The organism is Rhizobium sp. LjRoot254 (assembly GCF_964254105.1).
GTDB lineage: Bacteria > Pseudomonadota > Alphaproteobacteria > Rhizobiales > Rhizobiaceae > Rhizobium_E.
This window is the reverse complement of record NZ_CAXUSM020000001.1, coordinates 2,087,053-2,309,115: the sequence shown is the minus strand read 5'-3', so window position 1 is coordinate 2,309,115 and position 222,063 is coordinate 2,087,053. Positions and strand designations below refer to the sequence as shown.

Genomic DNA, 222,063 nt, shown 5'->3' with positions numbered 1-222,063 from the left:
GGCTCTGCCGCCCGTTATGCCGGCCGCTCGATCCTCAAGAGCTAAGCAATTTGAATCACTTATGAATCCGGGTGGCAGCGATGCCGTCCGGATTTATTTTTGGCCCCGGATTCATGGTCAACGCTTGCTTAAACATTTTGATTCATGGTGATTCCATCGTACTGCGTATCAAGGCATTTCAATGTGGACCAAGCAGCATAAGAAGCGGTATCTCGGGCGTCTCGTGACCCCTGTTCTCGCCGCCGGTTTCTTCTCCTATTTCGGCTATCATATCGTCCACGGCGACCTCGGCATGGATGCCGCGAAGGATTTCGAACGCCGCCGCCTGGAGCGCGTTGCCGAACTGGATGGGCTGGTCAAGGCGCGCCGCGAACTCGAACGCCAGGTTTCGCTGATGAGCGACGGATCGCTCGAGAAGGATATGCTCGACGAGAAGGCGCGCTACTCGCTCAACGTCTCGCGCAGCGATGAAATCGTGATTTTCAAGTAAGTCGTTGAATTCAATTGTGTGCACCGCAATGAGTTTATGCTGCATTGCAGTTGGTTTTAACTTGAACTTAGTTAATTCAAGAATTTATATGACATTTCAGTGACTTAATCCGAATGTGTGCCATGCATTTATGGCATTGCTGCATCAGATTTTATTCTCTATCCTCCCCCGCAATTCGAAGCTTGAAAGGGAGGATTGTATGGCAACGCGAAAGACCGCGACGCTGACCGCTCGCAAACCCGCCGCCGGCAAAACTCAGAAAAGCGAGGCCAAGGCGCCAGCGATCGCCGAGTTCGACAAGAAGGATGAACTCAAGGCCTATCGCGAGATGCTGCTGATCCGCCGCTTCGAGGAAAAGGCCGGCCAGCTCTACGGCATGGGCTTCATCGGCGGCTTCTGTCACCTTTACATCGGCCAGGAGGCCGTCGTGATAGGCATGAAGATGGCGCTGAAGGACGGCGACCAGATGATCACTGCTTACCGCGATCACGGCCACATGCTGGCCATGGGCCTGAGTGCCCGCGGTGTGATGGCTGAACTCACCGGGCGCCGGGGCGGCCTGTCCAAGGGCAAGGGCGGCTCCATGCACATGTTCTCCAAGGAGAAGAACTTCTACGGCGGCCACGGCATCGTCGGCGCCCAGGTGTCGCTCGGCACCGGTCTCGGCTTCGCCAACCAGTATCGCGGCAACGGCAATATCTCCTGTGCCTTCTTCGGCGATGGCGCCGCCAACCAGGGCCAGGTCTACGAGAGCTTCAACATGGCGGCGCTCTGGAAGCTGCCGGTGATCTACGTGGTGGAAAACAACCGCTACGCCATGGGCACCTCCGTCAGCCGCGCTTCGGCCCAGACGGATTTCTCCCATCGCGGCGCCTCCTTCAACATCCCCGGCATGCAGGTCGACGGCATGGATGTCCGCGCCGTCAAAGCCGCGACCGATGAGGCGGCGGAACACGCCCGCAGCGGCAAGGGTCCGATGATCATGGAAATGATGACCTATCGCTATCGCGGCCATTCCATGTCCGACCCGGCGAAATACCGTTCCAAGGACGAAGTGCAGAAGATGCGCTCCGAGCACGACCCGATCGAGCAGGTCCGCGCGCGGCTGCTCGAGAAGAAGTGGGCGAGCGAGGACGATCTCAAGGCGATCGACAAGGACGTTCGCGACATCGTCGCCGATGCCGCCGATTTCGCCCAGGCCGACAAGGAGCCGGATGTCTCCGAGCTCTACACCGATATTCTGCTCGAGGCGTGAGGCGATGGAGCCGCCATCGGCTCCATCATTCATTCGGATTCCTTTTCAAGGCGCCTGCCGCCACACACTATCCACAGGTGAACCAAGATGCCGATAGAGATTCTCATGCCAGCGCTTTCGCCCACGATGGAGGAGGGGACCCTCTCCAAATGGGTGAAGAATGAAGGCGACACCGTGAAATCCGGCGACGTCATCGCCGAAATCGAAACCGACAAGGCGACGATGGAAGTCGAGGCCGTCGATGAGGGCGTGCTCGGCAAGCAGCTCGTCGCTGCCGGTACCGAAGGCGTCAAGGTCAACGCACCGATCGCGGTGCTGTTGCAGGATGGCGAGAGCGCATCCGACGTCAAGGCGGCCGCCCCGAAGGCTGAAGCTGCTCCGGCTCCCGTGGCAAGCGAGGCGCCGGCACCGTCCGCTTCCGCACCCGTTCCGGCCCAGCCGAAGTCTGACGTTGCCGCCGATCCATCGATCCCCGCCGGCACCGAAATGGTCCCGACCACTGTCCGCGAAGCACTTCGCGACGCCATGGCCGAGGAAATGCGCCGCGACCCGGATGTCTTCGTCATGGGCGAGGAAGTCGCTGAATACCAGGGCGCCTACAAGGTGACGCAGGGCCTGCTGCAGGAGTTCGGCGCCAAGCGCGTGGTCGATACCCCGATCACCGAGCATGGCTTTGCCGGTCTCGGCGTCGGTGCCGCGATGGCCGGTCTCAAGCCGATCGTCGAATTCATGACCTTCAACTTCGCCATGCAGGCGATCGACCAGATCATCAATTCCGCCGCGAAGACGCTCTACATGTCCGGCGGCCAGATGGGCGCGCCGATGGTGTTCCGCGGCCCGAACGGCGCGGCCGCCCGCGTGGGCGCCCAGCACAGCCAGGATTACGCTGCCTGGTACAGCCACATTCCGGGCCTCAAGGTCGTGCAGCCCTATACGGCCGCGGACGCCAAGGGCCTGCTCAAATCCGCGATCCGCGATCCCAACCCGATCATCTTCCTTGAAAACGAAATCCTCTACGGCCAGACCTTCGACGTGCCGAAGATGGACGATTTCCTGCTGCCGATCGGCAAGGCGCGGCTGCACCGCGCCGGCAAGGATGTCACCATGGTCTCCTGGGGCATCGGCATGACCTATTCGCTCAAGGCGATCGCCGAGCTCGAAAAGATTGGCATCGATGTCGAACTGATCGACCTCCGGACCATCCGCCCGATGGACCTGCCGGCGATCATCGAATCGGTCAAGAAGACCGGCCGTCTGGTCACCGTCGAGGAAGGCTATCCGCAGTCGTCGGTCGGCGATTTCATCGCCAACCGGGTGAGCCGCGAGGCGTTCGACTATCTCGATGCGCCGGTCATCACCATCGCCGGCAAGGACGTTCCGATGCCCTATGCGGCCAATCTCGAAAAGCTGGCTCTGCCGAATGTCGGCGAAGTCGTCGATGCGGTCAAAGCCGTCTGCTACAAGTAACGGGGAGGCAAGGTCATGCCCATCAATATTACCATGCCAGCCCTTTCGCCGACCATGGAAGAGGGCAACCTCGCCAAGTGGCTGGTCAAGGAAGGCGATACCGTCAAATCAGGCGACGTGATCGCCGAGATCGAGACCGACAAGGCGACGATGGAAGTCGAGGCCGTCGATGAAGGCACGATCGCCAAGCTCGTCGTTCCCGCCGGCACCGAAGGCGTCAAGGTCAATGCCGTGATCGCCATCCTCGCCGGCGAAGGCGAGGACGTGAAGGCTGCCGCATCCGGCGGTGGCGCTGCCCCGGCGAAGACCGAGGCTGCTCCGGCACCCGCCGCGACGCCCGCGCCCGCTACTGCACCCAAATCCGACGTCGTGACCGGCGGTGCGTTTGCCAGCCCGATGGGTTCGCCGCCCCAGAGCAAGTCCGGCGACCGCACCTTTTCCTCGCCGCTCGCACGGCGCCTCGCAAAGGAAGCCGGCCTCGATATTTCGGCCATTTCAGGCTCCGGCCCGCATGGCCGCGTCGTGAAGTCGGATGTCGAAAAGGCCGTTTCCTCCGGTGGCGCCAAGGCGGCACCTACCGCAGCTCCCTCCGCCGGACAGGCACCTGCAGCCACTCCCAAGGGTGCCTCCGAGGAAGCCGTGCTCAAGCTGTTCGAGGAGGGCTCCTACGAACTCGTGCCGCATGACGGCATGCGCAAGACGATTGCGCGGCGCCTCACCGAGTCCAAGCAGACGATCCCGCATTTCTACGTCTCGGTCGATTGCGAGCTCGATGCGCTGCTGGCACTCCGCGCCCAGCTCAATGACGCGGCGCCGAAGAAGGATGATAAGCCGGCTTACAAACTTTCGGTCAACGACATGGTGATCAAGGCTCTCGCACTCTCGCTCCGCGACGTGCCGGATGCCAACGTCTCCTGGACCGACACCAACATGGTCAAGCACAAGCATTCCGATGTCGGCGTCGCCGTCTCGATCCCCGGCGGCCTGATTACCCCGATCGTGCGCCATGCCGAGCTCAAGAGCCTGTCGGCCATCTCCAACGAGATGAAGGACCTCGGCAAGCGCGCCAAGGAACGCAAGCTGAAGCCTGAGGAATATCAGGGCGGCACCACCTCGGTCTCCAATATGGGAATGATGGGTGTTTCCAATTTCGCCGCCGTGGTCAATCCTCCTCATGCGACGATCCTTGCGGTCGGCGCCGGGCAGGAGAGGGTGATCGTGAAGAACAAGCAGATGGTGATTGCGCAGGTGATGACCGTGACGCTCTCGACCGACCACCGCGCGGTGGATGGTGCGCTGGGTGCGGAATTGCTCGGGGCGTTCAAGCGGTATGTCGAGAACCCGATGGGCATGCTGGTGTGAGTTCGGAGAACCGGCATGTCGGACAGTTTTCAGTCATATGTGTTCGGAGAGGCGAAGGTTCACGATGGCCGCGCCGACTTCCGACGTGTGACTGCGTATCTCGTCGGTGAGCAAATCATCGGGGAAGAGACTGCCGATAATGTGTTGGGCGGCGGCGTTGGGCACGTACCGGGTTCCCGCGCCGCGTCGATTCTCATCAAGGATAATGCGAATTGGCGCAGCTTGACCACCCGCGGCGTTGCCATTCGCACGGGCCGGATCATCGAGGCATCGAACGAGTGGGAGTCCGGCACATGCCCGAATTGCCGTGTTCATATTGCGATCGACACTGAGTCTGAAGATTGCAAGCCGATTTATGAGGCGTTGGATGCCTATCACGAAGGTCGAGGCGAAGAGGTCGAATGCCCCAAATGCGGGACACGGACCAAGCTGTCGGACTGGGATTTCGGCCACGGATTGGCGCTGGGTAGCGCGATGGTTCAGTTCTGGAATTGGCCAAGGCACGTTGATGGGCTAACCGTCAGCCTTGCCGACGTTTCCGGCCTGAAATGCACCAAGGTTTGGGGAAAGCTCTAATGAAAACAGTTCTCTGCTTTGGCGACAGCCTGACCTGGGGCATGGATGCGGAAAACGACACCCGCCACGCTTACGAAAATCGCTGGCCGTCCGTGCTGCAGAAGGGCCTCGGTCACGGCGTCCGCGTCATCCCGGAAGGGCTGAACGGCCGCACCACGGTCTATGACGACCACACCGCCGAATGCGACCGCAACGGCGCGCGCCTGCTGCCGACCATCCTCGAAACGCACGCGCCGCTCGATCTGATCATCATCCTGCTCGGCACCAACGACCTCAAGCCCGTTTTCGCCAACAATGCCGTGATCGTCGGCCATGGCATCAAGCGGCTGGTTCAGATCATCCGCCATCATCCATGGCCGATGGACATGGAGAGCGAGCCGGAAATCCTGCTCGTCTCGCCGCCCCCGTTCTGCGAGACCGACGACCCGCTGCTCGGGCCGATGTTTGCCGGCCGGATCGGCGAGAGCCAGCACCTCGCTTCCGTCTATCGCGACCTCGCCGACGAGCTCGGTTGCGGTTTCTTCGACGCCGGCGCGGTGGCGAAGACGACGCCGATCGACGGCATTCATCTCGATGCCGAGAATACCGCCGCCATCGGGCGCGGGTTGGAGCCCATCGCCCGCATGATGCTCGGAATGTGAGGGTCGCCAAGGCCCCGCCAATATTTGCCAAGAAGTGGAAGCACCCATGTCGAACGCTTATGACGTCATTGTTATCGGTTCCGGTCCGGGCGGTTACATCGCCGCGATCCGGGCGGCACAACTCGGTCTGAAGACCGCGATCGTCGAGCGCGAGCATCTCGCCGGCATCTGCTCGAACTGGGGCTGCATTCCGACCAAGGCGCTGCTGCGCTCGGCCGAGATCTATCACTATGCCAAGCATCCCGGCGATTACGGCCTGAAGATCGAGGGCACCGTATCACCCGATCTCAAGGCCATTGTCGCCCGCTCGCGCGGCATTGCTCAGCGCATGAACGGCGGCGTCGGCTTCCTGATGAAGAAGAACAAGGTCGACGTGATCTGGGGCGAGGCAAAGATCACCAAGCCCGGCGAAATCTTGGTCGCCAAGACCACCAAGAAGCCGGTCGAGCCGCAGGCGCCGTTGCCGAAGAACACGCTGGGCGAGGGCACCTATACCGCGAAGCACATCATCATCGCCACCGGCGCGCGCCCGCGCGCTCTGCCGGGCATCGAGCCCGATGGCAAGCTGATCTGGACCTATTTCGAGGCGATGAAGCCGGATGAAATGCCGAAATCGCTGCTCGTCATGGGCTCCGGCGCCATCGGCATCGAGTTTGCCAGCTTCTACCGCACCATGGGCGTCGATGTGACTGTCGTGGAAATCATGCCGCAGGTGATGCCGGTCGAGGATGCCGAAATCTCCGCGCTCGCCAAGAAGCAGTTCGAGAAGCAGGGCATGAAGATCCTGCTCGACACCAAGGTCACGAAGGTCGTCAAGGCTGCGAACTCGATCACCGCGACCGTCGAACTCAAGGACGGCAAGACGCAGGAAATCACGGCGGATCGGATGATCTCGGCTGTCGGCGTGCAGGCCAATGTCGAGAATATCGGTCTCGAAGCACTGGGCGTGAAAACCGACCGCGGCTTCATCGCCATCGATGGCTACGGCAAGACCAATGTGCCGGGGATCTATGCGATCGGCGATGTCGCCGGCCCGCCGATGCTCGCCCACAAGGCCGAGCACGAGGCGGTGATCTGCATCGAGAGGATTGCCGGCTTGCCCAATGTCCACCCCATGGACAAGCTCAAGATCCCGGGCTGCACCTATTGCCATCCGCAGGTTGCCTCGGTCGGTATCACGGAGGCGAAAGCCAAGGAACAAGGCCGCGAAATCCGCGTCGGCCGCTTCCCCTTCGTCGCCAACGGCAAGGCCATCGCGCTCGGCGAGGACCAGGGCATGGTCAAGACGATCTTCGACAAGAAGACCGGCGAACTGCTGGGGGCGCATCTCGTCGGCGCGGAAGTCACCGAACTCGTCCAGGGCTTCGTCGTGGCGATGAACCTCGAAACCACCGAGGAAGAGCTGATGCACACGATCTTCCCGCATCCGACGATTTCGGAGACGCTGAAGGAAAGCGTGCTCGACGCCTATGGAAGGGCCTTGAACGCCTGATGACCAGCGGCCCGATGGAACTTTTCCCTGCTTTCGGCGTTCTTGACGTGTCAGACACTCAAGAATCGGGGATTTTCCATGGAACTCAATGGCGTAGGCTGGATCGCGGCAATCATCATAGGCGGGCTGGCCGGCTGGCTCGCGGAAATGTTCATGAAGTCCAGTATGGGCTTGTTCATGAACATCATTCTCGGCATCGTCGGCGCGGCGCTTCTGAACTTCATACTCGCGTCGCTGCTGAACGTCGGATACACGGGCTGGCTGGCCTATCTGATCATCGGCTTCATCGGCGCCTGCATCTTGATCGCGCTGGGGCGGCTGCTCAAGCGCGGTTGAACTCCGCTCAATTTAGAACTATTTCAAATGAGGCCGCAGCGCTTGGTGCTGCGGCCTCGTTTTTGCGTCCACGGGAAATCTGATGGTCACCATTCTCGACACTATGAGCCTCGACAAGCGTGTCCGGCACCCCGAAAAGGCGCACCGGCCCGATACGGAGGTGCTGCGCAAGCCGGACTGGATCCGCGTTCGCGCGCCGGTGTCCAAGGGCTATCAGGAGACTCGCGCTCTGGTGAAGGAGCACAATCTCGTCACAGTGTGCGAGGAGGCCGGCTGCCCCAATATAGGCGAGTGCTGGGACAAGAAGCACGCCACATTCATGATCATGGGCGAGATCTGCACCCGCGCCTGCGCCTTCTGCAACGTCTCGACCGGCCGGCCGCTTGCGCTCGACCGTGAGGAACCCGCCAATGTCGCCAAGGCGGTGAAGAAGATGGGGCTCAGCCACGTCGTCATCACCTCGGTCGACCGCGACGATCTCGATGACGGCGGTGCCGAACATTTCGAACAGGTGATCCGGGCAATCCGCGAGACCTCGCCGCTGACGACGATCGAGATCCTGACGCCGGACTTCCTGCGCAAACCCGGAGCGCTGGAACGCGTCGTGGCCGCCAAGCCCGATGTCTTCAACCATAATCTCGAAACCGTGCCGTCGAACTACCTGACCGTCCGTCCGGGCGCGCGCTATTTCCATTCGATCCGGCTCTTGCAGCAGGTCAAGGAACTCGACCCCACCATGTTCACCAAATCAGGCATCATGGTCGGCCTGGGCGAAGAGCGCAATGAAGTGCTGCAACTGATGGACGACCTGCGCGTCGCAGATGTCGATTTCTTGACCATCGGCCAGTATCTCCAGCCGACCCGCAAGCATCATCAGGTCATGAGCTTCGTGACACCCGAGGAGTTCAAATCCTACGAGACGGTCGCCTATACCAAGGGCTTCCTGATGGTGGCCTCAAGCCCGCTGACACGCTCCTCGCATCACGCCGGCGACGATTTCGCCAGGCTAAGGGCCGCGCGGGAGAAGATGCTGGCCAAGGCTGTCGCCTGAATATTTTCGGGTTGCGGCTCCAACGCAGTTGAAGGACACTCCTGATCAAGGCTTCGATGCCCATCAGGAGGACGTCATGGATATCGCCGCTCTTTTTTCGCAGGCTGCGCGCGAGGCTGCCCGTTTTCGCGAGGGTTCAGTGACACGGCCGCATCATCCGGGGCGGATGTATGCCGATTGCGTCGATGTGTTTTCCGAGCCGCTGCCCGAAACGGGCACCTCGGGGGATGCTGTCATTCGCGACCTCGTCGAGAAGGCGGAACCCGGCCTGCACACCATGACCGGTCCGCGCTTTCACGGCTGGGTCATTGGTGGCTCGCATCCGGTCGGCGTCGCGGCAGACATGCTGACCAGCGCCTGGGGCCAGAACGCCGGCAACCATATCGCGACGCCTTCTGCGGCGGCAGCGGAGCTGATCGCTGGCCGCTGGCTCGTCGAGTTGCTGGGGCTTCCATCCAGCGCTTCAGTCGGCTTCGTGACCGGCGCCACCATGGCAAATTTCACCGGCCTCGCAGCCGCCCGCAGCTTTGTCCTCGATCAGGCCGGCTGGGATGCCGATCGCAAGGGCCTGTTCGGCGCGCCGCCGATCAGCGTCATCATCGGCGACGATGCCCATACGACGGTGTTTTCCGCGTTGCAATTCCTTGGTCTTGGTCACGATCGGGTCGTCCGCGTACCGACGGACGAGCAGGGGCGGATGGTGGTGCCGGAATTCGAGCACGCAATCACGAGCGTGGAGGGGCCCGTCATCGTGGTCCTGCAAGCCGGCCAGATCAACACCGGTTGCTTCGACGATTTCGCTGCGGTCATTCCGATGGCCAAGGCGAGGGGAGCGTGGTTGCATATCGATGGCGCCTTCGGCCTCTGGGCGCAGGTGACGGAGTCTCACCGGCATCTGACAACCGGTGTCGAGCTTGCCGATAGCTGGGCGACCGACGGCCACAAATGGCTTCAGACACCTTATGACTGCGGCTATGCGATAGTGAGGAACGAAGCCGTCCACAGGCGCGCCATGACAATCGCCGCAAGCTATTTGCCGGCGGCGGCGGAGGACGAGCGCGACCCGTCGCATTACGTACCGGAGCTTTCCCGCCGGGCGCGCGGCTTCGCCACCTGGGCGGTGATCAAGCATCTCGGCCGGGAAGGCATTGCCGCGATGGTCGAGCGGAACTGCGCCGCAGCCCGCCGGGTTGCCGAACTGGTAACGCAGGAAATTGGCATTGCCGTCGTCAATGACGTCGTCCTCAACCAGGCGATCATCCGCTTCGACGGACATCTCGGGGACGAAGCAGGCGATGCCATGACGGTCGAAACCGTCGCCGAACTGCAGCGGGATGGCCGTATGTTCGCCGGAGGCGCGAAGTGGCGCGGCCGGCAAGTGATGCGGCTTTCGGTCTGCAACCATCAGACCGATCTCGAACAGGCGGAGATCGATGCCGATGCGATCATCAAAGCGTATCGAATTGTGCGTGCGAGAAATTTGGAACAAGTCCAGGCAACGGCGGCAAGGTAGCGGTTGCCAACTCTTTCTAGGCGATTCAAGCAAAGCGGCGGCGAAAATGTCAAAGCGGCTTACTTGTGCAAAAGGCGTGAGCGACATAAGTCGAATGAAACAACAATTGCCGCGAAATCATGCCCCAGTTCGAAACCCGCCGCCCAGCCAGCCACACCGCCGACCAGATGTTCGCGCTCGTGGCCGACGTGGAAAAATATCCCGAATTCCTGCCGCTCTGCGAGGCGCTGACCGTCCGTAGCCGCAAGGAACGCGACGGCAAGACCTTGCTGGTGGCCGACATGAGCATCGGCTACAAGGCGATCCGCGAGACCTTCACCACCCAGGTTTTCCTCAAGCCCGAGGAGCGCATGATCGAGGTGAAATATATCGACGGCCCGTTCAAATATCTCAGCAATATCTGGCGCTTCGAGGATACGGGCGAGGGCCGCTCGGATGTCGTCTTCTTCATCGATTACGAGTTCAAGAGCCGCATTCTCGGCGCCTTGATGGGCTCGATGTTCGATCGCGCGTTCCGCATGTTCACCGAGGCTTTCGAGAAGCGCGCCGACAAGATTTATCGGGCGGTATGACCCCATGAGCTCTCTCTCCGGTTGAGCCGTTTTTCCCCGGCGATGCCGGAAAATCGCTCGCCGCTCGTCCCGAGCCTTGCACCGCAGGCAACTTGAAGTTCTAATACACCAATCGAGAGGGTGAGAATCACCTGCCGGCCCGCGCCTGAGCTGGCATCGACAGGAACGGACTTCAACTTGCCAAATCTTTCCGGTTTCCTGACAAGCCTGTTCGCCGCCGCCGTGTTTGTCACCTCGGCCACCGACTTGGCCTGTGCCGCGGACGACGACGTGGACGAACTTGCAAAGAAGGTTTCGAATCCCGCCGCCTACATGATCAGCGTGCCCGTCCACGGAACATTCGACTTCGGCCGCATCGACGGCAAGAGCTATTCGTCCGCCGTCGTGGACGTGGAGCCGGTCATTCCATTTTCGCTGACCGAGGACTGGAATGTAATTGTCCATACCGATTTTCCCTTCGCCTATCTCAATCCTCCGGGAGGGCTAGGCAACGAGGCTGGATTGGGCGACATCAGCCAGGACTTTTTGTTCACGCCCAGCAGCCATGGTTCGTTCGTCTGGGCCGTCGGCCCGCAGCTCTCTTATCCAACGGCGACCCGAGATGAATTTGGCAGCGGCAAGCTCTCAATGGGTCCATCCGGCCTGCTTCTCTGGCAGAGCACGTCTATGACGACCGGCTTGACTGCCAGTCATATCTGGTCCGTGGTTGGCGAGGAGGACCGTCCCGACGTCAGCAGAACCGAGCTGCGGCCCTTCGTCGCCTGGCACCTCGGGCGCGGCAGAACGATCTCCGCCGGCCTTGATGGCACCTATGACTGGACGGCTGAGGAGGTCGAGTTGCCGCTAAGTTTATCCGTCTCGCAGATCGTCAAGGTGGGCGATCAGGCCGTCAGCCTGTCCGTCGGAGGGAAATATTGGCTCGCCGGCCCCGATGATGGCCCGCGATGGGGCCTCAAGGCCGGGATGACGTTCCTATTTCCCGGTGTGAGGGAGTAGGAGTCCCGAAGCGGCGAGGCGCCGCCGGGTCTTGCAACGGCGCGACCACAAAAAGATGTCGGCACGCTTCGGCGCAGGTGGGCTAGGTCGTGTGGACACTTACCTGATCCATAGTACGATAGCTGCGATTGTGACGACGGCTAGGTAGTTTCGTGCGGTTTTCTCGAAACGTGTCGCGACCCTGCGGAAGTGCTTGAGCTTGGAGAAGCAGCATTCAATGAGGTGGCGCTGGGCATAGAGGTCCTTGTCGAGCGGGTATTTCTGAGCACGGGAGGGATTGTTGGGGATCACCGCCACAGCGCCTTTGTCCGCGATGGCGTCGCGCAGACGGTCGCTGTCATAGGCGGTGTCGGCCATGACGATATCGGCAGGCAGGCCCTCGATCAGGACATCGGCTTGTGGCGCATCGCCTTTCTGGCCGGCGGTCAGTGTGAAGCGGACCGGGCAGCCGAGACCACGCACCGCCATGTGGATTTTGGTGCTCAGTCCGCCGCGAGAGCGGCCAAGGGCTTGATCTTCAGCCCCCTTTTTGCGCCGGCGGCGTGCTGATGAGCGCGGATGATGGTGGAATCGACGATCAGATACTCGAAGTCCGGATCATCGGACATCGCCGCAAACATGCGCCACCAGATGCCCTTCTCGCTCCAGCGGCTGAAGCGGCGGAAGACACTGTTCCACTCGCCGAACACCTCCGGCAGGTCACGCCAGGGTGAGCCGGTGCGCACGATCCAAAGCACTGCTTCCACGAACATACGATTGTCGCGACCGGACGAACCGCGCGTGCGATCGTCACCAATGATGTGCGGCGATATCCGCTCCCACTGCTCGTCCCGAAGGATCAACCGGTCCAATACACCCATGACTGCCTCCAAAAGACAGTCTTGAATCTGATTTGCTCAGCCTTGGGAATCCCAAGAGTCCACACGACCTAGAGCCCTTCAGCGTTAAATGGAAACAATTCTGTTGGCTCAAGCGGAGTCGCATGTTTGACCGGCCGGCGCGCGGCGTAGCCAAAGCATACGGCCAAGCCGGCCGGTCAAAGAGGCGGCCCGCTTCAGCCAACCCGAAGGGCCGGGCATCTTTCCGTCATGACCTGCGGCGCCGGCCTCGGCCGTACCTATGGGTACGACGCTCGCCCGCCGCCTTGGTCCTGACGAAAACCTGCTCCGGCAGAATGATTCCATTTAACCCTGAAGGGCTCTAACCCAACTTCGCCAGCTCGATGATCATTTCGAGCGCGGTTTCCACCGCAGCCATCCTGATATCGTGGCGGCCGATATCGCCATAGTTCATTTCGCGGTGGATCATCGCGCCCTTGTAGTGACGGCCGCCGAAATGCACGAGGCCCACCGGCTTGCCGGTCGAGCCGCCGTCCGGGCCGGCAATGCCGGTGATCGAGACGGAGATGCCCGCCTCCGAGCGCGACATTGCACCATGCGCCATTTCCAGCGCGACATCCTTCGAGACGGCGCCGTATTGCCGGAGCGTGATCGACATCACGCCGAGCATTTCGGTCTTGGCCTGGTCGGAATAGGTGATGAAGCCGCGTTCCAGCACCTTGCTGGCACCCGGGATTTCGGTGATGCAGCCTGCCACCAGTCCGCCGGTGCAGGATTCCGCCGTCGCAATCATGACGTTTTTCTCGACGCAGAGCGCCACGACTTGCTTGGCAAGCTCGTATATGATGGTCTCGTTGCTCATTGCGGTTTTCTCCCATAGACGACCGTCGCGGTGGCGATCGCGGCGATGCCTTCACCCCGGCCGACGAAGCCGATCTTTTCATTCGTCGTCGCCTTCACCGAACAGCGTTCGAGCTCGATATCCAGCATTTCGGCCAGCATATTGCGCATCGATTCCCTGTGCGGGCCTATCTTCGGCGCCTCGGCGATGATGGAAACGTCGGCATTCATGATCGTTCCGCCGTGATCGCGCACGATCTTCGCCGCATGTTCGAGGAAGATGCGGGATGCCGCACCCTTCCATTGCGGGTCCGACGGCGGGAAGTGATCGCCGATATCGCCGGCGCCACACGTGGCGAGCAGCGCATCCGTCAGCGCATGCAGGGCAACATCGGCGTCGGAATGGCCCCTCAGCCGCTGGTCGTGCGGGATTTTCACCCCGCACAATATCACGCCGTCGCCGGGCTCGAGTTGGTGCACGTCATAGCCGTTGCCGGTGCGCACATCGGGAAGGTGGTTTCGCATCAGCTTCTCGTCAGCCAGTTCGATATCGCGTTCCAGGGTGAGCTTGATGTTTTCGCGGTCGCCCTCGACGAGCTTGACCCTTATGTCCTGCCATTCGGCGATCGCCGCATCGTCGGTGAAATCGGTAAGGCCAACTGCGGCGGCGGCCCGGTGGCCGGCCAGGATCATCGGGTAGTCGAAGCTCTGCGGCGTCTGCGCGGCGTAGAGGCCGGTGCGAGAGACGGTGCCTTCGATATAGAAGTCTTCGGTTGCCCGCTTGAGCGTATCGGCGACTGGACAGACCGGCAGCACTGCCTTTTCGCCCTCGACATGCGCGGCAAGAATCGCATTGAGCATGCCTGACGTGAAGAAGGGGCGCACGGCATCATGGATCATCACATGGGTAATGCCGCTCGACTCCAGGGCCTCGAGCCCGTTCAGCACCGAGGCCTGCCGGGTCGCGCCGCCGAGAACGGTCTCGATGGCTGGCCCCTCGGGAAACGTGGTCTTGCAGCTTGCATAGAGGTCTTCGTCATCGGCATGGATGGCGATGACGATTCTCGCCGTGTGCTTCCAGGCCGCGAATTTCTTGACCGAATGGGTGATGACAGGCACGCCGCCGATCAGCCGGTATTGCTTCGGCCCGTCGGGATGGACGCCTGCGCGTTCGCCACGCCCGGCAGCGACGATCAATATGCCAAATCTCGGCGCATCCGGCAGTGTCATGATTATTCACAAGTGATCCGCTATTGCTTTCATTCGCCTTTATAGGCGGTTAGAGCATGTTGCAACTATTTGGAGCCATTCTGTTGGCTCAAGCGGAGTCGCATGTTTGACCGGCCGGCGCGCGTCGTAGCCAAAGCATACGGCCAAGCCGGCCGGTCAAAGAGGCGGCCCGCTTCAGCCAACCCGAAGGGCCGGGCATCTTTCCGCCATGACCTGCGGCGATGGTCTCGGCCGTACCTATGGGTACGACGCTCGCCCATCGCCTTGGTCCTGACGAAAACCTGCTCCGGCAGAATGGCTCCAAATAGCTGCAACATGCTCTAAAAGGCAAAGGCCAGTGGATGTCAGCTTGTTTTTTGGGCCGGCCACCGAATCCACTTGGCAACGCCAACGGATATGTCTAAAAATAATGCACGATTATTGAGTGCCTGAAAGATATGCAGTCCAACATACCCTCCCTGCGAAACGCCTTTCACGTCGGCCCGCTGGAAATTCGCAACCGCGTCGCGCTCGCGCCGATGTCCGGCGTCACCGACCTGCCGTTCCGCCAACTCGCCTGGGAAAGCGGCGCGGGCTATGTCGTTACCGAGATGGTGGCGAGCCGCGAATTGGTCGGCAACACCGCCGAATCCTGGTCGCGCCTCAAGAATTCCGGCATCGAGCCGCATGTCGTCCAGCTTGCCGGCCGCGACCCGCATTATCTTGCGGAAGGCGCGCGCATCGCCGAAGCCAATGGTGCGTCGATCATCGATATCAATATGGGATGTCCGGCCAAGAAGGTGACTGGTGGCCTGTCCGGCTCGGCGCTGATGCGGGAGCCGGAACTTGCGCTGTCGCTGATTGCGGCCACCGTCGCGGCGGTCAAGGTGCCGGTCACAGTCAAGATGCGGCTCGGCTGGGACGAGAATTCCATCAACGCCCCGATATTGGCCCGTGAGGCCGAGGCGCTCGGCGCCCAGATGATCACCATCCATGGCCGCACGCGCATGCAGTTCTACGAGGGCAGGGCGGACTGGGACCGTATCGCCGAGGTACGCGCCGCGATCAAGGTGCCGCTCGTCGCCAATGGCGACGTCGAGACGCCCGCCGATATCGCCGATATCCTGCGCCGGTCTGGCGCCGACGCGGTGATGATCGGACGCGGTGCCCAGGGGCGGCCATGGCATCCGGGCGTGCTCGCCGGCATGCGCGAAGCACCGGAACGTAGTGAAATCGCCGATTTCTTCGAGCGGCACTATCGCATGACGCTTGATTTCTACGGCCCCGAGGGTGGTCTGCGCCATGCGCGAAAGCACGTCGGGTGGTATCTGGAGCGCCATGCGGGCGTTGTCGCATCGGGCACCAAGTCCGAGGTCCTGACCTCGCGCGATCCGGAATTCGTCGTCGCGTCTGTCAGGCGCCTCATTCTCGAAGCGGCGGCACCCGCCCTGAGCGAGGCGGCATGAACGACGATCAGGGTCGAAAGAAGCCGAAGGCTGCGAACGCCGAACTTGCCAATTCGGTGCTCAACGCCATCCAGAACGCCGTGATCCTTGTCGATGAGGACGGCTATATCGCATTTGCCAACTGGGAGGCCGAATCGTTCTTCGGTGCCAGCGCCGCCTATCTCGCGCGCCACACGATCTATGCCTACATTCCGTTCGGAAGCCCGATGCTGACGCTGATCGACCAGGTCCGCGAGCGCCGCGCGCCGGTCAACGAATACCGGGTGGACCTGTCCTCGCCACGGCTTGGTGCGGACAAGCTGGTGGATATCTATGTCGCGCCGGTGCTGACCGATCCGGGCTCGGTGGTCGTGGTGTTCCAGGAACGCTCGATGGCCGACAAGATCGATCGGCAGCTCACCCATCGCGCGGCGGCGCGTTCTGTGACGGGCCTGGCCTCGATGCTGGCGCATGAGATCAAGAACCCGCTTTCCGGCATAAGGGGTGCGGCGCAGCTTCTCGAAACATCCGTCAACGACGAGGACCGCGCACTCACCCAGCTGATCTGCGAGGAGACCGATCGCATCGTCTCTCTGGTCGATCGCATGGAGGTGTTCTCCGACGAGCGGCCCGTGGATCGCGCGCCGATCAACATCCATTCGGTTCTCGATCATGTGAAGGCGATTGCCAAGGCCGGTTTTGCCCGGAACATCAGGATATCAGAGAACTACGACCCCTCGCTGCCGGCCGTGCATGCGAACCGGGATCAGCTTATCCAGGTCTTCCTCAACCTGATCAAGAATGCTTCGGAAGCAGTCGCCGATCGGGGCGATGCCGAGATCATCCTGACCACCGCCTACCGTCCGGGCATCCGCATTTCGGTCGCGGGATCGCGAGAGAAAATCTCGCTGCCGCTGGAGTTCTGCGTCATCGACAACGGCCCGGGCGTGCCCGACGACCTGGTGCCGCATCTCTTCGACCCGTTCGTGACCACCAAGACCAACGGCTCCGGCCTCGGTCTGGCGCTCGTCGCCAAGATCATCGGCGGGCACGGCGGCATCGTCGAATGCGACCGCCAGAACAACAAGACAATCTTCCGCGTCCTGATGCCCGTCTCTCCCAACGGGCAGGGCGAGGACCACCATTTTGATTAGGAACCTTAGATGACTGCTGCCACCATTCTCGTTGCGGATGATGACGCTGCCATCCGGACCGTGCTCAACCAGGCGCTTTCCCGTGCCGGTTACGATGTGCGGATCACGTCGAATGCAGCCACGCTCTGGCGCTGGATATCGGCCGGCGAAGGCGATCTGGTGATCACCGACGTGGTGATGCCCGATGAGAACGCCTTCGACCTGCTGCCACGCGTCAAGAAGCTGAGGCCGGACCTGCCCGTGCTGGTCATGAGCGCCCAGAACACTTTCATGACGGCGATCAAGGCTTCGGAGAAGGGCGCTTACGACTATCTCCCCAAGCCCTTCGACCTGACCGAACTGATCGGCATTGTCGGACGCGCGCTCGCGGAGCCCAAGCGCAAGCCCCCGCGCCAGGAAGACGACATGCAGGACGGCATGCCGCTGGTTGGCCGTTCGGCGGCGATGCAGGAAATCTACCGCGTTCTGGCCCGCCTGATGCAGACGGACCTGACGCTGATGATTACCGGCGAATCCGGCACCGGCAAGGAGCTGGTGGCCCGCGCCCTGCATGATTACGGCAAGCGCCGTAATGGTCCCTTCGTGGCGATCAACATGGCGGCCATCCCGCGCGACCTGATCGAATCCGAACTCTTCGGCCATGAGAAGGGTGCGTTCACCGGTGCCCAAGCCCGCTCGACTGGCCGCTTCGAACAGGCCGAGGGCGGCACGCTGTTCCTCGACGAGATCGGCGACATGCCGATGGAGGCGCAGACTCGCCTTCTCCGCGTGCTCCAGCAGGGCGAATACACCACTGTCGGCGGACGCACGCCGATCCGCACCGATGTCCGCATCGTGGCAGCCACCAACAAGGATCTCAAACAGGCGATCAACCAGGGCCTGTTTCGCGAGGATCTCTATTACCGCCTCAACGTCGTGCCGCTCCGCCTGCCGCCGCTGCGCGAACGCACCGAGGATATCACCGATCTCGTCCGCCATTTCGTGGCGATGACCGAGAAAGAGGGCATGGCGCCGAAGCGCTTCGACAACGAGGCGCTCGACGTGATGAAGGCCTATCTCTGGCCGGGCAATGTGCGCGAACTGGAAAATTTCGTTCGACGCCTGACAGCACTCTATCCGCAGGACGTGATCACCCGCGAGATCGCCGAATCCGAACTGAAGCCTGATATCGCGGCCAGCCCGGCAGAGAAGCCCGGCATGCGCTCCGGTCCGGTTTCCATCGCGCAAGCGGTGGAAGAGAATATGCGCAGCTATTTCGCTGAATTCGGCGACAATTTGCCGCCAGCGGGTCTCTATGACCGGGTTCTCGCCGAGATGGAATATCCGTTGATCCTGGCCGCACTCACCGCCACGCGCGGCAACCAGATCAAGGCGGCGGATCTGCTTGGTCTCAACCGCAATACGCTGCGCAAGAAGATCCGCGAACTCGGCGTTACTGTGTATCGCTCTTCCCGCATGGCTTGACATCAAGGCAAGGTCCGTTGCATTTTCGCCACAATGCGTTGCTCTAAAGCAACGCATTGTTTGCTTGAAGGCGGCCGATTCCCTTGGCCATATCCAGCGCGTCTGCGCGGGTGCCTTCGTTTCGACTACGAGACTGGGACGCTGATGCCGCACGCAACCGCGAAACGAACGGACGACGTATGACCGAAGCGCAGGAGGAGAGAGGCGGCCGGAATTTCGACCGGCGCGGCATTTCCACGACCACGGGCATTGCCGTGGCAGGCGGCGCGCTGGTGGCTGCCATCACCACGTTGGTCATCCTGCTCGGGTTCACGCCGATCGAACCCGTCGATCATGTGGTCGTCGCCTCGGTGGTCGTCAACGCGCTGTTCGTGATCGCGCTCCTGGCGCTGGTCGGCTATGAAATCTACCGGTTGATCAAGGCCCGCACCCGTGGCCGCGCCGCGGCCCGCCTTCACATCCGCATCGTTTCGTTGTTCTCGATCGTCGCCATCGCGCCGGCGATCCTCGTCGCGGTCATCGCCTCGATCACGCTGAATGCCGGGTTGGACCGTTGGTTCGGCCAGCAGACGCGGCAAATCGTCAACTCCTCGATCAGCGTCGCCCAGGCCTATGTCAAGGAGAATGCCAGCTATCTCCAGGGCCAGACGATTTCCATGGCCAACGATCTTGACCGCAACCGCCAGGTCTATGCGCTCGATCCTACGGGGTTCGTGGATCTGATGACACGGCAGGCCAAGGGCAGGGGTATGCTCGGCGCCTTCATCGTCAACAGCGAGGGGGTCGTCCAGATCAAGGCCGATATCGCCACCGAGGCGCCTCTTCCGGATGTGCCGGCCGATGCGCTGAAAGCCGCAGTCTCCGGCCGGCCGACGCTCATTCCACCCGGCAGTACCAATCTGGTCGGCGCGATCATCAGTCTCAGTGAAATCGATGGCTTCCTCTACACGATCCGCGCCGTCGATCCGCAGGTCATGTCGGCGCTGCATCTGATGGAAAACAACGCGGCCGAATACAAGGCGATGGAAGAGGGGCGGGCCACGACCCAGCTCGCCTATGCCATCACCTATCTCGGCTTTACACTGATCGTGCTGCTCGCCGCGATCTGGGCCGCCATCGCCGTCGCCGATCGCATCGTTCGGCCGATCCGGCTGCTGATCAACGCGGCGGATAATGTTGCCGGCGGCAATCTCAATGTCATCGTACCGGTCCGCGTGGTGGATGGCGACGTCGGCTCGCTGTCGCGCACCTTCAACAAGATGATTTCGGAGATCCGCACCCAGCGCGATGAAATCCTTGTGGCCAAGGACGAGGTGGACGATCGCCGTCGCTTCATCGAGGCGGTGCTGTCGGGCGTTACGGCTGCCGTTATCGGCGTCGACGAAGACCGCACGATCAATATTGCCAATCCCTCGACCGAGCTTCTGCTCGGGATTGTGCCCGAGGATCTAACCGGCAAAAAGCTTATCGATGTCGCACCTGATATTGACGATGTCCTTACGGAAGCCACCTCACGTTACCGTAATGATTTTCGCAAGCAGATCGGCATCGTTCACGGCGGCAAGGAGCGGACGCTGAGCGTGCAGGTCACGCGCGAGGAATCGCATGCCGGCCACGAGTCCTTCGTCATCACGCTCGATGACGTCACCGATCTCGTCATCGCCCAGCGCTCGACCGCCTGGGCCGACGTCGCCCGCCGCATTGCCCATGAGATCAAGAATCCGCTGACCCCGATCACGCTCTCCGCCGAGCGCCTCAAGCGCCGCTACGGCAAGCAGATCAACGCTGATGACCGGGCCGTCTTCGACCAGTGCACCGACACGATCGTCCGCCAGGTCGAGGATATCGGCCGCATGGTCGATGAATTCTCATCCTTCGCGCGCATGCCCAAGCCCTCGATGGAGCAGGCCGATCTCCGGAATATCCTGAAGGACACGGTCTTCCTGCGCGAGATGGGCAACAGCCATGTCCGTTTCATCAAGGAATGGGGTGACGAGCCTATCGTCGGGGCATTCGATGCCCGCATGCTCGGCCAGGCCTTCTCGAACCTGGTGAAGAATGCCGAGGAAGCCATTGAAGCGATTCCCTCCGACGAACGCCGCGACGAGCACAAGATCATGATCCGGGCTCAAGTCGATGATGCCGCCGATCGGGTGATCGTCGATGTCATCGACAACGGCAAGGGGTTGCCGCACGAGAACCGTCACCGGATTCTCGAACCCTACATGACGATGCGGGAGAAGGGCACAGGTCTTGGCCTTCCTATCGTCAAGAAGATCATCGAGGAGCATGGCGGGCAGTTGGAGCTGCACGATGCGCCAGCCGATTTCGATAATGGAAATGGAGCTATGATCCGCGTCATCCTGCCACGAAGAGGGGAGAACGCCGGGGTCGAGAATCTGAAGGTAGAGGCACATGGCGTCTGATATTTTGGTAGTCGATGACGAAGTTGATATCCGCGAGATCGTCTCGGGGATCCTTTCCGACGAGGGTCATGAGACCCGCACGGCGCATGACAGCGACAGCGCGCTTGCCGCGATTTCCGATCGCGTGCCACGGTTGGTCTTCCTTGATGTCTGGATGCAGGGCAGCCGGCTGGACGGCTTGGGCCTGCTGGACGAAATCAAGAACCGCCATCCGGAACTGCCTGTCGTGATGATCTCCGGCCACGGCAACATTGAAATGGCGGTCAACGCCATCCGGCGTGGTGCGTTCGATTTCATCGAGAAGCCGTTCAAGGCCGACCGGTTGATCCTGATCGCCGAGCGTGCGCTGGAAAATTCCAGCCTCAAGCGCGAGGTCCGCGACCTCAAGCGCCGCACCGGCGATACCGCCGAGCTGATCGGTACGTCGGTGGCGGTCTCGCAGTTGCGCCAGACGATCGACAAGGTGGCGCCGACCAACAGCCGCGTGATGATCTTCGGTCCGTCAGGGGCGGGCAAGGAACTGGTCGCGCGCCTCATTCATCGCAAGTCGGCGCGCGCCGAAGGGCCGTTCGTGGCGCTCAATGCCGCCACCATCACGCCGGAGCGCATGGAGATCGCGCTCTTCGGCACCGAGGGTACGCCCGGCCAGCCGCGCAAGACAGGCGCGCTCGAAGAAGCCCATCGCGGCATCCTCTATCTCGACGAGATCGGCGAAATGCCGCGCGAGACCCAGAACAAGATCCTGCGCGTGCTCGTCGAGCAGCAGTTCGAACGGGTTGGCGGCTCCAAGCGCGTCAAGGTCGATGTCCGCATCATCTCCTCGACCGCGTATAATCTCGAGAAGATGATCGTTGAGAGCCGGTTCCGCGAGGATCTCTATCACCGCCTCTCGGTCGTGCCGGTCAAGGTGCCGCCGCTGTCGGATCGCCGCGAGGACATTCCTTTCCTGGTCGATATCTTCATGCGCCAGATCTGCGACCATGCCGGCATAAAGCCGCGCAAGATTGGCGACGATGCGCTGGCGATCCTGCAGGCGCATGACTGGCCGGGCAATCTGCGCCAGCTGCGCAACAATATCGAACGCCTGCTGATCCTCGCCCAGTCCGATGGTCCGGACAGCGCCATCAACGCCGACATGCTGCCGGCCGACGTGCTCGACACCATGCCCAAGGTCTCCTCGACCGGAGACCAGCACATCATGACGCTGCCGTTGCGCGAGGCGCGCGAAATGTTCGAGCGCGATTATCTCATCGCCCAGATCAACCGTTTCGGCGGCAATATCTCGCGCACCGCGGAGTTCGTCGGCATGGAACGCTCGGCGCTTCACCGCAAGCTCAAGACCCTCGGCGTTTGATTTTCGGGATTTCAGCATGACCAGAATTGCCTATGTGAACGGCCGCTATGTCAGACACGCGGATGCGAAGGTGCATATCGAGGATCGCGGCTACCAATTCGCCGACGGCGTCTATGAGGTCTGCGAGGTCCGGCATGGCATGATCGTCGACATGACGCGTCATCTCGACCGGCTCGGACGCTCGCTCTCCGAACTCCGTATCGCCTGGCCGATGCACCGCGCGGCGCTGGTCCGCGTGATCCGCGAGGTGCTGAAGCGCAATCGCGTGAAGAACGGCCTCTTCTATATGCAGGTCACGCGCGGTGTTGCGAAACGCGACCACGTCTTCCCGCATCCCGACACGAAGCCATCCATCGTGGTGACGGCGAAAAGCACCAATCCGGCCATCATTGCCGCAAAGAATGCCAATGGCATCAAAGCGATAACGGTGCCGGAGAACCGTTGGGACCGGGTCGATATCAAGACGGTGGGCCTGCTTTCCAACGCGCTGGTGCGCCAGCAGGCCAAGGAGGCGGGTGCGCAGGAAGCGATTTATGTCGATGCTGACGGCACGGTGAAGGAGGGCGCGGCGACCAATGTCTGGATGGTTGACGAGGATGGCACCTTGCTGACGCGTCCGGCCGAGCATGGCATCCTGCGCGGCATCACCCGCACGACGCTGATGGACGTGGCCGGCAACCTTGGCATCAAGATCCGGGAAGAGGCGTTCTCCACCGAGAAAATGCTCGCGTCTCGTGAAGTATTCATAACAGCCGCAACCAGCATATGTTTTCCGGTCGTCGAAATCGATGGCAAGCCGATTGCCAACGGCCATCCCGGCAGTGTAAGCCAAAAAATCCGGGAAGCCTTTTTCGACATTGCGGAAAAGACATCTATTTGGTAGCAATTCCACGGGGTCGTCCGACGAGGCATCGGGCGCTCGGGAGGCAGTAACAATAATCCGGCAAAATGCGCCGGCAATAACGAAAGACGCGGCGGGGCACATGGCTGAACGTTCTCAGAATTTGCAGGATCTATTTCTCAATACTGTTCGCAAGCAGAAGATTTCTCTCACGATCTTTCTCATCAACGGCGTCAAGCTGACCGGCGTCGTCACATCATTCGACAATTTCTGTGTGCTTTTGCGCCGTGACGGGCATTCCCAACTCGTCTATAAGCATGCGATCTCGACCATCATGCCCGGCTCGCCGGTGCAGATGTTCGAAGGCGAGGAAAGTGTCGGCTGAGCGGAACAAACGGCCACGGGCCGGGTTCCTCGCGAACACTGAAATCTGAAAGAAGCGATCGGGTGGCAGCGGCCGCCCGTCATCGTTTGGAGCAATGACAATCAACGAACGCGACATTTCCCACGATTCGCTCGTACCCGAGGCTGACCGTCCGCGCGACGAGATGCGCGCCATCGTCGTCGTGCCGGTCCTCAAATCAGGACAGGAAACCGGCAACGGGCGTACCAGCGAAGGCCGGCTTGAAGAGGCGGTTGGCCTCGCGCATGCCATCGATCTGGAGATCACCGCGGGCGAGATCGTCCAGGTGTCGCAGCCCAGGCCGGCGACCCTGATCGGCTCCGGCAAGATCGAGGAAATCAAGGAAAAGCTCATCGAAGGCGATGCCGGTCTGGTCATTGTCGATCATCCCTTGACACCGGTCCAGCAGCGCAATCTCGAAAAGGCGTGGAACGCGAAGGTCATCGACCGCACCGGCCTGATCCTGGAAATCTTCGGCCGCCGCGCCTCGACCAAGGAAGGTTCGCTGCAGGTCGAGCTTGCGCATCTCAACTATCAGAAGGGCCGTCTGGTCCGCAGCTGGACCCACCTTGAGCGCCAGCGTGGCGGTGCCGGCTTCCTCGGCGGTCCCGGCGAAACCCAGATCGAAGCCGACCGCCGCCAGCTTCAGGACAAGATCATCAAGCTCGAGCGCGAACTGGAGCATGTGCGCCGCACGCGCCAACTCCATCGCGCCAAGCGCCGCAAGGTACCGCATCCGATCGTCGCGCTGGCCGGTTACACCAATGCCGGAAAATCCACGCTTTTCAACCGGATGACCGGTGCCGGCGTGCTGGCCGAGAACATGCTGTTCGCAACGCTCGATCCGACTCTGCGCCGCATCAAGCTGCCGCACGGTCGCATGGTGATCATGTCCGATACCGTCGGCTTCATCTCAGACCTGCCGACGCATCTGGTCGCCGCGTTCCGCGCCACGCTGGAAGAAGTGCTCGAGGCCGATCTTATCCTCCATATCAGGGACATGTCGGATCCCGACAATGCCGCGCAGGCGGCTGATGTGCTGCGTATCCTCACCGATCTCGGCATCGAGGAGAGCGAGCAGGATAAGCGCATCATCGAAGTCTGGAACAAGATCGACCTCGTCGAGCCCGAAGCCCGCGAGGCGCTTCTTCAGAAGGCGTCCAGCGCCAGTAATACGATTGCCGTCTCGGCGATCACAGGCGAAGGCGTCGGTCGCTTGCTTGACATTGTCGGCGAAAAGCTCTCGGGCGTCATGATTGTCGCCACGGTGGTTGTGCCGGTCGACAAGCTCTCGATGCTGTCCTGGTTCTACGAGCATGCCATTGTCGATGGCCGGGAGGACCGCGAGGACGGTTCGGTCAGTCTCGACGTCCGGCTGTCGGAATCCGAAGCTATCGAGATGGAGCGCCGTCTCGGCATCGGTACGCCCAACGGCGCATCCGCCCCGTGGGAAGACTGATCCATTTATTTTCGCGCTATGCGCCCGTGGCGGATATGCTCGGCTGTTCAGCCGGGCTGATAGCGGCTAAATGGAATCATCGGCAGCGCCGCGCAAGCGAGGACGCATATCTGTTATCTTCTTTGATTGGCCCCAAGGCGCAAGCGGAATGCAGCTTCATAACGTGATCGTACTGGCGCTCGAAGCCGTTGTCTATTTTCTGGTGCTGATCACGCTGCTGCATTGGCGGCATCGCATCGGCATCGGTGTGTTCATCACTGTGCTCGCCACGATGCACTTTCTCGAAACCTATCTGGCCGCCACCTTCTATGTGCAGGTGCCGATGGCGACGATTTCACCGGGCTCGGCGGTATTTTTCGCCGGCAAGCTGCTGATGGTGCTACTGCTTTACATCAAAGAGGATGCCGCCACCGTCCGGCAACTGATCTACGGCCTGCTGGTCGGCAATCTGCTGAGCTTCGTTCTCGGGCAGATCCTGGCTTTGCATGGAGGTGCGATGACGCCGGGTGGCATGCCGTCGGATGAGCCGTTTCTGCGCGATCTCGGCATTCTGATGGTATGGGGCACCAGCCTGCTTTATCTCGATTCCATCGGCATCATTCTGATTTATGAACGTCTTGGCTCGATCATGGGCCGCCGGATGCTGCCGCGCTTCTTTGTCGCTGGAATGCTGACGCTGGCTTTCGATCAGCTCGGCTTCTACGGTGTGCTCAACCTGCTGACGGGCGCTCCGGCGAGCGTGTTCTGGGGCGGGCTCGCCGCGAAGATGGCGATGAACCTGTTGTTCGTCGCGCTGACGGGCATCTATCTCTCGTTGTTCAAGTCGGACGGCGCGGCGAGCCCGGTCAAGGGCATCTCCGATGTTTTCAACGACCTGACCTATCGCGAGCGCTATCAGGATCTCCTTGCGCGCACCGGCAGGGATGGCCTGACCGGCGTCCACGATCGTGGGCGGCTGGAGTTTGAGGGCCCCGAAACCATCCGCGAGGCGGTGCGGAACGGGCGGGCGATCAGCATCATGATTGTCGATGCCGACCACTTCAAAGAGGTGAACGACAAATACGGGCATCTCGAGGGTGATGAGGTGCTGAAGCGCCTCGCAGGTGTGCTGACCGGCGCGGTCCGCAAGATCGACATGGTCTACCGGTTCGGCGGCGAGGAGTTCGTCATCCTCGCGCAGGACATGGGTCACCGCCTGGCGGTTGATACCGCAGAGCGGATCAGGTCCGAGATCGAGAAAAACGTGAAGGCTGGCGGCGAGCGCGTGGTTACCGTCAGCATCGGCGTTTCCGCTGCTCCGAAAGATGGAAGAAGCCTGCTCGAACTGATTTCAGCTGCCGACCGCAGGCTCTACCGGGCCAAGGCGGAGGGACGAAACCGGGTGGTCGGGAGCTGACGGCGAAACTATCGTCCCTTGGCCTGCTGCCACAGTTCTTCCATCCGCTCCAATGTCGCCTCGTCAAGGCTCTCACCATTGGCAGCAAGCGATTGTTCGATATGGGCAAAACGCCGCCGGAACTTTGTATTCGTACCGCGCACCGCCATCTCAGGCTCGACGCCGACATGCCGTCCGATATTCACCGCCGCGAAAATGAGATCGCCCAGTTCGTCGGCGATCTTGGCCTTGTCGCCGCTCTTCAGCGCGGCACGGAACTCGCCGATCTCTTCCTCGATCTTGTCGAGGATCGGTTCCGGCTCCGACCAGTCGAAGCCGACCTTCGCAGCCTGTTGCTGTAGCTTCAGCGCCTCGATCAGCGCGGGCAAGGCACGCGGCACGGACCCGAGATGGCCGGCTTTGAAATCCTCTGATATGCCGCGCCTGACGCGCCGCTCGGCACGTTCGCGTTTTTCCTCTGTTTTGATCTCGTCCCATTGCTTCTTGACCTTTACCGGATCGTCGGCATCGGACACTGCGAAGACATGCGGATGGCGTCGGATCATCTTCGTCGTGATCGCCTCGACCACCTCGCCGAAGCCGAACTCGCCCTGTTCCTCCGCCATCCGGGCGTGGAAGACGACCTGCAGCAGAAGATCGCCGAGTTCATCACGCAGGTCATCGAGGTCGCCGCGCTCGATGGCGTCGGCCACCTCATAGGCCTCCTCCAGCGTATAGGGCTTGATGGTCTCGAAATTCTGCTCGAGATCCCATGGGCAGCCGGTCACCGGTGTACGCAGCGCGGCCATGATTTCGAGCAGGCGATCGATATTCTTCGCGGGTTTCATGATCAGTTCAACGGAATGGCATTGTCGGATTTGGAGGCCTGGTAGGTCTCCGAGAGTTCGTCGTAGCTCGCCTTGATGGCGTCGATGCGGATCGCATATTCAGCCCGGTGGTCGGCGTCGATATCAGCCAGCATGTCCGTCATCCAGACCGAGTTCCAGAAGGCATTCTTGCGGCGATAGCCGCCGGGCTCCAGCCCGAAGACCTCCTTCAGGATCTTGAGATCGTGCGGGATGGCGAACGCATCGCGGCTGTCTTCATGGCTGAAGAAATAGAAGAAATTGTCGAACCCGGCCCAGGTGATCGCCGACATGCACATCGTGCAGGGTTCGTGGGTCGACAGGAAGATCAGGTCCTTCGTGTCGGGCCGCTCGCCCATCTCGTAGAAGCGCTTGAGCGTGTGCACCTCGCCATGCCAGAGCGGGTTTTCCGTCTCGTTGTTGGTCTCGGCGAGGACCAACGAGAGGTCGGATTTGCGCAGCAGTGCGGCGCCGAACACCTTGTTGCCAGCCGCCACGCCCCGCGTGGTCAGCGGAATGATCTCGTTTTCCATTACGGATAAGAGGCGGGAGAGAAGGTTGGAAGAGGCGTGGTTGAAATACATGGTTGCTCCGGACAGTGTTTCCGGACATTAGCGGCAGTTCGTGACGGTTGGAAAGCGCTGCGCCGCAACACGCACAGATTATTCCGGCGACCATTTCTGCTTGGCGTGGAGGATGCGCAGGATGTGGATTTCACCTCGACCATCATCGATCCGGTAGATGGCGATGAAAGGTGTCTTAGTGATGACCAGTTCGTGCGTGCCGATCATCCTGCCCGGACGACCTGCTCGCGGAAAATCAGCCAAAATCTCGATGCTGTTTCGAAGCCGGACGCCCACGTCCAATGCCGCTTGAGGATCGTGTGAGGCAATATAGGCGATTTGGGACCGGCGTTCGTAGCGGGCTCTCGGCAGCCACACAAGCTCCATCGGCTATTGCTTTGCCTTGATCATCGCTAGCAGTTCCGCGCGCTGTTCGTCCCAGTCTCGCATAACTTCTTCGTGCGGAACCCACACGGTGTTAGGGTCGTCCGCTTCGACAAGCGCTTCCTTCACCTGCCGCCGGAACCACTCATCATAGTTCTCTTCATGATCAGGTGCCACATCTGCGGCCTTTGGCTTGTTCACCATATCGATACCTCGCTCTCTCCAACATAACGCAATGTCGCGATTTTTCAATCTTTGGCTGATATCAGCCCAGCGGCAAAACAGAATGCTCGCATTGGCGAAATCTCTAGCAAAAGAATACACTTGGGTCGGGAAGCCAAGATTCATGTTGCTTCATTTCTGGCGCCCGGTCTGGCAAAAGGGCATTATCGATAATCAGGATTTGCGTCATGTCCGAGCCGAATGACCAGATGAGCGTCTTTCCGGCCTTTTTCCGCGTCGAGGGAAAGGGCGTGGCCGTCGTGGGCAATGGCGAGGAAGCGCTCGCCAAGGTGCGGCTGCTGCTCAACACCCGCGCCGATATCGTTCTTATCGCCGAGGCGCCTGTCGCATCGCTGATGGCTCTGATAATCCAGAAGGATGTGAAGCACGTCGCCCGGCCGTTCCGTGGCGATATGCTGGAAGGGATGACGCTCGTCTTCGCCGCAACTGGCGATGCCGCGGAGGACCGCGCCATCGTCGATGCCGCCCGCGAACGCAGAATTCCGGCCAACGCTGTTGATCAGCCCGAACACTGCGATTTCTACACGCCGGCGATCGTCAATCGTGCGCCGGTTGCGGTCGCGATCGGCACCGAGGGCGCAGGACCCGTGCTGGCGCAGATAATCCGCGCGCAGATCGACCAGACGCTTTCGCCATCGCTCGGCAGCCTTGCTCGACTTGCCATCCAGTATCGCGACGCCGCAGAACGCCTGGTGCCGCGTGGCGTGACCCGCCGCGTTTTCTGGCGCAGGTTCTTCTCGGGCGCCGTGGCTGATGCGGTGAACAACGGCTACGAGGCCGACGCCGACCGCGAGGCGGTGAAACTCCTGAACTCGATGGACAAGGTCGATGGCCATGTCTGGCTGGTCGGCGCTGGCCCGGGCTCCGAGGACCTGCTGACGTTGCGTGCCCAGCGCGCCATGATGGAAGCCGATGCGATCGTCTATGACGCGCTGGTTCCCGAAGAGGTGGTCGCCATGGGCCGCCGCGATGCCGAGCGCATTCCGGTCGGCAAGCGCAAGGGCTGCCATTCTAAATCACAGGGCGAGATCAACGATCTGCTGGTCGAGCTCGGCCAAGCCGGAAAACGCGTTGTCCGCCTCAAATCTGGCGATCCCCTGGTTTATGGTCGCGCGGCAGAGGAAATGCAGGCGCTCCGCAATGCCGCGATCAGCTACGAGATCGTACCGGGCATCACCTCCGCCTTCGCGGCTGCGGCCGATTTCGAGCTGCCGCTGACGTTGCGCGGCGTCGCCTCGTCGCTGATCTTCACCACCGGCCACGACCTGACTGGCGATGTCCTGCCGGACTGGGCAAGCCTCGCGATCTCGGGTGCTACGATTGCCGTCTATATGGGCAAGACTGTTGCCGCCTCGGTCGCCGAGCGCCTGATGCAAGCGGGCCTTGCGCCCGAGACCACCGTCGCCGTGATCGAGAACGCCAGCCGCCGCGACAAGCGCATGCTGCATGGCGTGCTCCGCGAACTGCCGGGCCTTGAAGCGCGCGGCGATCTGGGTGGCCCTGTGATGGTCATCATCGGCGACGCGGTCGCCGGCGCCAATTTTTCGCATTCCGAGCCGCTAGCGGCCTTCAAGCCCGCGCTCGCCGAGACCACTGGAGCATGAAATGATTACGTCGCAAGTTCTGACCGCCAACCGGCTGACCGACGGCATTGCCGTATGGTACGACAAATCCGGCAACTGGAACGAATGGATCGGCCGTTCCGAGGTCGCGCATAGCAAGGAAGACGCCGAACGTCTTGAAGCGATCGGCAAGAAGGCCTATGCCAACAATGAGGTTCTGGACGTCAATCTTGTCGAGGTGGAGGAGATCGAGGGCCAGATCAGGCCGCTTCGTCTTCGCGAGCGCATCCGCGCCGAAGGCCCAACCATCGAATACATGATCTGACCGGATTTGCGGGACGCCGCACGGGTGATACCCAAGGGATTGAGTAGAAATGTACCGTTACGATGAATTCGACCATACCTTCGTCAACGACCGCGTCGCGCAGTTTCGCGACCAGGTCGAGCGCCGCCTCACGGGCGATCTCGCCGAGGATGCGTTCCGGCCACTGCGCCTGATGAACGGCGTCTATCTCCAGCTGCACGCCTATATGCTGCGCGTCGCCATTCCCTATGGCACGCTGAATTCGAAGCAGATGCGTATGCTGGCCCACATTGCCCGCAAATATGACCGCGGCTATGGCCATTTCACCACCCGCCAGAACATCCAGTACAATTGGCCGAAGCTTGCCGATACGCCCGATATTCTGGCCGATCTCGCAAGCGTCGAGATGCATGCGATCCAGACCTCGGGCAACTGCATCCGCAACGTCACGGCCGACCATTTCGCCGGTGCCGCGGCTGACGAGGCCGCCGATCCCAGGCCCTATGCCGAGATCCTGCGTCAGTGGTCGTCGGTGCATCCGGAATTCACCTTCCTGCCGCGCAAGTTCAAGATCGCCGTCACCGGCGCCAAGGACGACCGAGCAGCGATCCAGGTCCACGACATCGGCCTGCATCTGAAGAAGAACGAAAAGGGCGAACTCGGCTTCGACGTCTATGTCGGGGGCGGGCAGGGCCGTACGCCGATGATCGGCAAGCGAATCCGCGAATTCCTCCCCGAGGAAGACCTGCTGTCCTACACGACCGCTATCATGCGCGTGTACAATCTCTACGGCCGCCGCGACAACAAGTACAAGGCCCGCATCAAGATCCTGGTCCACGAGACCGGCGTCGAGAAGCTGTCGGCGGAGATCGAGGCGGAATTCAACGAACTCAAGAACGGCGAACTCAAGCTGCCTGATGCCGACATCCAGGCAATCACGAGCTATTTCGCGCCGCCGGAACTGGCGCCCCGTGCCGAAGGCTGGGCCAATCTCGCAAGCTGGAAGAAGGCTGATCCCGACTTCGCCTGCTGGGTCGACCAGAACGTCAAGCCGCACAAGCATCCCGACTACGGCATGGTGACCATCTCGCTGAAGCCGATCGGCGGCATTCCGGGCGACGCCACCGATGAGCAGATGGAACTGGTCGCCGACCTCGCCGAGGAATATGCCTTCGACGAAATCCGCATCAGCCACGAGCAGAACATCATCTTCCCGCATGTCGCACTCGCCGATCTCGAGCCGCTTTACCGCGCGCTGAAGCCGGCGAACCTGGCGACCGCCAACTCTAACCTGATCACCGACATTATCGCCTGTCCCGGCTTGGACTATTGCGCACTGGCCAATGCCCGCTCGATCCCGGTCGCACAGGAAATCTCTGAGCGCTTCGGCTCGCCTGAGCGTCAGGCCGAAATCGGCGAACTCAAGATCAAGATCTCCGGCTGCATCAATGCCTGCGGCCATCACCATGTCGGCCATATCGGCTTGCTCGGCGTCGAGAAGAAGGGTGCCGAACTCTATCAGATCACGCTCGGCGGCTCTGCCGACAACGAGACCTCGATCGGCGATATCATCGGCCGTGGTTTCGAGCCCGAAAAGGTCACCGACGCGATCGAGACGGTGGTCGACACCTATCTCGGCCTGCGCCTGTCGCCACAGGAGACATTCCTTCAAGCCTATCGACGGGTCGGCCAGCAGCCCTTCAAGACGGCTCTTTATGGCGGCGCTGCCGCCGAAGCCGCCTGAGGAGCAGCGATATGACCAAGATCTGGAACGAATCCGGTTTTCAGAATGATGACCCCTGGGTGATCGAGACCGAAGACACCAAGGCCGGCAGCAATGAGAAGCCGATCCTGCCGCTGGCGAGCTTTCTCGAAAAGGCCGAAGCCGGCGAGACCGGCCTCGGCGTGCTGATCCTGCCCGCGGACAATGTGAAAGCGCTTGCCCCCCATCTCGACAAGATAGCGCTGGTGGCCGTGTCCTTCCCGGCCTTCAACGACGGTCGTGCCTTCAGCCACGCCTCGTTGCTGCGCGAACGGCTGGGCTTCGAGGGCGAAATCCGCGCGGTTGGCGATGTGCTGATCGATCCGTTGCCGCTGATGTTGCGCGTCGGTATCAACAGCTTTGCAGTGACCAATCCGATCGCAATCCGGCGGCTCGAGGAGGGGCGCCTGCCCGGCATCGACAATCACTATCAGCCGACCGCTCGCAAGTCGGAAGATCCAAAATCCTATAGCTGGCGCCGGGTTTCCTGAATCAGCCGCTCGTGCGGAAATTCATTCGTACACAAACAAATTTATCGACAAGAACCGCCATATCGACTATGGTGGTTCTTGGCTGATTTGTGTGCGGACAAAAATAAAAAGCATTTTCCGCCAAGGATTTCCGCGTTGGAATGCAATGCCTTCAATATCGGCCTGGAATGTAATATCTGCCTAGCGTGATTGAATGACCGCCTTGAGGAACAGGACCGAATGAACGCGCCCGCATTGAAGACAGAGATCGAACCCGTTGCCATTCCCGCCGGCGTCTATGCCGAGACGGTGACCGAGGTTCACCATTACACGGACCGCCTGTTCCGCTTCCGGATGACGCGCCCCGCCGAGTTCCGTTTCCGCTCGGGCGAATTCGCGATGATCGGCCTGATGATCGACGGCAAGCCGCTCTATCGCGCATACTCAGTCGCCAGCCCCGCCTGGGATGAAGAGCTCGAATTCTTCTCGATCAAGGTTCCGGACGGCCCGCTGACCAGCCACCTGCAGAATCTGCAGATAGGCGACACTGTTCTGATGCGCAAGAAGCCGACCGGTACGCTGGTCAATGACGCACTGCTGCCTGGCAAGCGTCTCTACATGTTCTCGACAGGCACCGGCATCGCGCCGTTCGCGAGCCTGATCCGCGACCCCGAGACCTATGAGAAGTTCGAGGAAGTCATCCTCGTCCATACCTGCCGCGAAGTCTCCGAGTTGAAATACGGCTTCGATCTGGTTGAGGAAATCCGCAACCACGAATTCCTCTCCGAGATCGCCGGCGTCAAGCTCAAGCACTATGCGACAGTTACCCGTGACGCCAACTATCCGCATCAGGGCCGGGTCACCGATCTGATGCGCAACGGCAAGCTTTTCACCGATCTCGGTGTGCCCCCGATCGATCCTGAAATCGACCGTGGCATGATCTGCGGCTCTGCGGCCATGCTCAAGGAAACCAAGCAGCTCCTGATCGACGCCGGCCTCAATGAGGGCGCCAACAGCAAGCCCGGCGAATTCGTCATCGAACGCGCCTTCGTCGACTGACTTTTCTTCTCCTCCCAAAACCTCCAGCCCCGTCATGAATTTCATGGCGGGGTATTTTTTCGCCTCGCGTTCAGTCGTCTTCCGAAAGACCTTCGATAAGAGCGGCCATCGCCGCCTCGGCTACCGAGGGATCGCCCTGCAGCAGCGCCCGGATGACCTTTACGTGCAGCTCCACCGAGCGCTCCAGTGCTGCCTGATCGGCGGCGTGAAACCAGTAGCGGCGCGAATGCGTCTGCAGCGCCGAGAGCGCCTGGGTGATGAACGGATTGGGACAGGCCTGTTCGAGGATCTCGTCGAACTGTTTGTCGGCGGTCAGGAAGCCTTCCTTGTCGCCGGTCACCGAACATTCGGTCATCGATTTGGCGCAGGCAATCAGGGCCTCGCGTGCCTCCGGTCCGATATTGACCGCCACCAGCCGGGCGGCGAGGGGCTCCAACTGGCGCCGCGTTTCATGGATCATCGCGGGGTAGGCCGGGTTCAGTGCCGTGATCTGCAAGCCGGCGCGCGGCCTGACCTCGATCAGCCCCTGCCATTCGAGCTTCTGGATAGCTTCGCGCACCGGCGTCCGACCGAAGCCGGCGAGCGTGATTAACTGCTTCTCCGTCACCATCGAGCCTGGCGCCAGCACCAGCGTCACAATCAAGCTTTCAAGCCGGAGATACGCGAGCCTGGCGTGGGATTCTGTGGTTTCGACCAATGGTTTCTCCGTTGCTGATATATCAGCTATTGGCATGTCGCATCTAGAACGTCAGAGGTATTGATATATCAGGCGCCGGTCGAAGCAAACACGTCGCGGTGTTTTTCCCGTGATTTGAGCGAGTTATGAGGTGACTAACGGGGCATCTCTGGCCGAATCGTGGGCCTCAATCCAAAAACTGCTCGGCCAGAATCCGGTCCGACCAGGAGTGGTCCGGATCGGAGAGCAGCCACGCTGTATGGTCCTTCGCCTGCTCGACCTTCACCCGCACGACCGATTTGACTTCCTTGTTGTCGGCGACGGCGTTCACCGGCCGCTTCTTGGGCTCCAGCACCTCTATCTCGACACGCACGCGCTCGGGCAGCAGCGCCCCGCGCCAGCGCCGGGGCCGGAATGCGGAGATTGGTGTCAGCGCCATCAGCGGCGCTTCGAGCGGCAGGATCGGCCCATGCGCCGAGAAATTATAGGCGGTGGAGCCGGCAGGCGTTGAAAGCAGCACGCCGTCGCAGATCAGTTCGGCGAGTCGTTGACGGCCATCGACCATCACCCTGAGCTTGGCCGTCTGGTAGGACTGGCGGAAGAGCGCGACCTCATTGATGGCGAGTTCGACGCGGGTTTTGCCGTCTTCGTCCTCGGTTTCCATCTTCAATGGATGGATCGAGTTTTCCACCGCGTGCTCGATACGCTTGAGCAGGCTTTCGGTGGAGTATTCGTTCATCAGAAAGCCGACCGACCCGCGGTTCATGCCATAGACGAGCTTGCCGGAATTCATTGTCGAATGCAGCATCTGCAGCACGAAGCCGTCGCCGCCCAGCGCGACAATGACATCGGCCTCCTCGGGAGGAACGTTCCCATAACGCGCCGAGAGTTCCTCGAGCGCGATCTGCGCCTCGTCGGCTGTCGAGGCGGCGAACGCGATGGCTCGGAATTGGCGCGGCATGGCACTCGATCATCTGGTTGCGATGAGGCAAGTGCTACAGCAAATCCTGAACGATCAAAAGCCCTTGGCTGATATCGGCGGGCAGTTTCTGTTTGACGCGATATGGCGCAGCGAGGCATGGAAGGTGCCGAGGCAACGAGCTAAGTTCGCCCTGGACCAGGAACCATTCCATGCGCAATATCCTCATCGTCGGCATCGGCGCCGGAAATCCCGAACATATGACGATCCAGGCGATCAACGCGCTCAACAGCGCCGACGTGTTGTTCATCCCGACCAAGGGCGCCAGGAAGACCGAACTCGCGGACGTCAGGCGCGAAATCGTTTCGCGCTTCGTCACCAATCCGAATAGCCGCACGGTGGAGTTCGCCGTTCCCGAGCGCAAGACCGCCGACAGGACCTACAATCAAGGCGTCGATCAATGGCATGCGGCGATCGCCGGGATCTATGAGGGCCTGATCGGCGGCGAACTCGCGGACAACCGGACCGGCGCCTTCCTCGTCTGGGGCGATCCGATGCTCTATGATTCGACGATCCGCATCATCGAACGGGTCAAGGCGCGCGATCGGGTCGCTTTCGACTATTCAGTCATCGCGGGCATCACCAGCCTGCAGGCGCTCTGCGCTGCCCATCGCATCCCGCTCAATCTGGTCGGCAAGGCGGTGGAGATCACCACAGGCCGGCGGCTGAAGGAGAGTTTTCCCGAGAAAAGCGAGACGTCGGTGGTGATGCTCGACGGCCAGCAGGCCTTTTCCGATATCGACGATCCCGATGCGGTGATCTATTGGGGCGCCTATCTCGGCACGCCGGACGAGATCACCATTTCAGGCAGGCTCGCCGAAAAATCCGCCGAGATTGCGGAACGCCGCGCCAAGGCGCGCAAAGAGATGGGCTGGATCATGGATATCTACCTGCTCCGCAAGGGCGCGGATTTCGACGAGGCTTGAATTGGCGGAATGCGCGGTTGCTTGCCCTGTCGGAGCAAAAGGCGTTTAGTTCCGACGGAAATCTCGGAAGGCGGATGACACAACGGGCGACAGTACAGCGGGCGATAGCGAGCGACGATCTCCGGCGCGGCGCCTGTCCGACGCTGTCCGTGCCGATGCCGACGGGAGATGGCCTGCTCGCCCGCCTGCGGCCACTGGAATGCCTGATCACCACTACCGAGCTTCGCGCGATATCAGCGGCTGCCGCCGAATTCGGCAACGGCATTCTCGAAGTCACCGCCCGGGGAAGCCTGCAGATCAGGGGCCTCAGGCCTGAGACGGTAAAGCCCTTCGAACGCGCCGTACTCGCCTCCGGCATCGTCCCGGCCAGCGGTGTGATGGTCGAGGTGCCACCGCTTGCCGGCGTCGATCCCGACGAGTTGATCGATCCGCGGCCGTTGGCGGCACAGATTCGTCAGGCGATTGAAGGCCATGTGCCGCCGCTGGTGCTGGCGCCGAAACTCGCCGTAACGGTGGATGGCGGCGGCCGCTTTCATCTCGGTGATGTGACGGCGGATGTGAGGTTGACGGCGATTGACGAGAGCCGGTTTCTGCTTGCTGTCGGTGGCACCGGTCGAACGGCGCGGCCCGTGGCAGCGTTGAGCACGGATGGGGCGGTCGCCGCGGTCATCCTGGTGCTGGAGGCGATCGCTGAGATTGGGGCGCTCGCTCGGGGCAGGGATGTTGATCTCACGGGGCTTGGCGACCTTTATGAGCCGGCCGCAGCTGAGATTTTAGTTCATCGCGACACAGAGTCTTTTCTCGGCGTCCGCGATCTTGGCTCACCCCCCTCTGTCCTGCCGGACATCTCCCCCTCAAGGGGGGAGATTGGATGGGGCATGCTCCCCACCTCAATTGACAGACTCTCCCGTGTCGGAAGCAGAATATCGGATACACCTTCACTCGGCGGTGCGTCTGGAGCGAGTGACCACGGCGAGTCGATCTCCCCCCTTGAGGGGGAGATGTCCGGCAGGACAGAGGGGGGTATTTCGAGTGCAGAGCGGGAAGGAAACCAAATCCTCGGCATCGCCCTCCCGTACCGTCAGGCAAACGCCAGAGATCTCATCCCCTTCATCGACATCCTTGAAACAATTGGCATTTCCAAAGTCCGACTCTCGCCACATCATGCCTTCTTCCTAACCGGCCTTTCCCCGGCTTCAGCCTCTCAAGCCGAAGCTGCTGCCCGCCGCCACGGCTTCTGGACATCCTCCAACGACCCTCGTGCCAACATCGCTCTCTGTTCCGGCACGCCAGGCTGCGCATCTGCATACTATGACACCCGAACTGCCGCCGAGACCCTGCTGCAACACGCTCCAGTCTTGCTCGACGGCTCCCTTGCCATCCACCTCTCCGGCTGTGCCAAGGGCTGCGCGCATCCCTCGACCGCGCCCCTGACACTCGTGGGTGCGCCATCAGGCTACGGCCTTGTCGTAAATGGTGCCGCCTCCGCCAAGCCCGCCCACTACATTGCCGCAAAAGACCTGGGAATTGCCCTGGAAAGGCTTGCGTCCCTCGTGGCAGGCGCTAAGGAAGCGGGCGAAACCGCGCGCGACTGCCTGGCGAGGCTTGGCGCGAACCGGATTTCGGCGGCCCTTAAAGTGGACTAGACATGACCGAATACGACTATATCCGCGATGGGAATGCCATTTACGAGCAGTCCTTCGCGATCATCCGCGCCGAGGCCGATCTCAGCCGGTTCAGCGAAGCCGAAGCCGATGTCGCCGTGCGCATGGTCCATGCCGCGGGTTCGGTCGACGCCGCGCAATATTTTGAATTCTCCGGCGATTTCGTGAGTGCCGCGCGTGCTGCCCTGGCGGCCGGCGCGCCGATCTTCTGCGATGCCAACATGGTCGTCCACGGCGTCACGGCTGCTCGGCTACCGGCCGATAACGAGGTCATCTGCACCCTGCGCGACCCGAAGACCGCGGACATCGCGAAGGAAATCGGCAACACCCGTTCTGCCGCTGCGATCCGACTCTGGGGCGAGCGCATGGCGGGTTCGATTGTGGCGATCGGCAACGCGCCGACGGCCCTGTTCTACCTGCTGGAACTGCTGCGCGACGGCCGGGTGCCGAAGCCTGCCGCCATCCTCGGCATGCCGGTCGGCTTCGTCGGCGCGGCTGAATCCAAGGCGGCACTTGCGGAAAATTCCTATGGCGTGCCTTATGCGATCGTTCGCGGCCGCCTCGGCGGCAGCGCCATGACGGCGGCAGCGCTCAACTCCCTTGCGAGGCCGGGCCTATGAGCGGCCGTCTGATCGGTGTGGGCACCGGGCCGGGCGACCCGGATCTGCTCACTGTCAAGGCTGTCAAGGCGATCCAGAGTGCGGATGTACTCGCCTGGTTCGCCAAGGAAGGCCGGCGCGGCAATGGCCGTGGCATTGTTGATGGCATCGTTCGCGATGGGACTATCGAACTCCCGCTCTATTACCCCGTCACCACTGAGATTCATCGGCAGAAGCCCGAATATGTCCATCAGGTCACCAGCTTCTACGAAGCTTCGACGGAAGTGATCGCCACGCATCTCGATGCCGGGCGCAATGTTGCGGTGCTGTCCGAGGGTGACCCGCTGTTCTACGGCTCCTACATGCACCTGCATGTGCGACTGGCAGATCGGTATGCCGCCGAGGTGATTCCCGGCGTGACCGCGATGTCCGGCTGCTGGAGCCAGGCCAATCTGCCGATCGTGCAGGGCGATGACATCCTATCCGTTCTGCCGGGCACGCTCGACGAGGACCAATTGGTTCGCCGGCTAAGGGATACCGAGGCCGCCGTCATCATGAAGGTCGGCCGCAACCTGCCGAAGATCCGCCGCGCGCTTGCCGAAGCGGGCCGCATTAACGACGCCTTCTATGTCGAGCGCGGCACCATGGCCAACACGGCGATGACGCCGCTGGCAGCCAAATCCGACGACGAGGCGCCGTACTTCTCGATCGTGCTGGTTCCCGGCTGGAAGACCAAGCCATGACCGGCACGCTCTACGTCATCGGCACCGGCCCCGGCAGCCCTGAGCAGATGACGCCCGAGGCGGCGCAAGCCGTGGAAAAGGCCGAGGAATTCTTCGGCTACTTTCCCTATCTCGATCGCCTGTCACTGAGAAGTGACCAGCGGAAGATCGCCTCCGACAACCGCGAGGAGCTCGATCGCGCGACGGCCGCGCTAACCCGTGCCGCAGCCGGCATGGATGTCGCCGTCGTCTCCGGCGGCGATCCCGGTGTGTTTGCGATGGCCGCCGCAATCTGCGAGGCGATCGACAGTGGACCCGAGGAATGGCGCGAGATCGAAATCGTCGTAACACCTGGTGTGACCGCCATGCTCGCCGTCGCCGCCCGTGCCGGCGCGCCGCTGGGGCACGATTTCTGCGCGATTTCGCTGTCGGACAATCTCAAGCCCTGGGATGTGATCACCAGGCGTTTGCGGCTGGTCGCCGAGGCGGGCCTCGTCATCGCGCTCTATAACCCGATCAGCAAGGCGCGGCCCTGGCAATTGGGCAAGGCGTTCGAGGTCCTGCGCGAGGTTCTGCCGGGCACGGTGCCGGTCATTTTCGGCCGCGCCGCCGGCCGGCCCGACGAGAAGATCACGGTGATACCACTTGCGGAGGCCGACGCATCGATCGCCGACATGGCGACCTGCGTGATGATCGGCTCACCCGAGACGCGGATCATCGCACGCAAGGGCAAGCCCGACCTCGTCTATACGCCGCGCTTTTATGCGGGAGGCAGGATTTGATCGATCAACTCGAGCGCCGCTTCTACCGTGCCGACGGTTCTCGTTCCGGCCGGCTTTTGGCGCTCGATCATCACCACCTTGATGCCAAGCGCGCGCGCTGCGGCGATCTTGGCATAGGTCGCTGCGCCGCCGGAATTCTTGCTGACGACCACTGCGATATTGTTTTCATGCAGCAATCTGGTTTCATCGCCCGCGTCGAACGGTCCGCTCGCCAGAATATAGCGGCAGTCCGGCACTTCGAGCGGCGGAACCACCGGATCAACGCTGCGCACGAGATAGGCATGCTGAGGCATGGCCGAGAATTGCCCGGCTTCCTGCCGCCCGATCGCCAGGAACACGCGACGCGACGCGCCGTCCAGTGCTTTGACCGCGCCCGCGACATCGGCCACGGAAATCCATCGGTCGCCCTCCTGCCGTTCCCAGCCCGGACGGCAGAGGCCGAAAACCGGCGGCCCGCTTCGTTCGGATGCCGTTGCTGCATTGGCGGAAATCCGGTTCGCAAACGGATGGGTGGCATCAATGAGCAGATCGATCCTTTCGTTAGCCAGGTAATCAACGAGACCATCGGCGCCACCAAAACCACCAACACGCGTCGGCAAGGGCAGGGGTTTCGGATCCACCGTGCGACCCGCGAGCGAGATCGTCGCCTCAATGTCAGCGCGCAGCGCCAGACGCTCGGCCAGTTGCCGCGCTTCGGTCGTGCCGCTGAGGATCAGGATGCGGTGCTTGCCCATGGCTGAAAACCCAAAAATCGCGCCGTGGCTCACCATAACTGGCATCGGCGAGGACGGTATAGCGGGCCTCGGCGACGAGGCCAAGCGCAGGATCGCCAAAGCCGAACTGGTTTGCGGCGGCAAGCGGCATCTGGAACTGGCTGACAGCCTCATCACCGGCGAGAGACATCAGTGGCTCTCGCCCATCGAGCGCTCGGTGGAATTCATCAAGGCGGCGCGTGGCCGTAATGTCTGCGTGCTGGCGTCGGGCGATCCCTTCTTCTTCGGCATGGGCGCGACGCTTTCGAGAACCATCGATCCCTCGGAAATGTTCGTCATCCCCGCGCCATCCTCCTTCAGCCTCGCGGCCTCGCGGCTCGGCTGGCCCTTGCAGGATCTCGCCCTGGTCTCGCTGCATGGCCGTCCGCTGGACCTGATCCAGCCGCATTTGCAGCCCGGTGCACGCATATTGGCGCTGACATCGGATGAGAAGGGACCGTCGGAACTGGCAGCGCTGCTGGCCAGGAATGGCTTCGGTCAATCGGGCCTGATTGTTCTGGAGGCGTTGGGCGGCGAGAATGAACGCGTGACGAAACACATCGCAGCGGGTTTTTCGCAGGAGATTGTTAGCCCGCTTAATATCTGCGCCATCGAGGTTGTTGCGGAGGAGAGCGCCCGCGTCCTGCCGCTGACCTCGGGACTTGACGACGGCCTGTTCGAGCATGACGGCCAGATCACCAAACGCGAAATCCGCGCGGTCACGCTATCGGCACTGGCCCCGCGAAAGGGCGAGTTGCTGTGGGATATCGGCGGCGGCTCCGGCTCGATCGCCATTGAATGGATGCTGGCCCATCCCGCCATGCGCGCCATCGCGATCGAAGCGGATGCCGAACGCGCCGAGCGCATCGCCCGCAATATCAGGGCTTTCGGCGTACCTGGTCTCCAGGTGGTGACTGGCAGTGCACCCTTGGCGCTTGGCGATCTCGCACAGCCGGATGCAATCTTTGTTGGCGGCGGCGGCAGCGATCCCGGCGTCATGGATGCGGCGATGGCAGCGCTGAGGCCCGGCGGCCGGCTGGTCGCCAACGGCGTGACGCTGGAAATGGAAGCTGTGCTGCTCGGCCTTCAAGCGCGCCACGGCGGCGCGCTGATCCGCATCGACATTTCGCGCGCGGGGCCAGTGGGCTCCATGCAGGGCTGGCGGCCGGCCATGCCCGTCACCCAGTGGTCCTGGGTCAAAGCTTTGAAGGATCGGTCATGAAGGTTCATTTCATCGGAGCGGGGCCGGGGGCCGCGGACCTGATCACCTTGCGTGGCGCGCGGCTGATCGGCGAATGCCCGGTGTGTCTCTATGCAGGGTCAATCGTTTCGCCGGAACTCCTGCAATACTGCCCGCCCGGCGCGCGCATCGTCGATACCGCACCGATGTCGCTCGATGAGATCGAGGCGGAATATCTGATGGCCGCCGCCGGCGGCCAGGACGTGGCGCGCCTGCATTCCGGCGATCTCTCCGTGTGGAGCGCGGTGGCCGAACAGATCCGCAGGCTCGAACGCCACGGGATCGAATACACGATGACGCCCGGCGTGCCGTCCTTCGCAGCTGCCGCAGCGGCGCTCGGGCGCGAGCTCACCATCCCCTCGGTCGCACAGAGCCTGGTGCTGACGCGCGTCTCCGGCCGCGCCTCACCGATGCCGAACCAGGAGACACTGGCGAATTTCGGCCGAACGGGCGCTACGCTTGCCGTCCATCTTGCCATCCACGCCCTGCCGCGGGTCGTGACGGAGCTGACACCACTCTACGGTGCAGATTGTCCGGTTGCGATCGTGGTCAAAGCCAGCTGGCCGGATGAGCGGATCGTCAAGGGCACACTGGCGACGATCGAGGCGCTGGTCGCCGAGGAGCCGATCGAGCGCACCGCGCTGATCTTCGTGGGACCTGGGCTCACTGCCGAGGATTTCCGCGAAAGCTCGCTCTACGATCCCGATTATCAACGCCGGTTCCGTGGCCGCGACGGCTTCTGATCCGACCCCCTCTTCGTGACATCCAGCGCTTTCGCACCGGCCGCATCTGCGATGCGACTGCTGCCGATTTTTGGCAGCACCCGGACTAATATTCACGGAGATCGAAGCCGGTTCCGCGACCGCCACGAACGATGACAAACAATGGAATTGGTGCGGAACCTTTGGCTTTGCCCGCCGTTTGGCCGGCAGACTGAGACGAGGAGACCGCCTTCATGAATCCCGCTTCCCTGGAAATGCGTCCCAATCATCCGCTTGCCGGCCTCGAAAGCTGGCCGAAGACCGGCCCTGTCTACGGTTTTGCGGAGGACGAACAGCCGCGTGGGCCGCGTACATTCTGGGCGCGGATCGGCGAACGCCTGCGCAAGGCGCCGGACGAGCCCGAGCAGCCGTCCAATATCAGAATTTGGTACTGACAGGAGGCCCACCATGGCCGACGACGACAAGCGACCTTTTCTGCCAGATGAACTTGGCGCCGATCCCGGCATTGACCATGATCCCGCGCTGGGTGATCCGGAGGACCCGGCCGACGATCCGACCACCCGCGTGCTTGACGGCGGATTGCCGCCGCCGATGTCGGAGGTTTCAGGTGATGAACCCGATCCCTCTACCGTCAATCAACTGCCCGTCACCGGCGGCGTCAACTGGCAGCCTCCGACCGATCCGGTCAACGGCTATGACGACCCGCGCGAACGGCCGATAGGAGGTTCCATGACCAATCCGCGCACGATAGACCGCCGCGACGTCGCACATCAGACCAATCCGGTCGGAGACCATGAGGCGATCGAAGAGGCCAGGCCCAATCTCTCCGACTTGCCACGAGGCGTACCACCCGCCCGTAGCGGTCGGGCTCAGACCGTTGTCGGTCCAGCCGAACCGGACAAGGACAATCCTGGCCGTATGGACCGGAAGCGCACTACCGGTCGCGATTCCGTCCATGTCCAAAGCCCCGACAAGCTTGCACAGTGATTTGTCGGGTGTTGTGAACGGCTCTTGCGGAGTTAGAGAGACTCCCGATTGGGTTATCCAATCAACCAGAACAGCGTTCCGCCGACCATCGCGAAGACGATCACGCTTGCGATGAATCTGATGACGCCGGAATTGGTGTCCTCACCCAGGAATGCGTCCCATGCGGGATTGATGTTGGGGTCATCCATGACGCGCTTCCTCACTCGGTCGATTACCGTTAATGAATGATGTCGGGCCCTGTCTCGACGTCGATCCGCCGGTCACCAGGCGACCATTCGCCAGCTACGAGCGCGAAGCGCTTGCCATTGTCGCCTTCGCCGATCTCAACGCGCTGGCCGGCGGAAATCTTGCCGAGAATCGTGCTTTCACCCATGACGTGGCCTCTGCCGCGCACACGGCCCTCGGGATCCTTGTAGACATTGATCTCGAAGGCGCAGTGGCCGATCGCATTGCTGTCGACGAAAACCGGCCCTGTGCCGCTTACGGTGCGTATCCTGTCCATTATTGATCTCCCTGCTGCTGGTGGGGCAGCCACCGCGCATCATCCCTGAGACGGATTCCTGCTCCTTGCAGGAAACGATTCGGCGAGGGCAGGGTTCCATAGATGCTCGCGCGACCTTGCTCTTCGGCCCATCCAGGTGCTGCAGCCGATCATTAACGGGATTTCCATGCGAAGCCGGCTATGGTTTTAGCCGCGAGAACAGGAGACGCGTGATGAATTCGGACTGGCAAGCATATGCGGTGTTCGTGTTGGCAAGCGCCATTTTCTGCTCCATCGCGTGGAAATCCGGCTGGAAGCGCAGGCTGTAGATGTCCGCGATGAGATGGCTTGTGCTCGCGGTGGTAGTCTGTGCCGTGCTGATCTTCCTCTGGTCCGGCTTTGCCGACGTTCCCTGTCAGGACGGCGTATGGGACGCCTTCCGGCAGACCTGCGTGCCGGACTGATGCTTATTACCGGTGATTTGGGAAATTCGTACGACGAGGGCGGCATCGCGAGAGTCGGGCGCAACTGAAAGAAATGATGCTTGCCATGACGGACGAACATATCGACAAGGAGGGCATCAGCGGCACCGCAATGTTATGTTAGATCTCATATGGATTGATCAGCTACTTTGTCCGCGCCGGGGTATCCTCCGGGCTACCCTCGGCAGGGTCGCGCGAGCGACCTCAACGACGGGAGCGCCGCCTGAGATTGGACGCTGACGCGCGCTGTCCCTAGGCGGAGACATCCACGCGCGACCAGCCGACCATCACCTCGCCTCCACGCGGCGCCTGGAGGCGCAAGAACGGGGCCGCTGGGAGCGCTTCGGAGCCCTATCAGATTGTGCAAGGCCGACAACTAGGCGGATTGGTCACCCTGAGATGGCCTGCCGACGCAGTCTGCATCGCGCGTAAACTACAACAATGTTACCGTAACGTACTTGTGGGCGATCATGGGGTGCAACTACGGTCCCGCTTGCCTGCCACCTTGAGCAAGCGGCATTCTCCGCCCGGACCTTGCGCTACGCTAGCGCTCGTGGACCGGATGGGCATTTCCACATTGAAATTGCAGAATTCGACGTCTGGCGCTTTAGGGCCGCGTCTTTCGTGACGCTTTGATTTTAGTCACCGCAACGGGAGGGACCCGAACATGGGTAATGAAACTGATCGGAAAGAACAGCCTCGCAAAGCTTCTAGGATGGAGTTAACCAGGCGGACTCTCCTTGCCTCCGGCACGGCATTAGTGGCATCCGTTGCCCTGATGTCGGGGCCGGTGCAAGCCCAGTCTCCGAAACCCAACATTCTGCTGATCGTTTCCGATGACACCGGTTACGGTGACCTCGGGCCCTATGGCGGCGGCGAGGGCCGCGGAATACCCACGCCGAACGTCGACAGAATGGCCGATGAAGGCATGACCTTCTTCTCGTTCTACGCCCAGCCGAGCTGCACGCCGGGCCGGGCGGCGATGATCACGGGACGAATTCCCAATCGCAGCGGCATGACCACCGTGGCGTTCCAGGGTCAGGGCGGCGGCCTTCCTGCGGCCGAATGGACGCTCGCGTCGGTTCTGAAACGTGGAGGATACCAGACCTATTTCACCGGCAAATGGCATCTCGGTGAGGCCGATTACGCACTTCCGAACGCACACGGCTTCGACGAAATGAAGTATGTCGGCCTCTATCACCTCAACGCCTATACCTATGCCGACCCGACCTGGTTTCCGGACATGGATCCGAAGCTTCGCGCCATGTTCCAGAAGGTGACGCAGGGCGCGCTTTCCGCCAGGGCCGGCGAGAAGGCGGTCGAGGAGTTCAAGATCAATGGTCAATATGTCGATACGCCTGTTATCGACGGAAAGCCCGGCGTGGTCGGCATTCCCTTCTTCGACAGCTATGTCGAGAAGGCGGCCATCGACTTCCTCGATCAGGCGTCGAAGTCCGACAAGCCCTTCTTCATCGACGTCAATTTCATGAAGGTCCACCAGCCCAACATGCCGGCGCCCGAATTCGAACACAAGTCGATGTCGAAGTCGAAATATGCCGACAGCGTCGTTGAGCTCGATACCCGCATCGGCCGCATCCTCGACAAGCTCCGCGAGACCGGCCTCGATAAGAATACGCTGATCTTCTACACCACCGACAATGGCGCCTGGCAGGATGTCTATCCGGATGCCGGCTACACGCCGTTCCGGGGAACCAAGGGCACGGTCCGCGAGGGCGGCAACCGCGTGCCGGCAATCGCAATCTGGCCGGGCAAGATCAAGCCCGACACGAAAAATCATGACATTGTCGGCGGTCTCGACCTGATGGCCACCTTTGCGTCGGTTGCGGGCGTTCCCCTGCCGACCGAAGACCTCGAAGGCAAGCCGACCATGTTCGACAGCTACGACATGTCCCCGATCCTGCTTGGCACCGGCAAGTCGGAACGCACTTCATGGTTCTACTTCACGGAGAACGAACTGTCGCCGGGCGCCGCACGCGTTGGAAACTACAAGGCGGTGTTCAATCTGCGTGGAGACGACGGCGCGAATACCGGCGGGCTTGCAGTCGACTCCAATCTCGGTTGGAAAGGACCCGCCAGTTATGTCGCCACCATACCTCAGGTCTTCGATCTCTGGCAGGATCCCCAGGAGCGCTATGACCTCTTCATGAACAACTTTACGGAGCGCACCTGGACCATGGTCACCATCAGTGCCGCCATCAAGGAACTGATGATGACCTATGTCAAATATCCGCCGAGGAAGCTGCAGAGCGAGGTCTATACTGGGCCGATCGAGATTTCCAAATATCAGCAGTTCCAGTGGATGCGGGAGCAACTTGAAAAGGGAGGCTTCAGCATGCCGATGCCGACCGGCAACTGATCAGGAATGTGAGGGGTGGCAATTCCGTCACCCCTTCGAACACAGACGGGGCGCGCAAGGCGCCCCGCGGATACACCGGCACCGTCCGGTGGACCAGTTCTCGCTTGGGCAAAGGAAAGCTGCACCATGAAACATTTCATTTATGCCGCAATGCTATTGGCAAGTTCTCTATTCACCAGCGCCGAGGCATTCGCCGCCAAGTCCGTCAATCTCGGCATGCTCGTCTGCGACATGTCGAAGGGCATCGGGCTGATTATTATCCAGAAGCAGAAGATGACCTGCGAATTCCGGCCGGTCAGCGGCTCAACGGAGACCTATACCGGCAAGATCACGGACATCGGAATTGAACTGGGAGAGGTCAAGCAGGGCCATCTCGTCTGGGGCGTATTTGCGGCGGCACTGCTCGACATGCAGCCCGGCGCACTGGCTGGTGAATATGCGGGCGTCGATGCGAGCGCAGCACTTGGCTTGGGTGCCGGCGCCAATGCGCTTATCGGCGGAACAGGCAAGGGTTTTGTCCTCCAGCCCCTGTCGGTTGAAGGCGAAATCGGAATCAACGTCGCCGCTGGCGTTCGCACCGTTAACCTCAAATTCGTGTCGGATTAATATTCACCGGCCCGACAACGGCGGTGTTTATTGGAGGCTACCGTGAACAGGTTTTACTCTGCATTTCTTGCATTTGCCGTTGCAACTCTAATCTGCTGGTCCACTCCGGCTCTCGCGGAGAGTGCCAAGCCCTTCAAAGTGATCTATCTCTCCGCTATTTCCAACGATGGCGAAAAGGCCCTGATAAGAACGAGGGCGACAAAGTCCCGTGTCGCAGCGATACAGGCCGAAATCAACAGCGATCGCGCGCTTGTTTCCCAGTTGCGCGCCATGAACATCCAGATCCGGAACATCATCGGGGCGGATCGGGCAATGAACGGCAGCGTGATCTACTATGTCAGATGAGGTGCTTCGGTAAAGGTTTCGGCTGATGGAAGGCGGGCATCGCCAGCTTCAAGCCGCCACAACGTCTGCCTCGAAATCCCGATTTCCCTCGCCAACGCCGACGAGCCCACGCCGCTTTCGCGGATCGCGGCAATCATGCTTTCCAGTTGCTCGGGGACGGAGGGCGTGCGCATCGGGCGATAATAGCGCCGCGCGAGGATTTTAGGAAATGACACCGGCAAGCGATTCGCTGAACCGGCATGATTGTTTGCCAGCAGCAGATATCCGCCCGGCAAACAAAACGGCAAACAAATCGCAAAAATCATTACCCGGCTAAGCAAGGCATTGCTGTAAAACATTGGTTTTTAAGGTGTTTTTGGTGCCCCCACCAGGACTCGAACCCGGGACCCCCTGATTACAAATCAGGTGCTCTACCAACTGAGCTATAAGGGCAGCGGGGCAGGAACTACCATATTCTGCCGGTCGTTCAAGCAAAAAATCTGTTTCACACCCAACCAGCGCCGTCGTGGCGGATTTTCGTATGCGCGCGCTGGCCAGGAGGTCAAGGGCAGGGCGCAAAAGACGGTAGGTAATGCCAAGGGCGCCGTGAAGTAGGCGGTCGGCAAGCTTTGATCTCGTCGTCCAGCATGCGAAAAGGCCCGGCTCACCAAAGCCGGACCCTTTGCTTGTCGATGTCACGATGTCAGAGCAACGAGTCGATATAGCTGGCGATCGTATCCGTATAACTGGTGGAGACCCCCAGCCGGCTGTTGACCTCCCAAGGCGACAGGGTCTGGGGAGACACCGTCACGGTGACGCCGGCATTGTCCGCGCTTTGCTTGAAGGCGTTGGCCTTGCCGCAGGTATCCTCGTTGCTCTCCGTCGAGCATACGACGAGGATTGGCACGCCGGATGAATCGACCAGATGCGCGGGTGAGGAGTCTTCCCAGAATTCCGCGTTGCTGCCGAAGGCCGTGTCATAGCGGTAGTCGTGGCTGTCGGACATGATACCGGGGATGTTGAGCGCCGCCGTCTCGAGCACCACGGCACCGGCCCAGACCGTCGCGCCCTGATCGGATGCGAGCGACGGATTGGAGGAGAGCAGTGCGGCAATATGGCCGCCGGCGCCCGACCCCATCAGCACGATCTTGCTGTTGTCGCCATCCCACTTGATCGCGTTCTTCTGGATGTTGGCGATGCCGAGTGCGACGTCGGCGGCCTGGATCAGAGGATCGGATTTCGGCAGCAGGCGGTAGTTCAGAGACACGAATATATAGCCCTTGGCGACGAAAAAGCCGGCCTTGGCCTTGGCGACATCGTCGTCCTGCTTGTCGCCGCTCGTCCATGCCCCGCCATGCACCATGACGATGATCGGCGCGTTCGTGCGGTTCTCGGGCAGGTAGACGTCATATTTCTGTGCGCCGTCCAGTCCATAAGGAACGTCGATGTTCACCGTCGCGTTGCCGACGCCGGAATACTGGTCTCGGAAATCGCTGGTGAGTGCGCTTGAATTGAAATCCTCGAGCGGATTTGTTCCTGCCTGGGATGCGACGCAAGCAGCGCCCAGCATGAGGATGGAACTCGCCGCGATGCGGCTCAGGCGGGAAAGTTGCGACAGCGCAAAAGCCATGTTCAGACCTTTCGGTTTGCGATATGCCTTGAAAATGAACATGTTGGCTGGTTCGCGCAACTGCTGCCTGTTGCAATGGTTGCGTGGATATTTCAGGGGAGATAAGAGATGGTCCAATTGTATCGGAATGGGACAGATTCACCGTCAAGGGCCGAAAAACCCCGCAAACTCGGCTTTGCTTGGCTGGCATTACTGTCGGTCTCCATGGTGTTTTTAGCCGCTCCGGTCGCAGCACAGGATGCCGCGGAGGATGGTGAACCCTTCCCACTCAATTGCGAGGACGGCACCAAGCTCACCGCTCTTTTCTCGGAAAAGGACGTTGCCGTCACGCTTGCCGATGGCACCAAACTGAACCTGCCATTCAAGTCGGACGACCCCTGGGTCCTCTATTCCGATGGCAAGCACCAACTGGCGGAGAAGGGCGACGTGTTGGAATGGACGATCGGCAAGAAAGTGCCAACGCTCTGCAGCCCTGAGGATGACGACACGCCGACCCAGTTCGACGAACCGGTGGCGATCGACAATCTCGACCTGCCGGCCGACAAGGCCAATCCGGATGCCAGGCACGTGGTCAATTGCTATCGCTTCAAGGGCTTCATGGTGAAGGAGGTCGATCTCGGCGAGGTCGGTGCCGAGAAGCTGGCGATCCTGCCCGAAACCGCCAAATGCGTGCGCGACGATCCTAAGGAAAAGCCGGTCAAGGAAGATATTGCCCGCTATTTCCTCGGCACCAAGGGCAATCTCGTCTTCTTCCAGGCTGCCGATGGCTGGAACGGCGGCATGCCCTTTGTCGTCATCGATGCGACGAGCATGAAGAAGCTGTTCGAGGATTCGTTCGAGGGCGAGGATTTCCAGGCGATCAATGTCGACGGCGCCAATGTCACGATCGACTATACCAGGACCTATTCCGCCGATTGCTCACTCTATCTCGATGGCAGCGCCTGCGCCAAGAAGCTCAACCAGACCCTTGGCCTCGGCACGATGGCGAAATTGCCGGAATGCGGCCCGGCCTATGACGCCGAGAAGAAGCGCACGCCTGATTACGCCAAGGAGATCGAGCAACTGCCGAGCGTCATCTCATATCAGGCGACATTGAAATATGACGGCAAGGCGGTGACCATCACCCCGCGCGCCGGCGACACGACCTGCCGCGTACCGGATTGATCCTGGAACCCAACGCCCTTCGCTTTACCGTTCCGTGAAACAGGTGTAGTTTCACGGGATGGGGAATTGGAGGGCGTGCGCATGCTTTCTCTGAGAATTCTCATGCCCTGCCTGGCAGTCATGCTTCTGCCCGCGATCGCCGATGCCCACAATTGCAAATGCCGCAATCGCGGCGTCCACTTCCAACTGGGCGAGACGTCCTGCCTGCGCGTCGACGGCCGCAACTATCTCGCGCGATGCGAGATGAAATTGAACGTCTCGTCCTGGACGGAAGTTCAGGATGGATGTCCTTTAACGGACGCGAGCCTTTCGAGATTTAACTGAGGCGCCTGCGAGAACCCGAGCCCTTTACAAAATTGCGTTTTGCTTGTTCCCTGAGCCTGCGGCTATTTTTCAGGGGGTTCTCAAATGATTTTTGGAATGACACCTTTGACGTTCTTTCACGTTCTCCTCAGCCTTGTCGGCATTGTCGCCGGCCTGATGGCGCTTTCCGCATGGCTGGGGTCTTCGGACCTGAAGCCGAGGCTGACAAGCATCTTCCTCTACTTCACGCTCGCCACGGTGCTGACCGGCTTCATCCTGCCCTTCAGCAGTGTGACGCCCGCTGTCGTGGTCGGAATCATAACCACGGTCCTGCTGGTCGTGGCTCTCGTGGCATACCATCGATATCGCCTGGTCGGATCGTGGCGAACGATCTTCCTGGTGACCGCGGTCGCCTCGCTCTATCTCAACACATTCGTGCTAGTCGTGCAGTCGTTCCTCAAGATACCGCCACTGCACGCGCTGGCACCGACGGGCTCCGAGCCGCCCTTCGCCATCGTCCAGGGTGTGGTTCTCGTCAGCTTCGTGATCGCCGGCTTCCTTGTGGTCAGGCGTTTCCGGCCGGTGATGGCATGATCGCTCCGGGAAGACTCTGTCCGGTCAGCGGGTGAGATAGGCGCGCGCCGCATAGAGCGATATCGCCGCGGCGTTCGACACATTGAGCGACTTGATGGCGCCCGGCATGTCGAGCCGGGCGAGACTGTCGCATGTCGCCCGCGTCTTCTGCCGTAAGCCCTTGCCCTCGGCGCCGAGCACCAGCGCGATCTTTTTGCCCGAGAACGTGCCTTCGAGCGGCGCCGGACCTTCCGAATCGAGCCCGATCGTCTGGAAGCCGAGCTTCACCAGTTCTTCCAGCGCATCGGCGAGATTGGTGATCTGGATATAGGGAATCATTTCCAGCGCGCCGGAGGCGGATTTGGCCATGACGCCCGATTCGGTCGGCGAATGCCGCTCGGTGGTAACGACCGCGCCGGCGTCGAAGGCCACGGCCGAACGCATGATCGCGCCGACATTGTGCGGATCGGTGACCTGGTCGAGAACCAGAAGGAGAGGGCGGTCCTTGAGCGAATCGAGTTTCCGCACCGGCAGCGGCCGTGCTTCGAGCAGCACGCCCTGGTGGATCGCGTCCGGCCCTGTCAGCTTGTCGATATCCCCGGGGCTGACCATCTCGATCTGCAGCTTCGCCATCTGGGCGTCGTCGAGTTCGAGCCGCGCCAACGCGTTCTGCGTGGCCTTCAGTTTGATCAGCTTGCGCTCGGGATTGTCGAGCGCCGCCTTGACCGTATGAATGCCATAGAGCCACACCGTATCGGGCGGCAGCTGCGGCCCCTTGAACGGCGTCTTGGCCTTGGGCCCGCCCATCGGTTTGGCCGGCAGTTCGCCGCGCTCGCGCTTCTGGTCGCGATGCGCGCGCCGGAGAGTGGCGTAATGGGTGTCCTTGGGCGTATGGCCGCTTTTTTCATCTTTGCTCATCAGGTTGCTATAGACCTATGTTTCGGCTTGGTCATCGGCTCACATTGAAATTATACCGAAATTTTTTGGGACACCGTGTTGACAGGATTGGCTTGGCTCGTCATATACCCGGCCCAGATTGCAGGTCAGCCCTGCAGTCTGAATGCTTGGTCGCTAGATCCGGACGGACTGGAGAGATGCCCGAGTGGTTAAAGGGGACGGACTGTAAATCCGTTGGCTCAGCCTACGTTGGTTCAAATCCAACTCTCTCCACCATTCGTCCCTGCGATCGATCAAGGCGGGTATAGCTCAATGGTAGAGCAGCAGCCTTCCAAGCTGAATACACGGGTTCGATTCCCGTTACCCGCTCCAGCTCTTCTTCCGACATTACCAAACTGATATTTTGCTGCTCGGCCTTCGATTTTCGAGCTCAGCCTCCGACTGATATTGTCGGACGGCCGATTTGTACCGTGCGAAGCACGTATGGCGAAACCCCAAAGTACAACCAAAGATATATTTGGAGGTACACTTGGAATTACTAAAAAATATTTCAGTAATCTGCTGTTTATGCAAGACATCTACCAGGCGAAGGTGTAATAATTGACGATTGGCTAACGCATTGGCCGAAACGTTCACCCGCTCCCAGTAGCGGCTAAGGCGCCGGGCGAATGCCATGGCGTTTGGGCATTGGGAGGGGACGATGGCCTATAGCGATATCAGACAGCATATCCATCTCGATGCCAGCTATACTGTCGCGGAAAAGCGCCAGATTCTGGTGTCTATCAAGCACGCCTATCTGAACTCGGCGAGCGCGCAGGCCATGTTCGATCGCCTCTTGACCGTAGAGCCTGACGTCACGATCAACAATGTCAACAAATTCAATGCCAACACAATCACGAACATACTCAACATAGGGCCGCACTATCTCGACAACCTCTACATGATCAACTCGCACGGCGTGGCCGTGCGCTACAATTTCGAAGTCGCGCTGCTGCATGAGTTCTCGCATGCGCTCAACAACATCCTCGATCCGACCGACGCACAATTGGCGGCGCACGATTATGTCGGTGACAATGTCCGGTTCGAGAATATCATGCGCGCCGAACTCGGCGCCGCGCCGAGAACGACCTACTTCAACATCATGAAGGACGCGATTTATGCGGATGCTCCACCAGCGTCCAGGAAGGGATATACGAACGGCAACGAGATCGATCAGGCGGTTGTATCGAGTTCCAAGTTCATCAATATCGACACATCGGGCCATGGCAATTCGCGCGATCTGCTCATCGGTGTGCGGGTGGAGGATAACGAGCTTCTGTCGGGCGGCGGCAGGGATTATCTCTATGGCTTCAAGGGCAACGATAAGCTGGATAGTGGTGACGGGACCGATTACCTGTTCGGCGGCGATGGGAACGATATTCTGATCGGCGGGGGCGGCAGCAACCTGCTTGACGGTGGCGCTGGGAAGGATCTTGCCGAACTCACGGGCTTCAAGTTCATGCAGACGGTCACCGTTTCCGGCGGCACGCGCACGCTCGTCGATCAGGTAACCGGCGACAAGAATGTCCTGAGAGGCATTGAAAACACCCGCTTTACGGCCTCTGGTGCACCGCTGCCGGTGGAGATTACCTCGACCTTCGTCGCGAGCGCCGGCACGGCGCTGGCCCCGAACGATGACAGTTTTTCATCGGCGTCGCTGACTGCGGCCTTCGAAAAGGGCCTCAATTTCTTCGGGACCAAATATACGGAGGTCTTCGTCAACAACAATGGCAGCCTGACCTTCGGCAGCGGCCTGAGTAGCTTCACGCCAGGCTCGATCGGCGGAGGATCCGGCCTGCCCATCATCGCCGCCTTCTGGGCCGATGTGGACACGAGGAGCGGCGGCGGAACTGTCAGCTACGGCTACAACAGCGCCCATGACAGTTTCGTCGCCACCTGGCTCAACGTCGATTATTACAACACCAACACCGTCGGTCATGTCAGCCGCTCGAATTCCTACCAGATCGAGATTTTCGACCAGGGCGGCGGCGATGCCGAGATTGTCATTCGCTACGGCGATCTCAACTGGACGACCGGCGACGCCTCGGGCGGTTCGGGCGGCCTCGGCGGTACCGTCGCACGCGCCGGCGTCAATTCCGGCAATGCCACGTTCCAGTTCGAGATGCCGGGATCGGGAGACCAGGCGGCGATGCTGGCGCTCGACACCTCGTCCAATTGCGGCCGTGCCGGCGTCTGGCGCTTCAGCGTCCACAACGGCACCATCATAGAGGATGAACTGGCGTTCAACAGTCACCACCATCAGGCGGAACCGGACTGGGCCTTCATGTGAAACCTGTCCGTAACCCGGCGGGTGAAAGCCTGAGGCTCGCCGGGTCCGCCACCGCTTCATCGGCATGCCCAAAGTGTTGCGGATCATGGCGCCACGACAGCGCATTCCGCGTTCCGGTCCAGATAGAAGATCGGTTCGCGAATCTGGAACGTACAGTCGTAGCGATGATGTGATGCCGGCTTGCGGGCGCCTGCCATGTTGACCGTATCGATGACGACATCCTTGCCGGGATATTCCGTGCGGACCTTATCGAGCAGCGCCAGGCATTCGGACCCGGGTGAGGCGGCAGCAGAGATCTGTTCGGATTGCCGGATGACCGGGGTAAGACGCTTCCAGCTCTCGACACCGTTCGAGGCGGCCCGGCACGCCGGATAACAAAGCCCGTACTGTTCGCAAGACTGCGACCAGGTCCACCACCCGGCGCCACAAGCAATGGCGGCAGCCACGATAATGCCGCAAATACGCGCCGCCATGATGCCCGATCGTCCTCCCCTGCTGCACGCACCGGAATCTGAAACCGAGAGCCTCGGTTGTCGCGCCGGCAGAGCCCGAACGGCAATTCACCCGCCTGCAGGCCACAGGGGTGTTTACCATGCCAAGTTGTCGTTCGCTTCGACAAATAATCGACACTTGCTCCATTGCTAATATACATCTAGCCTCGCTCATAGCGAGAATCGAGGAGCGGGCATGTGGGTTTGGTTGCTTGGCATCGCGGGCGCATGGGGCATCTTTCTCTATTGCGTTTTGGCGATGATGGGCGCAGGCAGCGCTAACAATCTGCGCGGTCGCCGGCTCAGGCTTTTCCTTGCCTGCCTTTTCTGGCCGGTAACGCTTCTCGTCCTCATCGCGCTCCTCGTCTTCAACCTGCTCCGGCCGAAGAAGAAACGCGTGTCTCCCCTTGGTCGGATACTCGACGGTCCGTCAGGGCCGACCAAACAAAACCTCCTTGCGGGTTGAAGCTGGTTCTGCGCGTGGACATCCGCCGATAAACCACACCGCTAGCCGCCAACGGCCTTGAATCCTGCCGGGAAACGCACCACCTGCGGCGCCACAGCCGGGGTTGCCGGTACTTTCAACAATTTTGCTTGCGCAATACAAGCGAAAGCTCTAAACGGCTGCGCAATCCAGCCCGGCTCACGGGTTGGCCGCCGTCTTTCGACAATAGGGAAGCATCCAAATGGCAAAGAGCAAATTCGAGCGGAACAAGCCGCATGTGAACATTGGCACGATTGGTCACGTTGACCATGGCAAGACGTCTCTGACGGCTGCGATCACCAAGTATTTCGGTGAATACAAGGCTTACGACCAGATCGACGCCGCGCCTGAAGAGAAGGCCCGTGGCATCACGATCTCGACCGCTCACGTCGAATACGAGACGCCGGCCCGCCACTATGCCCATGTCGACTGCCCCGGCCACGCCGACTATGTCAAGAACATGATCACCGGTGCCGCACAGATGGACGGCGCGATCCTGGTGTGCTCGGCCGCCGACGGCCCGATGCCGCAGACCCGCGAGCACATCCTGCTCGCCCGTCAGGTCGGCGTTCCCGCGATCGTCGTGTTCCTCAACAAGGTCGACCAGGTCGATGACGCCGAGCTGCTCGAGCTTGTCGAGCTGGAAGTGCGCGAACTTCTGTCGTCCTACGACTTCCCGGGCGATGAAATCCCGATCGTCAAGGGTTCGGCTCTCGCCGCGCTTGAAGATAGCGACAAGAAGATCGGCGAAGACGCGATCCGCGAACTGATGGCTGCTGTCGACGCCTACATCCCGACGCCGGAGCGTCCGATCAACCTGCCGTTCCTGCTGCCGATCGAAGACGTGTTCTCGATCTCGGGCCGTGGCACGGTTGTGACCGGCCGCGTCGAGCGTGGCATCGTCAAGGTTGGCGAGGAAGTCGAGATCGTCGGCATCCGTCCGACCACCAAGACGACGGTGACCGGCGTTGAAATGTTCCGCAAGCTGCTCGACCAGGGCCAGGCCGGCGACAATATCGGCGCGCTGATCCGCGGCGTCACCCGTGACGGCGTCGAGCGTGGCCAGATTCTCTGCAAGCCGGGTTCGGTCAAGCCGCACAAGAAGTTCATGGCCGAAGCCTATATCCTGACCAAGGAAGAAGGCGGCCGTCATACGCCGTTCTTCACCAACTACCGTCCGCAGTTCTATTTCCGCACGACGGACGTGACCGGCATCGTCACCCTGCCGGAAGGCACGGAAATGGTCATGCCTGGCGACAATGTGACGGTTTCGGTCGAGCTGATCGTTCCGATCGCGATGGAAGAAAAGCTGCGCTTCGCCATCCGCGAAGGCGGCCGCACCGTCGGCGCCGGCATCGTCGCATCCATCGTCGAGTAATCGGTATTGCCATCTGAGAGATCGAGGCCCTGCTGGCGACAGCGGGGCCTTATTCGTTTCCGGCTAGGCGGCATTCCAAGGTTGCCTTTGGTCTTGGGACATCTTATCTCAAGGCTACGAAACCTGAGAAAAGCATTCCGGAACAGCCATGAAACGCAACCTTTCCATCCTCCAGCGCGCCACCGCCGCCGACCTGCAGCTCGATCCTTACCCGCATGTCGTGATCCCGAACGCGCTGCCCGACGACCTCTATGCCGAACTCGAAGCGAGCTTCCCGAAGCCCGAGGCGATGGGCATCAAGGCCGACCGCAACAATCACCGCTGGAACTATGCATCCCGCAAGATTCGCCGCAACAAGAACCTGCCGCAGGTCTGGCGCGATTTCATCGCCTATCACGCGTCCGAGGATTTCTATCACGACATAATCAATGTGTTCTACGAGGGCATTCACGCGCTCTATCCGGAACGTTTTCCCAATCGTCAGAGCCTGGAAAAACTGCGGGTGGGCATGCGCAAGCACGACACCTTCGCCGACCGCGACGTGCTGATGGACGCGATGATCTCCGGCAACACGCCGGTGACCGAAGCATCTTCCGTACGCTCCAGCCATCTCGATTCCGGCGACAAGTTGTTCTCCGGCCTGTTCTACATGCGGCCGAAGACCTATGACGCAATCGGCGGCGACCTGACCATCAGCCGCTACAACAGGGACCTCTCGGGCAAGCCGGAACGGCACGGGAAGTTCAAGGGCGCTTATATCGAGGACGACAATCTCGACGTCGTCCGCACGGTGCCCTATGACAGGAACCTGGCGGTGATCTTCATCAACTCGCTAGATTCCGTGCATGGCGTGACCGTGCGCGAGCCGAGCCCGCACAGCCGCCTCTTCGTCAACCTCGTCGGCGAGATCGACCCGCCGCTCTATATGCTTGAAGATGCTGGCAAGCCGGCGCATTACCTGCCGGCCAACCAGCCGCGCACGCCGATCGGGTTGACCGACCGGATCGTGCCGATGGTTCGGCGGATGTTCGGCTGACATCTTCTGCCTTGCCGCGCCGGAAAAATATGATTAATCCGGTGCGACAAAGAGGAGGCCATGTCATGGGCAAGCGTATTTTCTTCACCGGCGGTTCGGGCAAGGCGGGGCGGCACGCCGTGCCCTGGCTGGTCGATGCCGGTTATGAGGTCCACAATATCGACCTCGTGCCGCTCAACCACCCGGGCGTCACAAATCTGCAGGTCGACATCTGCGATTCCGGCCAGGTCTTCAACGCGATGAGCATGCACCGGGATTTCCCCGATCTCGATCACGGCAAGGGTCCGCAGCCCTTCGATGCCGTCGTCCATTTCGCGGCCATCCCGCGCATCCTGATCAAGCCTGATAACGAGACCTATCGCATCAACGTGATGGGCACCTACAATGTCATCGAGGCGGCGGTGAAGCTCGGCGTCAGGAAGATCATCGTCGCATCCTCGGAGACCACCTACGGTGTCTGCTTCGCCGAGGGCCATCGCGATTTCCATCATTTCCCGCTGGAAGAGGACTATGACGTCAATCCGATGGATTCCTACGGCCTCTCGAAGGTGATCAACGAGAAGACCGCGCGCGCCTTCGCCGAGCGCTCCGGCGCCGACATTTATGCACTCAGGATCGGCAACGTTATCGAACCGCACGAATACGAGCAGTTCCCGACCTATTTCGCCAATCCTGAGATGCGCAAGCGCATCGCCTGGTCCTATATCGACGCCCGCGACCTCGGCCAGATCGTCCATCTCTGCATCGAGAAATCGGGGCTGGGCTATCAGGTGTTCAATGCCACCAACGACACGGTGTCCGCCAATACGCCAAGCCGGGAACTGGCACAGCGGTTCTTCCCCAACGTACCCTTCAAGCGCGAGATCGGCGAATACGAAAGCCTGCTCTCCAACCGCAAGATCCGCGAGGTTCTCGGTTTCAAGGAAGAGCATGACTGGCGGAAGTATGTGAAGGTGTGAGCAGCCGCTGTAGCAGAAGCAACCAGTATCGTCGGGCGGTCCACAGGTTTGGCTGCCCGGCAAAAATACGATACCTCATTCTATTTACAACGAAATGTATTGACGACTGCTAAATCTGACACTCGACGGCGTACCTATTATGCGGATATATTGGATATTGGCACCAATGTTTGTCCGGTGTGCATGCTCGCCTCATGACGACGGCTGATTTCGAGCCCGTGCTGTTTGCATCGGGAAAGGGCGTTGGCGATGATGCATGCGAGAAGTGCCAGTCTTAAGCTGATATCCGTTGCCTGGCCTTTTGTTCTCATCATCTTCCTACAGGCTGCGATGGCGACCTTCAGCCTGCAGGTGGCAGCGTCGTTGCGCGCTTACGCCACCGGTGAGAGCCTGTGGTCCAAGGGTCAGTTCCACGCGCTCTATCACCTCAATCGTTATACCGACCTGGGCGATCCGTCGTTCCTCGCGGAATATCGCCGCTCGATTGCGGTACCGCTCGGTGACCGCGAGGCGCGATTGGCGCTTGAGGCGGATCTGCCTGACGCGAAGGCCGCGTTTGAAGGTTTTCGCAAGGGCGGCAATCACCCCGACGATATCCAAGGGCTTATCTGGTTGTTCCGATATTTTCGATGGGTTCCCGACATGGCGGCGGCCGTCGAGGATTGGCGCGCGGCTGATGTCGGCATGCTGAAAACGGCGGCGTTCGCAGATTCCATCAATAATGCCAGCGGGCTTTCGAATGCCGAACGCTTTCTCCTGAAAACACGGCTCGATGCGATCAACCGCGAGGTCGCGCCACTCACGCGGCAATTCTCAGAGCGCCTGGGCAAAAGTATCCGACGCATGCAGCAGGTCCTGCTTTGGAGTAATGTCGGCATAGCGCTGATCTTCATCATTCTCACGATATGGCGGCTGAACGCGTTCCTGGCGCATCGCCGCATGATCGAGCAGCGGTTGTCGTGGAATGCCAACCACGACGAGCTTACCCGTCTGCCCAACAGGCGCCTCTTCGAGCAGACGCTCGGCGAGGTGATGACCGCGCCGGACATGACGCTTGCGCTGATGTTCATCGATCTCGACCAGTTCAAGGCCGTCAATGACAGTGGCGGACATGCGGCCGGCGACCGGCTGTTGCAGCGTGTCTCGGACGAATTGCTGAAGCACACCGGACAGGATGACCTGCTGGCCCGGCTTGGTGGCGACGAGTTCGGCCTCGTAATGCCTGATGCCACGGAAGAAGAGGCGCGGACCATCGCTGCACAGCTTCGCGAGGCTGTGGAAGCGCTCGATTTCACCTGCCATGGCCAACGCTATTCCATAAGCGCCAGCATTGGGCTGGTGCATTTCCGCAAGGGCGAATTCACCATTCAGGAAGCGCTACGCGCCGCCGATGTCGCCTGCTACATCGCCAAGGAAAAGGGTCGCAACCGCGTCCATGTCTTCGAGGCGGCGGATGCGGCCCAGACCCAGTTCACCGTCGATCTCGGCTGGGTGCAGCGTCTTCACCGCGCGCTCGAGCAGGACAGTTTCCGTCTCTTCGCCCAGGCGATAGCGCCGGCAAATGCTAACACCATGCATGGTGAGCACTGCGAAATCCTGCTCCGCCTGGAGGAGGATGGCAAGATCGTGCCGCCGAATGCCTTCATTCCGGCCGCCGAACGTTTCGGCATCATGCCCGCGGTCGATCGCTGGGTCGTTCGCAACGCGCTCGATATCATCAGCCGATGCGCCAATCCCGAACGCGGCACCTACGCGATCAATCTGAGCGGCCTTACCTTCCGGGACGACACATTCCTCGCGTTCCTGTGCGGCGAACTGAGGCGCACCGGCGTTCCCGCTCGCGCCCTCTGCTTCGAGGTGACCGAAACTGCCGCGATCCAGGATCTGGACGAGGCCGTCGCCTTCATGAAAGCTGTGCGCGATATGGGGTGCCGCTTCGCGCTCGATGATTTCGGCGCCGGCATGTCGTCGCTGACCTACCTCAAGCGGCTGCCGGTCGATTTCGTCAAGATCGACGGCAGCTTCGTACGCGACATGCTGACCGACCGGATGGACAGGACGACGGTCGAGATGATCAACCAGATCTCGCATCTCTCGGGCCGGCAGACCATCGCGGAATTCGTCGAGAACGAGGAAATCCTGGCCGCGCTCCAAGAGATCGGCGTCGACTATGTGCAGGGCTACGCGATCGCGCGCCCGGTGCCGTTCGAACCGAGCGAGGGTGAGGAAGAGCGTTCGGAGAGCCGTGTTGCCTGACGTCCGGAGCCGAATTGTCGGCGCCGATCAATCGAGATATTCGAAGCTTTTCGTCACCTTGAACTTACGTTTCTCCGCCTCGGCGAAGAAGTCCGCGGCTTCAAAATACCCCTCAGGGGCATAGACGCCCGGCTTCCTCGGGTGCTTCAGCAAAAGCTGCACGGCGATCGAGGCGCACATCGACGTGCAAGCATCGACATAGCGGTCATACATCGGATCGGGCGTCACGATTACATCACAGCGCGCCTTGGCCGGCCGACCGTTCTTTGTTCCGCGACCAATTGCGAAGTGGATTTCGTGGCTGTCCTGAGCCGGTATTTTGTCGGCATTTTTCTCGATGTTTCGCTGGATAACTTTCGCCAGCACATCGAGCGGCTTCACCGCAGCGCCCCCAATCTCGACCGGCTCGTTGAAGTCGCCAAATCCAGCCTTCACCAGCCCGACCCACGCCTCGTGCTCGCGGTGCGGCAGGTGCAGCTTCCAAGTGAATTCCTGGATACCCTTCTCGGCAATGCCTTCGGCCAGCGGCACGGTGAGCTGCTCGGAATGCGGCGAATACATGAATTCGCAGCGGCCCCAGGGCTCCGGCAGGTCAATCACCTCGACACCCGTCATCGGTGCGCAGCTGACATGCTTGCCATCGAGGAACTGCGTCGATGGATGCGCATATTCGGCGAGTACCGTGGAGACGGAATAGGGCGGCACCAGCACGGGATTTTCCGGCCCCACCAGTTCGGCTGCCCAGTAGAGATTGATCTTCTCGATCGCGTCGAGTTCATCGGCCACCGCCCGGCAGATCACGTTCGACAGGCCGGGATCGGCACCGATGCCGGTGACTGCCGTCATGCCGGCCGCCTTGAACCGCTCGTGCTCGGCGATCTGCTTGACGGTATAGGTGCCGAGCCCGCCGAGATCGACATGGGGCACGCGTGCATCGAATGCAGCCTCGAAGATCACCATCTGATGACCGGCCAAAGTGGGAACGCAATTGACGCAGACATCGGCACCGGCGATCGCAGCGGCCAGCCTGGCCGGATCAGTCACGTCAAGATCGACCAGCTCGAGCCTCGCATCGCCAAGTTCCCGGACCAGCGTCTCCATGCGCGGCCGCGACGTATCGCAGATTCTGATTGTCGTGATGTCGATAATGGCCCGATCCGAGATCATGTCGCGGACGATGCCCGCGCCCATGAAGCCCGCGCCGCCGAGGATGGTGATGATCATGATGGGATTCCTGAAAAATTAGACATGCTTCCGCCCGCCGGTCTCGTAGAACCAATCGTCGGGATAGGGATACCACCAGCCCTGCCGCACCGGCTTGTGATCGATGATCACCATTTTGGATCGCCGAAATGCATCCAGCCCGAGGCGTGAAAGCTCGCGGCCCATACCGGAACTCTTCCAGCCGCCAAAGGGCAGGGCGTCGTTGTCGATCATCGGGTTGTTGACCCAGACCATGCCGCTTTCAAGCCGTTCGGCCGCTTCCATCGCCTCTTCGAGCGAGGTGGTGAAGACCGAGGCACCGAGGCCGAAGGGGCTGTCATTGGCGCGTTCGATCGCCTCTTCGAAGTCCCGCACCTTCATGATCGGCGCCACGGGGCCAAAACATTCCTCCCGCATGATCGCCATATCCATGGTGACACCGGTAAGGATCGTCGGCTCGTAGAACCAACCGAGCGGTTGATCCTCCGGTATCTTACCGCCGCAGACGACCGTTGCGCCCTTGGACTTGGCATCCTCGACCAGCCGGATCACTTTTGCGCGCGCGGCCTCGCTGACCAGCGGCCCGAGTTCCGCCTTGTCAAGGCCGTTGCCGATGCGGAGCCGCAATGTCTCCGCCTTGAACGCCGCGACGAACGCATCATGCACGTCCTCGACCACGAAGAACCGTTCGGCCGAGGTGCACACTTGGCCCGACATATGAAAGGCAGCGGTTACGCTTCCCGCAGCGGCGACATCGATCGGTGCGTGCCTGGTGATGATCATCGGGTCGGACCCACCGGCCTCGATGACGGCTGGTTTCATCTGCGCCGCAGCCGCCGAGGCCACGGCTTTGCCGGCAGCAACCGAGCCGGTGAAGGCGACGGCATGGGTGAGGGGGGATGCAATCAGCGTCTGCGCGACCTCCGCGCCGCCGGGCACGCAGGCGATCAGGCCCTCTGGCAAGGCCTCGAAAATCTCCATGAATTTCAAGGTGCAAAGCGTTGTCGCCAATGCCGGCTTGATGATACAGCCATTGCCCGAGGCCAGCGACGTGGCAACTGTCCAACACATCAAGAGGATGGGGAAATTGAACGGCATGATGTGAACGGATACGCCGACCGGCTCGTAGCGCGCATACTGGAAGGAACCTGCTTGCGTGGTGCCGGCCACCTTGCCGGCTTCGTCGCGCGCCATCTCGGCGAAATAGCGGAATGCGCCGGCGCAATTGGCCACTTCGCCGATCGCCTCGGGATAGGGCTTGCCCTGCTCGCGCACCATCAGTTCTGCGCAGCGCCGCATGTCGGTGGCTTCGATCCTGTTGGCGACGCGGTGGAGGATCGTGGCGCGGGTCTTGGCGTCGATCAGCTTCCACTGTTTTTGAGCCGCATTGACTTGGCTCAGCACAGCATCGAGCTCATCCGTCGTCGTCTCAGCAAGCTGGCCCTCGACGGTGAGCGTTGCCGGATTGACGATATCCATCCGCTTGCCGGCGCTCTCGATGTAGCGCGGGTGAAGGAAATGGACGGGGCTGGATGGATCAAACATTTAGATTCTCGCGGTGACGTAGGTGCGATGAGAATTGAGGGATTTTGTGCCGAAAAGGCCGTTGTCGAGAACCGGAGCGGAGCGTACTTAAGTACGTGAGCACCGGAAGCGCAGAGAACGGTCTTTGCAGGCCAAAATAACCAATTCGCGCGCGCTCTACCGGATCATGTACACCTTCTTGATCGTCTCATGTACGGTGCACACGCCCTTCCAGTCCTTGGGGAAGAACGCCGCCGTATCCGGCATGATCTCGATCACGTCGCCGCTTTCATGCACATAAGTGCTGCGGCCTTCGAGGAAATGGCAGAATTCGTCGCGTGTCACATGGCATTCCCATTTGCCCGGCGTGCAGATCCACAGGCCGCATTCGCTCTCGCCGCTCGGCCCTTTGTGGATCAGCTTGCCGGAGACGTGGCTGACGCCCTCGATCATGGTGGGGATCGTGCCCCAGTCGACAAGTTCGCTCTGCTCGAGCGGCTTCTTCATGGATGGTGCGGTGCTCATTGGCGTATTTCCTCTTATTATTCTCAGCGGCTCATGAAGGCCTTGGAAAGCGTCTCGGTGATGATCGAACGGCCACTCCAGCCCTTGGGAAAGAAGACGATCGCGCCTGATTGAACCGGGATTTCCTCGCCATTATCATGGACATAGGAGCCCTTGCCGCCGAGGAAATAGCAGAATTCGTCGTTATCGAAGGTAAGCGTCCGCTCACCCGGCGTGCACGACCAGATACCGCATTCGCTGGAACCATCGGCATTGACCGACAGGATCTTGCCATGCGTATGCGGTGCGCCTGAAATCGCTGTCTTGGAGAGGCCCCAGTCGTCCATCGCGACGGCGTTGTGATCGGCCCAGTTCGGTGTTGTCATTCTCAAGATTCCTCAGACGAGCATGTAGATGTTGCGCATGGTCTCATGCACGGTGCATTCGCCGGTCCATCCGGCAAGGAAGGTCACGGCGGTGCCGGCTTCTACCTCGATCACCTCGCCATTGTCATGCCGGTAGGTGGCACGTCCCGCAACGAAATGGCAGAACTCGTCACGTGGGATCGTCAACCGCCAGCGGCCCGGCGTGCAGACCCAGATGCCGGTTTCGGGCTGGTTGTTGGGGCCTTTGAAGAGAAGGCGGCCGGATGAATGCGACTGGCCCTCGGCCATGTCGGGCTGGTTGCCCCAGTCGGCGAGATCGTTGAATGTGGTGGCGTTGTGGATGTGCGGGGCGGTGGATTTGAGGGTGTTGGTCACGGTAACACCCTCGCGTTTTGGTGGCCTTGGCTCACCCCCCTCTGGCCTGCCGGCCATCTCCCCCTCAAGGGGGGAGATTGGATGTTGCGCTCGCTCGCTCCCCAACCACTTAGCGGGCTTGTGGTATGAGAGCGGTGCCCCGAGTCTCCAATCTCCCCCCTTGAGGGGGAGATGTCACGAAGTGACAGAGGGGGGTGAGCCTCAACCATTGTAAGCTCCGGTCTTCACCAACTCATCCAACACCATCGCCGCCTTCTGCGGCCCATTCTGCGCCTGCATATTCTTCGACGTCGCCTTCAGCTTCGCCTGCATCGCCGGATCGTTGATCATGAAGTCGAGCTTCATGGCCAGTTCCTCATCGGTCCAGTCGTAGCGTGGGAACTTGAAGCCGTGGCCGGTCTCGTCCACCCGCGTCGCATTGTCGTGGCCGTCCCAGACATAGGGCATGATGATTGCCGGCTTGCCGAAATAAAGGCACTCCGTAAACGAGTTGTTGCCGCCATGATGGATCACGGCATCGACCTGCGGAATGACCGACGGCTGCGGAAACCAGCTGTCGATCACCACATTGCCGGGAACATCGGTGTATTCACCCTTGTAGTCGCCGACATTGACGAGCGCGCGATAGGGCAGCTTACCGATCGTCGCAATCAGCCGCTTGAGCAGCTCCGTGTCACCCGCACCTAGCGAACCGAAGGAGATGTAAATCAGCGACTTGTCGCTGTTCGCGGCAAAACTCGGCACCTCGTAAGGTGCTTCCTTGCGCACGCAGCCCTCGAGATACTGGAATTGTCTTGGGTCGAGCGGATGTTCGCGATCGAACTTCACCGCCTCTGGATAGAGCAGCAGGTTCATGAAGGGCGAAGCCTCGAAGAACTGCCCGATCGGATAGGCGGCCTCACCAGTCGAGGCGAGGAAAGCGTTATAATCGTCATGGATCGGTTTGATCACCGCGTTGAAATGGTCGCGATAGGCCTTGTGGCCGGCATGATCGTCCTGCCGGCAGCCGGAGAGATGCGGCGGGATGTTCTCATCCTCGATCTCGTTCTCCGAGCAGGAAATGATCCGCACCCAGGGCTTGCCGAAATGCTTGATCGCTGGAAACAGGATGACGTTGTCGACGCAGATCAGGTCCGGCTGGATTTTCGCCAGCACACCCGGCAGGTCCTTCTCGGCCCACTTGGCGCTGTCGACGATCGCCGTCCAGCAATCCTTCACATAATTGTCGACCTGGTCGTAAGGCGACTTGCGGAAATTCGGGATGTGGCCGTTGATGAAATCCTCCCAGAATTTCGCCATCTGCTCCGGTGGCATCGGCTCGGAAAGATTCACCGGATGCGCCTCGAAGCCATAGCCCTCATAGACCGACACGAAGCCCGGATCGGACAGGAACACGGCCTCGTGGCCGAGCGCCTCGACGGCCTGCGCGATGCCCACCGAGTTCAGCGCCGGGCCGAAGGCGGCCTCCGGAAAGAATGCTATTTTTGCCATGGTCTATCCTTCTCCAATCAGTAAATCCGGCATTTGGCGGCGTCGAGGGCGATCATGATCGTCTGGCCGGCAGCATATCTCTGGCCCTCGGCGGCGCTCAGCCGAAGCTGCAGCGGTTTGCCCGACGCCACCGTCTTCGTGTGCAGCACCCGGTCGAGCCCGTGATAGGCGACGTCGGTGATGACAACGCCCAGCCCGTCCGCCCGCTCGGTGATACGCACATGCTCGGGCCGCACCGCAAGCGTCGCCTTACGCGGCCCGTGACGCACTGCAATCGGATGCCTGCTGCCATCGACGACGAAGGCATGAGTGCCATCGATCTCGCCATCGAGGAAATTCATGATGCCGATGAAATTCGCGACGAACCGATCCGCCGGTTCCTCGTAGATTTCCTCAGGCGTGCCCGCTTGCAACAGCTTGCCGTCTTTAAGGATCGCCATCCGGTCGGCCATGACGAGCGCTTCTTCCTGGTCGTGGGTCACGATGATGAAGGTGATGCCAGCCTCGTGCTGCAGGCGCTTGAGTTCGAGCTGCATCCGCTCGCGCAGCTTCTTGTCGAGCGCGCCGAGCGGCTCGTCGAGCAGCAGCACTTTCGGCCGCTTCACCAGCGCCCGCGCCAGCGCCACGCGCTGCTTCTGTCCACCGGAGAGCTGGTCGGGCTTGCGATCGGCCAGTGCCGTCAGGTCCGTCGAGGCGAGCGTCTCATCGACACGCGTCCGGATCACCTTCCGAGGCAGACGCTCCATTTCGAGCCCGTAATTCAGGTTCTGCCGCACCGTCATATGCGGAAACAGCGCATAGGATTGGAACATCAGGTTGAGCGGTCGCTTCTCCGGCGGTAGCGGAGAGATGTCCTTGCCCGAGAGCAGGATCTGCCCCGAATCCAGCGCCTCGAACCCGGCCAGCATCCGCAGCAGCGTGGTCTTGCCGCAGCCGGATGGGCCGAGCAGCGCAAAGAATTCGTTCTCGTGGATATCGAGGCTGACGCCATCCACGGCGCGCGTCTTGCCGAAGGACTTGGCGACCTGGTCGATCCTGAGCAAGGGCATCGGGCTGTTGGTCATGCTTCTTGTTCCCGGTTCAGCCATTGCGAGATGAGGAGGATGGTGGCGCTGAGCCCCATGACAAGGGTGGCGAGCGCATTGATTTCGGGCGTGATGCCGAAGCGGATCATCGAATAGATCTGCATCGGCAGCGTGATCGAGGAACGGCCGGCGCCTGATGTGAAGAAGGCGATGATGAACTCGTCGACCGAGAGCGTGAAGGCCAGCAGCCCGCCGGCGATGATCGCCGGCAGGATGACGGGGAAGGTGACGCGCCAAAAGCTCGTCCAGCCCGACGCCCCGAGATCGCGCGAGGCTTCGACCAGCGAATAGTCAAAACTCTTCAGCCGCGCCCGCACCACCGAGCAGACGAAGGCGAGGTCGAAGATCACGTGCGAAAGCACGATCGTGTGCAGCCCGAGCGTGATGTTGAGCCGCGACAGCAGGCTGAGCAGCGCTACCGCCAGCACGATGTCGGGTATCACCATCGGTGCGAAGGCGAGCGCCTCAAGCGTGTTGGATTTCCGCCGCCGCGCTTCCATGCCGAGCGCCAGCATCGTGCCGAGCACCGTGGAGATCAACGTCGCAAAGACTGCGACGACCAATGTGTTCCAGGCCGCATGCAGGATCTCCGCATTGCTGACCAGCGACGTGTACCATTTGGTCGAAAAGCCGGACCAGCTGGTCGGCAGGCCGCTTTCGTTGAACGACAGCAGCACCAGCACCGCGATCGGCAGGTAGAGGAAGCCGAAAACGAGGATCAGCACGATCCGGCGGGAGAGGACACCACTATGCATCTTCGCGGTTCCCACGTTCGCCCGATGCGTGCGAGGTGCCGCGCGCCTGGATCATCAGAAGTATGATCATGACTGCGATCAGCGCCATGCCGAGTGCGGCGCCGAACGGCCAGTCATTGGCGGTCAAGAACTGGTCGTAAACCAGGTTGCCGATCATCTGGAAGCGTCCGCCGCCGAGCAGCGCCGGCGTAACGAAATTGCCGATCGACAGTACGAACACGAAGACGCCGCCCGCCGCGACACCGGGCAGCGTCAGCGGCAGGGTCACCCGGACGAAAGTGCGGACGGCACCGGCACCGAGATCACGCGAAGCCTCCATCAGTTCAGGGTTTAGCCGGCTAAGGGTCGAGTAGATCGCCAGGATCACGAAGGGCAGGTAATTGTAAACGAGGCCGGTGATCACAGCCCCTTCCGTATAGAGCATCGACAGCGGCTCGCCCGTATAGCCGAGCGCCCGCAGCAGGTTGTTGAACAGGCCTTCGCGATTGAGCAGCACGATCCAGGCATAGGTGCGGATCAGGTAGTTCGACCAGAAAGGCAGCACCGCAAAGAACAGCAGGATCGGCTGCCAGCGCCGTGGCGCCTTGGCGATCGCGTAAGCCGCCGGATAGCCGATCATGATGGCGAAGAATGTGGCGGTCAGCGCGATCCAAGCCGAGTTGAGGAAGATTTTCGCATAGAGCGGATCGACGACGCGCTTAAAATTATCCAGCGTGAAATTGTATTCGATGCCGCCGAACATGCCGCGTTCGAAGAAGGCGTAGACCAGGATCAGCACGCAAGGCAGCACCATGAACGCAACCAGCCAGGCGATGGCAGGTGAGGCGAGCAGGTTCGGCTTTGCGGCGTTGAAGGACATTTGGAGTTCCGGTGGGAGTCTCAAGGATGGGAATATATTGGCACGAAGCCGACGACCCTCTCGACGTCATCCTCGGCCTTGTGCCGAGGATCTGGTAACGTCAGATGGACGCATGAGGGTAGCGTTCATCGTTGACGTCACCAGATGCTCGGCACAAGGCCGAGCATGACGACAGAGAGTTTGTTAGCGGCCTCAAATCAGAGTTCAGCCGTCAATTCGCCGCCTTGATCTCGCTCACAGCCTTCGAATAGTCCTTCATCGAGCCGCCGAGATCGCGCAGAAGCTCATACTTCACAAGGTCGGCGGCGGGCAGGCCCATCGTCGGATATTGCTTGGCGAGCGCCGGATCGAGGCTCTCCATCGCCGGCTTGTTCGGCACGTTGTAGAGAATGTTCTGCGCCGCCCAGGCGTGGTTCTTGGCGTCGAGGATGTAGTTGATGAACTTCATCGCCGCGTCCTTCTTCTCCGAGCTCTTCATCACCACGATCGTATCGACCCAGAGGTCGGAGCCTTCCTTCGGAACAACGAACTTGATGTCCTTGTTCTCGGTGATGCCATAGTTGCACCAGCCGTCCCAGGCCTGCACCAGTTGCGCTTCGCCGGACACCAGTTTGGAATAGAAGGTCGTGTCGTCATAGGCGAGCAGGGTCTTTTTGGCCTCGATCAGCTTGTTCTTGGCTGCGTCGATCTTGGCCGGGTCCTTCTCGTTGACGGAATAGCCGAGCGACAGCAGGCCAGCCGCCATCAGCCAGCGGTCGGTCGCCAGCATCGTGGTCTTGCCCTCGAGCGCGGCGTCCGGCGTCAGCAGCGCGTTCCAGCTATCGACCGGCGTCTTCACGAGGTCGGAGCGGTAGCAGAGACCGGTCGTGCCCCAGGTGTAAGGCACTGAATAGGCATTGCCCGGGTCGTAGGCGAGCGCGGCTGCTTCCGGATAAAGATTGGCGAGATTGGGGATCGCGGCCTTGTCGAGCGGCTCGGCCAGGCCTTGACCATTGAGGATCTCGGCAAATGGCGAGGAGACGAAGACGACGTCATAGCCTTTGCCGCCGCTCGCCATCAGCTTGCCCATGATCTCTTCATTGGTGGCATGGTTGACGACCTCGATTTCGAGCCCGGTCGCCGCCTTGAAGGTCTCGGCGATGTCCTTGGCCATGTAGCCATCCCAGTTGGAGATGACGAGGTCGGCGGAAAGCGCGGATGACGCGCTGAAGGCGAGGCAGGCCGCTGCGGAAATCGCGGCAACACCGGCACGGAGCTTTAATGAAATGGTCACGGATTTTCTCCCGGTTGTCTGGATCTGTTGGTTCCCGAAACGGCATGCCGGTATCCCGGTCTCTTGGTCCGCTTTTGAAGTCGGCAGTATTATTTATAAAAAAAATACGTCAACCATGAATCGGCATTGGCTCGAATATTTTTGTCGGCCTATTGCATGGAGCCGGGCAAAGAGGCAGCATGCGACCACTTTTCGAGAGCTGGGTATAACCGCTGATATGGAAGAATCCACTGGCAAGGTCCGTCACCGCCATGTCGAACTGGCGCAGAAAATACTCGATTTCGCGATCGAGCGTGGCCTGCCGCGTGGCGGGAGGTTGACCGAGCAGGTTCTTGCATCCCATTGTAATGTCTCGCGAACACCGATCCGCAAAGCACTCCAACTCCTCGCCGAGAAGAACATTGTCAGCCCCGAGCCGGAAGGCGGCTATCAGCTCGCCATCGAACCCGCATCCTTTCCGGGGCTGGAAGACGAGGCACTACCGGCCGAGGAAACGGAACTCTATAACGCCATCCTTCGGGATATTTCCGCCGGCCGCATCGGCGACTCCCAGACGGTCGCCAGCCTCCAGCGCCGGTATGGGTTCTCCCGCAGCGCGGTACAAAACGCGCTGATCAAACTGTCCGAGGAAAACCTCGCCGAGCGCGCACCGGGCCAGCAATGGCTGATCAAGCAGTTCGCCATATCGGGTGATGCAGTGGCGAAATCCTATGAATTCCGGCTCGCTTGCGAACCATTGGCGCTGACCATGCCGGGCTTCCGGCGCGACGGCTCCGCGCTCACCTCGCTCAGGCAATCCATGGAAATCCTCCGCGGCATGGGCGAGGGCGTCTTCGACCAGAAGCTCTTCGAGCGCACCGACCATGATTTTCACATGCTGATCGCACGCTCCTGCGGCAATCCCTTCATGTCGGAGACGCTTGCGACGCACCATCGCCGCCGCAAGACTTCGCAGCCGCCGATGCATGTCAATGCATTCCGGCTGATCCAGTCCAACATGGAGCACCTGCAGATAGTTGAACAGATCGAACGCGGCCAGTTCGATCTAGCCGCCGACCTGCTGCGTGTCCATATCCAGCTCAGCCATGTCGAGCGGCCGCGTCTGGCCGGGCGCGGCGTGCCTATCGCCTTCCGGATCGCGGGATAGCGTGCAGGCATGAGCAAGCAGAAGGTCATAGCCCTGTTTCCTGAAGCGAGTTTCGGCGCCGCGCTGAACTGCGTCGGCATCGCGCAAGAATTGAGGAGGCTTGGCGCGCGCCCGGTCTTCATCTGCCAGGAAAATTTTCGCGGCGTCTTCGCCGAATACGGCTTTGCCGAATACAGCCTCGTCTCGGATACCAATGGCGGCGAGGCGAACTGGACCGATTTCATCAACCGCCACAAGGACGCATTCCGACAATCGCCGTTCGAACAGATCACCAGCTATGTCGTGCCGACCTGGGACGCGATCGTCGATACGGCCATCAAGGCCGAGGAGCCGCTCCGGCGCCTGATTGCCCAGATCAAGCCGGATGCCATCGTCCTCGACAACGTCGTGATGTTCCCCGCCATCGCCAATTCAGGCGTGCCTTGGGTGAGGGTGGTCTCCTGCGCCGAGACCGAGATTCCCGATCCCCATGTGCCGCCCTATCTCTCCGGCTGCAGCACCCAGCGGGGCAAGGATTGGGCAGCCTTCTCATCCCGCCTCGCGCGAGAGATCCAGCCCGTGCACAAGCGCATGAATGCCTTTCTCACCGAGTGCGACCTCAAGCCCTATCCATCAGGTGAATTCCTCGAGACATCACCGCATCTCAATCTGCTCCTGTCGCCGGAGATCGTCCGTTTCGACCGCCGGCACAAGCTCGATCCGGCAACATTCGTCTATCTCGATGGCTGCGTAAGGCAGGAGGCACCTTATGCGCTGCCGAACTTTGCCGCGCAGAACGATAAACCACTGGTGCTCACCTCCTTCGGCAGCCTGGGCGCCATGGATGTGGCGATGATCCAGCGGATGATCTCGGTATTTGCGACGCTGCCCTATCGCTTCGTGGTCAATGCCGGCCCGTGGCGTGACGATTACGACAATGTGCCCGACAATGTCGTGATCGAAAGCTGGTTTCCGCAGCCGTCACTGGTGGAAAAGTCCTCGGTCTTCATCCATCACGGCGGCAACAATTCCTTCTGCGAGGCGCTCTATTACGGCGTGCCGTCGCTGGTCACGCCCTATTGCTGGGACGGCCACGACAATGCCACGCGGGCAGCGGAAACCGGCGTCGGCGTGAAGCTGCCGCGCTATGATTGGCGCGACGAGGAGCTTGCCGCCGCCATCAATCGCCTTGCCACCGACGTATTGATGCGCGCAAAACTCGTGGAAAATGCAAAATCGATGCAGAAGGCCGCCGGTGCCACGCTGGCCGCGCGATCCATCCTTGATCTCGTCGAGGGATAATCGTCAGGTGACCCGGAGGGCGCTCACGCCGCCATTTCGCCATCGAACTCCACACGCGCCTGTTTGATCGTCTCGTGGTTCTGGGCCGCCCAATCCACCAGCGCCACCAAAGGCTTCGAGAAACTCTCGCCCAGTTCCGTCAGCTTATACTCCACGCTGGGAGGCTGGGTCGGATAGACCGTGCGGCTGACATAACCGTCCCGCTGAAGGTCGCGCAGCGTCTGGGTCAGCATGCGCTGCGAGATATCCGGCACGCGCCTGCGGATCGCGCCGAAGCGAAGCGGGCCGTCGATCAGTTCCAGCATCATCAGGATCGACCACTTGCCGCTGATATGGTCCATCACGTCGCGCACCGGGCAGTTCGCGGGCGTGAAACCATATTTCTCGAACGCCTCGCGGCGAGAGATCGGCAATCCATGTTCGTCCAGAACGGTCATCAGGTGGTTCCTTCCAGGTAACCAGGCTACGAAAAACTGCCGTCTTTACAGCAGTTTTCAAATCTCTAGATAAGAGCAGGTCTCGAAAAGAGACTATATAGTTTCACAAGAGAAACCGCAAGGCATTCGGGCTTTGTGGCATACAAGGATCGTCATCATGGCACAGAAACTTCTCGTCACCGGCGCTTCGGGCAAGCTGGGCAAACTCGTTCTCGACGCATTGCTCAAGCGCGGCGTGGCGGCATCCGACATCATCGCCACCAGCCGGGACACGGCCAAGCTCGCAGACTACGCGGCGAAGGGAATCGAAATCCGCACGGCTGATTTCAATGATCCGGATTCGGTCACGGCTGCCTTCGCCGGCGCCGATCGCGTCGCCATCATCTCGACGGATGCGCTCGATGGCGCAGGTACCCGCATCAAGCAGCATACGAGCGCCGTTGCCGCGGCCAAGGCAGCCGGCGTCAAGCACATCGTCTATACCTCGATGCCGCAGCCGGACAACACCAAGGTCATTTTCTCGCCCGATCACCTGAAAACCGAAGAAGCCATCAAGGCCTCCGGCCTCGGCTACACGATCCTGCGCAATACCTGGTACCAGGAAAACATGTTCATGAACCTGCCCCAGGTGCTGGCGTCGGGCCATTGGTACACATCGACGGGTGAAGGCAGAATTGCCCACGTCGCCCGCGAAGACTGCGCCGAGGCGATTGCCGCGGCGCTCGCTTCCGGTTCCGACGAAAAGGCGACCTATACCCTGACCGGCCCGGAAGCCCGTACGACGGCCGAAATCGCCGTTCTCGCCAGCGAAATCACCGGCAAGCCGATCCAGGTCATCCAACTGAACGACGAACAACTCGCCGGCGGCATGAAGGCAGCCGGGGTGCCGGATTTCATGATCCCGACGATCATCAGCTTCGAGGCCGCCACGCGTGAAGGCGATCTCGCAGCACTCACAGGCGATGTCGAGGCACTGACCGGCAGGAAGCCGAAGCCGTTCCGCGCGTTCCTCGAGGAAAACAAGGCAGCTCTCGCAGGCTGATCGGCCGCCGTTCAGATATGCCGGCTGTCAGCCGTTGCGCTGGCAGTCGACGATATAACATTGATAATTGGGGTTCACGGCGCGACGAACCCAACCGTTTTGTGTGATCCGTCGCAATAGGGTTTGTTGGCCGAATGGCCGCAGCGACAGAGCCAGGTTTTCTCGACGCGGTTGACATTGCGGCCCGTGCCGGATTCGACTTCCAGTTTGCCCGTAACCATGTAGGGACCGTTAGGCTGCGGCACGATCGTCACCGGACCGACAAGCTCCGATATTGCGAGCTTCGAGTCCTTCGATACCGGCTCGCCAGTCGCCGTGAAGCCGCCCTTGATGTGGGAATTGTCACAGAACGGCTTGTTCTGCGACAGCCCGCAGCGACAGAGTGTGGCGCGCAGCATTTCGCCGTGGCCATCTATGATGACTTCGGCATTGACTGCGAGCGGGCCATTCTCCCGGACGAGAATCTTGTTGGTCTTCGGCGCGTGCTCCTCGTTTCCACCGTCCTTGCGGCGGACGGTGATCGCGCCGGATGGACAGTTCAGCGCAACGGTAAGGATCTCGTCGGCCGTTGCTCCATCGGCATCGATCCACGGACCCTCGACATTGGCGCGGAACACCGATGGCTCGCCCGTCACGCACCGCCGCGCATGGATGCAGCGCTGGCCATCGAAGCCGATTGAAATCTTGGCGCCTTCGGTAATTTCCACGGTCATTGCCTAATCCTCGTTCGGTAGCCGTCGAGGCGATAAGATCACGAGGCGCCAGGGCAATCAACGGCTTTTGAGGCAGACCCCGGGACCGACATCGTCGATCGTCACGAACACCACGGCATTCTCCTCGAAAGCCCGGCGCAACTGCGCACTGGTCGCGCGGTGGATGTCATGGCGGTGGCCCTCGAAATCACGGATCGTGCTGCGCGACACCTCGGCGGCTTCGGCAAGATCGCTCTGGGTCCAGTCAAGCAGCCCGCGTGCCGCGCGGCATAGTTCCGGCGAAAGAATTGGCATATTCTGGCCTTGAACCATCGTCCGATGTTGCCCATATTGGTCAATATAAGCCATTTATGGCATATCTTCTTGAGGATTTCCAGCGCCGGAGTTGCCAATGCCCCACGGAACCCCCTTGATCACGACCATCGTCGCGGGTTTCGTCCTGGCATTCATATTCGGCACGCTTGCCAATCGCTTCAAGCTGCCACCGCTGGTCGGCTACCTGATCGCCGGCATCCTGGTCGGGCCGTATACGCCCGGCTACGTCGCCGACCAAAGCCTCGCGCTCGAGCTCGCCGAGATCGGCGTCATCCTGCTGATGTTCGGCGTCGGGCTGCATTTCTCGCTCAAGGATCTCTTGTCCGTCCGCTTCATCGCGGTGCCGGGCGCGATCGTGCAGATCGCCTTTGCGACGTTGCTTGGCTGGGGCTTCGGGCAATGGCTCGGCTGGTCGCATGGCGGCAGCCTGGTTTTCGGCCTCGCGCTCTCGGTCGCCTCGACTGTCGTGCTGCTCAAGGCGCTGCAAGAGCGGCGGATTGTCGATACCGAAAAAGGCAAGATCGCCGTCGGCTGGCTGATTGTCGAAGACCTTGCCATGGTCTTGGCCCTGGTGCTGATCCCCGCGATTGCGGGCGTGGCCGGCGGCGAACATGCGCCGACCGATCCGCTGGCGCTGAAACTCTCGCAGTTCGCCGGTGTCGATCTCGGAATAACAGGCGTGATCGCCATCACGCTGGTCAAGGTCGCAGCCTTCATCGGCGTCATGCTGGTCTTCGGTCGCAAGCTCATTCCCTGGATCCTGCATCACATCGCGCATACCGGCTCGCGCGAACTCTTCCGTCTTGGCGTGCTGGCGATCGCGCTTGGCGTCGCGTTCGGTGCGGCGCAGTTGTTCGGTGTCTCGCTGGCGCTCGGCGCATTCTTTGCCGGCATGATCCTGTCGGAAAGCCCGCTCAGCCATCGCGCCGCGCAGGAAAGCCTGCCGCTGCGTGACGCCTTCGCGGTACTGTTCTTCGTCTCGGTCGGCATGCTGTTCGATCCCCTGAGCGTGCTGCGCGATCCGCTACCGGTGCTCGTCACGGTTGCGATCATCGTACTCGGCAAATCGATCGCCGCCTTCCTCATCGTCATTGCCTTCCGCAAGTCGGTCGGCACCGCGCTCACTATTTCGGCCAGCCTCGCGCAGATCGGCGAATTCTCCTTCATCCTGGCAGAACTCGGCATCGGCCTCGGCCTGCTGCCGAAGGAGGGACGCGATCTGATCCTGGCGGGCGCCATCATCTCGATCATCCTCAACCCGATCGTCTTCTGGGCCTGCGACTATTTCAGGCCCTGGCTGGAGGCCCGGCTGTCGCGCGCGGAGTTAATCCCCACCGAGCCTGGCAAGCTCGAACCTGAACCCGAACCCGATGAGGCGCCCGTGCAATTGCCGACCGCACTCACCGGCCACACGATCGTGGTCGGCCACGGCCGGGTCGGCAGCATCGTGGCGCTCGCGCTCAGGAACGCCGGCATGCCGTTGCTGGTGATCGAGGATTCGGAGAGGCGAACGGAAGGCTTGATTGAAGAGGGCGTCGAGGTCATCATCGGCAATGCGGTATCGTCCGACATCCTCAAGCTCGCCAATCTCGCGCAGGCCGAGACGATCGTGGTCGCCATTCCCGATGCGTTCGAGGCAGGGCAGGTGACCGAACAGGCGCGCGCCGCCAATCCGTCGATCCGCATCGTCGGCCGCGCGCATTCCGACGACGAGATCGAACACCTCACGCGTTTCGGCGCCGATATCGTCATCATGGGCGAACGCGAAATCGCCCGTGGCATGGTCGAATATCTCCGCGCCAATGCACAGCCCCCAACCGGCGAGGTGACGGGGCACGCCTGAGCACGGAATATTCGCGCAGGCTTGGGAACACACCTTTATCGGTTGGATTGTTCGGCCATCGGATATAGCCTGTTCACGGCCAGCATTTGGGAGGACAAGCGATGGACACCACATTACCCGGCCCGGTCATATCGAGCCGCGACAAGATCGACCATCTCTGTCGGCATTTCGGTTGCGACCGCTGGGGCGCCTGGGGCTATGACGCCGGGGAAGGTGTCACCGGCTGGTGGTGCCTGGAGCATCGTCCCGCGCACGATCCGGTCACGCCGGTGGTCGAGCAGAACTGGGTGTCGGACGGCAACGAAGGCTGAGTAGCAAACCTAGCTGTGACACGCTCTAGTCGTCGTCTTGCGATTGCCACCAGTCGCATGCCTTGGGGATGTTGGCGCTCGTCCAATCCGTCAGCTTGACCGGCTTGAACACAGCCTTGATCGGCTGCGGCTTGTCCGCGTCCTTGGTCAGCGTGCCCTTGCCGGTCAGAAAGTTCACGTCGCACTCGCCTTCCAGCGTTTCGAACGTGTCGTCGGCGAGAAGGCTGTTCCAGGACCATCCCATGGTAAAGCCGGCGACGACGGGCTCGCCATTGCGGTAAATGACAGTCAGAATTTCCGTCCAATCATGACTTGCGCCCCATTGATGCGCCGCCGAGATCAGCAATGAACCTGATTTGCTGACCTCAAGGGGCTGGACCCAAGGCACCCGCTCGGGATCGGCGATCTGTTGCTTGACGAAATCCGGCTTTTGCCTCAGGTCGGCGTTTTCTCCACCCTTGCCGAGATAGATATAGAGATCGACACGCTCGTTCTCGCTCAAGCCATAGCGATCCCTCGTCAGTTCGTGGAAATCCGTGCGGCCCGGCCCGGCCAGAACGAGCAGTGCCTTGTCGGGCTTGCCGTCGCGGTCGATATCGAGGCTGGTCTGGTAGAGAACTTCGTTCTTCGTGGCAGCACCGGCGACCGTGGGGATGGCTTGCATCGCGAGAAGCGCCAAAGCGATTCGAAAAGCCGTTCTCATGAGGCTGCCCTCGAATGTGGGTTGCATCGGGCCGCTTGGGCAAAATAGACACGTGAGAATGCCCGCATCTCCACTGACGAAAAAGGTGATCGATTTATTCGAATGATGACATTGATTGTCATCTATACGCTACCTATATCCGGGATAATCGGCGTGCCCGTAGAGATTCCTCCGATTTTGGCAACAATTCTCGCTCCTTGTAACCTCATGTAAAAATGGGGTTTTTGGTGTTTTCATGCACATGCTGAAATAGTTGCAGATCGGCAACGCAAATCATTTTCAACGGCGTTATGTGGTCGGCAAAGCATCCGGTTTCGTTGACGGCATGGATCGACGACAGTAGTCCATGGGGCAGGGTCATCGATGGATGCCCTGGCCGGTTTGATTGACTCTCCCATTCTCGACCGGTCTCAATCAACCTTTCGACTTGGAGTATACCATGAACATCAAGAGCCTTCTTCTCGGCTCCGCCGCTGCCCTGGCAGCGGTCTCCGGCGCTCAGGCTGCCGACGCTGTCGTCGCCGCTGAGCCGGAACCCATGGAATATGTACGCGTCTGCGACGCTTACGGCACGGGCTTCTTCTACATCCCGGGCACCGAAACCTGCCTCAAGATCTCCGGCCAGCTGCGCTATGAAAAGCGCTTCGACGACGGCGGTACGCAAAAGTATGACCGCAACGGTGCGTTGATGTTCAAGACCCGTGCGGATGGCACCCTCAAGCTCGATGCTGATGGCAACCCCATCGCCAAAACGACGAAGGATTCCTACGACAACCACACTCGCGTTCGCGTCAATTTCGATGCAAGGAATGATTCCGAGTGGGGCACTGTCTATAGCTGGATTCGTATCCAGACCGACTCCGTGAACAACGGCGAAAACATCTATGGCGACGGCGATAACAGCTACCTCCGTGCCTACTACTACTTCGGCATCGGCGGTCTCGAATTCGGCAACTACGACAGCCAGTGGGCCAAGTTCATGGGCGACGGCGGCCGTACCGATGATGGTGGCATCTATACGACGGACTTCAACTATCCGGATTCCCGCCAGTATGTGAGCTACACTGCTGACTTCGGCAACTACAAGGCCTTCGTGTCGCTCGACAACGATGCCGACGAGTTCTACAAGCCGGAAGATCATGACGGCGACGGCGTCGCCGGCAAGCGAGGTCGCCAGTACCTGCCCGATATCTCGGCTGGTGTGTCCGGCACGTTCGGCGACTACTCCGCTGCCGCTGCGGTCGCATATGACGAATCCGACGAATCCTTCGCGATCAAGAAGGTTGTTCGTGGCGACATCGGCATGTTCGGCTTCACTGCCATGGGCCTGTATTCGGACAGCTCGGAAAACATTTACTTCGCTTATGACGGCTTCAGCGCCTTGATCGGCCTGTCTGCCAAGGTCACCGACACCGTGACCGTCGCGAAGGACATCCAGTGGTTCGACAACGGCGACTGGCGCCTGGTTGGCGATGTCAACTGGGAAGTTGCCACGGGCTTCTCGGTCTTGGTTGAAGGCGTGTACTTCAACCCGGACGAAGGCGACGACAGCAAGGCTGGTTTCGTCCGCTTCCAGCGTAACTTCTAATATCGCTTAATATCGCTTGAGTAGGGCCCGCATCGCGGGTCCTGCTTTTTTGTGCTTGTCCGATCCATCCGAACGGCCGCCGCCGCAGGAACTACCGGGTCTTCAGAAGCATTCTTACGGCATGAAAATCGCCTCCTACAATGTCAACGGGATCAATGGACGGCTCGATATCCTGTTGCGGTGGCTTGAGGAATCCTCACCCGATGTGGTCTGCCTCCAGGAACTGAAGGCGCCGGACGAGAAGTTCCCCGCCCGCGTCTTGGAACGTGCCGGTTACGGCGCCATCTGGCACGGGCAGAAGAGCTGGAACGGCGTGGCGATCCTGGCGCGCGACACCGAACCCGTGCAAACGCGCCGCGGCCTTCCCGGCGATCCCTACGACAGCCATAGCCGCTATATCGAAGCCGCCGTTTCCGGCATTCTCGTCGGCTGCCTGTACCTGCCAAACGGCAACCCGGCGCCCGGACCCAAATTCGATTACAAGCTCCGCTGGTTCGATCGCCTGCACGCTTATGCGGGCGAACTGCTGGCACTCGATATCCCGGCTGCTCTGATCGGCGACTATAATGTCATGCCGACCGATCTCGACGTCTATGCACCGGAACGCTGGCGCGACGATGCGTTGTTCAGAACCGAGGTCCGCGAGGCCTACCGCAACCTCGTCAACCAGGGCTGGACCGACGCGGTCCGCCATCTCAATCCCGACGCACGGATCTACACGTTCTGGAAATATTTCCGCAATGCCTTCGCGCGCGACGCGGGACTGCGCATCGATCACTTCCTGCTCGCGCCCAAAATCTCGTCGCGCCTGGTCTCTGCCGGCGTTGATCGTCATGTCAGGGGTTGGGCGCATTCGAGTGACCATGCGCCCGTCTGGATCGAAGTTTCGGAGTGAATCCAGCCACCTGCGAACTGTGTTTAAAGTGCGGCATGCCGCCCGGAACGCAGACGGATTTCTAACGCCGGACATATTCACTTTTCGAAAAGTGAACGGAAACAGGCCGTGAATTTTATCGGAACCATCACTGCCGGATGGGATTAACCCGGCATGGACCTATCGAAATATGGAGAAGACCGATGAAAAAGACACTGTTCGTTGCTGCCACAATCGCCCTTTCGGCGGCCTTTATTCCAGCCGCCCATGCGGATAGTTCCGCCACGACGACCGGCGTCGTCGCGGGTGCCGCTACAGGCGCAGTCGTTGCCGGCCCTGTGGGTGCTGTCGTTGGTGGCGCCGTGGGCCTGACCACCGGCGCGATTATCGATGACGCCGGAAGGCCGAGACAGGAAACCGTGATCATCAAGAAGCGCCAGCCCAATGTCGTCATCCAGCAAGAACCTTCGACGGTTATCGTCGATGAGTGATTCCGGATGGATGATCGAGTGCTTGAAGTGCCGCCAAATGAACTGATCCCATAAAGTTGGATGGCCACAGACTGGAAAGAATCACGGGCTGGGTTCTGTATTGCACAGGGCTCAGCCCTTTGAGTTTCAGTTTGATGCGGTCGGTGTGGGATCAGGCTGGATTCTCGCTCGGGATGCCCTTCGGTGGAGTTGCTTTCTGGTAGCGGCTGGCGATCTTTCGCCCGAGGCTGATGCCGGGCTGCTCTATGAAGCGGTAGCAAAGATAGGCGACCCCATAGGTAATCGGCACGGTGAGGGCCAGTGATGCGAAGAAACGCGGGATCGGCGCCGTTTCAGGGAATTGGATCGCCAGCCAGCCACACACCGGCAGCATGACGATCAGGTGCAATAGGTAAACGCCGTAGGAGACGTCACCGATAAAGCGCGCGGGCGCGTTCGACAGGAACCGGTCCAGCACCTCTGTCGGCCATTTGAGGAGCGCCGGCAGGCGGTCCTTGTAGAGAAGCGCGACAAAGCCGAGTACGATGGCAATCTTGATAGCGCGATGCAGCGCCGAACGGCCGCCGCCGAGTGGTACGAAGATAACGGCCACCGCGCCCACAACAAGCAGCCACTTCCATTTACCGTCGGCGCGCAGCGTCATGGCGATCAGCATGCCGGCGGCGAAGAGGTGGAACTTCATGGCCAGGATCGAATAGGCGCCGATGACGAAGCCGTTGCGGTCGAGCCAGGCGCCCACGACCGCCATGACGCCCACGAGGAGCGCCATGCCGGCGATGCGGCCGAGCTTCAGCGCAAGGATCATCAGGAACGGAAAGATCGCATAATATTGCATTTCGAGCCCGATCGACCAATCGGGCAGGGGGGTCTGGAAATTGTGCGTCCAGGTCATGCCGAACAGAAAGCTGACATGCAGCAGGATGTTGGTCAGCGATTGATCGAGATAGCGGCTGGCATAACGGGCCTGCTCTTCGACACCGCCGGACAGGACCGTGGCGGCATCGAGCCTGCTCTGCCAGAGTTCCGGCCCGAAATAGAGCGCGAGCGCCAGGCAGACATAATAGAGTGGGGCTATGCGAAAAAACCTGCGAATCCAGAAGATCTTCCAGGTATCAGGCTCCATCCACGGTTCTCGCACCTCGCGAGCCTGATAGTGGTAGGTCATCAGGAAGCCGGAGATGATGATGAAGAGCTCGACCGCCATGTCGGGCTGGGCGATGATCTCGATCTTGTAGCCGGTCATGAACATGGCATGGCCGACCAGCACCCACAGCGAGGCATATCCGCGGAGGCCGTCGAGAAATGCCAGTTGATGCCGGCTGTCCGCCATTCATTGCGCTCCAGTCGCCGCCGTCGGATCGATCAGGCCTTGTTTTCCAGGAACCACTTGTAGACGGCGGCGATGCCGTCCTTGAGTTCGATCGATGGCTGCCAGCCCATGCCGCGCAGCTTGTCGGCGCTCATCAGCTTGCGGGGCGTGCCATCCGGCTTGGTCAGGTCGTGGGCGATCTCGCCCTGGAATCCGACGGCGTCGCAAACCAGTTTGGTGAGTTCCAGGATCGTAATGTCGTCGCCGGAGCCGATATTGACGTGGCCGGCGGCCGAATAATTCTTCATCAGATGAACGCAGGCGTCGGCGCAATCATCCACGTGCAGGAACTCGCGCCGCGGCGTGCCGGTTCCCCATATGGTGATGTCAGGCGCGCCGGCGAGCTTCGCTTCATGCGCCTTGCGGATCAGCGCCGGCATGACATGGCTGGAATTCAAATCGAAATTGTCGCCGGGGCCGTAGAGGTTGGTCGGCATGCCGGAGATGAAATCGGCGCCATGCTGCTTGCGATAGGCATCCGCAAGCTTGATGCCGGCGATCTTGGCGATCGCATACCATTCGTTGGTCGGCTCCAGCGGGCCCGTCAGCATCGCATCCTCGGTGATCGGCTGGGCTGCGAATTTCGGGTAGATGCAGGACGAGCCGAGGAACATTAGCTTCTCGACACCAACCTTGAACGCGCCGTTGATGATGTTCGCCTCGATCATCAGGTTGTCGTAGAGGAAGTCGGCCGGATAGGTGTCGTTGGCGAGGATGCCTCCGACTTTCGCCGCTGCGAGAAAGACGGCGTCAGGCTTGGCTTTTTCGATCCAGGCCATGGTCGCGGCCTGGTCGCGCAGGTCGGCCTCCTGGCGTGACGCGACCAGCACCTCACAACCTTCGCTATCGAGCCGGCGCATGATCGCCGAACCGACCATGCCGCGATGACCGGCGACCCAGACCCGCTTTCCGGAGAGGGAATACATGGCCTCAGGCTTCCTTCATCACGGTCGCGGTCTGCATGACCTTGAGGTCTTCGTTGACCATTTCGCGGCAAAGATCGCGGACGGAGGTATCGTGCTTCCAGCCGAGCTTCTGATGCGCCTTGGACGGATCGCCGATCAGGAGTTCGACCTCGGTGGGACGGAAATAGCGCGGGTCGATCTCGACCACTGTATTGCCTGACAGCATGTCGTAGCCCTTTTCGTCGACGCCGGTGCCGCGCCATTCGAGATTGATGCCGACATCCTCGAAGGCCCAGGTAATGAACTGGCGCACTTCCGTCGTCTCACCGGTGGCGAGCACGTAGTCGTCGGGCTCATCCTGCTGCAGCATCATCCACATGCCGCGGACATATTCGCGGGCATGGCCCCAGTCGCGCTTGGCATCGATGTTGCCGACATAAAGCTTGTCCTGCTTGCCGAGCCGGATGGCAGCGGCAGCACGCGTAATCTTGCGCGTGACGAAGGTCTCGCCGCGCAGCGGGCTCTCGTGATTGAACAGGATGCCGTTGGAGGCGTGCAGGCCATAGGCTTCGCGGTAATTGACCACGATCCAGTAGGAATAGAGTTTCGCCGCCGCATAAGGCGAGCGCGGATAGAAGGGTGTCGTCTCGCGCTGCGGCACTTCCTGCACCAGGCCGTAAAGCTCAGACGTGGAGGCCTGGTAGAAGCGGGTCTTCTTCTCCATCTTCAGGATGCGGATGGCCTCAAGCAGGCGCAACGTGCCGATGCCGTCGGCATTGGCGGTATATTCAGGCGTCTCGAAGGACACGCGCACATGGCTCTGGGCGGCGAGATTGTAGATCTCGTCCGGCTGGGCCTCCTGCACGATGCGGATCAGGTTGGTCGAATCCGTCATGTCGCCGTAATGCAGGATGAACCGCTGATCCTTCTCGTGCGGATCCTGGTAGATGTTCTCGATGCGGCTGGTGTTGAACGACGACGAGCGGCGCTTGATGCCGTGGACGATGTAACCCTTGCTCAGAAGCAGCTCGGCGAGATAGGCGCCATCCTGGCCCGTAATGCCGGTAACAAGGGCTACTTTTCTCTTGTCGTTGCTCAAATGGATTCTCCTGTCGAATGCAATCTCTGGGCCATTGCCTGCCTCCGCGCTAGAGGCGGAATGGGGCGGCAAAATGTCGGAAGGCCGGAACACAGCACAGCAATTGCCCGATCACCCCGGAGGGGACGGACAAAAGCAGAAATTTCCGGAAATTCTGACCCTTCGCTTCTTCTTATCGAAGGACGCGCAAGACTGCAATCATCCCGCCTTCAACTGGTAAATATGGCTCTGCCCAGCGGAAAACGCAGGGGTCGGGGAAGAAGTTCCCGGTCCCGGCCAAGATGCTCAATGATAACGGCGGATGAGGCCCACCAACTTACCCTGGACCTTCACGCGGTCAGGTCCGAAAATCCGCGTCTCGTAAGCGGGATTTGCCGCCTCGAGCGCGATCGAGGCACCCTTCCGGCGGAAGCGCTTGAGGGTTGCTTCCTCGTCGTCGACCAGTGCCACCACGATATCGCCGGGACTTGCGGTCGAACCGGTGCGGATCACGACGGTGTCGCCGTCGAGGATGCCGGCCTCGATCATCGAGTCGCCCTTGACCTCCAGCGCATAGTGATCGCCGCTGCCGATCATGCCGGAAGGCACTGCGATCTCATGCGTGTTGTTCTGGATTGCCGAGATCGGTACACCGGCCGCGATACGGCCCATGACGGGAATGGCCACGGAATCGAGCACATCGTCGTTGGCGGGCCGAGGCTGTGCTTGCGGCTTGCCGAGCGAACCCTCGATGACACTGGGCGAGAAACCCCTGGCGGCCGGCTTGACGCTCGGCGAATAGGCCTCCGGCAGCTTGATCACCTCGAGCGCACGGGCCCGGTTCGGCAGGCGGCGGATGAAGCCGCGCTCCTCGAGAGCCGTGATCAGCCGGTGGATGCCCGACTTGGAGGCGAGGTCGAGCGCATCCTTCATCTCGTCGAAGGAAGGTGGAATGCCCGATTCCTTCATCCGCTCGTGAATGAAGAGAAGCAATTCCTGCTGTTTTCTGGTTAGCATGTTCAAACCCCGGCAGAATCGTGAAACAAATCTGGAACAAACACTATATGTTCCATTTATGTTCTGCAAGAGTTTAATTTTTGCTTATATCAGCATGTGATCATGCGATTTTTCGGCGCTGGGACCCAAAAAAGGCAATCTGGTATGAACTGTGGCGCATCGCGCGCGGAAATCTTCAGGATTTTTTCTGCATTGCCGCCCGCAATGTATCGTTGATGCGCTCCTGCCAGCCAGGACCTGCTTCCTGGAAATACGCCAGAACGTCGCTGTCGATCTTGAGCGAAACCAGTTCCCTCGTGTTGGGCAGCGCCGGCCGCTCGACGGCAGGCGCTGCGGCCACCTTTTTCGCCGGCTTGAACAATGCTTCAGCGGCATCCATGGCGCTGACGGGTCTGCGGGGTGGGTTCGCCATGGTGGCACCTTCTGTCTATTGATTGCTGGATGCCGACGATCATTTCCGATTAATTGTCTCACGTCCACCGCATACTGATCATGTGATCTTCGGCGGATGCTTCCAAACTCATACCTTCGCCGGATCGGCCAGCACCGGATCGGCACGCAAACGCTCCGAGGCGAAGTCCACGAACGCGCGGAGACGGCCCGATGCGGACCTGCCTTCGGCATGCACGATATGGATGGGCACGGGTTCCTGTTCGAACTCGGCAAGCACGGTCCTGAGGCGGCCAGCCCTGACATGAGCAGCGACCTGATAGGACTGGAAGCGCGACAGACCCCAGCCGGCGATCACCGCATCGATGACGGCGTCATTGGTGTTGCAGGTGAGGCGGGTCGAGATCGGAACGCGAATCTTCGTTGCTCTGCCGAATTGCCATTCGGCGCCGCCGAAAATGCCGTCGCGGCCGATCAGCCGGTGGGATGTCAGGTCCTGCGGAATTTTGGGTTCGCCGTGCCGGTCGAAATAGTCGGGCGATCCGCACACGACCTGCCGGATGAAGCCGACGCGTCGTGCGGTCAGGCCGGAGGAGGGCAGGTGGGCGATGCGGATGGCAACGTCGATTCCCTCATCTACGAGATTGGTGACACGGTCGAGCAGAAGGAACCGCACCTGCACGGCCGGATTGAGATCGAGGAAATCCAGCAGGATTGGCAGGACGTAGAGCCTGCCGAAAAGCACCGGCGCGGTGACGGTAATCGCGCCCGCCGGATTGCCGAAACTGCCCGCGGCATTGGCCTCGGCCTCGGCGATTTCAGCGAGGATGCGCCGGCAATCGGCAACATAGCCTTCGCCGGCTGCAGTCAGCTTCACCGAGCGGGTGGTGCGGATTAGCAGGCGTGTGCCGATCTCGGCTTCGAGAGACGCAACCGCGCGGGTCACCGCCGGTGCGCTCAGATGCATCGCCTTGGCGGCGGCGGCGAAACCACCGGAATCGACCACTTCAGTGAAAATGCGCATTCCCTGCAAGCGGTCCATATTTTGCCTAGTTATTTCGTCTGACGTAACAGTGTAGTTCCATATTCACCGATTATCAATTCCAAGGGGAACAATCATATTGAGCCTTCCCAATTATCGGAGGTCAAAATGAAGCTCTATAATTTCACCCTATCGGGCCATTCGCATCGCGCCAGGCTGTTCCTCTCGTTGCTCGGCGTCGATTGCCAGATCATCGATGTCGACCTTGCCCAGCGCGCGCACAAATCGCCGGAATTTCTGGCGCTCAATGCACTCGGTCAGGTGCCGGTGTTGGAGGATGATGGCATCATTATCGCCGATTCCAATGCGATCCTGGTCTATCTCGCCAAGAAATTCGGCCGTACGGACTGGCTGCCGGAAGATGCCCGCAGCGCAGCCGAAGTGCAGCGCTGGCTCTCGGTCGCAGCCGGGCAACTCGCCCATGGACCGGCTCAGGCGCGGTTGATCACGGTGTTCAACGCGCCCTACAGGCCGGAAGAGGTGATTCCGCGTGCCCATGCCATACTTGGCGTGCTCAACCAGGAGCTCGGGCAGCGCAAGTGGATCGCGGGTGGCACAGCGCCAAGCATCGCCGATGTCGCGCTCTACAGCTATGTCGCCCGTGCACCTGAGGGCAATGTGGAATTGGGCGGCTATCAGCACATCCTCGCTTGGCTCGACAGGGTCGAAAACCTGCAGGGCTTCGTGGAATTTCCGCTTGCCTCGGCCGTTCGCGCTGCGTGAGGGCTTCATATGTTGCAAAATCTCAAAGTCGATAGTTCTTGGCATCCTGGCGAGGTTGCGCTTCAAGCATCGCTCGGCGTTGCCGACCGGCTGGCGGAGGTCGGCAGGCACGTCATCCGCGACCATCTCATCGAGCAGCACCGGTTGTTCTATCCGCTGCTGCCGATGGCTATCCTGGGGACCGTTGACACCGCCGGCGACGCCTGGGCGACGGTAAGGACCGGTTATCCGGGTTTCCTGCAGGCGATCGACGACCGATATCTCCACCTCGATCTGAAGCGCGATCCTCTCGATCCCGCCGACGCGGGAATGGATAACGGAAGAGCAATTGGCATGCTGGGGATCGATTTGGGCACCCGCCGTCGCAACCGCCTCAACGGCGAGGTTGTTCGCGATGACACCGGCTTCAGCGTGCGAGTCGAACAGAGCTTCGGCAACTGTCCGAAGTATATCCAGCTACGTGGGGCGTACTATGCCAGTGATCCTACTTTGCCGTCCGAGGTGATTCCGGAGACAGCGGACAGGGCGGATGAGGCAGCGCGAGGTTTGATCCAGCGGGCGGATACGCTCTTCGTTGCAAGCTATGCCGACCTGGCCAATGGTCGCCGGCAGGTGGATGTGTCCCATCGCGGCGGTCCGTCGGGCTTCGTCAGGATCGATGGCGACGCGCTTGTCATTCCCGACTATGCCGGCAATCTGTTTTTCAACACGCTGGGCAATATCGCAGTCAACCCGCGCGTGGGCCTTGCCTTCGTGGATTTCGAGAGCGGTGGTTTGTTGCAATTGACCGGCGACGCCTTCATTATGGACCCTGTCGAGACGGCGCTGTTGCCCGGCGCGGAGCGGATGTGGCGCTTCACGCCGCGAAAGACGGTCTGGCGGCCCGGGGACCTGGCATTGCGCTGGGATTTTCGCGAGTGGTCGCCAAGCATGGCCAAGATCGTCGGATGATCACCGCAGCACAAGCAGGCCCGAGCCGATGATCACGGTGGCACCGATGACCGTATAGACATCGATCGTTGCGCCAAAGACGAGATAGCCGATAAGGCTGCCCCAGAAGATTTGGCTATACTGGGAGGGGGCGACCACCGAAGCGGTACCAAGCCTGAAGGCGCGAACAAGCAGGATGTTGGCGATGAACTGGCAGAAGCCGCCCAGCGCGAAGACAAGGAAGGCGTCGAGTGCCACCGGAATGATACTGCCGGTGAAAAGGGCGATCAGGAATGCCACGCTGGCCATGATCACGAGTGGCACGAAGGCGAGCGCGAGATCGGATTCGGCGTGATGCACCCGCCTCAGCATCAGCAGCGTGATCGAAAACAGCACGGCCGAGCCGACTGCGGCCGCGTGGCCAAGCCCGAACGAGCCGCCCGCCGGTCGCGTGGCGATGACGACACCGACAAAACCGACGACGACGCCAATCGTTGCCAGCACGGACAGCCGCTCGCCGAGAAAGAGGAAGGCGAGCAACGCCACGAAGATCGGGCCGGTAAAGGCGAGGACATAGGCGTCGGCCAGCGGGATCAACGAGATGGAGTAGTAGAACATCGCGGTGTTGGTCGCGAGGATCAGCCCGCGGGTGATCACGAAGCGCGGATATCTGGGAACAAGCCGGCGCGGATTGCGCGTGACAATGCAAAACAGCGCCATGAAGACACAGGCCATTCCGGCGACCATGAAAATGGTCTGCGACAGCGGATAGCCCTCGCTCTGCAGCTTCACCACGGTGTCGGAGCCGACGAATATGCCATAGGAGGCGGTGGCGATCGCCGCGGCTTTGATATTGTTGGAGTTGAGATGCATGCGGGAGAAATCCGGACGGCCGGACGGCCGAAACTAAGAGAATCGTTGTCGCAACGATATCTATTCCGGCAAGCCCGCGCGAGGATTGTGCGAAATCTGCGGCAATCGGCTATCTGGCCGAACCGAAGACTTTCCCGCGCCGGCGCATCGGCGGGGTTTGACGGCCGATCCGAGCGAGATCGCCAAGCGTCGTATCGTCGTCCTCGTTGAAAATCGCCTTCGGCATGCCAACGCTCGACCCGAGGCGGGCAATCGGGGGCTCGCCGAGATCCGGTGCGCGCGATCTCTTTTTCGAGGCCGACAGTCTTGCCAAGGGACGACCGGGAGCGATGGAATTGTGCTCACGCATCGCGGTGCGCCTTCCGGTTCGGGCCGGTGGCTTTCGGCTTCTTGTTTGGAGACCAGTCACGATGATGGCGTGGCGGCGCGGGATCGGCGGAGGCTTGGCCGGCACCGGGATCGATCTCGTCGCGACGACGATCGCTTTCGAGCGGATCGGCGAGCAGGCCGCCCACACCCGGATCGCCAGCGATCGTGCGGTTGTGATTTTCATTGGCTGGCTTGGTATTCATCACGCAATCCTCGTTGTGACCTGTTAAGTCACTGGACGAGGGATTGTTCCGGTGTTGCGTGTCGGCGTATCCCGGGCGGCGGTTCCAGCAAAGGAATATCATTGGAGCTGGCGGATCATCGCAGGTACCCCAAAAACACCTCCCCAGCTGATTGTCTTCCCGCTGCGGAACGGTGTGTTGTCTGCATCGGGCCAAGTGTTTACACCGGCGGTTAATAAACGGCTGAGGTCTCAAATAGCTCCACGTGATTCACACGTGATCGCTGTGTAACCGTTATGTAACCGTAACGTACTTCGAGCGACGCTTCGTAGCTGTACGATCAATCGGCAGCGGCTGTCGGTCGAACCGCCTGGACCTACGTGCGATTGCCAAACTTGTATCTTCACAATCTTTTTGATCGAGGAGTAGACATGAGCCCCCGGGATCTCGACACGCCGCAAGAGGCGAACAATTCGCTTAGCATAAATCGTCGAAACCTGCTGATCGGATCGACAGCGCTCGCTGCAGGCGTGGCTACGGCGGCCAACTTGGTCGGCCCGGCCACCGCACGCGCTCAGGCGTCGTCAGCGTCCGGCGCGAAGCCCAACATCCTGGTCATCTGGGGTGACGATATCGGTACGTGGAACATCAGCTACAACAATCGCGGGATGATGGGGTATATGACGCCGAACATCGACCGGATCGCCGAGGAGGGCCTGTCCTTCACCGACTACTACGGACAGCAGAGCTGCACAGCCGGCCGCGCCGCATTCATCGGCGGCAACGTTCCGGTTCGCACAGGCATGACGAAGGTCGGCCTGCCGGGCGCCCAGGAAGGCTGGCAGGAGACCGACGTCACGATGGCGACCGTTCTCAAGAGCCAGGGCTACGCGACAGGCCAGTTCGGCAAGAATCACCAGGGCGATCGCGACGAGCACCTGCCTATCAACCACGGCTTCGATGAATTCTTCGGCAATCTCTATCACCTCAACGCCGAAGAGGAGCCCGAGAACCGGGACTACCCGAAGAGCGCGGAGTTTCGCAAGAAGTTCGGCCCCCGCGGCGTCATCAAGGCCAGCGCCGACGGCAAGATTGAAGACACCGGTCCCCTCACCAAGAAGCGGATGGAAACCATCGACGTCGAGACGGTTGATGCGGCGAAAGACTTCATCAGCCGGCAGCAGAAGGCGGGAAAGCCTTTCTTCTGCTGGTGGAACGCCACGCGGATGCACTTCCGGACCCATGTCAAAGCGTCGAACACCGGGATATCGGGCCCCAGCGGCGACGAGTATCACGACGGCATGGTCGAGCACGACATGCAGGTGGGCGAGGTGCTGAAGCTGCTCGACGACCTCGGCATCACCGACAACACCGTCGTCATGTATTCCACCGACAATGGACCCCATTATAACGCATGGCCGGACGCTGCCACCACTCCTTTCCGAAGCGAAAAGAATTCGAACTGGGAGGGCGCCTATCGCGTTCCGGCCTTCGTCCGCTGGCCGGGCCATTTCCCGGCGGGAAAGACATTGAACGGCATTGTCTCGCATGAGGATTGGCTGCCGACATTCGCCGCGATCGCTGGGGCACCCGACATCAAGGAGAAGCTGCTCACCGGAGTCGATCTCAATGGCCGCCGGTATCGCAACTACATAGACGGGTATAACCAACTCGACTATCTGGAAGGCAAGGCCGACCAGTCGCCGCGCAAGGAATTCTGGTACGTAAACGACGACGGCCAGGTCGTTGCGGCGCGCTATGAAGATTGGAAAGTCGTATTCCTGGAAAATCGTGGTCAGGCGTTCGAGGTCTGGCGTGAGCCGTTCATTGAACTGCGCGTGCCATTGCTGTTCCATCTGCGCCGTGACCCGTTCGAAAAGGCGCAGCACAACTCCAACACGTACAATGACTGGTTCATGGACCGCATCTTTGTCATAGTGCCGATCCAGGGACTGGCGGCGAAATTCCTGCTGTCAATGAAGGACTATCCGCCAAGTCAGACACCGGGATCCTTCAATCTCACCAAGATCGAACAGCAGTTGAAGAACGTACACAACTAAATCCCGTAACCTCCCGGCGGGGCGAGCATTCGTCCGGTCGGGCTGTCGGCATGCCGCCGGCAGCGGAGCCTGATGTTCCTGCCGTGGCGCGGCTCATCTTCGAACCAGTTGCCCACTGAAAAATCATGTCAACACGCGAAGACATTCTTGCACTCGGCAAACGGGATGGGCGAATCCATGATCGGCCAGGAGGCGATGATGGCGCGGCTGCTGCTCGGCCTGCTGGCCAACGGACACATTCTCGTCGACGGCCTGCCGGGCCTCGCCAAGACCCGCGCGATCAAGGGATTGGCGAAGAGCAACAACAAGGTCCCCGAAAGGAAAGCCGCAGGCGTTGCCGATGTTACGGTTGCGTAACCGTAACGTACTTCAAGCGGAGCTTCGCCGCTGTAGGATCAACCAGCGTGGCGACGTCGGTCGAGCCGCTCGGACCTTAGCGCGATTACCAAACTTGAATCTTTACATTCTTTTTTGATCGAGGAGTAGACCATGAGCCCCCGGGATCTCGACACGTCGCAAGAGGCGAACAAGTCCGTCAGCATAAACCGCCGAGAACTCCTGCTAGGAGGGACGGTGCTTGCGGCAGCCGCCGCGGCAGCGGGCGGTGCGGCTAGTGTCAGCACTGCTGTCGCCCAGGAACAGCCCGCGACGAGCACCGGAAAAAAGCCGAACATCCTCGTCATCTTCGGCGACGACATCGGTATCCCGCAGATCAGCGCCTATACGATGGGCCTGATGGGGTATCGTACGCCCAACATCGATCGCATCGCCAAGGAAGGCGCGATTTTCACCGATGCCTATGGACAGCAGAGCTGCACGGCTGGCCGCGCCAGCTTCATTCTGGGCCAGGAGCCGTTCCGCACCGGCCTTCTGACGATCGGCATGCCGGGCGATCCGCATGGTATCCAGGACTGGATGCCGACGATCGCCGATGTCATGAAGAGCAAGGGCTATGCGACAGGCCAGTTCGGCAAGAACCATCTTGGCGACCGTGACGAACATTTGCCAACCAACCATGGCTTCGACGAGTTCTTCGGCAATCTCTATCACCTCAACGCCGAGGAAGAGCCGGAGGGCTATTTCTATCCCAAGGACGCCGAGTTCAGGAAGCAATATGGCCCCCGCGGCGTCATCAAGTCTACCGCCGACGGCAAGATCGAGGATACGGGGCCGCTGAACACCAAACGCATGCCGACAGTCGATGAGGAATTCCTCGGTGCGGCCAAGGATTTCATCGATCGCCAAGCCAAGGCGGACAAGCCGTTCTTCGTCTGGTTCAATTCCACCCGCATGCACATCTTCACCCACCTGAAGAAGGAATCGATGGGCAAGACCGGCAAGGGCATCCACGCCGACGGCATGGTGGAGCATGACGGCCATGTCGGCGAACTCCTCAAGCAACTCGACGATCTCGGCATCGCCGACAACACGATCGTGCTTTACACCACCGACAACGGGGCGGAACTCGCGCTGTGGCCCGACGGCGCCATGACCATGTTCCATGGCGAGAAAGGCACGACCTGGGAAGGCGGCTTCCGGATCCCGATGATGATCCGCTGGCCAGGCGTCGTAAAGCCGGGCACCGAGATCAACGAACCGGTCGCGTTGATGGACTGGCTGCCGACATTCGCCACTGCCGTCGGCGTTCCCGATGTCAAGGAGCAGATGAAGACGGGTTTCCAGGGCACGAAGAAGACCTTCAAGGTGCATCTCGACGGCTACGACCTGACGGGGCTCCTGAAGGGCGAGACGGATAAGCCACCGCGCGAAGTCGTCTATTATTTCGACCAGGGCGGCAACCTGAACGCCATCCGCTGGAACGACTGGAAGTTGGCTTTTGCCCAGGCAAGCGAAGGGAATATCGCCACTGCAACCCGCGAGGTTACCAGTTGGGCGATGATCACCAACCTGCGCATGGATCCTTACGAAAAAGGTCTGGAGGAAGGTGGTGGCGCCATGGAATTCCTCGGCCGCAACATGTGGCTGCTGGTGCCGATACAGGGCAAGATCAAGGAACTGTTCGCAGACTTCGATCAGTATCCCTTCCAGTCCGGCAGCACGCTCAATGCCAGTGGCATCGGCTATGGCTGGCTGCAGCAGCAGGCGGCACTCAAGAAGCTTGGCGAGCTCGAGCAGCGCCTGATGCCGCAATAAATACCTCAGGCGGGAGGGGGCGTCTGCGCCCTCCCGCCGGATATCACGCTTCTATAGGGCGGGGTGACCAGCGATCCGTGAAGCACTGCCGCGGGACGCACGCCCTCACGCCTTCTCCAACCGCTTCATGGCGAGGCCGCAAATGAGCATACGCGACGATATCCTTGCACTCGGCAAACGGATGGGGAAATCCATTGTCGGCCAGGAAGAGATGATCGAGAGGCTTCTGCTCGGCCTGTTGGCCAATGGTCATATCCTCGTCGAAGGCCTGCCCGGACTGGCCAAGACGCGCGCAATCAAGGCACTGGCGAAGAACCTCGAGGCCGAACTCTCCCGCATCCAATTCACGCCGGATTTGCTGCCGGCAGATATTACCGGCTCCGACATCTACTATAGCGAGGGCGGCAAGGGCGAATTCAAATTCCAGCAGGGTCCGGTCTTCGCCAACCTCATCCTTGCCGACGAGGTCAATCGGGCCCCGGCAAAAGTGCAGGCCGCGCTTCTGGAGGCAATGGAGGAACGGCAGGTCACTGTTGGTGGCAAGAGCTACAAGCTGCCCGATCTTTTCATGGTGATGGCGACCCAGAACCCGATCGAACAGGAAGGCACTTATCCGCTTCCCGAAGCTCAACTGGATCGCTTCCTCATGCATGTCGAAGTGACCTATCCCGATGAGCCGTCGGAAACCGCCATCATGCGGCTCGTGCGCAGCGAGGAGCAGGACGCCAAGCAGACAACCAGTAGCGGAGAACCCTCAAGACTCGATCCGGCGGCAGTGTTTCAGGCACGCAAGGAAATTTCGGGAATCACGGTTTCGGAGCCGGTCGAGAAGTATATCGTCGCACTGGTGTTCGCGACGCGATATCCGGAGAAACTCGACAAGGATCTCGCAAACCTGCTGCAGGTGGGAGTCAGCCCGCGCGGCGCCATCGGCGCGGACAAGGTGTCGCGCGCCTATGCGTGGCTCAAGGGCCGCGACTATGTCAGTCCGGATGATGTGAAGGCCGTGATCAACGATGTCTTCCGCCACCGCCTCATATTGTCCTACGAGGCGCACGCCTCCAACACCACTGCAGATCAGGTGATCGACCGCATCGTCAGCCTTGTCGCTGTGTCATGAGGGTGCACGAATGGCAGCGTCATCGAAAAACCTGGTTGGAACGGAACCGTTGGAGGGTGTCTACACATCGACCCAGCATCTGGTCCAACTCGAGGGTTCCGCGCGCGACATAAGTTTTGTCGCCAAGAAGCCCGTGCAGCAAATGCTCGCCGGCCGTCTTGCGTCGCGTATCCGCGGACGCGGCCTGATCTTCGAAGAAGTCCGCGAATACCTGCCGGGCGATGATATCCGCTCGATCGACTGGCGGGTGACGGCACGCACCGGAAAGCCGGCGGTTCGCATCTATGACGAGGAGAAGGAGCGGCCGGCCCTGATCGTCGTCGACCAGCGCGCCAACATGTTCTTCGGAAGCAGGCTCCTGCTGAAGTCCGTTTCGGCAGCCGAGTCGGCGGCACTTTGCGCCTGGCGCATCCTCGGTTCCGGCGACCGCGTCGGCGGCATCGTCTTCAACGATACCGAAATAGACAACGTCAAGCCGCATCGAAGCCGCGCCGCCGTAATCGGGCTCTGCGACCGGATTGCCGCGAAGAACCAGGCACTGAATGTCAATCTTCCCGAGGAGCGCGGCGTCGGTCAATTGGACAAGGTGCTGTCGCTGGTCGCGAACCTGGCCCATCATGACCACCTTATCGTTGTGATCAGCGATTTCGACGGCCACAGCGCCGTGACGCGCGACCTGATGCTTCGGCTTGCGGTTGCCAACGATGTCATCTCCATCCTTGTCTATGATCCCTTCCTGCTGAACCTGCCTGCGTCGGGGCAGATGGTGATCAGCGGCGGGCGCACCCAGGCCGAACTCTCTTTCCGCGATGCCGGGATGCAGAGGGCGATACGCGACTTCGCCACCAATCGCGGCCGGGATCTGGGGGCCTGGCAACGTGAACTTGGGCTGCCCATGCTTCCACTTTCCTCCGCCGAGGCGACAGCACCGCAACTCCGCCTGCTCTTGCAGCAGGCCGCCTGGCAACAACGGAGACGGTGACATGGCGGCAAGCGGCATGATCGATAGCTCCACCGAAGCTGCATTGAAGTCGTTGAACGACATTGTCGTGCCTCCACCCGTCTCCTATATGCCGCAGACCTGGGGCTGGGCGGCGCTTGCCGTGATCTTCGCCATGCTTATCGCTCTCGGTCTATGGCGATGGATCCGCCGCTGGCAGGCCAACCGATATCGCCGCGAGGCGCTGGTGGAACTGGAAACGCTGTCCGAACACAGCATGATACAAGGCGGGCCAGCGCGTTTTGACCAGGAACTGGCTGAGCTTCTCAAACGCACGGCACTTGCCGCTTGGCCGCGAGAGGATGTCGCCGGATTGAGCGGTGGCGATTGGGCCGCGTTCCTCAAGCGGCATGGAACAGGAGGCGACGCGCTGGCCGGGCTGGTCGATGAGCGCGAGTATCGATCCGACATTACGCGAACACCGGATGAGCGCGCCCGCCTGCTCGAAGCCGCCAGAAGATGGATCGAGGATCATCATGTACCTGCTTGACCTGCCGTGGCTCCTCATATTGTTGCCCCTGCCGTTGCTCGTCTGGTGGGTCTTGCCGCCGCACAGAGAGGAATCCGCGTCGGTGCGACTTCCTTTTTTTCGAGAAGTCACCGAGGCTTCGGGCATAGAACCCGGCACCGGCTCGCTGGTCAGAAGGCGATCACTGATCCAGACGATCGCCGTTGTCATCGGATGGAGCCTGCTCGTCCTGGCGCTGGCGCGGCCGCAATATGTCGAGCCGCCGCTCGAAAAGACCGAACCGCAGCGCGACCTGATGCTGTCGATGGACCTCTCCCAATCGATGGACACGAGGGATTTCCCCGGTGTCGGAGGCCAGGTCGAGACACGCATAGCGGCAGTTCGCAGGGTAGTGGCCGATTTCGTCGCAAAACGGTCCGGCGACCGCATCGGCCTCATCGCATTCGGCGACGCGCCCTATCCGCTGGTGCCTTTCACGATGGATCATCGGACGGTCCAAACGATGATTTCCGACACGGTTCCCGGCATGGCAGGGCCGCGCACCGCATTGGGCGACTCCATCGGTCTTTCCATCAAGATGTTCGATAAATCCGCGGCGCCGGACAAGGTCCTGATCCTGTTGACCGATGGCAACGACACCGCCAGCAAGATGCCGCCTGACAAGGCCGCCGACATAGCCAAGCAGAAGGGCATCACCATTCATGCGGTCGGCATCGGCGACGAGAAGGCGACTGGCGAGAACCGTCTCGATACGAAAAACCTGCAGGCAATCGCGGATACGACGGGCGGCCGCTTCTTCCTTGGCAGTGACCAGAAGGGACTCGCGGATATCTACGCGACGCTCGACAGCATCACGCCGGCCAACCAGAAAGTGCTTTCCTGGCGACCGCGCATCGAACTCTACCCCTATCCTCTCGGCGCAGTTGTCGTGCTTGCAATCCTGTTCATAATAATCAACCGGCTTGCGGCGAACATGAGCGCGCAGTCCGTTCCATCGCGTCAGGCCACTGCGGAGGCTACGACATGATCTGGGATTTCCACTTCCTCAGGCCATGGTGGCTGCTCGGCCTTGTCTTCGTCGCGGCACTCTTGATCATCGGATCACGGCGTAATGATATCCGTTCGCGCTGGCGTGACATGATCGCACCGCATCTGCTTGACCATCTCTTGATCCCGGGAACGCAGGACAGCCGCTTTCGACCCTACCATCTCGCCGCCCTGCTGATTGCGATCGGATCGATCGCAGTCGCCGGCCCTACCCGGCAGAGGGAGCGCCCTCCGTTTGTCGCCGACAACGCGACTTTGGTCGTCGCCGTCGACCTGTCGCCCACCATGGATGCGGTCGACGTGACACCCTCGAGACTTGAACGCATCAAACTGAAGATCCACGACGTCGTCGCGCAGCGCAAAGGCGCACGCACTGCACTGATCGCCTATTCCGGCTCGGCGCATATGGTGCTGCCGCTCACGGACGATGCGGGACTCATCGACACCTATGTCGATGCGCTGGAGACACGCATCATGCCGAATGAAGGGCGATCGATGTCACAAGCCCTGACGCTCGCTGGGAAGATCCTTGCCGATGACGGAGAACCAGGCACCATTCTCGTGTTCACCGATACAGTCGATGACAGTGCGTTCGCTGCGTTGAAGGCGAGCAGCAAGAATGGTGTCGTTGTTCTCGGTGTCGGCACGCCGGAAGGCGGACCCGTGAAAACCCCGGATGGCCGGTTCCAAAGCGATAGCAGCGGCGCCCGCTTGTTCCCGAAGCTGGATGTCGCAAACTTCAACCGGTTGAAACGTGAGAGCAATGCGGATGTCGCGACCATCAGCGCCGACGATCGTGATATCGGGTGGATCGGAGAACGCATCCAGACGCATTTTCATCAACAGATCGCGGAGGGCGACAGCCGGTGGAAGGACATGGGCTGGTGGATTACATTTCTCCTGATACCACTCGCCGCGTTGTTCTTCCGGAAGGGATGGGTGATCCGATGGGCTGGCATGATCTTGGCCGCCCATCTGGCCGTGTCCGTGGACAATGCTCAAGCCGCGGACTGGAATGTTGTCGATGCCTTCCTGACCTCCGATCAGCAGGGCCGGCAGGCCTTTGACAGCGGTGATTTTGCCGGCGCGGCAGCCCTGTTCCATGATCAGATGTGGCGGGGCACTTCCTTCTATCGCGCCGGCAAGTATGCCGAGGCCATTGACGCCTTCGCACAAGTGCAAAGTGCGGACAGCGACTTCAACCAGGGGAACGCGCTGCTGTTCCTCAAGAAGTATAACGAGGCGATAGCGTCCTACACACGTGCGCTCGGCAAGCACAAGGAATGGCACGAGGCGAAGGCTAACCTGGCAATTGCCAAGGAACTTGCAAAAAAGGAAAAGGAGAACGAGGAAGAGGACCCGCAGGACCCGAACGATAAGCCTGACGAGATCCAGTTCGACGACAAGGGCAAGAAGGGCAAGCTCGGCGCGGTCGAACTCGCCCAGCAGACCTCCGAACTCTGGATGAAGAACATTGTCGTGAGCCCGACCGATCTCCTTGCCCGCAAATTCTCGATCGAAGCCAAGGGAGCGAAAAAATGACGGCGTTGCGTTTCGCCGCCCTGTTGCTTTTCAGCTTTCCGGCCGCGCTCCACGCAGCCGAACCTTTCGCGCGCTCCGAGGTGCTGACAAAGGGAAGGCTGGTGGCGGGCCAGCAGATCGAGATCGCGATCGACGTCTATGTCCCCAACTTCTTCAAGGGGGCGCCGGAGTTTCCGCTTTTCACCATCAAGGATGCGATCGTGTCTCTGCCGGACCAGCGCTCGAGCAACATGGTGGAATCGGTCGGTGACGACGAATTTTCCGGCATTCGCAAGAGTTACATGGTGATGGCGGAGCAACCGGGCGACCTCCGCCTGCCCAGTATCACCATCCCCGTTGCTTACGCGAATGACGACGGAGCTACGACAGAGGGCATCGTAACCCCGCCCGCTGTTGAGTTCGCTGTGGGCGCCGTACCGGGTGATTGGGAGGGCCAAATTCCACTTGTATCCAGCGAGGTGGCGATCGATCAGCAGCTCGACCGGGACCCTTCGACAATGAAAACAGGCGATGCACTGGTACGACTGATCACCATCCGCGCCGACGATACCCAGCCCATGATGATCCCCGTGCCGGAATTTGCGCAACCGCCCGGCATCAAGATTTATCGCGCGGATCCAGAACTCCGGACGGCAGGCTCGGACGATGACGCTCCGAACGCCGCACAAAGAATTGAATCCGTGACTTACGTTGCGGAGAAGGCCGGGGAGATCATTCTTCCTCCCGTCGATGTGAGATGGTTCGATCCGACATCCGGCAAGATTGAAGTTACAGAAGCCCCAGCGATCAAGATCGTGGCGACGGAAAACCCGGCTTCGGCGCAGGTCATTGCCGCTGGAACGGCGCCTGCGGCAGATCGCGAGGCGAACCGCCGGGAGGTCAACAGAATGCTCCTGTCGACGGCCCTGCGTGGGTTGCTTGCACTTTTGCTGTTCGTTCCTGCCTACTATCTGATCGAGCGCCTGAGGTTGCGTTGGGAAAAGGCAGGTCGCCGTCGAGCGGAATCCGAATCTGCCTACTTCCACAAAGTCGAGACTGCGCTTTCGGGCAAGGAGCCACTGCTTGCCTGGCGCGCGCTCGACGCCTGGGCAGTGCGGCTTGGTTTTCGCTCGATATCTGATTGGGCGGCGCGGTTCCCCGACGGCGAATTGCACGCAGCGCTGGCAAGATTCGAGGAAACCCTGTTCAGGGGCGGCGAGCATATGCAATATGCCCAAGCGATGGCCCAACTTGCCCGCCACCTGCCGGCGGCGCGCTACGCCGCCAATCTGAATGTTAGGCATGCAGGTAAGACCGGCGGCGTCTTGCCACCTCTAAACCCGTGAGAAACAGGCGGTGACAATACAGTCTCTCGAATGGGCGACGGCAATCAAATTCCCAGTTGTGGTGCGAGAACCAACTATGGACGGTCCAGTGGAAAATCGATCAAAAGTACATGCTATACATGAAAGCAGTTCCTCTGTGGAACGCGACCTCGTCTGGATTCCCGGCGGTACATTCCTGATGGGGTCCAATGATCACTATCCTGAAGAAGCCCCGGCACATCAGGTGTCGGTCGATGGCTTCTGGATTGACGTGGCCCCGGTAACCAACAGGCAGTTCGCGGACTTCGTGCAAGCGACCGGACATGTTACCCTGGCCGAAAAGGTCCCGAATGCGGAAGACTATCCCGGCGCCCTACCCGAAATGTTGCGGGCCGGATCGCTGGTGTTCACGCCTCCCAAGCTTGCGCTCACGTCCAGCGACATCCGTCAATGGTGGTCATTCAAATTCGGGGCGGACTGGCGTCATCCGCTGGGACCGCGCAGCGACATCAGGGGCAAGCTTGATCATCCCGTCATCCATGTCGCCTATGCGGACGCGCTGGCCTATGCCGAATGGGCGGGCATGGACCTTCCCACCGAGGCGGAATGGGAATTTGCCGCGCGGGGTGGATTGGACGGTGCCGAGTTTGCTTGGGGCGAAGAATTCACACCTGGTGGCGAGCGCTTTGCGAATACCTGGCTGGGGACCTTTCCGCACCTGAGCTTGAAGCCGCAGGGCACCGAGCGCACGTCAGCCGTGAGAAGCTTTCCGCCCAACGGCTATGGCCTCTACGACATGATCGGCAATGTCTGGGAATGGACCAGCGATTACTGGTCGACACGCCATCCCGCGCCGGCGGCAAAGTCCTGTTGCATTCCGAGCAATCCGCGTGGCGGCCCGGCGGATGCGAGCTACGATCCGCGACTTCCGGATATCCGCATCACTCGCCGCGTGCTGAAGGGCGGCTCGCATTTGTGCGCACCAAACTACTGCAGGCGCTATCGACCGGCTGCCCGCCATGCAGAACCCGACGATACTTCCACCAGCCATGTCGGCTTTCGTTGTGTACGAAGGACGAATAACCAGCGTTAGAGGAGGCTGCAATGCAGCGACACTACCGGGTTTCCAATCGTTTCTCGACTCTTCTCGTTACCGCAATGCTTCTGCTGACATCGACGATGGCGGCCGCCCAACAAGTGCTTCCATCCTGGAAGGACGGAGCGACAAGACAGGCGATCGTCGATTTCGTCCAGGCAGTGACTCACGAAGGCGGACCGAAATTCGTGGCTGTCGAGGATCGCATCGCCGTCTTCGATAATGACGGCACATTGTGGACCGAGCACCCGGTCTATTTCCAGTTTGCCTTCATACTCGACCGCGTCAAGGCGCTCGCCCCCCAGCATCCTGAATGGAAGGAAAACGAGCCTTTCAAATCCGTCCTCGCCGGTGACATGCAAGGGTTGGCCGCGAGCGGAGAGAAGGGCATCGTCGAACTCGCGATGGAAACACATGGCGGCATGACCACCGACGAATTCAACGCTATTGTTACCGACTGGTTCGCCAGCGCGCGCCACCCGAAATTCAAGCGGCCCTATTCCGAACTGACCTTCGTGCCGATGCGCGAACTTCTGGATTACCTGCGCGCCAACGGCTTCAAGACGTACATCGTTTCAGGGGGTGGCGTCGAATTCATGCGACCGATGACCGAGAAAATGTACGGCATACCACCCGAACAGGTGATCGGCAGCCGGATCGCGACGAAGTATATGTTGAAAGACGACAAGCCGATCCTGATGCGCGAGCCCAAGGTCGATTTCATCGATGATGGCCCAGGCAAGCCGGTCGGCATCAATGCCATCATCGGCCGCCGTCCGATCTTCGTCGCCGGTAATTCGGACGGCGATTACGAAATGCTGCGGTGGGCCACGGCAGGCGATGGGCCAAGGCTGGGTGTCATTGTCCACCACACCGATGAGGTAAGAGAATACGCCTACGACCGCGAGACGCATTTCGGCAAGCTCGACAAGGCTATGACCGAAGCCAATCAGCGCGGCTGGATCCTCATCGACATGAAAAATGATTGGAGCAAGGTCTATGACGCACTACCGTGAGTTCGGACCTCATAGTCGATACAGTTGTGAGCGGTCTCTTGCACTTGGTAGAGGGCTCAATTGCTCGGAATTAATTGTGCCCTTCGGGCAAAGCGGCATCGAGCGAGGCGAGGGTCACGGGTATTCACAAGAGTGTTGGCGGATGGGGTGGGATTCGAACCCACGGTACGGTTTCCCGCACGCCGGTTTTCAAGACCGGTTCCTTAAACCACTCGGACACCCATCCGTGAGCGGCAGCTTTTAGCAGTTTTCGAAACGGCGTCAACGATGAAGGTTGCCCAGTAGAAAAGGCGGTCCCAGGGGCCGCCTTTACTAAACTTCCATCATTGCCGACCGGCAATCAACAATAGCGCTTCTTGACGACCTCGCCCCAGGCGTTGACGCGCTTCTTGACGACGCAACCGCTGCCGATGACGACGCGGGGCGAGTAGACGCGAACGCGCGGACGGACGACGACCACGGCGGCCGGGCGGCGCCAGCCGGACTTGTACTTGATGACGACGCCGGCATTGGCTGATGTCGCGAGGGAAGCGGTGGCGATAAGGGCGGCAATGCCGCCGGCAATCAGTTTCTTCATTTCTGCTCTCCGGAATGGCCCTTGTGGCTTGTGGTGTGCCGCCACTTCACACCCTCTTGCTTAACAGAAGATGAACGAGCGCTAACATTGAGCCTTCAGGCAAGGGTTCGTAGGTCGCCGATCCGTGCCGGCTTGGCACATGCTGCGATGTTAACCTTTCGCAAACCATAGTTCGCGAAAGACAGCGCAATCCACGGAAATCGTTCGCAATTCTGCCCTGTTGTTGGCATGGTTTCAGGCGACGTGGTTAATGATGATGGTGCTCGGGCGCGGTTTGCCGGGACGGGTGTCTAATAATAAGAAATTCAGTGGCGTAGAGCGTAATGGCGTTATCAGGGGATGATCGATTCTGGGGCAGGGCGTCCAGGTTTCTAGCCTTTGCGGTGGTCTGCGCGACAGTTGCGTCCTGCGCCTCGACCAAGGATCACACGACCGTCCGCAAGAAACGTTCGAAGGAATATTTCGCCGAAAGCGAATATGGCGTCAAGGCCTCGCCCCGTGTCCATTACGGCCGCAACGTGCCCAAGGGTGGCGGGCGCGACATCACCGGCAAGCCCTACAAGGTCAAGGGCAAATGGTACGTTCCCAAGGAAGACAAGAGATACGACAAGATGGGGCTTGCATCGTGGTACGGTTCGGCCTTTCACGGGCGCCTGACCGCCAATGGTGAGATCTACGATCAGTATGGTCTCTCGGCAGCCCACCCGACATTCCCGCTGCCGAGCTATGCGCGCGTGACCAATCTCGAAAACGGCGATTCCGTCGTCGTCCGGGTCAATGACCGCGGCCCCTATCATCCCGGCCGGATCATCGACCTCTCCGACAAAGCGGCCGAGATGCTGGAAGTACAGAACAAGGGCACGGCCAAGGTCCGCGTTCAGTATGTCGGTCGAGCCAGGATGGACGGCAAGGACATGCCGTTGCTGATGGCGTCCTTCGTGCGCAAGGGCGAACGGCTCAAGCGTTTCAAACCGGGCGGTGAGATCGCGACCGGCGTCATGGTGGCGTCGAACGAGAAGCGCGTCAGGATACCGAAGGACACGCACTCGGATGACGGCGTCGACTACAGCGCGACGACCACTGCACTGGTGGACAGTCCAAAGAGCGCCGTCGTCGCCAGCTTCGACGTGATGGAGCAATATGCCGAGCTGCCGGAATTCGGGCCCATCCCGCGCGAGCGGCCGATGAACTACGAGCCGAATAACGGCGCGCTTTCGGCCTATGCCGAAATGCCGGTCGAGACGTCTTCGAGCCCGTTCGACAAGGTGCTGACCGCCAGGGGCGAGCTTGACGCCGAAAGCATCCGCGCCTCGGTCAAGCGCCGCAAGAACACGATGTTCTGAACCCTCGCGCTCTTGTAGCAAAAAGACTTTCGATCCATTATGAAGTGTCTGCAATAGACCGGAATCGATAGTGCGGCGTTACAACAAACTGATAGCTACACTTTGCGCGGTGTTTCTGGCACTGGCCGCACCTTCGTATGCCCAGCAGGCCGCCCCGTTCGATCCAAAGGCGCGGCAAATCTATCTGATCGAGGAATCGACGGGAACGGTGCTTTTTTCCCGTGGCGAGGACGAGCTGTTTCCGCCGGCCTCGCTGATGAAGCTGATGACGGCCGAATATGTCTTCAGCGAAATCAAGACAGGCAAGATCTCGGAGAATACCGAATACAAGGTATCCGAATATGCCTGGCGGACAGGTGGCGCGCTGTCGCGCACGTCGACTATGTTCGCGGCGCTCAATTCCAATATCAGGGTCATCGATCTCCTGCAGGGCGTGATCGTCCAGCTCGCCAATGACGGCTGCATCATTCTCGCCGAGGGCATGGCGGGATCGGAGGAGAAATTCGCCGAGGCGCTGACTGCGCGGGCGCGGGCGATCGGGCTCGAGAAATCCGTCTTCGTCAATTCGAACGGTCTGCCCAATCCCGGCAACAAGATGACGATGCGGGAACTGGTACTGCTGGCGCGCCACATCCGCATTGAATATCCGCAATATTTCAAGCTCTATTCGCAAGACGCCTTCGAGTGGAACAAGATCTTCCAGCGCAACAAGAATACGCTCGTCCAGCAGAATACCGGCATTGACGGCATGGCGACCGGCTTTGCCGAGGATTACGGTTTTGCCGTGCTGGCGACGATCCAGCGCAACGGCACCAGGCTGTTTCTCGCGATGGGCGGGCTGAAGTCGGACAAGGAACGCAACGAAGAGACCAAGCGGGTGCTGGAATGGGGGCTGACCTCCTTCCACAAGCAGATCGTGTTCAAGGCCGGCGAAACGATCGCGGACGCGCCGGTCTTTGGTGGCGATGCCAGCCATGTTGCGCTGAAGGCGATTTCCGATATCGATATTTTCGTGCCGGTGGACAACGCGGACAGAATTCGGGCAAGAATCGCCTATAGATGGCCGCTGAAGGCGCCTGTAAAGAGTGGTCAGGAGGTCGGCTCGCTGATCATCTCGCTCGGAGAACGTCCGGTTCGCACCATGCCCGTCTATGCGTCGGGCGATATCGGAACCGGCACGCTGACCAGCAAGGCTTATGACGGCTTGAAGGAACTGCTTTTCTTCTGGCTTTGAGGCTCCGGCTCATTACATTGTACGATAAGACGAGTGAACGGGAATTTTCGGTGCGGCGACAGGGTCTATTCGTGACATTCGAGGGCGGGGAGGGTACCGGCAAGAGTACCCAGATCCGGCTCCTCGCGGATCGTCTCCGGCGCAAGGGGATCGACGTGCTGGTGACGCGTGAGCCGGGCGGCTCGCCGGGCGCTGAAGCGATACGGCACGTCATCCTGTCTGGTGCCGCCGAGGAATATGGCACGCGCATGGAAGCCTTGCTGTTCGCCGCTGCGCGTAACGACCATGTCGAGGAGATCATCCGGCCTGCACTGAAAAGTGGAGCCGTTGTCCTGTGCGACCGTTTCATGGATTCCTCCCGGGTCTATCAGGGCATCACCGGCAATCTGGAGCCGGCCTTCGTGCAGAATCTCGAGCGGATCGCGGTCAACGGCGTCACGCCCGATTGCACCATCATTCTGGATATCCCGGCCGCCGATGGACTGAAGCGTGCCAAGCTGCGGGCCGGCGAGTCCGGCCAGGAGCAGGCTCTCGACCGCTTCGAGCGGGAGGAACTCGACACGCACGAGAAGCGCCGCGAGGCGTTCCTCGATATCGCCGCAGCCGATCCCTTGCGCTGCCGGGTGGTGGACGCGGCCGGCACTCCAGAGGAGATCGCCGAGAAGGTCTTTGCCGTCGTCGAGCCGCTGCTTCCGATCCAGTCTTCGCGGGTCAGAGAGACCGGTAGCGCGTGAGTGCGGAGACGGAAACCACGCTTCTCGACGGTGCGATATCGCCGGCAGAGAATACGCGCCTGTTCGGCCACTCAGAAGCCGAGGACTTCCTTGCCCAGTCCTATCGCTCCGGCAAGGGGCATCACGCCGTTCTGATCGAAGGCCCCGAGGGGATCGGCAAGGCAACGCTGGCCTTCCGCTTCGCCAACCATGTGCTGAAATATCCAGTTGCGACCGAGGCGCCGGAGACGATCTCGGATCCCGACCCCCAGGCGCCTGCTTTCCGGCAGATCGCGGCCGGTGCCTCGCACAATCTGCTGCATCTCGCGCGGCCGGTGGATGCCAAATCAGGCAAGCTCAAGACCGCGATCACCGTCGATGAAGTGCGGCGCGCCGGGAAATTCTTCGGCCAGACATCGGGCACCGAAAGCTGGCGGATCGTGGTCATCGATACCGCCGACGAGCTCAATCGCAGCGCGGCCAACGCCATCCTCAAGATCCTCGAGGAGCCGCCGAAGCGGTCGATGTTCATGGTGCTCTCGCATGCGCCCGGCAAGCTGCTGCCGACCATCCGCTCGCGCTGCATGCCGCTGGTGCTGCGGCCACTGGGCGAGGATGATTTAAAGCAGGCGCTCGGTCATCTCGGCCTGTCGATCGCGCCGCAACTGGAACGCAAGGCGCTGGATGCTGCCGATGGTAGTGTCGCGCAGGCGATCAAGCTGGTGAACTATGGCGGGCTTGAAATCATCGAGGCCTTCGACTCGGTGCTGGCAGCACGCGGACCTCAGCAGCGCAAGGCGATCCACAAGCTTGCGGATGCCGTGGCGGCGAAGGGCAACGACACGCTCTACGGCTTCTTCATCGACCATGCCACGCAGCATATCTCATTCCAGGCCCGGCAGGCCGCCGTGGCGGGTAATGTCAACCGCGCGTTCCAGCTGTCGGAACTGCATTCGTCGCTCACGGAGCGGATCAATACCGCCGATGCCTATAATCTTGAGCGCAAGCAGACGGTGATCAGCCTGATCGGCGATCTCGCTGAAAAACTATGACGTCACAAGCTTGAGCGCGACGAGCGCCAGCGTGCAGGCGAGGATCGGCCTGATCACCCGATCCGGCATCTTTGGCGCCACCTGGCTTCCAATGATGATGCCGGGGATTGAGCCGATGAGCAGCGAGACGAGCATCGCCCAGTCGATCTCGCCGATCGCCCAGTAGCCCAGGCCGCCGACCAGCGTCAGCGGCACCGCGTGCACGATATCCGAGCCGACGACATCGCGGATTTCAAGGCGCGGATAGAGCATCAGCAGCACGGTGACGCCGAGCGCACCCGCACCGACCGAGGTGAGCGTCACGAGGACGCCGAGCAGAAGGCCCAATACGAACGTGCCGATGACGATAGTGCGTGGTTCGATGGGTTTGTGGTGGCGCCGGTAGTTTGCCACCCAATCGACGATCTGCTTGCGAAACAGCAGCAGGAAGGCCGTCAGGAACAGCATCCAGCCGAGTGCATTGGTGAGGAAGGACACGGCGCCGATGCTTTTCCGGTCGATGCCCGACATGAAATACAACGTAATCACGGCGGCCGGGATGCTGCCGAGCGCCAGCGCGCCGACGATATTCCAGTTGACCGTCTTGTTGCGACTGTGAACCGCCGTGCCCGCCGACTTGGTGATCGCGGCATAGAGGAGATCGGTGCCGACCGCGGTGGCGGGATGGACATTGAACAGGATGACGAGCAACGGCGTCATCAGCGAGCCGCCGCCGACGCCCGTTATCCCCACCAGAATTCCAACCAGAAGCCCCGAGATAGAATAGAGCGGGTTCAACGAGCTCAATAAATCCAAAATCCGATCCCCTGACAGACCAGCGAAGGGCGATATAGGTGAGGGGTGCGGAAGTCAAGCAAGCCGGGTGTCGCGGATTGTTGCCGCTGTGGATGGCGCAATGCGGCAGAAATCGGCGGAGGCCGGCAAAGTTGATGTTTCCCCGCGCGGAAACATGCGGTAGAAGCCGCCTCACAACCGTTCCGCATCAAGGCTTTCCAAGCGCATGAAAGATACCTCGCCCTTCTATATCACCACCGCGATCTCCTATCCTAACGGACGTCCGCATATCGGGCACGCCTACGAACTGATCGCGACCGATGCGCTGGCGCGCTTCCAGCGGCTCGACGGGCGCGAAGTGCTGTTCCTGACAGGCACCGACGAACACGGCCAGAAGATGCAGCAGACGGCGAAGGCTGCGGGGATCGCGCCGATCGAGCTCGCCGACCGGAATGCGGCCGAATTCGAGAGCATGACGACGCTGCTCAATGCGTCCAACGACGATTTCATCCGCACGACCCAGCCGCGTCACTACAAGTCCGTCCAGAATCTCTGGATCAAGATGGCCGACGCGAGTGACATCTACAAGGACAGCTATGCCGGCTGGTATTCGGTACGCGACGAGGCCTTCTACCAGGAAGAGGAAACCGAAGTTCGCGCCGATGGCGTGCGCTACGGACCGCAAGGCACGCCTGTGGAATGGGTCGAGGAGGAGAGCTATTTCTTCCGTCTCTCCAACTATCAGCAGAAACTGCTCGACTATTACGACAGCCATCCGGATTTCATCGGGCCGGACGAGCGCCGCAATGAGGTACTGTCCTTCGTCAAGTCAGGTCTCAAGGACCTGTCGATTTCGCGCACGACCTTCGACTGGGGTATCCCGGTGCCTGATGACACCAAGCACGTCATGTATGTCTGGGTTGATGCGCTGACCAACTACATCACCGGCGCTGGCTACCCCAATACGGATGATCCGCGCTGGAAGTTCTGGCCGGCGACGCATATCATCGGCAAGGACATCATCCGCTTTCACGCAGTCTACTGGCCGGCCTTCCTGATGTCGGCTGGCCTCCCGCTGCCGAAGCGCGTCTTCGCTCACGGCTTCCTGCTCAACAAGGGCGAGAAGATGTCGAAATCGGTCGGCAATGTCGTCGATCCCTTCGATCTCGTGAAGCATTTCGGCGTCGACCAGGTCAGGCACTTCTTACTGCGCGAGGTTTCCTTCGGTCAGGACGGCTCCTATTCCGAGGAGGCGATCGCCAACCGCATCAATGCCGATCTCGCGGATAATATCGGCAACCTGGCGCAGCGTTCGCTATCGATGATCGCCAAGAATCTCGACGGCGTGCTGCCGGCACCGGGGCCGCTGACCGATGAGGACAGAGCGATCATCGCATCGGCCGATGCGGTGATCGAGGCCTGCCGCACCGAGATGGACAGGCAGCAGATCCACAAGGTGACCCAGCAGATATTCGCGCTGTCGTCGGAAGCCAACGGCTATTTCGCAGTACAAGCGCCTTGGGCGTTGGCGAAGAGCGGTGACGTTGCACGCATGGCGACCGTGCTTTACGTAACGGTAGAGGTCGTGCGCCAGATCGGCATCCTGCTGCAGCCGTTCGTCCCAGCGTCTGCGTCCAAGCTGCTGGATCAGTTGAAGATTCCTGCCGAAGAGCGGAACTTCGCGCATCTTGGCGAGGCGGGGCGCTTGAAGGGTGGCATCACGCTCGACAAGCCCGAGCCGGTCTTCCCGAAGTACTATCCGCCCAAGGAGTAGCGGCCGGAATGCTGATCGATACCCATTGCCATCTCGATTTCAAGGATTTCGCCGAAGAGCGGGACGAGATCATCCAGCGTGCGCTCGATGCGGGCGTCAAGCAGATGATCACCATCTCGACCCGCGTTGCGAAGTTCGACCAGATCAAGGCGCTGGCGGAGGCCTACGAGCAGGTTTATTGCTCTGTGGGCGTTCATCCCAACAATGCGCATGAAGAGCCCGATATCACGACCGAGGAACTCGTCGAGCTGTCACAGCATCCGAAATGCGTGGCGATCGGTGAGGCCGGGCTCGATTATTTCTACGACTATGCACCGCCGGAAATACAGGCCAAGGGCCTTCGCCGGCATGCCGCAGCTGCCCGCATAACCGGCCTGCCGCTGGTCATCCATGCCCGCGCCGCCGACGACGACATGATCTCGATCCTGAGGGAGGAGGCAGCCAATGGCGCCTTTCCCTTCCTGCTTCATTGTTTCTCCTCGGGCGCTGAACTGGCCCGGGTTGGAGTCGAACTCGGCGGCTATGTCTCGTTCTCGGGCATCCTGACCTTCCCGAAATCCGACGATATCCGCGAGATCGCCAAATCCGTGCCGCGCGACCGTCTGCTGGTGGAAACCGACGCGCCCTATCTCGCGCCGAAGAAATGGCGCGGGAAACGCAACGAGCCCTCCTATGTGGTGAACACGGCACAGGTCCTGGCCGAGACGATCGGCGTCAGCGAGGACGAGATCGCCGACATCACCACTGAAAACGCCTTCCGTTGCTTCTCGAAGATGCCGAGGCTGGCGGCCTGATGGGAAAACGCCGCTTCACCATCCTGGGCTGCGGCTCTTCCCCCGGCGTGCCGCGGATCACCGGCGACTGGGGCGATTGCGATCCGTCCAATCCGAAAAACCGCCGCACGCGGGCGTCGGTTCTGGTTGAGCAATTTGACGACGATGGCAACAAGACCTCTGTGGTTATCGATACCGGGCCGGATTTCCGCAGCCAGATGATCGCGGTCGGCGCGACCGATCTTCATGCCGTGGTGCTCACGCACGCCCATGCCGACCACTTGCACGGCATCGATGACATCAGATCCTTCGTCTACAAGAACCAGCATCGTATGCCGGTCTGGGCCGACAAGCTGACAATGGAGCGGGTGTTCGAAGGCTTTCGATATTGCTTCGAGACACCGGAGGGCAGTTCGTATCCACCGATCAGCCGGGCGCAGATCATCGATGATATCAACGGCATGTTCGAGGTCGAGGGGCCCGGCGGAGCGGTTCCGTTCCTGCCGATCTACCAGCATCACGGCGACAGCCATTCGCTCGGCTTCCGCATCGGCAACATTGCCTATTGCACCGATGTCAGCGATTTTCCCGCATTCAGCCTGCCGAGGCTCGAGAACCTCGATGTGCTCGTCATCGATTGCCTGCAGTATCGCCGGCACCCCAGCCACCTGTCGCTCGAACAGGCGATAGAGTGGATCGAGCGGATCAAGCCAAAAAAAGCGATCTTGACCCATATGCATATCCCGCTCGACTACGAGACGGTGCGGCTTGCTACGCCCCATCATATCGAGCCGGCTTATGACGGAATGATCATTGACGCTGCGTACTGACTGGTCTCAGTTTGAGTTGGCAGCCATCAGCTTTCGGGTCGGCTTCTGCGCAAGGTACAGGATGTAATCGTCCGCCGCATCAGCCAATGCCATTGCCGCTTCCGACTCCCGCCAGCCTGCGCTCACTGCTTGCAGAATGAGATCGCGCGCCGCACTCGAGAAGATGTGCCTGGCGTTATGTTCCCGCCTCGGATCGAGCGGTGAATATGTCGGTGCTTCTACGTTCATAAGCAAACTCTGACATATATGCAGTTTCCTGCAAGTTTTGACGGAAAATTAACCTTACTTCTCTGCTTTTCGGCGTCGGATGTTTCACAATGGAACGCGGAGAGCGTCGAGCTTATTCACTCGACGAACCACATTGGCTCACACCCTGTGCTCAAGGGAACAAATCGGCACGTTTGGATTGCGCCGATGCCTGAGGGACCGACTCAGGGAGGACTTGACGATCGTCTAGAAATAGACCTTGAGCGCCTCGCGGATCGCCTTGAGCGGCTCCGGGTTCATGTCGCGTGCGAACCGCTTGCCGGTGATCATCTTGTAGGCCTGGATATAGACGTCCGAGGTCTGCTCGATCAGTTCGGCAGGAATTTCAGGAATGTCGTCCTTGTAGGGGTCGCAGCGTTCCACCACCCAGGAACGGATGAAGTCCTTGTCGAAGCTCCGCGGCCGTTTGCCTGAGGTAAAGGCCGAGTCATAACTCTCGGCGATCCAGAAACGGCTTGAATCCGGCGTGTGGATTTCATCGGCGAGAATGATGTTGCCCTGCTCGTCGGTGCCAAATTCGTATTTCGTGTCCGCAAGGATCAGGCCGTTTTTGGCACTGAGTTCCTGGCCACGCTTGAACAGGCCGAGAGCATGGCGCGACACGGTTTCCCATTGTTCTGACGTCAGAAGCTTCTGGTCGAGGATTTCCGCCGGCGACAGCGGTTCATCATGACCGCCGTCGAAGGCCTTGCTCGTCGGCGTGATGATCGCCTCGGGGAGTTTTTCGTTGTCGCGCATGCCGTCGGGCAGCGTGACGCCGTACATCGAGCGCTCGCCGGCCTTGTATTTGGTGAGGATCGACGTCGATGTCGTGCCGGCGAGGTAGCCGCGGACGACGATCTCGACGGGCAGGATATCCAGCCGCTTGCCGATGACGACATTGGGATGCGGGTAAGCGATGACATGATTGGGGCAGATGTCGCCGGTCTTCTCGAACCAATGGCGCGCCGTCTGGGTCAGCACCGCGCCCTTGAACGGAATGGCCGCCAGGATGCGATCGAAAGCGCTGATGCGATCCGTCGCGATGATGATGCGGCTGCCATCGGGAAGGTCGTAATTCTCGCGGACCTTGCCCTTGTAGCGGTTCGGCAGTTCGGGAATGAAAGCATCGTCGAGCACGGGGAGGGACGCCATGGTCTTGACCTTTATTTCAGGGATTTGAAGCGCGGTAAATCAGCGCTCGCTGAAAAGGTCAAGACCGCTTTGAAGTGGAATCGGTGATCACTCGCAAAAATTGCCGGCTCAGTGCGTCTGCAACGTCTTGGGCCGATAAAAACCACTCGCCTCCGGGCTGAAATTCAGCATCACTGCGGGATGGCGTAGCGGATCGCCGCTCTCATCAGGCAGCAGGTTCTGCTCGGAGACGTAAGCGACATAGGCCGACTCGGCATTCTCCGCATAGAGATGATAGAAAGGCTGGTCCTTTGACGGACGCACCTCGGCGGGAATGGAATTCCACCATTCCTCGGTATTGGCAAATTCCGGATCCACGTCGAATATCACGCCGCGGAACGGAAATACCCGATGCCGGACCACCTGTCCGATCTGATATTTTGCAAAACGTTCACGCATGACAACACCTCAAACCATTTGACATTACATTTGGTATGAATTTACCAATTTTCAAGGCGTTAGTAGCGGGCTCGACCTGCTCACAATAGCGTGTCATGACGGGAATCGGAACGGCCGAATGCAGAAAACCGCCGCATTGGCCGTTATCTTCTACGGCTGACAGTTCAGCCAGGACAGCACAGAGGGTTCACGCGTGGTCAATCAATGGGGTCGGGATGGCAATTCTTCATCCTCCGGTTCGCAATCATCGGGTGGCGCGGGCATTCTCATCGCCGCCGTGATCGCACTGCTGATCGGCGTTGGCGGCGGCTACGGCGCCGGCCGGTTCCTCAGCGGCGTTTCGGCGGGCGATCTGGCGTCGCGCGACCAGACGATCAGCGAACTCCGGCAGCAGGTCACAAGGCTCCGGGAGCAGACCAGCGGCGCCCAGACATCGGATACCGTGTTGCGCTCGAAGGTCGAGGAGCTCCAGGATCAGGTCGCGGCGCTGAACAGGGCCAACGACACGCTCAAGAGATTCAACGACGAGCAGTCGGGACAGGTCAGCGCCGACGCCCAGGCGGAGATCGATGCGCTCAAGAAGACGATCGACGAGGCCGGCGACCTGCGGAACCAGCTTTCGCGTGCGCGCAAATCGCTGAAGGTCTCCGAGCTGCAACTCATCGAGCTTGAAGGCACGGTCAAGGACCAGCAGGACGAAATCAAGAAGCTGCGCAGCGATCTCGCCAATACGGCGACACAGGGCAATGACGGCAACAAGGCGCTGAGCGACCAGATCAAGACGCTGGAATCCGCACTCCACGGCGCACGCCAGCAGGCTTCCACCGTGCCCGACCTCAGGAAGCGGATCGCCGAGATCGAAGATGATCTGGCGCGGAAGACCGCCGATGTGAGCGCCGCCCGCAAGAAGGCAGCCGACCTCGACAAGCAGGTCGCCGACCTCAAGACAAGGCTCGACAAGGCACGCGCTGACGCCGAAGCCAACAGCAGTGGCGCAGACGATCAGCTCAAGCGCCTCCAGTCAGAACGGGACAAGCTCCAGGCGGCACTCGATGCTGCCAAGAAGCAGCTTGCCGACGCCAGCGAAAATTCCACCGAAGCCGAAGGCCTGCGCAAGGATCTTGCGGCGGCCGAGGAACAGCTCGCCAGCAAGGACACAGAGATTTCATCACTCAAGGCGCAGACGGAAGAGCTGAAAGACGCTGTCTCCGACGCCAACGGCAAGGCGAGCGCAATCGATTCGCAGCGGATACTGCTCGGGATCAACCTGAGCGCGATACGCACCGAAAAGGAAAAGCTCGAGACCGAGAATGCCGGCTTGCGCGCTACGATTGCCAAGTTGCAAGTGAAACCCGTTGAAGACAAGCCGGCGGATGATACCAACGGCAGTGACGAGAACGACACATCAGGCAAGCGGGATTCCGATGCCGTGCGCAATGCGCTCGCCGACATGCCTGGTTTCAGCCGCCTGACGCCTGACAAGCAGGACGTCCTTGCAGCACGACTGGAGAATGGCGAATGCGTCGCCGATGCGCTCAAGGCCTCGCTCGGCCGCGTGCCTGCCATTGCGCTGAGAAACCTGATACGCGATCTTGGCAGCAAATGCTGAGATGATTGGAGAGGACCGATGCTGAAGAAACTGGGCCTGGCACTTTCGCTGCTGATGATGTTCTGCCTGCCGGCGAGCTCCGCCGAATTGGAGAAGAACATCATGACCGGCGGTGCCAAGGGCACCTACATCAAGATCGGCCGCGATATTGCAGGCCTTGGTAAGGCCTGCGGACAGGCGCTGAATGTTGTGGAAAGCGCGGGCTCGCTCGAAAACTTCATCGGCGTCCGCAACCGCAAGAACACCCAGTTCGGCATCGTCCAGAACGACGTGCTCGAATACCTCAAGACCTTTGAGGCCAACGATCCGGAGATCCAGACCGCGGTTCGCGGCGTGCGCATCATGTTCCCGCTCTATAACGAGGAAGTGCATGTGCTGGCCAAGGCCGATATCAAGACCATGGCCGATCTTTCGGGCCGCAAGGTCGCGATCGGCGTCAAGGATTCCGGCACCTATCTCACGGCAACGCTGATGCTTGATATCCTGCAGATCAAGGATGTGCAGAAGGTCGAGGTCAATCCCGATAAGGCGCTGCCGCAACTGGAATCGGGTGACATCGACGCCTTTTTCTACGTCGCCGGTGCGCCCGCGTCGCTCTTCCAGAGCGATACCATCGATGGGACGAAATTCCATCTCGTGCCGATTACCGAGGCACCGCTGCTGGCGACCTATATTCCCGCGAAGATCGATGCCGGAACCTATACCTTTCAAAAGGAGGCAGTGGATGTCGTGGCGGTCAAAGCCGTGATGATGACCTTCGACTACGACAAGAAGCGCAACGCCTATCAACGTGAATCCTGCAAGGCGGTAGCCGACTTCTCGAACTACATCATCAGCAACCTCGACAAGCTGCAGGCAACCGGCCACCCGAAGTGGCAGACAGTCGACCTCAGCGCATTGCCTCCGGGTTGGAAGGTCGGCGTCTGCGTGAAGGAAGGCCTCGCGGCCAATTACAAGCCGACCTGCACGACACCAGCCGCAACGCCCGCAAGCGATGACGAAAATGGCGAGAACGACGATTATCTGAAGCTGCTCAAGGAGCGGCTGAAGAAGCAATAAGCGGGGGCAGGGGCATGCTGCGTTCAGGAATTGTCGCCGTCGTGCTGGTCGGCGCTGGGCTGGCGACGGCGACGACGACGCAAGCGTTGGCCGTTGACTGGAGCCGTTACCACAATCCACGCTTCTCCTATGCGATTGACGTTCCGCCCGGCTTTTCTGACGTGTCCGAAGCCCAAAACAGCGACGGTGGTGTGTCCAACAGTGCAGATGGCAAGGCCGAGTTGCGGGTTTGGGGCGGCTATCTGGTCGATCGGAGTTTCAAGTCCGACGTCGAGGAGCGGATTCAATCGGACTCATCCGACGACTGGGACATCTCCTATAATCGTCGAACGGCAAATACCGCGAGCTGGTCGGGCCGCAAGAATGGCCGCGTCTTCTATGCCAGGGCCATGACGGGCTGCGATGATGCCGCGATCTATTTCCGGCTCGAATATGAACACTCGCAGCTAAAGGCGTATGACGCAATCGTCAGCCGCCTGGTCAAATCCCTGCACCGCACGTGTTGAAAAGGTCGTCTGCCTTCAGCTTCGCGGCCAAGCCATAACCGAACTATCCGACGAGAAGAAAATTGCTGGCACCATTGATCAAGACGGAGCGGCTCCTCCTGCGACCCTATCGACTGGAGGATTTCCCCCATCTGTCCGCACTCTATGAGACCGACCGCGCCGCCTTCATCGGTGGCCGCCTTCCGCGGCGGCGGGTCTGGGACGGCTTCATGAACTGTGTCGGCCAGTGGGCGATATTCGGCTTCGGAGGTTGGGCCGTCGAGGAGACCGCGTCAGGCGCGACCGTTGGCGAAGTCGCCATCCAGCGTCCGCCCGACTATCCGGAGACCGAGTTGGGCTGGCTCGTTTTCGAAGGGTTCGAAGGCAAAGGATACGCGTTCGAGGCGGCTGCTGCTGCGAAGCGATGGGCGTTTTCCGAGATGGGCCTGCCCTCGCTCGTGTCCTATATTGATCCGGATAATGCGCGCTCGATCCGCCTGGCCGAACGCCTCGGCGCGGCGCTTGATCCGGCAGCACCGACGCCCAATGGCGATCCCTGCCATGTCTTCAGGCATAACCACACCTGATCCTCATTGGCCAGGTTGCCGTTCGATTTCACTCAGCCGGCGCTCGATGAAAATCCGCTCGGCCCCGGCTTCGGTCAACGCCAGTGCCGAGACGTATTCGGCTCGCGCCTCGTCGCGCCTTGATAGCTGCCGGAGGAAATCCGCCTTTGCCAATCTGGCATAGCGGTAATCCGTGAGTTCACCGGCCGATAGCAGGACATCGATGCGCGCCAACCCGGCCTCCGGCCCGTCCCGCATGCCGATGGCGATGGCGCGGTTGAGCTCGACCACAGGTCCGGGATCGGCGGTCGCGAGCAGATCGTAGTAGCTGACGATGGCAGCCCAGTCGATCACCCCCGTTCTCAGCGCATCGGCATGGATTGCGGCGATCGCGGCCTGGAGCGTATATGTGGAGTGGGGCGGCCGGGCCAATGCATTGCGGACGAGCCGGCGACCTTCGCCAATCGCAGCTGCATCCCACAGCGAGCGATCCTGGTCGGCAAGCGGCGTCGGGCTGCCATCGGTATTAAGGCGCGCAGCGCAGCGGGAATGCTGGAGCAGCATCAGGCCAAGCAGGCCGTCGATGTCGGGGTTCGACAAGTGCTCGCTGAGCAGCCGCGCCAGCCTGATCGCCTCTTCGCAGAGTTCGGTGCGCAGGATGTCCTTGCCGCCGGCAGCCGCGTAGCCCTCGGAGAAGACGAGGTAGACGACCCGCAACACCGTTTCGAGGCGCGCGTCCATTTCCGGCTTCGCAGGCGCTTCATAGGGCAGGGACAGAGCCTTGATACGGCCCTTGGCGCGAACGATGCGTTGCGCCATGGTCGGCGCCCTGGTGAGAAAGGCCGCTGCGATTGCCTCGGTCGTCAGGCCGCAGACCTCGCGCAGGCAGAGCGCCGTCTGTTGGTCTGGCGGCAGGGCCGGATGGCAGCAGGTGAAGATCAGCCGCAGGATATCATCCTTGACGAGGTCGGGATCGGGCGGACCTTCCTCATTGTCTTCTATCATGCGCGTGATCTCCGGTTCGAGTTCACGGAAGCGCGCCCGCCTGCGAAGCATGTCGATGGTCCTGAAGCGGCCGGCCGAGACCAGCCATGAACGCGGATTGGCTGGCACACCGTCGGTCGGCCATTGTGTCGTCGCCGCGAGGAACGCCATCTGCACCGCCTCCTCGGCAAGCTCGAAGCTGCCGAGAAGGCGGATGAGTGTCGCCCGCACCTGCGTGGCCTCCGTGCGGTAGATATGCTCGATGGCCTCCATCGCTCAGGCGTGCACCGGCACGGCGTAAACCGGGCGGAGTTCAATCTGGCCGTATTTCGCCAGTGGAATGCCGGCTGCGATGCCGATCGCCTCGTTCATGTCGCGCGCCTCGACAAGCACGAAGCCGGCCATCTGCTCTTTGGCTTCCGAGAACGGTCCATCGCTCATCGACATTTCCCCGTTGCGGACCTTGACCAAGAGGCCGCTTTCCGGCGGCTCGAGCCCGTGACCGGCAAGCAACTGGCCCCGCTCCATGAGTTCGGCATCATAAGCGAGGTTGCTCTTTTCGAGCTCTACGACCTCCTCCTTCGACATGCGCTGGAAGAGGTCGTAATCGACATGGACGATGCAAACGTACTTCATGGCGTTTCTCTCCACCAATTAGAACTCGTAGATCGGCCGCACTTCGATCGTGCCGTATTTGGCAAGCGGAATGCCGGCTGCGATCTTCACCGCCTCATCCATGTCGTCGGCGTTGATCAGGATGAAGCCGCCCATCTGTTCCTTGGCCTCGGCGTAGGGGCCGTCGGTGACCGACATCTGCCCATTGCGCACCTTCACAAGTGAGGCCGAGGAGGGCGATTGCAGCGCCTCGGCATGGATATAGCGGCCGCTGGCCATCAGATCCTCGTCATATCCGCGCGAATTGCGATCGAGATCGCGCTTCTCCTCCGGGCTCATATTGTCGAGAATGGAACCGTCGAAATGTACGATGCACAGGTATTTCATGGTCTGCCTCCAGTTTGCTGACATCCCTGGTCGAGGCGGCCCGACGCAATTCGACATGCGCACACAAAAAAACTTCGGGTAGCAACGGAATAGGAAACCTACATGAGGATCGATCGGCCTGTCTTCAGGTGATGACAGTCCCTTGGTGGAAAACAATCTGCCAAGCCTCACCTATTTTCCGCCAGAGCGTCGTTCTGCGAGTTCGCCGGCCTGGTTGCTGCAGAACGTAGTTGAGTTGGTAGAGGTCTTCGCCAATCTGACGGATTGAGAAGTCTGAGCATGACCAGTCGTCGGGTTCCCGCGTTTTGTAGCGTTCCAGTAGGTTTTCGATGACGAAGTCGCGACCATAAGCCTTGCCACTTGCGCCAATCTCCCAGAAATCGTCGGCAGTCATGTTGGGAAGGTCTTCGCGGCTGGTGCCAAATTCCCGACAATGGAAGATTGGCTCGCGGGCGCTGAGTTCGTCCAGTACTGAATTGAGATGGGATTTCAGCATTCTCCCTCCTTCACAACGCTTTGCCGCTCTCAATCGGCGCAACAAATCCGCATTCTAAAATAGCGTCCAAAGACCCTTGGTCAAAAAAACTCCCGTGCGTCTAAGGCCGACGAGGCAACAAAAAGACCGGCAGAAGGTTCGCTTCCGCCGGTCCTACCAATGTCAGTTCGATCTCGGATCAGACGGAATAGTACATGTCGAACTCGACCGGATGCGGCGTCATTTCGAAACGCATCACCTCGGCCATCTTGAGCTCGATATAGCTGTCGATCTGGTCGTCGTCGAAGACGCCGCCGGCGGTCAGGAACTTGCGATCCTTGTCGAGGCTTTCGAGCGCTTCGCGCAGCGAGCCGCACACCGTCGGGATCTTCTTCAGTTCCTTCGGCGGCAGGTCGTAGAGATCCTTGTCCATGGCCTTGCCCGGATGGATCTTGTTCTTGATGCCATCGATGCCGGCCATCAACATGGCGGCAAAGCCGAGATAGGGGTTCTGGGCCGGATCGGGGAAGCGGACTTCGACCCGCTTGGCCTTCGGCGAGGAGCCGAACGGAATGCGGCACGAAGCCGAGCGGTTGCGGGCCGAATAGGCGAGCAGGACGGGCGCTTCGTAGCCCGGCACCAGGCGCTTGTAGGAATTGGTGCTGGGATTGGTGAACGCGTTGATCGCCTTGGCATGCTTGATGACGCCGCCGATGTAGTAAAGGCATGTCTCGGAGAGGCCGGCATATTCGTCGCCGGCGAAGGTCGGCTTGCCATCCTTCCAGATCGACTGGTGCACATGCATGCCCGAGCCGTTGTCGCCAAACACAGGCTTCGGCATGAAGGTCGCGGTCTTGCCGTAGGCGTTGGCGACCTGGTGCACCACATACTTGTAGATCTGCATCTGGTCGGCGCTCTTCACCAGCGTCGCGAACTTGACACCCAGTTCATGCTGGGCGGCCGCCACTTCGTGGTGCTGCTTTTCGACGACCACGCCCATTTCGGCCATGACCGTCAGCATTTCGGAACGCATGTCCTGCAGGCTGTCGATCGGCGGCACCGGGAAATAGCCGCCCTTGATGCGCGGGCGGTGACCGAGATTGCCGGAATCGTAGTCCGTGTCGTCATTCTCAGGCAGTTCCGAGGAATCGAGCTTGAAGCCGGTATTGTAGGGGGTGGCCTTGTACTTGACGTCGTCGAAGACGAAGAATTCCGGCTCGGGGCCGACGAAGACCGTGTCGCCGATGCCGGATGCCTTGAGATAGGCTTCGGCCTTCTTGGCGGTGCCGCGGGGGTCGCGATTATAGGCCTCGCCGGAAATCGGATCGAGAATATCGCAGAGCACGACCATGGTCGACTGGGCGAAGAACGGGTCCATATGCGCCGTCGTCGGGTCGGGCATCAACACCATGTCGGATTCGTTGATGGCCTTCCAGCCGCCGATGGACGAGCCGTCGAACATCACGCCATCGGCGAACATGTCCTCATCGACGGCCACCACATCCATGGTGACGTGCTGCAGCTTGCCCTTGGGGTCGGTGAAGCGGAGGTCGACGAATTTCACGTCGTTGTCCTTGATCTGCTTCAGAATATCTTTCGCTGTCGTCATGTAGCTCTTCCCTATTGATATGACGATGGTCCGCCCAAACGCGGATTATGCGTATGGGCGATCAGATGGCGTCGACACCGGTCTCGCCGGTGCGGATACGGACGACTTCCTCCACATTGGAGACGAAGATCTTGCCGTCTCCGATACGTCCTGTCTGTGCTGCGTTGCGGATCGCATCGATGACACGTTCCACGTTCTCGTCCGCAAGCACGACCTCGACCTTCACCTTGGGCAGGAAATCGACGACATATTCAGCACCACGATAGAGTTCCGTGTGGCCTTTCTGACGTCCGAAACCCTTGGCCTCGGTGACTGTGATGCCTTGCAATCCGACTTCCTGAAGGGCTTCCTTCACTTCGTCGAGCTTGAAGGGCTTGATGATCGCTTCGATCTTTTTCATGAGGAAATTTCTCTCCGCTTCTCCCGTTTCTGCAGGTCTGGCCCGCCGCGCCACATCATGCATATTATATGCCAGACAAGCGCGGTAATTTTGATTTTTTGCCAGAAAACTACCGAACGGGCGTGATCTTGCGCGTTTTTGAGCAAAAAACCAGACGAAAATCACGCCAAACAGGAGAAATTTCGCCGCAAATCGAGAAATTCGTCTCGGCTATGAAATGTGGCAGGACTCGCCAACCGTCGATCAGTGTAAACTTTGTGCATTTGCTTATTTTTCAACCATTTGCATTTTTTGAAAGGTCGGGGCAGACTCCCGATACCGGGGAGATCAGGCATGAGATTCCCTATCGTCTGCTGAAAATATATGCAAACAGGACATCATCATGCTGATCGAGCCTGAAAGCGTCCGAGAGATCGACGCTGCCTGCATTCAATCCGGAATACCGGGCTTCCGGCTGATGACAGCGGCGGGGCTCGCGGTGGCTGCGTCTGCCTTACGGCATTTTCCCGGTGCCAGGCGCTTCGCGGTACTGGCCGGGCCGGGCAACAACGGTGGCGACGCCCATATCGCGGCGGGTGCGCTTAAGGAGGCAGGGGCGGGGGTCGAGGTCTTCCGGCTTGCGTCTCGCCGGCCATCGACGGACGATGCGGCGCGGGCACTCGCCGAATGTGATGTCATCGCGCAATCCATGGACGCGTACGAACCGATGGAAGGCGACGTCGTTATCGATGGCGTGTTCGGCGCCGGTCTTTCACGCGGCGTCCTGCTTGAACTTGCGGCACTCATCGCGAAAGTCGAGCGCCTGCGGATACCGATCATCGCGATCGACCTGCCCAGCGGCATCGATGGGCGGACAGGCCAAATTCTCGGCGCGGCATTCAAGGCCGATGTCACAGTCACTTTCATGGCATTGAAGCCCGGCATGTTGCTGCTTCCGGGCCGTGAACATTGCGGGCAGGTCGAGATTGCCGAAATCGGCGTGCCGAGGCGGCTGATCGAGGCGCATAAATCGAATGTGCATATCAACGGCCCGGAAATTTGGAAGGACTACGAGCGTCTGCATGATGCGAGCGCACACAAATATTCCCGGGGCGCGCTTGTAGTGTTCTCCGGCGGCGCTTCCCATACCGGCGCGGCAAGGCTGACCGTCAATGCCGGTCTCCGGGCCGGGGCAGGGCTGGTCACGATCGCCACTCCGGCTGAGGCGATGGCGGTCAATGCCACGCATCTCACCGCCGTGATGCTGCGGGAGATCGACGATATTGACGATCTGAATAGCTGGATCGAAGACAAGCGGCTATCCACCTTCGTGCTCGGTCCCGGCTTCGGCGTGGGGGCAAAAGCTCGCGATTTCGTGCTGGCGCTCAAGGACCGCAAACTGGTTCTCGACGCTGATGGCATCACCAGCTTCAAGGACGATCCCGGCACGCTATTCGACGCCTTCGCGACCGGCGAGCCGCACTTGGTTCTGACGCCGCATGAGGGCGAATTCAGCCGGTTGCTTGTCGATATCGCCGATGATGCCAGGCTCTCCAAGATCGACAAGGCGATCGCCGCGGCGAAGCGCGCAAATGCGGCCGTCATCTACAAGGGATCGGATACCGTCATTGCCAGTCCCGATGGCCGCGCCGCGATCAACACCAATGCGCCGCCATCGCTCGCCACGGCAGGTTCAGGTGACGTGCTCGCCGGCATCTGCGGCGCGCTGCTCGCCCAAGGCTACCCTGTCCACGAGGCCGCCTGCGCCGCCGTCTGGTATCATGGCGATGCGGCAAACCGGGCGGGGGCAGCCTTGACGGCTGAGACGCTGGTGGAACAGGTCAGGACTTGAGCCGCAACCAGAATCCGAAGACGTATTTGCGCAAGCCGAGCCAGATTCTTCTGACCCGGCGCCAGGGGACGCTCAGCGTCAATTTCGTTCGCGACTTCAGGCCGCCACGGTGGAAAATCGCATCGCCATAGGCGCCATCGTAATCTTTTTCGGCGCCGACTAATTTTCGGATATCCTCGCGCCTGGCATGCTGGCCGAGCCATTGCTCAAACTGGTGTGCCGCTGCTTCGTCGTCCAGAACGAGTGTGGTGTACCAGACTACGCTGCCGCCGATCTTCCATGCATTCCGCCGCACGATCGCCGATGGCCAGCGCTCGCCAACCATCAGGAAAATCGTTCTCGGTTCGAGCGAGTAGAACCGGAAGATATGCGACGGCATTCCTACTCCGCCGCGTCTTTCCGGATCGGCCGGCGCTCCAGCAGGTTCTTGAGGAACTGGCCGGTATAGGAGCGCTTCTCCTTGACCACCTGTTCCGGCGTGCCCTCGGCGATGATCTCGCCGCCGCCGTCGCCGCCTTCGGGGCCGAAGTCGATGATCCAGTCGGCGGTCTTGATGACTTCGAGATTGTGCTCGATGACCACGACGGAATTGCCCTGGTTGACCAGTTCATGCAGCATTTCCAGCAGCTTGACGACATCGTGAAAATGCAGGCCGGTGGTCGGCTCGTCAAGGATGTAGAGCGTGCGGCCGGTGGATTTCTTCGACAGTTCCTTGGCGAGCTTGACGCGCTGGGCCTCGCCGCCGGAGAGCGTATTGGCCTGCTGGCCGACCTTGATATAGCCGAGGCCGACCTCGCGGAGCGCGGTCAGCTTGTCGCGCACCGCGGGCACGGCCGAGAAGAAATCGCAGCCTTCCTCGACCGTCATATCGAGCACGTCGGAGATCGACTTGCCTTTGAAATGCACCGACAGCGTATCGCGATTGTAGCGCTTGCCGTGGCAGACATCGCAGGTCACATAGACGTCGGGCAGGAAGTGCATCTCGATCTTGATCACGCCATCGCCCTGGCAGGCTTCGCAGCGGCCGCCCTTGACGTTGAACGAGAAACGACCGGGCGCATAGCCCCGCGCCTTGGCCTCGGGAAGGCCCGCGAACCAATCACGGATCGGCGTGAAGGCGCCGGTATAGGTCGCCGGGTTCGAGCGCGGCGTGCGGCCGATCGGCGACTGGTCGATATCGATGACCTTGTCGATATGCTCGAAACCGTCGATCCGGTCGTGCTCGGCCGGGTTTTCGCGCGCGCCCATGATGCGGCGGGCAGCCGCTTTGTAGAGTGTCTCGATCAGGAAGGTGGACTTGCCGCCGCCCGACACCCCGGTCACGGCCGTGAAGACGCCGAGCGGAATGCCAGCCGTGACATTCTTGAGATTGTTGGCGCGGGCGCCATGAACCTTGATCTCGCGGCCCTTCTTCGGCTTGCGGCGCTCACCGGGAAGCGAGACCGAGAGTTCGCCGGAGAGATATTTGCCGGTCAGCGAATTGGGATGGTTCATGATGTCGGCGGGCGTGCCTTCAGCCACCACTTCGCCACCATGGATGCCGGCGGCCGGGCCGATGTCGACGACGTAGTCGGCACTCATGATCGCGTCTTCGTCATGCTCGACGACGATCACCGTATTGCCGATGTCGCGCAGGTGCTTGAGCGTATCGAGCAGCCTTGCATTGTCGCGCTGGTGCAGGCCGATCGAGGGCTCGTCGAGAACGTAGAGTACACCCGTGAGGCCTGAGCCGATCTGGGATGCAAGCCTGATACGCTGGCTTTCGCCGCCCGACAGAGTGCCGGAATTGCGCGACAGCGAGAGATATTCGAGACCGACATCGTTGAGGAATTTCAGGCGGTCGCGGATTTCCTTGAGAATGCGGACGGCAATCTCGTTCTGCTTGGCATTGAGATGCTCCGGCAGCGCGATGAACCAGGCATTGGCCACATTGATCGACATCTCGGAGACCTGGCCGATATGCAGCTTGTCGATCTTCACCGCCTGCGTTTCCGGCTTCAGGCGATAGCCATTGCAAGCCGGGCAGGGTGCGGCGCTCATGTAGCGCTCGATCTCCTCGCGCGACCAGGCAGAATCGGTTTCCTTCCAGCGGCGCTCGAGATTGGGGATGATGCCTTCGAATGTCTTGGTCGTCTGGTAGGAGCGCGCGCCATCGGCATATTGGAAGGTGATCTCGCGCTTGCCGGTGCCATTCAGCACGGCGTCCTGCGCCTCTTCGGAAAGCTCGCTCCAGCGGTTGGAGAGCTTGAAACCATAGGCCTTGCCGAGCGCCTCGAGCGTCTGGTTGTAATAGGGCGACGAGGACTTGGCCCACGGTGCGACGGCACCATCACGCAGCGTCCGGTTGGTCTCGGGCACGATCAGATCCGCATCGATTTTCTGCTGCGAGCCGAGGCCGTCGCATGACGGGCAGGCGCCGAAGGGATTGTTGAAGGAGAACAGGCGTGGCTCGATCTCGGGAATGGTGAAGCCCGACACGGGGCAGGCGAATTTCTCCGAGAACATCACGCGCTCATGCGTATCGTTGAGCGACTTGTTGGCCGAGCCGCCTTCCGAGGTTTCCTCGGGCGGCAGCGGTTTGTCGGCAAATTCCGCGATCGCCAGGCCATCGGCAAGCCTGAGCGAGGTCTCGAAGGAATCGGCGAGCCGCGAGGCCATGTCCTGGCGCACGACGATACGGTCGACGACGACGTCGATATCGTGCTTGTATTTTTTGTCGAGCACCGGCGCTTCGGCGATTTCGTAGAACTGTCCGTCGATCTTGACCCGCTGGAAACCCTTCTTCATCAGGTCGGCGAGTTCCTTCTTGTACTCGCCCTTGCGGCCGCGCACGATCGGCGCGAGGATATAGAGGCGCGTACCTTCCTCGTAATCGAGCACGCGATCAACCATCTGGCTGACCGTCTGGCTCTCGATCGGCAGGCCGGTGGCCGGCGAATAGGGCACGCCGACGCGGGCAAACAGCAGGCGCATATAGTCGTAGATCTCGGTGACGGTGCCGACCGTCGAGCGCGGATTGCGCGAGGTCGTCTTCTGCTCGATCGAGATGGCCGGCGACAGGCCGTCGATCTGGTCGACATCTGGCTTCTGCATCATTTCGAGGAACTGGCGCGCATAGGCCGACAGGCTCTCGACATAGCGGCGCTGGCCCTCGGCATAGATCGTGTCGAAGGCGAGCGACGACTTGCCCGAGCCCGAAAGGCCGGTCATCACGATCAGGCTGTTGCGCGGCAGGTCGAGATCGATGTTCTTGAGATTGTGCTCGCGCGCGCCACGAATGGAGATGTTCTTCAGTTCGCTCATCAATGAAGGCTTTCGATAAGTTTTGTCACCGGCCGGCGACCTGCGCGGAGCCCGGAATTGCTGCTTCTAACTATCCCAAACGCGGCTCGCTTGGCAAACGTTCGCCGCCAAAAAATGTCAGCATCCTGCTGTCCGAATCCATTTGACAAGTCCTAGCGCAAATACTAGAACAAAGAAAGAACAAACTGCGAGCAACCATTTGCCGAGAACGGCATTAACTGTGGATGAAGGCCTGTTGGGCGCGCATCTCCGGTTCAAAGCGTCTATGGATGGTCTGGATTTAGTGGCGCGGGCGGAACCCGCGCGTGGCAAGGAAAATAGTGATGGCGGGCAGCGTTAACAAGGTCATTCTCATCGGTAATGTGGGCGCGGACCCTGAAATCCGCCGCACCCAGGACGGCCGTCCGATCGCCAACCTTCGCATCGCGACCTCGGAGACGTGGCGCGACAAGAATTCCGGCGAGCGCAAGGAAAAGACCGAGTGGCATACCGTGGTGGTCTTTAATGAAGGCCTCTGCAAGGTCGTCGAACAATATGTGAAGAAGGGCGCCAAGCTTTATATCGAAGGCGCGTTGCAGACCCGCAAGTGGCAGGACCAGACAGGCAACGACCGTTACTCGACGGAAGTCGTGCTGCAGGGCTTTGGCTCGACGCTGACCATGCTGGATGGTCGTGGCGAGGGCGGCGGGCGCAGCCCGCAAGGCGGCGGTTATGACGATTACGACCAGAGCGGCGGCGACAGCGGCGGGCGCAGCAGTACGCCGGCGCGTTCATCCAACCAGAACCGCTCGTCCACGCCAGCGCCGTCGTTCTCACGCGACATGGACGACGATATTCCCTTCTGATCGGGTTTGGGAACGTTACCGGACCGTGAGCAACAACGGCACCCGAACCCATGGCGTCTGCTGATATGGAGGATATGTCGGGTTCGGGCGGCGGTCTCCACATTTACGCGGATGGTTGCTACGAGCCGGAAAGCCAAACGGGCGGCTGGGCGTTCGTAGTCTATCGCGACGGCTCGGAAGTTGCCTCTCGCTTCGGCAAGGTCGAGCGATCCTCGAACAATGCCATGGAGTTGAGCGCACTGCTGGCGGCGGCAACATGGGTGAATGACAATGCCGCTGGCGAAGCAGCAATCCTCTGGTCCGATTCAGTATATGCCGTAAATGGCTGCAATCAGGGGCGGCACATCTGGAAAAACAGCGGCTGGCGGAAAAAGGCGCCGGGTTCGAACGTCAGGAGCCGAACCATCGCCAATCCAGAACTGTGGAAGGCAATCGACGAGGCACTATCGAAGAACGCACTTCTGACCGTTGCCTGGTGCAAGGGGCATTCCGGCGTTCCGGGCAATGAGAGAGCGGACGGATTGGCCGAACTCGAGCGCCGCTCATGACGGCTATGGCCCGGTATAGACCGTCATCGAAGCCCGCACGCCGTCGATGACGAATTGGACCGCGAGGGCCGCGAGCAGCACGCCGAGAAGCCGGGTCAGGATCGCTCGGCCGGTTTGTCCGAGATAGCGGTCGATACGATCGGCGATCATCAGGGCTGCGAGGATTATGACGAATACGACGGCGATGACGGCTATCAGCTGGATGCGCTGGAGGAATGTCGGAAAATTACCGGCGAGCAGGATCGTCGCCGAGATTGATCCCGGGCCCGAGATCAGCGGAATGGCCAGCGGGAAGACGGCGAGATTCTGGATGTGATCCTTGGTGATCGCCATCTCGCTGGTCTTCTCCTTGCGCTCCTGGCGCTTCTCGAAGACCATTTCGAAGGCGATGAAGAACAGCAGGAAACCGCCCGCGATGCGGAAGGCCGGCAGCGATATGCCGAGCACGCCAAGCACACCAGCACCGCTGACCGCGAAGACCGACAGGATGACGAAGGCGATGATCGTGCCCCGGAGTGCGGTCTGTTTTCGCTGGGCGGCGTTCATGCCCGCCGTCAGGCCGAGGAAAATAGGCGCCAGGCCGGGCGGGTCGGTGGTCACCAGAAGCGTGGTGAAGGCATTGATCAGCTCAGCCGTCGTCGCCATATAAGTTCCCCTCTGTCCCCGGTCCTTGATAGCGTGAAGCGGCCTGATCCACAAGGCGGCTCCGCACCGCGCAAAGGACTGGAAAAAGAGGCAAAACTTGTTCATAAGGCGGCCTCGAAATTGGCCTTATGACAGCCTATCGGCTATAACGGCGGCAGTGATTCCTTAAAAAGGAAATGTGAGAACTTTGTCAGAGATTACCCCCCCAGGCGGCAAGGGCCCGAGCGGCATCGAACCAATCTCCATCATCGAGGAAATGCAGCGTTCCTATCTCGATTACGCGATGAGCGTCATCGTCAGCCGCGCGCTACCCGACGTTCGTGACGGATTGAAACCGGTGCATCGTCGCATCCTCTTCGGCATGAACGAACTCGGCATCGACTGGAACAAGAAATACGTCAAATGCGCCCGCGTCACCGGCGACGTGATGGGTAAATATCATCCGCACGGCAATTCCGCGATCTATGACGCGCTGGCCCGCATGGCGCAGGACTGGTCGCTCAGACTGCCGCTGATCGACGGCCAGGGCAATTTCGGCTCGGTCGATGGCGATCCGCCGGCGGCCGAACGCTACACCGAGTGCCGCCTGCAAAAGGCCGCCCATTCGCTGCTCGACGATCTCGACAAGGAGACAGTCGATTTCCGCGACAACTATGACGGCACGCTAAGCGAGCCGGTCGTGGTGCCCGCCAAGTTTCCGAACCTGCTGGTCAATGGCGCCGGCGGCATCGCGGTAGGCATGGCGACCAACATTCCGCCGCACAATCTCAGCGAAGTCATCGATGGCTGCATCGCGCTGATCGACAATCCCGCGATGGAACTGCCGCAGATCATGGAGATCATTCCCGGCCCGGATTTTCCGACCGGCGCGATGATCCTCGGCCGTGCGGGCATCCGGCAGGCATACGAGACCGGTCGCGGCTCGGTCATCATGCGTGGCGTGGCCCGCATCGAGCCGATGCGCAACGATCGCGAACAAATCATCATCTCCGAGATTCCCTATCAGGTGAACAAGTCGACGATGATCGAAAAGATGGCCGACCTGGTGCGCGAGAAGCGCATCGAGGGCATCTCGGACCTGCGCGACGAAAGCGACCGCGACGGCTACCGCGTCGTCATCGAACTCAAGAAGGACGCCAATGCAGACGTCATCCTGAACCAGCTCTACCGCTACACACCACTGCAGACCTCCTTTGGCTGCAATATGGTGGCGCTCAACGGCGGCAGGCCCGAGCAGCTGACCCTGCTCGACATGCTCAAGGCCTTCATCGCCTTCCGCGAGGAAGTGGTGAGCCGGCGTACCAAGTTCCTGCTCCGGAAAGTGCGCGACCGGGCCCATGTGTTGGTCGGCCTGGCCATCGCGGTTGCCAATATCGATGAAGTCATTGCGCTCATCCGCCGTGCGCCCGATCCGCAGACCGCGCGCGAGCAATTGATGGAGCGCCGCTGGCCGGTGCAGGATGTCGAGGCGCTGATCCTGCTGATCGACGACCCGCGTCATAAGGTCAACGAGGACGGGACTTACAATCTCTCCGAGGAGCAGGCCCGCGCCATCCTCGAACTTCGCCTGCAGCGCTTGACCGCACTCGGACGCGATGAAATCAGCGACGAGCTCAACAAGATCGGCGCCGAGATCAAGGATTATCTCGATATCCTGTCGTCGCGCCTGCGCATCATGACCATCGTCAAGGACGAGCTTGCGGCCGTGCGCGACGAGTTCGGCACGCCGCGCCGTACCGTGATCATCGATGGCGGCCTGGAGATGGACGACGAGGACCTGATCGCGCGCGAAGACATGGTCGTCACCGTGTCGCATGCCGGTTATGTCAAGCGCGTGCCGCTGACCACCTATCGCGCCCAGCGCCGCGGCGGCAAGGGCCGAACGGGCGTGACCACGCGCGATGAGGATTTCGTCAACCGCCTTTTCGTGGCCAATACCCATACGCCGGTGCTGTTCTTCTCCTCGCGTGGCATCGTCTACAAGGAGAAGGTCTGGCGCCTGCCGATCGGCACGCCGACCTCGCGCGGCAAGGCGCTGATCAACATGCTGCCGCTGGAACCCGGCGAACGCATCACCACCATCATGCCGCTGCCGGAGGACGAGGATAGCTGGGCCAATCTCGACGTCATGTTCTCGACGACGCGGGGCACCGTGCGCCGTAACAAGCTCAGCGATTTCGTCCAGGTCAACCGCAACGGCAAGATCGCGATGAAGCTCGAGGAAGAAGGCGACGAGATCCTCTCGGTCGAAACCTGCAATGGTCCCGATCCGCTGATCGGCGATCCGGGCGATGATGTGCTGCTGACCACCGCGCTCGGCCAGGCGATCCGCTTCTCGGTCGATGAGGTGCGTGTCTTTGCCGGCCGCAACTCGATCGGGGTGAGGGGCATCACGCTGGCCGAAAACGATCGCCTGATCTCAATGACGATCCTCGGCCATGTCGATGCCGATGCCTCGGAGCGTGCGGCCTACCTGAAGCGCTCGGCAGCCGAACGCCGCGCCATGGGTGTCGACGAAGAAGACATCCAGCTCGTTGGCGAGGAAGTGACGGAAGAAGGTGACATCAGTGACGATCGCTATGTTGCCCTCAAGGCGCTCGAACAGTTCGTGCTTACGGTATCGGAAAAGGGCTACGGCAAGCGCTCGTCGTCCTACGATTTCCGTATCTCGGGCCGCGGCGGCAAGGGTATCCGCGCCACCGATACATCCAAGACCAACGAGATCGGCCAGCTCGTGGCCGCTTTCCCGGTCGAGGACGCCGACCAGATCATGCTGGTCTCGGATGGCGGCCAGCTGATCCGCGTGCCGGTCAACGGCATCCGCATCGCCAGCCGCGCGACCAAGGGCGTCACGATCTTCTCGACGGCCGCCGACGAAAAGGTGGTCTCGGTCGAGCGGATCAGCGAGCCGGAAGATGACGAGGAAGAGATCGCCGTCGAAGGCGAAGCGCCAGCGCCGGAAGCGGATGGCAGTGGAACGCCCGAGGCGTAATCGAACGTCAGCAAGATGACGAAAACGCCCGCGAAGGAACACTTCGCGGGCGTTTCATTTTACGCGCTCGCCAGCTTCAGCCCCACGACGCCGATCACGATCAGCGCAATGCAGACCAGCCGCAGGGCTGTCGCGGGATCGCCGAAAGCCATGATGCCAAGCGTGGCTGCGCCCACCGCGCCGATGCCGGTCCAGATCGCGTAAGCCGTGCCGACGGGAATCGTCCGGAGCGACAGCGAAAGGCAGGCCATGCTGATGGCTAAAAGCAGCACAGCGAGAAATGCGAATTTCAGATTGGCGAAATTGTCCGATTGCTTGAGCGCATAGACCCAGCCGATTTCGAATAGACCGGCGATGAGAAGCAATATCCAGTTCATAAGACCCTCCTTGGGCGGTAGGGTCGTCCCCGATATCTCAGGTAAGTGCGAGGTCGTCCCCGCGAGACAGATGAGACTATATGGCCGGGGAATTTCGCGGTCAATCGCGTCCCAGGCATGGCTGATGGTCCGTCAGGGCAAGGCAGGCACATCGATATGATCCGGTGGGAGACCGAGGCGCGCGCGCTCAGCCATCAGTTCGAACGCACTCTCGATATGCCGGGGCCATGCGCTCTGGTTTGAAGGTCGGCGATTGAGAGCGGGAGGCTTCCAGTCTGGCGCGTATCGGTGTGAGCGCTTCTTCAGGATCGTTCGTTAAGCGGCTGCCGTGATGGCGCGGGGCTTGCGGGCAGTCTAAGAAGAAAAAACCGGACCGCCAGGGGAAGCCGTCCGGTTTTCTAAATAGCGCGGGAACAAGGGGGAGGGAGGGGAAACCCGCGCTTGGGGGAGGTCGTAAACTTTAAAATGCCATGCGGCGGGCCGATGCTTCCTTGAGACCTTCGGTCTCGCGGATCGAAACGACGATGGATGATACGGCTGTGGTCACGAACATCACCGCGATCAGGCCTGCCGTCAGGGAAAGGGTCATGTACATCATCTTCGTCGTCCTCTTCAGCGTTTCGCCGCTTGCTTGATGTTGTTATCTCACCAATCGCGCGGCACTTCTGTTCCTAATGTAACAGGCCGGCAAATTTGTTCTTCAGCAGCCGTTTCAAACTTGATGTCCATTAAACATCCCCGGCCTGAAACCGCTCTGAACATCGCGTTCATCCAACGTTCATCGGCAGAAATAGTTGCGGGCGTGCCGAAAGTTTTCAGACGCAGAAGAAATTCGCGCGATTGCGATTTTTTGGGCCTTGCCATACGTATCAATCAGGCGACGATGACTTGAGATTGCAAAGGGATAACGGGGGCAGGCATGGGGAAGTTTTCGCGGCGCGCACTGCTCACCGGCGTGTCGGCGGCGGCCGGTGTGGCGGCAGGCCGCTGGTTTTTGCAGCCGCAGAGTGCCAAGGGGCCGAAATATCCGGCCTATGACAGTTTCGCGGAGGCGGACGGCCGGGTTCTCAATGACGCGAGCCAGATGAACCCGACCAAGATCTACAAGCACATCACCATCAATAGCGGGCTCGACACCGAATATACCAACCGGATCCGGGCCTTGCTTGCCGAGGCGGTCAACAACGACCGCCCTTTCATGGCCAGTACCGCGCGGCACTCCATGGGCGGCCACAGCCTGCCGGAAGACGGGCTGGCGCTGACCCTCTCGCAGACATGGCTCGAGGCCGACAAAGCGAAGAAGATCTATCGCGTCGCGGCCGGCACTCGCTGGTCGACGGTGATCGCGGAACTCGACAAGATCGGCTTTTCACCAGCGGTCATGCAATCCAACAACGATTTCGGCGTGGCCAGCACCTTTTCGGTCAACGCGCATGGCTGGCCGGTGCCGTTCGGGCCGATGGGAAGCACGGTTCGTTCGCTTCGCCTGATGCAGGCTGATGGCGACGTCATAAAATGCTCTCGAGAAGCCAATCCGGAGATGTTCGCCCATGCCATGGGCGGCTACGGCCTGATGGGGATCATTACCGACCTGGAACTCGACATGGTTCCGAACGCACTGCTGACGCCGACCTATGAGCCGATGCAGGGCACCGAGGTGGGACAGAATTTTGCCAACGCCCTTGCCGCCGATCCGACGATCCAGATGGCCTACGGGCGACTCGATGTCTCGCTCGACCGCTTCTTCAATGACGGCATGCTGATCACCTATCGGGCGAGCGCCGATCAAGGCGCTTTGCCGGTCGCCACCGGGTCGGGCGTGGTATCCAACCTGTCGGCGCCGATCTTCCGGGCGCAGTTGGAATCCGATACCGCAAAGCATCTGCGCTGGTGGACGGAGACATCGCTGGGACCGCGAATCGTCGGAGACGCGACGCGCAACACACTGATGAACGAACCGGCGGTGACCCTTGACGACGGTGACCCGGATCGCACGGATATTCTGCACGAATATTTCGTGGCTCCAGAAAGGTTCGCCGAATTCGTGCAGCATTGCCAAGCGGTTATCCCGGCTTCCTATCAGCAGCTTCTCAATATCACCGCGCGTTACGTGAAAGCCGACCAGGACAGTGTGCTGGCCTATGCGCCTGTGCCGCGCATCGCCTCTGTTCTGCTGTTCTCGCAGGAAAAGTCCGTGCGGGCGGAGACGGACATGGCGCGGATGACGCACGAACTGATCGAGCGTGTGCTGTCGATCGGCGGCTCTTACTATCTGCCCTACAGGCCGCATGCGACGCTCGATCAATTCAAGCGGGCCTATCCGCGCGCCGCAGAGTTCGCCGCCAAGAAGCGCGAACTCGACAAGGCTGTGACCTTCCGCAACCGATTCTGGGACAATTACCTGTCCAAGATCTGAGGAGTACGACCATGAACCGCCTGAGGCTGATCGCCTTCGTCTACTTCCTCGTGCTGCTATTCGCGGCTTCGCTCAATTACCTGCCGTTCATTCCCGTCATCGACGGCAAGACATTCGGCATTTTCGCGCTCGATATCTATGATGATGGCCTGCATCTCGTCTCGGCGCTGTGGGCCGGGATTTCGGCATGGCTGGGTGCGCGGGCATCGCGCGCCTTTCTGCTCTATTTCGGCGTGCTTTATTTCGGCGACGGGTTCCTGGGCCTGATCACCGGATCGGGCTATCTCGATCTCGGCATCATCAATTACGGCATCCAGGACCTGCCCTTCGGCTTCAAGATCATGGCGAACCTGCCGCATCTCGGCCTCGGCGGCATCGCGGTCATCTCCGCGATCCTGTTTCGCAGGGATGCCGCCTGATGCGGTTCATTCTCAAGCTGTTCAAATGGCTCGCCGTATTGCTGATCCTGCTGGTGATTGGCCTCGCGAGCCCGATCGCCTATGTCGAACTGGCGTGTCACGCACCGGTGACAAGCGATCCGTACAGGCCGCTGATCACCGACGCCGCGTTCCAGCGCAAAGAGGCCAACACCTACCTGACCTATCCGGAATGGCACATCGTCTATGCCTATGACGGCCTTGCCGAAGCATTGAAATCAGGCGACGAGCATGAGTTCAGCTTCATTCCGAGCGTCTGGAACTTCTGGAAGTCCACCTGCGCTTTGACCGGTATCGCCGACCGCCACGGTGGCGCGGACAGCCAGACGCGCACGATGATCTATACGATCGGTGCGAGCTTCACGCTCGAAATGGGGCTGAAGGGTGTCTATGAGGAAACCATCGGCCGGATATTCGCGGCCGTTCGTGGTCAGGTGAAGACACCGCAGGACGAGGTGGCAGCGGCGATGGCCGCGGATTACGCCGCCTTCCTGCGCCAGACGCCCTGGTACAAGTATGATTTCGAAAAGCAGGTGGCAGCGCTCTGGGCCGCACCGATGACTGACCCCACTCGCGGCTGGGAGCGTCGGTTGGCGCTGGGCGGTGAATGGAAGGCCAAGACATTCTATGCCGGGGTGATCGCCGCCGGCGTGGCGGAACACGGGGTGGCCAAGCTCGAGATTCGCTCCGTGATATCTGGCGTCACCGCCGATCAATTGCGGCAAATCCCTGATGTGAAAGTGATCAGCGAGCAGGCCGATGGCGCGGTGATCGAAACGCCGCGCTATGACAGCTTCACGAAAATCCTGATCGCGATCGCCAAGGCTGGCGGGCAAATCCGCGAAATCGCCGGAAACGATGATATCGTTGTCAGCGCGACGGTCGAGCCGGAGAAGGAATATGCTGGACCAGGCGAGGTGATCGCCCGCATCGGCCGCGAAGGTTTTGCCACCGAGCGTGTGCTGGTGAACATGAAGGTCACGGATCTCTCGGGTTTGCTCGCATCCCAGCCGCTTGCAGATCCCGGTGTGGAACACGTGTTCGACTATTGAAAGCAGTCATTTGGCGCGCGTCATAAAAGCCCTGGCGGGAATTGCGGCGATCGGCCTGGCAGCCGTGCTGCTGCCGGCTGTGATTCTGCCCGCCGCAGGTCCGGCGCAGTCGGCGCGCGTCGTGTTTGCGAAGACTCCCGATCCCGCTGATCTTCCCGAAGGCCTATCGATCGAAAGCTGGGATGGCCATTTCGCGGTACTGCAGGGCGTGGATGCCGCAGCGGCGCGGCGGCTCTATGCCTGGGGCGCGCTGATCGTCTATCCCATCAGACCTTCGGGTTGTATCCCGGCCGCCGCATAAAGAAAAACCGGACGGTGAGGGGGCACCGTCCGGTTTGAAGAAAGCGCGGGTGGGAGGGGGAAGACCCAGCGCTTTTCGGGAGGTCAGAGCGCCGCTCGGCGCATTGTATCTTTAACGGCTTCATTTTCTCGGACTGCATTGACGACGGAGGAAACAGCTGTGGCAACAAACATGACTGCAATCAGACCAGCCATCAACGTAAGCGTCGCATACATCATCGTCATATCCCTCAAGTCCGTTTGGGCGCCGGGTTCCACGAGGCCGTTGTTCATGACTGGAACCCGGATTGCTGTTTCCGGGGGAACAGGCTTTGGTGTCGTCGCTTTCGTTCTGACCCAACCGTTCCGCTAACTTGACCCCAATTAACCACGCCGCGACTGAAACCGTCCTGAATAGACCGTTCATCTGGCGTTCAGGTTCCGAGCCCGCGGGCCGCAAACGCCTGAAAATCAGTTGCATGGGGCTATTTTCCATGACACAAGGCGCTGCGAAAAACCCAAAGAGCCCAACGGCGGCCCCATGACCAAAGCCTTCTATCCCGGTTCATTCGACCCGCTGACCAACGGCCATCTCGATGTGCTGATTCAGGCGCTGGCCATGTCGCCCAAGGTGGTGGTCGGCGTAGGAATCAATCCCAGCAAGCAGCCGGAATTCAGTTTCGAGGAACGCGCTGGTCTAATCAAGGAATCGCTTGCCGGAGTATTGCCGGAGCGGGCAGACGATATTGAAATCGTTTCATTCCAGGGTCTGGTCGTGGAAGCTGCGCGAAAATTTGATGCGAAAATCCTGATCCGCGGCCTGCGTGACGGCACCGACCTCGATTACGAAATGCAGATGGCTGGCATGAACCGCCAGATGGCGCCCGATGTCCAGACCGTGTTCCTGCCGGCGGCCCCGGCTTCACGGCCCATTACCGCCACATTGGTCCGCCAGATCGCCTCGATGGGTGGCGATGTCAGCGCCTTCGTGCCCGGTCCGGTGCTTGCCGCCCTCAAGAAAAAACGCAAATCCTGAGCCTTCAGGAAGGGAGTATCATGAACATCTTCAAGACATTCGCAGCCGGCCTTCTGCTGCTTCTTGGACTTGCCGCGCAAGCGTCCGCCGCCGACCGACTGACGATCCTGCTCAAGGATGGTCCGGTTCTCATCCAGTTGATGCCTGACGTCGCCCCGCAACACGTCGCGCGGATCAAGGAACTCGCCAAAAAGGGCGCTTACAACAATGTCGCCTTCCACCGCGTGATCGATGGCTTCATGGCACAGACCGGCGACGTCAAGTTCGGCAATATGGCGAACGGCTTTCAGCCTGACCGCGCCGGCACCGGCGGCTCCGATCTGCCTGATCTGCCGGCCGAGTTCTCGAACGTGCCGTTCGAACGCGGCGTGCTCGGAATGGCCCGGTCGCAGGACCCGAATTCGGCCAATTCGCAGTTCTTCATCATGTTCGCGCCCGGCGATTTCCTCAACGGCCAGTATACGGTCGTCGGCAAGGTCGTTTCGGGCATGGAATTCGTCGACAAGATCAAACGGGGCGCCCCGGAAACCGGCGCCGTTACCGACCCCGACCGCATGCTCAAAGTCACGGTAAGCAAATAAAGTTCGAAGCAAGGAGATAGATTATGGCCGAGATCAAGGATCCGGAAAACACCCTCGTCGTGGAAACCACAAAGGGCAAGGTCGTCATCGAAATGATGCCGAATGTCGCCCCGGACCATGTCACGCGGATCAAGGAACTGGCACGCGAAGGCGCCTATGACGGCGTCGTCTTCCACCGCGTCATCCCCGATTTCATGGCGCAGACCGGCGACGTGAAGTTCGGCAAGAAGGGCGGCAAGGATTTCAACCCCGGCCGTGCCGGCATGGGCGGCTCTGAAAAGCCTGACCTGAAGGCCGAATTCTCGGCGATCAGCCACATCCGCGGCACCTGCTCGATGGCGCGTTCGCAGAGCCCGAACTCGGCCAATTCGCAGTTCTTCATCTGCTTCACCGATGCGCCTTGGCTCAACAAGCAGTATTCGGTCTGGGGCCAGGTCATCGAAGGCATGGACAACATCGACAAGATCAAGAAGGGTGAGCCCGTCTCGGATCCCGACTCGATCGTCTCGGTAAAGGTCGCCGCCGACATCGCCTGATCGAAATTTATGGACATCGGCCGCTCCGGGGCTTATGCGCCGGGGCGGTTTTCTATTGGGCGAGACATGCGCGTAGACCTCTTCGATTTCGATTTGCCGGATGAACGGATTGCGCTCAGGCCAGCGGTCCCACGCGATTCCGCACGGTTGCTGGTGGTCGATCCGCATACCTCGTCATTGCAGGATCGGCATGTCGGCGATCTCGTCGACTTTCTCAGGCCAGGCGATGCGTTGGTATTCAACGACACCAAAGTCATCCCCGCCCAATTGGAAGGCATCCGCGAGCGCGACGGCAACCAGTCCACCGTATCGGCGACGCTGCATATGCGCGTGGGACCGGATCGCTGGAAGGCCTTCGCGCGGCCTGCAAAGCGCATCAAGACGGGAGACCGCATTCGGTTCGGGCATAATGGCGATGTCTGTCTGCTTGGCACGCTTGATGCGACGGTCGAGGAGAAGGGCGATGCGGGCGAGGTAACACTGCGTTTCGATTTCCACGGTCCGGCGCTGGATGAAGCCATCGCCACCGTCGGCCACATTCCTCTGCCGCCCTATATCGCCTCCAAGCGCCACGAGGACGAGCAGGATCGGGCCGATTACCAGACGATTTACGCTAGGGAAGAAGGGGCGGTCGCAGCACCCACCGCCGGCCTTCACTTCACGCCGCAACTGTTTGAAAAACTGGATCAAAAAAGCATCGAACGGATCTTCGTGACGCTGCATGTCGGCGCCGGGACCTTCCTGCCCGTCAAAGCGGACGACACCGAAGACCATGTCATGCATTTCGAGAGCGGCTATATTGATGCCGCAACCGCCGAAAAGCTGAACGCGGTCAAGACGCGGGGCGGGCGGCTGATCTCAGTGGGCACGACCTCGCTCAGGCTTCTCGAAAGCGCCGCTGACGAGACTGGCATGATCCAACCCTGGTCGGGCGCCACCGATATCTTCATCACGCCCGGCTATCGCTTCCGTGCGGTCGATATGCTGTTCACCAATTTCCATTTGCCGCGTTCGACGCTGTTCATGCTGGTCTCGGCCTTTTCAGGCACCGAGATGATGAAGTCGGCCTATGCTCATGCCATCGAAACCGGCTATCGCTTCTATTCCTATGGCGATGCCAGCCTCCTTTTTCCGAGAGATCCATGAATACCGAGTTCAAGTTCACGCTGCTCAAGACCGACGGCAAGGCGCGGCGAGGGGAGGTTTCCATGCCTCGCGGCACCATCCGCACGCCCGCCTTCATGCCGGTCGGTACGGTCGGCACGGTCAAGGCCATGTATCTCGATCAGGTGCGCGACACCGGCGCCGATATCATCCTGGGCAATACCTATCACCTTATGCTGAGGCCGGGGCCGGAGCGCGTGGCGCGGCTTGGCGGCCTGCATGAACTGATCCGCTGGCCGCATCCGATCCTCACCGATTCCGGCGGCTTCCAGGTTATGTCGCTTTCGGGGCTTCGTAAGCTCGACGAGAAGGGCGTGACCTTCAAAAGTCATCTCGACGGCGCGCTGCACCACATGTCGCCGGAACGTTCTATCGAGATTCAGGGTATGCTCGGTTCCGATATCCAGATGCAGCTCGACGAATGCCTGGCGCTGCCCGCTGAGGTATCGGAGATCGAGCGCGCCATGGAAATGTCGGTCCGCTGGGCCGAGCGCTGCAAAGTGGCCTTCGGCAACCAACCGGGTAAGGCCATGTTCGGCATCGTGCAGGGCGGCGACAAGCCTGATCTCAGGGTAAAAAGCGCCGAGGCGCTGAAGGGGCTGGATCTCAAGGGTTACGCGATCGGCGGGCTGGCGGTCGGCGAACCGCAACATGTAATGCTGGAGATGATCGACACGGTCAATCCACACCTTCCGAGCGAGAAGCCGCGCTATCTGATGGGCGTCGGCACGCCGGATGACATATTGAAATCGGTGGCGCGCGGCATCGACATGTTCGATTGCGTGATGCCGACGCGCGCCGGTCGCCACGGCCTGGCCTTCACCCGGCGCGGCAAGGTCAATATCCGCAATGCCCGGCATGCAGAGGACATACGGCCGCTCGACGAGGAATCGTCATGCCCGGCGGCACGGGATTATTCGCGCGCCTATCTGCATCATCTGGTTCGATCGAACGAAGCGCTCGGCGGCATGCTGCTGACCTGGAATAACCTGACCTACTATCAGGACTTGATGAGCGGCATCCGCAAGGCAATAGACGAGGGCCGCTTCGCCGATTTCATGGCGGAGACGCAGGAAGGCTGGGCGAGGGGTGACCTCGCCCCCGTCTAAGACTTATTCCCTGAACGTGCCCATCTTCTTCGCCGTGAATGTGGCAAGCACATCCATCAGGACAGGGTTCAGGCAGTCATAGGGCTCGAGCCCCAGTTCCTTGAACCGCGCGCGGATGCCGTCCATTTTCGACGGGCTGACGCCGGATTCAATGACCGAAGACACGAAGGCCGCAAAGCCCGGCGCTGCGGAACCCGCCTCGGCGAACCGCTCCGGATGAACGAAGCTCAAACCCTTGAAGGCATGGTCTTTTTCCACCGGACCGTACATGTGGACACCGCATTCCTTGCAGGCGTGACGCAGGATGAGCGCCGAGGGATCGACGACGGCGAGCTTGTCGCCATTCTCCGCGACCTCGATATTGTCGGTCCCGGTCACGGCGACCACGGAGAAGACCGCACCAGCCGGCTTCCAGCACTTGGTGCAGCCGCAGGCATGGTTGTGGGCGACGTCGCCCTTGATCTTCAGGCGTACTGTTCGTGTCGTGCACAGACAACTCAGAGTGCCGCCCGCGAAACTACCGGTGCCCGGTTTGACACCGCCGTCGATGGATGGATGCAACGCGACTGCCATGGTACTTCCTCCCGTTGATATAGCTCCAACCTCGAAACGAGTGTTTCATGAGATCGGCATGTTGGCAAAGCGAAATAATTCTGAGGCCGTGTCGGGAGCCTGGTTCTAACAACGTCCTAGACCTGTAACGCCCATCGGGCTTGATTTTCAGGAGAGTAATCATGCGAAAGATCACGGCAGCCGTTTTCGTCAGCCTCGATGGCGTCATGCAGGCGCCGGGCGGCCCGGACGAAGACACCGACAGCGGCTTCACTGCCGGCGGTTGGGTCTTCCCGTATTTCGACGAGGCCACCGGCGGCGTCATGGACGAACTGTTCGAGAGGAAGTTCGACCTGCTTCTGGGCCGCAAGACCTACGACATCTTCGCCGGCTACTGGCCCAAGCAAGGCGCCGACGACCCGATCGGCAAGCTCTTCAACAGCGTCACGAAATATGTCGCCACACATGGCAAACAGAAACTCGAGTGGGAAAATAGCCAGTCGCTGGGCAGTGATGTTGTCGCGACCCTGCGTGAACTCAAGGCGAGCGACGGCCCTGAGCTTCTGATCCAGGGCAGTTCGGACCTGATCCAGACGCTGATGGAGCATGACCTGATCGACGAATACCGTCTGCTGATATTTCCGGTTCTGCTCGGCAAGGGCAAACGCCTGTTCGGCGACGGCACGGTCACACAGGCTCTGAAGCTCATGGAGCAGCGGACGTTTCCGAATGGCGTGATGCTGGCGAGCTATGTCCCAGCCGGAGAGCTGAAAACCGGCTCGTTCGTCTGACAGAGATCCTGCAGTTCCGTCCATAACATAACATAACATAACATAACGCATCGTGTTTAATCAGATCAGTACCGAGGGGGCGGAAACGCCTTCCTCATTTCGGTTCGTCATGTCATAGGGTCAGCTGGCAAATGACAGGACGATGGACGTGACCAGAGACGATGTGATGGACGCGCTTAGAGCGATGCGCGAGCTGTTTCCCGAGACCCCACTCCAGCATAATCAGCATCTTAGCAGCCGATATGGCGCGAATATCTGGTTGAAACGCGAGGATCTCAGCCCGGTCCGCTCCTACAAGATTCGCGGCGCGTTCAATTTCATGCGCAAGGTGATCGAGCGGGACGGGCAGGGGCGTACATTCGTCTGTGCTTCGGCCGGCAATCACGCGCAGGGCTTTGCCTATGTCTGCCGGCATTTCGGCGTGCCGGGCGTGATCTTCATGCCTGTCACCACGCCGCAGCAGAAGATCGACAAGACCCGCATTTTCGGCAGCGAATTCATCACCATAAAGCTGGTCGGCGACTTCTTCGACCAATGCTATGCAGCGGCGCTGGATTATGCCGACAAGACCTCCGGCTTCATGGTGCCGCCGTTCGACCATCCCGATATCATCGAGGGCCAGGCGACCGTGGCGGCCGAAATCATGGCCCAGCTGCCGGCCGAGACGCACCCGGACTATGTCGTGATGCCGGTCGGCGGTGGCGGATTAGCGTCCGGCGTCACAAGCTTCCTGCGCGAGGAACTGTCTGATAACGCTTTCGTTTTCGCCGAGCCCGCCGGTGCGCCGAGCTTGCGGAAAAGCCTGGAGGCGGGCACCATTGTCACCCTGCCGAAGGTCGACAATTTCGTCGATGGCGCGGCGGTCGCACGCATCGGCAACTACAATTTCGAGGCGCTCTCCGGCTTTTTGCCGAAGCAGGTCCGGCTGGTGTCCGAGAATGCCATCTGCGTGACCATCATCGACATGCTGAATGTCGAAGGCGTCGTGCTGGAACCGGCTGGAGCGCTAGCGATCACCGCGCTCGAGAGCTTCGACCCGGAACACTTGAAGGGCAAGACGGTCATCTGCATCGTCTCGGGCGGCAATTTCGATTTCGAGCGGCTGCCCGATGTGAAGGAGCGCGCCATGCGCTATTCCGGGCTGAAGAAGTATTTCATCCTCAGGCTGCCGCAGCGTCCCGGCGCATTGCGCGACTTCCTCGAAATGTTGGGACCCGATGATGACATCGCACGGTTTGAATATCTCAAGAAGTCGGCGCGCAATTTCGGCTCCATCCTGATCGGCATCGAAACAAAGGATCGCACGAATTTCGACGGTCTCATGAAGCGCTTCGATGATGCAGGCCTCGGCTTCGAGGACATCACGGAAAACGAGATCGTGGCCAATCTGATCATCTGAGAGTTTGAGGCGAGGCGCGAACAATCAGGCCTGAAAAAAGCTGAGCTGATAGTCTTCGAACTCCTCTCGATTTTCCGGCTGTGCAAACTCGACAACGAATCTACGATCAGGAAATTGCCACGCCAGCTTGGCTGAATAGATTTCGCACAGCCGTTCGCCCAGGATGATCAACTTATCGGCCGCAATATCGGAACAAGCGTCGTGCTGAAGGTCAGCGATGTGAAGATGATTCATCACGCTTTCGATGGACTGACGGGTTGCTTCAGGATCTCGTTCGAAGGAACGCAGGCCTTCCAGACCGAAACCCTCCATGAGAACGTATTTTTCGAACGCTACGAAGCGCGGCCAGAATATCTCGGAATAGCCGACAGCGAGTGAGAAATTTCCGCTGCAGGCTGTCCAGTCCGAAAGGTCGATCCCTCGATCGTCATTCCAATTCGCCAGCTCCGATTTCATACTTTCAGGAATGTCAGTCATAGCTACTCCTTGGCGTAGAACTGGCGGTGATGAGGACGAGGCGAGGGCTGTTGTGTTCCTGGCTGCCCAACTGTCGCATTACTAAATAGCCGTGGAGAAGCTAACCCAAGTGCGTCATGCCGGTTATCAGGGTAGGTGATCAACCACTTTCGCGCAAATGAGCCGTAAACACCTCAGTCGGCGTCTTGTATCCGAGGCACTTTCGCGGTTGATCGTTGATATGGCGCGTGAGGTGGAGAAGGTCGTGCTGCGACACAACTGCCAAGTCGGTGGTGCCTGGCAGGAAACGTCGAATGCGCTTGTTGGTGTTCTCGACGGTTCCTTTTTGCCAAGGCGCACTCGGGTCGCAAAACCAACTGCACGCGCCGATCCCTTCTTCCAAAGCCCTGAATCCGGCAAACTCGGTACCGCGATCAAAGGTGAAGCTTTGACGCGCGAAGGCCGGCAAGGGAGAAAACGCTCTAATGATCTTGTCCATGATCGGCCGCGAGTGCCGGCTCGGATTCTTGATGAGAACGGTATAGCGGCTCTTGCGCTCGACGAGGGAGGTGACATTCGCATGGCCAAGTGGACGTTCGAAGATCAGGAGGTCGCCCTCCCAATGCCCAAACTGCGATCTATCTCCAATAAAATCAGGCCGTTGGGATATACGGTGCGTGGCTGGAAACGCACCGTCCCGCGGCTTCCTTGAGCGCAGTGGACGACGTTTGCGGCGTGCTTCCGGTAGATACTGATAAAGACCAAGCCCATAATCTTCCTTGCTGTAGATGAAGCGATAGATTGTCTCCTTGCAAACCCGAACACGACTGAGATCATCCGACAGCAGCCGCCCGGCAATCTGTTCGGGAGACCAGTGGGCCTCCAACTGATTGATGATCTCTGTTCGCAAATTAGGGTGACGCCGTAGCTTTTTCAGCCGGCGACGTCGGTCCTGCGCGATGTCGTTCGCAACCGTGCTGTAGTAGCCGTCGTAGTCCGGTAGTTCACGATCACGAAACGTGTTGCGTTTGATCTCGCGGTAAATCGTCGAACGATGACGGCCAAGCTGGCGGGCCATCTCGTTTACCGGAGCTTTCGCTGCCACCAGGTGATGCAGGCGTCGGCGGTCGGCGAGGGTGATCTGCGTATAGCATCGGGACATGCCAAAATCTCCAAAGTGAAGCCATTGAAATTACTGGCATGTCGCACTTGGAAATAGAATGTACCCATCTACAAACAAAGATCGCATAAGATAGATTATGGAACTGAGGCTTAGATATTGATATGCCTGATCATTCCGCGGCGTCTCGAACCAGTGGCCAGCGAATGATTGCTTGATGGCCGGTTTCGGTCAGTTGGTAGACGCCCTTGCCCATACGTTCGAACCAGCCGTAGACATTGCTCAGCATGATCTTGCCGGCGTCCGGCGCCAGCGCTTTGATATCCCTTGGCCGGAGCGGTCCGTGCTTCAAGGCATCCGCACAAATCAGTGCCTGCTGGCGGTACGCCGTCATGATTGGCGCCTTTGAGCCGCCGCCGGCCGTCGGGTCACCGCGGCGTGTTCGGTGCTCGCGGACCAGCCTGGTTTTCCGTTTTGGATTGGTCCTCGGCATCGGCGATACCGAACTGACGATGACGCTGACATCGCCGAGATCGGACACGCCCAGCATGCCGATGCCCAGTCGGCGGCAGAGATCGCGGTAGCGTTTGTCGCTCTCGCGGCCTTTGCCTCTGGCCGATACCCTGGCGGCGATCCAGACTTCGTCGGAAATCGAGGCGCGATCGACGGCTTGCAGGATCAGGTCGAGATTGAACGTCTTCTTCAGTTCGCAGATCACCACCACGGGTGAATCCGCATCGCTCAGCCCGACCAGGTCGCAATGGCCGATCTCGCCCTTGACCTCGTAGCCCGCAGCCTGGAGGAATTTCTTGACCGGCAGATAAAGCGAAGTTTCCATTGGTGCCGTTGCGAGCCAGAATCGATTGTCCCAGCCTACCAAGCGCATGCCGGAATCACAAAGCCCGGGAATTGCGTCCCGGGCTTTGCAAATGGTCTGACGGAAGATTGATTACTGCGCCTTGGCAGCGTTCTGTGCGTCTTCAAGCTTCTTGCGGGCTTCCTCTGCCTTTTTCTGCATTTCTTCCTGCAGCAGGCGCTGGCGCTCTTCAAGCTTGGACTGTTCCATCGCCGGGCCATCGAAAATCCCGGTAAAGCCCTGAAGCGACATCTTGATCGGGTTCGGGGCGCGCTGGAAATTGATCGAGGTGAAGACGACTTCCTTGCCCTTCTTCAGGTTGGCGATCATGCCATCCGTCACCGGCATTTCGGTGATGCAGAGGTCGGGCATGCAGACGGCGTATTCGAGCTTCGAGCCCTTGCCGCCATCGATCTGCATCAGGAGGCCGGGCGGGATAAGACGCGCCGACGGGACCGAGACCTGCATGAACTTGCGATTGACCTTGCCCTTGACTTCGATGATCGCGACTGCGGTGATCAGCTGTCCGGTATTGGCGGTCATGATGTTGCGCACCGAGCAGACTTCGTTGCCGTCCTGCTTGTCGCAGACCTTGAACCAGCCCTGCGGCTGCTGCTGGGCGTTTGCCGTCATCGGTGCAGCGAGTGCCGCGGAAGCGAAAGTCAACGCGGCAATGGCGGTCTTGAAATTCAAGCTCATAATGTTTTCCCGTTTCGTGAACCCGTGGGCCGGCCGCATGGTCTGGCCGCCCGAAACCTGCGCCCTCCTGACGGTCAAATGAGGCAAATACATGACCCGGAGGCGTAATGGAAGCACCTGTTACATCGGCGTTTGAAATATATCCAGCCTTTCCGAGCCTTCCCGGCGATGATTTTCATAATTTCCCGCCAGCCGTTGGATATATGGACCACAGTTGATAGATTCAGGCACGCTGAATCGGCTCCCAACCCAAGGAATTGCCTGTGCTAAGACTGCTTTGCGCCCTCTTTCCGATCCTGCTTGCCGCAAGTCTCGCCGGCGCGGAACCGTTGCACGGGATTTCCATGCATGGGACCCCTGCCCTCGCACCCGATTTCAAGCACTTTCCTTACGTCAATCCCGATGTGAAGAAGGGCGGCAGGATTTCCTACGGCGTCGTGGGCACGTTCGATTCTCTCAATCCTTTCATCATTAAGGGCTTTCGTACGACAGCTCGTGGCATGTGGGATCCGGAATACGGAAATTTCGTCATCGAGCCGCTGATGATGCGCTCGAAAAACGAGCCGTTTACGATGTATGGCCTGATCGCCGAGACCGCGGAATGGGACGATGCGAGGACCTATATCCAGTTCAACCTCAATCCGAAGGCGCATTGGTCGGATGGCAAACCGATCACGGCTGAGGACGTCATGTTTTCCTTCGAGCTCATGCGTGACAAGGGCCGACCCGTGTTCGCCAATCGCATGAAGCTGGTCGACAAGATGGAGAAAGTGGGCGAGCGCTCCATCAAGTTCACCTTCAAAAAGGAAGCAGACCGGGAATTCCCGCTGCTTCTCGCACTTTCGCCGATTTTCCCCAAACATGCCACCAAGGTCGAGGGCTTCGACCAGACGTCACTGACGCCGCCAGTCGGTTCTGGACCTTATCTGGTCAAGCAGGTCAAGCCGGGCGAGAAGATCGTCTACAAGCGCGATCCAAATTATTGGGGCAAGGACCTGCCCAGCAAGATCGGCTTGGATAACTATGATGAAGTCTCGGTGGAATATTTCTTCCAAGAGAACTCGCTCTTCGAAGCCTTCAAGAAAGGTGAGATCGACATCTACCCCGAGGGCTCTCCGGCCAGGTGGAAGCGCAGCTATGATTTTCCTGCGGTGGCGTCCGGCGACGTGATCAAGGACGTCTTTGTCCCGAAATTGCCCGCCAACATGTACGGCATGGTCTTCAACAGTCGCCGTCAGGTCTTTGCCGATCAGAAGGTGCGCAAAGCGCTAGTGCTCGCCTTCGACTTCGAGTGGCTAAACAAGAATCTGTTCGAGAATTCCTATGCCAGGACCCAGAGCTTCTGGCAGAATTCGACGCTTTCGAGCTTCGAGGTAAAGGCAAGCCCACTGGAATTGGAGTATCTCGGCGATGCCGCGGGCAAGCTGCCGGCGGAAATCCTCGCTGGAACGTACAAGCTCCCGATCACCGACGGTTCAGGCCGAGATCGCAAAGTGCTCAAGCAGGCCTTCGATCTTTTCAAGCAGGCCGGCTACCGGATCGACGGCAACAGGATGGTTGGCGCCGACGGCGCGCCTCTCAGCTTCGAAATCATGACCCAGAATCTCGAGCAGGAGAAGATCGCACTTGCCTATCAGCGGAACCTCTCCGCCCTCGGCATCGCTGTGCGGATACGGACGGTGGACGATGCGCAATACCAGGCACGCAGCTCGTCCTTCGATTTCGACATGATCATGAAGACGTTTGCGGCATCGCTCTCGCCTGGCCTCGAGCAGAAGAACCGCTGGGGCTCCCAGTCCCGGGAGGTCGAGGGCAGCGAAAACTTCGCCGGGGTGGCAAGCCCCGCCATCGATGGCATGATTCAACGAATCCTTGCGGCGAAAACCCAGGACGAATTCCAGGCTGCCGTCCGCGCCTACGACCGCCTTCTCATTTCTGGCTACTACCTCGTGCCGCTGTATCACAAACGTGAACAGTGGGTTGCGCGACTGAAGCATGTCGGTCATCCCGAAACTCTGCCATTATACGGCGTCTACCTGCCCTCGTGGTGGGACGAGCGCGCGCAACAGGATCAATAAAGTGCAGCATATTCAAATAGATATCATATCCGACGTGGTTTGCCCCTGGTGCTATCTCGGGCAAAAACGCCTTGCTCTGGCGCTTGAAGAGGTCAAGGATTCCGTGGCCGCGGATATAGCGTGGAAACCCTATCAGCTGGAGCCCAACGCGCCACCCGAAGGCTTCAACACCTTCGACTATCTCGCCAAGAAGATCGGTGGGCCGGAGCGCGTGAGGCAATCACATGAAATGCTGAAAGGCCTCGGCGCCGAGATCGGTCTGCCCTTTGCGCTCGAACGCGCCGGGATTCTGCCAAACACGCTGGATGCACACCGCCTTCTCCATTGGGCCGGCAAGATCGGTCCGGAGATCCAGGACAAGGTCGCACATGCGCTGTTCACCGCGAATTTCGTCGAGGGCAGGAATGTCGGCGATGACGCGGTGCTGGCGGATATCGCTGAGGCGTGCGGTATGGATCGTGCCGAAGTTGAAAGACTTCTGTCGACGGATACGGATCGCGATACAATCAAAACCGAGATCGCCAATGCTCAACGCATGGGCGTCTCCGGCGTGCCCTTCTTCGTCATCGACGGGAAGTACGCGATCACGGGAGCGCAGGGCGTCGATGTGTTTGCCAATGCGCTCAGGCAGATTGCGGAGATGAAGGCGAAGGCTTAAGCCGCCCTCTGCGCGATTCCCGCCATCTGCGTCATCACCTGTGCCGCCGCCGTCAGGCGTTTTCCCGGGCCCGCCAGATCGCGCGCCAGGAAGACGCTGTGGTCGGGGCGGATCTTCGCCAGCGTGCCTTGCCGCGAGATATAATCCACCAGACCCGCCGGATTGGGGAATTCGCGGCCGCGGAACTGCATGACGATGCCCTTCGGTCCCGCTTCCAGCTTCTCGACATTGGCCGTGCGGCAGAGCGACTTGATATAGACGACCTTGAGCAGGCTTTCGACTTCGACGGGCATCGGCCCGAAGCGGTCGATGAGTTCGGCGCCGAAACCGTCGATTTCCTGCAGTTCCTTGAGTTCACCGAGGCGGCGATAGAGCGACATGCGGAGATTGAGGTCCGGCACATATTGCTCTGGAATCATGACGGCCGCGCCGACCTGAATCTGCGGCGACCAGCCGGAATCGGAGATTTCCTCGTCGCCCTTGATCTCCATCACCGCCTCTTCCAGCATCTGCTGGTAGAGCTCGAAGCCGACTTCCTTGATGTGGCCGGATTGCTCCTCGCCAAGCAAATTGCCGGCGCCGCGCAGGTCGAGGTCATGGCTGGCGAGCTGGAAGCCGGCGCCGAGCGAATCCAGCGACTGCAGTACCTTGAGCCGTTTGTCGGCGGTCGACGTCAGCAGGCGGTTGACCGGCAGCGTGAATAGGGCAAAGGCACGCACCTTGGAGCGCCCTACCCGGCCACGGATCTGGTAAAGCTGCGCCAGGCCGAACATATCCGCGCGGTGGACGATCAGCGTGTTGGCGGTCGGGACGTCGAGGCCGGATTCGACGATCGTGGTCGACAGTAGCACATCGTACTGGCCGTCGTAGAAGGCGTTCATGATGTCGTCGAGTTCGCCGGGCGGCATCTGACCGTGCGCGACGGCAACCTTGAGTTCCGGCACCGACTGCTTGAGGAACATATGGATTTCGTCGAGATCGGCGATGCGCGGGCAGACATAGAAGCTCTGGCCGCCGCGATAGTGCTCGCGCATCAGCGTCTCGCGGATCACCAGCGGATCGAACGGTGAGATGAAGGTGCGCACCGCCATGCGGTCGACCGGCGGCGTGGTGATCAGCGATAGTTCGCGCACGCCAGTTAGGGCAAGTTGCAGCGTGCGCGGGATCGGCGTCGCAGAGAGCGTCAGCACATGGACGTCGGATTTGAGTTCCTTCAGCCGCTCCTTGTGCTTGACGCCGAAATGCTGCTCTTCATCGATGATCAGCAGGCCGAGATTGGCGAATTTGACGCCGGTGCCCAACAGCGCGTGGGTGCCGACGACGACATCGACCTTGCCATCCGCAGCTGCCTTCTTGGTTTCGTTGAGTTCCTTGGCACCCACAAGCCGCGAGGCCTGCCGCACCTTGATCGGGAAGCCGCGCAGGCGTTCGGTGAAGGTCTTGTAGTGCTGGCGCGCGAGAAGCGTCGTCGGCACCACGACGGCGACCTGGCCGCCATTCATCGCGGTGATGAAGGCCGCGCGTAGTGCTACTTCCGTCTTGCCGAAGCCGACATCGCCGCAGATCAGGCGGTCCATCGGCTTGCCGGCGGCAAGATCGTCCTTCACCGCATCGATCGCGTTGGCCTGGTCGTCGGTCTCGTCATAGGGGAAGCGGGCGGCGAATTCATCATAGAGCCCCTCGGGCGCGGCCAGCACCGGCGCGTGCCGCATCGTGCGCGCCGCGGCGATCTTGATCAGGCCATCGGCCATGGCAAGCAACTGCTTCTTCAGCTTGGCCTTGCGCGCCTGCCACGCGACGCCGCCGAGCTTGTCGAGCTGGGCTTCGGTCGCTTCCGAGCCGTAGCGCGACAGAAGTTCGATATTTTCAACCGGCAGGAAAAGCTTGTCGCCGCCGGCATATTGCAGTTCGAGACATTCATGCGGCGCGCCGACCGCCTGGATCGTCGTCAGCCCCATGAAGCGGCCGATGCCGTGCTCGGCATGGACGACGATGCTGCCTGCTTCGAGCGAGGTTGCCTCGGAGATGAAATCGGCGGCGCGCTTGCGGCGCTTGGAACGGCGCACCAGCCGGTCGCCGAGAATGTCCTGTTCGCCGATGACGATCAGCCTGCCGGTCTCGAAGCCGCTTTCCAGCGAAAGGATCGCCGAGCCCGCCTCCCCGGCCTTGAGCTTCTGGACCTCGGCGAGGCTCGAAACCGGAACGACTTTCTCAAGCCCGTGTTCGGCCAGCACTTGCAGCAGCCGGTCGAGCGAACCCTCCGACCATCCGGAAACCACGACCTTGTCGCCCTTCGCCCGGTGATCGGCGATATGGCGCACGGCGGCCGAGAAGACGTTGACGCGCTCTTCGGTCTGGTTTTCGACATTCTTCGCCCAGAGCACGCCGGGCCTGGCGTCGATGTTGACGACCTTGCGGGCGTCGCCGTCAGGCTCGTTGAAAGCCGTCATCCGGATCGCGCCGTGCTCGCGCAGCGACAGCATGACCTGCTCGCCCGAGAGATAGAGTTGGTCGGGTGGCACGGGCTTGTAGGGTGCTGCCTGCATCGAGCCCTTCTGCCTGGCCGAGTCCTGACGAGCCTGGTAATAGTCGCCGATCAGCGTGAAGCGCTCGTTGACCGATTCCTGCAGCGTGTTGTCGGTGACCAGCCGGAACCCTTCGAGATAATCGAACAGCGTGTCGAGATGGTCGTAATAGAGCGGCAGCCAGTGCTCCATGCCGGCAAAACGCCGGCCCTCGGAAATCGCCTGGTAAAGCGCGTCATCGCGGGTCGCGGCACCGAACATCGTCAGGTAGTTCTTGCGGAAGCGGCTGATCATATCCGGGTTGAGCGAGACCTCGCTCATCGGATTGACCTCAAACGCTTTCGCGGTACCCGTCGTGCGCTGCGTCGCGGCATCGAAATAGCGGATCGTTTCAAGCGTATCGCCGAAGAAATCGAGCCGCATCGGCTGCTCGGAATCCGGCATGAAAACATCGAGAATGCCGCCGCGCACTGCAAACTCGCCGACCTCTCGCACCGTCGGCGTACGATCGAAGCCGTTACGCTCAAGCTGGGCGGCGATATCCTCCATGCGGATCTGCTGGCCCGCGCGCGCCGAAAACGTCATCGTCGCCATCGCCTCACGCGGCGGCAGTTTCTGCACCAGCGCATTGGCCGTCGTCAGCACGATTGCTGCATGCCGCTTGGCCTGGAACGCCATAAGGCCGGCGAGCGCCGAAAGTCTCCGGGCGGAGACGTCGGTGCCGGGGGACACGCGGTCATACGGCAGGCAGTCCCAGCCCGGCAGCGTCAGGACCGGGATTTCGGGCGCATGGAAGGCCAGCATCTGCTCGATATCGGCCATGTGCTGGCCATCCGACATCACATAGGCGACCGGCTTGCCGCTCTGCGCGAGTTCGGCGAGCACTAGTGCTTCCATGCCCGGCGGTACGCTGCCGAGCGTGAAGCTCTTGTCGTCTGCAAGAATTCTGGCTGCGTTGAAATCGGAAATCATGTGCTGGCGGCATCCGGTCTGAATGCTTCTTCCGGCCGGAAGGCGGTGATGCGGGCAAAAAGCGGGGTGTCGAGGTGTTCCGGCAAGGCCTTCTCGCCGGAGATCCATTTGAAGAGATCGTTGTCATCCTCGGTCAGGATCGCCTCGAACTCGTCGAGGTCGGCTGCAGAGATATGGCGAAGTTCGTTATCGGCAAACTGGCCGAAGATCAGGTCCATCTCGCGGATGCCGCGATGCCAGGCGCGAAAGAGAATGCGTCGCCGGCGCGGGTCGAGTTCGGCGCTGGTTCTTGCTGTGCCGGTCATGCGGTTCTTTCCATTCTCGTTCGGCGCTCTCTATATCCTCTGAAAACCGGCTTGTCAGCCTTGCCAATCAACGTTCCAACTGGGAAAAAAGCCCATGCGCCCTTCCCTGCTCGATCCGCTATTCGCATCACTGTCCTCGCTGCCCGGTATCGGGGCGAAGATGGGCGAGCTTTATGCCCGCCTGCTCGGCCGCGAGTCGATCGAGGATTGCCGGATCATCGACCTGATCTTCCATGCGCCGTCGGCCGTGATCGACCGGCGCAAGCAGCCGGGAATCGCCTATGCGCCACAGGGTTCGATCGTCACGGTTACAGCGCGTGTCGATCGCCACCAGCCGCCGCCGCGCGGCAATGCCAATGTACCTTATCGCGTATTCCTGCAGGATGACACGGGAGAGATGGCGCTGGTCTTCTTCCGCGCCAAGGGCAACTGGCTCGAAAAATCCTTGCCGATCGATGAGACCGTCATGGTCAGCGGCAAGGTGGACTGGTTCAACGGCCGTGTCTCGATGGTGCATCCCGATCATGTGGCGCGACTGTCGGAAGGCCAGAGCCTGCCGCTGATCGAGCCGGTCTATCCGCTTACATCAGGGCTGTCGCCGAAGATTCTGTATAAGACGATCGAGGCGGCAGTCGAGCGCGTGCCCGACTTGCCGGAATGGATCGATGATTCCCTGATCAAGCAGCAGGGCTTTCCGCAGACCGCCGAAGCGCTGAAGCAACTGCATCATCCACGCGACGAAAAGGATATCGATCCGCAATGCCCGACCCGGCGCCGGCTTGCCTATGATGAATTTCTCGCCGGGCAGATTTCGCTGGCACTGGTGCGTTCCCGGCTGCGCAAGGTCCCTGGCGTACCGGTGCGCCCCACGGGCGTGTTGGCGAAGCAGGTGACAGACGCCCTGCCCTTCTCGCTGACATCCAGCCAATCCGCGGCAATTGCCGATATCCTGGCGGACATGGCTGGCGAAGACCGCATGCTGAGACTTCTGCAAGGCGATGTCGGCTCGGGCAAAACAGTCGTGGCGCTGATGGCGATGATGGCGGTCGTGGAGGCCGGCGGCCAGGCCGTGTTGATGGCGCCGACCGAGATTCTCGCCCGCCAGCATCTTGCCACCCTTAGCCAGATGGCGCGAAACACGGGTGTCGAGATCGATATCCTCACCGGGCGTACCAAGGGCCGCGAGCGCGACGAGATCCTCGAACGCATCGCGGACGGCAGGGCGCAGATCCTTATCGGCACGCACGCGCTGTTCCAGGACAGTGTCAATTACCACAATCTGCAGCTTGCCGTGGTCGATGAACAGCACCGCTTTGGCGTCCATCAGCGACTGCGGCTCACCTCCAAGGGCCTGTCGCCGCATATGCTGGTGATGACCGCGACACCGATACCGAGAACACTGGTGCTCGCGGCCTTCGGCGACATGGATGTCTCCAAGCTCACGGAAAAGCCTGCGGGCCGCAAGCCGATCCAGACGGTGATTGTGCCCGGCGAGCGTCTTGATGAGATCGTCCACCGGCTCCAGACCGCCGTCGCCGAGGGACGCAAGGTCTACTGGATCTGCCCGCTGGTCGAGGAGACCGAAGAGAGCAACCTGATGTCGGTCGAGGAGCGCCACGCCGTGCTCTCCCAGTTCTTCGGCAGGCAGGTCGCGCTCATTCACGGCCGGATGAGTGGACCCGAGAAGGACGCCGTCATGGCCGGCTTCAAGAGTGGCGAGACGCGGCTGCTGGTCGCCACGACCGTGATCGAGGTGGGCGTCGATGTTCCGGACGCCACAATCATGGTGATCGAGCACGCCGAGCGCTTCGGGCTTGCCCAGCTTCACCAACTCCGCGGCCGTGTCGGTCGCGGCAGCGAGGCGTCGAGTTGCATCCTGCTCTATTCAGGAAAACTCAGCCAGAATGCCGAGGCGCGGCTGAAGATCATGCGCGAGACCGAGGATGGCTTCCTGATCGCAGAGGAAGACTTGCGGTTGCGCGGCGAAGGCGAGTTGCTCGGCACCAAGCAATCCGGGACGCCAGGCTTCGCCATTGCCAGTCTGGAGGCGCATGGTGATCTTCTGGAGATCGCTCGCAAGGATTCACATTACCTGCTCGATCGCGATCCGGAACTGCAAAGTCCGCGCGGCGAAGCGATCCGCGTCCTGCTCTATCTCTTCCGGCGCGACGAGGCGATCCGGTTCCTGAAAGCCGGCTAGGCAGCGGAAATCGACGGCGGCGCCGGAATTTGTTTGGGCGACCATTTGGGCGTCACCAGGCCGCCGGAAATCAGCAGCTTGGCGGCGTCCTCGGTGGACATGTCGAGTTGCATGATCTTCTTCTTCTCGACGAAGATCAGGAAGCCGGCCGTCGGCACCGGCGTGGGTGGCAGGAAAACGGCGGCCATTTCCATGCCCCTGTCGCTGAAGCGCGTGGCGATTTCGCCTTGAGCGTCTGTTGCGATGAAAACCAGAGACCACAGCCCCGGCGACGGATACTCGATCATCCCAACCTTCTTGAAGGAATTCGTCCGCTCGCGGAGGACCGTCTCGAAAATCTGCTTGAGACCCTTGTAGATGGAACGCACAAGCGGCATGCGATCCAGCACCGACTCGCCTGCTTCGACAATGGTGCGGCCGATCAGGTTCTTGCCGAGAAATCCGACGATCGTGATCAGGACTACCGCGACCAGGAGCCCGAAACCGGGTACCGCGAATGTCAGATAGTTTTCAGGGCTGTAGCGTGCGGGGATGAGCGGCTTGACCCAGCTGTCGGCCCAGCGGATGAAGGTCCAGGTCAGCCAGATGGTAATGGCGATCGGGGCGCAGATAATGAGCCCGGTCAGGAAGTTGTTTCGCAGCCTGACGCCGAACGACGGCATATGCGGCACTTCGGTCATACGTCGGTCCCATGTTCATCCGCAAAGACTATGAATAGCGTCAGTCTCTTGCGTTGCACAAGAACCTATCATTCAACGGTGACGGATTTTGCCAGATTGCGCGGCTGATCGACGTCGGTGCCCATGAAAACTGCCGTGTGATAGGCAAGCAACTGGATCGGCAGCGTGAAGATCATCGGATGGATGACCTCATCGACCTCTGGCAGCACGATCGTCGCCATGGTGGGAAGATCGGTGGCGGCCGCCCCCTTCTCGTCGGTGATGAAGATGATCCGGCCGCCGCGTGCCGCCACTTCCTGCATGTTCGACACCGTCTTTTCGAAGAACCGGTCATAGGGTGCTATGACGATCACCGGCATGTTCTCGTCGATAAGCGCGATCGGACCGTGCTTCAACTCGCCGGCGGCATAGCCCTCGGCATGGATATACGAAATTTCCTTGAGCTTGAGCGCGCCTTCCATGGCGATCGGAAAGCTGGTGCCGCGGCCGAGGTAGAGCACGTCCTTGAACTTAGAGAGGTCGCGAGCGAGCGTCTCGATCTGGGGTTGGATCGTATTCAGCACCTTGGCCATGACGCGCGGCATCTCGGCGAGATGCTTGACGATCTGTTTTTCGGCGGCGGCGGTCAGCGTGCCGCGAGCCCTGCCCGCCTGGATCGCCAGCGACGCCAGCACTGTCAGCTGGCAGGTGAAGGCCTTGGTCGAGGCGACGCCGATCTCGGGGCCAGCCAGGATCGGGAACACGACATCGGATTCGCGCGCAATCGTCGATTCACGGACATTGACGACGGCGCCGATCTTCAAACCCGCCTCGCGGCAATAGTGCAGTGAAGCCAGCGTATCGGCCGTCTCGCCCGATTGGGAGATGAACAGCGCAGCGGAGTTCGGGTTCAGCGGGATTTCCCGGTAGCGGAATTCGGAGGCGACATCGATCTCGACCGGCAGCCGCGCATAACGCTCGAACCAGTATTTCCCCGTGAGGCCCGCCAGATAGGCAGTGCCACAGGCAGAGATAGCTAGGCTGGAAATATTGGCGAAATCGATGCCGTCGACCGGCTTGATGCGGCTTTCGGCGAAATCGATATAGTGACCCAGCGTGTGCGAGATCGATTCCGGCTGTTCATGGATCTCCTTTTCCATGAAATGCCGGTGATTGCCCTTGTCGATCATGAAGGAGGTGGCGGTCGATTGCTGGCGCTGCCGTTTGACCGGCGTGCCGTCGACATCGAAAATCTCGGCCGAACCAACGGTGATCACGGCCCAGTCGCCGTCATTGAGGTAGGAAATCTGGTTGGTAAAAGGTGCCAGCGCAATCGCGTCGGAACCCAGGAACATCTCGTCCTTGCCATAGCCGATCGCCAATGGCGGACCGGAACGGGAGGCGTAGATCTTGCCCGGCTCGTCCCGGAACAGGATCGCCAGTGCATAAGCGCCGGTGACCCGCTTCAACATTGCCTCAACCGCGCCGCGGGGCGTCTTGCCATTGCGAAGATGCTTGGCAAGCAGCTGCGCCACCACTTCCGTGTCGGTCTGGGTGTTGAAGGTCACGCCTTCTAGAGCGAGTTCGTGCTTGATCTCGGCAAAATTCTCGATGATGCCGTTATGGACGACGGAAACGCCATCGGTGAAATGCGGATGCGCATTGGCTTCGGTCGGCGCGCCATGCGTGGCCCAGCGGGTGTGTGCGATGCCGGAATTGCCGTCGAGAGGCTGGTCGGCGAGCCTGCGCTCCAGGTTGACCAGTTTGCCTTCGGCGCGGCGGCGATCGAGCTGGCCGTCGTGAACGGTTGCAACGCCGGCGGAGTCATAGCCCCGGTATTCGAGCCGCTTGAGCGCATCGACTAGTCTAGGAGCGACTGAATGATTCCCGACGATGCCGACAATGCCGCACATGCAACGACCCCCGAAATTTCCGATAGTTTGCGTCTTACCCGAATTATGCCGCATCGCAACGCATGCGCCATCACTTTCGGTTGCTTGCGTTAACGCCGCTAGGTTTTCTTCTTCGATTCCTTCAGCGCCCTGTTGCGCGCCGCTATCTCCGTGCCATAGCCGAGCTTATTCGTCTGGCGGGCACGCCCAAAGGCTGCGGCTCCGGCGGGCACGTCTTCGGTAATGACGCTGCCAGATGCGGTCAGCGCGCCTTCTCCAATGTTCACCGGCGCCACCAGCGAGGAGTTGGAGCCGATAAACGCTTCGGCGCCGATGACGGTGTCGAACTTGTTGAAGCCGTCGTAATTGCAGGTCACAGTGCCGGCGCCGATATTGGCACGCGGCCCGATCGTGGCATCGCCGATATAGGTGAGATGGCTGACCTTGGCGCCTTCCCCGATCTCGGCCTTCTTGATCTCGACGAAATTGCCGACCTTGGCATTCGCATGCAGGTTGGCGCCCGGACGCAGCCGCGCGTACGGGCCGACATTGGCGCCGGAAGCGACATGGGCGCCTTCGAGATGCGAGAACGCATGGATCACAGCGTTGGGCTCCACCACAACACCGGGTCCGAAGACCACGTTCGGCTCGATTATCGTATCCTGGCCGATTTCCGTGTCGTAGGAGAGGAACACCGTCTCCGGCGCGATCATCGTCACGCCCGAAATCATCAGCTCATGGCGCTTCTTGCGCTGCCAGATTGCTTCGAGTTCGGCGAGTTCGGCGCGGTTATTGCAGCCCGCCACTGTATCCAGCGGCGCTTCGACGGTGGCGGCCTTGCCGCCCTCGCCACGCAGGATTTCAATGATATCGGTGAGGTAATACTCGCCCTTGGCATTGTTATTGGTGATTTTCCCCAGCAGCGCCAGCGCCTTGGCGCCGTCGATTGCCATCAGGCCGGAATTGCAGAGCGTCACCTTGCGCTCCTCCGGCGTGGCGTCCTTTTCCTCGCGGATCGCCACAAGCTCGCCATCCGCCTCCAGAAGCCGCCCATAGCCCGTTGGCTTGTCGGCGCGGAATCCGATCACCGCCACGTCGAAGCCTGCACGGACCTTTTCGCGGGCTTCGGCAAGCGGCCCCGGTTCGATCAGCGGCGCGTCGGCATAGGCGACGATGACCTGATCGTAGCCTTTGGCGATCTCGTCCCTCGCGGCAAGCACGGCGTGTCCGGTTCCGAGGCGTTCCTTCTGCTCGTAGGGCGTGACCTTGAGCGAACCGCTGGAGGCGGCGGCAATCACCGGACCGGCGTCGCGGCCGACGACAAGAGCGACATCGGTGACCCCCGTCTTCTCGAGCGCGATCATGACATGGGTGATCATCGGCAGGTTGCCGACGGTGTGCAGCACCTTGGATTTCGTCGATTTCATCCGCGTGCTCTCGCCCGCGGCGAGCACCACCGCAAGAACGCGATCACTCATGCCGATTCTCCCGATTTATTCCGGATTTCGATTATCGCGTGGCGTTCGATTGCGCAACTCACGCGGCGTCGCTGCTCGACTGGCGGGACCTGGCCCGCGCCATGAGGATCTTGTCGATCCGGCGGCCGTCCATATCGATGACCTCGAAGACATAACCGAAGGACTCGAATTTATCGCCCTCGACCGGATTCTTGCGCAGCTGTTGGACGAGGAAGCCGGCGATCGTCTCATAGCCATCATCGGTGCTCAGCTGGTCGAGGCCGAAGGTCAGCTGCATTTCATGAATCGGCGTGCGGCCGTCGATCAGCCAGGAGCCGTCGTCGCGCTCACGGATGGCGATATCCTCGACATCGTCGTAATTCGACGGAAGAATGCCGATCACGGCTTCCAGCAGGTCCGCGGAGGTGACAATGCCCTCTGTCGAACCATATTCGTCGACGATAACAGCCATGTGGATGTTGGAACTCTTGAAGATTTCGAACGCCTTCAGGCAGGTCGTCATCTCGGGGACGCTGGGTATCTCCTCCACATAGTCCTTCATGTGGAAGTTTTTCGGGCTGAGCGAAGCCCGGAGAATGTTCTTCGCCCGCACCGCGCCCACGACGGTATCGTTGTCGCCATCGATCACCGGATAGCGGGAGTGACCTGCCGATTGTACCGCCTCGATGACTTCTTCCCAACTGTCGTTGATATCGATCGCCACCATCTCGGTACGATGGGTCATGATCGATTTGACCGAGCGGTCGGCAAGCGAAATGATCCGGCGGAGCATTTCATGCTCGGACTTCTCGAACACGCCGCTCTCGGCACCTTCCGCCAGCACCGCATGCACCTCGGCCTCGGTGACTTCCTCACCGTCCGAGCCCTTGATGCCGAGCAGCCGCATCAGCACGCGCGCCGACGTTTCGAAGAGGTAGACGACCGGCGCGGTGATCTTCGACAGGATCGACATCGGCAAGGCGACGATCATCGCGATGGCCTCGGCATTGCGCAGCGCCAGTTGCTTGGGGATGAGCTCGCCGATGATCACCGAGAAATAGGTGATGAGGGCTACGACGATCGCGCCCGCCAACGCATGCCCATAGGGTGCGATGACTTGGTAGGCATTGAGTACGGGTCCCAGCTTCTCCGTGATCGAGGCGCCGCCATAGGTACCAGCCAGGATGCCAACCAGCGTAATGCCGACCTGGACCGTCGATAGAAAGTTTCCCGAATCCTCGGCCAGGGCGAGTGCGGCGGCGGCCCGAGTGTTTCCCTGCTTGGCCTTTTGCCGCAGCAACGGCTTGCTTGCGGAGACAATCGCCAGCTCCGACATGGCAAAAAAGGCATTGAGGAGCAGGAGAAAGAAGATGACGATGATTTCGGTCACAGATTGGCAGCCAATTGCAATTGTGCCGTAAACTAAAGGCACGGGCCGCAATCTTCAAGGCGTGGCGCGAAAAAGGCCTGTGTGGTCAGTGCGTTTGCACGGGCCTGCTTGATCGAAAGCTCAACCGAGCACCGAACCGACCCTGTCACGGCCTTCCATGATCACGTTCCGCATCGCCTGCGCCGCCCCTTCCTTGTCGCGCTTTGCAATCGCATCGACGATCAGGCGATGCCTCGCCGCGACCTCGGCGGTCCGGTTCTCGTTGGCCTCGGGCGAACTCAGCTTGAAGATGCCGACGAGGGCCGCCTCGATCAGGCTGCCAACCGTGCGCATGAATGGATTTCTCGATGCTTCGGCGATCGCGAGATGGAATTTAAGGTCGGCGACAGCGAGCGTGGCAGGCGTGTGGGCTGGATTGCCCATCTCGTCAGCGAGTTCGTAGAGCTGCCTGATATCGTCATCATCGGCATTTTCCACCGCCAGGCTCGCGGCGAAAGGCTCGAACGCAAGCCGGATTTCCGTCAGGTGCTGAAGGAATGGCTGATCAACGCCCTTGTGGAAGTACCAGGTCAGGACGTCGCTGTCGAAGAGGTTCCACTGATTCTGCGGCGTTACCTTGGTTCCGATCCGGGCGCGGGGCACGATCAGGCCCTTGGCCGCCAAGGTCTTCATCGCTTCCCGCAAGACCGTGCGCGAAACCCGGAAGCGTTGTGCAAGTTCGAAGTCGCCCGGCAGCGTCATTCCGACGGGATAGTGCCCGGATATGATTTCGCGGCCGAGTTCATCCACCACCTGCGCGTGGCTGGTTCTCGTCTTGCGCCCGGTAAGCGCCGTCTCCAAAACACCCCTGCGCATCGGCTCCGCCTCCCCCTCAGGCATTTCGTTCGATCTTCGAAGCGAGCAATATGCCTTTTTGCATAAGAATGAAGGCAAAGAGCAAGAGACCAATCACAATTTTCGTCCACCAGCTCGAAAGAGTGCCATCGAAAGTGATGTAAGTCTGTATTAGCCCTTGAATGAGAACGCCGATCAGCGTGCCTGCGACGAAACCCGCCCCACCCGTCAACAGTGTGCCGCCGATCACCACCGCTGCGATGGCATCAAGTTCGACGCCGACGGCTGCGAGCGAATATCCGGCCGATGTGTAGAGCGAAAAGACGATGCCTGACAGGCCCGCTAGAAAGCCCGACAGCGCGTAGATCGCGATCGTCGTGCGTGCGACGGGCACACCCATCAGCCGCGCCGTCTGCGTACCGCCGCCCAGCGCATAGACGTTCGTGCCGAACCGGGTGCGATGGGCGATGAAGACTCCAACCAGGAAAACCAGGATCATCAGCCCGCCGATCAGCGTGATGCGGCCACCGCCCGGGAGTTTGAAGTAGAGGGATTTCAAGGTCTTGTAGAACGGATGCACGATCGGGATGGAATCGATCGACAGAACGAAGGACATGCCGCGGGCGAGAAACATGCCGGCAAGCGTGACGATGAATGCCGGCATTTCGAGATAGTGAATGATCGCGCCCATCAGCGCCCCGAAGGCCGTGGTGATCGCCAGGGCAAGCGCGAATGCGAAGAGCGGATGGATCGAGGTGTTCTGCAGGATCACGGCGAGGAAGACGCCGGTAAACGCAATCACCGAACCGATCGAGAGATCGATGCCACCTGAAATGATGACGAAGGTCATGCCGAGCGCGGCAATGCCGAGAAACGCATTGTCGGTCAGCAGGTTGCCGATGACCCGCGTCGACAGGATATTGGGGAACTGCAGATAGCAAAGCGCGTAGGCGATCACGAAGATCAGCGTCGTGGCGATCAGCGGCAGGTATTTCGACTTGATCATGCCTTGCCCTTGTCTGCGCTGGTATCCGAAGGGCTTCGCTTGAAGACGGCGGAGAGGTCACCGATTCGCGGCGACTGGATAATCAGGATCGTCACGATGATCACGGCCTTGATGATGAGATTGTATTCCGGCGGGAAGCCGGAGGTGAGGATGCCGGTGTTCACCGCCTGGATGATCACGGCGCCGAGAAGCGAGCCCAATATGCTGAACCGGCCGCCAAGCAGCGAATTGCCGCCGACCACGACCGCCAGAATCGCATCCAATTCCAGCCACAGCCCGGCATTGTTGGCATCCGCGCCCTTGATATCGGCGGCCACGATGAGACCCGCGATCGCCGCGCAGAGGCCGGCCAGAAGGTAAGCCGTCATCAACAATGCCGTGGTGCGGACGCCCGAGAGCTGGCTTGCCTGCCGGTTGATGCCGATTGCCTCGATCAGCATGCCGAGCGCCGTTCGGCGCACCAGCAGCGTGACCGCGAGCCCGAAGACGACCCAGATCACCACGGGCATGGGCATCAGCAGCGCGCGGCCGCTGCCTATGAACACCAGGCCTTCATCCGTGAAGGTCAGGATCGCACCCTCGGTGATCAACTGCGCTATGCCGCGCCCGGCGACCATCAGCACCAGCGTGGCGATGATCGGCTGGATATTGAGGAACGCGACGAGAAATCCGTTCCACAGGCCGCAGGCAATCCCGACGCCCAGCGCCATGACAACGGCGTAGAACGCCGAATGACCGGCAACGATGGCCGCCGCAGCAGTCGCACCACAGATTGCAACCACCGCGCCGACAGACAGGTCGATGCCCTTGGTGGCGATGACCAGCGTCATGCCGACCGCGACCAGCGCCACCGGTGCGCCACGGTTGAGCACGTCGATGATGCTGCCATAGAGGCGGCCGTTCTGGATCGAGATGTTGAAAAAATCCGGAAACAACAGGACGTTGAGGACAAGCACCACGATCAGCGTGATGATCTGCGGCAAGAGCCGGACCAATATGGGAGGCCAATTCCTGGTCATGCGCGCGCCGCTCCATCGTGAGATTGCGCGATCGAATCTATAATCATATCTGCTGTCATCTGTTCGCCGCTGAGTTCCGCGACATGGTGATGATCGCGCAACACCCTGATGCGCGAGCTATAAGCGGCAAGCTCTTCCAGTTCCGACGAAATGACCGCGAGCGACATGCCCTGGGCGCAGAGTTCGCGTATCAGCTTGATGATCTCGGCATGGGCACCGACGTCGATGCCGCGCGTCGGCTCGTCCAGGATGAGCAGCTTCGGGTCCGTCGCCAGCCAGCGGGCGAGGATTGCCTTTTGCTGATTGCCGCCGGAGAGCAGCTTGATCGGCTTTTCCCGGCCATCGGTGCGGATATCGAGCGCCTTGATATATTTGTCCGCCAATTCGTTCTGCTCGGCACGCGAGATCGGTTTGGCCCAACCGCGCCGGGCCTGCAGCGCCAGCGCTATATTCTCGCGCACCGAGAGGTCGCCGATGATGCCGTCGGTCTTTCTGTCCTCGGGGCAAAAACCGAAACCTTCGGCGATTGCAGCCTGGGGTGACGAGATCGTTGCGGCCTTGCCGTCGATTTCGATCGATCCCTGATCGGCAGGCTTGCGGCCGAACATGACTTCAGCGGTCTCGGTCCGACCCGATCCGAGCAGGCCCGCCAGTCCCACCACTTCGCCCTCGGCGATATCGAGATCGAACGGCTCGATATGTCCCTTGCGTGCAACGCCCTTGAACTTGAATCTCGGTGCCTTGGCTTCCCTGACGGTTGCAATGCCGTGGCTGGTTTCTTCCTTCAGTTCTCGCCCGAGCATCATGGAGACGAGATCCTTGCGCTCGAGCGAGTTGGTATCGCGGGTGCCGACCAGCCTGCCGTTTCGCAGCACCGTGATCCGGTCGGAGATCGCATAGACCTGTTCGAGGAAATGCGTGATGAAGATGATACCCAGCCCACGCCGCTTCAGATCCCTGATGATGCCGAACAACAGTTCGACCTCATGTTTGTCGAGGCTTGCCGTCGGCTCGTCCAGGACGAGCACTTTTCCCGAAAGATCGACCGCCCGGGCGATGGCGATCACCTGCTGCACGGCGACGGAAAAGCTGGAAAGGGCCGCGCCGGGATCGATGTCGAGCCCATATTGCGAGAGCAATGCGCGCGACAACCGGTGCATCTCGAGGGTTCGTGTCAGGCCGAACCGTCGCGGCTGGCGGCCGAGATAGAGATTGTCGGCCACCGAGAGATTGTCGAGGAGATTGACCTCCTGGTAGACGGTGCCGATTCCCAACTTCTGGGCTTCGAACGTGTTGCGCGGGTCGATCGCGACGCCATCGAGGACAACGCTTCCGGTATCGCGGCGATAGGCACCGGTCAGGCATTTGATCAGGGTGGATTTGCCGGCACCGTTTTCGCCGAGCAGCGCGTGCACTTCACCACGGCGGAGCGAGAAATCGACGCCATCCAGCGCTCTTGCGCCGAGAAACTGCTTCGATACGCCGGTCGCGCTCAATATTTCCGTCTGGCCGTCAGGCATCTGCAAGCTCCCCCTGCCTGTCCGCATCCCTGCACATGCGAGCATATAAGGCGGCATGGGCAAAGCAACATCGCCATGCGCCGCAAGGATTTCTCCCTGCGGCGCGCGTGGCAGTCGATCAGTAGCCGAGGCCCTTCTTGAGTTCGTAAACCTTCATCGGGTCTTCCGAAGTCGGGGTGTAGAGCTTGGACTCGGTCTGGATCCACTTCGGCGGCTCCTTCTTGTCCTTCAGGTACGCGTCGAGCGCGTCGAAGGCCGGGCCGGCCATGTTGGGCGTCAGTTCGACGGTGGCATTCGCTTCGCCGGCAGCCATCGCCTTGAAGATATCCGGTACGGCATCGATGGAGACGACGAGGATATCCGTGCCCGGCTTGAGACCGGCTTCCTTGATGGCTTCGATGGCGCCGACGGCCATGTCGTCATTATGGGCGTAAAGCGCACAGATGTTCTTGCCGCCGCCTTCCGCCTTCAGGAAGCTTTCCATGACTTCCTTGCCCTTTGTGCGGGTGAAGTCGCCGGTCTGGCTGCGGATGAGCTTAAGGTTCTTGGCATCGGCGATCGCCTGCTCGAAGCCCTTCTTGCGGTCGATGGCCGGCGAAGAGCCGGTCGTGCCCTGAAGTTCGACGACGTTGCAATCCTTGCCCTTGGTTTCGTCGACCAGCCATTTGCCGGCGACACTGCCTTCGTGCACGAGATCCGACGTGACGGCCGTCAGGTAGAGTCCCTTGTCGCTGTCGACGGTACGGTCGAGGAGGATGACGGGAATCCCGGCGTCCTTGGCTTCGGTGAGAACGTCGTCCCAACCGGTGGCAACAACCGGTGCTACGAAGATCGCATCCACGCCCTGGGCGATGAAGGAGCGGAGCGCCTTGATCTGGTTTTCCTGCTTCTGCTGCGCATCGGCGAACTTGAGGTCGATGCCGCGTTTTTCCGCTTCCTGCTTGGTGACGGTGGTTTCAGCAGCGCGCCAGCCGGACTCGGAACCGATCTGCGAAAAGCCGACCGTTAGGGCGCTGGCTTCCGTCGCCGCAAACATGGTGACAGCAAGCGCCGTTGCACTCGCAAGTGCCTGTACGAATTTCATGAATACCTCCCAATGATGTGCTGCTCTCCCGCAGCGCGGTTTAAAAATCATACTATAGTATTTTTGTAAAGACGAAAAACGATCAATAGTCATACTTTTGTATTCTCCGTCCCTAAAAGCCACGGTGCCGATGGGCATCCGGCCTATCCTTGGCATCGGCTGCAAAAACAGCTTGCCGGGTCGCCCGACCGTCTCTAAAAGCCTTGTTTCCATGGGCGCTCTGGTCTGGAAGCGCCTGTTTGCGGGTCATAGACACATAACGAAACGGACCGGGGAAGAAATGCTTCAATCTTTGCGAAACGCCGCCAATACCTGGGCCATGAAGGGCCTGCTGATCATCATGATCGGCGCCTTCGGCATATGGGGCGTGCAAGCGTCCATGTTCGCCGGTTCGTCCAGCGCGGTGGTGGCGGTCGGCGACCAGAAGGTATCCGACATCGAGTTCCGGCTCGCGTTCAACAATGTCGTCAGCGGGCTGTCGCAGCAGTTCGGCACGCAGCTGACGCTCGAGCAGGCGCGCATGTTCGGCGCCGAAAACATGGTCTATAGCAGCCTCGTTTCCAGTGCCGCGCTCGATCAGTTGGCAAGCGACATGAAGCTCGGCCTTTCGGAAGATCGCATCCTCGAACTCATCCAGCAGGAACCCGCGTTCCGCGATCGCGTCACCGGCGCCTTCAGTCGCGACGTGATGATCTCGCAGCTGGAGAACGCAAGAATTCGTCACGCCGACTATCTCGAAACGGTGACGAGCGGTGCCATACGGAGCCAGATCTCGGACGCCCTGGTGGATGGCTTCAAGCCGCCGAAGACGCTGACGGATGCGCTCAACGCCTATGGTGCCGAAACCCGCGCGCTCGATTACCTGATCCTGACCAATGCCAATATCGAGCCGGTCAAGCCATCGGCGGACGCTGTGCTCGCCAAGTGGTTCGAAACCAACAAGGACAAATACAAGGCACCGGAATACCGGAAGTTCAGCTATGTGAAGCTCGAGCCCTCCGACATTGCCGACCTCTCGGCCATATCGGACGACGCCGTTGCCCAGGATTATGAGAAGCGCAAGGACAGCTACCGCACGCCCGCGACCCGGACCATCGAGCAGTTGAGCTTCGCCGACAAGGCCGCCGCCGATGCGGCAGCCGCCAAGCTCGCGGCAGGCACGACCTTCGACCAGCTTATCGCCGAGCAGGGCAAGACCGCCACCGACGTGCTTCTCGGCGATTTCCAGCAGAAGACCATGCCGACCAAGGCGATGGGTGACGCGGCTTTCGCGGTCAAGACGGAAGGCGGCACGACGGCGGTTACCGATGGCCTCATCGGACCTGTCATCATGCGCATCACCAATATCAAGCCCGAGACGCTCAAGTCGCTCGATGAAGTCAAGGACGAAATCCGCAAGGAACTGGCGCTTGTGCTCGCGAATGACGAAATCGAAAACGTCTACAAGAGTTTCGAGGATGCAAGGGCATCCGGCTCGTCTCTCGCCGAAGCCGCCAAGCAGCAGAAGCTCAAGGCGGTGACGGTCGATGCGATCGACGCCGAGGGCAAGGACATGAAGGACGCCGAGGTCAAGGATATTCCCGGTGGCCAAAAGCTGGTCAACGAGGTCTTCAAGACCGAAACCGGTGTCGAGCCGTTGCCGTTCACCCTCGACAACGGCGGCTACGTCTGGTTCGAACTCAATGACGTGACGCCGGCCCGCGACCGCAAGATCGAAGAGGTCAAGGCCAAGGCTGTCGCCGATTGGACCGCCGACGAACAGAAGGCGGCGCTGGCGAAGAAAGCCGACGAGATCGTGACCCAATTGAAGGGCGGTGCCAAGCTTGCCGATATCGCCACATCCCTCAAGATCGCCGTCGAGAGCAAGACCGGCATCAAGCGCGGCTCGACCGATGCGGTTCTCGGCAATGCGGCGATCGCCGCGGCATTCGAGGGTCCCAATGGCCATGTCGCGAGCGCGGCGGACGAAAGCAGCGACAACCGCATCGTGTTGCAGGTCAAGGAAGTCAACGAGAATGTTGCTACCGATGCGCTCGACGAATCGGCAGCCCAGGCCAAGCAACTCGCCGAAAGCGCTGGCCAGGAGATCATGAGCCAGCTGGTGGAGGAGTTGAAGGCCGACTACGGCGTCTCCATCAACCAGACGCTCGGCAACCAGCTGATGGTACAACGCTAAACCGGATCGGGGTCGTCGACGTCATGGCTGATATCAAGCCCTACCTGGCCAAGGCTGCCACCGGTTCCGCGCTCAGCACTGAGGAGGCACGGGAAGCCTTCGACATCATGATGTCCGGCGAAGCGACACCGAGCCAGATCGGCGCCTTCCTGATGGCGCTCAGGGTGCGCGGCGAGACGGTCGGCGAGATACTCGGTGCGGTGACCACGATGCGCTCGAAGATGCTGACCGTCGAGGCGCCGGAAGGCGCAATCGACATCGTCGGCACCGGCGGCGACGGCAGCCATACCTACAACATCTCCACGCTTGCCTCGATTATCGTCGCTGGTGTGGGAGTGCCGGTCGCCAAGCACGGCAATCGCGCGCAGAGCTCGAAATCGGGCACCGCCGACACACTGTCCGCGCTCGGTGTCAAGCTCGACATCGCACCTGATATTATCGCCCAATGCATCGCCGAGGCCCGCATCGGTTTCATGTTCGCCCAGGCGCACCACACCGCGATGCGGTTCGTGGGTCCGAGCCGGGTCGAACTCGGCACGCGGACGATCTTCAATCTTCTCGGGCCGCTTTCCAATCCGGCGGGCGTCAAGCACCAGCTTCTCGGCGTCTTCGCGCCGCAATGGCTGCGCCCGATCGCCGAAGTGCTGAAAAGCCTCGGCTCGAAGCATGTCTGGGTCGTGCATGGCAGCGGTCTCGATGAGATCACACTGACCGGCAAGACCGATGTGGTCGCACTCGAGAATGGCGAGATTCGTGAATTCACGCTTTCGCCCGAAGACTTTGGACTTCCGGCCTGCGCGCTCGACGATATCCGGGGTGGCGACGGCGAGCACAATGCCGCGGCACTGAGAGCGGTGCTCGACGGCGCCGAGAACGCCTATCGCAATGTCTCGGTCGCCAATGCCGCCGCGGCCCTTGTGGTCGCGGGCAAAGCGAAGGATATTACCGAAGGCGTCGCGCTGGCCTCGCAATCGATTTCGAGCAGCGCCGCGCGCAACGCACTCGACAGGCTGATCGCCGTTTCCAACGGATGAGTGAGATGGCTGATATCCTCAAGAAGATCGAAGAGTACAAGCGCCGCGAGATCGCGGCAGCAGAGGCGGCGCTGCCGCTCGCCGAGATCAAGGCGCGCGCCGGAGATGCCGACAAGCCGCGTGGCTTTGCCGATGCGCTGAGGGCCAGGCAATCGAGCGGACTTTTCGGCCTAATCGCCGAGATCAAGAAGGCGAGCCCATCCAAGGGCCTGATCCGGCCGGACTTCGATCCACCCGCCCTCGCCCGCGCCTATGAAGCCGGGGGCGCGGCGTGCCTGTCGGTGCTGACGGATGCCCCGAGTTTTCAAGGCGCACCGGAATTCCTCACGGCTGCCCGTGCCACCTGCGCGCTGCCCGCATTGCGCAAGGACTTCATGTTCGAGCCCTATCAGGTCTATGAAGCGCGCGCCTGGGGCGCTGACTGCATCCTGCTGATCATGGCGTCCCTGGCGGACGACGAAGCCGAACGGCTCGAGGACTTGGCTTTCGAACTCGGCATGGACGTGTTGCTCGAAGTGCACGACGAAGCCGAAATGGAGCGCGCGCTTCGGCTGAAATCTCAGTTGGTCGGAATCAACAATCGCAATCTTCGCACCTTCGAGGTTGATCTCGCGGTCTCCGAGAGGTTGGCGCCGATGGTGCCCGATGGCAAGCTGCTCGTCGGCGAAAGCGGCATTTTCACGCATGACGACTGCCGGCGCCTGGCGGGATCCGGCATCAGCACATTCCTGGTCGGCGAAAGCCTGATGCGCAAGGCCGATGTCGCGCGGGCCACGCTCGACCTTCTCAACGGAGCGGCATCTGCCGCAGCGGAATAGCCATGTCGAACCTCACCCACATCGATGCGGCGGGCGAGGCCCATATGGTCGATGTCGGCGGCAAGGCCGAGACTGTCCGGATCGCCGTTGCCGAAGGCGCGATCCGCATGCGGCCGGATACGCTCGAACTGATCGTCTCCGGCAACGCAAAGAAGGGCGACGTCATCGGCACCGCCCGGATCGCCGGCATCATGGCCGCCAAGAAGACCTCCGACCTCATCCCGCTCTGCCATCCATTGTTGATCTCCAAGGTTTCCGTCGATATCACGCCGGATACCGCCCTGCCCGGCCTCCGGGTGCAGGCAACGGTAAAGATCGAAGGCAAGACCGGGGTCGAAATGGAGGCGCTGACGGCCGTTTCGGTCGCCTGCCTCACGCTCTACGATATGGCGAAGGCCGCAGACAAGGGCATGGAGATCATCGATATCCGCTTGAAAACCAAATCCGGCGGCAAATCCGGCGACTACATCAGAGAGCAACAGGCAGACTGATGGCTCTCCTTTCCGTCGAAGATGCATTGGCCAGATTGATCGGCGGCGCGGCAAGGATTTCGCGAACCGAGACCGTCGATCTATTCGATGCCGACGGCCGTGTTCTGGCAGAGCCGGTGTCGGCCAGCCTCACCCAACCACCCTTCGACAATTCCGCCATGGATGGCTACGCATTGCGGGCCGAAGACGTCGCTTCGCTTGGCACGCGGCTCGACGTCATCGGAGAATCGGCCGCCGGCCGTCGCTTCGCCGGCACAGTCGGCAAAGGCCAGGCCGTGCGGATCTTTACCGGCGCCCCGATGCCGGAGGGCGCCGACGCCGTTCTTTTGCAGGAAGACGCCATACGGCTCGACGGAAACATCATCGAGACGAATTTCGTCGTGACCGAGGGACGGCATGTTAGGCCACGCGGCCAGGATTTTCTCGAAGGCGAAGTCGTCCTCAATGCCGGCGAGATCATGGATGCTGGCCGGGTGACGGTCGCCGCGGCCATGAACCGTTCACAGGTCACCGTCTATCGCAAGCCCTTGATCGCAGTCATCGCCACCGGCGATGAACTCGTTTCCGCCGGAACCGCGCCCGGGCCGGACCAGATCGTCGCCTCCAGCATCTACGGTGTTTCGGCCCTGGCGAAGGCTGCCGGCGCGGATGTCCTCTATCTCGGCATCGTCAGCGACGACCGAAGCCAGATCGAAGGTGCCGTCGCCAAGGCGCAGGAAGCACGAGCCGACATTATAGTTACGCTTGGCGGCGCCTCGGTCGGCGACCATGATCTCGTCCAGCCGGTTCTCAAGTCAATCGGCATGGAACTGGATTTCTGGAAGATCGCCATGCGGCCGGGAAAACCGTTGATGGTCGGCTCGCTTGGCGATGCCCGCGTCCTCGGCCTGCCGGGAAATCCTGTGTCGAGCATGGTCTGCTCGCTGCTGTTCCTGGAACCTCTCGTCGCTCACATGGCCCATCTGCCGCCACCCGAACGCCGCGCCAGGGCCGTCGCGGCGATGGCGCTCGCCGAGAACGACCATCGCCAGGATTATTTGCGGGCGAGGCTCGTACGGCGGCCGGACGGAATGCTGGAGGCGCATTCCTTTGGCAAGCAGGATTCGTCGCAGATGAAGATTTTCGCCGGGGCTGACTGTCTGATCGTGCGTGCGCCAAACGCCGAGGCCCTGCCGGCCGGCGCGGAATGCGATATCCTCACCTTACGTCATCCAGCCTGAACAACGGCTCTCAAGCCATTGAATCGATTATATTGCCGGCGCCTTCAGGCCGGCGGCGACGAAGTGAATGATCCGGTCGATACCCGCGTCGAGGTCGGTCATGTCGAACTTGCCGCCAGCGAGGATGCCGATATTGTCGGTATAGGTCGCCGCGTGCTGGAAGACGCCGAAGACGCAGTGCAGGCGCCAGTAGAACGCGTTGTCGTCGAGATGCTTGCACGTCCCGCGCAGCAGCGTGACGAAGCGCGCGGTACATTCACTGAATATCTCGGCCATGATGGTCTTCACTTCAGGCGAGGGATCCGTGAGGATACGCGCGTAGATTCGACAGAAATGCGCCCTTTTGGGGGGATCCTCCCGGTTGCTGAGGAAAGCCGGCTCGAAATAGGCCCGCAGGATTTCCTCGACCGTCGGCGCGCGGCCGGCAAATTCGTCGTAGCGGCGCATGCGCTCGGCGATGACGGGCTGCATCCGGCGGCTGCATGCCGCGCGGAACAGGCTTTCCTTGCTGCCCCAATAATAGTGAAGTGCCCCGAGATTGGCTTCGGCCTCTTCGGCGATGGCCCGGATTTTCGCGCCCGCATAACCGTTTTCGGCAAATTGACGCTCAGCCGCGTCGAGGAAATCGTTTTCCGTCGTATCGGACGATCCCGTTTGCGTCTTCTTCTTCCGCGCGATTCCTTCGTTGGTCTTCTGATTCATCGCCGTTACTCTCGCGACGGTCCCCTAGTAGGCGTATTGCCCACTCCGCCAGTCGTACACGCGATGAGTATACCACGATCGCTCGCCAATACCAAAGGCGGAAATAACTCTGATTTTACGTGAATTTGCCGGATCAAACCAGATTTCAACCGATCCGGTCCGGCGCAGGCTTGTGCCACTGAACATTTTCGCGCCAGAGCGGCATTCCGTCCACTTCAGACGGGCGCCGGTGATGACGATGTCGGCCATGTCGCAGGCAGAACCGACCAAACCGCTGATGTCCGTCTGGAGAATCACCGCACCACTTTTCACGCGGGCGATGCACCAGAGCCCATTGCGGCAGGTGAAGCGGTCTGAACTAGCCTTGACGAGATCGGCCTTCATCAGCTTTCGGGCAGACGCAAGTTGCTCGGGATCGAGGCGCCAGCGTTCCTTTCCTGCCAGGTCACCGGGCACCGCATTCATCACGGGCTGCAGGTGCTGATCGACAGGCAATGCGCGTTGCCATTGTTCCAAGATGAAGGCGGTTGGCCTTGTGCGGGTCGTGGCAATGCCTTTGTCACTCAATAGACCCGCAAGCGTGCCATCCTCATAGATGACAAGATCGGGTTTTGGCCGAGCGGGCAGAGCCAGATAGAGCAGCATCAACGTGATCGCAAGGCCGGCGCCGGCATAGCGAAGTTTCGATCGCATGATGGCCAGTATCACGAAGGCAATCGTCAATCCGACGAACAGCCAGCCCGGAATTCGCCCGACGACGGCATCGCCCTCGAACGACGCGATCCATTTGGCGATGGCGATGACCAAATCGAGCCCGAGGCCCATGATCTGCAGCGGCAGCCAGTCCAGTCCGAGCGGCATGAGTATCAGCGCCAGCAGACCTGCGGGCATCACGATGAAGGAAATGATCGGCATGGCGAGGAGATTGGCCGGAAGCCCCCATGTGGCGATCCGATGAAAGTGCTCAATGGAAAACAGCGCCGTCGAGAAGCCGCCGATCAGCGAGGTCATGAAAACGCCGGACATGAATACCCAGACCGGCAGGGCGGGTTTCATGAAAGGTATGCCGGCAAATGGCAGATCACGCGCCTGGCGGCGTTGCCAGAGGCTATAGCCGGCCACCAGCGCAAGGGTCGCGGCATAGGACATCTGGAAGCCTGGTCCCATCACCGCCGATGGCGACAGGATCAGGATCACGATCGCTGAAAGCGCAACGTTCCTCAGGCTGATCGACGGGCGGCCGAAGAACACCGCCGTCAGCATGATCGCCATCATGATGTAGGCGCGTTCCGCCGATACCGCGAACCCGGATATAAGATAGTAGCCCGTCACCGTCAGAAGCGCGCCAGCGGCGGCAACTTTCTTGACCGGATAGCGGTGGGTGACTTCCTGGTTGAGACTCAGCAAAGCGCGAATGCCGATGAAGAAAATACCGGCGGCGAGCGCCATGTTGAGGCCGGAAATCGCGATGATATGTGTCAACCCCGCGAGCCTGAGCGCCTCGGCGGTTTCCCTGCTCATCGCCCGGCGGTCGTCGGTGACCATCGAAGCAGCGAAAGCACCGGTGTCGCCGGGTAGAACGGAGCGGATGTGTTCGCTGATCTGCCCGCGCAAAGCATTCAGCCGGCCGGTTACAGCTTCGACAACGTCTGTGTCGCCGTCCCACATTCCAAGTGTCAGCGGGCGGCCGTAGAAGAAGCCGATCGCACCCGTTCCCTCGAAGTAGGCGCTGAAGGCAAAATCGTTGAGCCCGACGAGCGCGGGACCGGAGGGTGGCGACAAACGCGCCCTGCCCTCGATGATCTCGCCGAGCGCAAACGGTTCACCCTTGCCCAACCCCGTGAGCTTGACGATGTCGGGCGCTCGCTCCAGTGCCGGATTTTCCGTGGCGGCGACCTGGATCGTATATCGCCAGCGCCCATTGGCGTCCGCTTCGCGTTCCGTGACCATCCCGGTCACCGTGGTGGTCACCGAACTGTCGAGAATGACGGTGCCGGCTCGTTGCGTCTCCCACGCCGCCAGCAGGGCTCCCGTGGCGATCAATGCCAGTACCGCAATCGGCGCGCGCAGCTTCAGCCGCGATGGACCAGCGATCAGCCAGGCTGCCGAAAGGATCCCTACCAAGACAATCAGATATGTCTGGGACGGTGTTGTGGGGGATGCAAACCAGGCGGCCGCGCCGGCGCCGAGAAATACCGGCGCCCAATAGAAGGGGTGGCCGAAGGCTCCTTCCTCTTCTATAGCGGCATGAACCGCGAGCCGCCACTTTGCGATAAGCCCGTAAAATGCTCGCCAATTTTCCGCATGCGGCGCCGGATGGACAGCGTCATCCCGCTCGCGTCCGACCGCTGTGGGCAACAGGTCGAAATCGACGGATTGCGGTGCCGGTTTCCGCATGCCTGTCTTATCGATGTCACGCGCGCCCGCCATAACCCAACCCCGCCCCGCAGCAGGATAGTGCAACCTCTGGAGATAAATGGCAACCGCTGCCAGTGGCGACACGCTTTGGTCCAGCTTGGCGCCATTTTCGGGCAATAGAGCTTCAATCGATTAAATTCTTAAGCCACAAGATTCCCTTTGATTTCCGGGTTTTGCAGTGCCAAAACCTGATATGGCGATGCAGCAATAATCATTGGCAATGCTTGGCATAACCGCCTACATACTATAGCAAAAAATCGCAAAAACGGACGATGTCCCCCACCGTCCTCGACCCAGACCGGAGGCATTCATGGCTGACAAAAAAGCGGTTCTTACATTCAATGAAAAGACGGTCGAACTTCCGGTCCGATCGGGCTCCATCGGTCCTGATGTTGTTGATATTGGGCCGCTCTACAAGAACACCCACGCCTTTACTTACGATCCGGGTTTTACGTCGACCGCGTCCTGCGAGTCCAAGATCACCTATATCGATGGCGACGAGGGCATGCTGCTCCACCGCGGCTACCCGATCGACCAGCTCGCCGAGCATGGCGACTTCCTCGAGGTCTGCTATCTGCTTCTTTACGGAGAACTGCCGACCGCGACGCAGAAGGCGGATTTCGACTACCGCGTCACGCATCACACCATGGTGCACGAACAGATGAGCCGCTTCTTCACCGGCTTCCGTCGCGACGCCCATCCGATGGCCGTCATGTGCGGCTGCGTCGGCGCGTTGTCGGCCTTCTATCACGACTCGACGGATATCACCGACCCGCATCAGCGCATGGTGGCGAGCCTGCGCATGGTCGCCAAGATGCCGACGATTGCGGCGATGGCCTACAAGTACCACATCGGTCAGCCCTTCGTTTATCCCAAGAACGACCTCGATTACGCGTCGAACTTCCTGCGCATGTGCTTTGCCGTTCCCTGCGAGGAATATGTGGTCAATCCGGTCCTGGCCCGCGCCATGGACCGCATCTTCATCCTGCATGCCGACCACGAGCAGAACGCCTCGACCTCGACCGTGCGGCTCGCCGGCTCTTCGGGCGCCAACCCGTTCGCCTGTATCGCTGCCGGCATCGCCTGCCTCTGGGGTCCCGCCCATGGCGGCGCCAATGAGGCCGCGCTCAACATGCTGCGCGAGATCGGCACCGCCGACCGCATTCCGGAATATATCGCCAAGGCCAAGGACAAGAACGATCCGTTCCGCCTGATGGGCTTCGGCCACCGCGTCTACAAGAACTACGATCCGCGCGCCAAGATCATGCAGAAGACCACGCATGAAGTGCTCGGAGAACTCGGCGTCAAGGACGACCCGCTGCTCGAAGTGGCCATGGAACTCGAACGCATCGCGCTCTCGGACGAATATTTCATCGAAAAGAAGCTCTATCCGAACATCGATTTCTATTCCGGCATCACACTGTCGGCGATGGGCTTCCCGACCGAAATGTTCACCGTGCTCTTCGCGCTCGCCCGTACCGTCGGCTGGATCGCGCAGTGGAACGAGATGATCGAAGACCCGGACCAGCGTATCGGCCGCCCGCGCCAGCTCTATGTCGGCGAGCCGCCGCGCGACTATGTGCCGGTGTCCAAGCGCGGCTGAGCCGCCAACTGGATTTGACTTGATCGAGCCCGGCTACCGCGCCGGGCTTTTTCTTTGCGCCAAGGCGAGCACGATCTCGGCGGCATGTTCGCTGGCGCCCTTGTCGGTCGTCAGATTCTCGAAGACTGTCCGGCAACCCGCCAGCACGGCAGCACGCTGCGGCGTATCCGTCGAGAGCCGTTCCAGCCAGCGGCCGAGCATTTGCGGCCGCAGGAATTGGTCATAGAATTCAGGAAATACGGGATAATCCGCGATCAGGTTCGGAAGCGCGCCTGACCATGTCTTGATACGGCTCATGATCATGCGGATGAAGATATCCGTCTTATAGGTCGCAATGGTGGGAATGCCGGTCAGGGCGAGTTCGAACAACACCGTACCGGCGGCAGCAAGAGCGGCATCGGCCTGGCGGAAAGCTTCCCATTTGCCTGTTTCCCCGACGACGATCTCCGGCTTGACCGGCCAATCCGCCGTCATTTCACGGACGCGCGTCTCCTGGTGCGGCACGGTCGGCATGATGAAGCGGTATTGGCCGCGCGACGACAGGAACTCCGCCGTCTCCCTGAAAATGGGCAGAAGCCGGCTGATCTCCGTGACGCGCGATCCGGGAAGCAGAAGGATCGTTCTCGCTGATCCGGCAGGGACAATTCTTGAAGCATTGTGCGAACGCGCTTCGAGCACATCTTTCAGTGTTCTCAGCCGATGACCGACATAGGTCGTGGGAGGGCCGCCCAGCCGCTCCATCGCCTCGGGCTCAAACGGCAATATCGCTAGGACATGATCGACATAGGCGATCATCCGCCTGGCACGATATGGCTTCCACGCCCACACCGTCGGGCAGACATATTGTATCACCGGCAGCCCTGGAATCTGCTTGCGCACCTTCTTTGCCACCCTGTGGGTAAAGCCCGGACTATCAATGATAACAAGCGCATCCGGCCTTGCCGCGACGACGGCCGATACAGTCTGGTTTATGCGCTTGATGAGAGTCGGAAGCCGCGTCAGCACGGCCGATATGCCCATGATGGCCGTATCGCTGAAGTCGAAGAGCGAGACCAGGCCCTCTGCGGCAAGCGCCGGGCCGCCGACGCCCATGAATTCAACGTCTTCACCAGTCAGCCGCTTGATTTCCGCGACCATGCCGGCACCCAGGAGATCGCCGGAACTCTCGCCCGCAATGACCGCGATCTTCAGCGTCATCGCGCCGCTCCATAGGCATCGGGATCGATGCCCGTCACGAACATCCCGTGACTGTCGGCGAAGTCGATGACGTCCTGGCGATCGAGCAGCAGCGACCGGCCCGCTTCCAGGGCTATGCCTGACAGGCCGGCTTCGTGCGCATTGCGGATTGTCGATAGGCCCGCCGAGGGAAGGTCGACGCGGATATCCTGGCTCGGCTTGCAAAGCTTGACCAGCACGCCGGGACGCGTCGCCGAAATCCGCTCCCGTGTCCTGAGCTCGTTGATGCGGCCGATCATGGAATCCGTGCCTTCAGGTCCTTCGAGTGCCACCACACGCCCGCCAACCGCGATCACACCCTGCCCTATGTCGAGTTCCCCGAGCAGTCGCGCAGCTTCGATCGATATCCTTATATCGGCTTCCGCTTGCCGGTCGGGCGCATGCTGCCCGAGCGGACCTAATTCCGCGACCAGTCCCGGTGCGATATCCTGGGCACCGATCACCCGGCGTCCGTCACCTTCGAGAAGGCCGATCGCCGTGGTCAGCACCAGATTGTCGCCGCCATGCATCAGCGTGCGCATGAGCTTTGGAAGGCGCCAGATCGTGCCGAGGTTCAGCCGGATCTCGTTCCATGCCGGCCGCACCCGCACGCCACCGGAGAGGACGATCCGGCCGATCTGCTTTTCGGCGGAAATCCGCTTGAGGCCCGCAATGTCGCCAATACCAAGATCGGTGTGGTCGAAAGCCGACCAGTCGGTCGTCGATTCGCCTTTGATCGCAAAGATATAGGGTTCGTCGTCGCGGCCGCGCGCCGCCTCAGCGACATAGAGCGGCAGCCTGCCGCTGCCCGCGACGATCGCCAACCGGCCCTGGTTGTCCCGCCGGTCCAAGCGTCACCTCAGGATTTTGTTCGGTTGGGCGAGGAAAGCGCCCGATCCGCATCCGCGGCGATGAAATCCAGGATTTCCAGCGCCGGCGGGCAATCAAGGAAGTCATCCCTTATGCGGGCGGCATTCGAACGGACGGAACCCCCGCCGTCGAATATTTCCTTATAGGCCTTGCGCACGCGATGGATTGTCGGCCGGTCCATGCCGGCGCGCGTCATGCCTACGACATTCAGCCCAGCCAACGCGCCGGGATTGCCGTTCAGCATGCCATAGGGAATCACGTCATAGGCGACGCCCGACAAGCCGCCGACGAAAGCTTGGCGGCCGATGCGTGTGAACTGATGGACAGCGGAGCCGCCACCGAGAATGACGCGGTCCTCGATCGTCACATGGCCGGCAAGCAGAACGGCGTTCGACATGATGATGTCGTTGCCGAGATGGCAATCATGCGCGACATGCGAGCAGGCTAGGAACAGGTTGTTGTTGCCGACGACAGTGCGACCGCCGCCGCCTGCCGTGCCAGTGTTGATCGTGACGCCTTCGCGCATGGTGCAGTTGTCGCCGATGTCGAGGGTGGTCTCTTCGCCGGCGTGATGCACGCTCTGCGGATCGCCGCCGATCACCGCGGTCGGGTGGATCTTGCAGCCGCTGCCGATTGTCGTGCGCCCTATCACCACGACGTGGCTGATGAGTTCGCAGCCGGCACCGAGCGTTACCTTCGGCCCGATGTGGCAGAACGGGCCGATCGTTACATTGTCGCCGATCACCGCGCCGTCCTCGATGAGGGCGAGCGGATGGATCCGGGCGGTTTTCGAGATTGCCATTATTTCCGACCCTGAGGGACCATCATGGCGCCGACGTCAGCTTCCGCGACCTTCTGGCCATCGACCATCGCGTCGCAATGGAACTTCCAGATATTGCCGCGCTGCTTCTGCTTGGTCACGTGGAATTCGACGCGATCACCGGGCACGACCGGCTTGCGGAAGCGGGCATTGTCGATCGTCATGAAATAGACGAGGCTGGTTTCGCCCACGACCTTGCGCGCGCAAATGGCACCTGCCGTCTGCGCCATCGCCTCGATGAGCAGCACGCCGGGCATGATTGGATTGCCGGGAAAGTGGCCCATGAACTGGGGCTCGTTAGCCGTTACATTCTTGATTCCGATGGCGGAGTCGTCGCCGTTGATCTCGATGATCTTGTCAACAAGCAAGAAGGGATAGCGATGCGGCAGGAGCTTCATGATCTCCATGATATCCGCTGTTCCGAGCGTGGTTTTCGTATCCTCACTCATGTGTCTTCTTTCCCTTTCTCCGGTTCAGCTCCGTCTTGGCCAGCATCTCGACCGAGTCCCGCAGGAAGTCCTTGATCGGCCTCGCCGGAATGCCGCCATATTTTCCACCCGCCGGCAGGTCCGTGGCAACACCCGTCATCCCCGCAAGCTGCACGCCGTCGCCGATCGTGATGTGCCCGGTGATCCCGGTCTTGCCGCCGATCAGCACGCCGTCGCCGATCCTGGTGCTGCCGGCAATCCCGACACCGGCGACGATGCCGCAATGCCTGCCGATCTTCACATTGTGGCCGATCATCACGTTATTGTCGATCTTGGAGCCCTCGCCGATGATTGTATCGTCCATCGTGCCGCGATCGATCGTCGAATTCGCGCCGATCTCGACGTGATCCTGGATAACGACCCGGCCGATCTGCACGATCTTTTCCATCCCACGTGGACCCGGCGCGTAGCCGAACCCGTCCTGGCCGATGCGCGCGCCGTTGTGAATGATGACGTTGTTGCCGACATAGCTGCATAGCACGCTTGCATGTGCCCCGATCGAGCATTCCCGGCCGATCTTGACATGTTCACCCAGCACGGCGCCCGCCCCGATACGCGAGCCTTCGCCGATCGAGGCATGTGCGCCGATAATCGCGAAGGGTTCGACGACCACACCGGATTCCAGCTTGGCACTGGGATGCACGATCGCCTGAGGGCTGACACCCTCAGCTTGCACATTGGCCGCCGGCTTTAGCGCGTCTGGATGCAGAAGCGCGCCCGCACGCGCGAAAGCCAGATGCGGATTGGTGGAAATCAGGACGGTGATATGGCCGGGTACGAGGGAGGCCAGCGGCTCGGCACAAATGATCGCCGTGGCGTTGCAAGTCTCCAGTTCGACACGGCTCTTGCGGCTCAGCATGTAGCAAACGTCGCCCTCGATGCCGCGATAAATCGGCGAGACGGCATTCACGAGCTTGTCGGATGCACGGCTGTCGACGAGACGCAGATCGAGCGACACAGCGAAGTCGGCAAGCCGCATGCCCTTGTGGGGAGGAAAGAATTCCGAACGGATCATCATGCTCCATCCCAGTGCCGCACCGGATGCTGCACCGGACCGTATGTTCATCAGAAGGCGGTCGAGATGCCGAACTTCAGGTTCTGGATGATGTCCTTGTCCTGCTTGACCACCGGGATCGCATAGTCAATACGCAGTGGGCCGAATGGCGACGCCCAGATCAAGCTGGCACCCGTCGCTACCCGCCAATCCATGGCGGCGCCGGTCAACTTGCCCTTTGACGGTTGGCGGATCTTCACGTCGTTACCGAAGAGCGTACCGGTATCGATAAAGAAGGCGCCGCGGAAGCCAGCATCCTGAGAGATGCCCGGCAACGGGAATGATGCTTCGGCGGAAGCCGTGGCATAGGTCGTGCCGCCGATGGCATCGCCGCGCATGCGCGGACCTATACCGGAGTCGGCAAAGCCGCGGATATCATTTGAGTCCAGGGAGAACTGATCAAACAGGTTCAGATGGCCGCCCGTTGTCGAGATCACATGGCCCGCGGATGCCGAAAGCGAACCGACGAGATCCATGTCGTCCGACACGGTATAATAGCCGCGAGCACGACCGCTGATCTTGTAGAAGTCGGAATCACCGCCGAGCCCGGCAAATTCCTGGGTCAGCGAGGCCAAGATGCCCTCATGTGGCAGCACCGCCGTGTCGAGCGTATTGTAGGTCAAGGCGTTGGAAACCGAGGACTGAACCCAAGGGCTTCCATCGACAACGTCCTTGTAGGGTGCCGAAAGCCTGCCATAGGCGTCACTGGTATATTTCACCTCTTTGTAATTATAGCGGAACGTCGTCGATAGATCGTTGGTGATCGGCGCCGAGACACGCAGCGAGAAGCCCTGGTCCTCGTACGCGTAGTTATTCTCGATCGAGCTGGACGACTTGAACAGATCAAAGCCAGCGGCAAGGCGGTAACCAAGGAAATAGGGCTCGGTGAACGAGATGGAATAGTTGCGCGTCTCCGCACCACCGCTCGCCGACACGCGGATATACTGGCCGCGGCCGAGGAAGTTCTTTTCTTCGATCGACGCTTCGATGATGAAGCCTTCGCCACCCGTCGCATAGCCGCCGCCAATGCCGAAGCTGCCGGTCGACTGATCGACGACATCCACGACCACGACGACGCGATCAGGCGCGCTGCCCGGCTGAGTGGAGATGTCGACCTTCTGGAAGTAGCCCAAACGCTCAAGACGGCGCTTGGCTTCGGCGACACGTTCCTGGTTGAAGGCATCGCCTTCCGCCATGTCGAATTCGCGACGGATGACATAGTCGCGGGTGGCGGTGTTGCCACGAATCTCGATCCGCTCGACATAGGCGCGCTCGCCCTGATCGACCAGATAATCGACTGCGATCGTCTTGCCTGCCATGTCGCGATTGCCGCGCGGGGTCACGCGGGCGAAGGGGTAACCGGCAGCAGCGACACGCTTTGAAATCTCGCTGATCGAATCCTGCACGTCACGGGCGCGATAGATCTTGCCTTCGCGCGATTCCGCAAGGCCCTTGAGCTCATCGGGATCGACGCCATCGACGGTACTCTCGACATTGACGGGACCGAATTCATAGCGTTGGCCTTCATCGACATTGATTGTCACGACATAGGTATTGGTCGCCGGATCGAGCGTCGCGTCGGATGAAAGCACCCTGAAGTCGGCATAGCCGTGATTGTAGTAGAACAGGCGCAGCGCTTCTTCGTCGGCGCGCAGTTTGTCCTCGTTATAGATGTCCTTGCGGGTGAGGAACGAGAACCAGCCCGATTGCTTCGTCGTGAGGACCGCGCGCAGGCGGAAATCGCTGTAGTGCTCATTGCCCTCGAAATTGATCGTATCGATCTTTGTGCGACCGCCCTCGTTGATGACGAAGGCAACGTTCACGCGACCTTCGCCGACAGGGGCGGTCTGCGTGGTGATCTCGACATCAGACCGCCCGATCGCCGCATAGGCCCGGCGCAACGACTGCAAATCCGCCTCGATCAGCGATTCGCTGTAGGGTCCGAGCGGCTGCGTCTTCACCATCCCGATGAGCTTGTCGTCCTTGATCTTGCGGTTGCCGTTGAAAACGACCTGATTGACCAGTTGATTCTCGTTGACGACGACGACGAGCGTTCCACCGGACACGGTGATCCGCACGTCGGAGAAAAGACCGGTTGCATAAAGGCGCTTGATCGACAGGTCTATATCGGCGTTCGAGAAGTCCTTGCCGGGAACGATCGTCAGGCTTGACCGTACCGTATCGTCGCCCGTGCGTTCGGCACCACGAACCGAGATGTTGCGGATGACTGCTGCCTGGGCTGTAACGGGATTGACCAGCACCATTGTTCCGGCAGATGTCAAAACACCGGCGGTCATCGCGATCGCAGACGCCGCGTTCAGAAATCTCGAACTACCATTCATTAACTTCATACCCTTTTCCCGTTACCCGGACAGCCGCTTAGGCACCCCATCCAGGCCACTCCGCCGTTTTAACCGCTTTTCCCATACAAGCAAGTGAGTTGGTTAAATTCTATTTACTTCGTTCCGAAGCGTGACGTAATGGCCACGCCAACACCGAATTAAGGTAAATATTTCCTTGTCTTGTAATAGTTCGTTATCACCCGAGCCAGTTGGAAATGTTCCTGGTGATGTCGTTCCACGTCACGAAAACCATCAATGACAGCACGAGGAACATTCCGACCCGGAACAAGACCCCTTGCGCGGTCTCCCCGACCGGTTTTCCCCTGAGCGCCTCTACCGCATAAAACATTAGATGGCCGCCATCAAGTACCGGAACCGGCATAAGGTTGAGCAATCCGATCGAAACCGAAAGAACTGCGGCAAGATGCAAAAGCGCAATAATTCCAAGCGTCGCCACCTGCCCTGCGGCTTGCGCGACAGCAATCGGCCCGCCGAGCTGGTCGGCCTTCATGCGGCCGGCGAAAATGTTGCCGATATAGCGGAACGTGCTCGTGACGATGTGTCCGGTCTCCCGCACCGCCTCCGCCACTGCCTCGAGCGGCGTGAAATGCACGACACGTAGATTGCCGCCATTCTTGTCGATGACGATGCCGATGATTCCCAGCTCGATCTTGTTGCCGAAACGATCCTTGATCTCGGTCAGCTTCGGCGTGATTGGAATGTTGACGGCCTCGCCTTGGCGCTTGACCGTCAAGGTCATCGGCACGCTCGGGCGGATGCTGACATAGCGCTGAACGTCGTCGAAGGTGACGATCGGGTTGCCGTCGATGCTGACGAGGAGATCGCCCGGGATGATTCCCGCCTCCGCCGCGGCGCTGTCCGGCTTCACCTGCGCGACGATCGGATCGGCGGCGAACTTGCCGTAGGCCATGAAGATGCCGGACAGGATAACGATCGCCAGCAGGAAGTTGGCAATTGGGCCGGCGGCCACGGTCGCGGCGCGCTTCCAGAGCTTGGCGCCGGTGAAGGTCCTGGCGCGCTCCTCGGGCGGCAATTCGTCGAGCGCCTCGAAGTCGGGCGTGCTGGCCGCATCCGCATCGCCGTAGAATCGCACGTAGCCGCCGAGCGGAATGGCGGATATCTTCCAGCGCGTGCCGTGCTTGTCGGTGAAGCCCCAAAGCTCGGGCCCGAATCCGAACGAGAAGGCCATGATCCGGATGCCGCTCCAACGGCCGACCAGATAGTGGCCCATCTCATGGATGAACACGATCAGCGAAATCACCAGCAGGAATGCCGGGACCATCAAGGCCAATTGATTGCTTAGAAGTCCGGTCATTCAGAAAACGTCCTAGATTTTGCCGCAGGCAGCGCGGACCATATGCCTGATATAAGCTAGCCCGTAGCTGTCGCCAACTGTCCGCTCGCCACGGCAACCGCCAAGCCGCCCAGAAACGCCAGAAAACAGGCGAAAACAAGCCCGTCCACGCGGTCCATGACACCACCATGGCCGGGAATCAGATGGCTCGAATCCTTCACGCCGAAGCGCCGCTTGATATAGGATTCGAACAGATCGCCGATCTGCGAGCCGATGGAAAGCACTGCGGTGATCAGAACATGCCAGATCGAAAGACCCTCGCCCGCAAGCCACACCACGATACAGCCTGCGATAACGCCCGACACTGTGCCGCCGATCGCACCCGACCAGGTCTTGCCCGGCGATATCTTGGGCGCCAGCTTGGGTCCGCCGATCGCGCGACCGACAAAATAGGCCAGGATGTCCGTCGCCCAGACCACCGCGAAGAGGAAGACGATGGTGGTGATGCCACCGAATTCACGCAGAGCGGCCAATGAAATGCCGGAGAGACCGGCATAGAATACGCCGGCTGCCAGCCACTGGCTCTTGCCTCTGACGGCTGCGATGACGGCGCAGACGACGGTAAACCCGACCAGCAGCGCCAGGCTCGGTATCGTGCCGACCTTCGGGCCATACCAGAGAAACTGCCCGACGATCAGGATCATCGCCGCCCAGCCGAACATCGTGAACCGTTCGCGCGGCAAATGTCCGGTGATCGTCGTCCATTCGTAGAAAACCAGAAGCGCAATCACCGCTGCAAGCAGGCTGAAGGCCACGCCGCCCAGCCAGGTCGCACAGAGCGCCACCGCGGCAAGCACGATGCCGGAGACGATTCGCAGGCGAAGTTCGGGGTTCATCAGGAGACCGCAGCCGCTGCCACGGGCGCAACGCCGCCGAATCGCCGGTCTCTGCGCGCATAGGTCTCGAGTGCGGCGTGAAAGATATCGCGGCTGAAATCGGGCCAGAATTCGGGCACGAACAGCAGTTCGGCATAGGCTGCCTGCCAAAGCAGGAAGTTCGAAAGCCGCTCTTCGCCCGATGTCCGGATGACGAGATCCGGATCCGGAATGCCGCGAGTGTCGAGCTGGTTCTCGATCGCCTGTGAATCGATATCGGCAGCGGCGATCTCACCGCGCGCAACCTTCTCGGCCAGCTTCTTCGTCGCACGGACGATCTCGTCGCGGGCGCCGTAGTTGAATGCGATGACCAGCGTCAGACCGGTATTGTGGCGCGTCGTCTCTTCCGCCTCGATGAGCAACGGCAGGATGTCGCTACGCAGATTGTCGCGCGAACCGATCACCCGGATGCGGACGTTCTTGCTGTGAAGGTCAGCCAAGTCGCGGCGGATAAACGCCTTGAGCAGGCCCATGAGATCGGTGACTTCGGCCTCAGGCCGCGACCAGTTCTCCGAGGAGAAGGCAAACAGGGTGAGATAGGATATTCCGACGTCGCCAGCTTCGCGCACCACGTCGCGAACGGCCTCGACCCCTTTGCGGTGCCCCATGGCACGCGGCAGTCCTCGCTGCTGAGCCCAGCGGCCATTGCCATCCATGATAATGGCAACATGCTCTGGGATCCGAACCAATTGTCTGTTGATCATTGAGGATTTCCGCTTTGCAAGCTCATCGCAATTCCGATGCCACGCCTGGCCAAGAATGACCAAGCGATCTTTCGAAATACTTACACCTGCATGATTTCCTTTTCCTTGTCGTGAAGCAAGCGATCGATTTCGGTGATCGTATCATCCGTCATCTTCTGCACCTTGTCGGAATTCACCCGGCTGTCGTCCTGGCTCATCTTGCCGTCTTTCTCGGCCTTCTTGAAGCCGTCCATGCCGTCGCGGCGCACGTGACGGGCGGCGACCTTGGCCTTTTCGGCATATTCATGGGCGACCTTGACGAGCGACTTGCGGCGCTCCTCGTTGAGCTCCGGCAAGGGTATGCGCATGTTCTGGCCCTCGACGATCGGGTTGAGGCCCAGATTGGATTCTCGGATGGCCTGCTCGACCGCCTTGACCATCGAACGGTCCCAGACCGACACGGACAGCATCCTCGGCTCTGGAACAGTGATGTTGGCGACCTGGTTCAGCGGCATGCGCGCGCCGTAGGCCTCGACGGTGACGGGATCGAGCACGTTGGCGGAAGCGCGGCCTGTACGCAGGCTCGCTATGTCGCTCTTGAACGCACTGATCGCGCCGTCCATGCGCCGCTTGATTTCCGTAAGTTCGATACTGCTCATGGCCAACTCCTGTCCCCGACACCTGCTCCCGTCAGTTGCCCGGGAATCAGGCCATTTTCTGTCAATTGTCTTTTACGATGGTCCGGCGACCGCTGCCGGTCAAGATTTTCGAGAATTCACCCTTTTCGTGGATGGAAAACACGATGATCGGGATGTGGTTCTCGCGCGCCAGCGCAACGGCCGCGACATCCATTACCGCGAGGCCCTTTTCGAGCATTTCGGTATGCGTCAGGCTGTCGAAACGCGTGGCATCCGGGTATTTCTTCGGATCGGCCGAGTATATGCCGTCGACCTGGGTGCCTTTGAAGATCGCTTCCGCACCCATTTCCGCGCCGCGGAGAGCCGCTGCGGAGTCCGTGGTGAAGAAGGGGTTGCCGGTGCCGCCGGCGAAAATCACGACGCGGCCGAGCGAGAGATGATAGAGCGTCGCGCGCTGGGAGAAGCTTTCGCAAATCTCGGGCATTGCGATCGCCGACAGCACTACGGTATCGATGTCCAGTTTGCGCAGCGACGTCGCGAGCGCCAGCGCGTTGATGACGGTCGCGAGCATGCCCATATGGTCGCCGGTCACCCGGTCTCCGCCCTTCGAGGCGACGGCGACGCCGCGGAAAATATTGCCGCCGCCGACAACCACGCCCACCTCGACACCAAGCGCCCTCGCCTCGGCAATGTCAGCTGCGATGCGGTCGGCAACCGCAACATCGATGCCGAAACCCTGGCTCCCCATCAACGCTTCGCCGGAGCATTTCAACAACACACGTTTGTAGATGGCGCTCGATGTCATGGTATCTCCCGTCTCGGCATTCGATCAAATGGGCACAGCGCCCGGATATGGGATGGCAGCGATCACCTGCAAGCCAATTGCGGCGGCAAAGCGCCGGCGGGCGGATTTTCGTCGATCCGCCGGAACATGATGTGCGTTCCAGCACCCGCATGCAGGAATCGCTTGCTCTTGCTGTCGCGGATACACGAAGGGCACCGCGTTGTCACGCGGTGCCCTGTCGAATCATGATGCCTGGTCAATCAAACAGAAAGGCTTATTTCTTCACCGCAGCGGCAACTTCAGCCGCGAAATCGGTTTCTTCCTTCTCGACGCCTTCGCCCAGCAGCAGGCGTGCCATGCCGGTGACTTCGATCGAGGCGCCGGCAAGCTTCTCGGCATCCTTGATCGCCTGGCCGACGGTGACGTCGGGGTTCATGACAAAGGCCTGCGAGAGAAGCGCGACTTCTTCGAAGAACTTGCGCATGCGGCCATCAACCATCTTCTCGATGATGTTCTCGGGCTTGCCCGAGGCGCGGGACTGTTCGATGAACACGTTGCGCTCGCGCTCGGCAACAGCCGGATCGACTTCTTCCGGACGGATCGCCAGCGGGTTGGTGGCTGCGATATGCATCGCGACCTGGCGGCCGATCGAGTAAAGCACTTCCTTGTCGCCTTCCGACTTCAGCGCGACGAGAACGCCGAGCTTGCCGATGCCGTCGCCGGCGGCGTTGTGCATATAGGTCGCAACCGTGCCATGCGGCACTTCGAGCAGGGCCGAGCGGCGCAGAGCCATGTTCTCGCCGATCGTCGCGATGGCGTCGGTGATGGTGTCAGCGACAGACTTGCCGGTGGCCGGATAGGTCGCGGCTGCAACCGACTCGACTTTGCCGTCGGTGTTGAGCGCGACAGCGGCGACACCGCGAACGAGATCCTGGAAGGCTTCGTTGCGGGCAACGAAGTCGGTCTCGGAATTGATTTCGACGATGACCGCCTTGTGGCCACCCGGAGCGATGCCGATCAAGCCTTCAGCCGCTGTGCGGCCGGACTTCTTCTCAGCCTTGGAAATGCCCTTGGCGCGCAGCCAGTCGACGGCGGCTTCCATGTCGCCACTGGTTTCGGTCAGCGCCTTCTTGCAGTCCATCATGCCCGCGCCGGTGCGCTCACGCAGGATCTTGACCATTTCAGCCGTAATAGTGCTCATTTCAAACCTCTTTATGTCCGCTAAGCGCGGGACCGGATCAGCCGGGCCGCTCTTTCCGCCGGAACTGGGGACGGAGTGTATCCAGATGCGTAACAGTCATGTGACAGGCTAACGACCGGCGTCCGGATAATCTAACGGCAAAGGCTGCATTGGTAACCCCCGCAGCCCCTGCCCTGAAAGTTGATGGGAGCGGAGGCGGTAAAGCCCCTGCTCCTCTATGCCTTATTCGGCGGTCAGCGTCTCTTCGGCGATCGGCTCGGCAGCAGCACCGAGATCGACACCGGAGCCACCCTGCTGGCGCGAAATGCCGTCGAGGGCCGCGCGGGCAAACAGGTCGCAATAAAGCGCGATGGCGCGCGAGGCGTCGTCATTGCCCGGGATCGCGTAATCGATCAGGTCGGGATCGCAATTGGAGTCGATGATCGCGACGACCGGGATACCCAGGCGCTTGGCTTCATCGATGGCGATCTTTTCCTTGTTGGTGTCGATGACGACCATGAGGTCCGGCGTGCCACCCATGTTACGGATACCGCCGAGGGCCTTTTCAAGCTTTTCGCGTTCGCGCTCGAGGTTCAGGCGTTCCTTTTTGGAATAGCCCGTGCCCTGAGAAGCGAGGATATCGTCGACCTTGCGCAGGCGCTGGATCGAGTTCGAGATCGTCTTCCAGTTGGTCATCATGCCGCCGAGCCAACGCGAGTTGACATAATACTGGGCGGAACGGCGCGCAGCGTCGGCGATCAGGTCGGATGCCTGGCGCTTGGTGCCGACGAACAGAACGCGGCCGCCACCGGCGACGGTGTCGCTGATGACCTTGAGCGCCTGATGCAGCATCGGGACGGACTGTGCGAGGTCGATGATGTGGATGCCGCTGCGATCACCAAAGATGAACGGCTTCATTTTCGGGTTCCAGCGGTGAGTCTGGTGGCCGAAGTGAACGCCTGCCTCGAGAAGCTGGCGCATAGAAAAATCGGGCAATGCCATGCCTTGTTATCCTTTTTCCGGTTGAACCTCCGTGAAGCTTGAAGCAGGTTTTGATGCCTGCCACCGGGTGGAGCGAACCGGATTTCTCCCGGAAAGCCCCAGACTTCACGTGTGGAATGAGCGCGGCCTTAAACCGAAGGCCGCTCGAAAGCAACCCCGGCAGCGAAAAATATGCAGGCCGGGATCGCGAAATGGCGCGTAACTTGCTTACCTCACTTCGCCTGGCAGATCGTCTCGGGAAGAAAGTCGAGCTTGACGAGACGCCCTGTCAGCGCGAAATCGCCGTAGTCCATGGTCAGGTCGCGCGACACGCCGTTCTCATAAAGCTTGAAGGACATGCGATAGGTCGGCAAGCCGTCGACCTTCTCGTCGTCGTTGAAATAGGCGATCGTCACCGGCCACGTCTTCTCCGCCTTGAGCTTGCCGGCGGAATCAGCATCGGGATCACCGGGCAATACCCCGATCGGCGCGCCGACAACGGTCGTTGTATAGACCGTCTTGTCGCCATTGTCGGAGCCATCAAAGACCCGCGCCTCGAAGAAATGCTCGCCGCCCCGCGCCCGCTTGATCAGTTCCAGCATGTGCTCGGTGGGAAACCGGCCGGGCTGCAATTCGACCTGTTTTTCGCTCGGTTCCATCAGTTCGACGGTGAGTTTGTCCTTCAGGTCCTCGGCATGGCCCTGTACTTCCTTGTCGAGTCGTTCGTCGGTGTAGGATTTCGATTCGAATTCGAAGCGGCCGGTGCGGGTGTCCTCGAATGTCGTGCTCTGCTGGTCGGAGACGCGCTTCTCTCCGCCGACATCCGATTGCGTCACGAAGCGGAAATTGACCTTGTAACCCTCGCATTCCGAGCCGGTGAACTCATAGACCATGCGGCCGTTCATCGAGGTGATGCCTGATTTCTCAGCGGAATCCTTGAGTTCGAGATTGTAGACCGCGCGATGGGGAACGAGATTGGACAATGCCAACGCCGCCGATGGAAGGCCGGCGCTCGCCATGAGGCTCACGAAGGATATGGCAATCAAGTTCCGTCCGGAAATCATCCAATTCTCCTGTTGCACCTGCCGTCAATGCCGCTAATTAGAAGCACAAAGTGGCGAAATATCCGATCTGCCACGGGTGTAAAAGAAAAATCTTCGGGAGAGACGGTCCATGAGCGCTGAAATCGACGCGAAACTCGCTTCGCTGGGTATCACATTGCCGGTTGCGGCGGCACCGGCCGCTAATTACGTGCCCTTCGTGCAAACCGGAAACCAGCTGTTCATCTCAGGTCAGTTGCCGATGGAGAATGGCAAGCTTGCCTCGACCGGCCAGCTCGGCGCCGGCATCCACACGCCGGAGGGTCAGCGCGCCGCCGAACTCTGCGCGATCAACATCCTTGCCCAGGCCCAGGCCGCGCTCGGCGATCTCGGACGCATCAGGCGGGTCGTCAAGATCACCGTCCTGGTGTCCTCGACGCCTGATTTCTACGAGCAGCATCTGGTCGCCAATGGCGCCTCCAACCTGCTCGCCAATGTGCTGGGCGACGCCGGAAAGCACGCTCGCGCTGCAGTCGGCATGGCGTCCCTGCCGCTCAACGCATCCGTCGAGATCGATGCGATCCTGGAAGTCGCCTGATGCATGATGATCTCAAGGCGCTGATCCGCCAGCCGATCGCTCATCGCGGGCGGCACGACGGCAACAAGACGGTCTGGGAAAACACGTTGTCGGCCTTCCAGGCGGCGATCGACGGCGGCTTCGCCATCGAATGCGACCTGCAATATGTGGCGGACGCTACCCCCGTCGTCTTCCACGACGACGACATGGAGCGTCTCTGCAACATGAAGGGCGATGTACGGGCCAAGTCCTCGAGCGAGCTCGGCCTGGTCTCGATTGGTGGTACTAAGGACAAGATACCTTCGCTCAAACAACTGCTTCGGCTGGTCAAGGGTCGTGTCCCGTTGGTGCTGGAACTCAAGGGCCGTGAAGGCGACGACGAAGGCTTCGCCTCATCCGTTCTTGAAGAACTCGAGGACTATGGCGGCCCGGTGGCGCTAATGAGCTTCGACCAGTGGCTGCTCAGGGACCTAAAGGAACTCGAATCCCCCCGCCCCGCGGGGCTGATCGCCGAGGGCGTAAGACCCGAGGATTTTATCGCTCATGAGCAGGTCATGCAGCTCGGCCTCGATTTTATTTCCTACAACATCATGCATTTGCCGAACGACTATATTACATTGCAGCGCAGCAAGAACATTCCGGTGATCAGCTGGACGGTGCGCAACGCCAAACAGGCCTCCCACAGCGCGGCCAATGCCGACCAGATCACCTTCGAGGCTTTCGACCCGTCCTGACCCTAGGAACGATATTGAACATACGCATTGTCTCGTCCTTCAAGGAAATCGACCCGGAGAGCTGGAATCGGCTTTCCGGGACTTGCCACACTAAATTAGATAATTATTATAATCCATTCATTTCACACGCTTATCTTTCCTCTCTGGAAGAATCCGGCTCTGCCGTTCCGCGCACCGGATGGCAGGGCCGTCACGTTCTGGTCGAGGAGGACGGCAGGCTGAAGGCCGCCACTTTCGGCTATGCCAAGAGCCACAGCCAGGGCGAATATGTGTTCGACCACGGCTGGGCGGACGCCTATGAGCGCGCCGGTGGCCGCTACTATCCCAAGCTCCAGCACACGGTTCCCTTTACGCCGGCGACGGGTCCGCGCCTACTGGTCGCTCGGGATGAAAGCAAGGCAAAATACAACGCCATTCTCGCCCAGGCCGTGAAGCAGGAAACCGTCTCGCTCAACCTGTCATCGGCCCATTTCACATTCCTTCGCGATGGCGAATGGCAGGCGCTGGAGGCCGAAGGCTACCTGCACCGCACCGACCAGCAGTTCCATTTCCTCAATCACGGCTATGGAAGCCATGAGGACTTTCTCGAAACGCTGGCCTCGCGGAAACGGAAGGCGCTGCGCAAGGAGCGCCGTGCTGCCCTCGAAAACGGCATCACCGTGGAATGGCTGACCGGCAGCGATCTTACGGAAGACATCTGGGACCAATTCTTCGCCTTCTACATGGATACCGGCGGTCGCAAGTGGGGCCGCCCGTATCTGACGCGCGAATTCTATTCGCTGATCGGCGAGCGCATGCCGGAAGACATCCTGCTCGTCATGGCCAAGCGCGGCGGCCGCTATATCGCGGGCGCCATCAACTTCATCGGCTCGGATGCGCTGTTCGGTCGCCATTGGGGCTGCATCGAAGATCACCCCTTCCTGCATTTCGAGGTCTGCTATCACCAGGCGATCGACTATGCGATTGCCAATAAACTTGACCGTGTCGAGGCCGGCGCACAGGGCGAGCACAAGCTGGCGCGCGGTTACATGCCTGTCATCACCCATTCAGCGCATTTCATCGCGCATGCGGGCCTGCGCCGGGCAATCGACGAATATCTCCGTCAGGAGCGCGCCGATGTCGAAGCAGTCGGCGAATATCTCCGCGAGCACAGCCCTTTCCGCCGTGGCGAACAGCTCGAGCAGGACTGAAACGTCCGGGCAATTCGTCGAATGGGCTGAAAGACTTGAAAGACATGGATTTTCGGTTCAAGCTGCGTGAAAATTGGCCGAGGGAGATTCATCCATGCAAGGGACGCCGTACGATCCGGACAACATCTTCGCCAAGATCCTGCGCGGTGAAATTCCCTCCCATGCGGTCTATGAAGATGAGCACACGCTCGCCTTCATGGATGTGATGCCGCAGTCCGAAGGACATACGCTGGTCATTCCCAAGACCCCCTCCCGCAATATATTCGATGCCGATCCCACGACGTTCATGTGGCTGATGCCGACAGTGCAGAAGATCGCCAAGGCGTCGAAAAAGGCCTTCCATGCCAATGGCGTGCGGGTCGTGCAGTTCAATGAAGCAGGGTCCGGCCAAACCGTATTCCACCTGCATTTCCACGTGATCCCGACCTATGACGGTGTCGAACTCAAGCTTCATGCCAGACAGCAGGAAGACGGCGGCCATCTCGCGCACAATGCCGAGATGATCCGCGAGGCGTTGAAGTTCATTTCATGAAATAACCACGATCGGATGCAAGCAAGCTGTAACTTATCGGGGGATATCTCGCATGAAGGCAGCGTTCATCGTGATGAGCATTCTCGGCTGTGACGATTCCGGCGCAAATTGCCTGCCGGTCGCATCCATCGAGCAACAATGGCAGACGATCGCAGCCTGCGATGCGTCTTCGGAAACCCTTCTCGCGAAATACGTCAACATCAATTACCCGATGGTCGTGGCGGTGTGCCAGACTGCCGGCACGACAGCGCTGAGCGATTCCGAGGACGACGTTGCGGGTTTTGAGAGTGCAAGCCGCTCGATCGCGCCTGTTCCCAAGCCTGTCGATGAGGAAGCCGAAACACGCACTGGCATCACTTCGCGTGCGATCGCGCTGGTCAAGGACGCCATCCCGACCAAGCAGGGCTTGAAGCAAACGGTGACGACACCGGTGCATTTCGTGACTGACACCTATTCCTGGGTTGCCAGGAAAATCACCGACTGATCTGGCGTCAGGCGGCCTCGATCGCCAGGAACGATGCGTAAGCGCGCGCCGATTGCCTGTGCTCGGTGATATGCAGTTTCTCGACCATGTCGATGAGTTCGGACGCAGCGCCATCCGGCTTCGTCACGCTTCTGAAGCGCGACACGAGACGTCCGGTCAGGCCGCCGAAAAGGCCGGGCTCGGGCCCACGGTCGGCGCGGCGCCAGAGCATGGTGGCTTCCACGAAGATTTCCGAGACGTCGCGGGTAAGGCCCGCCGATTCGTAAAGCGCCCGCATGGCATGGAACCGGCCATCGGAAATGATCGACCGCACCCGGCGTTCAGCGAGCCCCGAAAGGTTGACGATCGCATTGGCGAAGAAATCGAGCTTGCCGGAGCAGAGTGCCTGCATGAGGAAACCCGGCGTCAGACCACCGTTGCGACGGAGATGCTCGACGAGATCGGGGATGTCTTCCTGAGGTGCTGCGCCAGCCAAAGTGACGGTCGCCCCTTCGCAGGCTTCGCGCTTGATATGATCGAGCCGGCGAGCGCCGATGACGCTTTGAACGAAGCTGCATTCGGCCAGTGCGTCGGAAACGCTGAGTGCGAGGATGTGGCGGGCATCGCCGGGCAATTCCTCGCGCGAGAACAGCATTTCGCGAATTGTTGTGGAGTGGGAATGACGCTCGGCGATACGGCGGAGCGACTGGCGGCTGACAAGCGCGCCGGGATTGTCGAGCATCGCTTCGATCTCCGCCTCTCCGCCGATTTCGGCGATGGCCGCGCAAACCGGCAGGCTGACGATGAAGCGCGATGCGATCAGCACGCGGGTGACTTCATCGCCGCGACCGGCGAGATCCACGAGATCGACATCCGAGAGTACGGGCGAACGCGCGATGATCTGGCAGGCGATTTCCGGCTGGTCCTGTGCGAGTGGCAGGATCAGTGCGCGCGGTGCGTCCTCGGCATCGGCGATCGAGTCCGCCAGCGCCAGCCGTACCTTTGGCGAGGGATCGTCAAGCAGCCAGGTCATGGCCATCAGGGCCGCCTCGCGCTCGTCCGAAGTCATCTCTGATTCAAGCCAGGCTCGGCCCAGCGCATTGGCTGCCCTTGCCCTGTCGCTTGCCTTTGCCGTGTCCGCCCAACGAAGGAAGCTTTGAATGATCACGCTGCGCTATCCCTGACTCACATACCCTGTGAATCGAAGCTAGCGGCAAATCGTTTAATATTCGTTCACCATGTTCCTTCGCGGGGCGTTAACCATGCGGCCCTTTACCCAGCCCAGGTCACGATTTCGGAGAGTTCCGGGCGTGGTCGTTCGGTGACCGGAAAATCCGTCGATCCGATGTGGACGAAGCCGGCAATCTTCTCGCCCGGCTTGACACCGATGATCTCGTAGGCCTTCTCGCTATAGGCCATCCATTCAGTCAGCCAGTTCGAGACATAGCCGAGCGCATTGGCTGCGATCACCATGTTGAGGCAGACCGCGCCCGCCGACATCAGCTGTTCCCATTCCGGGATTTTAATATGAGGCGCGGCCCTCGAAACGACGGCGACGACCACGGGCGCACGGGTGAAGCGGGTCTCCTCGACCTTGATCATCTCTTCGCTGAGATCGGGCTTCTCAGCCCGGGCGATCTTGGAAAGGGCCAGCGAGATGCGCCGCCGCTCGTCACCTGATATCACGATGAAGCGCCAAGGGGCGAGCTTGCCGTGGTCGGGCACGCGGGTGGCGAGCGTCAGGATTTCCTCGATTTCAGCTTTCGAAGGTCCCGGTTCCTTCATCTGGAAAGCCGGCATGGAACGGCGGGTCTTGAGATATTCGATCAGTGATTCATTGCGCGGCATGCGGTCCTCTGATGCTTAAGAATTTCAGTCTTGAATTTGCCCTAGAGCCTTGCATTGTTAAATGGAAGCAGTTCTGCCGGAGCAGGTTTTCGTCAGGGCAGAGGCGATTGTCGAAGGACATACCCAGATGTACGTCCGAGACGATCGCCTCTGATCCTGGCGGAAAGATGCCCGGCCCTTTGGGTTGGCTGAAACGGGCCGGCTGATCGACCGGCCGGCTTGGCCGTAGATCTTTGGCTACGACACGCGCCAGCCGGTCGACCATCCGACTCCGTTTGAGCCAACAGAACTGCTTCCATTTAACAATGAAAGGCTCTAAGCTTGCGGGACAAGTGGGCCGCAAGATTTCAAGAGTCAACCCATCACCTTTACGAGTACCGGATTGTCCAGCCTGCACCGCGCCCTGCCCGGCCTCGCCGCCTTGTTGATGAGCCTGATGGCCGCGACGGCGCATGCGCAAGATCCGTTCTCGATCACCGATCCGACGAAACCGCTCGACGACCCCAAGCTCAACAGCTTCTCGCCCATCCTCGAAACTCCGGCGCAGCCGGTTCATCGCGGCAAGACCGTTCATCTCGAAGCGCGCCTCACCGAGAAGAGCGCGCCGATGAAATACGGCCTCTCATGGCGCATATTCCGGCCGATTCCCGGCGCCGACGGCAAGCTGCCCATGCTCGCTTCGTCCGAAGGCGGCTCGACCAATTTCGAACTCGAACCCGGCGAATATTTCGTCCATGTCGCCTTCGGCCGCGCCGGCGCGACCAAGAAGCTCAGGATTCTCGCAAGCGCCGATCCGGAACCACAGACCCTGGTGCTCGATGCCGGTGGCATGGTCCTCAATGCGGTCTCGGGCAGCAGTGTCCGGATTCCGCCCGCCGAGCTGACATTCAGCATCTATTCCTCGGAAGTCCGGGAAGACGGCGAGCGCGGTCTGATCATGGACGATGTCAAGCCGGACGAGGTGGTGCGGCTCAATGCCGGGACCTATCACGTCGTCTCGAACTACGGCGACGTCAACGCCACGATCCGCGCCGACATCCAGATCAAGGCGGGCGAACTGACGCAGGCCGTCATCCAGCACCGCGCCGCGAAGATCACGCTGAAACTCGTGTCGCAGGAGGGTGGCGAGGCGATCGCCGATACGGCTTGGTCGATCCTGACGGCCGCCGGCGACGCGGTGTCGGAAAGCGTGGGTGCCTTTCCGGTGATCATTCTCGCCGAAGGCAAATATACCGCGATTGCGCGGCACAAGGACAAGATCTACCAACGCGATTTCACGGTCACATCCGGCCGCAACCAGGATGTCGAGGTCATGCTGCCGGATTAGGCGGCTTTCGGCCGAGGCGTGACGGCGCCCATCGCAAACACGGTATCGTAGAGATATTGCAGGATCGCCTTGCGGTCGGTGATCGGCGCGATGTCTTCCCAGGGCACGATCGTGCCGATGCTGGAGAATATCGTGCGGCCGGACAGGCGACAGAATTCGCGGATCAAAAGCGACAATCTGAGCGTCAGCGAGAAGCGGCTCGCCAAGTGAAACATCCAGCCGTTCTGGCCTTCGAAATAGACCGGGAGCACACTGGCCTTGGCAGCCTGGATGAGCTTGGCCGGAAACATCTTCCACGGGAGGTCTTCCGCCTGACCGAATCCCTTGGGCGCGGTAGCGACGCCGCCGCCGGGAAAGATCACGATGGTGACGCCGTCCTTCAGCAACCGCAAAGCCTCGTTGCGGGTCGCGAGGTTGATCGCGAGGCCTTCGCGGGTTTCGTCGAAAGAGATCGGCAGCGAATAGGGCCGCATTTCGGGAACTTTCAAAAGCTGATCGTTGATCAGGATCTTGAACGGACGACCGAGCTGTTCGGCGAGCGCCAGCACCGCGATGCCATCGGCGATGCCATAGGGATGGTTGGCGACCATGACGATCGGACCGGCCGGCAGATCCTTCGGCGGCCAGTTGCCCTTGACCGACAAGTCTATATCGATGAGTTCCAGCATCCTGGAGAAGACGCGGTCGGACTTGCCGACCACTTCGGAACGCCAGATCTTGTAGACCTCGACATATTTGTTGCGGCCAGAGAGATTTTCCACCGTGTGGATGACCAGCCGCTTGAGCAGCGAGTCGGTCTCATTGGCGTAGGACAGTTCCTTGAATCTCACGGCGCGCGCTCTTTAGATGCCTTTGGTACAGGCCATATGAAACCAGTGTAACAATATGAAGACAGCCGCGCCATGCAAACGCGGCTGTCCACCATTTCGTTGCCTCAAGCCGCGCGTGCCCGCTTGACGTCGGGTGGCGTTGCTTCGTCGGAAAGGCTTGCGATAGCCTCTTCGAGCGTCATCGACGTCTGGTTCTGCGAGCCCAGGCGGCGGATGTTGACCGTGCCTTCCTCGGCCTCGCGCTTGCCGCAGACGACGATGACCGGAACCTTGGTCACCGAATGTTCGCGGACCTTGTAGTTGATCTTCTCGTTGCGGAAATCGGTTTCGACCGACAGGCCCGCCGCGCGCAGTTTCTCCGCGACTTTCAGGCCGTAATCATCGGCATCCGAGGTGATCGTCGCGACGACGACCTGCAGCGGCGCAAACCACAGCGGCATGTGGCCGGCGAAGTTCTCGAGCAGAATGCCGAGGAAACGCTCCATCGATCCGCAGATGGCGCGATGGATCATCACCGGCTGGGTCTTTTCCGAATGCTGGTCGATGTAGAAGGCACCGAAACGCTCCGGCAGGTTGAAATCGACCTGCGTCGTGCCGCACTGCCATTCACGGCCGATCGCGTCCTTCAGCGTATACTCGAACTTCGGGCCGTAGAAGGCGCCCTCGCCCGGCATGATTCCGGTTTTGACCTGGTTCGACTGCACCTGGATCTGCTCCAGCACCTTCATCATCACGCTCTCTGCGCGATCCCACAGCGCATCGTCGCCGACGCGCTTGTCTGGGCGGGTCGAGAGCTTGATGATGATCTCCTCGAAGCCGAAATCCTTGTAGACCGACATGATCAGGTCATGGATCTTGAGGCATTCCTCGGCCATCTGCTCGTCGGTGCAGAAGATGTGCGCGTCGTCCTGCGTGAAGCCGCGGACGCGCATCAGGCCGTGCAGCGCGCCCGAGGGCTCGTAGCGATGGACGTTGCCGAACTCGGCATAGCGGATCGGCAGTTCGCGATAGGATTTGAGGCCGTGCTTGAAAATCTGCACGTGGCCGGGGCAGTTCATCGGCTTCAAGGCAAAGACCCGCTCATCGTCGGTATCGTCGCCGGCGACCGTGACCTTGAACATGTTGTCGCGATACCAACCCCAGTGGCCTGAGGTCTCCCAGAGCGATTTGTCGAGCACCTGCGGCGCGTTGACCTCCTGGTAGTCTGCCGCAAGCCGGCGGCGCATGTATGCGGTCAGCGACTGGAACATGCGCCAGCCCTTGCCGTGCCAGAAGACAACGCCGGGGCCTTCTTCCTGGAAATGGAAGAGGTCCATCTCACGGCCGAGCTTGCGGTGGTCGCGCTTCTCGGCTTCGGCAAGCTTATGCAGGTAATCGTCGAGCTCGGCCTGCTCGGCCCATGCCGTACCATAGATGCGAGTCAGCATCGGATTGTTGGAATCGCCGCGCCAGTAGGCGCCCGCGACCTTCATCAGCTTGAAGGCACTGCCGATCTGGCCCGTCGAGGCCATATGAGGCCCGCGGCAGAGGTCGAACCAGTCGCCCTGGTAATAGATCTTGAGGTCCTGGCCCTCGGGGATCGCATCGACGAGCTCGACCTTGTAGGCCTCGCCCTTGTCGGCGAAGACCTGCTTGGCTTTTTCGCGCGACCAGACCTGCTTGGTGAATGCCTTGTTGCGACCGATGATCTCCTTCATCTTCTTTTCGATGACGGGCAGGTCTTCCGGCGTGAAGGGCTCGTTCTTGGCGAAATCGTAATAGAAACCGTTCTCGATCACCGGGCCGATGGTGACCTGCGTGCCGGGCCACAGTTCCTGCACGGCCTCGGCCATGACGTGGGCGGCATCGTGGCGGATGAGTTCGAGCGCGCGGGAATCGTCGCGGGTGACGATCTCGATTCGGCCCGGCACGATCGGGTCCGAGAGGTCGCGGATCGTGCCGTCGAGGGCGATGGCGACGGCCTTCTTGGCAAGCGACTTGGAAATGGATTCGGCGACATCGCGGCCGGTCGTACCGGGCTGGTAATCGCGGATGGAGCCATCGGGAAATGTAAGGGAAATCTGGTCGGACATTCTTTTTCTCCTATCCAATCCCGCCAACGAATGCGGGTGGTATCAAAAAGACCGGAACGCCCGGCCTTGAACGGGCGCGTGATACGGGATTCCGGTTACTGAGTAAAGATGGATGCCGCCACCGCGCCAGCCTCGCGCAACAGTACTTTCCGCTACATCAGGAAGTCGGCCGCAGCGCCTGAATCCAGCGGTCCGGCCATGCGATCGAGATCGCGGTCCGGCGCAGCATAGGGGGTGAAGCCGTCCCGGATCGCCATCCGCTCGAATTTATCGATGCGGTTGTCGCCGGTTATGTAGTCCACGACATAGACCGGGATGCCTTTGGCAACGAAGTCGCGCTGCAGGATTTTGATCTGGTCCTCGTCGGGATTGAACTTGTTGTTCTCGTCCTTGTTGCCGTAGAAATAGAGATCCTCGATGGCGATGCCGCCGATGGCGCCGTAGAAGCGCTCGAGTAGCGCACTGTGATCGCCCTTTGCATCCTTGATCGCATCGACGATATAGGCGCCGTTCTGCGGGATCAGGAAGAAATCCTCGTTCGTCTCCCGGGCATGATCGGCCATGTCGGCGATGAAATCGGCCATCCGTATGGCGGCCTGCGATTCATTCCGGGGATCGCCCGGCTCGCGCTGGCTTTTCTTCACCTCGGCGCCCCAGAAATAGTAGGCATCGACAATGTCGAGATAGGCGGCGTCGAAACCCTGCCTGACGATCGAATCGAGTTCTCCGGTGCCCTCGCCATTAGGACCCTTGTCGTTGAAGACGATGTCGCGCCAGCCCTCGTCCCAATACCGGACTTTACGGCCTTCGGGCCAATCCGGATTGATCGGACCGAGCCAGTCGGGCGCATCGTCCGTCAGCCTGCCGTTCGCCTTGCCATTGGTGGTCCAGTCCTTGTCCCAATAGTCGCGGAAATCGTTGGCCTCGCCGATCGAGACGTAAGCCGCTAGGATCGAACGGTCGCCCTTGATCTCGGCGATATCGCCCTCGCTGAATCGGGTCGCATTGGTGCCGTCGCGGGTCGGGTCGATAACCAGCATGTCATGCGGCTTTGCAGCGAGCGTCTCGACGGTGAGCGGATGCCCGGGCCTGCCCTGGAGTTGGTAGCCCCAGTTCAAGGCTTCGGGCGCTGCGGCGGCTTTTCGGTAAGCGGACATGGACATTTCCCTATGCGGTGACATCGTTCAATTGGCGGACTTAAGCACTACCGGTTCGGCGATCGGGCGTCCGCAGCGTTCCGATCCGAGGGTTAAATGATTCCTTACGGCTTTGACCATTCAACCTTGGGCGCTCTCGGCTGCTGTCGCGACGATACGGACCGCCGCCATGAGACGCGCATGCTGATCGTTGTCGCAGATACAGGGCGGAAAACGACCATCCCGCTTGTTCATTTCCTTGGTGCCTGTGCAGATCTTGCCACGGCGGCAGCGGGGTAGCCGGCAGTGGCGCCAGTTCTGAAGGTGCGTGCAGAACTCACGGATCAATGGCTGATAGTAGATATCCTGCACCTCGTAGGGAAGGCTGAACCATTCCTCGTCGTCGAGATCGAGAGGATCGATTGGCGATGGCGTCTCATTCATCTGCGCATGCCTCTTCGTTGCCGCGCGGGAAAACCCGCCGGTTTATTGTTGAACTTGAACCGGAGAAGCCGCGCGAAAGCGTCGCCTCGGGGGTTTAGGTTAGTGTGGCTTCGCTTTCGCGCGGCCTTGGGGCGTTCTTCGGAAGCGGCCCCGCCTCCTTCAGATGCGGTCCTGTTTCGCTGCACGGAGCATTTTCGCTTCCGCTTGCATGGAGGACCCAAACCGGCGGCTGGGCGGCCGCCGGGGGAAACCGTCGCAGCGGCAAGTCTCCTCGCCGCAGCGTCCCGCATCTCTCTCACCCGCCTCCACACATTCTGGAGACCGACGAAAGCGCCCGCTCCCGCCTGTACGTGATGTCTCGCGATACACTCCGGAGACGGGAACAGGGTCATGATGGCATGGGCCGGGAGAGCGGGGATGAAATGGGGAGCGAGAAAATGATAAGGGATTGAGTTTGTTAGGAGAAAATATTTATTTTGGGTGGAAATGTCCCCGGGGGTGGAAAGTATGGTATGGGGCGGCGGCTAAGACGTGGCGACCACACAACATCAGTCCTGCCTGGCGGCAACCTTCCGGCTCGCATAGTCGGCCAGTGCCTTTTCCAACCTGCGATCGACGGCACCAGTGACGCCCCCCTTGTAGACGCCTTCCTTACGGAGGCTCTTCTTCAGTGCTCGCAGCGTCAAGGTATTGAATTGCTTGAGCTGATCGCGCCGGAACGTGTCACCTTCGCTGACGGTCTTCAGGATGTTCTCGGCTGCCTTGTCGGACTGGTAGAGTTCGTCATAGAGCCACGCAAGGGTCGAGGAAGCGCCCTCGTAACCGGCATCGATAGCCTTGAGATACCATTTCAACGCTTCGGCATCGTTGTCGGGATCAAAGAAAATGCCATCATACATGCGGCCGAGCGCAAACATGCCATTTGCAGAGCCAAGTTCGGCGGACTTCTGGTAGAGTTCGAATGCCTTTTTCAGGTTGACCGCTACGCCGGCACCGTTTTCGTAGAGGTCGCCGGCGTTGAGATAGGCGCTGGCATTGCCCTTCTCCATCGCCTTGACGAACCAATCCATGGCGATTTGGGGATCCACCGGTACCGCGATGCCTTTGCGATAGAAATAGCCGATCGCGTTCATCGCCGATGCGGAGCCGGCATCCGCCGCCTTGCGATACCATGTCAGGGCGAGCTGGTCGTCCTTGGGGATGCCGAGATCGCCCTCGTGCATGCGGCCGATCATGAACTTCGCATCCGCGTAATCAAAATCCGCGCTTCTTTCGAATGCGGCAAGTGCCTTGGGATAATCCACCTTGGCGCCGGTATTGCCGAGATAGAGATTGCCGAGCCAGTAGAGCGCCTCGCCCGACCCCCTGTTGCCAGCGCGCTCGTACAAGCCGGCCGCCTCACCCAGGTCCTTCTTCGCGCCCTGACCGGCCTCGATAAGGCTTGCCGCCGCGGTCATGCAACGATGGTCGTCAAGGGCGACGCATTTGCGGAACCACTGCAATGCCAGCGCATGGTCCGCCTTGCGGCCGGTGCCGTCGTAGAACATGTTGCCAATACGATGCATAGCATCGGCCGAACCAAGGTTCGACGCGCCGAGATACCAGCCCATGGCCGCCGTGTAATCGACGGTCGTGCCCTCGCCGAACTCATACATGTAGCCGACGGAGAAGATCGCTTCTGGCCAGAACTTCAGCGCCGCCTGACGATACCATACGAGCGCCTCGGCATAATCCCGATCGCGGCCCCAACCATTGTAGAGGATGTTGCCAATCTTGTTCATGGCTTCGGCGGAGCCGGCCTCGGCAGCCTTCTTGTACCAGGTGAAGGATTTGTCGGGATCCTCCTTCCCACCGATCAAGCCTTCGTAGAAGGTCCCGAGCGTCATCATCGCGTCGACATTCTTTGCTTCCGCCGCCTTTTCCAGCCAGCGAAGCCCTGCAACATCGTCCTTCAATCCGCCTCGCCCATCGACCAGGAAGCGGCCAAGCATCGCTTGGGCGGGCACCTCGCCGAGTGCCGCCGCACGGCGGAAGTAATCGATCGCCTTCGCGTCATCGGCCAGAAAATCGGCACTTTCCGCATGGATCAATCCGGCGTGGTACATGCACAACGACGACCCGAGGCGCGCGCAATCCTCGAAGTATTTGAATGCGCGTGCCGTGTTGCTGGTGACGTATTTTCCTTTGTAATAGAGCAGGCCGAGTTCCTGATAGGCGTTGGGGTTGTGTTGTCTGGCAGCCAGTTCGAGCAGCCGTGTGGCGGCACCGACATCCTTCGCAACACCGTCGCCACGCAAATGGCGTCCGGCCAGACGAACCATCCCTATCGCTTCGCCGAGATCGGCGGTTTTGCGGAAAAGCTCGGCGCCTTCCCGGCGCTCCTGTCGAGTCGCGCCACGACGCGAGAGATAGTCACCTAGGGCGACGAGCGCACGTGTCGATCCTGTCTTCACCACGGCGCGGAAACGACGTTCGGCCTCTGGATAATCCACATGACCGTCGTCGCCGCGTAGCGCCATGTAGCCGATATATATGGTAGCGTAGCGTGCGCCCATATGCTCGGCTTTGAGGAAGTAATCCCTGGCCTTGACGGGGTCTGTCTTCACCCCCCACCCCTTGGCATAGACCGTTGCGAGACTCATTGCGCCGGTGACGCTGCCGCGCTGGTCGGCATCCTGAAAGAAGCGCTTGGCTTCGAACAGGTTCTGAACAGTGCCGACGCCATACGTATAGAATTCGCCGACGAGGTTCGTGGCGGCGAGGCTGCCCAGCCGATGGGCTTCCATCCCCAGTTCGAAAGCACGCTTGTTATCCTGGCGCGCGCCAAGGCCGTAATAGTGCGCGCGCGCCAACATCATGATGGCCGGCGGATATTTCTCCTGTTCCGCGAGCCTGCGTATCTCCAGCATCGCGGGCACGAATTCCAAGGCCATCATCCGCGACTTGGCATGCAGGTAGCGCGCATCGATCGCACCGGGCGCGGCCTGCCTGTATTTCTCGCAGAACCGGGCAGCCTCCTGCCAGAAGACCCGGTTCGATTCCCAATGTTCGTCATGCGCGGCGGCGCGGCATGACTGCCTGATCGACGTCAATTGAATGTTCGGCCGTTCGGCAGCCTGTACTGTTTGATGGGAAATGCAGATCAGGAAGAGCAAAGCCGAGGCAAGACGGAAGCGCATGTGGACCCACTGTGAGCAGACATTGCACAATTGGTAGCGTCCGTCTAGCGCAACCGCAAGTAAAATCCGCTAATCCGGCACCATCTCACTCAGCCGTCGCACCGTATTCCAGTTGCGCGTCCTGCCGCCGCCATCCGCTTCGGCCCGGCGGCCCCAGTTTTGATCGATGCGGCCGGCTCGGACGGTGATTTCGCCTCTCATATCTCTAGATCAGAAAATGGTTCGCCTGGAACTGCGTGTCCGCACGCCCCGTCAATACCAGCACGCTGCCGTCGTCGAAGGTGAAGACGGCATCGTCGCCCTCGGTGGACATGTGGTTCTTGACGAGGTCCCTGAAACTGTCGACACCGGCCATGCGGCTGATATCGATGACGTCGGCAGCATCGCCAGCGATGGCAAAATCGACGATCGTGTCGGTGCCGTAGCGCTTGGCGAAAACGAAGGTATCGCTGCCGCCACCGCCCTGGAGGTAATCGTCGCCGCCACGGCCGTCGAGCCGGTCGGCACCCTCGTCGCCGTAGAGAGAATTCGCGGCCTTGCTGCCGAGCAGCGTGTCGCCGAAGCGGCTGCCAGCGGCATTTTCGATCGAAACGAACGTATCGCCCTGGGCTTCGCCGCCGCGCGCCCTGCCCTTTTCGAGGTCGACGGTTACGGCGACGCCTGAATCCGTGTAAGCGGCGGTATCGCTGCCGAGCCCGCCATCGAGCCTGTCGGCGCCTTCGCCACCCTCGAGCGTATCGTCGCCGGCGTATCCCATCAGAAGATTGTCGCCGAGATTTCCGCTGATGCCATTGGCAAGCGCGTTGCCCCGGCCGGTGACATCCGCATCGCCGTCCAGATAGAGATGCTCGAAATTGCCGCCGAGCCGCCAGTCGAGATCCGTCAGCACGAGATCGGTATCCGTGCCCGACTCGACGAGCTGGGCGCCCGCGACCCTGACGACATAGACGTCGTTGCCCGACATGCCCTGGACGAGGCCATCGACCGTGCCGCCGAGGACTTCGATCCGGTCATTGCCCGCGCCCATGAGGATGGTTCCGCTTGCGTGGCTGCCGTCGCGGAGAATGAGCGTGTCGTCGCCGGCACCGAAATCCATGCCGCCGTTGAAGGATCCGAAATTGCTGAACTTGTCATTGCCGTTGTGGAGCATGACCAGGCCGTCGATGATGCCTGAATTGGTGACCACGTCGTTGCCCTGCGAGCCGTCGATCGCGATGACGGCGACGATCTTTCCGGTGTTGACGATGGTGTTCGTCTGGCCGGCGACCGTATCGATCATCATGCCGCCGTTGAGAATGCCATGGTTGACGACGCTCGTGGCCCCGGCCGAACTGGAATAGAGGCCGAGCATCCCGTTCATCGTGCCATTGTTGACGATGGAATTGTTCGTCGAGCGGCTGATCACCGAGCTGAAACCACCGATCGTGCCGTCATTGACCAGCTTGAAAGTGTCCATATAGGCGTAGATGCCCTCGGAAAACCCATAAATGTCGCCCGAATTGCGAATATCGACTTCGCCCTGTCCGGGCGTATAGATGTTGATTCCGGACGATGAACTGCTGACCGCTCCCTCGGAGCCGACCACGATCCTGTTCATGCTGCCCACACCGAGTGCGATTCCCGCTCCGTAGTCCGCCACGACATGGCCCTCGATGAAGAAGGTGCGGAAGCTCGCGGTCGCCGTGGCGTCGATCGCCGAGCCTGATGTGGCGAGCGTGACGCCCTGCTGGACCAGCCAGACGTCGTTTTGCGTGTCGGCTATCACGGTTACGGTGGTGTCGGTATCGATGCGGTGGAGAGTCATGATCGTTCCTGTAAAATGCACGCTTTGCCGCCGGGCCCGAACCCACGGTCTGGTTGTCGTTGATGTCGTGACGCGGCAGTGCGCCAGCCGAAACACCGGACGGGCGAAGCGAACAGGCTGATTTTGCCAAGCAATTCCCGATCCCCGCGCGGTATCTGCAAAACGCGTTTACCCAGAGAATTATTCGTGTGCAAATGAGATTTTTGAAACGAATGGTACTAAATCGCCAGGCAGCGTTGCCGGCACCATCCACGGGCGACTCGGCTACGCCCCCACCATCTCGCCCAGCCGTCGCACCGTGTTCCAGTTGCGGGCCGTGCCCACGCCGCCCATGCGCTTCGGCGTCAGTTGGCCCGCGAGTTTCGACAGGCTGGGGCGGCCCTGGAAATGGACCCAGACGTGACCGTCGACGATCGCCACACGCTCGCCATGGGTCTGGTATGGCTTGAAGAAGTCGAGCAGTTTCGTGTCCGCCGGATCGCGCATGATGCGGACGGTGACCTGGTCGGGGTCGGCTTGGCTTTCCCCGGGAAAGGGATTTGACGCGACGAGAGTTCGCCACGCCTCGGCGCTCTTGACGATGATATCGACATGCTTGCCGTGGAAGGCGGCGAAGGACTTTTCGAGATCGGCTTCGAGCTTGGGGATGGAGGTTTCGCTGCTTTCGAAGACGAGGTTGCCTGAGGAAACCAGCGTGCGGACGTTTTCGTGGCCGAGGTCCTCGGCGAGCCGGCGGAGATCGGACATCACGACGCGGCGGGTCTGGTCGATGATGATGGAATAGAGCAGCGCGACATAGGTGGTCATCTGACCCTCGTCGCCTTCGAGACGCGCCAGTAGCGCCAGGGGAGATACCATTTCAGGCCTGTATCGAGGCTATCGGGCACCGGATCGATGCCCCAGGTGCCGCCCGGGCCGCAGCGGACGAAACGGAAGAGCGACATCCAGAAGCCGGGCCAAAGCCCATGGCGGGCGACGGCCTCGTAGCCGTATTCCGAGCAGGTCGGCGTGTGGCGGCAGGCATTGCCGATCAGGCTCGACAGCGTCAGCTGGTAGGCGCGGATGAGCGCCATGCCGATCAGGCGCGTCGGGGTTTTCGGGAACGGGCCGGACCAGTTGCGGGTGGGGCCGGTGTAGCCGGAGCGTTGGCCGGGTTTGTGCTGGCAGTCGGGGGATTGGCACATTCAGGATGCTCCCCAAAAAGTGACGAAGACCCCGCCCCAACCCCTCCCCACAAGGGGGAGGGGCTTAGCCTGTTGCACCGCCCTGCCCCCAGCACCATTGCCGCACGTTGAAAGGGTGAAAGTGTGTGAGGACGGCGCGGCAGGGTTAGCCCCTCCCCCTTGTGGGGAGGGGTTGGGGCGGGGTCTTAAATCTTGCCGCACCCTCATCCCACCGCAGCCAGCCGGCTGGCCTCGATCTGGCCGACGCAATCGACCACAGCGTCGAAGGTCAGCATGGTGGAGGCGTGGCGGGCCTTGTAGTCGCGGACGGGCAAGAGGTAGCGCATGTCCTCGAAGCGGCCCGAAGGCCCCTCGCCGCCGTCCTTCAACATGGCGAACATGTCTGATTTGGCCTGCTTGAGTTCATCCGAGGTCGCGCCGATGATATGCCTCGCCATGATCGAGGACGAGGCCTGGCCGAGCGCGCAGGCCTTGACGTCGTGGGCAAAACCGCTGACCCGGTCGCCGTCCATCTTGAGCCAGACCTTCACCTTGGAGCCGCAGAGTTTCGAATGCGCCTGGGCGGATGCGTCGGCGTCTTCGAGGCTCCCCGTGAGCGGGATATTGCCGGCGAATTCGAGGATCTTTGAATTGTAGATGTCGTCCATGGGCACGCGCTTCTGTCGCAAAAATTTTATCTGGCATTCAATGCCGGGTATGATTTTCCATCGTATCACGGAAAAACATCAAGGCCACCCTTTGCCAGCCCCGCCCGCTTCCTATATGTTATGTCGCGATGGGGCGACAGATTTGCAAGTGCAATTTGGTCGCCTGTTGTCTGGGAAACCGTGCGGAGGCCTTCGTCACTGAGACGACGGACGCCGAAGCCCCGGAGCCCGCCAACGGAACCCATGCCTGCAGGGACAGGTGAATGGCCAGCGGCGAGAGTCCGATTGAACCTCCGGGCGTTGAGCCCGGAACGAAAGAGGCCATTCATGGATGCAATTGTAAAGCCGTTTCCGGTTGAAGATATCAGTGCCCGCCGCCCAAGCCAGAAAGAGGCCGAGGAAGCGGTGCGCACGCTGCTGCGCTATATCGGCGAAAATCCCGATCGCGAGGGCCTGAAGGACACGCCGCGCCGCGTGGTGAAGTCCTATTCCGAGCTCTATGGCGGCTACTACCAGGATCCCGAGGACGTATTGGGCCGCACCTTCGAGGAGGTCGCCGGCTACGACAATATCGTGCTGGTCAAGGACATTCCGTTCTTCTCGCATTGTGAGCACCACATGGTGCCGATCATCGGCAAGGCGCATATCGCCTACCTGCCCGATGGACGGGTGCTGGGGCTTTCCAAAATCGCCCGCACGGTGGACATCTTCGCGCGGCGCCTGCAGACGCAGGAAACGATGACGGCGCAGATCGCCAATGCCATCGACGAGACGCTGCAACCGAAGGGCGTCGCGGTTCTCATCGAGGCCGATCATATGTGCATGGCGATGCGCGGCGTGCAGAAGATCGGTTCGTCGACGATGACGACGACCTTCACCGGCGCCTTCAAGAACGATGCCCGCGAACAGGCCCGCTTCATGTCGATGCTGCGCGGCCATCACTATCCGGCATGACAATCGCGTTCGACGCTCCCGCATCAGACAAGGCCGTGCTTGAAGAAGGCGCGGTCTTCACGCCGAAATTCGATGCTCATGGCCTGATCACGGCAGTGGTGTCCGATGCGGCGGACGGCGCGATTCTGATGGTGGCGCATATGAATGCCGAAGCGCTGGCGCTGACGCTCGAAACCGGCATCGCCCACTATTACAGCCGCTCGCGCAAGAGCCTGTGGAAGAAGGGCGAGACCTCCGGCAATCTGCAGACAGTGACGGAGATCCTGACCGATTGCGACCAGGACGCACTGCTGGTCAAGGTCACGGTCGGCGGCCATGCGGCGACATGCCATACCGGCCGGCGGTCCTGCTTTTATCGTGCAGTGCAAGTAGAAAATGGTGCAGCGCAACTAAAGCCTGTCGATGAACATAGGCATTTCGATCCCTCGGAAGTTTACAAAATCTAGGCAAGTGCCTCAATTCTGTACTCCGGCAAAATTTCTTTGACTTTTCTTAACCGCGCCGTGCATCAATAGGAAATCCAAGAACGTTATCCAACGTGTACAGGATGGGCGTGATGCTGAACTGGAATTTCTCTCGCAATAGCGAACCGGAAACCTCGCTTGAAAACGGGGTTTCGACCATAGCCGGAACACCCGGACAGCCAGCAGACGCAGCCATCACGACACAGCCCAAGCCTCCCAAGCCAAAGATCGCGCTCGCCCTGGGCGGCGGTGCTGCGCGCGGCTGGGCGCATATCGGCGTGCTCAAGGCGCTCGATGAGGCGGGCATCAAGATCGGCATGATCGCGGGCACCTCGATCGGCGCACTGGTCGGCGGATGCTATATCGCCGGCAAGCTGGACGAACTCGAGAGCTTTGCCCGTTCGCTTTCCATGCGCCGCATCGCGGCCCTTCTCGATCTCACGATCGGCGGCGGCGGGCTGTTTGCCGGCATGCGGCTGACCAAGCGTATGCAGGAACATCTCCAGGGCCTCAATATCGAGGACCTCGACCGACGTTTCGTGGCGGTGGCAACGGAAATCCGTACTGGCCATGAAGTGTGGATCGATTCCGGCTCGCTCATCACGGCGCTGCGTGCATCCTACGCGCTCCCCGGCATTTTCGAACCCGTCCAGTGCGGCAATCGCCTGCTGGTCGATGGTGCGCTGGTCAATCCCGTCCCGGTGTCGGTGTGCCGCGCCTATGAGCAGCCGCTCGTGGTCGCGGTGAATTTGCATTACGATCTTTACGGCCGCTCGGCGGTGGTCAAGCATGTGGCCAGCCCGCCCTCGCCGATCGAGAAACAGTTGCAGAACCAGAACGAGAATATGAAGCCCGGCAATATCGGGCTGACCGGCGTGATGGTCGAGGCCTTCAACATCATCCAGGACAGGATTTCGCGGGCACGGCTCGCGGGCGATCCGCCGGATCTGGCGCTACAGCCGCGGCTCGCCGATATCGGGCTCTCGGAATTCCACCGCGCCGCCGAGGCGATTGACCGTGGTTATATGGAAACGACGGCCAAGATCGACGAAATCAAGCGCATGCAGGATGCCGTCAGGGCCGGCTGGTAGCCACGCCGACTCGTCAGCCTGCGATATAAGCCTTGATTTCCTCGGCCTCGAATTCGATCTCGCGGATGCGGGACTTGACGACGTCGCCGATCGAAATCATGCCGCAGAGCCTGCCATTCGCTTCCACGGGAATATGGCGACAGCGTTTCTCGGTCATCAGCGTCATCAGGCTATCGAGCGTCGTATCCTCGGCGCAGCGGAACACATTGGATGTCATCGCAGTCGAAACGGTCTTTTGAAGCGCCTCCGAGCCGTGGCGGGCGACGGCGTTCACGATATCGCGTTCGGATAAAATACCCTTGATCTGCTCATTCACGCCGACAACAACGAGAGCACCGATCTTGTTTTCGTGAAGCATCTTTGCGGCATCTTGCAGCGAAGCATCCGGCCGGATCGTGAGGACTTTGCGGCCCTTCTCATCGAGTATGGCTCTTACATGCATGCACGTCTCCTCCGTTGTGAGATGTCAAAGCCCGCCTCCGCCAGCCTCCGCTGACGACACGAGCATGGTGCCCTTGAAAACCGGCAAATGCAAGGAAAAGCGATGTCTTATATTAACGCTGCAGCGGATCAACGCCTAAGCGGCGGGTCGAACAGGCCGAAGGCAAAATAGCCGAACAGGAAGCCGCCGAGATGGGCCTGCCAGGCGATATTGCTGGCGCCGCTGAGAACACCGACCAACAGGATGTTGGAGAGCGCCCAGACCACGATGAATGATATCACCGAGCGGTGGGTCAATGCCTCCAGCGGCCCAAGCCGCGGTGCATAAGCCGCCGAGCGCATTTGGCGCGTTCCGGATAGCGGCAAGGCAAAGCGGCATACAGCACCGACTGTCGCCGAGACGACACCCGAAGCGCCGATCAGGATCGACATTTCGAAGCCCGTCAGCACGCCCTGGAAGAAGGCACTCACCACGGCGGAGACGATCCACAACACGACGAAACGAAAAGCGCCGATGCGCACGGCGAGAGGCGTCGCGAAGGCCACCAGCCATATGCAATTGAAGATCAAGTGCAACCAGCCGCCGTGAAGGAGCGAATAGGTCACCGGGCCGCCGAAATAGCCGAGATAATCCTGTTCGCTCAGCGGAATGAGATAGCGGGCCGAGATGAAGGCGGTGCGGTAGATTGCGGTCTTATCCTGCTCGACATCAAGGATATAGGTGCGGATCAGGTGCACCGCCACGATCAGCGCCACAAAGAAGAGCAATACGGCCGGAATGTTGAAGATGGGCTCGCGCGGCGGCGTCCAATCGTTCGCCGGCTCAGGACTTCTGTTTTCTTCAAGCGTCAATCGCACGGCCTCTTAATCTGACCGTGCCGTCATAGCAGCAAAAAAAATGCCGTCCAGCAAATGATTTGCGGGACGGCACGATCGACGAAATGGAGGTCTGACCGGTTTTAATTGGTGCTGAAGGGACGACCCTTCCTATGGATTGTTTTTGCCATTTTCCCGGCCGATTCTCAATCGAAACCAAAAATTAACCTTAACGGCCGCTTCCCGTGGGGAACCCTATCCTCTTGGCACGGATTTCGCTCATTGAGTGGGAAGCTCGTCGGAAATTGCCACAATCGGCGAGAGAATGCCGGCCCAAGAAGAATAGGAAAAAGCCAATGCGCCATAGAACGACTGAAGCGGTCTTCGACTATTTCAATCACTTACGGGCCGGCAGAGCCGCTCCCATGCGCACCGAGATCGATCCGGCCGCCCTCAAGACGGTGCTGCCGGATCTTTTCATCCTCGAACGCGGCCGCGACGGGATCGTTCGATTCCGGCTTGCCGGGACGCGGGTGTGTTTCATTCTGGGGCAGGAAGTTCGCAATCGGGAATTCGCCGAGGCGTGGGAGCCGAGCGCGCGCCACAAGATCAAGCTCGCTGCCGACACGGTGCTCGCCAACCAGAATGCGCTGGAAATCGCCGTCGAGACCACGGCCGACGACGAGGAGAGTTTCGCGCTCGAAATGCTGCTGCTGCCGCTCTATTCGCAGAAAGACAAGTGCGACCGGATTTTCGGTTCGCTGGTCGCGATCGAGCCGGGCCTGACCATCGAGCCCTACCCTCGCCTGCTGTTGCCCTCCGACCTCGCCTTCGTGCCGGTCGATGCGGGCGTGAGCGGCAAACGTCCATATCTCGTCGATCGCGAACCGCAGACCGTGGTCGCTTCCGGCTTCGGCGGCCTCGTCAACCGGATTACCCATCTCAGGGTCTTTGAAGGCGGCAAGCGGAACTGACGGAAAATCGCCTGACAGATCGTCGCGGCAGCCGTCCAACCATTTGAAACCGCCATGGAAACACCCTATTGTCGGGCAAGGATCATATCCGGTCCCGGCAAGGAGTGCGGTCATGGCGGTTTTCGATGTGGCGGTTGCGGGTGGCGGGCTTGCGGGGCAGATCGGGGCGCTCGCCTTTGCCAAGAACGGTTTTTCGACCGTGCTGATCGCACCGGATGACGGCCGGACCGACCAGCGCACCACGGCGCTGATGGACCATTCGCTCGGTTTCCTCACCTCGCTCGGCATATGGGACAGGGTAAGGCCTGAGGCCGCGGCGCTTTCCACCATGCAGATCATCGATGCCACCGAACGATTGCTGCATGCGCCGCCGGTGACCTTCAGGGCGTCCGAGATCGGGCTCGAGGCTTTCGGCTACAACATTCCCAATGCGCCGTTCCTCGCGATCCTGAGCGCGGCACTCGGCGAACTGCCGAATGTCACGATGCTCACGACAAGCGTTGAGCGCGTCGATCTCTCCGGCGAACTCGCGATGCTGCATCTGGCCGACGGTGCCGACGTCACGGCCGGACTGGTGATCGCCGCCGATGGGCGCAAGTCGCTGATCCGCGATGCGGCAGGCATAGACGCCAGGAGTCACGCCTATCCGCAGACGGCGGTGGTGCTGAATTTCGCCCATGACCGGCCGCATCACAATGTCTCAACCGAATTCCATACGAGGACCGGCCCCTTCACCCAGGTGCCGCTGCCGGGTCAGCGCTCCAGCCTGGTCTGGGTGGTGAAGCCGGAAGAGGCGGTCGAAATCCTGCAACTGCCGGCCGACGTGCTCAACCGCCGTGTCGAGGACCGGATGCAATCGATTCTCGGCAGGGTGACGGTGGAAGGCAAGCCGCAGGCATGGCCGCTGTCGGCCGCCACCGCCACGCGCTTCGGCAAAGGCCAGGTGGCGCTGATCGGCGAAGCGGCGCACGTGTTCCCGCCCATCGGCGCGCAAGGGCTGAATCTCAGCCTGCGCGATATCGAAAGCGCGCTGGAGCTTGCGCTCGTTGCGCAGAAGACCGGCGCCAGGCTCGCCATCGGCGATGCCTATGATCGCAAGCGCCGGGCCGATATCTGGAGCCGTACGGCAGCCATCGACCTGCTCAACCGTTCGCTGCTATCAGGCCTCCTGCCGGTGCAGATGCTGCGGGCCGTCGGCATGCACATGCTGTCGGCCATTCCGCCGCTCAGATATCTCGCCATGCACGAGGGTGTGGCACCGGGGCGCGGCTTCAGTTCATTTCCCGATTTCCTACGGAAAGAGATCCGCCGGAAGCATGCCTGACTTGATCAGGTAGAGCAGGCCGGACACGGTGACGACCGAGAGCACTGTGGTGATCAGCACCGTGGCGGACGCCCTCTCCTGCCAGACGCCATATTGCTGGGCGATGACGAAAACATTGGTGGCAGTCGGCAGCGCCGAGAGCAGCAGCGCGGTGGCGACCCAGATGGGCGGGTAATTTCCCGTGAGGCTGAGATAGACATACATCAGCGCCGGCAGCACGATCAGCTTGGCCGGCACGATATACGGGATTTCCGCCGGCACGCGCTTGAGGGGCCGGAGCGCGAGCGTCACGCCCATGGCGAACAGCGCGCAGGGCGCGGCGGCCTGGGCGAGGTTATCGATCATCGTCTGGGCGAAGACGGGCGGTGTGAAGCCGGTCGCGGCGGCGAGGAAGCCGACGAAGGTGGCGATGATGAAAGGGTGCGTAGTGATCTTGACCACAACATCGCGCGCCAGCACCAGCGGTGTGCGCTTGTCCTTGCCATCGAAGGCCATGAAGGCGGGCGCCACCGAGAAATGCACGATGTTCTCGAAGGCGAAGATCAGCGCCAGCGGCAGGGCCGCCGCCTCGCCGAAGGCGGCGAGCGCGATGCCGGGGCCGAGATAGCCGATATTGCCATAGGCGCCGGCCAGCCCCTGCACGGTCGCGTCGCCCGTCGTGCTTCTTGTGCCGAGTTTTCCAAGCAGGAAGACGAGCGCGAAGATGGTGTATGTCGCGGCCAGGCTGGTCGCGATGAAATCGAAGCGTGCCAGCTCCTCGAGCGGGGTCTTGCCGATGATCTTGAAGAACAGAGCCGGCAAGGCGATGTAGATGATGAAGATGTTGAGCCAACCGAGTGCGGCTTCATCGAGCTTGCGCCATTTGGCGGCGAGATAGCCGAGCAGGATGAGGCCAAAGAAGGGCAGAACGAGTTGCGAAATTTCGGCCATGCGCTGGGGCTGTTCCGTGAGTCGATCGATTTTGTCGATCTAGACGGACGGGCAACGCCCGACAAGCGCGCAAGGTCCCGAATGCGTTCGCATGAGGCTAAATATTGAACGCTTGATCAACCGATCTTCATGAGCACCGGGAAGGTCTGCTGGAACCAGGCCGAGATGTCGCCGACATAGCCGAAGATGAAGGCGAGCCCCGTGAGGATGAGCAGCACGCCGATGATCTTCTCCATCAGCCCGAGATGGCGGCGAAAGCGGACGAGGAATGCCATGAACAGGCCGGAGAAGGCCGCGGCCAGCCAGAAGGGCACGGCAAGGCCGAGCGAATAGACGCCGAGCAGGGAAGCACCCTGCCCCACGGTCTGCTGCGACGCCGCGACCGCCAGGATCGCGCCGAGGATCGGGCCGATGCAGGGTGTCCAGCCGAAAGCGAAGGCGAGGCCCATGACATAGGCACCGGTCAGCGTCGCAGGCTCGCCGCCCGTCTGGAAACGCGCCTCGCGCGACAGGAACGGGATCTTGAGCAGGCCGAGAAAGTTCAGGCCCATCAGGATGATGATCACGCCGCCGACCTGGGCGAGGATATCGAGATGGGTGCGCAGCATCATGCCGATCGAGGTCGCGGACGCGCCCAGCGCGACGAAGACGGTGGCAAAGCCGAGCGTGAAGAACAGGGATGCGAAAAGCACCGCCTTGCGCGAGGCCGCACCCGGCCCGCCCGCCAGATGCGGATGGCGGAACTCCTCGACCGAAACACCCGCCATGTAGCAGAGATAGGGCGGCACCAGGGGAAGGACGCAAGGGGACAAGAACGACAGCGCGCCGGCGCCGAGCGCACTCAGATATGACACTTCGGCTACGGCCAACCCATTCTCCATTCGCCCTGAATTTCGCCGCTTTGTTTAATCAAGGCCGGGTGGCCGCGCCAGTCACCTTTTGTTGAGCGGCGGTTTTGCCGCATTTTCCCGGTTCGCCACGCGTTTTCAGGGTTGACCGGCAAAAGCCCGATACACTATGTATCGCGACACTTCCGGGGGCCGCGCCGCGCGTTCGCCCCGCTTGGGAGAGCGTAGCTCAGCCGGTAGAGCAACTGACTTTTAATCAGTAGGTCATGGGTTCGAATCCCATCGCTCTCACCAAAAACACCAAGAAAATCAATTGCTTGCGGATTTAGTCGAGAAGCCATTCTGGCGCGCGAATCAAATTACCGCGCGTTTTACCGCGCAGCCCGATTTGCGCGCGGTAATGCTCGGGTCTATCATCCCGCCATGCGCGAACCATCTGCCGAGCAACGCCTGACATCGATGGTCATCGGACTCCGTGCCGGTGGCCTCGGTATCAGCGAGATGGCGCGGCTGACCCATGTGTCCCGGCAAACGCTCTGGCGCGCCGAGAATGGCGAAATGAGCAAGCCCTCGGCCGAGACATACCTTGCGGTGGAAAAGCTCTATCGGTCGCGTGACATGGTGGCGAAATGAGATCGGTGTTCGTCTCGATCCGCATCTTGCGTGCCAATTACATGCCGTTCGAAAAGATCGCCGAGGCGGTCGGCATCACCCGTGACCAGCTCAATCATTATCGACGTGACGGCGTGATCTGCCCACCGGAGATCAGGGCGAAGCTCGATGCGCTGGCGACCGAGACGATCGGCAAGCCGGAGCTGCCGAGGCGGCATGCGTGGACCGCGCGGCCGAGTGCGGCAAGGTGACATTCCGCCGAATCGGCGGGAAGTTGTTCTATGAAATTTCGCGCTGGAAGATAGCGAAGGGTGGAAACTTTCCACCCTTGACTATTTGCGGTAGCGAGATGTGGGCAATGCCCACCCTTCGCTACTTCCGATAGTGGCGATCGTATTTCACCATTTACTCATAGAGCCTCCCAGACGCGTATGAGGCCCGAGACGGTTCAAGCATCCGCCCCGAGCCTCGGTCGCGCCCTGCGCCTGTCTGGCGAAGCGTGGCGGCGATCTCATTGCATGTGTGCGTCGGGTGACCAGCCGTTGAGATCGATCTTGCCCGTACCTTGTGCCAAGTTGGCACTAGGTTCCGGCTTGGCCTGCTTGGCGGCACGCTCGGCAACCCTGACCCGCACTGCTTCGTCCTCGGCGGCTTCCTTGGCGCGCTCGGCGATCTCACGATCGTAGCGCTCAAGACCAATGGCCCACGCCCACCGGAAGCTCGCCTTGCCAAGCCGCTTGAGGAATCTGGCGATCAGTTCCTCGACCAGACTTTCGGCGGCGATCATCGCCAGTTCCTTGTCGCGCGGCAGGGCAAGAAACCCGTCATGGACCGCATCGGCCATCTCCAGCCTGATCTCCGGCCGTTCAAGGATGCGGCGATGCTCTGCCTCGGCCTTGGCCTTCGCCTTGGCCCGGTCATCGACGACGGGCGGCATCGGGCCGAGCTGCCGCATGATCTCGCGCTCGGTCAGCGGGCGCTCGACGGGCGGGGTCTTGGCGAACCATGGTGCTTTCTTGCTCATGGCCGTTACTTCGTCGCGCGGAATTGCAGGGATGCACGATCGCCATGGACATCCAGATCGCAACTCAAGTCGCGGACGGTCGTCATCTGACTGGCGAGGTCAGTCAGCCTGTCGGCGAGCGCGGTCAACGCGTCTCCGATCGACACATTGGCGAGGACCAGTTCCCTCGGCAGGGGGGAAGGCTTGGTTTCGGAAGTCGGCATTTTGATCTCCATTCCGACAAGAGGATAATATTCCGCCTGCCCGGTCGGCGGCGGAATTCGAGGCATATCGACCACCGGCCGGTCTGCCATTTCGAGGGCGCGAACGGATACAGCATGGCTCACCACGCCACGGAGTCGATGAACTGCACCCTGCCCGGCCGTCTCATGGCGAACGACAAGGTTTCGAGCAGCCGGATGGCGCGCATGTCCTGTTCCCACAAGCTGGTCACTGGCGTGCCGGTCATGATGTTGCTCGATGTCGGGTCGTCGCGCAGCTCGATCGTCGCCGATTGGCTGACATCGATCGATCCATCGGACGCGGTGAAGCTGGCAAAATCGGCCGCGTCCACCATCACGACCCGGCCGGTCGGCAAGACCGGCGTGGTCAGCACCGGCAAGCTGGCTTGCGGATAGAGCAGGTCGAAATTGGTCGCCTGCGCCGTGCCCATGATCGCCACCGGCAAGGTCGCCTCGGGATCGAAGGCGGCGAGCAGCTTGACGATATCCTCACGCGCCGCGTCGGCTGCCGTGGTCGCGGCCGAGGCAGCGGTCGCGGTGACGCCATAGAGCAGGCCCGGAGGACGGACGGTGGCGGTCATAGGCTGGTCGTCAAGCAGTGTCTGGTCGAGCGCGATTGATGTCTGTTGGTCGAGCAGTTGCTTGAGCACGGCCTCGAAATTGCTGACCGAGCGGGTCGCCAACTCGGACGTGTATGTGGCCATCACGGCAGTCTTATACGGGATGATCATGCCGCCCGTGATGTTGAAGCCAACCACCGGAACCGGCTGACCCTCGCCGATCCACGGCGACGGCACCGTGCCGGGTTGGACCGGATAAGGCAGCCTGATGCCAGCCGCCGCACCACGGGTCAGGCTGAGACCGAGCGCCGCCAATCTGGTGTAGACCGAGGACGCGGCCAAGCTCGGCATCATGCCGGTATAGACATCGACGTTGGCCAATTCGGATGCCCATCCCGGCACGCTGGTCGCAGCCGGAGAGGTCGTCGCCTTCGCATGCCATTGACCGATGTCGGCGACGGCAAGGCGCAGGGTGGCGTCGTCGCGGAAGGAGCGTTTGACAACCTCGTCGATGGAAATCTTGTGGACCTCGGCCAAGGCCTTGGCGGCAATAGCCCGGATCAAGGTCGTGCGAACAGGCGGCTTGTGGCCATCGCGCTTGCGGGCGAGACCGATCAACATGCCACGGACATCATCGAGGCTGCGTTCGATCTGATCGAGACGGAAATCGGACTGCATGGCGAGCCTCCAAGGGCCTGCCGGGGTCCAGAAAATCAAAGCGCGGTCACGAAGCGCGGGCAGGTCGAGTGACGGGCTCAAGATAGCAGATGTCACCGGGCGGTGACACAAGTTTTCATGCGGCGTATCCTATGGCAGCAAAGAGGAGATCATCATGGGCGGACGTGGATCAGGCGGACACAATCTAAGGCCCGCGAAGGACAAGAAGCTTGAAGGACGGCGTGACGTGAAGCCGGACCCGGTGGTCGAACTCGACGACGAAACCGAATATCTCAATCTCACTCCGCCAGACCATTTCGGCGATGAGGAACAGCGGTTGTGGAGCAAGCTTTACATTGCCATTCCGCGCCGCTTCTGGGGCGTCGCCAGTCACGAGCACTTGCTCGAAATGGCCGTCGATGCGTGGTTCAGCTATAGGACATCGCGCGCCGCCCTGCTTGACGAAGGCATGGTGATCACCGACGAAAAGGGTGTCAGGCGGCGCAATCCCTTCACGTTCGTCGCGAAATCGGCCCTCGGCGACTTCACCAAGCTCTGCGTGATGCTCGGCATCGGCAATGCCGAGAGGACAAGTCTGGTCGTCCATGGGTCGGAAGAGATCGACTGGCTTGAGGAACTGGAGCGGGCCGAACGGCTGACATCGGCACCGGGTCGGAGACACTGAAATCCGGCACTTTCCAATCAGTTTTGCACAACAATATTGTACAACTGACCAGCGACGGTCCCCACGCCAGACCCTTCCTGCTTGCGACCCTCCCCCGTCACCCATCCCCACCTTCAATTCAGGAAGGCCGCGCCAGTCTGCGAAGCCGTCGCGCTTGCTAAACGAGAGGTTGCGGTGTTTGTTTGCGACAGGCTATAGGATAACGATTCGGCAGGGGACGGCGATGACCGAGGCGACGAGCGTAGAGGCAAAATTGAGCCGCTATGAGCGCTATGTGGAAGAAATTTCGGAAGACATCACAAACACGGTCGATGAGTTTGGTTGGCCCATCAGGCCGCTAATCTTGCGACAGGCTTCCTCTTCGCTGGAACACCGGCGTGGGCGTGCGGACCCACGCGATATCGCTCATCATCGCGTGCAGGCTTGCGTGTATTCGACTAAAGGTTGAAATCGCTCTTTGCGAAGGCGAACAGGTCGTCAACGTGGATC

Annotated in this window: 227 protein-coding genes, 5 tRNA genes and 3 pseudogenes (2 of these 235 cut by a window edge); 123 read left to right on the top strand and 112 right to left on the bottom strand. The window is 60.6% G+C overall.

Features of this window, described 5'->3' with window-relative positions; all coding sequences use genetic code 11:
• The 13 genes from eno to ACSQ26_RS11330 all read left to right on the top strand — a co-directional run.
• Positions 1–45: the end of a phosphopyruvate hydratase gene (gene eno, locus ACSQ26_RS11390; protein ID WP_436008795.1), read on the top strand. The gene continues 1,230 nt to the left of window position 1, outside the view; only the last 45 of its 1,275 coding nucleotides appear in the window; its start codon lies beyond the left edge, outside the window; it ends in the stop codon at positions 43–45.
• A 136-nt stretch (positions 46–181) separates the two neighbouring features.
• Positions 182–490, top strand: a complete 309-nt coding sequence (locus ACSQ26_RS11385; protein ID WP_258161899.1) for an FtsB family cell division protein — start codon at positions 182–184, stop codon at positions 488–490.
• A 199-nt stretch (positions 491–689) separates the two neighbouring features.
• Positions 690–1,745, top strand: a complete 1,056-nt coding sequence (gene pdhA / locus ACSQ26_RS11380; protein WP_436008793.1) for a pyruvate dehydrogenase (acetyl-transferring) E1 component subunit alpha — start codon at positions 690–692, stop codon at positions 1,743–1,745.
• 87 nt (positions 1,746–1,832) lie between these two features.
• Positions 1,833–3,212 (top strand): pyruvate dehydrogenase complex E1 component subunit beta, encoded by a 1,380-nt coding sequence (locus tag ACSQ26_RS11375; RefSeq protein ID WP_436008791.1) that lies wholly within the window; start codon positions 1,833–1,835, stop codon positions 3,210–3,212.
• 15 nt (positions 3,213–3,227) lie between these two features.
• Entirely contained in the window at positions 3,228–4,574 is a 1,347-nt protein-coding gene (locus tag ACSQ26_RS11370) for a pyruvate dehydrogenase complex dihydrolipoamide acetyltransferase (protein ID WP_436008789.1), read from the top strand.
• A gap of 15 nt (positions 4,575–4,589) precedes the next feature.
• Positions 4,590–5,150, top strand: coding sequence for a hypothetical protein (locus tag ACSQ26_RS11365; RefSeq protein WP_436008787.1), 561 nt, complete (start codon positions 4,590–4,592; stop codon positions 5,148–5,150).
• Complete coding sequence (locus ACSQ26_RS11360) at positions 5,150–5,791, top strand: SGNH/GDSL hydrolase family protein (protein ID WP_436008785.1); 642 nt, start codon at positions 5,150–5,152, stop codon at positions 5,789–5,791. The genes ACSQ26_RS11365 and ACSQ26_RS11360 overlap by 1 nt, the downstream gene beginning before the upstream one ends.
• A 46-nt stretch (positions 5,792–5,837) precedes the next feature.
• A complete protein-coding gene (gene lpdA / locus ACSQ26_RS11355; protein ID WP_436008783.1) occupies positions 5,838–7,283 on the top strand; it encodes a dihydrolipoyl dehydrogenase in 1,446 nt (481 codons plus the stop codon).
• A gap of 78 nt (positions 7,284–7,361) precedes the next feature.
• Positions 7,362–7,619: a GlsB/YeaQ/YmgE family stress response membrane protein gene (locus ACSQ26_RS11350; protein WP_436008781.1), complete on the top strand. Its 258-nt coding sequence runs from the start codon at positions 7,362–7,364 to the stop codon at positions 7,617–7,619.
• Between the two features lie 82 nt (positions 7,620–7,701).
• On the top strand, positions 7,702–8,670 hold the full coding sequence (gene lipA, locus ACSQ26_RS11345; RefSeq protein ID WP_436008779.1) for a lipoyl synthase: 969 nt from the start codon (positions 7,702–7,704) through the stop codon (positions 8,668–8,670).
• A 76-nt stretch (positions 8,671–8,746) separates the two neighbouring features.
• Positions 8,747–10,183 (top strand): pyridoxal phosphate-dependent decarboxylase family protein, encoded by a 1,437-nt coding sequence (locus ACSQ26_RS11340; RefSeq protein WP_436008777.1) that lies wholly within the window; start codon positions 8,747–8,749, stop codon positions 10,181–10,183.
• A 119-nt stretch (positions 10,184–10,302) separates the two neighbouring features.
• Positions 10,303–10,755 (top strand): type II toxin-antitoxin system RatA family toxin, encoded by a 453-nt coding sequence (locus ACSQ26_RS11335; RefSeq protein ID WP_436008775.1) that lies wholly within the window; start codon positions 10,303–10,305, stop codon positions 10,753–10,755.
• A gap of 120 nt (positions 10,756–10,875) precedes the next feature.
• The gene (locus tag ACSQ26_RS11330) at positions 10,876–11,751 is read left to right on the top strand and encodes a transporter (RefSeq protein ID WP_436008773.1); all 876 of its coding nucleotides are present in this window, start codon (positions 10,876–10,878) and stop codon (positions 11,749–11,751) included.
• 99 nt (positions 11,752–11,850) lie between these two features.
• Here the strand turns inward: ACSQ26_RS11330 and ACSQ26_RS11325 are convergent.
• From ACSQ26_RS11325 to ACSQ26_RS11315, 3 genes and pseudogenes are all read right to left on the bottom strand, one after another.
• Positions 11,851–12,611, bottom strand: a pseudogene (locus tag ACSQ26_RS11325) (IS5 family transposase).
• 340 nt (positions 12,612–12,951) lie between these two features.
• Positions 12,952–13,452 (bottom strand): CinA family protein, encoded by a 501-nt coding sequence (locus tag ACSQ26_RS11320; protein ID WP_436008771.1) that lies wholly within the window; start codon positions 13,450–13,452, stop codon positions 12,952–12,954.
• Positions 13,449–14,660: a bifunctional 2-C-methyl-D-erythritol 4-phosphate cytidylyltransferase/2-C-methyl-D-erythritol 2,4-cyclodiphosphate synthase gene (locus ACSQ26_RS11315; RefSeq protein WP_436008769.1), complete on the bottom strand. Its 1,212-nt coding sequence runs from the start codon at positions 14,658–14,660 to the stop codon at positions 13,449–13,451. The genes ACSQ26_RS11320 and ACSQ26_RS11315 overlap by 4 nt, the downstream gene beginning before the upstream one ends.
• Positions 14,661–15,097: 437 nt before the next feature.
• On the opposite strand from ACSQ26_RS11315, the gene dusB reads away from it, so the two are divergent.
• From dusB to ACSQ26_RS11270, 9 genes are all read left to right on the top strand, one after another.
• Complete coding sequence (gene dusB / locus ACSQ26_RS11310; protein WP_436008767.1) at positions 15,098–16,105, top strand: tRNA dihydrouridine synthase DusB; 1,008 nt, start codon at positions 15,098–15,100, stop codon at positions 16,103–16,105.
• Positions 16,102–17,238: a two-component system sensor histidine kinase NtrB gene (locus ACSQ26_RS11305; RefSeq protein ID WP_436008765.1), complete on the top strand. Its 1,137-nt coding sequence runs from the start codon at positions 16,102–16,104 to the stop codon at positions 17,236–17,238. The genes dusB and ACSQ26_RS11305 overlap by 4 nt, the downstream gene beginning before the upstream one ends.
• Positions 17,239–17,247: 9 nt before the next feature.
• Positions 17,248–18,702, top strand: coding sequence for a nitrogen regulation protein NR(I) (gene ntrC / locus ACSQ26_RS11300; protein ID WP_258161913.1), 1,455 nt, complete (start codon positions 17,248–17,250; stop codon positions 18,700–18,702).
• Positions 18,703–18,881: 179 nt separating this feature from the next.
• A complete protein-coding gene (locus ACSQ26_RS11295) occupies positions 18,882–21,128 on the top strand; it encodes an ATP-binding protein (protein ID WP_436008762.1) in 2,247 nt (748 codons plus the stop codon).
• A complete protein-coding gene (gene ntrX, locus ACSQ26_RS11290) occupies positions 21,118–22,482 on the top strand; it encodes a nitrogen assimilation response regulator NtrX (RefSeq protein ID WP_436008760.1) in 1,365 nt (454 codons plus the stop codon). Before ACSQ26_RS11295 ends, ntrX begins: the two co-directional genes overlap by 11 nt.
• Before the next feature lie 16 nt (positions 22,483–22,498).
• Positions 22,499–23,365, top strand: a complete 867-nt coding sequence (locus ACSQ26_RS11285) for a D-amino-acid transaminase (RefSeq protein WP_436008758.1) — start codon at positions 22,499–22,501, stop codon at positions 23,363–23,365.
• Between the two features lie 100 nt (positions 23,366–23,465).
• The gene (gene hfq, locus ACSQ26_RS11280; RefSeq protein WP_258161916.1) at positions 23,466–23,708 is read left to right on the top strand and encodes an RNA chaperone Hfq; all 243 of its coding nucleotides are present in this window, start codon (positions 23,466–23,468) and stop codon (positions 23,706–23,708) included.
• A gap of 163 nt (positions 23,709–23,871) precedes the next feature.
• Positions 23,872–25,185, top strand: a complete 1,314-nt coding sequence (gene hflX, locus ACSQ26_RS11275) for a GTPase HflX (RefSeq protein ID WP_436015214.1) — start codon at positions 23,872–23,874, stop codon at positions 25,183–25,185.
• Between the two features lie 148 nt (positions 25,186–25,333).
• Positions 25,334–26,581: a diguanylate cyclase gene (locus ACSQ26_RS11270; RefSeq protein ID WP_436008755.1), complete on the top strand. Its 1,248-nt coding sequence runs from the start codon at positions 25,334–25,336 to the stop codon at positions 26,579–26,581.
• 8 nt (positions 26,582–26,589) lie between these two features.
• Here ACSQ26_RS11270 and mazG read toward each other — a convergent pair whose 3' ends face one another.
• From mazG to ACSQ26_RS11250, 4 genes are all read right to left on the bottom strand, one after another.
• Entirely contained in the window at positions 26,590–27,408 is an 819-nt protein-coding gene (gene mazG / locus ACSQ26_RS11265; protein WP_436008753.1) for a nucleoside triphosphate pyrophosphohydrolase, read from the bottom strand.
• Between the two features lie 2 nt (positions 27,409–27,410).
• Positions 27,411–28,010 carry a deaminase gene (locus tag ACSQ26_RS11260; protein ID WP_436008751.1) on the bottom strand — a complete coding sequence of 200 codons (600 nt, stop codon included), beginning with the start codon at positions 28,008–28,010 and terminating at the stop codon, positions 27,411–27,413.
• Between the two features lie 78 nt (positions 28,011–28,088).
• Positions 28,089–28,376 carry a type II toxin-antitoxin system RelE/ParE family toxin gene (locus ACSQ26_RS11255; protein WP_436008749.1) on the bottom strand — a complete coding sequence of 96 codons (288 nt, stop codon included), beginning with the start codon at positions 28,374–28,376 and terminating at the stop codon, positions 28,089–28,091.
• Positions 28,377–28,379: 3 nt separating this feature from the next.
• Positions 28,380–28,721 carry a hypothetical protein gene (locus ACSQ26_RS11250; RefSeq protein ID WP_436008747.1) on the bottom strand — a complete coding sequence of 114 codons (342 nt, stop codon included), beginning with the start codon at positions 28,719–28,721 and terminating at the stop codon, positions 28,380–28,382.
• Between the two features lie 62 nt (positions 28,722–28,783).
• Here ACSQ26_RS11250 and cysG point away from each other — a divergent pair, with 62 nt between their 5' ends.
• The 5 genes from cysG (at position 28,784) to ACSQ26_RS11225 (ending at position 33,773) form a co-directional block, all read left to right on the top strand.
• On the top strand, positions 28,784–30,220 hold the full coding sequence (gene cysG, locus ACSQ26_RS11245) for a siroheme synthase CysG (protein ID WP_436008745.1): 1,437 nt from the start codon (positions 28,784–28,786) through the stop codon (positions 30,218–30,220).
• A gap of 4 nt (positions 30,221–30,224) precedes the next feature.
• Complete coding sequence (locus ACSQ26_RS11240; protein WP_436015212.1) at positions 30,225–30,503, top strand: DUF2849 domain-containing protein; 279 nt, start codon at positions 30,225–30,227, stop codon at positions 30,501–30,503.
• Between the two features lie 49 nt (positions 30,504–30,552).
• On the top strand, positions 30,553–32,226 hold the full coding sequence (locus ACSQ26_RS11235; RefSeq protein WP_436008743.1) for a nitrite/sulfite reductase: 1,674 nt from the start codon (positions 30,553–30,555) through the stop codon (positions 32,224–32,226).
• Between the two features lie 11 nt (positions 32,227–32,237).
• The gene (locus ACSQ26_RS11230) at positions 32,238–32,735 is read left to right on the top strand and encodes a DUF934 domain-containing protein (RefSeq protein WP_436008741.1); all 498 of its coding nucleotides are present in this window, start codon (positions 32,238–32,240) and stop codon (positions 32,733–32,735) included.
• Between the two features lie 219 nt (positions 32,736–32,954).
• Positions 32,955–33,773 carry a ferredoxin--NADP reductase gene (locus ACSQ26_RS11225; protein WP_436008739.1) on the top strand — a complete coding sequence of 273 codons (819 nt, stop codon included), beginning with the start codon at positions 32,955–32,957 and terminating at the stop codon, positions 33,771–33,773.
• A 70-nt stretch (positions 33,774–33,843) separates the two neighbouring features.
• Here ACSQ26_RS11225 and ACSQ26_RS11220 read toward each other — a convergent pair whose 3' ends face one another.
• Positions 33,844–34,506 (bottom strand): GntR family transcriptional regulator, encoded by a 663-nt coding sequence (locus ACSQ26_RS11220; protein ID WP_436008737.1) that lies wholly within the window; start codon positions 34,504–34,506, stop codon positions 33,844–33,846.
• A gap of 130 nt (positions 34,507–34,636) precedes the next feature.
• On the bottom strand, positions 34,637–35,410 hold the full coding sequence (locus ACSQ26_RS11215; protein ID WP_436008735.1) for an NAD kinase: 774 nt from the start codon (positions 35,408–35,410) through the stop codon (positions 34,637–34,639).
• 170 nt (positions 35,411–35,580) lie between these two features.
• Between ACSQ26_RS11215 and cobF the strand changes: the two genes are divergently transcribed.
• From cobF to ACSQ26_RS11190, 5 genes are all read left to right on the top strand, one after another.
• On the top strand, positions 35,581–36,354 hold the full coding sequence (cobF, locus tag ACSQ26_RS11210; protein ID WP_436008733.1) for a precorrin-6A synthase (deacetylating): 774 nt from the start codon (positions 35,581–35,583) through the stop codon (positions 36,352–36,354).
• A gap of 74 nt (positions 36,355–36,428) precedes the next feature.
• Positions 36,429–38,000 (top strand): precorrin-3B synthase, encoded by a 1,572-nt coding sequence (gene cobG, locus ACSQ26_RS11205; protein ID WP_436008731.1) that lies wholly within the window; start codon positions 36,429–36,431, stop codon positions 37,998–38,000.
• A 2-nt stretch (positions 38,001–38,002) separates the two neighbouring features.
• Positions 38,003–38,638 carry a precorrin-8X methylmutase gene (locus ACSQ26_RS11200; RefSeq protein WP_436008729.1) on the top strand — a complete coding sequence of 212 codons (636 nt, stop codon included), beginning with the start codon at positions 38,003–38,005 and terminating at the stop codon, positions 38,636–38,638.
• Positions 38,635–39,360: a precorrin-2 C(20)-methyltransferase gene (locus ACSQ26_RS11195; protein ID WP_436008727.1), complete on the top strand. Its 726-nt coding sequence runs from the start codon at positions 38,635–38,637 to the stop codon at positions 39,358–39,360. The genes ACSQ26_RS11200 and ACSQ26_RS11195 overlap by 4 nt, the downstream gene beginning before the upstream one ends.
• The gene (locus ACSQ26_RS11190; protein ID WP_436008725.1) at positions 39,357–40,121 is read left to right on the top strand and encodes a precorrin-3B C(17)-methyltransferase; all 765 of its coding nucleotides are present in this window, start codon (positions 39,357–39,359) and stop codon (positions 40,119–40,121) included. The genes ACSQ26_RS11195 and ACSQ26_RS11190 overlap by 4 nt, the downstream gene beginning before the upstream one ends.
• On the opposite strand, the gene ACSQ26_RS11185 is transcribed toward ACSQ26_RS11190, so the two are convergent.
• Positions 40,100–40,855, bottom strand: coding sequence for a cobalt-precorrin-6A reductase (locus tag ACSQ26_RS11185; protein ID WP_436015211.1), 756 nt, complete (start codon positions 40,853–40,855; stop codon positions 40,100–40,102). The genes ACSQ26_RS11190 and ACSQ26_RS11185 overlap by 22 nt on opposite strands.
• Here ACSQ26_RS11185 and cbiE point away from each other — a divergent pair.
• From cbiE to ACSQ26_RS11165, 4 genes are all read left to right on the top strand, one after another.
• Complete coding sequence (gene cbiE / locus ACSQ26_RS11180; RefSeq protein ID WP_436008724.1) at positions 40,839–42,095, top strand: precorrin-6y C5,15-methyltransferase (decarboxylating) subunit CbiE; 1,257 nt, start codon at positions 40,839–40,841, stop codon at positions 42,093–42,095. The two genes, ACSQ26_RS11185 and cbiE, sit on opposite strands and share 17 nt — an antisense overlap.
• Entirely contained in the window at positions 42,092–42,856 is a 765-nt protein-coding gene (cobM, locus tag ACSQ26_RS11175) for a precorrin-4 C(11)-methyltransferase (RefSeq protein ID WP_436008723.1), read from the top strand. The genes cbiE and cobM overlap by 4 nt, the downstream gene beginning before the upstream one ends.
• A 212-nt stretch (positions 42,857–43,068) precedes the next feature.
• Positions 43,069–43,269, top strand: coding sequence for a hypothetical protein (locus ACSQ26_RS11170; RefSeq protein ID WP_436008721.1), 201 nt, complete (start codon positions 43,069–43,071; stop codon positions 43,267–43,269).
• 13 nt (positions 43,270–43,282) lie between these two features.
• A complete protein-coding gene (locus tag ACSQ26_RS11165) occupies positions 43,283–43,822 on the top strand; it encodes a hypothetical protein (protein ID WP_436008719.1) in 540 nt (179 codons plus the stop codon).
• A gap of 53 nt (positions 43,823–43,875) precedes the next feature.
• Here the strand turns inward: ACSQ26_RS11165 and ACSQ26_RS11160 are convergent, their stop codons facing one another.
• Together ACSQ26_RS11160 and ACSQ26_RS11155 are read right to left on the bottom strand one after the other, a co-directional pair.
• Entirely contained in the window at positions 43,876–44,010 is a 135-nt protein-coding gene (locus tag ACSQ26_RS11160) for a hypothetical protein (RefSeq protein ID WP_436008717.1), read from the bottom strand.
• A 29-nt stretch (positions 44,011–44,039) separates the two neighbouring features.
• The gene (locus tag ACSQ26_RS11155) at positions 44,040–44,324 is read right to left on the bottom strand and encodes a hypothetical protein (RefSeq protein WP_436008715.1); all 285 of its coding nucleotides are present in this window, start codon (positions 44,322–44,324) and stop codon (positions 44,040–44,042) included.
• 308 nt (positions 44,325–44,632) lie between these two features.
• Here ACSQ26_RS11155 and ACSQ26_RS11150 point away from each other — a divergent pair, with 308 nt between their 5' ends.
• From ACSQ26_RS11150 to ACSQ26_RS11135, 4 genes are all read left to right on the top strand, one after another.
• A complete protein-coding gene (locus ACSQ26_RS11150) occupies positions 44,633–44,767 on the top strand; it encodes a hypothetical protein (protein ID WP_436008713.1) in 135 nt (44 codons plus the stop codon).
• Positions 44,768–45,500: 733 nt separating this feature from the next.
• Complete coding sequence (locus ACSQ26_RS11145; protein ID WP_436008711.1) at positions 45,501–47,162, top strand: arylsulfatase; 1,662 nt, start codon at positions 45,501–45,503, stop codon at positions 47,160–47,162.
• Positions 47,163–47,288: 126 nt separating this feature from the next.
• Positions 47,289–47,768 carry a DUF992 domain-containing protein gene (locus ACSQ26_RS11140; protein WP_436008709.1) on the top strand — a complete coding sequence of 160 codons (480 nt, stop codon included), beginning with the start codon at positions 47,289–47,291 and terminating at the stop codon, positions 47,766–47,768.
• 42 nt (positions 47,769–47,810) lie between these two features.
• Positions 47,811–48,113 (top strand): hypothetical protein, encoded by a 303-nt coding sequence (locus ACSQ26_RS11135; protein WP_436008707.1) that lies wholly within the window; start codon positions 47,811–47,813, stop codon positions 48,111–48,113.
• Here ACSQ26_RS11135 and ACSQ26_RS11130 read toward each other — a convergent pair.
• From ACSQ26_RS11130 to ACSQ26_RS11120, 3 genes are all read right to left on the bottom strand, one after another.
• The gene (locus ACSQ26_RS11130) at positions 48,101–48,451 is read right to left on the bottom strand and encodes a hypothetical protein (RefSeq protein ID WP_436008705.1); all 351 of its coding nucleotides are present in this window, start codon (positions 48,449–48,451) and stop codon (positions 48,101–48,103) included. The genes ACSQ26_RS11135 and ACSQ26_RS11130 overlap by 13 nt on opposite strands.
• Positions 48,452–48,469: 18 nt before the next feature.
• Positions 48,470–48,545, bottom strand: a tRNA-Thr gene (locus ACSQ26_RS11125).
• A 250-nt stretch (positions 48,546–48,795) separates the two neighbouring features.
• Positions 48,796–49,722 (bottom strand): alpha/beta hydrolase, encoded by a 927-nt coding sequence (locus tag ACSQ26_RS11120; protein ID WP_436008703.1) that lies wholly within the window; start codon positions 49,720–49,722, stop codon positions 48,796–48,798.
• A gap of 204 nt (positions 49,723–49,926) precedes the next feature.
• On the opposite strand from ACSQ26_RS11120, the gene ACSQ26_RS11115 reads away from it, so the two are divergent.
• The 3 genes from ACSQ26_RS11115 (at position 49,927) to ACSQ26_RS11105 (ending at position 51,783) form a co-directional block, all read left to right on the top strand.
• Complete coding sequence (locus ACSQ26_RS11115) at positions 49,927–50,886, top strand: hypothetical protein (protein WP_436008701.1); 960 nt, start codon at positions 49,927–49,929, stop codon at positions 50,884–50,886.
• A 102-nt stretch (positions 50,887–50,988) separates the two neighbouring features.
• Positions 50,989–51,210 (top strand): hypothetical protein, encoded by a 222-nt coding sequence (locus ACSQ26_RS11110; RefSeq protein ID WP_436015209.1) that lies wholly within the window; start codon positions 50,989–50,991, stop codon positions 51,208–51,210.
• A gap of 96 nt (positions 51,211–51,306) precedes the next feature.
• The gene (locus ACSQ26_RS11105) at positions 51,307–51,783 is read left to right on the top strand and encodes a hypothetical protein (protein ID WP_436008699.1); all 477 of its coding nucleotides are present in this window, start codon (positions 51,307–51,309) and stop codon (positions 51,781–51,783) included.
• Positions 51,784–51,807: 24 nt separating this feature from the next.
• Here ACSQ26_RS11105 and rlmB read toward each other — a convergent pair whose 3' ends face one another.
• Positions 51,808–52,680: a 23S rRNA (guanosine(2251)-2'-O)-methyltransferase RlmB gene (gene rlmB, locus ACSQ26_RS11100; RefSeq protein WP_436008697.1), complete on the bottom strand. Its 873-nt coding sequence runs from the start codon at positions 52,678–52,680 to the stop codon at positions 51,808–51,810.
• A gap of 170 nt (positions 52,681–52,850) precedes the next feature.
• Here rlmB and ACSQ26_RS11095 point away from each other — a divergent pair.
• The 3 genes from ACSQ26_RS11095 to ACSQ26_RS11085 all read left to right on the top strand — a co-directional run bounded on the left by ACSQ26_RS11095 (position 52,851) and on the right by ACSQ26_RS11085 (position 54,988).
• Positions 52,851–52,935: transfer RNA gene (locus ACSQ26_RS11095), tRNA-Tyr, on the top strand.
• A gap of 22 nt (positions 52,936–52,957) precedes the next feature.
• Positions 52,958–53,031: transfer RNA gene (locus ACSQ26_RS11090), tRNA-Gly, on the top strand.
• Positions 53,032–53,359: 328 nt separating this feature from the next.
• Positions 53,360–54,988, top strand: a complete 1,629-nt coding sequence (locus ACSQ26_RS11085; protein WP_436008695.1) for a nidogen-like domain-containing protein — start codon at positions 53,360–53,362, stop codon at positions 54,986–54,988.
• A gap of 83 nt (positions 54,989–55,071) precedes the next feature.
• On the opposite strand, the gene ACSQ26_RS11080 is transcribed toward ACSQ26_RS11085, so the two are convergent.
• Positions 55,072–55,461, bottom strand: coding sequence for a hypothetical protein (locus tag ACSQ26_RS11080; protein WP_436008693.1), 390 nt, complete (start codon positions 55,459–55,461; stop codon positions 55,072–55,074).
• A 214-nt stretch (positions 55,462–55,675) separates the two neighbouring features.
• Here ACSQ26_RS11080 and ACSQ26_RS11075 point away from each other — a divergent pair, with 214 nt between their 5' ends.
• The 5 genes from ACSQ26_RS11075 to ACSQ26_RS11055 all read left to right on the top strand — a co-directional run bounded on the left by ACSQ26_RS11075 (position 55,676) and on the right by ACSQ26_RS11055 (position 61,592).
• On the top strand, positions 55,676–55,945 hold the full coding sequence (locus ACSQ26_RS11075) for a hypothetical protein (protein WP_436008691.1): 270 nt from the start codon (positions 55,676–55,678) through the stop codon (positions 55,943–55,945).
• A 220-nt stretch (positions 55,946–56,165) separates the two neighbouring features.
• Entirely contained in the window at positions 56,166–57,341 is a 1,176-nt protein-coding gene (gene tuf, locus ACSQ26_RS11070; protein ID WP_436008250.1) for an elongation factor Tu, read from the top strand.
• 148 nt (positions 57,342–57,489) lie between these two features.
• Positions 57,490–58,377 (top strand): hypothetical protein, encoded by an 888-nt coding sequence (locus ACSQ26_RS11065; RefSeq protein ID WP_436008689.1) that lies wholly within the window; start codon positions 57,490–57,492, stop codon positions 58,375–58,377.
• A 65-nt stretch (positions 58,378–58,442) separates the two neighbouring features.
• Complete coding sequence (locus ACSQ26_RS11060) at positions 58,443–59,336, top strand: NAD-dependent epimerase/dehydratase family protein (RefSeq protein ID WP_436008687.1); 894 nt, start codon at positions 58,443–58,445, stop codon at positions 59,334–59,336.
• 249 nt (positions 59,337–59,585) lie between these two features.
• Positions 59,586–61,592: a putative bifunctional diguanylate cyclase/phosphodiesterase gene (locus ACSQ26_RS11055; RefSeq protein WP_436015207.1), complete on the top strand. Its 2,007-nt coding sequence runs from the start codon at positions 59,586–59,588 to the stop codon at positions 61,590–61,592.
• A 27-nt stretch (positions 61,593–61,619) separates the two neighbouring features.
• Here ACSQ26_RS11055 and ACSQ26_RS11050 read toward each other — a convergent pair whose 3' ends face one another.
• The 10 genes from ACSQ26_RS11050 to ACSQ26_RS11005 form a co-directional block, all read right to left on the bottom strand.
• Positions 61,620–62,816, bottom strand: a complete 1,197-nt coding sequence (locus ACSQ26_RS11050; RefSeq protein ID WP_436008685.1) for a saccharopine dehydrogenase family protein — start codon at positions 62,814–62,816, stop codon at positions 61,620–61,622.
• An 18-nt stretch (positions 62,817–62,834) separates the two neighbouring features.
• Complete coding sequence (locus ACSQ26_RS11045; RefSeq protein ID WP_436008683.1) at positions 62,835–64,340, bottom strand: aldehyde dehydrogenase family protein; 1,506 nt, start codon at positions 64,338–64,340, stop codon at positions 62,835–62,837.
• 156 nt (positions 64,341–64,496) lie between these two features.
• Complete coding sequence (locus ACSQ26_RS11040; protein ID WP_436008681.1) at positions 64,497–64,844, bottom strand: cupin domain-containing protein; 348 nt, start codon at positions 64,842–64,844, stop codon at positions 64,497–64,499.
• A 23-nt stretch (positions 64,845–64,867) separates the two neighbouring features.
• On the bottom strand, positions 64,868–65,209 hold the full coding sequence (locus ACSQ26_RS11035; RefSeq protein ID WP_436008679.1) for a cupin domain-containing protein: 342 nt from the start codon (positions 65,207–65,209) through the stop codon (positions 64,868–64,870).
• A gap of 12 nt (positions 65,210–65,221) precedes the next feature.
• Entirely contained in the window at positions 65,222–65,584 is a 363-nt protein-coding gene (locus ACSQ26_RS11030) for a cupin domain-containing protein (RefSeq protein WP_436008677.1), read from the bottom strand.
• Positions 65,585–65,785: 201 nt separating this feature from the next.
• Positions 65,786–67,075, bottom strand: a complete 1,290-nt coding sequence (locus ACSQ26_RS11025) for a glycosyltransferase (RefSeq protein ID WP_436008675.1) — start codon at positions 67,073–67,075, stop codon at positions 65,786–65,788.
• 17 nt (positions 67,076–67,092) lie between these two features.
• A complete protein-coding gene (locus tag ACSQ26_RS11020) occupies positions 67,093–68,139 on the bottom strand; it encodes an ABC transporter ATP-binding protein (RefSeq protein ID WP_436008673.1) in 1,047 nt (348 codons plus the stop codon).
• On the bottom strand, positions 68,136–68,915 hold the full coding sequence (locus ACSQ26_RS11015; RefSeq protein ID WP_436008671.1) for an ABC transporter permease: 780 nt from the start codon (positions 68,913–68,915) through the stop codon (positions 68,136–68,138). The genes ACSQ26_RS11020 and ACSQ26_RS11015 overlap by 4 nt, the downstream gene beginning before the upstream one ends.
• Positions 68,908–69,774 carry an ABC transporter permease gene (locus tag ACSQ26_RS11010; protein WP_436008669.1) on the bottom strand — a complete coding sequence of 289 codons (867 nt, stop codon included), beginning with the start codon at positions 69,772–69,774 and terminating at the stop codon, positions 68,908–68,910. Before ACSQ26_RS11010 ends, ACSQ26_RS11015 begins: the two co-directional genes overlap by 8 nt.
• A gap of 211 nt (positions 69,775–69,985) precedes the next feature.
• Positions 69,986–71,047, bottom strand: coding sequence for a polyamine ABC transporter substrate-binding protein (locus tag ACSQ26_RS11005; protein WP_436008667.1), 1,062 nt, complete (start codon positions 71,045–71,047; stop codon positions 69,986–69,988).
• A gap of 217 nt (positions 71,048–71,264) precedes the next feature.
• On the opposite strand from ACSQ26_RS11005, the gene ACSQ26_RS11000 reads away from it, so the two are divergent.
• Both ACSQ26_RS11000 and ACSQ26_RS10995 read left to right on the top strand, forming a co-directional pair.
• Positions 71,265–72,194, top strand: coding sequence for a GntR family transcriptional regulator (locus ACSQ26_RS11000; protein ID WP_436008665.1), 930 nt, complete (start codon positions 71,265–71,267; stop codon positions 72,192–72,194).
• Positions 72,195–72,203: 9 nt separating this feature from the next.
• Positions 72,204–73,475: a glycosyltransferase gene (locus ACSQ26_RS10995; protein ID WP_436008663.1), complete on the top strand. Its 1,272-nt coding sequence runs from the start codon at positions 72,204–72,206 to the stop codon at positions 73,473–73,475.
• Between the two features lie 23 nt (positions 73,476–73,498).
• On the opposite strand, the gene ACSQ26_RS10990 is transcribed toward ACSQ26_RS10995, so the two are convergent.
• Entirely contained in the window at positions 73,499–73,912 is a 414-nt protein-coding gene (locus ACSQ26_RS10990) for a winged helix-turn-helix transcriptional regulator (RefSeq protein ID WP_436008661.1), read from the bottom strand.
• Positions 73,913–74,069: 157 nt separating this feature from the next.
• Between ACSQ26_RS10990 and ACSQ26_RS10985 the strand changes: the two genes are divergently transcribed.
• Complete coding sequence (locus ACSQ26_RS10985) at positions 74,070–74,954, top strand: SDR family oxidoreductase (RefSeq protein ID WP_436008659.1); 885 nt, start codon at positions 74,070–74,072, stop codon at positions 74,952–74,954.
• A gap of 74 nt (positions 74,955–75,028) precedes the next feature.
• On the opposite strand, the gene ACSQ26_RS10980 is transcribed toward ACSQ26_RS10985, so the two are convergent.
• Both ACSQ26_RS10980 and ACSQ26_RS10975 read right to left on the bottom strand, forming a co-directional pair.
• Entirely contained in the window at positions 75,029–75,667 is a 639-nt protein-coding gene (locus tag ACSQ26_RS10980; protein ID WP_436008657.1) for a CDGSH iron-sulfur domain-containing protein, read from the bottom strand.
• A gap of 57 nt (positions 75,668–75,724) precedes the next feature.
• Positions 75,725–76,015: a helix-turn-helix transcriptional regulator gene (locus ACSQ26_RS10975; protein WP_436008655.1), complete on the bottom strand. Its 291-nt coding sequence runs from the start codon at positions 76,013–76,015 to the stop codon at positions 75,725–75,727.
• 43 nt (positions 76,016–76,058) lie between these two features.
• On the opposite strand from ACSQ26_RS10975, the gene ybaL reads away from it, so the two are divergent.
• Entirely contained in the window at positions 76,059–77,825 is a 1,767-nt protein-coding gene (ybaL, locus tag ACSQ26_RS10970) for a YbaL family putative K(+) efflux transporter (protein WP_436008653.1), read from the top strand.
• A gap of 101 nt (positions 77,826–77,926) precedes the next feature.
• Entirely contained in the window at positions 77,927–78,136 is a 210-nt protein-coding gene (locus tag ACSQ26_RS10965; RefSeq protein ID WP_436008651.1) for a hypothetical protein, read from the top strand.
• Positions 78,137–78,161: 25 nt separating this feature from the next.
• Here the strand turns inward: ACSQ26_RS10965 and ACSQ26_RS10960 are convergent, their stop codons facing one another.
• The gene (locus ACSQ26_RS10960; protein ID WP_436008650.1) at positions 78,162–78,839 is read right to left on the bottom strand and encodes a hypothetical protein; all 678 of its coding nucleotides are present in this window, start codon (positions 78,837–78,839) and stop codon (positions 78,162–78,164) included.
• Positions 78,840–79,278: 439 nt separating this feature from the next.
• Here ACSQ26_RS10960 and ACSQ26_RS10955 point away from each other — a divergent pair, with 439 nt between their 5' ends.
• From ACSQ26_RS10955 to ACSQ26_RS10945, 3 genes are all read left to right on the top strand, one after another.
• Positions 79,279–80,427 carry a porin gene (locus ACSQ26_RS10955; protein WP_436008649.1) on the top strand — a complete coding sequence of 383 codons (1,149 nt, stop codon included), beginning with the start codon at positions 79,279–79,281 and terminating at the stop codon, positions 80,425–80,427.
• A 121-nt stretch (positions 80,428–80,548) separates the two neighbouring features.
• Positions 80,549–81,322: an exodeoxyribonuclease III gene (xth, locus tag ACSQ26_RS10950; RefSeq protein WP_436008648.1), complete on the top strand. Its 774-nt coding sequence runs from the start codon at positions 80,549–80,551 to the stop codon at positions 81,320–81,322.
• 182 nt (positions 81,323–81,504) lie between these two features.
• The gene (locus ACSQ26_RS10945; protein WP_436008646.1) at positions 81,505–81,792 is read left to right on the top strand and encodes a hypothetical protein; all 288 of its coding nucleotides are present in this window, start codon (positions 81,505–81,507) and stop codon (positions 81,790–81,792) included.
• Here the strand turns inward: ACSQ26_RS10945 and ACSQ26_RS10940 are convergent.
• From ACSQ26_RS10940 to ACSQ26_RS10910, 7 genes and pseudogenes are all read right to left on the bottom strand, one after another.
• A pseudogene (locus ACSQ26_RS10940) lies at positions 81,776–81,934 on the bottom strand (IS3 family transposase); the annotation flags it as partial. The gene ACSQ26_RS10945 and the pseudogene ACSQ26_RS10940 overlap by 17 nt on opposite strands.
• 9 nt (positions 81,935–81,943) lie before the next feature.
• Positions 81,944–83,122: an acyltransferase family protein gene (locus ACSQ26_RS10935; RefSeq protein WP_436008644.1), complete on the bottom strand. Its 1,179-nt coding sequence runs from the start codon at positions 83,120–83,122 to the stop codon at positions 81,944–81,946.
• A gap of 32 nt (positions 83,123–83,154) precedes the next feature.
• A complete protein-coding gene (gene fcl, locus ACSQ26_RS10930; RefSeq protein WP_436008642.1) occupies positions 83,155–84,087 on the bottom strand; it encodes a GDP-L-fucose synthase in 933 nt (310 codons plus the stop codon).
• 4 nt (positions 84,088–84,091) lie between these two features.
• Complete coding sequence (gene gmd / locus ACSQ26_RS10925; RefSeq protein ID WP_436008640.1) at positions 84,092–85,165, bottom strand: GDP-mannose 4,6-dehydratase; 1,074 nt, start codon at positions 85,163–85,165, stop codon at positions 84,092–84,094.
• A gap of 285 nt (positions 85,166–85,450) precedes the next feature.
• On the bottom strand, positions 85,451–86,161 hold the full coding sequence (gene lexA / locus ACSQ26_RS10920; RefSeq protein WP_436008638.1) for a transcriptional repressor LexA: 711 nt from the start codon (positions 86,159–86,161) through the stop codon (positions 85,451–85,453).
• A gap of 175 nt (positions 86,162–86,336) precedes the next feature.
• The gene (locus ACSQ26_RS10915; protein ID WP_436008636.1) at positions 86,337–86,573 is read right to left on the bottom strand and encodes a BrnA antitoxin family protein; all 237 of its coding nucleotides are present in this window, start codon (positions 86,571–86,573) and stop codon (positions 86,337–86,339) included.
• 108 nt (positions 86,574–86,681) lie between these two features.
• Positions 86,682–87,593 (bottom strand): LysR family transcriptional regulator, encoded by a 912-nt coding sequence (locus ACSQ26_RS10910; protein WP_436008634.1) that lies wholly within the window; start codon positions 87,591–87,593, stop codon positions 86,682–86,684.
• Positions 87,594–87,701: 108 nt separating this feature from the next.
• Between ACSQ26_RS10910 and ACSQ26_RS10905 the strand changes: the two genes are divergently transcribed.
• A complete protein-coding gene (locus tag ACSQ26_RS10905; protein ID WP_436008632.1) occupies positions 87,702–88,316 on the top strand; it encodes a glutathione S-transferase family protein in 615 nt (204 codons plus the stop codon).
• A gap of 9 nt (positions 88,317–88,325) precedes the next feature.
• Entirely contained in the window at positions 88,326–89,267 is a 942-nt protein-coding gene (locus tag ACSQ26_RS10900) for a flavin-nucleotide-binding protein (protein ID WP_436008630.1), read from the top strand.
• Here ACSQ26_RS10900 and ACSQ26_RS10895 read toward each other — a convergent pair whose 3' ends face one another.
• From ACSQ26_RS10895 to ACSQ26_RS10885, 3 genes are all read right to left on the bottom strand, one after another.
• The gene (locus ACSQ26_RS10895; protein WP_436008628.1) at positions 89,268–90,119 is read right to left on the bottom strand and encodes a DMT family transporter; all 852 of its coding nucleotides are present in this window, start codon (positions 90,117–90,119) and stop codon (positions 89,268–89,270) included.
• Between the two features lie 109 nt (positions 90,120–90,228).
• Complete coding sequence (locus ACSQ26_RS10890) at positions 90,229–90,468, bottom strand: hypothetical protein (protein WP_436008626.1); 240 nt, start codon at positions 90,466–90,468, stop codon at positions 90,229–90,231.
• A complete protein-coding gene (locus tag ACSQ26_RS10885) occupies positions 90,461–90,691 on the bottom strand; it encodes a hypothetical protein (protein WP_436008624.1) in 231 nt (76 codons plus the stop codon). The genes ACSQ26_RS10890 and ACSQ26_RS10885 overlap by 8 nt, the downstream gene beginning before the upstream one ends.
• Positions 90,692–91,101: 410 nt before the next feature.
• Here ACSQ26_RS10885 and ACSQ26_RS10880 point away from each other — a divergent pair, with 410 nt between their 5' ends.
• From ACSQ26_RS10880 to ACSQ26_RS10830, 11 genes and pseudogenes are all read left to right on the top strand, one after another.
• Complete coding sequence (locus ACSQ26_RS10880) at positions 91,102–92,730, top strand: arylsulfatase (RefSeq protein ID WP_436008622.1); 1,629 nt, start codon at positions 91,102–91,104, stop codon at positions 92,728–92,730.
• A gap of 125 nt (positions 92,731–92,855) precedes the next feature.
• A pseudogene (locus ACSQ26_RS10875) lies at positions 92,856–93,030 on the top strand (AAA family ATPase); the annotation flags it as partial.
• A 189-nt stretch (positions 93,031–93,219) separates the two neighbouring features.
• Positions 93,220–94,884, top strand: a complete 1,665-nt coding sequence (locus ACSQ26_RS10870; protein ID WP_436008620.1) for an arylsulfatase — start codon at positions 93,220–93,222, stop codon at positions 94,882–94,884.
• Positions 94,885–95,026: 142 nt separating this feature from the next.
• A complete protein-coding gene (locus ACSQ26_RS10865; protein ID WP_436008618.1) occupies positions 95,027–96,004 on the top strand; it encodes an AAA family ATPase in 978 nt (325 codons plus the stop codon).
• A gap of 10 nt (positions 96,005–96,014) precedes the next feature.
• On the top strand, positions 96,015–96,986 hold the full coding sequence (locus ACSQ26_RS10860; protein ID WP_436008616.1) for a DUF58 domain-containing protein: 972 nt from the start codon (positions 96,015–96,017) through the stop codon (positions 96,984–96,986).
• A gap of 1 nt (position 96,987) precedes the next feature.
• The gene (locus ACSQ26_RS10855) at positions 96,988–97,494 is read left to right on the top strand and encodes a DUF4381 domain-containing protein (protein ID WP_436008614.1); all 507 of its coding nucleotides are present in this window, start codon (positions 96,988–96,990) and stop codon (positions 97,492–97,494) included.
• Entirely contained in the window at positions 97,481–98,500 is a 1,020-nt protein-coding gene (locus ACSQ26_RS10850; RefSeq protein ID WP_436008612.1) for a vWA domain-containing protein, read from the top strand. Before ACSQ26_RS10855 ends, ACSQ26_RS10850 begins: the two co-directional genes overlap by 14 nt.
• Positions 98,497–100,062 (top strand): vWA domain-containing protein, encoded by a 1,566-nt coding sequence (locus tag ACSQ26_RS10845; protein WP_436008610.1) that lies wholly within the window; start codon positions 98,497–98,499, stop codon positions 100,060–100,062. The genes ACSQ26_RS10850 and ACSQ26_RS10845 overlap by 4 nt, the downstream gene beginning before the upstream one ends.
• Positions 100,059–101,387, top strand: coding sequence for a hypothetical protein (locus tag ACSQ26_RS10840; protein WP_436008608.1), 1,329 nt, complete (start codon positions 100,059–100,061; stop codon positions 101,385–101,387). The genes ACSQ26_RS10845 and ACSQ26_RS10840 overlap by 4 nt, the downstream gene beginning before the upstream one ends.
• A gap of 136 nt (positions 101,388–101,523) precedes the next feature.
• Positions 101,524–102,459, top strand: a complete 936-nt coding sequence (locus ACSQ26_RS10835) for a formylglycine-generating enzyme family protein (RefSeq protein WP_436008606.1) — start codon at positions 101,524–101,526, stop codon at positions 102,457–102,459.
• 65 nt (positions 102,460–102,524) lie between these two features.
• Positions 102,525–103,478 carry an HAD family hydrolase gene (locus tag ACSQ26_RS10830; protein WP_436015205.1) on the top strand — a complete coding sequence of 318 codons (954 nt, stop codon included), beginning with the start codon at positions 102,525–102,527 and terminating at the stop codon, positions 103,476–103,478.
• Positions 103,479–103,614: 136 nt separating this feature from the next.
• Here ACSQ26_RS10830 and ACSQ26_RS10825 read toward each other — a convergent pair.
• Both ACSQ26_RS10825 and ACSQ26_RS10820 read right to left on the bottom strand, forming a co-directional pair.
• Positions 103,615–103,704: transfer RNA gene (locus tag ACSQ26_RS10825), tRNA-Ser, on the bottom strand.
• Between the two features lie 114 nt (positions 103,705–103,818).
• Positions 103,819–104,055, bottom strand: coding sequence for a hypothetical protein (locus tag ACSQ26_RS10820; RefSeq protein ID WP_436008604.1), 237 nt, complete (start codon positions 104,053–104,055; stop codon positions 103,819–103,821).
• A 323-nt stretch (positions 104,056–104,378) separates the two neighbouring features.
• On the opposite strand from ACSQ26_RS10820, the gene ACSQ26_RS10815 reads away from it, so the two are divergent.
• The 4 genes from ACSQ26_RS10815 (at position 104,379) to ACSQ26_RS10800 (ending at position 108,397) form a co-directional block, all read left to right on the top strand.
• Entirely contained in the window at positions 104,379–105,398 is a 1,020-nt protein-coding gene (locus ACSQ26_RS10815) for a septal ring lytic transglycosylase RlpA family protein (protein ID WP_436008602.1), read from the top strand.
• 67 nt (positions 105,399–105,465) lie between these two features.
• Complete coding sequence (locus ACSQ26_RS10810) at positions 105,466–106,632, top strand: D-alanyl-D-alanine carboxypeptidase family protein (protein WP_436015203.1); 1,167 nt, start codon at positions 105,466–105,468, stop codon at positions 106,630–106,632.
• 50 nt (positions 106,633–106,682) lie between these two features.
• Positions 106,683–107,366 (top strand): dTMP kinase, encoded by a 684-nt coding sequence (gene tmk, locus ACSQ26_RS10805; RefSeq protein WP_436008600.1) that lies wholly within the window; start codon positions 106,683–106,685, stop codon positions 107,364–107,366.
• On the top strand, positions 107,363–108,397 hold the full coding sequence (locus tag ACSQ26_RS10800; protein ID WP_436008598.1) for a DNA polymerase III subunit delta': 1,035 nt from the start codon (positions 107,363–107,365) through the stop codon (positions 108,395–108,397). Before tmk ends, ACSQ26_RS10800 begins: the two co-directional genes overlap by 4 nt.
• Here ACSQ26_RS10800 and ACSQ26_RS10795 read toward each other — a convergent pair.
• The gene (locus ACSQ26_RS10795; RefSeq protein WP_436008596.1) at positions 108,392–109,192 is read right to left on the bottom strand and encodes a sulfite exporter TauE/SafE family protein; all 801 of its coding nucleotides are present in this window, start codon (positions 109,190–109,192) and stop codon (positions 108,392–108,394) included. The two genes, ACSQ26_RS10800 and ACSQ26_RS10795, sit on opposite strands and share 6 nt — an antisense overlap.
• Positions 109,193–109,397: 205 nt before the next feature.
• Here ACSQ26_RS10795 and metG point away from each other — a divergent pair, with 205 nt between their 5' ends.
• Genes metG through ACSQ26_RS10780 form a run of 3 tightly spaced genes read left to right on the top strand, consistent with a single transcriptional unit; the run spans position 109,398 to position 112,548 of the window.
• Positions 109,398–110,945: a methionine--tRNA ligase gene (metG, locus tag ACSQ26_RS10790; RefSeq protein WP_436008594.1), complete on the top strand. Its 1,548-nt coding sequence runs from the start codon at positions 109,398–109,400 to the stop codon at positions 110,943–110,945.
• An 8-nt stretch (positions 110,946–110,953) separates the two neighbouring features.
• Positions 110,954–111,739, top strand: coding sequence for a TatD family hydrolase (locus ACSQ26_RS10785; RefSeq protein ID WP_436008592.1), 786 nt, complete (start codon positions 110,954–110,956; stop codon positions 111,737–111,739).
• Positions 111,739–112,548 (top strand): MBL fold metallo-hydrolase, encoded by an 810-nt coding sequence (locus tag ACSQ26_RS10780; RefSeq protein WP_436015201.1) that lies wholly within the window; start codon positions 111,739–111,741, stop codon positions 112,546–112,548. The genes ACSQ26_RS10785 and ACSQ26_RS10780 overlap by 1 nt, the downstream gene beginning before the upstream one ends.
• A 6-nt stretch (positions 112,549–112,554) precedes the next feature.
• Here the strand turns inward: ACSQ26_RS10780 and ACSQ26_RS10775 are convergent, their stop codons facing one another.
• The 3 genes from ACSQ26_RS10775 to hspQ all read right to left on the bottom strand — a co-directional run bounded on the left by ACSQ26_RS10775 (position 112,555) and on the right by hspQ (position 114,387).
• Entirely contained in the window at positions 112,555–112,776 is a 222-nt protein-coding gene (locus ACSQ26_RS10775; RefSeq protein WP_436008590.1) for a hypothetical protein, read from the bottom strand.
• Between the two features lie 225 nt (positions 112,777–113,001).
• Positions 113,002–113,949 (bottom strand): phosphoribosylaminoimidazolesuccinocarboxamide synthase, encoded by a 948-nt coding sequence (locus tag ACSQ26_RS10770; protein WP_436008588.1) that lies wholly within the window; start codon positions 113,947–113,949, stop codon positions 113,002–113,004.
• Positions 113,950–114,057: 108 nt separating this feature from the next.
• On the bottom strand, positions 114,058–114,387 hold the full coding sequence (gene hspQ / locus ACSQ26_RS10765; RefSeq protein WP_436008586.1) for a heat shock protein HspQ: 330 nt from the start codon (positions 114,385–114,387) through the stop codon (positions 114,058–114,060).
• Between the two features lie 193 nt (positions 114,388–114,580).
• Here hspQ and ACSQ26_RS10760 point away from each other — a divergent pair, with 193 nt between their 5' ends.
• From ACSQ26_RS10760 to ACSQ26_RS10745, 4 genes are all read left to right on the top strand, one after another.
• Positions 114,581–115,996, top strand: a complete 1,416-nt coding sequence (locus ACSQ26_RS10760; protein ID WP_436008584.1) for a hypothetical protein — start codon at positions 114,581–114,583, stop codon at positions 115,994–115,996.
• Positions 115,997–116,014: 18 nt separating this feature from the next.
• A complete protein-coding gene (locus ACSQ26_RS10755; RefSeq protein ID WP_436008582.1) occupies positions 116,015–117,055 on the top strand; it encodes a TAXI family TRAP transporter solute-binding subunit in 1,041 nt (346 codons plus the stop codon).
• Positions 117,056–117,069: 14 nt separating this feature from the next.
• Complete coding sequence (locus ACSQ26_RS10750) at positions 117,070–117,561, top strand: hypothetical protein (protein WP_436008580.1); 492 nt, start codon at positions 117,070–117,072, stop codon at positions 117,559–117,561.
• A gap of 62 nt (positions 117,562–117,623) precedes the next feature.
• Entirely contained in the window at positions 117,624–118,127 is a 504-nt protein-coding gene (locus ACSQ26_RS10745) for a GNAT family N-acetyltransferase (protein ID WP_436008578.1), read from the top strand.
• 3 nt (positions 118,128–118,130) lie between these two features.
• Here ACSQ26_RS10745 and ACSQ26_RS10740 read toward each other — a convergent pair whose 3' ends face one another.
• From ACSQ26_RS10740 to ACSQ26_RS10715, 6 genes are all read right to left on the bottom strand, one after another.
• A complete protein-coding gene (locus ACSQ26_RS10740) occupies positions 118,131–119,363 on the bottom strand; it encodes an RNA polymerase sigma factor (protein WP_436008576.1) in 1,233 nt (410 codons plus the stop codon).
• A gap of 3 nt (positions 119,364–119,366) precedes the next feature.
• Positions 119,367–119,726 (bottom strand): YciI family protein, encoded by a 360-nt coding sequence (locus tag ACSQ26_RS10735; protein ID WP_436008574.1) that lies wholly within the window; start codon positions 119,724–119,726, stop codon positions 119,367–119,369.
• 18 nt (positions 119,727–119,744) lie between these two features.
• Positions 119,745–120,092, bottom strand: a complete 348-nt coding sequence (locus ACSQ26_RS10730; RefSeq protein WP_436008572.1) for a YciI family protein — start codon at positions 120,090–120,092, stop codon at positions 119,745–119,747.
• A 124-nt stretch (positions 120,093–120,216) separates the two neighbouring features.
• Positions 120,217–120,588 carry a DUF4440 domain-containing protein gene (locus tag ACSQ26_RS10725; RefSeq protein ID WP_436008570.1) on the bottom strand — a complete coding sequence of 124 codons (372 nt, stop codon included), beginning with the start codon at positions 120,586–120,588 and terminating at the stop codon, positions 120,217–120,219.
• Positions 120,589–120,766: 178 nt separating this feature from the next.
• Positions 120,767–122,176, bottom strand: a complete 1,410-nt coding sequence (gene glnA / locus ACSQ26_RS10720) for a type I glutamate--ammonia ligase (RefSeq protein ID WP_436008568.1) — start codon at positions 122,174–122,176, stop codon at positions 120,767–120,769.
• A gap of 61 nt (positions 122,177–122,237) precedes the next feature.
• Complete coding sequence (locus tag ACSQ26_RS10715) at positions 122,238–122,576, bottom strand: P-II family nitrogen regulator (protein WP_137153622.1); 339 nt, start codon at positions 122,574–122,576, stop codon at positions 122,238–122,240.
• Positions 122,577–122,958: 382 nt separating this feature from the next.
• Between ACSQ26_RS10715 and ACSQ26_RS10710 the strand changes: the two genes are divergently transcribed.
• Complete coding sequence (locus ACSQ26_RS10710; RefSeq protein ID WP_436008566.1) at positions 122,959–124,407, top strand: NAD(P)H-hydrate dehydratase; 1,449 nt, start codon at positions 122,959–122,961, stop codon at positions 124,405–124,407.
• Here ACSQ26_RS10710 and ACSQ26_RS10705 read toward each other — a convergent pair.
• Positions 124,397–124,786, bottom strand: coding sequence for a hypothetical protein (locus tag ACSQ26_RS10705; protein WP_436008564.1), 390 nt, complete (start codon positions 124,784–124,786; stop codon positions 124,397–124,399). The genes ACSQ26_RS10710 and ACSQ26_RS10705 overlap by 11 nt on opposite strands.
• 2 nt (positions 124,787–124,788) lie before the next feature.
• Complete coding sequence (gene uvrA / locus ACSQ26_RS10700; RefSeq protein WP_436008562.1) at positions 124,789–127,710, bottom strand: excinuclease ABC subunit UvrA; 2,922 nt, start codon at positions 127,708–127,710, stop codon at positions 124,789–124,791.
• Between the two features lie 323 nt (positions 127,711–128,033).
• On the opposite strand from uvrA, the gene ACSQ26_RS10695 reads away from it, so the two are divergent.
• Positions 128,034–128,555, top strand: a complete 522-nt coding sequence (locus ACSQ26_RS10695; RefSeq protein WP_436008560.1) for a single-stranded DNA-binding protein — start codon at positions 128,034–128,036, stop codon at positions 128,553–128,555.
• Positions 128,556–128,605: 50 nt separating this feature from the next.
• The gene (locus ACSQ26_RS10690; RefSeq protein WP_436008558.1) at positions 128,606–129,103 is read left to right on the top strand and encodes a ribonuclease H family protein; all 498 of its coding nucleotides are present in this window, start codon (positions 128,606–128,608) and stop codon (positions 129,101–129,103) included.
• Positions 129,104–129,106: 3 nt separating this feature from the next.
• Here the strand turns inward: ACSQ26_RS10690 and ACSQ26_RS10685 are convergent, their stop codons facing one another.
• Positions 129,107–129,748, bottom strand: coding sequence for a MarC family protein (locus ACSQ26_RS10685; RefSeq protein WP_436008556.1), 642 nt, complete (start codon positions 129,746–129,748; stop codon positions 129,107–129,109).
• Between the two features lie 187 nt (positions 129,749–129,935).
• Between ACSQ26_RS10685 and gyrA the strand changes: the two genes are divergently transcribed.
• The gene (gene gyrA / locus ACSQ26_RS10680; RefSeq protein WP_436008554.1) at positions 129,936–132,740 is read left to right on the top strand and encodes a DNA gyrase subunit A; all 2,805 of its coding nucleotides are present in this window, start codon (positions 129,936–129,938) and stop codon (positions 132,738–132,740) included.
• 59 nt (positions 132,741–132,799) lie between these two features.
• Here the strand turns inward: gyrA and ACSQ26_RS10675 are convergent, their stop codons facing one another.
• The 3 genes from ACSQ26_RS10675 to ACSQ26_RS10665 all read right to left on the bottom strand — a co-directional run bounded on the left by ACSQ26_RS10675 (position 132,800) and on the right by ACSQ26_RS10665 (position 133,981).
• Positions 132,800–133,117 (bottom strand): DMT family transporter, encoded by a 318-nt coding sequence (locus tag ACSQ26_RS10675; protein ID WP_436008552.1) that lies wholly within the window; start codon positions 133,115–133,117, stop codon positions 132,800–132,802.
• 460 nt (positions 133,118–133,577) lie between these two features.
• Positions 133,578–133,715: a hypothetical protein gene (locus tag ACSQ26_RS10670; RefSeq protein ID WP_258162022.1), complete on the bottom strand. Its 138-nt coding sequence runs from the start codon at positions 133,713–133,715 to the stop codon at positions 133,578–133,580.
• 47 nt (positions 133,716–133,762) lie between these two features.
• Positions 133,763–133,981 (bottom strand): hypothetical protein, encoded by a 219-nt coding sequence (locus tag ACSQ26_RS10665; RefSeq protein ID WP_436008550.1) that lies wholly within the window; start codon positions 133,979–133,981, stop codon positions 133,763–133,765.
• A 55-nt stretch (positions 133,982–134,036) separates the two neighbouring features.
• On the opposite strand from ACSQ26_RS10665, the gene ACSQ26_RS10660 reads away from it, so the two are divergent.
• From ACSQ26_RS10660 to ACSQ26_RS10645, 4 genes are read left to right on the top strand one after another with little or no spacing between them, the layout of a single operon-like run.
• Positions 134,037–135,533 carry an FAD-binding protein gene (locus ACSQ26_RS10660; RefSeq protein ID WP_436008548.1) on the top strand — a complete coding sequence of 499 codons (1,497 nt, stop codon included), beginning with the start codon at positions 134,037–134,039 and terminating at the stop codon, positions 135,531–135,533.
• A gap of 11 nt (positions 135,534–135,544) precedes the next feature.
• On the top strand, positions 135,545–135,952 hold the full coding sequence (locus ACSQ26_RS10655) for a hypothetical protein (protein WP_258162024.1): 408 nt from the start codon (positions 135,545–135,547) through the stop codon (positions 135,950–135,952).
• Positions 135,952–137,022 (top strand): hypothetical protein, encoded by a 1,071-nt coding sequence (locus ACSQ26_RS10650; protein ID WP_436008546.1) that lies wholly within the window; start codon positions 135,952–135,954, stop codon positions 137,020–137,022. Before ACSQ26_RS10655 ends, ACSQ26_RS10650 begins: the two co-directional genes overlap by 1 nt.
• A gap of 10 nt (positions 137,023–137,032) precedes the next feature.
• Complete coding sequence (locus ACSQ26_RS10645; protein WP_436008544.1) at positions 137,033–137,323, top strand: hypothetical protein; 291 nt, start codon at positions 137,033–137,035, stop codon at positions 137,321–137,323.
• 83 nt (positions 137,324–137,406) lie between these two features.
• Here the strand turns inward: ACSQ26_RS10645 and ACSQ26_RS10640 are convergent, their stop codons facing one another.
• Positions 137,407–137,595, bottom strand: coding sequence for a hypothetical protein (locus tag ACSQ26_RS10640; RefSeq protein WP_436008542.1), 189 nt, complete (start codon positions 137,593–137,595; stop codon positions 137,407–137,409).
• A gap of 247 nt (positions 137,596–137,842) precedes the next feature.
• Here ACSQ26_RS10640 and coaD point away from each other — a divergent pair, with 247 nt between their 5' ends.
• The 5 genes from coaD (at position 137,843) to tgt (ending at position 141,727) form a co-directional block, all read left to right on the top strand.
• Positions 137,843–138,337: a pantetheine-phosphate adenylyltransferase gene (gene coaD, locus ACSQ26_RS10635; protein ID WP_436008540.1), complete on the top strand. Its 495-nt coding sequence runs from the start codon at positions 137,843–137,845 to the stop codon at positions 138,335–138,337.
• 20 nt (positions 138,338–138,357) lie between these two features.
• On the top strand, positions 138,358–138,918 hold the full coding sequence (locus ACSQ26_RS10630) for a peptidylprolyl isomerase (RefSeq protein ID WP_436008538.1): 561 nt from the start codon (positions 138,358–138,360) through the stop codon (positions 138,916–138,918).
• Positions 138,919–138,941: 23 nt separating this feature from the next.
• The gene (locus ACSQ26_RS10625) at positions 138,942–139,454 is read left to right on the top strand and encodes a peptidylprolyl isomerase (RefSeq protein WP_258162030.1); all 513 of its coding nucleotides are present in this window, start codon (positions 138,942–138,944) and stop codon (positions 139,452–139,454) included.
• 66 nt (positions 139,455–139,520) lie between these two features.
• Positions 139,521–140,600, top strand: a complete 1,080-nt coding sequence (gene queA / locus ACSQ26_RS10620; protein ID WP_436008535.1) for a tRNA preQ1(34) S-adenosylmethionine ribosyltransferase-isomerase QueA — start codon at positions 139,521–139,523, stop codon at positions 140,598–140,600.
• Positions 140,597–141,727, top strand: a complete 1,131-nt coding sequence (tgt, locus tag ACSQ26_RS10615) for a tRNA guanosine(34) transglycosylase Tgt (RefSeq protein WP_436008533.1) — start codon at positions 140,597–140,599, stop codon at positions 141,725–141,727. The genes queA and tgt overlap by 4 nt, the downstream gene beginning before the upstream one ends.
• 3 nt (positions 141,728–141,730) lie before the next feature.
• On the opposite strand, the gene gfa is transcribed toward tgt, so the two are convergent.
• On the bottom strand, positions 141,731–142,300 hold the full coding sequence (gfa, locus tag ACSQ26_RS10610) for an S-(hydroxymethyl)glutathione synthase (protein ID WP_436008531.1): 570 nt from the start codon (positions 142,298–142,300) through the stop codon (positions 141,731–141,733).
• Between the two features lie 161 nt (positions 142,301–142,461).
• Here gfa and ACSQ26_RS10605 point away from each other — a divergent pair, with 161 nt between their 5' ends.
• Both ACSQ26_RS10605 and ilvA read left to right on the top strand, forming a co-directional pair.
• Positions 142,462–143,070 carry a dihydrofolate reductase family protein gene (locus tag ACSQ26_RS10605; RefSeq protein ID WP_436008529.1) on the top strand — a complete coding sequence of 203 codons (609 nt, stop codon included), beginning with the start codon at positions 142,462–142,464 and terminating at the stop codon, positions 143,068–143,070.
• A 148-nt stretch (positions 143,071–143,218) separates the two neighbouring features.
• A complete protein-coding gene (gene ilvA / locus ACSQ26_RS10600; protein WP_436008527.1) occupies positions 143,219–144,469 on the top strand; it encodes a threonine ammonia-lyase in 1,251 nt (416 codons plus the stop codon).
• 24 nt (positions 144,470–144,493) lie between these two features.
• Here the strand turns inward: ilvA and ACSQ26_RS10595 are convergent, their stop codons facing one another.
• The 4 genes from ACSQ26_RS10595 to ACSQ26_RS10580 form a co-directional block, all read right to left on the bottom strand.
• Complete coding sequence (locus ACSQ26_RS10595) at positions 144,494–144,946, bottom strand: hypothetical protein (RefSeq protein ID WP_436008525.1); 453 nt, start codon at positions 144,944–144,946, stop codon at positions 144,494–144,496.
• A 139-nt stretch (positions 144,947–145,085) separates the two neighbouring features.
• A complete protein-coding gene (locus tag ACSQ26_RS10590; RefSeq protein WP_436008523.1) occupies positions 145,086–146,087 on the bottom strand; it encodes an IS30 family transposase in 1,002 nt (333 codons plus the stop codon).
• Between the two features lie 130 nt (positions 146,088–146,217).
• Positions 146,218–146,883 (bottom strand): DUF2161 domain-containing phosphodiesterase, encoded by a 666-nt coding sequence (locus ACSQ26_RS10585; protein ID WP_436008521.1) that lies wholly within the window; start codon positions 146,881–146,883, stop codon positions 146,218–146,220.
• 111 nt (positions 146,884–146,994) lie between these two features.
• On the bottom strand, positions 146,995–147,600 hold the full coding sequence (locus ACSQ26_RS10580) for an invasion associated locus B family protein (protein WP_436008519.1): 606 nt from the start codon (positions 147,598–147,600) through the stop codon (positions 146,995–146,997).
• Positions 147,601–147,863: 263 nt separating this feature from the next.
• On the opposite strand from ACSQ26_RS10580, the gene ACSQ26_RS10575 reads away from it, so the two are divergent.
• Positions 147,864–149,678: an extracellular solute-binding protein gene (locus ACSQ26_RS10575; RefSeq protein ID WP_436008517.1), complete on the top strand. Its 1,815-nt coding sequence runs from the start codon at positions 147,864–147,866 to the stop codon at positions 149,676–149,678.
• A gap of 1 nt (position 149,679) precedes the next feature.
• Positions 149,680–150,336 (top strand): DsbA family oxidoreductase, encoded by a 657-nt coding sequence (locus tag ACSQ26_RS10570; RefSeq protein ID WP_436008515.1) that lies wholly within the window; start codon positions 149,680–149,682, stop codon positions 150,334–150,336.
• On the opposite strand, the gene mfd is transcribed toward ACSQ26_RS10570, so the two are convergent.
• Together mfd and ACSQ26_RS10560 are read right to left on the bottom strand one after the other, a co-directional pair.
• Positions 150,333–153,833: a transcription-repair coupling factor gene (mfd, locus tag ACSQ26_RS10565; RefSeq protein WP_436008513.1), complete on the bottom strand. Its 3,501-nt coding sequence runs from the start codon at positions 153,831–153,833 to the stop codon at positions 150,333–150,335. The two genes, ACSQ26_RS10570 and mfd, sit on opposite strands and share 4 nt — an antisense overlap.
• Positions 153,830–154,138, bottom strand: a complete 309-nt coding sequence (locus ACSQ26_RS10560) for a succinate dehydrogenase assembly factor 2 (RefSeq protein WP_436008511.1) — start codon at positions 154,136–154,138, stop codon at positions 153,830–153,832. Before ACSQ26_RS10560 ends, mfd begins: the two co-directional genes overlap by 4 nt.
• Positions 154,139–154,232: 94 nt before the next feature.
• Between ACSQ26_RS10560 and recG the strand changes: the two genes are divergently transcribed.
• The gene (gene recG / locus ACSQ26_RS10555) at positions 154,233–156,338 is read left to right on the top strand and encodes an ATP-dependent DNA helicase RecG (protein ID WP_436008509.1); all 2,106 of its coding nucleotides are present in this window, start codon (positions 154,233–154,235) and stop codon (positions 156,336–156,338) included.
• Here the strand turns inward: recG and ACSQ26_RS10550 are convergent.
• The 9 genes from ACSQ26_RS10550 to ytfQ all read right to left on the bottom strand — a co-directional run bounded on the left by ACSQ26_RS10550 (position 156,335) and on the right by ytfQ (position 167,199).
• Entirely contained in the window at positions 156,335–157,018 is a 684-nt protein-coding gene (locus tag ACSQ26_RS10550) for a DUF502 domain-containing protein (protein WP_436008507.1), read from the bottom strand. The genes recG and ACSQ26_RS10550 overlap by 4 nt on opposite strands.
• Positions 157,019–157,086: 68 nt before the next feature.
• On the bottom strand, positions 157,087–158,910 hold the full coding sequence (gene glmS / locus ACSQ26_RS10545) for a glutamine--fructose-6-phosphate transaminase (isomerizing) (RefSeq protein ID WP_436008505.1): 1,824 nt from the start codon (positions 158,908–158,910) through the stop codon (positions 157,087–157,089).
• A 98-nt stretch (positions 158,911–159,008) separates the two neighbouring features.
• The gene (gene glmU / locus ACSQ26_RS10540) at positions 159,009–160,367 is read right to left on the bottom strand and encodes a bifunctional UDP-N-acetylglucosamine diphosphorylase/glucosamine-1-phosphate N-acetyltransferase GlmU (protein ID WP_436008503.1); all 1,359 of its coding nucleotides are present in this window, start codon (positions 160,365–160,367) and stop codon (positions 159,009–159,011) included.
• Between the two features lie 58 nt (positions 160,368–160,425).
• Positions 160,426–161,736 (bottom strand): hemolysin family protein, encoded by a 1,311-nt coding sequence (locus tag ACSQ26_RS10535; protein WP_436008501.1) that lies wholly within the window; start codon positions 161,734–161,736, stop codon positions 160,426–160,428.
• Between the two features lie 120 nt (positions 161,737–161,856).
• Complete coding sequence (locus ACSQ26_RS10530; protein ID WP_436008499.1) at positions 161,857–162,591, bottom strand: FadR/GntR family transcriptional regulator; 735 nt, start codon at positions 162,589–162,591, stop codon at positions 161,857–161,859.
• Between the two features lie 16 nt (positions 162,592–162,607).
• Complete coding sequence (gene yjfF / locus ACSQ26_RS10525; protein ID WP_436015199.1) at positions 162,608–163,573, bottom strand: galactofuranose ABC transporter, permease protein YjfF; 966 nt, start codon at positions 163,571–163,573, stop codon at positions 162,608–162,610.
• The gene (locus ACSQ26_RS10520; protein ID WP_436008497.1) at positions 163,573–164,595 is read right to left on the bottom strand and encodes an ABC transporter permease; all 1,023 of its coding nucleotides are present in this window, start codon (positions 164,593–164,595) and stop codon (positions 163,573–163,575) included. Before ACSQ26_RS10520 ends, yjfF begins: the two co-directional genes overlap by 1 nt.
• A complete protein-coding gene (gene ytfR, locus ACSQ26_RS10515) occupies positions 164,592–166,115 on the bottom strand; it encodes a galactofuranose ABC transporter, ATP-binding protein YtfR (protein ID WP_436008495.1) in 1,524 nt (507 codons plus the stop codon). The genes ACSQ26_RS10520 and ytfR overlap by 4 nt, the downstream gene beginning before the upstream one ends.
• 118 nt (positions 166,116–166,233) lie before the next feature.
• Positions 166,234–167,199 carry a galactofuranose ABC transporter, galactofuranose-binding protein YtfQ gene (gene ytfQ, locus ACSQ26_RS10510; protein WP_436008493.1) on the bottom strand — a complete coding sequence of 322 codons (966 nt, stop codon included), beginning with the start codon at positions 167,197–167,199 and terminating at the stop codon, positions 166,234–166,236.
• 280 nt (positions 167,200–167,479) lie between these two features.
• Here ytfQ and ACSQ26_RS10505 point away from each other — a divergent pair, with 280 nt between their 5' ends.
• From ACSQ26_RS10505 to ACSQ26_RS10485, 5 genes are read left to right on the top strand one after another with little or no spacing between them, the layout of a single operon-like run.
• Positions 167,480–169,375 (top strand): SurA N-terminal domain-containing protein, encoded by a 1,896-nt coding sequence (locus tag ACSQ26_RS10505; RefSeq protein WP_436008491.1) that lies wholly within the window; start codon positions 167,480–167,482, stop codon positions 169,373–169,375.
• 23 nt (positions 169,376–169,398) lie between these two features.
• Positions 169,399–170,409: an anthranilate phosphoribosyltransferase gene (gene trpD / locus ACSQ26_RS10500; RefSeq protein WP_436008489.1), complete on the top strand. Its 1,011-nt coding sequence runs from the start codon at positions 169,399–169,401 to the stop codon at positions 170,407–170,409.
• A gap of 5 nt (positions 170,410–170,414) precedes the next feature.
• Complete coding sequence (gene trpC / locus ACSQ26_RS10495; RefSeq protein WP_436008487.1) at positions 170,415–171,227, top strand: indole-3-glycerol phosphate synthase TrpC; 813 nt, start codon at positions 170,415–170,417, stop codon at positions 171,225–171,227.
• A gap of 2 nt (positions 171,228–171,229) precedes the next feature.
• Positions 171,230–171,718 (top strand): cyclic pyranopterin monophosphate synthase MoaC, encoded by a 489-nt coding sequence (gene moaC / locus ACSQ26_RS10490; protein WP_436008485.1) that lies wholly within the window; start codon positions 171,230–171,232, stop codon positions 171,716–171,718.
• On the top strand, positions 171,718–172,938 hold the full coding sequence (locus ACSQ26_RS10485; protein ID WP_436008483.1) for a molybdopterin molybdotransferase MoeA: 1,221 nt from the start codon (positions 171,718–171,720) through the stop codon (positions 172,936–172,938). Before moaC ends, ACSQ26_RS10485 begins: the two co-directional genes overlap by 1 nt.
• 27 nt (positions 172,939–172,965) lie before the next feature.
• Here the strand turns inward: ACSQ26_RS10485 and ACSQ26_RS10480 are convergent, their stop codons facing one another.
• On the bottom strand, positions 172,966–173,640 hold the full coding sequence (locus ACSQ26_RS10480; RefSeq protein ID WP_436008481.1) for a TetR/AcrR family transcriptional regulator: 675 nt from the start codon (positions 173,638–173,640) through the stop codon (positions 172,966–172,968).
• 24 nt (positions 173,641–173,664) lie between these two features.
• Positions 173,665–176,037 (bottom strand): ComEC/Rec2 family competence protein, encoded by a 2,373-nt coding sequence (locus ACSQ26_RS10475; protein ID WP_436008479.1) that lies wholly within the window; start codon positions 176,035–176,037, stop codon positions 173,665–173,667.
• A gap of 331 nt (positions 176,038–176,368) precedes the next feature.
• Between ACSQ26_RS10475 and gltA the strand changes: the two genes are divergently transcribed.
• Positions 176,369–177,661, top strand: a complete 1,293-nt coding sequence (gltA, locus tag ACSQ26_RS10470; RefSeq protein WP_436008477.1) for a citrate synthase — start codon at positions 176,369–176,371, stop codon at positions 177,659–177,661.
• A 33-nt stretch (positions 177,662–177,694) separates the two neighbouring features.
• Here gltA and ACSQ26_RS10465 read toward each other — a convergent pair whose 3' ends face one another.
• From ACSQ26_RS10465 to ACSQ26_RS10400, 14 genes are all read right to left on the bottom strand, one after another.
• Positions 177,695–178,858 carry a lipid-A-disaccharide synthase gene (locus ACSQ26_RS10465; protein ID WP_436008475.1) on the bottom strand — a complete coding sequence of 388 codons (1,164 nt, stop codon included), beginning with the start codon at positions 178,856–178,858 and terminating at the stop codon, positions 177,695–177,697.
• Positions 178,855–179,727 carry an LpxI family protein gene (locus tag ACSQ26_RS10460; protein ID WP_436008473.1) on the bottom strand — a complete coding sequence of 291 codons (873 nt, stop codon included), beginning with the start codon at positions 179,725–179,727 and terminating at the stop codon, positions 178,855–178,857. Before ACSQ26_RS10460 ends, ACSQ26_RS10465 begins: the two co-directional genes overlap by 4 nt.
• An 8-nt stretch (positions 179,728–179,735) precedes the next feature.
• Entirely contained in the window at positions 179,736–180,548 is an 813-nt protein-coding gene (gene lpxA / locus ACSQ26_RS10455; protein ID WP_436008471.1) for an acyl-ACP--UDP-N-acetylglucosamine O-acyltransferase, read from the bottom strand.
• Entirely contained in the window at positions 180,548–181,015 is a 468-nt protein-coding gene (gene fabZ / locus ACSQ26_RS10450; RefSeq protein ID WP_436008470.1) for a 3-hydroxyacyl-ACP dehydratase FabZ, read from the bottom strand. Before fabZ ends, lpxA begins: the two co-directional genes overlap by 1 nt.
• Positions 181,008–182,069, bottom strand: a complete 1,062-nt coding sequence (gene lpxD / locus ACSQ26_RS10445) for a UDP-3-O-(3-hydroxymyristoyl)glucosamine N-acyltransferase (RefSeq protein ID WP_436015197.1) — start codon at positions 182,067–182,069, stop codon at positions 181,008–181,010. The genes fabZ and lpxD overlap by 8 nt, the downstream gene beginning before the upstream one ends.
• Before the next feature lie 50 nt (positions 182,070–182,119).
• Positions 182,120–184,450: an outer membrane protein assembly factor BamA gene (gene bamA, locus ACSQ26_RS10440; protein WP_436015195.1), complete on the bottom strand. Its 2,331-nt coding sequence runs from the start codon at positions 184,448–184,450 to the stop codon at positions 182,120–182,122.
• A gap of 196 nt (positions 184,451–184,646) precedes the next feature.
• On the bottom strand, positions 184,647–185,786 hold the full coding sequence (gene rseP / locus ACSQ26_RS10435; protein WP_436008468.1) for an RIP metalloprotease RseP: 1,140 nt from the start codon (positions 185,784–185,786) through the stop codon (positions 184,647–184,649).
• A 56-nt stretch (positions 185,787–185,842) separates the two neighbouring features.
• Positions 185,843–186,661 carry a phosphatidate cytidylyltransferase gene (locus ACSQ26_RS10430; RefSeq protein ID WP_436008466.1) on the bottom strand — a complete coding sequence of 273 codons (819 nt, stop codon included), beginning with the start codon at positions 186,659–186,661 and terminating at the stop codon, positions 185,843–185,845.
• Complete coding sequence (locus ACSQ26_RS10425; protein WP_436008464.1) at positions 186,661–187,404, bottom strand: isoprenyl transferase; 744 nt, start codon at positions 187,402–187,404, stop codon at positions 186,661–186,663. The genes ACSQ26_RS10430 and ACSQ26_RS10425 overlap by 1 nt, the downstream gene beginning before the upstream one ends.
• Positions 187,405–187,484: 80 nt before the next feature.
• Complete coding sequence (gene frr, locus ACSQ26_RS10420) at positions 187,485–188,042, bottom strand: ribosome recycling factor (RefSeq protein WP_258162064.1); 558 nt, start codon at positions 188,040–188,042, stop codon at positions 187,485–187,487.
• Between the two features lie 61 nt (positions 188,043–188,103).
• Positions 188,104–188,826, bottom strand: a complete 723-nt coding sequence (pyrH, locus tag ACSQ26_RS10415) for a UMP kinase (protein WP_258162065.1) — start codon at positions 188,824–188,826, stop codon at positions 188,104–188,106.
• Positions 188,827–189,079: 253 nt separating this feature from the next.
• A complete protein-coding gene (gene tsf / locus ACSQ26_RS10410; protein WP_258162066.1) occupies positions 189,080–190,006 on the bottom strand; it encodes a translation elongation factor Ts in 927 nt (308 codons plus the stop codon).
• Positions 190,007–190,228: 222 nt separating this feature from the next.
• Positions 190,229–190,987 carry a 30S ribosomal protein S2 gene (gene rpsB, locus ACSQ26_RS10405; RefSeq protein ID WP_436008462.1) on the bottom strand — a complete coding sequence of 253 codons (759 nt, stop codon included), beginning with the start codon at positions 190,985–190,987 and terminating at the stop codon, positions 190,229–190,231.
• Positions 190,988–191,199: 212 nt separating this feature from the next.
• Positions 191,200–192,030 carry a cell envelope integrity EipB family protein gene (locus ACSQ26_RS10400; protein WP_436008461.1) on the bottom strand — a complete coding sequence of 277 codons (831 nt, stop codon included), beginning with the start codon at positions 192,028–192,030 and terminating at the stop codon, positions 191,200–191,202.
• A 109-nt stretch (positions 192,031–192,139) separates the two neighbouring features.
• Here ACSQ26_RS10400 and ACSQ26_RS10395 point away from each other — a divergent pair, with 109 nt between their 5' ends.
• From ACSQ26_RS10395 to ACSQ26_RS10375, 5 genes are all read left to right on the top strand, one after another.
• Positions 192,140–192,604, top strand: a complete 465-nt coding sequence (locus tag ACSQ26_RS10395; protein WP_436008460.1) for a RidA family protein — start codon at positions 192,140–192,142, stop codon at positions 192,602–192,604.
• Positions 192,604–193,317, top strand: a complete 714-nt coding sequence (locus ACSQ26_RS10390) for a glycerophosphodiester phosphodiesterase (protein WP_436008459.1) — start codon at positions 192,604–192,606, stop codon at positions 193,315–193,317. Before ACSQ26_RS10395 ends, ACSQ26_RS10390 begins: the two co-directional genes overlap by 1 nt.
• A 14-nt stretch (positions 193,318–193,331) precedes the next feature.
• A complete protein-coding gene (locus ACSQ26_RS10385) occupies positions 193,332–194,507 on the top strand; it encodes a GNAT family N-acetyltransferase (protein ID WP_436008458.1) in 1,176 nt (391 codons plus the stop codon).
• 94 nt (positions 194,508–194,601) lie between these two features.
• Entirely contained in the window at positions 194,602–195,039 is a 438-nt protein-coding gene (locus ACSQ26_RS10380) for an HIT family protein (RefSeq protein ID WP_436008457.1), read from the top strand.
• A gap of 52 nt (positions 195,040–195,091) precedes the next feature.
• A complete protein-coding gene (locus ACSQ26_RS10375; RefSeq protein ID WP_436008456.1) occupies positions 195,092–195,523 on the top strand; it encodes a hypothetical protein in 432 nt (143 codons plus the stop codon).
• A gap of 7 nt (positions 195,524–195,530) precedes the next feature.
• Here the strand turns inward: ACSQ26_RS10375 and ACSQ26_RS10370 are convergent, their stop codons facing one another.
• Complete coding sequence (locus ACSQ26_RS10370; protein ID WP_436008455.1) at positions 195,531–196,670, bottom strand: DUF2336 domain-containing protein; 1,140 nt, start codon at positions 196,668–196,670, stop codon at positions 195,531–195,533.
• A gap of 104 nt (positions 196,671–196,774) precedes the next feature.
• On the bottom strand, positions 196,775–197,350 hold the full coding sequence (locus ACSQ26_RS10365) for a nitroreductase family protein (protein WP_436008454.1): 576 nt from the start codon (positions 197,348–197,350) through the stop codon (positions 196,775–196,777).
• Between the two features lie 427 nt (positions 197,351–197,777).
• Between ACSQ26_RS10365 and ACSQ26_RS10360 the strand changes: the two genes are divergently transcribed.
• Positions 197,778–198,677, top strand: coding sequence for a hypothetical protein (locus ACSQ26_RS10360; RefSeq protein WP_436015193.1), 900 nt, complete (start codon positions 197,778–197,780; stop codon positions 198,675–198,677).
• Here the strand turns inward: ACSQ26_RS10360 and ACSQ26_RS10355 are convergent.
• The 10 genes from ACSQ26_RS10355 to ACSQ26_RS10310 form a co-directional block, all read right to left on the bottom strand.
• Complete coding sequence (locus ACSQ26_RS10355) at positions 198,674–199,507, bottom strand: lysophospholipid acyltransferase family protein (RefSeq protein WP_436008453.1); 834 nt, start codon at positions 199,505–199,507, stop codon at positions 198,674–198,676. The genes ACSQ26_RS10360 and ACSQ26_RS10355 overlap by 4 nt on opposite strands.
• A 104-nt stretch (positions 199,508–199,611) precedes the next feature.
• Complete coding sequence (gene thrS / locus ACSQ26_RS10350) at positions 199,612–201,579, bottom strand: threonine--tRNA ligase (RefSeq protein WP_436008452.1); 1,968 nt, start codon at positions 201,577–201,579, stop codon at positions 199,612–199,614.
• Positions 201,580–201,731: 152 nt separating this feature from the next.
• Positions 201,732–202,736 carry an endo alpha-1,4 polygalactosaminidase gene (locus tag ACSQ26_RS10345; protein ID WP_436008451.1) on the bottom strand — a complete coding sequence of 335 codons (1,005 nt, stop codon included), beginning with the start codon at positions 202,734–202,736 and terminating at the stop codon, positions 201,732–201,734.
• 120 nt (positions 202,737–202,856) lie between these two features.
• Positions 202,857–203,159 (bottom strand): hypothetical protein, encoded by a 303-nt coding sequence (locus tag ACSQ26_RS10340; RefSeq protein ID WP_436008450.1) that lies wholly within the window; start codon positions 203,157–203,159, stop codon positions 202,857–202,859.
• Positions 203,160–203,707: 548 nt separating this feature from the next.
• A complete protein-coding gene (locus tag ACSQ26_RS10335) occupies positions 203,708–206,338 on the bottom strand; it encodes a tetratricopeptide repeat protein (protein WP_436008449.1) in 2,631 nt (876 codons plus the stop codon).
• Positions 206,339–206,407: 69 nt separating this feature from the next.
• A complete protein-coding gene (locus tag ACSQ26_RS10330; RefSeq protein ID WP_436008448.1) occupies positions 206,408–206,539 on the bottom strand; it encodes a hypothetical protein in 132 nt (43 codons plus the stop codon).
• A 4-nt stretch (positions 206,540–206,543) separates the two neighbouring features.
• Positions 206,544–208,142, bottom strand: a complete 1,599-nt coding sequence (locus ACSQ26_RS10325) for a calcium-binding protein (RefSeq protein WP_436008447.1) — start codon at positions 208,140–208,142, stop codon at positions 206,544–206,546.
• A 264-nt stretch (positions 208,143–208,406) separates the two neighbouring features.
• Entirely contained in the window at positions 208,407–208,949 is a 543-nt protein-coding gene (locus ACSQ26_RS10320; RefSeq protein ID WP_436015191.1) for a DUF1697 domain-containing protein, read from the bottom strand.
• Positions 208,946–209,326: a membrane protein insertion efficiency factor YidD gene (gene yidD / locus ACSQ26_RS10315; protein WP_436008446.1), complete on the bottom strand. Its 381-nt coding sequence runs from the start codon at positions 209,324–209,326 to the stop codon at positions 208,946–208,948. Before yidD ends, ACSQ26_RS10320 begins: the two co-directional genes overlap by 4 nt.
• A 203-nt stretch (positions 209,327–209,529) precedes the next feature.
• Complete coding sequence (locus tag ACSQ26_RS10310) at positions 209,530–209,973, bottom strand: iron-sulfur cluster assembly scaffold protein (RefSeq protein ID WP_436008445.1); 444 nt, start codon at positions 209,971–209,973, stop codon at positions 209,530–209,532.
• A gap of 327 nt (positions 209,974–210,300) precedes the next feature.
• Here ACSQ26_RS10310 and folE point away from each other — a divergent pair, with 327 nt between their 5' ends.
• From folE to ACSQ26_RS10295, 3 genes are all read left to right on the top strand, one after another.
• A complete protein-coding gene (folE, locus tag ACSQ26_RS10305; RefSeq protein WP_436008444.1) occupies positions 210,301–210,927 on the top strand; it encodes a GTP cyclohydrolase I FolE in 627 nt (208 codons plus the stop codon).
• Positions 210,924–211,373: a phosphoribosyl-AMP cyclohydrolase gene (gene hisI, locus ACSQ26_RS10300; RefSeq protein ID WP_436008443.1), complete on the top strand. Its 450-nt coding sequence runs from the start codon at positions 210,924–210,926 to the stop codon at positions 211,371–211,373. The genes folE and hisI overlap by 4 nt, the downstream gene beginning before the upstream one ends.
• A gap of 110 nt (positions 211,374–211,483) precedes the next feature.
• Positions 211,484–212,482 (top strand): patatin-like phospholipase family protein, encoded by a 999-nt coding sequence (locus ACSQ26_RS10295; protein WP_436008442.1) that lies wholly within the window; start codon positions 211,484–211,486, stop codon positions 212,480–212,482.
• A 13-nt stretch (positions 212,483–212,495) separates the two neighbouring features.
• Here ACSQ26_RS10295 and ACSQ26_RS10290 read toward each other — a convergent pair whose 3' ends face one another.
• Together ACSQ26_RS10290 and ACSQ26_RS10285 are read right to left on the bottom strand one after the other, a co-directional pair.
• Complete coding sequence (locus ACSQ26_RS10290; RefSeq protein WP_436008441.1) at positions 212,496–212,924, bottom strand: CBS domain-containing protein; 429 nt, start codon at positions 212,922–212,924, stop codon at positions 212,496–212,498.
• Between the two features lie 128 nt (positions 212,925–213,052).
• Positions 213,053–213,775: a rhomboid family intramembrane serine protease gene (locus tag ACSQ26_RS10285; RefSeq protein WP_436008440.1), complete on the bottom strand. Its 723-nt coding sequence runs from the start codon at positions 213,773–213,775 to the stop codon at positions 213,053–213,055.
• A gap of 320 nt (positions 213,776–214,095) precedes the next feature.
• Here ACSQ26_RS10285 and ACSQ26_RS10280 point away from each other — a divergent pair, with 320 nt between their 5' ends.
• A complete protein-coding gene (locus tag ACSQ26_RS10280; RefSeq protein WP_436008439.1) occupies positions 214,096–214,713 on the top strand; it encodes a PAS domain-containing protein in 618 nt (205 codons plus the stop codon).
• A 112-nt stretch (positions 214,714–214,825) separates the two neighbouring features.
• On the top strand, positions 214,826–216,037 hold the full coding sequence (locus ACSQ26_RS10275) for a UbiH/UbiF family hydroxylase (RefSeq protein WP_436008438.1): 1,212 nt from the start codon (positions 214,826–214,828) through the stop codon (positions 216,035–216,037).
• Here the strand turns inward: ACSQ26_RS10275 and ACSQ26_RS10270 are convergent.
• Both ACSQ26_RS10270 and ACSQ26_RS10265 read right to left on the bottom strand, forming a co-directional pair.
• A complete protein-coding gene (locus ACSQ26_RS10270) occupies positions 216,005–216,967 on the bottom strand; it encodes an AEC family transporter (RefSeq protein WP_436008437.1) in 963 nt (320 codons plus the stop codon). The genes ACSQ26_RS10275 and ACSQ26_RS10270 overlap by 33 nt on opposite strands.
• Positions 216,968–217,083: 116 nt before the next feature.
• A complete protein-coding gene (locus ACSQ26_RS10265; RefSeq protein ID WP_258162091.1) occupies positions 217,084–217,836 on the bottom strand; it encodes a cytochrome c biogenesis CcdA family protein in 753 nt (250 codons plus the stop codon).
• Between the two features lie 197 nt (positions 217,837–218,033).
• On the opposite strand from ACSQ26_RS10265, the gene ACSQ26_RS10260 reads away from it, so the two are divergent.
• The 3 genes from ACSQ26_RS10260 to ACSQ26_RS10250 all read left to right on the top strand — a co-directional run bounded on the left by ACSQ26_RS10260 (position 218,034) and on the right by ACSQ26_RS10250 (position 218,678).
• Positions 218,034–218,109, top strand: a tRNA-Lys gene (locus ACSQ26_RS10260).
• Between the two features lie 129 nt (positions 218,110–218,238).
• Positions 218,239–218,448, top strand: coding sequence for a hypothetical protein (locus tag ACSQ26_RS10255; RefSeq protein WP_436008436.1), 210 nt, complete (start codon positions 218,239–218,241; stop codon positions 218,446–218,448).
• Entirely contained in the window at positions 218,445–218,678 is a 234-nt protein-coding gene (locus ACSQ26_RS10250; protein WP_436008435.1) for a hypothetical protein, read from the top strand. Before ACSQ26_RS10255 ends, ACSQ26_RS10250 begins: the two co-directional genes overlap by 4 nt.
• 260 nt (positions 218,679–218,938) lie before the next feature.
• Here the strand turns inward: ACSQ26_RS10250 and ACSQ26_RS10245 are convergent, their stop codons facing one another.
• From ACSQ26_RS10245 to ACSQ26_RS10235, 3 genes are all read right to left on the bottom strand, one after another.
• On the bottom strand, positions 218,939–219,451 hold the full coding sequence (locus ACSQ26_RS10245; protein WP_436008434.1) for a hypothetical protein: 513 nt from the start codon (positions 219,449–219,451) through the stop codon (positions 218,939–218,941).
• Between the two features lie 5 nt (positions 219,452–219,456).
• Entirely contained in the window at positions 219,457–219,654 is a 198-nt protein-coding gene (locus tag ACSQ26_RS10240) for a hypothetical protein (protein ID WP_436008433.1), read from the bottom strand.
• A gap of 119 nt (positions 219,655–219,773) precedes the next feature.
• Positions 219,774–220,910 carry a hypothetical protein gene (locus tag ACSQ26_RS10235; protein WP_436008432.1) on the bottom strand — a complete coding sequence of 379 codons (1,137 nt, stop codon included), beginning with the start codon at positions 220,908–220,910 and terminating at the stop codon, positions 219,774–219,776.
• A gap of 154 nt (positions 220,911–221,064) precedes the next feature.
• Between ACSQ26_RS10235 and ACSQ26_RS10230 the strand changes: the two genes are divergently transcribed.
• Both ACSQ26_RS10230 and ACSQ26_RS10225 read left to right on the top strand, forming a co-directional pair.
• Positions 221,065–221,574 (top strand): P27 family phage terminase small subunit, encoded by a 510-nt coding sequence (locus tag ACSQ26_RS10230; RefSeq protein WP_436008431.1) that lies wholly within the window; start codon positions 221,065–221,067, stop codon positions 221,572–221,574.
• Positions 221,575–221,797: 223 nt separating this feature from the next.
• Positions 221,798–222,022 carry a hypothetical protein gene (locus ACSQ26_RS10225; protein ID WP_436008430.1) on the top strand — a complete coding sequence of 75 codons (225 nt, stop codon included), beginning with the start codon at positions 221,798–221,800 and terminating at the stop codon, positions 222,020–222,022.
• Here the strand turns inward: ACSQ26_RS10225 and ACSQ26_RS10220 are convergent.
• A protein-coding gene (locus ACSQ26_RS10220; protein WP_436008429.1) for a M10 family metallopeptidase C-terminal domain-containing protein crosses the window boundary here: on the bottom strand, positions 222,012–222,063 show its end. The gene runs 668 nt beyond the window's last position; only the last 52 of its 720 coding nucleotides appear in the window; its start codon lies beyond the right edge, outside the window — the gene reads right to left on this strand; its stop codon occupies positions 222,012–222,014. The genes ACSQ26_RS10225 and ACSQ26_RS10220 overlap by 11 nt on opposite strands.

What these genes read in the sequence shown, in the direction of transcription:
- ACSQ26_RS10915 (WP_436008636.1), bottom strand. Translation starts at nt 86,573, where the DNA reads ATGGCGAACCCACCCCGCAGACCCGTCAGCGCCATGGATGCCGCTGAA.
- ACSQ26_RS11000 (WP_436008665.1), top strand. Translation starts at nt 71,265, where the DNA reads ATGGAAGAATCCACTGGCAAGGTCCGTCACCGCCATGTCGAACTGGCG.
- ACSQ26_RS10425 (WP_436008464.1), bottom strand. Translation starts at nt 187,404, where the DNA reads ATGATCAACAGACAATTGGTTCGGATCCCAGAGCATGTTGCCATTATC.
- ACSQ26_RS11285 (WP_436008758.1), top strand. Translation starts at nt 22,499, where the DNA reads ATGACCAGAATTGCCTATGTGAACGGCCGCTATGTCAGACACGCGGAT.
- queA (WP_436008535.1), top strand. Translation starts at nt 139,521, where the DNA reads ATGCGCGTAGACCTCTTCGATTTCGATTTGCCGGATGAACGGATTGCG.
- ACSQ26_RS10995 (WP_436008663.1), top strand. Translation starts at nt 72,204, where the DNA reads ATGAGCAAGCAGAAGGTCATAGCCCTGTTTCCTGAAGCGAGTTTCGGC.
- ACSQ26_RS10785 (WP_436008592.1), top strand. Translation starts at nt 110,954, where the DNA reads ATGCTGATCGATACCCATTGCCATCTCGATTTCAAGGATTTCGCCGAA.
- cobM (WP_436008723.1), top strand. Translation starts at nt 42,092, where the DNA reads ATGAAGGTTCATTTCATCGGAGCGGGGCCGGGGGCCGCGGACCTGATC.
- ACSQ26_RS10580 (WP_436008519.1), bottom strand. Translation starts at nt 147,600, where the DNA reads ATGAGCTTGAATTTCAAGACCGCCATTGCCGCGTTGACTTTCGCTTCC.
- ACSQ26_RS10630 (WP_436008538.1), top strand. Translation starts at nt 138,358, where the DNA reads ATGAACATCTTCAAGACATTCGCAGCCGGCCTTCTGCTGCTTCTTGGA.
- ACSQ26_RS11225 (WP_436008739.1), top strand. Translation starts at nt 32,955, where the DNA reads ATGAACGCGCCCGCATTGAAGACAGAGATCGAACCCGTTGCCATTCCC.
- ytfQ (WP_436008493.1), bottom strand. Translation starts at nt 167,199, where the DNA reads ATGAAATTCGTACAGGCACTTGCGAGTGCAACGGCGCTTGCTGTCACC.
- ACSQ26_RS10560 (WP_436008511.1), bottom strand. Translation starts at nt 154,138, where the DNA reads ATGACCGGCACAGCAAGAACCAGCGCCGAACTCGACCCGCGCCGGCGA.
- ACSQ26_RS11130 (WP_436008705.1), bottom strand. Translation starts at nt 48,451, where the DNA reads ATGTTTTACAGCAATGCCTTGCTTAGCCGGGTAATGATTTTTGCGATT.
- ACSQ26_RS10275 (WP_436008438.1), top strand. Translation starts at nt 214,826, where the DNA reads ATGGCGGTTTTCGATGTGGCGGTTGCGGGTGGCGGGCTTGCGGGGCAG.
- ACSQ26_RS11295 (WP_436008762.1), top strand. Translation starts at nt 18,882, where the DNA reads ATGACCGAAGCGCAGGAGGAGAGAGGCGGCCGGAATTTCGACCGGCGC.
- ACSQ26_RS10625 (WP_258162030.1), top strand. Translation starts at nt 138,942, where the DNA reads ATGGCCGAGATCAAGGATCCGGAAAACACCCTCGTCGTGGAAACCACA.
- ACSQ26_RS11350 (WP_436008781.1), top strand. Translation starts at nt 7,362, where the DNA reads ATGGAACTCAATGGCGTAGGCTGGATCGCGGCAATCATCATAGGCGGG.
- ACSQ26_RS10250 (WP_436008435.1), top strand. Translation starts at nt 218,445, where the DNA reads ATGAGATCGGTGTTCGTCTCGATCCGCATCTTGCGTGCCAATTACATG.
- pdhA (WP_436008793.1), top strand. Translation starts at nt 690, where the DNA reads ATGGCAACGCGAAAGACCGCGACGCTGACCGCTCGCAAACCCGCCGCC.
- ACSQ26_RS10330 (WP_436008448.1), bottom strand. Translation starts at nt 206,539, where the DNA reads ATGAGAGGCGAAATCACCGTCCGAGCCGGCCGCATCGATCAAAACTGG.
- ACSQ26_RS10245 (WP_436008434.1), bottom strand. Translation starts at nt 219,451, where the DNA reads ATGAGCAAGAAAGCACCATGGTTCGCCAAGACCCCGCCCGTCGAGCGC.
- ACSQ26_RS11035 (WP_436008679.1), bottom strand. Translation starts at nt 65,209, where the DNA reads ATGACAACACCGAACTGGGCCGATCACAACGCCGTCGCGATGGACGAC.
- ACSQ26_RS10505 (WP_436008491.1), top strand. Translation starts at nt 167,480, where the DNA reads ATGCTTCAATCTTTGCGAAACGCCGCCAATACCTGGGCCATGAAGGGC.
- ACSQ26_RS10340 (WP_436008450.1), bottom strand. Translation starts at nt 203,159, where the DNA reads ATGAATGAGACGCCATCGCCAATCGATCCTCTCGATCTCGACGACGAG.
- ACSQ26_RS11270 (WP_436008755.1), top strand. Translation starts at nt 25,334, where the DNA reads ATGCAGCTTCATAACGTGATCGTACTGGCGCTCGAAGCCGTTGTCTAT.
- uvrA (WP_436008562.1), bottom strand. Translation starts at nt 127,710, where the DNA reads ATGAGCGAACTGAAGAACATCTCCATTCGTGGCGCGCGCGAGCACAAT.
- ybaL (WP_436008653.1), top strand. Translation starts at nt 76,059, where the DNA reads ATGCCCCACGGAACCCCCTTGATCACGACCATCGTCGCGGGTTTCGTC.
- ACSQ26_RS10775 (WP_436008590.1), bottom strand. Translation starts at nt 112,776, where the DNA reads ATGAACGTAGAAGCACCGACATATTCACCGCTCGATCCGAGGCGGGAA.
- ACSQ26_RS11075 (WP_436008691.1), top strand. Translation starts at nt 55,676, where the DNA reads ATGTGGGTTTGGTTGCTTGGCATCGCGGGCGCATGGGGCATCTTTCTC.
- ACSQ26_RS11055 (WP_436015207.1), top strand. Translation starts at nt 59,586, where the DNA reads ATGATGCATGCGAGAAGTGCCAGTCTTAAGCTGATATCCGTTGCCTGG.
- ACSQ26_RS11040 (WP_436008681.1), bottom strand. Translation starts at nt 64,844, where the DNA reads ATGAGCACCGCACCATCCATGAAGAAGCCGCTCGAGCAGAGCGAACTT.
- cobG (WP_436008731.1), top strand. Translation starts at nt 36,429, where the DNA reads ATGACACAACGGGCGACAGTACAGCGGGCGATAGCGAGCGACGATCTC.
- ACSQ26_RS10840 (WP_436008608.1), top strand. Translation starts at nt 100,059, where the DNA reads ATGACGGCGTTGCGTTTCGCCGCCCTGTTGCTTTTCAGCTTTCCGGCC.
- ACSQ26_RS11215 (WP_436008735.1), bottom strand. Translation starts at nt 35,410, where the DNA reads ATGCCGCGCCAATTCCGAGCCATCGCGTTCGCCGCCTCGACAGCCGAC.
- dusB (WP_436008767.1), top strand. Translation starts at nt 15,098, where the DNA reads ATGCAGTCCAACATACCCTCCCTGCGAAACGCCTTTCACGTCGGCCCG.
- ACSQ26_RS10390 (WP_436008459.1), top strand. Translation starts at nt 192,604, where the DNA reads ATGCATGATGATCTCAAGGCGCTGATCCGCCAGCCGATCGCTCATCGC.
- lpxD (WP_436015197.1), bottom strand. Translation starts at nt 182,069, where the DNA reads ATGATCCGTTCGGAATTCTTTCCTCCCCACAAGGGCATGCGGCTTGCC.
- ACSQ26_RS11025 (WP_436008675.1), bottom strand. Translation starts at nt 67,075, where the DNA reads ATGGCAAAAATAGCATTCTTTCCGGAGGCCGCCTTCGGCCCGGCGCTG.
- ntrC (WP_258161913.1), top strand. Translation starts at nt 17,248, where the DNA reads ATGACTGCTGCCACCATTCTCGTTGCGGATGATGACGCTGCCATCCGG.
- yidD (WP_436008446.1), bottom strand. Translation starts at nt 209,326, where the DNA reads ATGTGCCAATCCCCCGACTGCCAGCACAAACCCGGCCAACGCTCCGGC.
- ACSQ26_RS11085 (WP_436008695.1), top strand. Translation starts at nt 53,360, where the DNA reads ATGGCCTATAGCGATATCAGACAGCATATCCATCTCGATGCCAGCTAT.
- glmU (WP_436008503.1), bottom strand. Translation starts at nt 160,367, where the DNA reads ATGAGTGATCGCGTTCTTGCGGTGGTGCTCGCCGCGGGCGAGAGCACG.
- ACSQ26_RS11335 (WP_436008775.1), top strand. Translation starts at nt 10,303, where the DNA reads ATGCCCCAGTTCGAAACCCGCCGCCCAGCCAGCCACACCGCCGACCAG.
- ACSQ26_RS10290 (WP_436008441.1), bottom strand. Translation starts at nt 212,924, where the DNA reads ATGCATGTAAGAGCCATACTCGATGAGAAGGGCCGCAAAGTCCTCACG.
- recG (WP_436008509.1), top strand. Translation starts at nt 154,233, where the DNA reads ATGCGCCCTTCCCTGCTCGATCCGCTATTCGCATCACTGTCCTCGCTG.
- tgt (WP_436008533.1), top strand. Translation starts at nt 140,597, where the DNA reads ATGAATACCGAGTTCAAGTTCACGCTGCTCAAGACCGACGGCAAGGCG.
- ACSQ26_RS11185 (WP_436015211.1), bottom strand. Translation starts at nt 40,855, where the DNA reads ATGGGCAAGCACCGCATCCTGATCCTCAGCGGCACGACCGAAGCGCGG.
- pyrH (WP_258162065.1), bottom strand. Translation starts at nt 188,826, where the DNA reads ATGACATCGAGCGCCATCTACAAACGTGTGTTGTTGAAATGCTCCGGC.
- ACSQ26_RS10310 (WP_436008445.1), bottom strand. Translation starts at nt 209,973, where the DNA reads ATGGACGACATCTACAATTCAAAGATCCTCGAATTCGCCGGCAATATC.
- ACSQ26_RS10980 (WP_436008657.1), bottom strand. Translation starts at nt 75,667, where the DNA reads ATGACCGTGGAAATTACCGAAGGCGCCAAGATTTCAATCGGCTTCGAT.
- ACSQ26_RS11250 (WP_436008747.1), bottom strand. Translation starts at nt 28,721, where the DNA reads ATGAATCTTGGCTTCCCGACCCAAGTGTATTCTTTTGCTAGAGATTTC.
- gltA (WP_436008477.1), top strand. Translation starts at nt 176,369, where the DNA reads ATGGCTGACAAAAAAGCGGTTCTTACATTCAATGAAAAGACGGTCGAA.
- ACSQ26_RS10605 (WP_436008529.1), top strand. Translation starts at nt 142,462, where the DNA reads ATGCGAAAGATCACGGCAGCCGTTTTCGTCAGCCTCGATGGCGTCATG.
- ACSQ26_RS10320 (WP_436015191.1), bottom strand. Translation starts at nt 208,949, where the DNA reads ATGACCACCTATGTCGCGCTGCTCTATTCCATCATCATCGACCAGACC.
- frr (WP_258162064.1), bottom strand. Translation starts at nt 188,042, where the DNA reads ATGAGCAGTATCGAACTTACGGAAATCAAGCGGCGCATGGACGGCGCG.
- ACSQ26_RS11230 (WP_436008741.1), top strand. Translation starts at nt 32,238, where the DNA reads ATGACCAAGATCTGGAACGAATCCGGTTTTCAGAATGATGACCCCTGG.
- ACSQ26_RS10380 (WP_436008457.1), top strand. Translation starts at nt 194,602, where the DNA reads ATGCAAGGGACGCCGTACGATCCGGACAACATCTTCGCCAAGATCCTG.
- folE (WP_436008444.1), top strand. Translation starts at nt 210,301, where the DNA reads ATGGATGCAATTGTAAAGCCGTTTCCGGTTGAAGATATCAGTGCCCGC.
- ACSQ26_RS10520 (WP_436008497.1), bottom strand. Translation starts at nt 164,595, where the DNA reads ATGACCAGGAATTGGCCTCCCATATTGGTCCGGCTCTTGCCGCAGATC.
- ACSQ26_RS10845 (WP_436008610.1), top strand. Translation starts at nt 98,497, where the DNA reads ATGATCTGGGATTTCCACTTCCTCAGGCCATGGTGGCTGCTCGGCCTT.
- ACSQ26_RS10670 (WP_258162022.1), bottom strand. Translation starts at nt 133,715, where the DNA reads ATGATGTACATGACCCTTTCCCTGACGGCAGGCCTGATCGCGGTGATG.
- ACSQ26_RS10240 (WP_436008433.1), bottom strand. Translation starts at nt 219,654, where the DNA reads ATGCCGACTTCCGAAACCAAGCCTTCCCCCCTGCCGAGGGAACTGGTC.
- ACSQ26_RS10375 (WP_436008456.1), top strand. Translation starts at nt 195,092, where the DNA reads ATGAAGGCAGCGTTCATCGTGATGAGCATTCTCGGCTGTGACGATTCC.
- ACSQ26_RS11375 (WP_436008791.1), top strand. Translation starts at nt 1,833, where the DNA reads ATGCCGATAGAGATTCTCATGCCAGCGCTTTCGCCCACGATGGAGGAG.
- ACSQ26_RS10585 (WP_436008521.1), bottom strand. Translation starts at nt 146,883, where the DNA reads ATGGAAACTTCGCTTTATCTGCCGGTCAAGAAATTCCTCCAGGCTGCG.
- ACSQ26_RS11155 (WP_436008715.1), bottom strand. Translation starts at nt 44,324, where the DNA reads ATGGACAGGATACGCACCGTAAGCGGCACAGGGCCGGTTTTCGTCGAC.
- ACSQ26_RS10705 (WP_436008564.1), bottom strand. Translation starts at nt 124,786, where the DNA reads ATGCCGTCGCATATCTTCCGGTTCTACTCGCTCGAACCGAGAACGATT.
- ACSQ26_RS10660 (WP_436008548.1), top strand. Translation starts at nt 134,037, where the DNA reads ATGGGGAAGTTTTCGCGGCGCGCACTGCTCACCGGCGTGTCGGCGGCG.
- ACSQ26_RS10640 (WP_436008542.1), bottom strand. Translation starts at nt 137,595, where the DNA reads ATGAACAACGGCCTCGTGGAACCCGGCGCCCAAACGGACTTGAGGGAT.
- ACSQ26_RS10280 (WP_436008439.1), top strand. Translation starts at nt 214,096, where the DNA reads ATGCGCCATAGAACGACTGAAGCGGTCTTCGACTATTTCAATCACTTA.
- ACSQ26_RS10590 (WP_436008523.1), bottom strand. Translation starts at nt 146,087, where the DNA reads ATGTCCCGATGCTATACGCAGATCACCCTCGCCGACCGCCGACGCCTG.
- ACSQ26_RS11010 (WP_436008669.1), bottom strand. Translation starts at nt 69,774, where the DNA reads ATGTCCTTCAACGCCGCAAAGCCGAACCTGCTCGCCTCACCTGCCATC.
- ACSQ26_RS11120 (WP_436008703.1), bottom strand. Translation starts at nt 49,722, where the DNA reads ATGGCTTTTGCGCTGTCGCAACTTTCCCGCCTGAGCCGCATCGCGGCG.
- ACSQ26_RS10750 (WP_436008580.1), top strand. Translation starts at nt 117,070, where the DNA reads ATGCTGCGTTCAGGAATTGTCGCCGTCGTGCTGGTCGGCGCTGGGCTG.
- ACSQ26_RS11315 (WP_436008769.1), bottom strand. Translation starts at nt 14,660, where the DNA reads ATGACACTGCCGGATGCGCCGAGATTTGGCATATTGATCGTCGCTGCC.
- ACSQ26_RS10225 (WP_436008430.1), top strand. Translation starts at nt 221,798, where the DNA reads ATGACCGAGGCGACGAGCGTAGAGGCAAAATTGAGCCGCTATGAGCGC.
- ACSQ26_RS10880 (WP_436008622.1), top strand. Translation starts at nt 91,102, where the DNA reads ATGAGCCCCCGGGATCTCGACACGCCGCAAGAGGCGAACAATTCGCTT.
- rpsB (WP_436008462.1), bottom strand. Translation starts at nt 190,987, where the DNA reads ATGGCATTGCCCGATTTTTCTATGCGCCAGCTTCTCGAGGCAGGCGTT.
- ACSQ26_RS10830 (WP_436015205.1), top strand. Translation starts at nt 102,525, where the DNA reads ATGCTTCTGCTGACATCGACGATGGCGGCCGCCCAACAAGTGCTTCCA.
- ACSQ26_RS11190 (WP_436008725.1), top strand. Translation starts at nt 39,357, where the DNA reads ATGACCGGCACGCTCTACGTCATCGGCACCGGCCCCGGCAGCCCTGAG.
- ACSQ26_RS10295 (WP_436008442.1), top strand. Translation starts at nt 211,484, where the DNA reads ATGCTGAACTGGAATTTCTCTCGCAATAGCGAACCGGAAACCTCGCTT.
- ACSQ26_RS10870 (WP_436008620.1), top strand. Translation starts at nt 93,220, where the DNA reads ATGAGCCCCCGGGATCTCGACACGTCGCAAGAGGCGAACAAGTCCGTC.
- ACSQ26_RS11060 (WP_436008687.1), top strand. Translation starts at nt 58,443, where the DNA reads ATGGGCAAGCGTATTTTCTTCACCGGCGGTTCGGGCAAGGCGGGGCGG.
- ACSQ26_RS10475 (WP_436008479.1), bottom strand. Translation starts at nt 176,037, where the DNA reads ATGCGGAAACCGGCACCGCAATCCGTCGATTTCGACCTGTTGCCCACA.
- ACSQ26_RS10855 (WP_436008614.1), top strand. Translation starts at nt 96,988, where the DNA reads ATGGCGGCAAGCGGCATGATCGATAGCTCCACCGAAGCTGCATTGAAG.
- ACSQ26_RS11255 (WP_436008749.1), bottom strand. Translation starts at nt 28,376, where the DNA reads ATGGAGCTTGTGTGGCTGCCGAGAGCCCGCTACGAACGCCGGTCCCAA.
- ACSQ26_RS10675 (WP_436008552.1), bottom strand. Translation starts at nt 133,117, where the DNA reads ATGAACTGGATATTGCTTCTCATCGCCGGTCTATTCGAAATCGGCTGG.
- ACSQ26_RS10530 (WP_436008499.1), bottom strand. Translation starts at nt 162,591, where the DNA reads ATGCGCAGGGGTGTTTTGGAGACGGCGCTTACCGGGCGCAAGACGAGA.
- ACSQ26_RS10885 (WP_436008624.1), bottom strand. Translation starts at nt 90,691, where the DNA reads ATGAATACCAAGCCAGCCAATGAAAATCACAACCGCACGATCGCTGGC.
- ACSQ26_RS10695 (WP_436008560.1), top strand. Translation starts at nt 128,034, where the DNA reads ATGGCGGGCAGCGTTAACAAGGTCATTCTCATCGGTAATGTGGGCGCG.
- moaC (WP_436008485.1), top strand. Translation starts at nt 171,230, where the DNA reads ATGTCGAACCTCACCCACATCGATGCGGCGGGCGAGGCCCATATGGTC.
- ACSQ26_RS10595 (WP_436008525.1), bottom strand. Translation starts at nt 144,946, where the DNA reads ATGACTGACATTCCTGAAAGTATGAAATCGGAGCTGGCGAATTGGAAT.
- ACSQ26_RS10550 (WP_436008507.1), bottom strand. Translation starts at nt 157,018, where the DNA reads ATGACCGAAGTGCCGCATATGCCGTCGTTCGGCGTCAGGCTGCGAAAC.
- hflX (WP_436015214.1), top strand. Translation starts at nt 23,872, where the DNA reads ATGCGCGCCATCGTCGTCGTGCCGGTCCTCAAATCAGGACAGGAAACC.
- ACSQ26_RS11160 (WP_436008717.1), bottom strand. Translation starts at nt 44,010, where the DNA reads ATGGATGACCCCAACATCAATCCCGCATGGGACGCATTCCTGGGTGAG.
- ACSQ26_RS11170 (WP_436008721.1), top strand. Translation starts at nt 43,069, where the DNA reads ATGAATCCCGCTTCCCTGGAAATGCGTCCCAATCATCCGCTTGCCGGC.
- ACSQ26_RS11165 (WP_436008719.1), top strand. Translation starts at nt 43,283, where the DNA reads ATGGCCGACGACGACAAGCGACCTTTTCTGCCAGATGAACTTGGCGCC.
- ACSQ26_RS10740 (WP_436008576.1), bottom strand. Translation starts at nt 119,363, where the DNA reads ATGGAGGCCATCGAGCATATCTACCGCACGGAGGCCACGCAGGTGCGG.
- ACSQ26_RS10485 (WP_436008483.1), top strand. Translation starts at nt 171,718, where the DNA reads ATGGCTCTCCTTTCCGTCGAAGATGCATTGGCCAGATTGATCGGCGGC.
- hspQ (WP_436008586.1), bottom strand. Translation starts at nt 114,387, where the DNA reads ATGCGTGAACGTTTTGCAAAATATCAGATCGGACAGGTGGTCCGGCAT.
- ACSQ26_RS10780 (WP_436015201.1), top strand. Translation starts at nt 111,739, where the DNA reads ATGGGAAAACGCCGCTTCACCATCCTGGGCTGCGGCTCTTCCCCCGGC.
- ACSQ26_RS10955 (WP_436008649.1), top strand. Translation starts at nt 79,279, where the DNA reads ATGAACATCAAGAGCCTTCTTCTCGGCTCCGCCGCTGCCCTGGCAGCG.
- ACSQ26_RS10710 (WP_436008566.1), top strand. Translation starts at nt 122,959, where the DNA reads ATGCTGATCGAGCCTGAAAGCGTCCGAGAGATCGACGCTGCCTGCATT.
- ACSQ26_RS10860 (WP_436008616.1), top strand. Translation starts at nt 96,015, where the DNA reads ATGGCAGCGTCATCGAAAAACCTGGTTGGAACGGAACCGTTGGAGGGT.
- ytfR (WP_436008495.1), bottom strand. Translation starts at nt 166,115, where the DNA reads ATGCCTGACGGCCAGACGGAAATATTGAGCGCGACCGGCGTATCGAAG.
- ACSQ26_RS11045 (WP_436008683.1), bottom strand. Translation starts at nt 64,340, where the DNA reads ATGTTTGATCCATCCAGCCCCGTCCATTTCCTTCACCCGCGCTACATC.
- ACSQ26_RS10255 (WP_436008436.1), top strand. Translation starts at nt 218,239, where the DNA reads ATGCGCGAACCATCTGCCGAGCAACGCCTGACATCGATGGTCATCGGA.
- mfd (WP_436008513.1), bottom strand. Translation starts at nt 153,833, where the DNA reads ATGATTTCCGATTTCAACGCAGCCAGAATTCTTGCAGACGACAAGAGC.
- glnA (WP_436008568.1), bottom strand. Translation starts at nt 122,176, where the DNA reads ATGACGACAGCGAAAGATATTCTGAAGCAGATCAAGGACAACGACGTG.
- ACSQ26_RS10465 (WP_436008475.1), bottom strand. Translation starts at nt 178,858, where the DNA reads ATGACGCTGAAGATCGCGGTCATTGCGGGCGAGAGTTCCGGCGATCTC.
- lexA (WP_436008638.1), bottom strand. Translation starts at nt 86,161, where the DNA reads ATGCTAACCAGAAAACAGCAGGAATTGCTTCTCTTCATTCACGAGCGG.
- ACSQ26_RS10655 (WP_258162024.1), top strand. Translation starts at nt 135,545, where the DNA reads ATGAACCGCCTGAGGCTGATCGCCTTCGTCTACTTCCTCGTGCTGCTA.
- ACSQ26_RS10360 (WP_436015193.1), top strand. Translation starts at nt 197,778, where the DNA reads ATGAGCCTGATGGCCGCGACGGCGCATGCGCAAGATCCGTTCTCGATC.
- lpdA (WP_436008783.1), top strand. Translation starts at nt 5,838, where the DNA reads ATGTCGAACGCTTATGACGTCATTGTTATCGGTTCCGGTCCGGGCGGT.
- trpC (WP_436008487.1), top strand. Translation starts at nt 170,415, where the DNA reads ATGGCTGATATCCTCAAGAAGATCGAAGAGTACAAGCGCCGCGAGATC.
- ACSQ26_RS11150 (WP_436008713.1), top strand. Translation starts at nt 44,633, where the DNA reads ATGTCCGCGATGAGATGGCTTGTGCTCGCGGTGGTAGTCTGTGCCGTG.
- lpxA (WP_436008471.1), bottom strand. Translation starts at nt 180,548, where the DNA reads ATGGCAATCTCGAAAACCGCCCGGATCCATCCGCTCGCCCTCATCGAG.
- ACSQ26_RS10690 (WP_436008558.1), top strand. Translation starts at nt 128,606, where the DNA reads ATGGCGTCTGCTGATATGGAGGATATGTCGGGTTCGGGCGGCGGTCTC.
- ACSQ26_RS10990 (WP_436008661.1), bottom strand. Translation starts at nt 73,912, where the DNA reads ATGACCGTTCTGGACGAACATGGATTGCCGATCTCTCGCCGCGAGGCG.
- ACSQ26_RS10730 (WP_436008572.1), bottom strand. Translation starts at nt 120,092, where the DNA reads ATGAAATACCTGTGCATCGTACATTTCGACGGTTCCATTCTCGACAAT.
- fabZ (WP_436008470.1), bottom strand. Translation starts at nt 181,015, where the DNA reads ATGAGTGAGGATACGAAAACCACGCTCGGAACAGCGGATATCATGGAG.
- ACSQ26_RS10715 (WP_137153622.1), bottom strand. Translation starts at nt 122,576, where the DNA reads ATGAAAAAGATCGAAGCGATCATCAAGCCCTTCAAGCTCGACGAAGTG.
- ACSQ26_RS11080 (WP_436008693.1), bottom strand. Translation starts at nt 55,461, where the DNA reads ATGGCGGCGCGTATTTGCGGCATTATCGTGGCTGCCGCCATTGCTTGT.
- hfq (WP_258161916.1), top strand. Translation starts at nt 23,466, where the DNA reads ATGGCTGAACGTTCTCAGAATTTGCAGGATCTATTTCTCAATACTGTT.
- xth (WP_436008648.1), top strand. Translation starts at nt 80,549, where the DNA reads ATGAAAATCGCCTCCTACAATGTCAACGGGATCAATGGACGGCTCGAT.
- thrS (WP_436008452.1), bottom strand. Translation starts at nt 201,579, where the DNA reads ATGTCCGACCAGATTTCCCTTACATTTCCCGATGGCTCCATCCGCGAT.
- ACSQ26_RS10975 (WP_436008655.1), bottom strand. Translation starts at nt 76,015, where the DNA reads ATGGCTTATATTGACCAATATGGGCAACATCGGACGATGGTTCAAGGC.
- ACSQ26_RS11140 (WP_436008709.1), top strand. Translation starts at nt 47,289, where the DNA reads ATGAAACATTTCATTTATGCCGCAATGCTATTGGCAAGTTCTCTATTC.
- ACSQ26_RS10725 (WP_436008570.1), bottom strand. Translation starts at nt 120,588, where the DNA reads ATGCTGAAATCCCATCTCAATTCAGTACTGGACGAACTCAGCGCCCGC.
- ACSQ26_RS11110 (WP_436015209.1), top strand. Translation starts at nt 50,989, where the DNA reads ATGCCCTGCCTGGCAGTCATGCTTCTGCCCGCGATCGCCGATGCCCAC.
- ACSQ26_RS10650 (WP_436008546.1), top strand. Translation starts at nt 135,952, where the DNA reads ATGCGGTTCATTCTCAAGCTGTTCAAATGGCTCGCCGTATTGCTGATC.
- ACSQ26_RS10905 (WP_436008632.1), top strand. Translation starts at nt 87,702, where the DNA reads ATGAAGCTCTATAATTTCACCCTATCGGGCCATTCGCATCGCGCCAGG.
- ACSQ26_RS10325 (WP_436008447.1), bottom strand. Translation starts at nt 208,142, where the DNA reads ATGACTCTCCACCGCATCGATACCGACACCACCGTAACCGTGATAGCC.
- ACSQ26_RS10910 (WP_436008634.1), bottom strand. Translation starts at nt 87,593, where the DNA reads ATGGACCGCTTGCAGGGAATGCGCATTTTCACTGAAGTGGTCGATTCC.
- ACSQ26_RS10345 (WP_436008451.1), bottom strand. Translation starts at nt 202,736, where the DNA reads ATGTCCGCTTACCGAAAAGCCGCCGCAGCGCCCGAAGCCTTGAACTGG.
- ACSQ26_RS11200 (WP_436008729.1), top strand. Translation starts at nt 38,003, where the DNA reads ATGACCGAATACGACTATATCCGCGATGGGAATGCCATTTACGAGCAG.
- ACSQ26_RS10960 (WP_436008650.1), bottom strand. Translation starts at nt 78,839, where the DNA reads ATGAGAACGGCTTTTCGAATCGCTTTGGCGCTTCTCGCGATGCAAGCC.
- ACSQ26_RS10965 (WP_436008651.1), top strand. Translation starts at nt 77,927, where the DNA reads ATGGACACCACATTACCCGGCCCGGTCATATCGAGCCGCGACAAGATC.
- ACSQ26_RS10395 (WP_436008460.1), top strand. Translation starts at nt 192,140, where the DNA reads ATGAGCGCTGAAATCGACGCGAAACTCGCTTCGCTGGGTATCACATTG.
- ACSQ26_RS11220 (WP_436008737.1), bottom strand. Translation starts at nt 34,506, where the DNA reads ATGCCAATAGCTGATATATCAGCAACGGAGAAACCATTGGTCGAAACC.
- ACSQ26_RS10850 (WP_436008612.1), top strand. Translation starts at nt 97,481, where the DNA reads ATGTACCTGCTTGACCTGCCGTGGCTCCTCATATTGTTGCCCCTGCCG.
- ACSQ26_RS11385 (WP_258161899.1), top strand. Translation starts at nt 182, where the DNA reads ATGTGGACCAAGCAGCATAAGAAGCGGTATCTCGGGCGTCTCGTGACC.
- ACSQ26_RS10900 (WP_436008630.1), top strand. Translation starts at nt 88,326, where the DNA reads ATGTTGCAAAATCTCAAAGTCGATAGTTCTTGGCATCCTGGCGAGGTT.
- ACSQ26_RS11145 (WP_436008711.1), top strand. Translation starts at nt 45,501, where the DNA reads ATGGAGTTAACCAGGCGGACTCTCCTTGCCTCCGGCACGGCATTAGTG.
- ACSQ26_RS10735 (WP_436008574.1), bottom strand. Translation starts at nt 119,726, where the DNA reads ATGAAGTACGTTTGCATCGTCCATGTCGATTACGACCTCTTCCAGCGC.
- coaD (WP_436008540.1), top strand. Translation starts at nt 137,843, where the DNA reads ATGACCAAAGCCTTCTATCCCGGTTCATTCGACCCGCTGACCAACGGC.
- ACSQ26_RS11260 (WP_436008751.1), bottom strand. Translation starts at nt 28,010, where the DNA reads ATGTATTTCAACCACGCCTCTTCCAACCTTCTCTCCCGCCTCTTATCC.
- ACSQ26_RS10890 (WP_436008626.1), bottom strand. Translation starts at nt 90,468, where the DNA reads ATGCGTGAGCACAATTCCATCGCTCCCGGTCGTCCCTTGGCAAGACTG.
- rlmB (WP_436008697.1), bottom strand. Translation starts at nt 52,680, where the DNA reads ATGAGCAAAGATGAAAAAAGCGGCCATACGCCCAAGGACACCCATTAC.
- ACSQ26_RS11365 (WP_436008787.1), top strand. Translation starts at nt 4,590, where the DNA reads ATGTCGGACAGTTTTCAGTCATATGTGTTCGGAGAGGCGAAGGTTCAC.
- ACSQ26_RS11065 (WP_436008689.1), top strand. Translation starts at nt 57,490, where the DNA reads ATGAAACGCAACCTTTCCATCCTCCAGCGCGCCACCGCCGCCGACCTG.
- mazG (WP_436008753.1), bottom strand. Translation starts at nt 27,408, where the DNA reads ATGAAACCCGCGAAGAATATCGATCGCCTGCTCGAAATCATGGCCGCG.
- ACSQ26_RS11360 (WP_436008785.1), top strand. Translation starts at nt 5,150, where the DNA reads ATGAAAACAGTTCTCTGCTTTGGCGACAGCCTGACCTGGGGCATGGAT.
- cobF (WP_436008733.1), top strand. Translation starts at nt 35,581, where the DNA reads ATGCGCAATATCCTCATCGTCGGCATCGGCGCCGGAAATCCCGAACAT.
- bamA (WP_436015195.1), bottom strand. Translation starts at nt 184,450, where the DNA reads ATGAATGGTAGTTCGAGATTTCTGAACGCGGCGTCTGCGATCGCGATG.
- metG (WP_436008594.1), top strand. Translation starts at nt 109,398, where the DNA reads ATGAAAGATACCTCGCCCTTCTATATCACCACCGCGATCTCCTATCCT.
- ACSQ26_RS10985 (WP_436008659.1), top strand. Translation starts at nt 74,070, where the DNA reads ATGGCACAGAAACTTCTCGTCACCGGCGCTTCGGGCAAGCTGGGCAAA.
- ACSQ26_RS10685 (WP_436008556.1), bottom strand. Translation starts at nt 129,748, where the DNA reads ATGGCGACGACGGCTGAGCTGATCAATGCCTTCACCACGCTTCTGGTG.
- ACSQ26_RS10270 (WP_436008437.1), bottom strand. Translation starts at nt 216,967, where the DNA reads ATGGCCGAAATTTCGCAACTCGTTCTGCCCTTCTTTGGCCTCATCCTG.
- ACSQ26_RS10400 (WP_436008461.1), bottom strand. Translation starts at nt 192,030, where the DNA reads ATGATTTCCGGACGGAACTTGATTGCCATATCCTTCGTGAGCCTCATG.
- ACSQ26_RS10430 (WP_436008466.1), bottom strand. Translation starts at nt 186,661, where the DNA reads ATGAACCCCGAACTTCGCCTGCGAATCGTCTCCGGCATCGTGCTTGCC.
- trpD (WP_436008489.1), top strand. Translation starts at nt 169,399, where the DNA reads ATGGCTGATATCAAGCCCTACCTGGCCAAGGCTGCCACCGGTTCCGCG.
- ACSQ26_RS10335 (WP_436008449.1), bottom strand. Translation starts at nt 206,338, where the DNA reads ATGCGCTTCCGTCTTGCCTCGGCTTTGCTCTTCCTGATCTGCATTTCC.
- ACSQ26_RS10945 (WP_436008646.1), top strand. Translation starts at nt 81,505, where the DNA reads ATGAAAAAGACACTGTTCGTTGCTGCCACAATCGCCCTTTCGGCGGCC.
- ACSQ26_RS10480 (WP_436008481.1), bottom strand. Translation starts at nt 173,640, where the DNA reads ATGAATCAGAAGACCAACGAAGGAATCGCGCGGAAGAAGAAGACGCAA.
- ACSQ26_RS10230 (WP_436008431.1), top strand. Translation starts at nt 221,065, where the DNA reads ATGGGCGGACGTGGATCAGGCGGACACAATCTAAGGCCCGCGAAGGAC.
- ACSQ26_RS11235 (WP_436008743.1), top strand. Translation starts at nt 30,553, where the DNA reads ATGTACCGTTACGATGAATTCGACCATACCTTCGTCAACGACCGCGTC.
- ACSQ26_RS10865 (WP_436008618.1), top strand. Translation starts at nt 95,027, where the DNA reads ATGAGCATACGCGACGATATCCTTGCACTCGGCAAACGGATGGGGAAA.
- cysG (WP_436008745.1), top strand. Translation starts at nt 28,784, where the DNA reads ATGTCCGAGCCGAATGACCAGATGAGCGTCTTTCCGGCCTTTTTCCGC.
- tsf (WP_258162066.1), bottom strand. Translation starts at nt 190,006, where the DNA reads ATGAGCACTATTACGGCTGAAATGGTCAAGATCCTGCGTGAGCGCACC.
- ACSQ26_RS10755 (WP_436008582.1), top strand. Translation starts at nt 116,015, where the DNA reads ATGCTGAAGAAACTGGGCCTGGCACTTTCGCTGCTGATGATGTTCTGC.
- fcl (WP_436008642.1), bottom strand. Translation starts at nt 84,087, where the DNA reads ATGTATTCCCTCTCCGGAAAGCGGGTCTGGGTCGCCGGTCATCGCGGC.
- ACSQ26_RS10935 (WP_436008644.1), bottom strand. Translation starts at nt 83,122, where the DNA reads ATGGCGGACAGCCGGCATCAACTGGCATTTCTCGACGGCCTCCGCGGA.
- ACSQ26_RS11105 (WP_436008699.1), top strand. Translation starts at nt 51,307, where the DNA reads ATGACACCTTTGACGTTCTTTCACGTTCTCCTCAGCCTTGTCGGCATT.
- ACSQ26_RS10815 (WP_436008602.1), top strand. Translation starts at nt 104,379, where the DNA reads ATGGCGTTATCAGGGGATGATCGATTCTGGGGCAGGGCGTCCAGGTTT.
- glmS (WP_436008505.1), bottom strand. Translation starts at nt 158,910, where the DNA reads ATGTGCGGCATTGTCGGCATCGTCGGGAATCATTCAGTCGCTCCTAGA.
- tuf (WP_436008250.1), top strand. Translation starts at nt 56,166, where the DNA reads ATGGCAAAGAGCAAATTCGAGCGGAACAAGCCGCATGTGAACATTGGC.
- ACSQ26_RS10365 (WP_436008454.1), bottom strand. Translation starts at nt 197,350, where the DNA reads ATGCCGCGCAATGAATCACTGATCGAATATCTCAAGACCCGCCGTTCC.
- ACSQ26_RS10770 (WP_436008588.1), bottom strand. Translation starts at nt 113,949, where the DNA reads ATGGCGTCCCTCCCCGTGCTCGACGATGCTTTCATTCCCGAACTGCCG.
- gfa (WP_436008531.1), bottom strand. Translation starts at nt 142,300, where the DNA reads ATGGCAGTCGCGTTGCATCCATCCATCGACGGCGGTGTCAAACCGGGC.
- ACSQ26_RS11050 (WP_436008685.1), bottom strand. Translation starts at nt 62,816, where the DNA reads ATGATCATCACCATCCTCGGCGGCGCGGGCTTCATGGGCGCGGGCATC.
- ACSQ26_RS11020 (WP_436008673.1), bottom strand. Translation starts at nt 68,139, where the DNA reads ATGACCAACAGCCCGATGCCCTTGCTCAGGATCGACCAGGTCGCCAAG.
- ACSQ26_RS10895 (WP_436008628.1), bottom strand. Translation starts at nt 90,119, where the DNA reads ATGCATCTCAACTCCAACAATATCAAAGCCGCGGCGATCGCCACCGCC.
- ACSQ26_RS11015 (WP_436008671.1), bottom strand. Translation starts at nt 68,915, where the DNA reads ATGCATAGTGGTGTCCTCTCCCGCCGGATCGTGCTGATCCTCGTTTTC.
- rseP (WP_436008468.1), bottom strand. Translation starts at nt 185,786, where the DNA reads ATGACCGGACTTCTAAGCAATCAATTGGCCTTGATGGTCCCGGCATTC.
- ACSQ26_RS10235 (WP_436008432.1), bottom strand. Translation starts at nt 220,910, where the DNA reads ATGCAGTCCGATTTCCGTCTCGATCAGATCGAACGCAGCCTCGATGAT.
- cbiE (WP_436008724.1), top strand. Translation starts at nt 40,839, where the DNA reads ATGCGGTGCTTGCCCATGGCTGAAAACCCAAAAATCGCGCCGTGGCTC.
- ACSQ26_RS11195 (WP_436008727.1), top strand. Translation starts at nt 38,635, where the DNA reads ATGAGCGGCCGTCTGATCGGTGTGGGCACCGGGCCGGGCGACCCGGAT.
- lipA (WP_436008779.1), top strand. Translation starts at nt 7,702, where the DNA reads ATGGTCACCATTCTCGACACTATGAGCCTCGACAAGCGTGTCCGGCAC.
- ACSQ26_RS10820 (WP_436008604.1), bottom strand. Translation starts at nt 104,055, where the DNA reads ATGAAGAAACTGATTGCCGGCGGCATTGCCGCCCTTATCGCCACCGCT.
- hisI (WP_436008443.1), top strand. Translation starts at nt 210,924, where the DNA reads ATGACAATCGCGTTCGACGCTCCCGCATCAGACAAGGCCGTGCTTGAA.
- ACSQ26_RS10665 (WP_436008550.1), bottom strand. Translation starts at nt 133,981, where the DNA reads ATGGCAAGGCCCAAAAAATCGCAATCGCGCGAATTTCTTCTGCGTCTG.
- ACSQ26_RS11340 (WP_436008777.1), top strand. Translation starts at nt 8,747, where the DNA reads ATGGATATCGCCGCTCTTTTTTCGCAGGCTGCGCGCGAGGCTGCCCGT.
- ACSQ26_RS11370 (WP_436008789.1), top strand. Translation starts at nt 3,228, where the DNA reads ATGCCCATCAATATTACCATGCCAGCCCTTTCGCCGACCATGGAAGAG.
- ntrX (WP_436008760.1), top strand. Translation starts at nt 21,118, where the DNA reads ATGGCGTCTGATATTTTGGTAGTCGATGACGAAGTTGATATCCGCGAG.
- ACSQ26_RS11305 (WP_436008765.1), top strand. Translation starts at nt 16,102, where the DNA reads ATGAACGACGATCAGGGTCGAAAGAAGCCGAAGGCTGCGAACGCCGAA.
- ACSQ26_RS11115 (WP_436008701.1), top strand. Translation starts at nt 49,927, where the DNA reads ATGGTGTTTTTAGCCGCTCCGGTCGCAGCACAGGATGCCGCGGAGGAT.
- ACSQ26_RS11320 (WP_436008771.1), bottom strand. Translation starts at nt 13,452, where the DNA reads ATGAGCAACGAGACCATCATATACGAGCTTGCCAAGCAAGTCGTGGCG.